Origin of the sequence: Stutzerimonas azotifigens (assembly GCF_013522725.1) — a bacterium.
Taxonomy (GTDB): domain Bacteria; phylum Pseudomonadota; class Gammaproteobacteria; order Pseudomonadales; family Pseudomonadaceae; genus Stutzerimonas; species Stutzerimonas azotifigens_A.
This window is the reverse complement of the sequence record NZ_JAAMRF010000007.1, coordinates 1-230,686: the sequence shown is the minus strand read 5'-3', so window position 1 is coordinate 230,686 and position 230,686 is coordinate 1. Positions and strand designations below refer to the sequence as shown.

General features: G+C 62.6%; 203 protein-coding genes, 3 tRNA genes and 2 pseudogenes (1 of these 208 cut by a window edge). 77 read left to right on the top strand and 131 right to left on the bottom strand.

The features are described 5' to 3' along the window. Both G7026_RS14990 and G7026_RS14985 read left to right on the top strand, forming a co-directional pair. Positions 1-126 carry the final stretch of a YciK family oxidoreductase gene (locus tag G7026_RS14990; RefSeq protein ID WP_181071720.1) on the top strand. 615 nt of this gene lie to the left of the window's left edge, so only the last 126 of its 741 coding nucleotides appear in the window; its start codon lies beyond the left edge, outside the window; the stop codon is at positions 124-126. 195 nt (positions 127-321) lie between these two features. After that, positions 322-1,254, top strand: coding sequence for a GGDEF domain-containing protein (locus tag G7026_RS14985; RefSeq protein WP_181071719.1), 933 nt, complete (start codon positions 322-324; stop codon positions 1,252-1,254). Positions 1,255-1,331: 77 nt separating this feature from the next. Here the strand turns inward: G7026_RS14985 and rluB are convergent, their stop codons facing one another. From rluB to zwf, 4 genes are all read right to left on the bottom strand, one after another. Further along, positions 1,332-2,501, bottom strand: a complete 1,170-nt coding sequence (gene rluB, locus G7026_RS14980) for a 23S rRNA pseudouridine(2605) synthase RluB (RefSeq protein WP_181071718.1) — start codon at positions 2,499-2,501, stop codon at positions 1,332-1,334. Positions 2,502-2,689: 188 nt separating this feature from the next. Beyond that, complete coding sequence (locus G7026_RS14975) at positions 2,690-3,334, bottom strand: bifunctional 4-hydroxy-2-oxoglutarate aldolase/2-dehydro-3-deoxy-phosphogluconate aldolase (RefSeq protein WP_181071717.1); 645 nt, start codon at positions 3,332-3,334, stop codon at positions 2,690-2,692. A 17-nt stretch (positions 3,335-3,351) separates the two neighbouring features. After that, positions 3,352-4,065 (bottom strand): 6-phosphogluconolactonase, encoded by a 714-nt coding sequence (gene pgl, locus G7026_RS14970; RefSeq protein WP_181071716.1) that lies wholly within the window; start codon positions 4,063-4,065, stop codon positions 3,352-3,354. Further along, positions 4,052-5,521 carry a glucose-6-phosphate dehydrogenase gene (gene zwf / locus G7026_RS14965; RefSeq protein ID WP_181071715.1) on the bottom strand — a complete coding sequence of 490 codons (1,470 nt, stop codon included), beginning with the start codon at positions 5,519-5,521 and terminating at the stop codon, positions 4,052-4,054. Before zwf ends, pgl begins: the two co-directional genes overlap by 14 nt. 186 nt (positions 5,522-5,707) lie before the next feature. Between zwf and G7026_RS14960 the strand changes: the two genes are divergently transcribed. Further along, the gene (locus G7026_RS14960; protein WP_219858448.1) at positions 5,708-6,568 is read left to right on the top strand and encodes a MurR/RpiR family transcriptional regulator; all 861 of its coding nucleotides are present in this window, start codon (positions 5,708-5,710) and stop codon (positions 6,566-6,568) included. A 76-nt stretch (positions 6,569-6,644) separates the two neighbouring features. Here the strand turns inward: G7026_RS14960 and G7026_RS14955 are convergent, their stop codons facing one another. The 10 genes from G7026_RS14955 to edd form a co-directional block, all read right to left on the bottom strand. Beyond that, positions 6,645-7,874 (bottom strand): maltoporin, encoded by a 1,230-nt coding sequence (locus G7026_RS14955; protein WP_181071714.1) that lies wholly within the window; start codon positions 7,872-7,874, stop codon positions 6,645-6,647. 200 nt (positions 7,875-8,074) lie between these two features. Next, positions 8,075-9,235 carry an ABC transporter ATP-binding protein gene (locus G7026_RS14950; protein ID WP_181071713.1) on the bottom strand — a complete coding sequence of 387 codons (1,161 nt, stop codon included), beginning with the start codon at positions 9,233-9,235 and terminating at the stop codon, positions 8,075-8,077. An 8-nt stretch (positions 9,236-9,243) separates the two neighbouring features. Continuing rightward, on the bottom strand, positions 9,244-10,074 hold the full coding sequence (locus G7026_RS14945) for a carbohydrate ABC transporter permease (RefSeq protein WP_181071712.1): 831 nt from the start codon (positions 10,072-10,074) through the stop codon (positions 9,244-9,246). Continuing rightward, positions 10,067-10,975 (bottom strand): carbohydrate ABC transporter permease, encoded by a 909-nt coding sequence (locus G7026_RS14940; RefSeq protein ID WP_181071711.1) that lies wholly within the window; start codon positions 10,973-10,975, stop codon positions 10,067-10,069. The genes G7026_RS14945 and G7026_RS14940 overlap by 8 nt, the downstream gene beginning before the upstream one ends. A gap of 119 nt (positions 10,976-11,094) precedes the next feature. Further along, positions 11,095-12,363, bottom strand: a complete 1,269-nt coding sequence (locus tag G7026_RS14935; RefSeq protein ID WP_181071710.1) for an ABC transporter substrate-binding protein — start codon at positions 12,361-12,363, stop codon at positions 11,095-11,097. A 115-nt stretch (positions 12,364-12,478) separates the two neighbouring features. Beyond that, positions 12,479-13,711 carry a D-mannose isomerase gene (locus tag G7026_RS14930; RefSeq protein WP_181071709.1) on the bottom strand — a complete coding sequence of 411 codons (1,233 nt, stop codon included), beginning with the start codon at positions 13,709-13,711 and terminating at the stop codon, positions 12,479-12,481. A gap of 153 nt (positions 13,712-13,864) precedes the next feature. Further along, positions 13,865-15,331, bottom strand: a complete 1,467-nt coding sequence (locus tag G7026_RS14925) for an ATP-binding protein (protein WP_219858447.1) — start codon at positions 15,329-15,331, stop codon at positions 13,865-13,867. Next, on the bottom strand, positions 15,321-16,052 hold the full coding sequence (locus G7026_RS14920; protein ID WP_181071707.1) for a response regulator: 732 nt from the start codon (positions 16,050-16,052) through the stop codon (positions 15,321-15,323). Before G7026_RS14920 ends, G7026_RS14925 begins: the two co-directional genes overlap by 11 nt. Before the next feature lie 131 nt (positions 16,053-16,183). Continuing rightward, a complete protein-coding gene (locus G7026_RS14915) occupies positions 16,184-17,146 on the bottom strand; it encodes a glucokinase (protein ID WP_181071706.1) in 963 nt (320 codons plus the stop codon). Further along, positions 17,143-18,972 carry a phosphogluconate dehydratase gene (gene edd, locus G7026_RS14910; protein ID WP_181071705.1) on the bottom strand — a complete coding sequence of 610 codons (1,830 nt, stop codon included), beginning with the start codon at positions 18,970-18,972 and terminating at the stop codon, positions 17,143-17,145. The genes G7026_RS14915 and edd overlap by 4 nt, the downstream gene beginning before the upstream one ends. Positions 18,973-19,088: 116 nt before the next feature. Here edd and gap point away from each other — a divergent pair, with 116 nt between their 5' ends. Together gap and G7026_RS14900 are read left to right on the top strand one after the other, a co-directional pair. Then, positions 19,089-20,090 (top strand): type I glyceraldehyde-3-phosphate dehydrogenase, encoded by a 1,002-nt coding sequence (gene gap, locus G7026_RS14905; protein WP_181071704.1) that lies wholly within the window; start codon positions 19,089-19,091, stop codon positions 20,088-20,090. Between the two features lie 57 nt (positions 20,091-20,147). Continuing rightward, positions 20,148-20,612, top strand: a complete 465-nt coding sequence (locus tag G7026_RS14900; protein WP_181071703.1) for a methylglyoxal synthase — start codon at positions 20,148-20,150, stop codon at positions 20,610-20,612. A 9-nt stretch (positions 20,613-20,621) separates the two neighbouring features. On the opposite strand, the gene G7026_RS14895 is transcribed toward G7026_RS14900, so the two are convergent. From G7026_RS14895 to G7026_RS14870, 6 genes are read right to left on the bottom strand one after another with little or no spacing between them, the layout of a single operon-like run. Beyond that, positions 20,622-20,807 (bottom strand): DUF1289 domain-containing protein, encoded by a 186-nt coding sequence (locus G7026_RS14895; protein WP_181071702.1) that lies wholly within the window; start codon positions 20,805-20,807, stop codon positions 20,622-20,624. Positions 20,808-20,822: 15 nt separating this feature from the next. Beyond that, positions 20,823-21,635, bottom strand: coding sequence for an SMC-Scp complex subunit ScpB (scpB, locus tag G7026_RS14890; RefSeq protein ID WP_181071701.1), 813 nt, complete (start codon positions 21,633-21,635; stop codon positions 20,823-20,825). Then, positions 21,636-22,445, bottom strand: coding sequence for a segregation and condensation protein A (locus tag G7026_RS14885; RefSeq protein ID WP_258190290.1), 810 nt, complete (start codon positions 22,443-22,445; stop codon positions 21,636-21,638). Positions 22,446-22,480: 35 nt separating this feature from the next. Next, positions 22,481-23,686, bottom strand: a complete 1,206-nt coding sequence (locus tag G7026_RS14880; RefSeq protein WP_181071700.1) for a tryptophan--tRNA ligase — start codon at positions 23,684-23,686, stop codon at positions 22,481-22,483. A gap of 55 nt (positions 23,687-23,741) precedes the next feature. Then, on the bottom strand, positions 23,742-24,371 hold the full coding sequence (locus G7026_RS14875; RefSeq protein ID WP_181071699.1) for an L-threonylcarbamoyladenylate synthase: 630 nt from the start codon (positions 24,369-24,371) through the stop codon (positions 23,742-23,744). Then, positions 24,368-25,249: a PHP domain-containing protein gene (locus G7026_RS14870; protein ID WP_219858445.1), complete on the bottom strand. Its 882-nt coding sequence runs from the start codon at positions 25,247-25,249 to the stop codon at positions 24,368-24,370. The genes G7026_RS14875 and G7026_RS14870 overlap by 4 nt, the downstream gene beginning before the upstream one ends. A 170-nt stretch (positions 25,250-25,419) precedes the next feature. Here G7026_RS14870 and G7026_RS14865 point away from each other — a divergent pair, with 170 nt between their 5' ends. From G7026_RS14865 to G7026_RS14845, 5 genes are all read left to right on the top strand, one after another. Continuing rightward, positions 25,420-26,010, top strand: coding sequence for a septation protein A (locus G7026_RS14865; RefSeq protein ID WP_308811810.1), 591 nt, complete (start codon positions 25,420-25,422; stop codon positions 26,008-26,010). A 6-nt stretch (positions 26,011-26,016) separates the two neighbouring features. Continuing rightward, positions 26,017-26,316 (top strand): YciI family protein, encoded by a 300-nt coding sequence (locus G7026_RS14860; protein ID WP_181071697.1) that lies wholly within the window; start codon positions 26,017-26,019, stop codon positions 26,314-26,316. Between the two features lie 46 nt (positions 26,317-26,362). Next, positions 26,363-27,040 (top strand): response regulator transcription factor, encoded by a 678-nt coding sequence (locus G7026_RS14855; protein ID WP_181071696.1) that lies wholly within the window; start codon positions 26,363-26,365, stop codon positions 27,038-27,040. A gap of 137 nt (positions 27,041-27,177) precedes the next feature. Further along, positions 27,178-27,600, top strand: coding sequence for a Spy/CpxP family protein refolding chaperone (locus G7026_RS14850; protein WP_181071695.1), 423 nt, complete (start codon positions 27,178-27,180; stop codon positions 27,598-27,600). An 84-nt stretch (positions 27,601-27,684) separates the two neighbouring features. Continuing rightward, a complete protein-coding gene (locus tag G7026_RS14845; protein WP_181071694.1) occupies positions 27,685-29,019 on the top strand; it encodes a sensor histidine kinase in 1,335 nt (444 codons plus the stop codon). An 11-nt stretch (positions 29,020-29,030) separates the two neighbouring features. Here the strand turns inward: G7026_RS14845 and G7026_RS14840 are convergent, their stop codons facing one another. After that, on the bottom strand, positions 29,031-29,591 hold the full coding sequence (locus G7026_RS14840; protein ID WP_181071693.1) for an NAD(P)H nitroreductase: 561 nt from the start codon (positions 29,589-29,591) through the stop codon (positions 29,031-29,033). Positions 29,592-29,659: 68 nt separating this feature from the next. Next, complete coding sequence (locus tag G7026_RS14835) at positions 29,660-30,031, bottom strand: YkgJ family cysteine cluster protein (protein WP_181071692.1); 372 nt, start codon at positions 30,029-30,031, stop codon at positions 29,660-29,662. 199 nt (positions 30,032-30,230) lie between these two features. On the opposite strand from G7026_RS14835, the gene G7026_RS14830 reads away from it, so the two are divergent. Further along, the gene (locus tag G7026_RS14830) at positions 30,231-31,682 is read left to right on the top strand and encodes a TrkH family potassium uptake protein (RefSeq protein WP_181071691.1); all 1,452 of its coding nucleotides are present in this window, start codon (positions 30,231-30,233) and stop codon (positions 31,680-31,682) included. A 10-nt stretch (positions 31,683-31,692) separates the two neighbouring features. Here the strand turns inward: G7026_RS14830 and G7026_RS14825 are convergent, their stop codons facing one another. Then, the gene (locus tag G7026_RS14825; RefSeq protein ID WP_181071690.1) at positions 31,693-32,706 is read right to left on the bottom strand and encodes an AraC family transcriptional regulator; all 1,014 of its coding nucleotides are present in this window, start codon (positions 32,704-32,706) and stop codon (positions 31,693-31,695) included. 135 nt (positions 32,707-32,841) lie between these two features. On the opposite strand from G7026_RS14825, the gene G7026_RS14820 reads away from it, so the two are divergent. From G7026_RS14820 to G7026_RS14805, 4 genes are all read left to right on the top strand, one after another. Continuing rightward, positions 32,842-33,159 carry an Mpo1-like protein gene (locus G7026_RS14820; RefSeq protein ID WP_181071689.1) on the top strand — a complete coding sequence of 106 codons (318 nt, stop codon included), beginning with the start codon at positions 32,842-32,844 and terminating at the stop codon, positions 33,157-33,159. A 30-nt stretch (positions 33,160-33,189) separates the two neighbouring features. Next, positions 33,190-33,783, top strand: a complete 594-nt coding sequence (locus tag G7026_RS14815; RefSeq protein WP_181071688.1) for an HD domain-containing protein — start codon at positions 33,190-33,192, stop codon at positions 33,781-33,783. 150 nt (positions 33,784-33,933) lie between these two features. Beyond that, positions 33,934-35,322 carry an adenylate/guanylate cyclase domain-containing protein gene (locus tag G7026_RS14810; RefSeq protein ID WP_181071687.1) on the top strand — a complete coding sequence of 463 codons (1,389 nt, stop codon included), beginning with the start codon at positions 33,934-33,936 and terminating at the stop codon, positions 35,320-35,322. 86 nt (positions 35,323-35,408) lie between these two features. Next, positions 35,409-36,296, top strand: a complete 888-nt coding sequence (locus G7026_RS14805) for a DMT family transporter (protein WP_181071686.1) — start codon at positions 35,409-35,411, stop codon at positions 36,294-36,296. Here the strand turns inward: G7026_RS14805 and G7026_RS14800 are convergent. The 4 genes from G7026_RS14800 to recQ all read right to left on the bottom strand — a co-directional run bounded on the left by G7026_RS14800 (position 36,289) and on the right by recQ (position 39,852). After that, positions 36,289-36,786: a hypothetical protein gene (locus tag G7026_RS14800; protein ID WP_181071685.1), complete on the bottom strand. Its 498-nt coding sequence runs from the start codon at positions 36,784-36,786 to the stop codon at positions 36,289-36,291. The two genes, G7026_RS14805 and G7026_RS14800, sit on opposite strands and share 8 nt — an antisense overlap. Positions 36,787-36,889: 103 nt before the next feature. Continuing rightward, entirely contained in the window at positions 36,890-37,171 is a 282-nt protein-coding gene (locus G7026_RS14795; RefSeq protein ID WP_181071684.1) for a SelT/SelW/SelH family protein, read from the bottom strand. A gap of 20 nt (positions 37,172-37,191) precedes the next feature. Continuing rightward, on the bottom strand, positions 37,192-37,626 hold the full coding sequence (locus G7026_RS14790) for a MarR family transcriptional regulator (RefSeq protein WP_181071683.1): 435 nt from the start codon (positions 37,624-37,626) through the stop codon (positions 37,192-37,194). Positions 37,627-37,728: 102 nt separating this feature from the next. After that, positions 37,729-39,852 carry a DNA helicase RecQ gene (recQ, locus tag G7026_RS14785; RefSeq protein WP_181071682.1) on the bottom strand — a complete coding sequence of 708 codons (2,124 nt, stop codon included), beginning with the start codon at positions 39,850-39,852 and terminating at the stop codon, positions 37,729-37,731. Positions 39,853-40,026: 174 nt separating this feature from the next. On the opposite strand from recQ, the gene G7026_RS14780 reads away from it, so the two are divergent. Both G7026_RS14780 and G7026_RS14775 read left to right on the top strand, forming a co-directional pair. Continuing rightward, on the top strand, positions 40,027-40,614 hold the full coding sequence (locus G7026_RS14780) for a UPF0149 family protein (RefSeq protein ID WP_138408716.1): 588 nt from the start codon (positions 40,027-40,029) through the stop codon (positions 40,612-40,614). A gap of 16 nt (positions 40,615-40,630) precedes the next feature. Next, the gene (locus G7026_RS14775) at positions 40,631-41,032 is read left to right on the top strand and encodes a YbaN family protein (protein WP_181071681.1); all 402 of its coding nucleotides are present in this window, start codon (positions 40,631-40,633) and stop codon (positions 41,030-41,032) included. Here the strand turns inward: G7026_RS14775 and G7026_RS14770 are convergent. Next, positions 41,024-41,638 carry a tRNA-uridine aminocarboxypropyltransferase gene (locus G7026_RS14770; protein WP_181071680.1) on the bottom strand — a complete coding sequence of 205 codons (615 nt, stop codon included), beginning with the start codon at positions 41,636-41,638 and terminating at the stop codon, positions 41,024-41,026. The genes G7026_RS14775 and G7026_RS14770 overlap by 9 nt on opposite strands. Before the next feature lie 94 nt (positions 41,639-41,732). Between G7026_RS14770 and G7026_RS14765 the strand changes: the two genes are divergently transcribed. Beyond that, the gene (locus G7026_RS14765; protein WP_181071679.1) at positions 41,733-42,404 is read left to right on the top strand and encodes a glutathione S-transferase; all 672 of its coding nucleotides are present in this window, start codon (positions 41,733-41,735) and stop codon (positions 42,402-42,404) included. A gap of 5 nt (positions 42,405-42,409) precedes the next feature. Here the strand turns inward: G7026_RS14765 and G7026_RS22650 are convergent, their stop codons facing one another. The 3 genes from G7026_RS22650 to aceK form a co-directional block, all read right to left on the bottom strand. After that, positions 42,410-42,535: a PA1414 family protein gene (locus tag G7026_RS22650; protein ID WP_258190289.1), complete on the bottom strand. Its 126-nt coding sequence runs from the start codon at positions 42,533-42,535 to the stop codon at positions 42,410-42,412. 263 nt (positions 42,536-42,798) lie between these two features. Next, positions 42,799-44,838: a TonB-dependent receptor family protein gene (locus tag G7026_RS14760; RefSeq protein WP_181071678.1), complete on the bottom strand. Its 2,040-nt coding sequence runs from the start codon at positions 44,836-44,838 to the stop codon at positions 42,799-42,801. Positions 44,839-45,010: 172 nt separating this feature from the next. Beyond that, complete coding sequence (aceK, locus tag G7026_RS14755; RefSeq protein ID WP_181071677.1) at positions 45,011-46,735, bottom strand: bifunctional isocitrate dehydrogenase kinase/phosphatase; 1,725 nt, start codon at positions 46,733-46,735, stop codon at positions 45,011-45,013. A 41-nt stretch (positions 46,736-46,776) separates the two neighbouring features. On the opposite strand from aceK, the gene G7026_RS14750 reads away from it, so the two are divergent. Then, complete coding sequence (locus G7026_RS14750) at positions 46,777-46,923, top strand: hypothetical protein (protein ID WP_181071676.1); 147 nt, start codon at positions 46,777-46,779, stop codon at positions 46,921-46,923. Positions 46,924-46,996: 73 nt separating this feature from the next. On the opposite strand, the gene cysK is transcribed toward G7026_RS14750, so the two are convergent. Beyond that, entirely contained in the window at positions 46,997-47,971 is a 975-nt protein-coding gene (gene cysK / locus G7026_RS14745; RefSeq protein WP_181071675.1) for a cysteine synthase A, read from the bottom strand. A gap of 102 nt (positions 47,972-48,073) precedes the next feature. Here cysK and G7026_RS14740 point away from each other — a divergent pair, with 102 nt between their 5' ends. From G7026_RS14740 to G7026_RS14725, 4 genes are all read left to right on the top strand, one after another. Next, complete coding sequence (locus G7026_RS14740; protein WP_181071674.1) at positions 48,074-49,147, top strand: DUF748 domain-containing protein; 1,074 nt, start codon at positions 48,074-48,076, stop codon at positions 49,145-49,147. A 147-nt stretch (positions 49,148-49,294) separates the two neighbouring features. After that, positions 49,295-50,140 (top strand): AAA family ATPase, encoded by an 846-nt coding sequence (locus G7026_RS14735; RefSeq protein ID WP_181071672.1) that lies wholly within the window; start codon positions 49,295-49,297, stop codon positions 50,138-50,140. 42 nt (positions 50,141-50,182) lie between these two features. Then, positions 50,183-50,575 (top strand): GFA family protein, encoded by a 393-nt coding sequence (locus G7026_RS14730; RefSeq protein WP_181071671.1) that lies wholly within the window; start codon positions 50,183-50,185, stop codon positions 50,573-50,575. A gap of 46 nt (positions 50,576-50,621) precedes the next feature. Then, the gene (locus tag G7026_RS14725; protein WP_181071670.1) at positions 50,622-51,803 is read left to right on the top strand and encodes a vWA domain-containing protein; all 1,182 of its coding nucleotides are present in this window, start codon (positions 50,622-50,624) and stop codon (positions 51,801-51,803) included. 114 nt (positions 51,804-51,917) lie between these two features. Here G7026_RS14725 and G7026_RS14720 read toward each other — a convergent pair whose 3' ends face one another. From G7026_RS14720 to sdhC, 18 genes are all read right to left on the bottom strand, one after another. Then, entirely contained in the window at positions 51,918-52,391 is a 474-nt protein-coding gene (locus tag G7026_RS14720) for a DUF3859 domain-containing protein (RefSeq protein ID WP_181071669.1), read from the bottom strand. A 59-nt stretch (positions 52,392-52,450) separates the two neighbouring features. Further along, the gene (locus tag G7026_RS14715) at positions 52,451-53,530 is read right to left on the bottom strand and encodes an amidohydrolase family protein (RefSeq protein WP_181071668.1); all 1,080 of its coding nucleotides are present in this window, start codon (positions 53,528-53,530) and stop codon (positions 52,451-52,453) included. 126 nt (positions 53,531-53,656) lie between these two features. Next, on the bottom strand, positions 53,657-54,442 hold the full coding sequence (locus G7026_RS14710) for a dienelactone hydrolase family protein (RefSeq protein ID WP_181071666.1): 786 nt from the start codon (positions 54,440-54,442) through the stop codon (positions 53,657-53,659). Between the two features lie 96 nt (positions 54,443-54,538). After that, positions 54,539-56,452, bottom strand: a complete 1,914-nt coding sequence (gene htpG, locus G7026_RS14705; RefSeq protein WP_181071665.1) for a molecular chaperone HtpG — start codon at positions 56,450-56,452, stop codon at positions 54,539-54,541. Between the two features lie 188 nt (positions 56,453-56,640). Beyond that, positions 56,641-57,897: an MFS transporter gene (locus G7026_RS14700; protein ID WP_181071663.1), complete on the bottom strand. Its 1,257-nt coding sequence runs from the start codon at positions 57,895-57,897 to the stop codon at positions 56,641-56,643. 68 nt (positions 57,898-57,965) lie between these two features. Next, a complete protein-coding gene (locus tag G7026_RS14695; RefSeq protein WP_181071662.1) occupies positions 57,966-58,412 on the bottom strand; it encodes a PaaI family thioesterase in 447 nt (148 codons plus the stop codon). Next, complete coding sequence (locus tag G7026_RS14690) at positions 58,409-58,879, bottom strand: PaaI family thioesterase (protein WP_181071660.1); 471 nt, start codon at positions 58,877-58,879, stop codon at positions 58,409-58,411. Before G7026_RS14690 ends, G7026_RS14695 begins: the two co-directional genes overlap by 4 nt. Positions 58,880-58,902: 23 nt before the next feature. After that, complete coding sequence (locus G7026_RS14685) at positions 58,903-59,652, bottom strand: DUF599 domain-containing protein (RefSeq protein WP_181071659.1); 750 nt, start codon at positions 59,650-59,652, stop codon at positions 58,903-58,905. A 129-nt stretch (positions 59,653-59,781) separates the two neighbouring features. Then, the gene (gene brnQ, locus G7026_RS14680) at positions 59,782-61,089 is read right to left on the bottom strand and encodes a branched-chain amino acid transport system II carrier protein (RefSeq protein WP_181071657.1); all 1,308 of its coding nucleotides are present in this window, start codon (positions 61,087-61,089) and stop codon (positions 59,782-59,784) included. A gap of 225 nt (positions 61,090-61,314) precedes the next feature. After that, the gene (gene sucD, locus G7026_RS14675; protein WP_138408698.1) at positions 61,315-62,202 is read right to left on the bottom strand and encodes a succinate--CoA ligase subunit alpha; all 888 of its coding nucleotides are present in this window, start codon (positions 62,200-62,202) and stop codon (positions 61,315-61,317) included. Continuing rightward, a complete protein-coding gene (gene sucC / locus G7026_RS14670; RefSeq protein WP_138408697.1) occupies positions 62,202-63,368 on the bottom strand; it encodes an ADP-forming succinate--CoA ligase subunit beta in 1,167 nt (388 codons plus the stop codon). The genes sucD and sucC overlap by 1 nt, the downstream gene beginning before the upstream one ends. Positions 63,369-63,517: 149 nt before the next feature. Next, positions 63,518-64,954 (bottom strand): dihydrolipoyl dehydrogenase, encoded by a 1,437-nt coding sequence (lpdA, locus tag G7026_RS14665; RefSeq protein WP_181071656.1) that lies wholly within the window; start codon positions 64,952-64,954, stop codon positions 63,518-63,520. A 93-nt stretch (positions 64,955-65,047) separates the two neighbouring features. Further along, positions 65,048-66,280 (bottom strand): 2-oxoglutarate dehydrogenase complex dihydrolipoyllysine-residue succinyltransferase, encoded by a 1,233-nt coding sequence (gene odhB / locus G7026_RS14660; protein WP_181071655.1) that lies wholly within the window; start codon positions 66,278-66,280, stop codon positions 65,048-65,050. 67 nt (positions 66,281-66,347) lie between these two features. Beyond that, positions 66,348-69,179: a 2-oxoglutarate dehydrogenase E1 component gene (locus G7026_RS14655; protein ID WP_181071654.1), complete on the bottom strand. Its 2,832-nt coding sequence runs from the start codon at positions 69,177-69,179 to the stop codon at positions 66,348-66,350. A 282-nt stretch (positions 69,180-69,461) separates the two neighbouring features. Further along, entirely contained in the window at positions 69,462-70,166 is a 705-nt protein-coding gene (locus G7026_RS14650) for a succinate dehydrogenase iron-sulfur subunit (protein WP_181071653.1), read from the bottom strand. A gap of 11 nt (positions 70,167-70,177) precedes the next feature. Then, positions 70,178-71,950 (bottom strand): succinate dehydrogenase flavoprotein subunit, encoded by a 1,773-nt coding sequence (gene sdhA / locus G7026_RS14645; protein WP_181071652.1) that lies wholly within the window; start codon positions 71,948-71,950, stop codon positions 70,178-70,180. 3 nt (positions 71,951-71,953) lie between these two features. Beyond that, entirely contained in the window at positions 71,954-72,322 is a 369-nt protein-coding gene (sdhD, locus tag G7026_RS14640) for a succinate dehydrogenase, hydrophobic membrane anchor protein (RefSeq protein WP_181071651.1), read from the bottom strand. Continuing rightward, positions 72,316-72,702 (bottom strand): succinate dehydrogenase, cytochrome b556 subunit, encoded by a 387-nt coding sequence (sdhC, locus tag G7026_RS14635; RefSeq protein WP_174236501.1) that lies wholly within the window; start codon positions 72,700-72,702, stop codon positions 72,316-72,318. The genes sdhD and sdhC overlap by 7 nt, the downstream gene beginning before the upstream one ends. Before the next feature lie 350 nt (positions 72,703-73,052). On the opposite strand from sdhC, the gene gltA reads away from it, so the two are divergent. Continuing rightward, positions 73,053-74,324: a citrate synthase gene (gene gltA, locus G7026_RS14630; protein WP_181071649.1), complete on the top strand. Its 1,272-nt coding sequence runs from the start codon at positions 73,053-73,055 to the stop codon at positions 74,322-74,324. Positions 74,325-74,564: 240 nt separating this feature from the next. Here gltA and G7026_RS14625 read toward each other — a convergent pair whose 3' ends face one another. Further along, complete coding sequence (locus G7026_RS14625; RefSeq protein ID WP_181071648.1) at positions 74,565-79,415, bottom strand: NAD-glutamate dehydrogenase; 4,851 nt, start codon at positions 79,413-79,415, stop codon at positions 74,565-74,567. 230 nt (positions 79,416-79,645) lie between these two features. Between G7026_RS14625 and G7026_RS14620 the strand changes: the two genes are divergently transcribed. Genes G7026_RS14620 through G7026_RS14595 form a run of 6 tightly spaced genes read left to right on the top strand, consistent with a single transcriptional unit; the run spans position 79,646 to position 86,443 of the window. After that, on the top strand, positions 79,646-80,605 hold the full coding sequence (locus G7026_RS14620; RefSeq protein ID WP_181071647.1) for an AAA family ATPase: 960 nt from the start codon (positions 79,646-79,648) through the stop codon (positions 80,603-80,605). Positions 80,606-80,628: 23 nt separating this feature from the next. Then, positions 80,629-81,579 carry a DUF58 domain-containing protein gene (locus tag G7026_RS14615; protein WP_181071799.1) on the top strand — a complete coding sequence of 317 codons (951 nt, stop codon included), beginning with the start codon at positions 80,629-80,631 and terminating at the stop codon, positions 81,577-81,579. Further along, a complete protein-coding gene (locus G7026_RS14610; RefSeq protein ID WP_181071646.1) occupies positions 81,576-82,079 on the top strand; it encodes a DUF4381 domain-containing protein in 504 nt (167 codons plus the stop codon). Before G7026_RS14615 ends, G7026_RS14610 begins: the two co-directional genes overlap by 4 nt. Then, positions 82,072-83,088: a vWA domain-containing protein gene (locus G7026_RS14605; RefSeq protein ID WP_181071645.1), complete on the top strand. Its 1,017-nt coding sequence runs from the start codon at positions 82,072-82,074 to the stop codon at positions 83,086-83,088. Before G7026_RS14610 ends, G7026_RS14605 begins: the two co-directional genes overlap by 8 nt. Then, positions 83,085-84,815: a VWA domain-containing protein gene (locus tag G7026_RS14600; protein ID WP_181071644.1), complete on the top strand. Its 1,731-nt coding sequence runs from the start codon at positions 83,085-83,087 to the stop codon at positions 84,813-84,815. The genes G7026_RS14605 and G7026_RS14600 overlap by 4 nt, the downstream gene beginning before the upstream one ends. Continuing rightward, complete coding sequence (locus G7026_RS14595) at positions 84,812-86,443, top strand: BatD family protein (RefSeq protein ID WP_181071643.1); 1,632 nt, start codon at positions 84,812-84,814, stop codon at positions 86,441-86,443. Before G7026_RS14600 ends, G7026_RS14595 begins: the two co-directional genes overlap by 4 nt. A 153-nt stretch (positions 86,444-86,596) precedes the next feature. Here the strand turns inward: G7026_RS14595 and G7026_RS14590 are convergent, their stop codons facing one another. The 8 genes from G7026_RS14590 to G7026_RS14555 all read right to left on the bottom strand — a co-directional run bounded on the left by G7026_RS14590 (position 86,597) and on the right by G7026_RS14555 (position 96,972). Continuing rightward, complete coding sequence (locus G7026_RS14590) at positions 86,597-88,969, bottom strand: efflux RND transporter permease subunit (RefSeq protein ID WP_181071642.1); 2,373 nt, start codon at positions 88,967-88,969, stop codon at positions 86,597-86,599. An 18-nt stretch (positions 88,970-88,987) separates the two neighbouring features. Next, positions 88,988-90,079, bottom strand: coding sequence for a WD40/YVTN/BNR-like repeat-containing protein (locus G7026_RS14585; RefSeq protein ID WP_181071641.1), 1,092 nt, complete (start codon positions 90,077-90,079; stop codon positions 88,988-88,990). A 227-nt stretch (positions 90,080-90,306) separates the two neighbouring features. Then, a complete protein-coding gene (gene pepN, locus G7026_RS14580; RefSeq protein WP_181071640.1) occupies positions 90,307-92,976 on the bottom strand; it encodes an aminopeptidase N in 2,670 nt (889 codons plus the stop codon). Between the two features lie 76 nt (positions 92,977-93,052). Further along, complete coding sequence (locus G7026_RS14575; RefSeq protein WP_181071639.1) at positions 93,053-93,880, bottom strand: DUF2797 domain-containing protein; 828 nt, start codon at positions 93,878-93,880, stop codon at positions 93,053-93,055. Further along, complete coding sequence (locus tag G7026_RS14570) at positions 93,880-94,146, bottom strand: YeaC family protein (protein WP_181071638.1); 267 nt, start codon at positions 94,144-94,146, stop codon at positions 93,880-93,882. The genes G7026_RS14575 and G7026_RS14570 overlap by 1 nt, the downstream gene beginning before the upstream one ends. A 97-nt stretch (positions 94,147-94,243) precedes the next feature. Next, positions 94,244-95,107 (bottom strand): rhomboid family intramembrane serine protease, encoded by an 864-nt coding sequence (locus G7026_RS14565; RefSeq protein WP_308811807.1) that lies wholly within the window; start codon positions 95,105-95,107, stop codon positions 94,244-94,246. A 9-nt stretch (positions 95,108-95,116) separates the two neighbouring features. After that, positions 95,117-96,085, bottom strand: coding sequence for a metallophosphoesterase (locus G7026_RS14560; RefSeq protein WP_181071637.1), 969 nt, complete (start codon positions 96,083-96,085; stop codon positions 95,117-95,119). Beyond that, positions 96,085-96,972: an NAD(+) kinase gene (locus G7026_RS14555; RefSeq protein WP_181071636.1), complete on the bottom strand. Its 888-nt coding sequence runs from the start codon at positions 96,970-96,972 to the stop codon at positions 96,085-96,087. Before G7026_RS14555 ends, G7026_RS14560 begins: the two co-directional genes overlap by 1 nt. An 87-nt stretch (positions 96,973-97,059) precedes the next feature. On the opposite strand from G7026_RS14555, the gene G7026_RS14550 reads away from it, so the two are divergent. Continuing rightward, positions 97,060-97,980 (top strand): DUF1853 family protein, encoded by a 921-nt coding sequence (locus G7026_RS14550; protein WP_258190287.1) that lies wholly within the window; start codon positions 97,060-97,062, stop codon positions 97,978-97,980. Here G7026_RS14550 and G7026_RS14545 read toward each other — a convergent pair. The 5 genes from G7026_RS14545 to G7026_RS14525 form a co-directional block, all read right to left on the bottom strand. Next, positions 97,977-99,086: a cyclic nucleotide-binding domain-containing protein gene (locus tag G7026_RS14545; RefSeq protein WP_181071634.1), complete on the bottom strand. Its 1,110-nt coding sequence runs from the start codon at positions 99,084-99,086 to the stop codon at positions 97,977-97,979. The genes G7026_RS14550 and G7026_RS14545 overlap by 4 nt on opposite strands. A gap of 21 nt (positions 99,087-99,107) precedes the next feature. Then, positions 99,108-100,049: a 1-aminocyclopropane-1-carboxylate deaminase/D-cysteine desulfhydrase gene (locus G7026_RS14540; protein WP_181071633.1), complete on the bottom strand. Its 942-nt coding sequence runs from the start codon at positions 100,047-100,049 to the stop codon at positions 99,108-99,110. Then, positions 100,049-101,410: a chromosome partitioning protein ParA gene (locus tag G7026_RS14535; protein WP_181071632.1), complete on the bottom strand. Its 1,362-nt coding sequence runs from the start codon at positions 101,408-101,410 to the stop codon at positions 100,049-100,051. Before G7026_RS14535 ends, G7026_RS14540 begins: the two co-directional genes overlap by 1 nt. Before the next feature lie 208 nt (positions 101,411-101,618). Continuing rightward, positions 101,619-102,035, bottom strand: a complete 417-nt coding sequence (locus G7026_RS14530; protein WP_181071631.1) for a nuclear transport factor 2 family protein — start codon at positions 102,033-102,035, stop codon at positions 101,619-101,621. Positions 102,036-102,083: 48 nt separating this feature from the next. Then, on the bottom strand, positions 102,084-104,114 hold the full coding sequence (locus G7026_RS14525) for an NADPH-dependent 2,4-dienoyl-CoA reductase (RefSeq protein WP_181071630.1): 2,031 nt from the start codon (positions 104,112-104,114) through the stop codon (positions 102,084-102,086). 186 nt (positions 104,115-104,300) lie between these two features. Between G7026_RS14525 and G7026_RS14520 the strand changes: the two genes are divergently transcribed. Together G7026_RS14520 and G7026_RS14515 are read left to right on the top strand one after the other, a co-directional pair. Beyond that, a complete protein-coding gene (locus G7026_RS14520) occupies positions 104,301-105,305 on the top strand; it encodes a carbon-nitrogen hydrolase (RefSeq protein ID WP_181071629.1) in 1,005 nt (334 codons plus the stop codon). Then, on the top strand, positions 105,302-106,339 hold the full coding sequence (locus G7026_RS14515) for an AraC family transcriptional regulator (RefSeq protein WP_181071628.1): 1,038 nt from the start codon (positions 105,302-105,304) through the stop codon (positions 106,337-106,339). The genes G7026_RS14520 and G7026_RS14515 overlap by 4 nt, the downstream gene beginning before the upstream one ends. 87 nt (positions 106,340-106,426) lie before the next feature. Here G7026_RS14515 and G7026_RS14510 read toward each other — a convergent pair whose 3' ends face one another. From G7026_RS14510 to G7026_RS14500, 3 genes are read right to left on the bottom strand one after another with little or no spacing between them, the layout of a single operon-like run. Continuing rightward, a complete protein-coding gene (locus tag G7026_RS14510) occupies positions 106,427-106,579 on the bottom strand; it encodes a DUF2474 domain-containing protein (RefSeq protein ID WP_181071798.1) in 153 nt (50 codons plus the stop codon). A gap of 30 nt (positions 106,580-106,609) precedes the next feature. Further along, the gene (gene cydB / locus G7026_RS14505; protein ID WP_181071627.1) at positions 106,610-107,617 is read right to left on the bottom strand and encodes a cytochrome d ubiquinol oxidase subunit II; all 1,008 of its coding nucleotides are present in this window, start codon (positions 107,615-107,617) and stop codon (positions 106,610-106,612) included. A 1-nt stretch (position 107,618) separates the two neighbouring features. After that, on the bottom strand, positions 107,619-109,058 hold the full coding sequence (locus G7026_RS14500) for a cytochrome ubiquinol oxidase subunit I (protein WP_181071626.1): 1,440 nt from the start codon (positions 109,056-109,058) through the stop codon (positions 107,619-107,621). Between the two features lie 218 nt (positions 109,059-109,276). Here G7026_RS14500 and G7026_RS14495 point away from each other — a divergent pair, with 218 nt between their 5' ends. Further along, positions 109,277-109,993, top strand: a complete 717-nt coding sequence (locus G7026_RS14495; RefSeq protein ID WP_181071797.1) for a hypothetical protein — start codon at positions 109,277-109,279, stop codon at positions 109,991-109,993. Between the two features lie 34 nt (positions 109,994-110,027). On the opposite strand, the gene G7026_RS14490 is transcribed toward G7026_RS14495, so the two are convergent. Next, entirely contained in the window at positions 110,028-110,885 is an 858-nt protein-coding gene (locus G7026_RS14490) for an SDR family oxidoreductase (protein WP_181071625.1), read from the bottom strand. A gap of 220 nt (positions 110,886-111,105) precedes the next feature. Between G7026_RS14490 and G7026_RS14485 the strand changes: the two genes are divergently transcribed. Continuing rightward, positions 111,106-112,089 carry a 2-hydroxyacid dehydrogenase gene (locus G7026_RS14485; protein WP_181071624.1) on the top strand — a complete coding sequence of 328 codons (984 nt, stop codon included), beginning with the start codon at positions 111,106-111,108 and terminating at the stop codon, positions 112,087-112,089. A gap of 71 nt (positions 112,090-112,160) precedes the next feature. Continuing rightward, on the top strand, positions 112,161-112,838 hold the full coding sequence (locus G7026_RS14480) for a TetR/AcrR family transcriptional regulator (protein WP_181071623.1): 678 nt from the start codon (positions 112,161-112,163) through the stop codon (positions 112,836-112,838). A gap of 185 nt (positions 112,839-113,023) precedes the next feature. Here the strand turns inward: G7026_RS14480 and G7026_RS14475 are convergent. Beyond that, a tRNA-Asp gene (locus tag G7026_RS14475) sits at positions 113,024-113,100 on the bottom strand. A 35-nt stretch (positions 113,101-113,135) separates the two neighbouring features. Then, positions 113,136-113,211 (bottom strand) — tRNA-Val (locus G7026_RS14470). Positions 113,212-113,503: 292 nt separating this feature from the next. Here G7026_RS14470 and G7026_RS14465 point away from each other — a divergent pair. Next, entirely contained in the window at positions 113,504-114,139 is a 636-nt protein-coding gene (locus tag G7026_RS14465) for a type II secretion system protein N (RefSeq protein WP_181071622.1), read from the top strand. A gap of 3 nt (positions 114,140-114,142) precedes the next feature. After that, entirely contained in the window at positions 114,143-116,083 is a 1,941-nt protein-coding gene (gene gspD / locus G7026_RS14460) for a type II secretion system secretin GspD (protein WP_181071621.1), read from the top strand. Positions 116,084-116,130: 47 nt separating this feature from the next. On the opposite strand, the gene G7026_RS14455 is transcribed toward gspD, so the two are convergent. The 15 genes from G7026_RS14455 to leuC all read right to left on the bottom strand — a co-directional run bounded on the left by G7026_RS14455 (position 116,131) and on the right by leuC (position 133,503). Beyond that, entirely contained in the window at positions 116,131-117,342 is a 1,212-nt protein-coding gene (locus G7026_RS14455) for an O-succinylhomoserine sulfhydrylase (RefSeq protein ID WP_181071620.1), read from the bottom strand. 45 nt (positions 117,343-117,387) lie between these two features. Beyond that, positions 117,388-118,893, bottom strand: a complete 1,506-nt coding sequence (purF, locus tag G7026_RS14450) for an amidophosphoribosyltransferase (RefSeq protein ID WP_181071619.1) — start codon at positions 118,891-118,893, stop codon at positions 117,388-117,390. Between the two features lie 74 nt (positions 118,894-118,967). Beyond that, positions 118,968-119,480: a CvpA family protein gene (locus G7026_RS14445; protein ID WP_181071618.1), complete on the bottom strand. Its 513-nt coding sequence runs from the start codon at positions 119,478-119,480 to the stop codon at positions 118,968-118,970. Between the two features lie 96 nt (positions 119,481-119,576). Beyond that, positions 119,577-120,221: an SPOR domain-containing protein gene (locus G7026_RS14440; RefSeq protein WP_181071617.1), complete on the bottom strand. Its 645-nt coding sequence runs from the start codon at positions 120,219-120,221 to the stop codon at positions 119,577-119,579. Positions 120,222-120,226: 5 nt separating this feature from the next. Next, positions 120,227-121,507 carry a bifunctional tetrahydrofolate synthase/dihydrofolate synthase gene (gene folC, locus G7026_RS14435; protein WP_181071616.1) on the bottom strand — a complete coding sequence of 427 codons (1,281 nt, stop codon included), beginning with the start codon at positions 121,505-121,507 and terminating at the stop codon, positions 120,227-120,229. Further along, positions 121,504-122,397, bottom strand: coding sequence for an acetyl-CoA carboxylase, carboxyltransferase subunit beta (gene accD / locus G7026_RS14430; protein WP_181071615.1), 894 nt, complete (start codon positions 122,395-122,397; stop codon positions 121,504-121,506). The genes folC and accD overlap by 4 nt, the downstream gene beginning before the upstream one ends. Positions 122,398-122,576: 179 nt before the next feature. Next, the gene (locus G7026_RS14425) at positions 122,577-123,206 is read right to left on the bottom strand and encodes a phosphoribosylanthranilate isomerase (RefSeq protein ID WP_181071614.1); all 630 of its coding nucleotides are present in this window, start codon (positions 123,204-123,206) and stop codon (positions 122,577-122,579) included. Positions 123,207-123,302: 96 nt separating this feature from the next. Continuing rightward, positions 123,303-124,169, bottom strand: a complete 867-nt coding sequence (gene truA / locus G7026_RS14420; protein ID WP_181071613.1) for a tRNA pseudouridine(38-40) synthase TruA — start codon at positions 124,167-124,169, stop codon at positions 123,303-123,305. After that, positions 124,169-126,952: a FimV/HubP family polar landmark protein gene (locus G7026_RS14415; RefSeq protein WP_181071612.1), complete on the bottom strand. Its 2,784-nt coding sequence runs from the start codon at positions 126,950-126,952 to the stop codon at positions 124,169-124,171. The genes truA and G7026_RS14415 overlap by 1 nt, the downstream gene beginning before the upstream one ends. 151 nt (positions 126,953-127,103) lie before the next feature. Continuing rightward, positions 127,104-128,114 carry an aspartate-semialdehyde dehydrogenase gene (locus tag G7026_RS14410; protein WP_181071611.1) on the bottom strand — a complete coding sequence of 337 codons (1,011 nt, stop codon included), beginning with the start codon at positions 128,112-128,114 and terminating at the stop codon, positions 127,104-127,106. A 138-nt stretch (positions 128,115-128,252) separates the two neighbouring features. Next, positions 128,253-129,365, bottom strand: coding sequence for an aspartate-semialdehyde dehydrogenase (asd, locus tag G7026_RS14405; RefSeq protein WP_181071610.1), 1,113 nt, complete (start codon positions 129,363-129,365; stop codon positions 128,253-128,255). A gap of 100 nt (positions 129,366-129,465) precedes the next feature. After that, positions 129,466-130,548, bottom strand: coding sequence for a 3-isopropylmalate dehydrogenase (gene leuB / locus G7026_RS14400; protein WP_181071609.1), 1,083 nt, complete (start codon positions 130,546-130,548; stop codon positions 129,466-129,468). A gap of 37 nt (positions 130,549-130,585) precedes the next feature. Further along, on the bottom strand, positions 130,586-131,347 hold the full coding sequence (locus G7026_RS14395) for a class I SAM-dependent methyltransferase (RefSeq protein ID WP_181071608.1): 762 nt from the start codon (positions 131,345-131,347) through the stop codon (positions 130,586-130,588). A gap of 70 nt (positions 131,348-131,417) precedes the next feature. Beyond that, positions 131,418-132,065, bottom strand: a complete 648-nt coding sequence (leuD, locus tag G7026_RS14390) for a 3-isopropylmalate dehydratase small subunit (RefSeq protein ID WP_181071607.1) — start codon at positions 132,063-132,065, stop codon at positions 131,418-131,420. 10 nt (positions 132,066-132,075) lie between these two features. Next, complete coding sequence (gene leuC / locus G7026_RS14385) at positions 132,076-133,503, bottom strand: 3-isopropylmalate dehydratase large subunit (protein WP_181071606.1); 1,428 nt, start codon at positions 133,501-133,503, stop codon at positions 132,076-132,078. 160 nt (positions 133,504-133,663) lie between these two features. On the opposite strand from leuC, the gene G7026_RS14380 reads away from it, so the two are divergent. Together G7026_RS14380 and G7026_RS14375 are read left to right on the top strand one after the other, a co-directional pair. After that, a complete protein-coding gene (locus tag G7026_RS14380) occupies positions 133,664-134,566 on the top strand; it encodes a LysR family transcriptional regulator (RefSeq protein ID WP_181071605.1) in 903 nt (300 codons plus the stop codon). Positions 134,567-134,638: 72 nt separating this feature from the next. Beyond that, a complete protein-coding gene (locus G7026_RS14375) occupies positions 134,639-138,298 on the top strand; it encodes a PAS domain S-box protein (protein ID WP_181071604.1) in 3,660 nt (1,219 codons plus the stop codon). 47 nt (positions 138,299-138,345) lie between these two features. On the opposite strand, the gene G7026_RS14370 is transcribed toward G7026_RS14375, so the two are convergent. After that, entirely contained in the window at positions 138,346-138,789 is a 444-nt protein-coding gene (locus G7026_RS14370; RefSeq protein ID WP_181071603.1) for an Hsp20 family protein, read from the bottom strand. Positions 138,790-138,906: 117 nt separating this feature from the next. On the opposite strand from G7026_RS14370, the gene G7026_RS14365 reads away from it, so the two are divergent. Further along, entirely contained in the window at positions 138,907-139,653 is a 747-nt protein-coding gene (locus tag G7026_RS14365; protein WP_181071602.1) for an SDR family oxidoreductase, read from the top strand. Between the two features lie 77 nt (positions 139,654-139,730). On the opposite strand, the pseudogene G7026_RS14360 reads toward G7026_RS14365, so the two are convergent. The 13 genes and pseudogenes from G7026_RS14360 to G7026_RS14300 all read right to left on the bottom strand — a co-directional run bounded on the left by G7026_RS14360 (position 139,731) and on the right by G7026_RS14300 (position 151,790). Next, positions 139,731-140,352, bottom strand: a pseudogene (locus G7026_RS14360) (NIPSNAP family protein). After that, entirely contained in the window at positions 140,334-141,557 is a 1,224-nt protein-coding gene (locus G7026_RS14355; RefSeq protein ID WP_181071601.1) for an alpha-hydroxy acid oxidase, read from the bottom strand. The pseudogene G7026_RS14360 and the gene G7026_RS14355 overlap by 19 nt, the downstream one beginning before the upstream one ends. A gap of 104 nt (positions 141,558-141,661) precedes the next feature. Next, the gene (locus tag G7026_RS14350) at positions 141,662-142,954 is read right to left on the bottom strand and encodes an MFS transporter (RefSeq protein ID WP_258190286.1); all 1,293 of its coding nucleotides are present in this window, start codon (positions 142,952-142,954) and stop codon (positions 141,662-141,664) included. Between the two features lie 74 nt (positions 142,955-143,028). Then, the gene (locus tag G7026_RS14345) at positions 143,029-144,276 is read right to left on the bottom strand and encodes an OprD family porin (protein ID WP_181071600.1); all 1,248 of its coding nucleotides are present in this window, start codon (positions 144,274-144,276) and stop codon (positions 143,029-143,031) included. A 180-nt stretch (positions 144,277-144,456) separates the two neighbouring features. Then, positions 144,457-144,957: a flavin reductase gene (locus tag G7026_RS14340; protein WP_181071599.1), complete on the bottom strand. Its 501-nt coding sequence runs from the start codon at positions 144,955-144,957 to the stop codon at positions 144,457-144,459. 13 nt (positions 144,958-144,970) lie between these two features. Further along, the gene (locus G7026_RS14335) at positions 144,971-145,930 is read right to left on the bottom strand and encodes a PDR/VanB family oxidoreductase (RefSeq protein ID WP_181071598.1); all 960 of its coding nucleotides are present in this window, start codon (positions 145,928-145,930) and stop codon (positions 144,971-144,973) included. A 72-nt stretch (positions 145,931-146,002) separates the two neighbouring features. Continuing rightward, positions 146,003-146,740, bottom strand: a complete 738-nt coding sequence (locus G7026_RS14330) for an SDR family NAD(P)-dependent oxidoreductase (RefSeq protein WP_181071597.1) — start codon at positions 146,738-146,740, stop codon at positions 146,003-146,005. A 10-nt stretch (positions 146,741-146,750) separates the two neighbouring features. Then, positions 146,751-147,227: an aromatic-ring-hydroxylating dioxygenase subunit beta gene (locus tag G7026_RS14325; RefSeq protein ID WP_181071596.1), complete on the bottom strand. Its 477-nt coding sequence runs from the start codon at positions 147,225-147,227 to the stop codon at positions 146,751-146,753. 13 nt (positions 147,228-147,240) lie between these two features. Continuing rightward, a complete protein-coding gene (locus tag G7026_RS14320) occupies positions 147,241-148,515 on the bottom strand; it encodes an aromatic ring-hydroxylating oxygenase subunit alpha (RefSeq protein ID WP_181071595.1) in 1,275 nt (424 codons plus the stop codon). A gap of 49 nt (positions 148,516-148,564) precedes the next feature. Continuing rightward, the gene (locus tag G7026_RS14315) at positions 148,565-149,095 is read right to left on the bottom strand and encodes a nuclear transport factor 2 family protein (protein ID WP_181071594.1); all 531 of its coding nucleotides are present in this window, start codon (positions 149,093-149,095) and stop codon (positions 148,565-148,567) included. 5 nt (positions 149,096-149,100) lie between these two features. Then, positions 149,101-149,463: an IacB protein gene (locus tag G7026_RS14310; RefSeq protein ID WP_181071593.1), complete on the bottom strand. Its 363-nt coding sequence runs from the start codon at positions 149,461-149,463 to the stop codon at positions 149,101-149,103. Between the two features lie 18 nt (positions 149,464-149,481). Then, positions 149,482-150,654: an indole-3-acetate monooxygenase gene (gene iacA / locus G7026_RS14305; protein WP_181071592.1), complete on the bottom strand. Its 1,173-nt coding sequence runs from the start codon at positions 150,652-150,654 to the stop codon at positions 149,482-149,484. Positions 150,655-150,668: 14 nt separating this feature from the next. Beyond that, complete coding sequence (locus G7026_RS14300; protein ID WP_181071591.1) at positions 150,669-151,790, bottom strand: amidase; 1,122 nt, start codon at positions 151,788-151,790, stop codon at positions 150,669-150,671. Positions 151,791-152,472: 682 nt separating this feature from the next. Between G7026_RS14300 and G7026_RS14295 the strand changes: the two genes are divergently transcribed. The 8 genes from G7026_RS14295 (at position 152,473) to G7026_RS14260 (ending at position 161,449) form a co-directional block, all read left to right on the top strand. Further along, positions 152,473-153,618, top strand: coding sequence for an ABC transporter substrate-binding protein (locus G7026_RS14295; protein ID WP_181071590.1), 1,146 nt, complete (start codon positions 152,473-152,475; stop codon positions 153,616-153,618). 93 nt (positions 153,619-153,711) lie between these two features. After that, entirely contained in the window at positions 153,712-154,749 is a 1,038-nt protein-coding gene (locus G7026_RS14290; RefSeq protein WP_181071589.1) for a branched-chain amino acid ABC transporter permease, read from the top strand. Then, entirely contained in the window at positions 154,746-156,548 is a 1,803-nt protein-coding gene (locus G7026_RS14285) for a branched-chain amino acid ABC transporter ATP-binding protein/permease (RefSeq protein ID WP_181071588.1), read from the top strand. The genes G7026_RS14290 and G7026_RS14285 overlap by 4 nt, the downstream gene beginning before the upstream one ends. Beyond that, positions 156,548-157,312, top strand: coding sequence for an ABC transporter ATP-binding protein (locus G7026_RS14280; protein ID WP_181071587.1), 765 nt, complete (start codon positions 156,548-156,550; stop codon positions 157,310-157,312). The genes G7026_RS14285 and G7026_RS14280 overlap by 1 nt, the downstream gene beginning before the upstream one ends. A 37-nt stretch (positions 157,313-157,349) precedes the next feature. Then, complete coding sequence (locus tag G7026_RS14275) at positions 157,350-158,339, top strand: ketopantoate reductase family protein (protein WP_181071586.1); 990 nt, start codon at positions 157,350-157,352, stop codon at positions 158,337-158,339. A 17-nt stretch (positions 158,340-158,356) separates the two neighbouring features. Then, positions 158,357-159,124, top strand: coding sequence for a class II aldolase/adducin family protein (locus tag G7026_RS14270; RefSeq protein WP_181071585.1), 768 nt, complete (start codon positions 158,357-158,359; stop codon positions 159,122-159,124). Positions 159,125-159,190: 66 nt separating this feature from the next. Then, positions 159,191-160,744, top strand: a complete 1,554-nt coding sequence (locus G7026_RS14265; protein WP_181071584.1) for a methyl-accepting chemotaxis protein — start codon at positions 159,191-159,193, stop codon at positions 160,742-160,744. Between the two features lie 228 nt (positions 160,745-160,972). Beyond that, on the top strand, positions 160,973-161,449 hold the full coding sequence (locus G7026_RS14260; RefSeq protein ID WP_181071583.1) for a MarR family winged helix-turn-helix transcriptional regulator: 477 nt from the start codon (positions 160,973-160,975) through the stop codon (positions 161,447-161,449). A 105-nt stretch (positions 161,450-161,554) separates the two neighbouring features. On the opposite strand, the pseudogene G7026_RS14255 reads toward G7026_RS14260, so the two are convergent. From G7026_RS14255 to G7026_RS14240, 4 genes and pseudogenes are all read right to left on the bottom strand, one after another. Further along, positions 161,555-161,704, bottom strand: a pseudogene (locus G7026_RS14255) (OprD family outer membrane porin); the annotation flags it as partial. Between the two features lie 105 nt (positions 161,705-161,809). Then, positions 161,810-162,739, bottom strand: coding sequence for a catechol 1,2-dioxygenase (gene catA / locus G7026_RS14250; RefSeq protein WP_181071582.1), 930 nt, complete (start codon positions 162,737-162,739; stop codon positions 161,810-161,812). A gap of 48 nt (positions 162,740-162,787) precedes the next feature. Beyond that, entirely contained in the window at positions 162,788-163,078 is a 291-nt protein-coding gene (gene catC / locus G7026_RS14245) for a muconolactone Delta-isomerase (protein ID WP_181071581.1), read from the bottom strand. Between the two features lie 16 nt (positions 163,079-163,094). After that, positions 163,095-164,216: a muconate cycloisomerase family protein gene (locus G7026_RS14240; protein ID WP_181071580.1), complete on the bottom strand. Its 1,122-nt coding sequence runs from the start codon at positions 164,214-164,216 to the stop codon at positions 163,095-163,097. Between the two features lie 180 nt (positions 164,217-164,396). On the opposite strand from G7026_RS14240, the gene G7026_RS14235 reads away from it, so the two are divergent. Further along, entirely contained in the window at positions 164,397-165,272 is an 876-nt protein-coding gene (locus G7026_RS14235) for a LysR family transcriptional regulator (protein ID WP_181071579.1), read from the top strand. Between the two features lie 97 nt (positions 165,273-165,369). On the opposite strand, the gene G7026_RS14230 is transcribed toward G7026_RS14235, so the two are convergent. From G7026_RS14230 to G7026_RS14220, 3 genes are all read right to left on the bottom strand, one after another. Further along, on the bottom strand, positions 165,370-166,347 hold the full coding sequence (locus G7026_RS14230; RefSeq protein ID WP_181071578.1) for a tRNA dihydrouridine synthase: 978 nt from the start codon (positions 166,345-166,347) through the stop codon (positions 165,370-165,372). Between the two features lie 101 nt (positions 166,348-166,448). Then, positions 166,449-166,742, bottom strand: a complete 294-nt coding sequence (locus G7026_RS14225) for a hypothetical protein (RefSeq protein WP_181071577.1) — start codon at positions 166,740-166,742, stop codon at positions 166,449-166,451. Positions 166,743-166,763: 21 nt separating this feature from the next. Then, positions 166,764-167,063, bottom strand: a complete 300-nt coding sequence (locus G7026_RS14220) for a hypothetical protein (RefSeq protein ID WP_181071806.1) — start codon at positions 167,061-167,063, stop codon at positions 166,764-166,766. A gap of 412 nt (positions 167,064-167,475) precedes the next feature. On the opposite strand from G7026_RS14220, the gene G7026_RS14215 reads away from it, so the two are divergent. The 12 genes from G7026_RS14215 (at position 167,476) to tsaA (ending at position 176,847) form a co-directional block, all read left to right on the top strand. After that, positions 167,476-167,552: transfer RNA gene (locus tag G7026_RS14215), tRNA-Met, on the top strand. 179 nt (positions 167,553-167,731) lie between these two features. After that, positions 167,732-167,947, top strand: coding sequence for a hypothetical protein (locus tag G7026_RS14210; protein ID WP_181071576.1), 216 nt, complete (start codon positions 167,732-167,734; stop codon positions 167,945-167,947). 178 nt (positions 167,948-168,125) lie between these two features. Then, the gene (locus tag G7026_RS14205) at positions 168,126-169,085 is read left to right on the top strand and encodes a LysR family transcriptional regulator (protein WP_181071575.1); all 960 of its coding nucleotides are present in this window, start codon (positions 168,126-168,128) and stop codon (positions 169,083-169,085) included. Positions 169,086-169,189: 104 nt separating this feature from the next. Further along, positions 169,190-169,423 carry a DUF2790 domain-containing protein gene (locus G7026_RS14200; RefSeq protein WP_375138208.1) on the top strand — a complete coding sequence of 78 codons (234 nt, stop codon included), beginning with the start codon at positions 169,190-169,192 and terminating at the stop codon, positions 169,421-169,423. Between the two features lie 353 nt (positions 169,424-169,776). After that, the gene (gene tcyJ, locus G7026_RS14195) at positions 169,777-170,577 is read left to right on the top strand and encodes a cystine ABC transporter substrate-binding protein (protein WP_181071574.1); all 801 of its coding nucleotides are present in this window, start codon (positions 169,777-169,779) and stop codon (positions 170,575-170,577) included. Then, positions 170,577-171,245, top strand: a complete 669-nt coding sequence (gene tcyL / locus G7026_RS14190; RefSeq protein WP_181071573.1) for a cystine ABC transporter permease — start codon at positions 170,577-170,579, stop codon at positions 171,243-171,245. Before tcyJ ends, tcyL begins: the two co-directional genes overlap by 1 nt. Continuing rightward, positions 171,242-171,991, top strand: coding sequence for an L-cystine ABC transporter ATP-binding protein TcyN (tcyN, locus tag G7026_RS14185; protein WP_181071572.1), 750 nt, complete (start codon positions 171,242-171,244; stop codon positions 171,989-171,991). The genes tcyL and tcyN overlap by 4 nt, the downstream gene beginning before the upstream one ends. A 118-nt stretch (positions 171,992-172,109) precedes the next feature. Then, positions 172,110-173,435, top strand: a complete 1,326-nt coding sequence (rimO, locus tag G7026_RS14180) for a 30S ribosomal protein S12 methylthiotransferase RimO (RefSeq protein WP_181071571.1) — start codon at positions 172,110-172,112, stop codon at positions 173,433-173,435. A 406-nt stretch (positions 173,436-173,841) separates the two neighbouring features. Further along, positions 173,842-174,609 (top strand): hypothetical protein, encoded by a 768-nt coding sequence (locus G7026_RS14175; protein ID WP_181071570.1) that lies wholly within the window; start codon positions 173,842-173,844, stop codon positions 174,607-174,609. 99 nt (positions 174,610-174,708) lie between these two features. Further along, positions 174,709-175,014: an NIPSNAP family protein gene (locus tag G7026_RS14170; protein ID WP_181071569.1), complete on the top strand. Its 306-nt coding sequence runs from the start codon at positions 174,709-174,711 to the stop codon at positions 175,012-175,014. 244 nt (positions 175,015-175,258) lie between these two features. After that, positions 175,259-176,029 (top strand): SDR family oxidoreductase, encoded by a 771-nt coding sequence (locus G7026_RS14165; protein WP_181071568.1) that lies wholly within the window; start codon positions 175,259-175,261, stop codon positions 176,027-176,029. A gap of 116 nt (positions 176,030-176,145) precedes the next feature. Then, complete coding sequence (tsaA, locus tag G7026_RS14160; RefSeq protein ID WP_181071567.1) at positions 176,146-176,847, top strand: tRNA (N6-threonylcarbamoyladenosine(37)-N6)-methyltransferase TrmO; 702 nt, start codon at positions 176,146-176,148, stop codon at positions 176,845-176,847. 145 nt (positions 176,848-176,992) lie between these two features. Here tsaA and G7026_RS14155 read toward each other — a convergent pair whose 3' ends face one another. From G7026_RS14155 to G7026_RS14140, 4 genes are all read right to left on the bottom strand, one after another. Beyond that, positions 176,993-179,530 carry a penicillin acylase family protein gene (locus G7026_RS14155; protein ID WP_181071566.1) on the bottom strand — a complete coding sequence of 846 codons (2,538 nt, stop codon included), beginning with the start codon at positions 179,528-179,530 and terminating at the stop codon, positions 176,993-176,995. An 84-nt stretch (positions 179,531-179,614) separates the two neighbouring features. Further along, positions 179,615-180,079, bottom strand: coding sequence for a DUF2489 domain-containing protein (locus G7026_RS14150; RefSeq protein ID WP_181071565.1), 465 nt, complete (start codon positions 180,077-180,079; stop codon positions 179,615-179,617). Positions 180,080-180,083: 4 nt separating this feature from the next. Further along, the gene (locus G7026_RS14145; protein WP_181071564.1) at positions 180,084-180,275 is read right to left on the bottom strand and encodes an SEC-C metal-binding domain-containing protein; all 192 of its coding nucleotides are present in this window, start codon (positions 180,273-180,275) and stop codon (positions 180,084-180,086) included. A 7-nt stretch (positions 180,276-180,282) separates the two neighbouring features. Beyond that, positions 180,283-180,780 carry an LEA type 2 family protein gene (locus tag G7026_RS14140; RefSeq protein WP_181071563.1) on the bottom strand — a complete coding sequence of 166 codons (498 nt, stop codon included), beginning with the start codon at positions 180,778-180,780 and terminating at the stop codon, positions 180,283-180,285. Between the two features lie 223 nt (positions 180,781-181,003). Between G7026_RS14140 and G7026_RS14135 the strand changes: the two genes are divergently transcribed. From G7026_RS14135 to pdeM, 5 genes are all read left to right on the top strand, one after another. Next, positions 181,004-181,558, top strand: coding sequence for a hypothetical protein (locus G7026_RS14135; protein WP_181071562.1), 555 nt, complete (start codon positions 181,004-181,006; stop codon positions 181,556-181,558). 80 nt (positions 181,559-181,638) lie between these two features. Further along, positions 181,639-182,655 carry a ligase-associated DNA damage response exonuclease gene (locus G7026_RS14130; protein ID WP_181071561.1) on the top strand — a complete coding sequence of 339 codons (1,017 nt, stop codon included), beginning with the start codon at positions 181,639-181,641 and terminating at the stop codon, positions 182,653-182,655. Further along, on the top strand, positions 182,540-184,465 hold the full coding sequence (locus G7026_RS14125; protein WP_375138207.1) for an ATP-dependent DNA ligase: 1,926 nt from the start codon (positions 182,540-182,542) through the stop codon (positions 184,463-184,465). The genes G7026_RS14130 and G7026_RS14125 overlap by 116 nt, the downstream gene beginning before the upstream one ends. 64 nt (positions 184,466-184,529) lie before the next feature. Then, on the top strand, positions 184,530-187,097 hold the full coding sequence (locus G7026_RS14120; protein WP_375138206.1) for a ligase-associated DNA damage response DEXH box helicase: 2,568 nt from the start codon (positions 184,530-184,532) through the stop codon (positions 187,095-187,097). Positions 187,098-187,136: 39 nt separating this feature from the next. After that, a complete protein-coding gene (gene pdeM, locus G7026_RS14115; RefSeq protein ID WP_181071558.1) occupies positions 187,137-187,811 on the top strand; it encodes a ligase-associated DNA damage response endonuclease PdeM in 675 nt (224 codons plus the stop codon). A gap of 256 nt (positions 187,812-188,067) precedes the next feature. On the opposite strand, the gene G7026_RS14110 is transcribed toward pdeM, so the two are convergent. From G7026_RS14110 to G7026_RS14090, 5 genes are all read right to left on the bottom strand, one after another. After that, complete coding sequence (locus G7026_RS14110; RefSeq protein WP_181071557.1) at positions 188,068-190,320, bottom strand: xanthine dehydrogenase family protein molybdopterin-binding subunit; 2,253 nt, start codon at positions 190,318-190,320, stop codon at positions 188,068-188,070. Between the two features lie 2 nt (positions 190,321-190,322). Further along, complete coding sequence (locus G7026_RS14105) at positions 190,323-191,312, bottom strand: FAD binding domain-containing protein (protein ID WP_181071556.1); 990 nt, start codon at positions 191,310-191,312, stop codon at positions 190,323-190,325. 4 nt (positions 191,313-191,316) lie between these two features. Further along, complete coding sequence (locus G7026_RS14100) at positions 191,317-191,970, bottom strand: 2Fe-2S iron-sulfur cluster-binding protein (protein WP_181071555.1); 654 nt, start codon at positions 191,968-191,970, stop codon at positions 191,317-191,319. A 67-nt stretch (positions 191,971-192,037) separates the two neighbouring features. Continuing rightward, a complete protein-coding gene (locus G7026_RS14095) occupies positions 192,038-192,949 on the bottom strand; it encodes a helix-turn-helix domain-containing protein (protein ID WP_181071554.1) in 912 nt (303 codons plus the stop codon). A gap of 380 nt (positions 192,950-193,329) precedes the next feature. Beyond that, positions 193,330-193,557 (bottom strand): hypothetical protein, encoded by a 228-nt coding sequence (locus G7026_RS14090; RefSeq protein ID WP_181071553.1) that lies wholly within the window; start codon positions 193,555-193,557, stop codon positions 193,330-193,332. A gap of 307 nt (positions 193,558-193,864) precedes the next feature. On the opposite strand from G7026_RS14090, the gene G7026_RS14085 reads away from it, so the two are divergent. After that, entirely contained in the window at positions 193,865-195,190 is a 1,326-nt protein-coding gene (locus tag G7026_RS14085) for an erythromycin esterase family protein (RefSeq protein WP_181071552.1), read from the top strand. Between the two features lies 1 nt (position 195,191). Next, positions 195,192-195,857: a phosphoribosyltransferase gene (locus tag G7026_RS14080; protein WP_181071551.1), complete on the top strand. Its 666-nt coding sequence runs from the start codon at positions 195,192-195,194 to the stop codon at positions 195,855-195,857. Positions 195,858-195,910: 53 nt separating this feature from the next. Here G7026_RS14080 and G7026_RS14075 read toward each other — a convergent pair whose 3' ends face one another. Beyond that, positions 195,911-196,099 (bottom strand): hypothetical protein, encoded by a 189-nt coding sequence (locus G7026_RS14075; protein ID WP_181071805.1) that lies wholly within the window; start codon positions 196,097-196,099, stop codon positions 195,911-195,913. A 727-nt stretch (positions 196,100-196,826) separates the two neighbouring features. On the opposite strand from G7026_RS14075, the gene G7026_RS14070 reads away from it, so the two are divergent. Continuing rightward, on the top strand, positions 196,827-198,206 hold the full coding sequence (locus tag G7026_RS14070) for a uracil-xanthine permease family protein (protein WP_181071550.1): 1,380 nt from the start codon (positions 196,827-196,829) through the stop codon (positions 198,204-198,206). A 202-nt stretch (positions 198,207-198,408) separates the two neighbouring features. Here G7026_RS14070 and G7026_RS14065 read toward each other — a convergent pair whose 3' ends face one another. From G7026_RS14065 to cysM, 5 genes are all read right to left on the bottom strand, one after another. Then, a complete protein-coding gene (locus G7026_RS14065; RefSeq protein WP_181071549.1) occupies positions 198,409-198,948 on the bottom strand; it encodes a DUF2058 domain-containing protein in 540 nt (179 codons plus the stop codon). A gap of 88 nt (positions 198,949-199,036) precedes the next feature. Continuing rightward, positions 199,037-199,879 carry a nucleoside triphosphate pyrophosphohydrolase gene (gene mazG, locus G7026_RS14060; RefSeq protein ID WP_181071548.1) on the bottom strand — a complete coding sequence of 281 codons (843 nt, stop codon included), beginning with the start codon at positions 199,877-199,879 and terminating at the stop codon, positions 199,037-199,039. A 148-nt stretch (positions 199,880-200,027) separates the two neighbouring features. Next, positions 200,028-202,271, bottom strand: coding sequence for a GTP diphosphokinase (gene relA / locus G7026_RS14055; RefSeq protein WP_181071547.1), 2,244 nt, complete (start codon positions 202,269-202,271; stop codon positions 200,028-200,030). 89 nt (positions 202,272-202,360) lie between these two features. Further along, complete coding sequence (gene rlmD, locus G7026_RS14050; protein ID WP_181071546.1) at positions 202,361-203,719, bottom strand: 23S rRNA (uracil(1939)-C(5))-methyltransferase RlmD; 1,359 nt, start codon at positions 203,717-203,719, stop codon at positions 202,361-202,363. 57 nt (positions 203,720-203,776) lie between these two features. Next, on the bottom strand, positions 203,777-204,679 hold the full coding sequence (cysM, locus tag G7026_RS14045; RefSeq protein WP_181071545.1) for a cysteine synthase CysM: 903 nt from the start codon (positions 204,677-204,679) through the stop codon (positions 203,777-203,779). 116 nt (positions 204,680-204,795) lie between these two features. On the opposite strand from cysM, the gene G7026_RS22805 reads away from it, so the two are divergent. After that, positions 204,796-205,062, top strand: a complete 267-nt coding sequence (locus G7026_RS22805) for a hypothetical protein (protein ID WP_181071544.1) — start codon at positions 204,796-204,798, stop codon at positions 205,060-205,062. A gap of 81 nt (positions 205,063-205,143) precedes the next feature. Here G7026_RS22805 and G7026_RS14035 read toward each other — a convergent pair whose 3' ends face one another. Continuing rightward, positions 205,144-206,493: a histidine kinase sensor domain-containing protein gene (locus G7026_RS14035; RefSeq protein ID WP_181071543.1), complete on the bottom strand. Its 1,350-nt coding sequence runs from the start codon at positions 206,491-206,493 to the stop codon at positions 205,144-205,146. After that, positions 206,490-207,200, bottom strand: a complete 711-nt coding sequence (locus G7026_RS14030) for a response regulator transcription factor (RefSeq protein ID WP_181071542.1) — start codon at positions 207,198-207,200, stop codon at positions 206,490-206,492. The genes G7026_RS14035 and G7026_RS14030 overlap by 4 nt, the downstream gene beginning before the upstream one ends. A 112-nt stretch (positions 207,201-207,312) precedes the next feature. Here G7026_RS14030 and G7026_RS14025 point away from each other — a divergent pair, with 112 nt between their 5' ends. Further along, positions 207,313-210,063 carry a response regulator gene (locus G7026_RS14025; protein WP_181071541.1) on the top strand — a complete coding sequence of 917 codons (2,751 nt, stop codon included), beginning with the start codon at positions 207,313-207,315 and terminating at the stop codon, positions 210,061-210,063. A gap of 286 nt (positions 210,064-210,349) precedes the next feature. Then, complete coding sequence (locus G7026_RS14020) at positions 210,350-211,069, top strand: 4'-phosphopantetheinyl transferase family protein (protein ID WP_181071540.1); 720 nt, start codon at positions 210,350-210,352, stop codon at positions 211,067-211,069. A 190-nt stretch (positions 211,070-211,259) separates the two neighbouring features. Here the strand turns inward: G7026_RS14020 and G7026_RS14015 are convergent, their stop codons facing one another. Both G7026_RS14015 and G7026_RS14010 read right to left on the bottom strand, forming a co-directional pair. Beyond that, positions 211,260-212,858, bottom strand: coding sequence for an ATP-binding protein (locus G7026_RS14015; RefSeq protein ID WP_181071539.1), 1,599 nt, complete (start codon positions 212,856-212,858; stop codon positions 211,260-211,262). Positions 212,859-212,868: 10 nt separating this feature from the next. Next, positions 212,869-213,597, bottom strand: a complete 729-nt coding sequence (locus tag G7026_RS14010) for a winged helix-turn-helix domain-containing protein (protein WP_181071794.1) — start codon at positions 213,595-213,597, stop codon at positions 212,869-212,871. 659 nt (positions 213,598-214,256) lie between these two features. On the opposite strand from G7026_RS14010, the gene G7026_RS14005 reads away from it, so the two are divergent. Both G7026_RS14005 and G7026_RS14000 read left to right on the top strand, forming a co-directional pair. Beyond that, positions 214,257-217,163 (top strand): ribonucleoside-diphosphate reductase subunit alpha, encoded by a 2,907-nt coding sequence (locus G7026_RS14005; protein WP_181071538.1) that lies wholly within the window; start codon positions 214,257-214,259, stop codon positions 217,161-217,163. A gap of 298 nt (positions 217,164-217,461) precedes the next feature. Continuing rightward, entirely contained in the window at positions 217,462-218,706 is a 1,245-nt protein-coding gene (locus tag G7026_RS14000; RefSeq protein WP_181071537.1) for a ribonucleotide-diphosphate reductase subunit beta, read from the top strand. Between the two features lie 296 nt (positions 218,707-219,002). On the opposite strand, the gene G7026_RS13995 is transcribed toward G7026_RS14000, so the two are convergent. Genes G7026_RS13995 through G7026_RS13970 form a run of 6 tightly spaced genes read right to left on the bottom strand, consistent with a single transcriptional unit; the run spans position 219,003 to position 228,721 of the window. Continuing rightward, a complete protein-coding gene (locus G7026_RS13995; protein WP_181071536.1) occupies positions 219,003-220,958 on the bottom strand; it encodes a hypothetical protein in 1,956 nt (651 codons plus the stop codon). Then, a complete protein-coding gene (locus G7026_RS13990; RefSeq protein WP_181071535.1) occupies positions 220,955-223,327 on the bottom strand; it encodes a sensor histidine kinase in 2,373 nt (790 codons plus the stop codon). The genes G7026_RS13995 and G7026_RS13990 overlap by 4 nt, the downstream gene beginning before the upstream one ends. Positions 223,328-223,341: 14 nt before the next feature. Then, on the bottom strand, positions 223,342-224,169 hold the full coding sequence (locus tag G7026_RS13985; RefSeq protein ID WP_181071534.1) for a phosphoadenosine phosphosulfate reductase family protein: 828 nt from the start codon (positions 224,167-224,169) through the stop codon (positions 223,342-223,344). Further along, on the bottom strand, positions 224,147-227,617 hold the full coding sequence (locus G7026_RS13980; RefSeq protein ID WP_181071533.1) for a hypothetical protein: 3,471 nt from the start codon (positions 227,615-227,617) through the stop codon (positions 224,147-224,149). The genes G7026_RS13985 and G7026_RS13980 overlap by 23 nt, the downstream gene beginning before the upstream one ends. Further along, a complete protein-coding gene (locus G7026_RS13975; RefSeq protein WP_181071532.1) occupies positions 227,610-228,515 on the bottom strand; it encodes a DUF4007 family protein in 906 nt (301 codons plus the stop codon). The genes G7026_RS13980 and G7026_RS13975 overlap by 8 nt, the downstream gene beginning before the upstream one ends. Beyond that, positions 228,515-228,721 carry a hypothetical protein gene (locus G7026_RS13970; protein WP_003303917.1) on the bottom strand — a complete coding sequence of 69 codons (207 nt, stop codon included), beginning with the start codon at positions 228,719-228,721 and terminating at the stop codon, positions 228,515-228,517. The genes G7026_RS13975 and G7026_RS13970 overlap by 1 nt, the downstream gene beginning before the upstream one ends. Before the next feature lie 672 nt (positions 228,722-229,393). Between G7026_RS13970 and G7026_RS13965 the strand changes: the two genes are divergently transcribed. After that, complete coding sequence (locus tag G7026_RS13965; protein ID WP_181071531.1) at positions 229,394-229,912, top strand: hypothetical protein; 519 nt, start codon at positions 229,394-229,396, stop codon at positions 229,910-229,912. Between the two features lie 207 nt (positions 229,913-230,119). Then, a complete protein-coding gene (locus G7026_RS13960) occupies positions 230,120-230,461 on the top strand; it encodes a hypothetical protein (RefSeq protein WP_219858439.1) in 342 nt (113 codons plus the stop codon). Positions 230,462-230,686: the final 225 nt, after the last annotated feature.

Genomic DNA, 230,686 nt, shown 5'->3' with positions numbered 1-230,686 from the left:
GCGCATGCCTATCCAGGCGAGAACCCCGCGTCCAATCCGACACCGGACGAGATCATGCCGGTGTACTTGTACCTCATGGGACCGGACAGCCAGGCGGTAAATGGCCAGGCACTGAACGCACAATAATTGGAAAGCCGGTTTTCTGGCGCGATCCCGAGCAGAGATGTCAAAGCGGCATCACTTGCACCGGCAAGCCGGCAAAGTTTTGCCGCTCGACCCAGACAATTTCATGTATCCGATTGATTTAAATAGATTAGTCAACTGGCATCAAAATCGCATTAATCATGGCATCAGGCGCGCATTTTGCGCTGAGGCCATGCAATGCCGTCTCCCGACCAGACATCCAACACCGTAGACTTCGAAACCGCCCGCAAGCAATTACTGGCCGCAAGCCAGGCAGCGAAACATTCCAAACGCCCGCTGACCCTGGCCGATCTCTACCGGCAACTGAACCTGCGACTGCAGACCAGCCTGGAGATCGACCGGCTGCTGGAGATGTTCTTCACCGACATCCAGGGCGTGCTTCCCTTCGCGGCGCTGCTTTACCGCCATGAGGAGACCGATCTTCAACTCACGCTTGGCTCGCCTGCCGCCGCCCATACCGCCAGCTACCGGCTGCATTACGAGGCCGAGGAACTGGGCGAAATCATCCTGCAGGATACGCAGCGCATCGATGACCACCGCCTCAACCAGCTCGAGGCGCTACTCGGCTGCCTGTTGTTCCCATTGCGCAACGCCCTGACTTACCGCCGAGCCGTGCAGGCATCGCTGCGTGACCAGCTGACCGGCGCCGGCAATCGCAGCGCGATGAATCAGGCATTGGCACGTGAGATCGAACTGGCCCGCCGGCACGGCCACCCGCTCAGCCTGATCATGCTCGACCTGGACCACTTCAAGGACCTGAACGACAGCCATGGCCACCGTGGCGGCGACGAGGCGTTGCAGCGAGTAGTCAGCCGCCTCAAGCGCCAGCTGCGCAACGTCGACATGCTGTTCCGTTACGGCGGCGAGGAATTTCTCGTATTGCTCTCGAACACCGACGCCAAGGATGCGGCCCTGGTCGGCGAACGGCTACGCGCGGCAGTGGATCAGCATCCGTTCGAGATTGACGGCCAGCCTGTGCACCTATCGATCAGCCTGGGCAGCGCGACTTATCGGGCACCCGAGACCCTCGAGCAGCTGTTGCAACGAGCCGACGCCGCGCTCTATCGCGCCAAGCGCAGCGGCCGTAATCAGCTGAGTATCGCCCTTTAATAGGGAAAGTCCGCACACACGAAAACGCCTCCGAGGTTCTCACCTCGGAGGCGTCTTTTTACCGCTTGCGCTCTGACTCAGGGGCGCCTGGGCCGATCCTGACGACCGAAGCCCGGGCGCTGACCCTCCGCAGCAGGCGGGCCGCGACGCTTGGCCGGTGCGGGCTTTTTCGCTGCGGGCCTGCCAGCACCAGCGTCGTTACGCGGGCTGCGCTTGCGATCGTCACCGGGGCGCTCGGCCACCGGCGTTCCACGTACCGGCTCACCACCACCACCACCACCACCCACGCGAGGCTTGCGCGCGGGCTTCTCGCCACGACCGCGCGACTCCTCGCTGCGCGGCGAAGCGCCGTCGAGAGCCGGGCGCAGCACGCGAGCCCGGCGCTCACCACGACCGAGCGGCTTGGCCGCCTTGCGCTGCAGGCGCTCGAGTTTTTCGCGCATCTTGGTCTTCATTTCCGGCAGCGTGATGGGGGCCAGACCCACCTCCTCGCTGAGAATATTGACCTCGACCTGGTTCATCTCGCGCCAACGCCCCATGGGCAGATCGGAGGTCATGAATACCGGACCGAAGCGCACGCGCTTGAGGCGGCTCACCACCAGCCCCTGCGATTCCCACAGGCGGCGAACTTCGCGGTTGCGCCCTTCCATCACGACACAGTGATACCAGTGGTTGAAGCCTTCACCACCGGGCGCTTCCTGGATGTCGGTGAACTTGGCAGGGCCATCTTCGAGCATGACGCCCTTCTTCAGGTTCTCGAGGATTTCCTCGGTCACCTCGCCACGCACCCGCACCGCATACTCGCGATCCATCTCGTAGGACGGGTGCATCAGGCGGTTGGCCAGCTCACCGTCGGTGGTGAACAGCAGCAGTCCGGTGGTGTTGATGTCCAGCCGGCCGATGTTGATCCAGCGACCCTCCTTCGGACGTGGCAGCCGGTCGAACACGGTCGGCCGACCTTCCGGGTCGTCACGGGTGCAGATCTCGCCATCGGGCTTGTTGTAGATGAGTACGCGACGAACAGCCTCGGTGGCCTCCTCGCGCTTGAGCACACGGCCATCGAGGGCGATGGCGTCATGCAGGTCGACACGCTGCCCAAGCGCTGCGACCGCACCGTTGACCTTGACGCGGCCTTCGGCGATCCAGCTTTCGACTTCGCGGCGCGACGCCAGGCCCATGCGGGCCAGCACCTTCTGCAGCTTTTCGCCGTGGGCAACGTGGGGGGTTGTATCGTCGTGTTCGGTCATCTGGGCACCTCCCGGTGTGGCAGTTCCGATAGAAAGGCCGCGCATGATACGCGGAACCCGGCTTCGCATCACCTAGTGTAGGCGCTCGTGCGCCCACCGGTAGGCCGCTGAGGCCGCGGGCAAAAAAAACCAGGCAACCGAGGGGTTGCCTGGCCAAACAACAGGCGAGCCGAGGCTTGCCTGGACGGTCAGGAGAGCGCGGCCAGCGCCTCGGCGCTGCTGCGACGAACCTGTTCCCAGTTGCCGCTCTTCAACCAGTTGCTGTCGAGCATCCAGGTGCCACCGACGCACATCACATTGGCCAATTGCAGGTAGCTGCGGGCGTTACCGGCATTGACCCCGCCGGTCGGGCAGAACCTGACGTTGGCGAACGGGCCGGCGAAGGCCTTGATTGCCGCCACACCGCCGCAGACCTCGGCTGGGAACAGCTTGAATCTGCGGTAACCGAGCGAATAACCGAGCATGATGCCGGACGCATCGCTGATGCCCGGCAGCATCGGCACCGAACAATTGACTCCGGCCTCGAGCAGTTCGGACGTCGAGCCCGGAGTCACGATGAACTGCGCGCCGGCCGCCTCGGCCTCGTCGAGCATGCGCCGATCGAGCACGGTACCGGCACCGATGCACAGGTCGGGGCGCTCGTTACGCAGTCGGCGGATTGCGGTCAAACCGTGGGCCGAGCGCAAGGTGATCTCCAGTGTCTTCAGGCCACCGGCGGCGAGCGCATCGGCCATGGGCAATATCTGATCTTCGCTATCGATGGTGATGACTGGGAGGATCCTGGCGCGCTCGCAGAGGCGCTCGATCAGCTCGTTCTTTTGCTCCATGTTCATGGAAAGCTCCTCGGGCCTCACGGGCACCAGTAGATCTCGAGAGGGGAATGCAGGAAGGCGCGGATCGGCATCTGCACCGGATCGACCGTCAGCGCCCGGCGCAGCGTGTCGAGTTTTGCCTCGCCCTGAATGGCCAGACATTGGAGGCGTGCGCTGGCCAGCAGCGGATAGGTCAGGCTGATACGTTGATGCGGAGCCGCGGGTGCCAGCATCGGCACACAGGCCACCTCGCAGGTCTGCTCCAATGCCTCGCCAAGGCCCGGATTGCCGGGAAACAGCGAGGCGGTATGCCCATCGTCACCCATGCCAAGCACCAACACATCGAGGGGACGCTTGAGCGCAGCCAAGCCCTGCTCTGCACCAGCGACGGCCTCGGCCAGGGTTGGGGTAGCCTGATAGAGCCCGACGAAGCGAGCCTTGCCGGCCTCGTTCTGCAACAGATGGCGCCGCACCAGGCCCTCGTTGCTGTCGGAATGGGACGGCGGAACCCAACGCTCGTCCGCCAGGCTTACCTGGACCTTCGACCAGTCCAGCGACTGAGCCGACAGCGCCTCGAAGAAACGGATCGGGCTGCGCCCTCCCGACACCACCAGACTGGCGCAGCCGTCGGTCTCGATGGCGAAATTCAAGGCTTCGGCCACGGTGCGAGCCAGCGCTTCGGCCTGCTTTTCGGCATTGGCCAGGCTGTGGGCTACCACGCCCGAAGGCAGTTCAAGTTCAAAGATCGCCATACCAGGACCTCCCATCTCGAGTGATCAGCGCTATCGAGGCCACCGGCCCCCAGGAACCGGCCGGATAGAGCTTGGGGGTATCGCCCAATCGGTTCCAACCATCGATCAACTGGTCGCACCACTTCCAGGCATATTCGATTTCATCCTTGCGCACGAACAGGTTCTGATTGCCCTGCATGACCTCGAGCAGAAGCCGCTCGTACGCATCGGGTATCCGGGAGCGCTTGTAGGTTTCGGAGAAATTGAGCTGCAACGGACCGCTGCGAAGGTGCATGCCCTTGTCGAGCCCCTGCTCCTTGGTCATTACCTGCAACGCGATGCCCTCATCCGGCTGCAGGCGGATGATCAGGCGGTTGCTGATCAACGAGCGTTGCTCGGGCGCGAAGATGTAGAACGGCGGTTCCTTGAAATGAATGACGATCTGCGAAACCTTTTGCGCCATGCGCTTGCCGGTACGCAGGTAAAACGGCACGCCGGACCAACGCCAGTTGCAGATGTCCGCGCGCAGGGCGACGAAAGTTTCGGTGCTGCTTTCGGCGTTGGAATTTTCTTCTTCCAGATACCCGGGCACCGCCTTGCCATTCACGCTGCCGGAGGCGTACTGACCGCGCACCACACGCTGGCTGAGCATCTCCGGCGTGATCGGCGCCAGCGCCTTGAGCACCTTGACCTTCTCGTCGCGAATGCTGTCGGCGGTCAGATCGCTCGGAGGGTCCATGGCGATCAGGCAAAGCAGCTGCAACAAGTGGTTCTGGATCATGTCGCGCAGCTGTCCAGCCTGGTCGAAATAACCCCAGCGCCCTTCGATGCCCACCGTTTCGGCTACCGTGATTTCCACGTGGGAAATGTGGTGCTGATTCCATTGGGTCTCGAACAGGCTGTTGGCGAACCGCAGCGCGATCAGATTCTGGACCGTCTCCTTGCCCAGGTAATGATCGATCCTGTAAATGCGACTCTCAGGGAAGAATTCGGCAACCGCATCGTTGATCACCCGCGAAGACGCCAGGTCATGGCCGATCGGTTTTTCCAGCACCACACGCGTCTGCTCGGCGAGCCCGGCATGCGCCAGATTTTCGCAGATAGAGCCGTACACCGACGCCGGCGTCGCGAAATAGGCAATCAGCGGCATCTCCGGCGCGACCATTTGCACCAGCGGTACGAAGTCCTCGCGGCGGCGGAAGTCGATGGTCAGGTACTGCATCCGTCCGAGAAAACGAGCCATGACGGCTTCGTCGATGTCCGCGTCGGGCACGTACCGCCTGATCGCCTGCTCGATTGTTGCCATGTGGGTCTGCGGATCGCCCGGGTCGCGCGACAGCGCAAGGAGCTTGGTACCGCCATGCAGCAATCCCGCTCGGTCGAGCTGGTAGAGCGCAGGAAACAGCTTACGCAGAGCCAGGTCGCCAAGGGCGCCGAACAGAGCGAAGGTTGTTGCATCAACACTGATAGCAGGCATGATATCTATTCTAAGCAATTACAACTTTTAGATGAGCGTGCCGAAGCAGTTTATGCAGAAAATGTTGTTATTAAAACTACATTCCCTGGATTTTTTGCCTAATAGTGGTTTCGGTATCATCATTCGCGCCAGCGCCGCAGCGGACCCGCTGCCTATGCCCTTGCAGTCTCCCCATAAGGAAAAGACATGGATCGCGTGAAAAATCTCTTGGAGCAGATCAAAAATCGCCTCGAAGAGCTTAACAAGGCCGAGCGAAAAGTCGCCGAGATCATCCTGCGCGATCCGCAGCAAGCCACACGCTACAGCATTGCGGCCCTGGCGCAGGCCGCCAAGGTCAGCGAACCGACGGTCAATCGCTTCTGCCGCTCGTTCGGCGTCAGCGGCTACCCGGAGTTGAAGATCCAGCTGGCCCAGAGCCTGGCTAGCGGTGCGGCCTACGTCAGTCGAGCGGTCGAGGCCAACGACGGCCCCCTCGCCTATACCCAGAAGATTTTCGGCAGTGCGATCGCCTCGCTCGACGCGGCGTGTCAGAGCATAGACCCCGAGATCATCAGCCGCGCGGTGGACCTGATGATCCAGGCGCGCCAGATTCATTTCTTCGGGCTCGGCGCCTCGGCGCCCGTGGCCCTCGATGCGCAGCACAAATTCTTCCGTTTCAACCTGCCGGTGACGGCCCACGCCGACGTGTTGATGCAGCGCATGCTCGCATCGGTGGCACACACCGGAGACCTGTTCGTGATCATTTCCTATACCGGCCGCACCCGTGAGCTGGTGGACGTGGCCAGTATGGCGCGCGATCAGGGCGCCTCGGTCCTGGGTCTGACGGCCGCGGGCTCGCCGTTGGCCGAGGTCAGTACGCTGAGCCTGGACATCCCGCTACCCGAAGACACCGACATTTATATGCCGATGACCTCTCGCATCATCCAGCTCACCGTGCTCGACGTCCTGGCGACAGGCGTGACCCTGCGCCGCGGCATCGACTTCCAACCCCACCTGCGCAAAATCAAGGAAAGCCTGCTGGCCACCCGTTACCCCAGCGAGGGATAGCAATCGGGCCGCACAGTGCGGCCCGACCTGGGAAACGCTCAGCGGGAAGCCAATGGCCGCTCTCTACCGATCCCAGCTATTTCCACCAGTACTCCACCTGCACCCCGAAATTCGAACCATGGCGGGCATCGCCGAACGTTCCGGTATCGGACAAGGCACTGCCGGCCGCGATCAGGTTGGCAGCGCGCTGGGCCGCGGCGTTCCACTCGGCATAGGTGTAGTAGACCCGCACTTCCGGACGCTCCCAGAAACCGGGACCTGCCGGCGACCAGGTCGGCGCGATGGTGAACTTGGTCAGCTTGCGGGTGCCACCGTCGGCGTCCACCTGATCGTGACCGAGCTCGGTGACCAGCTTGAACTGGTTGGTGAAGGCATAGGTCGGACGGATACCCACCGACAGCCAGTCCTGGTCCGTACCGTTCTCGCGGGTGTCCTTCTGGTACACCGCCTGAACCTGGCCCCCAAACCGCGGCGTGACCTGCCAGTCGAAGTATTCCACCACGCGCCAGCTCTTGTTGTTGCGATCCAGCGTGACGTCGCCCGTGTAGCCGAGGCCGGTACCAGGGCCACGGCCGTACTGCACGGCGAAGGTGTTGCCGCCGCCCAGCCCGAGGAAATTGTCCTGCTTGTGCTGGACCGTCGTCGACCAGCCGCTGTTGCTGTCGGCCCGATCCGGGTCGTCGATGTAGCTGACGCCGAACTCCAGCTCGCCGCCCGGGTTGGAATCGAAGCCGCCGACGTTGAAGTCGTGGCGGTTGACGTACTCCTCCTGGAACACGCTGTCCTTGCGCGAGAAAGCGTAGCTGTATTTCAGCCCACCGATTTCCATGTCCTCGATACCCGCGCCCGTGGCGCTCTGGTTCCAGTAGTAGAAGTCGGAGATGTGGATGTCGTTACGCTTGTAGAACCGGCGACCGGCCCAGAGCGAACCGTTATAGAGGGCCGGTACCTTGCTCCACTCGGCATACAGCTGATTCATCCTGGCCCAGCCGTGATCGCCAGTGAACTTGGGCGAGTAGTTGTATTCGTTATACAGCGCAGCCATGCCCTCGATACTCAGTACCGATCCATCGCCAAAAGTGAACAGGTCGTGGCGCAGGTCGAGTTCGGCGTACTGCTCGCACTCGTTGCCCAGGCGGTACTTGGACTGCGCTCCCGGAAGCTGGAAGCAGGCCTGTTTGCCGCTGCTGGTCGACTCGCCGATCCCGCTACGCAGGTAGCCGGTAAATTCCAGGGCATGTCCGGACAGGGGCAGCACCAGGCCGGCAACAGCCGCGGCGAGGCTTAGACGTGTTGTTATTTTCATATTCACTCCGATGATTTTTTTATTGTTCTACCGGGCCCGTACCGTTTGCTACCTTGCCAATGGCCCGTACTGCGCGCGTATCGAGCCCAGGAGGCTCGTCTACCCCGGTTCGCCGCCGATGCCGCAGCTGCGAACCGGTTCGACCTTCGAAGCCTGCGGGAGTGTTACCGAGGCCTGGCTGATTTTCCGTTCGTGTTTCTTCAGCGGCTATTGAACCGTGCGACGTTGCCGGCCCGCTCAACCGGCTGCCGCTTTCCCTGCAACCCCAGGCGCTCCCCGGTCTGGGCGTCGAAAAGCAGCACCTTGTCGGCATCGAACTGCAGCTGCAGACTTTCGCCGATCTGCGGCGCGGCGTCCGGGGCGAGGCGGCAGCAGACCTTGGTGTCGTTGAGCTTGACGAAGATCAGCGTGTCCGGGCCCGTCGGCTCGGTGATTTCCACCTCGGCGCGGATACTGGCCAGGGCACCCTCGCCGCTGGCCACGCCGATCTGCTCCGGACGAATGCCCAGGATCACGTCGCGGCCGTCGAGCGACTCTCCGTCGACCAGGCCGAGCGGCAGCTCGCAGCGCGCCTGACCGCTGTCCAGCAAGGCCACCAATCGCCCGTCACGCCGCTGCAGGCGCAGCGGAATGAAGTTCATCGGCGGCGAACCGATGAAGCTGGCAACGAAGAGGTTCGCCGGGTTGTTGTAGATCTGCTGCGGCGTTCCGAACTGCTGAATGATGCCGTCCTTCATCACAGCCACCTTGTCACCGAGCGTCATCGCCTCGATCTGGTCATGGGTGACGTAGACCGTGGTGGTCTTCAGACGCTGGTGCATCTGCTTGATTTCGGTGCGCATCTCGACGCGCAACTTGGCGTCGAGGTTCGACAGCGGCTCGTCGAACAGATAGATCTTAGGTCGCCGCGCCAGCGCGCGTCCCATCGCGACACGCTGCTGCTGGCCCCCGGACAGCTGCGACGGCTTGCGCGACAGCAAGTGCTCGATCTGCAGCAGCTTGGCCACGCGCGCCACCTCTTCCTCGATGGCGGCGGATGGCATCTTGCGCATCTTCAGGCCAAAGGCGATGTTGTCGCGCACGCTCATCGTCGGATAGAGCGCGTAGGACTGGAACACCATGGCGATGTCGCGATCCTTGGGGCTGGCGCCGCTGATGTCGGTTCCATCGACCAGAATCGCGCCGTCGGTGATGGCCTCGAGTCCGGCGATGCAGTTCATCAACGTGGACTTGCCGCAGCCGGACGGCCCGACGAGGATCAGGAACTCGCCGGAGTCGATCGATAGATCGATGTTCTTCAACGTGTCGGCCAGGCCACTGCCATAGCTCTTATGCACGCTGCGTAGTTCGAGGGATGCCATGTGTGCTCCTAACCCTTGACGGCGCCGGCAGTCAGCCCGCGCAGGAAATATTTGCCGGCGAAGATGTACACCACCAGCGTTGGCAAACCGGCGATCATCGCCGCCGCCATATCGACGTTGTATTCCTTGGCCCCGGTGCTGGTGTTCACCAGGTTATTGAGGGCCACGGTAATGGGCTGGGCATCGCCACTGGCGAACACCACGCCGAAGAGGAAGTCGTTCCAGATCTGGGTGAACTGCCAGATCAGGCAGACCATGATGATTGGCGTTGACATGGGCAGCAGAATCCGCCCGAAGATGGTGAAAAATCCAGCACCGTCCAGGCGCGCAGCTCGCACCAGCGCATCGGGTACGCTCACGTAGTAGTTACGGAAGAACAGCGTTGTGAAGGCGATGCCGTAGACGACGTGCACCAGCACCAAGCCGGTCGTGGTGTTTGCCAGGCCGAACTTGCCAAGCGTGAAAGAGGCTGGCAGCAACACGGTCTGGAACGGCAAGAAGCAGCCGAAGAGCAACATACCGAAGAACAGCTGCGAGCCACGGAAGCGCCACATCGAAAGGACATACCCATTGAGGGCACCGAGCGCGGTCGAAATCAGCACTGCGGGCACGGCGATTTTCACTGAATTCCAGAAGTACCCATCGACCACACTCCAGGCCTTGACCCAGCCGATCAGGGTGAACACTTCGGGCCAGGACAACAGGTTGCCCGTGCGGATATCTTCCGGGGTCTTGAGGCTGGTCAACAGCATGACGACCAGCGGTATCAAATAGAGGGCTGCCGCCACCAGCAAGGTTGCGTGAATGGCTAGTCGGCTTGGGCTGAATGCTCTAGTCATGGCGTTTGCCCCTCAGTTCCGAATAGAGATACGGCACCAGGATCGCCAGGATCGCGCCGAGCATCATCATTGCGCTGGCGGACCCTACCCCCATCTGCCCGCGGCTGAAGGTGAAGTTGTACATGAACATCGCGGGTAGATCGGAGGCATAGCCGGGCCCGCCCGCGGTCATGGCCGCCACCAGGTCGAAGCTCTTGATTGCAATGTGCGAAAGAATCATCACGGCGCTGAAGAAGACAGGCCGAAGGCTCGGCAAGATGATGCGCAGGTAAATGCTCGGCAGGCTGGCGCCGTCGATCTGCGCGGCACGTACGATGGATTGATCGACGCCGCGCAGGCCAGCAAGAAAAAGCGCTATGACAAAGCCAGAGGCTTGCCATACCGCCGCGATCACAAGACAGTAAATGACCCGGTTCGGGTCAACCAGCCAATCGAAGCGAAAACCTTCCCAGCCCCAGTCACGCAGCATCTTGTCGATGCCCAGGCCAGGATTGAGCAACCACTGCCAGGCGGTGCCGGTGACGATCATCGACAAGGCCATAGGGTACAGGTAGATGGTTCGGATGAATCCTTCACGCCGAATGCGCTGGTCCAGCAACACGGCGAGTAACACGCCGATCACTAGGCTGATGCCGATGAACAGGCCGCCAAACACCAGCAGATTCTTGCTCGCAACCCACCAGCGGTCGTTATCTATCAAGCGGGCGTATTGCTGCAGGCCGACCCACTTGTAGCTGGGCATGAAGCTGGAGTTGGTGAAAGACAGCACCAATGTCCAGAGGATGTAGCCGTAGAAGCCGACCATGACCACAAGCATGGTCGGTGCAACCACCAGCTTGGGCAGCCAGCGCTGCAGCGCGTCCAAGGGCGAAGCCTTGCTAAGTACCATCGTGACACTCATCGAGCGTTACCAGTCAGAAGGTAGAAATTCGGGCCGAACGCTCCCTCGAGCAAGACCGCAGTCCTGCCACGAGGGGTACGACGAAGGAAAGGGGCTAAAAAATGCTGGCCCGGATCAGCCTATTGAGCTGACTTGATCGCCGCATAAATTTGCGCGCCGCCCTTGCTTGGATCAGCGTTCTTCTCGCTCATGAAGTTGGTGACCACATCGAAGATGGCGCCCTGCACTGCCAGATTGGTGGCCATGCTATGGGCCATGCTCGGCTCCAACGTGCCGTTCTGGTCGGCCTCTTTGAAGTCGTTCATCGACGCCTGTGCACAGCTGTCGAACTTGCTCATGTCCAGGTCGGAACGAACCGGAATGGAGCCTTTGTTCTGGTTGAACACATACTGGAACTCGGGCTCCAGTGCGATTCTGGCCAAAGCGTGCTGCGCAGCGATGTCGCCTTCGTTCTTGAGCTTGAACATGGCGATGGAGTCGATGTTGTAGGTATAGCTGCCCGCGGTACCGGGCATCGGGACGCACTGGTAGTCAGTGCCGGCCACTTTGCCAGCTGCGGTCCATTCGCTCTTCGCCCAGTCGCCCATGATCTGCATGCCGGCCTTGCCGTTGATCACTTCAGCGGTGGCCAGGTTCCAGTCACGGCCTGCACGGTTATCGTCCATGTAGCTGGAAAGCTTTTTCAGCGCGGTAAACACTTCGGTCATCTGTGGGCTGGTGAGCGTCGCTTCGTCGTGCTCGACAAATGCTTTGTGATAGCCCTCGGGCCCCATGATGCCTAGCACCAGGCCTTCGAAAACGGTGCTGTCCTGCCACGGCTGGCCGCCGTGAGCCAATGGAACGAAGCCGGCCGCTTTGAGCTTGTCGCCAGCGGCGTACAGTTCGTCGAGGGTGGTAGGCGCTTTGTCGATCCCCGCTTTCTTGAAGACTTCGGGGTTGATCCACAACCAATTGACGCGGTGGATGTTCACCGGCACGGCCACGTAATGACCGTCATATTGCATGGTATTGATCACGGTTTTCGACAGCAGCTTGTTCCAGTCGTTGGCTTCGGCCACTTCATCGAGCGAGCTCAACAGATCAAGCGCACCCCACTCCTGCAGGTCTGGACCTTTGATCTGCGCAGCACCTGGAGGGTTGCCGGATACGACACGGGTCTTCAAAACAGTCATCGCCGCGGAACCGGCGCCCCCGGCAACGGCGCTGTCTTTCCAGGTGAAGCCGTCCTTGTCGACCAGGTCGCGCAAGACCTTTACCGCGGCGGCTTCACCACCAGACGTCCACCAGTGCACGACTTCTACAGTGCCTTTGGAGTCGGCTGCCAAAGCAGAAAGAGGAAACAACGAGGCGAGAGAAACGACAGTGGCGAGGCGAGTAATCGCGTTCATTTGAATACCTTTTCTTGTTGTTATGCATACAAGCCTGATGCTTGCGCTGCACGGAGTCTAAGCCGGGCAAGTCCCGGGCGTGGTAACGAAGGGATGTGTCTATGTCACCGAGCTGTTACACCGCGAGAGCCGTCGCCAGGCTCTTCGCCAGAGGCAGACGCGGCAATAAGATGGCTTGATAGGCGTGGTAGAGATCAGGCTTACCTGGCCAGATGCTGCTCGCGGGCTGGTTGCTAGTGTCGAGTTCGTGGTGCCAACTGCCGTTCTGCAGATCCATGAAACGACTGGCGCTGAACTCCCAGAAGCAGCGGTACCAGTCTTCGTAGGCAGGCTCTCCCGTGCGCTTGAGAAGCGCCGCGGCTGCAGCGATGGCTTCGGCATGAACCCAATGCAGACGTGCCCGTACTACTGGCTGGCTCGCCCAGTCGAGGGTGTACACCAGTCCAGGCGCGCCGTCCGCATTCCAGGCATCGCGGCTGGCCCTGGCGAACAGCCCGCAGGCGTCTGCTAGCAACCAGTCCGGTGCCGGGAGCTCGGCCGCTTGCAAGGCGGCTTCGAGGTGCAGCAACAGACGCGCCCACTCGAAACTATGCCCCGGCGTGCTGCCATACGGGCGGAACGGGTCGGCGCGCCGGTCATCGTTGTAGTCTGGCAGCGCCTCCCATTCCTGGTCGAAATGCTCGACCACCACGTGTCCACGTGTCGCTGCATGACCATGGATCACACGCTCGGCGATGCGCAGGGCGCGTTGCAGCCACAGCGTATCGCCGGTGGCATCAGCCAGGGCGAGAAAAGCCTCGGTGGCGTGCATGTTGCTGTTGGCGCCCCGGTAGGCTTCTTCCTGCCCCCAGTCGCGGCTCAGGTTTTCGCGCAAGGCGCCCTCCTCCTCGCTCCAGAAGCGCGCCTCAAGGACAGCTATCGCCTCGTCGAGCAAGGCCTGCGCACCGGGTCGTCCGGCCATCCGTGCGGAGCTGGCGGCCAACGCTACGAATGCGTGCAGGTAGGCCGACTTATCACCGGCGCGCGCGGCGTCGGCGAACCAGCCGCCAAACTCGGTATCACGCAAGGCGCCCTGCAGCGCGCCGATGCCATGATCGAGCAGTTCGGCGTAACCCGGAATGCCCTGAATATGTGCCAGAGCAAAACAATGCGTCATGCGTGTGGTATGGATCAGCTCGGCGCAGGCCGGTTCAGGAAGTCGCCCACAGGCGTCGAGCGCGGCGAATCCCTGATCGACCCGTGATGCCCGGGCAAAGGGCAGCAGGCGCATGCCTTCTGCCGCCAGCCAGGCTATATGAGCAGGCTTTTGTAGCCAGCTGTCAGGGTGCAGCGGTGCAACTGTTCTCATTGTTTGGTCCCATGCGGGGTGGTGCCTTCGTTTGATAGCCATCGACGGCATGGGTAGACAAGGCCGCCTCATCGGCTCGCAGGCAGAGTCTAGCGGGTGCACGGCTCACGCCAGGTAACGAACGCGGCTACGGGTGTCACCGCCTGGTGACGTTCATTCAAGCGTCCGGGGCAGCCGCAAGGTGACGCGCAAACCGCCCTCTTGCAGGTTTCGCAGGCTGATTTCGCCACCATGGCTGTGGGCGATGTTGCGCGCAATCCCAAGCCCAAGCCCGTAGCCGGGCTGCTTGGCCGCCAGACGAAAGTTCGGCTCGAACACCTGTTCCAGCCAGGATTCAGGCACGCCCGGACCTTCATCGTCCACATGCAGAACGAAGGCGCTCCCGCTGTCTTCGATCAGCAAATGTGCACGCTCGCCATATTTCAATGCGTTATCCAACAGATTGCCTATACAGCGCTTGAGTGCCAGGGGCTTGCCGGGATAGAGCTCGACGGCTCTACCCTGAACCGTCACTCGGCCATTGCCAGCGGGCGCCAGATACGGCTCGGTCACGCAATCAAGCAATAGGTTGAGGTCCAGCGGCTCGATGTTCTCGTGAATGTCGGTGTCCTTCACGCACTGCAAGGCCCCCTTGACGAGCAGTTCCAACTCGTCGAGGTCGCGGCTGAACTTGTGCTGCATGGCCTCATCTTCGAGCAGCTCGACACGCAGCCGTAGTCGTGTGATCGGCGTGCGAAGATCGTGGGAGATCGCACTGAACAGCTGGCTGCGCTCGGTCAAGTAGCGGCCGATGCGTTCACGCATGCTGTTGAATGCGCGACTGACTGCAACCACCTCACTGCCACCAGCTTCGGGGAGCAACTCCACCTCGCTGCCCAATGACATGTCGCGCGCCGCCCGTGCCAGGTGCTTCAGAGGGCGGCTCTGCCAGTGCACGAGAACGCCGATGAACAGCAGCAGGAAACTGCTGGTCAGGAAAATGAACCAGAGCTGCTGGACGGGTAGGCCTTCGTCTTCCAGAGCGACATAGGGCGCCGGCATCAGCGATGCCAGATACAACCACTCGTCCGGCGCGATCTGGATCTGGGTGACCAGTACCGGTGGGTTCAGCGGCTCCAGACTCAACGCATAGTGGGCCCACGAACGCGGCAACTCATCGAGCCTTAAACCACCATTAAAAATGCGCAGGTCGTCTGGACTGACAAAGCTGACCAGCATATCCACGTCCTTGCCGAGGCGATCGCGCAATACTTCGTCGACCTCTGCCAATACGGCTTCCTTACGCTCGGTAGGCGGCAGTATCTGCATCTCGAGCGGCTTTTCATTGAGCGATACGAAAAAACGGGTGCCACCCATGCTGCGAAGCTGATCGAGCACCAGCGGCCGGTAGCCCAGCGGCAATGAGCGGAAATAGCTGACGCTCGCCGCCATTGAGTGGGCCAGGCTCCGCGCACTGGTCAACAGGCCCTCCATCTGACTCGCGCGCAGTTGTGATACCCAGATGAAGCTCGATAAGGCCTGCGCCATAAGCACTGCCAACAGGGTCAGCAGCAGCATCCGACCCAGCAGCGAGCGGGGCACTATGCGAAGTATTCGGCGACGTGCAGGCTCAGTGCGCATCGTTGCAGGGCGCCACGCTGGCCGCGAGCAGATAACCCGCGCCGCGCACGGTACGGATCAACCGGGGTGGCTTGCCGGTGTCGCGCAGGCGCTGCCGGAGCCGGCTGACCGCCATATCGACGATGCGCTCAAGGGGCATCACTTCGCGCCCGCGGGTCGCGTTGGCGATGGTGTCGCGGTCGAGGATGTGCTGGGGGTGGTCGAGAAACAGCCTGAGCAAGGCGAAGTCGGCACCGGAAAGGAACACCTCCTCCCCGTCGACATGGAACAGCCGATGGCTGATCAGATCGAGGCGCCAGTCGTCAAAGGCCAGCACGTCACTGGCCGGCTGCTCGACGTACTGCGCGCGTCGCAGCAATGCCTTGATCCGCGCCAGCAGCTCCCGCGGGCTGAAGGGCTTGCCCAGATAGTCGTCCGCGCCCAGTTCGAGCCCGATGACTCGATCGGCCTCGTCGGAGCTTGCCGTGAGCATGATCACCGGCACGCGGGCGAACCGCTGATGCTCGCGCACCCAGCGGCAGAGGCTGAAGCCGTCCTCGTCGGGCAGCATCACATCGAGGATCACCAGGCTCGCAAGCTCGTCCAGCAGCGCCTGGCGAAAGCCGGCGCCATCGGCAACGGCCCGTACCTGAAACCCGGAACGGCTGAGGTAGGCCTGCAGCAACTCGCGAATTTCCTGATCGTCGTCGACGAGCAGGATCGATTTTCCAGCATGGGTCACGATCGAATCCCTTCTTGTTCTTGTCGTTAGAACATTAGCGTCCGGCTGGCAGATCTGCAGGCCGGACGACTAAGACCGCCAAGATTACGCTGTATTCCCCTCGATCGACTCCCTGTCGCGCACATCCGATCTCAGGCGCCCTCCAGCCGCTGCTGCAAGGCCACACCGGCACCTTCGAGGCCCGGATATTCGGCCGTGACCAGCCACACCGGAACGCCTTCGAAGTAAGGCGCCATGAAGCCCTTGTCGCGGAAACTCCGCTCGAACCCGCTACTCAGGAAGAAATCGACGAAGCGCGGCACGATGCCGCCGACGATGTATACGCCGCCACGGGCACCCGTGGTCAGCACGTTGTCGCCGGCAATACGACCCAACCAGATGCAGAATTGTTGCAATACCTGCGTCGCATAAGATTCGCCGGCCAGCGCGGCCTCAGTGATCTGTGCTGCCGATTCGAGTTCGGGCTCGCGACCATCGAGACGGCAGCTGGTCTGATACAGGCGAAGCAGCCCACCTCCACTGAGAATCGCCTCGGCGTTGACGTGACCCAACTCCTGATGCAGCAGCCCCCACAGCGCCGCTTCGCGTGACGAACCGACCGGCAGGCAGACGTGCCCACCTTCCCCCGGAAGCGCCCGCCAGCCAACACCCTGAAGCGGCAACAACGTGGCCACGCCGAGTCCAGTGCCCGGGCCGATCACCAGGCGGGCGCGACCCGCCTCCGATTCACCCTCGCAGACGGTTACCCGCTCATCGTCATGCAAGCGGGTCATGCCCAGTGCCATGGCACTGAAATCGTTGATGAGCAGCAGCTCAGCCAGCCCGAGGTCTTCGCAGAAAGCACGCCGGCTCAGACGCCAATGGTTATTGGTAAAACGGAACTCCTCGCCCTCCACCGGCCCGGCGCAGGCCAGGCATACCGCCCGCAGCGAGTCGACCGACTGCCCGACCTCGTCGAGGTAGGCACGGATCGCCGCTTCCGGATTGGCATAGGTGGCGGTCTGCAGCACGCGGATCGATTCCAGTTTCTGATCGCGCCACAGCGCGAAGCGGGCGTTGGTCCCGCCGATATCGCCTACCAGAGCAATGCTCACTTGAGCGCCTCCAAGCCCTCGGTGAATACACTGGCGCCCCGCTCCGCTGGGCTGAACGCCGCACGCATGAAGCCGAACAGTTCCCGCCCGCAACCCAGGCCGAGGTCGCTGGGCGCGGCCGCGTTTTCGCGAGCGTCCCACTCGGCCTGATCGACCAGCACGCGCAATTCGCCTGCCGCCGCGTCGACGCGAATGATGTCGCCGTCGCGAACCCGCGCAAGCGGCCCGCCATCGATGGCCTCGGGACTCACATGGATGGCCGCCGGGACCTTGCCCGAAGCGCCCGACATACGGCCGTCGGTCACCAGCGCGACCTTGTGGCCGCGGTCCTGCAGCACGCCGAGGAATGGCGTCAGCTTGTGCAGCTCCGGCATGCCGTTGGCCTTGGGCCCCTGGAAGCGGACCACCGCGATGAAATCGCGCTCCAGCTCGCCGGCCTTGAACGCCTGGGCCAGCTCCGTCTGGTCGGAAAAAACCCGGCATGGCGCCTCGACGATCCGGTGCTCAGGCGCCACGGCAGAAATCTTGGTCACGCCGCGCCCCAGATTGCCTTCGAGCACGCGCAAGCCGCCCTCCGGCGAGAAGGCGCGCTCCACCGGGCGCAGGATCGCCTCGTCCAGGCTTTGCAGCGGCCCTTCGCGCCAGACCAGCTTGCCGTCCTCAAGGAAAGGTTCCTGGGTATAGCGCGACAGCCCTTTGCCCAGGACCGTGTAGACGTCCTCATGCAACAAGCCGGCTTCGAGCAAGGTGCGCACCATGAAGGGCACGCCACCGACCGCATGGAAGTGGTTCACGTCCGCCTGGCCGTTGGGATAGACCTTGGCCAGGGTCGGCACCACCGCCGAGATGTCGGCCATGTCCTGCCAGGTCAGCTGGATACCGGCTGCTTGCGCAAATGCCGGGATGTGCAGCGTGTGGTTGGTCGAGCCGCCAGTGGCACAAAGCGCCACCACGGAGTTGATGATCGACTTTTCATCGACCACCTGGCACAGCGGCAGGTAGTTGCCGCTCTGCTTGGTCATGCGCGTGACCTGGCGTGCCGCCTCGCGGGTGAGCTCGTCGCGCAGCGGCGTGTACGGGTTGACGAAAGACGATCCGGGCAGGTGCAGCCCCATGATCTCCATCACCACCTGGTTGGTGTTGGCCGTACCGTAGAAGGTACAGGTACCGGGCCCATGGTAGGACTTCATCTCGGATTCGAGCAGTTCTTCGCGGGTGGCCTTTCCTTCCGCGTAAAGCTGGCGAACCTCGGCCTTTTCCTTGTTCGGGATGCCGGAGGTCATCGGACCGCCTGGCACGAACACAGTGGGCAGATGGCCGAAGCGCAGCGCCCCGATCATCAGCCCCGGGATGATCTTGTCGCAGATGCCCAGCATCAGCGCTGCATCGAACATGTTGTGCGACAGCGCCACCGCGGTGGACAGCGCAATGACTTCGCGACTGGCCAGGCTCAGCTCCATGCCGGCCTCGCCCTGAGTCACACCATCGCACATCGCCGGGACGCCACCAGCGAACTGGCCGACCGAGCCCATCTCGCGCAGCGCTTCCTTGATCACGTCGGGAAAGTAGTGGTACGGCTGGTGGGCCGAAAGCATGTCGTTATAGGCCGACACGATCGCCACGTTGGCCTCGTCCATCAGCCGCAGGCGCTGCTTGTCGGTGGCCGAACCGCAACCGGCTACGCCATGGGCGAAATTGGCGCACTGCAGCGCGCCGCGCTGCGGCCCCTCGCTGGCGGCGGCAGCCATCATCGCCAGATAGCGCTGTCGGGTCGGGCGGCTGCGCTCGATGAGCCGCTCGGTGACCTCTATAACTCGCGGGTGCATGTCATCACTCCTGCTAATCATGGTTTTAACAACAAAATTGCATAACCTCAGCCTTGATTTCTATTTTGACAGGAATAATCTTGTAATTCCCACAACAAATCTCGTCCTGGATGCCTATGACCATTCGAATCGCCATCAACGGTTTCGGCCGTATCGGACGCAATGTCCTTCGCGCCCTATATACCCAGAGTTACCGTCAGGATATGCAGGTCGTGGCCATCAATGACCTGGGCAGCCCGGCCATGAACGCCCATCTCCTGCAATTCGACAGCGTCCACGGCCATTTCGACGCAACCGTCGAGGTCGAGGAGCAGCACCTTGTGGTCAATGGCGATCGTATCGCGGTGACCGCACTGCGCAATCCAGCCGAGCTTCCCTGGCGCGAGCATCAGGTGGACGTGGTGTTCGAATGCACCGGTCTGTTCACCTCGCGCGACAAGGCGGCTGCGCATCTCGAGGCCGGCGCCTCCAAGGTGATCATTTCCGCACCCGGCAAAGATGTCGACGCCACCATCGTCTACGGTGTCAATGACGACAGCCTGCGCCAGTCGCACCAGATCATCTCCAACGCCTCCTGCACCACCAACTGCCTGGCACCGGTCGCCCAGGTGCTGCAACGCGAGCTCGGCATCGAGCAAGGCCTGATGACCACCATCCATGCCTATACCAACGACCAGAACCTTTCCGACGTCTATCACAGCGACCCGTTCCGCGCCCGCTCGGCCACCCAGTCGATGATTCCGACCAAGACCGGCGCGGCCGAAGCGGTGGGCCTGGTGCTGCCGGAACTCGCCGGCAAGTTCACCGGCATGGCGGTGCGCGTGCCAGTGATCAACGTATCGCTGGTCGATCTGACCTTGATGACCACCCGCGAAGCCAGTGCCGACGAGGTCAACGCCATGCTCAAGGCCGCCAGCGAGCGGTCGTCGGTACTTGGCTACAACAGCCTGCCGCTGGTCTCCTGCGACTTCAACCACAACCCACTTTCATCGATCTTCGACGCCAACCACACCAAGGCCAGCGGTCGGATGCTCAAGATCATGGCCTGGTACGACAACGAATGGGGCTTCTCCAACCGCATGCTGGACAGCTGCAAGGCCTTGTACAACGCTGCATGAGGCTGGCACGACGGGTGCGGCCCAACCAGCCCGCCCGTCTCCCAGGGAGGGATAACCATGAACCGCATCGCCTTCACCAACGCGCAGCTTCCAACTCGCAAACGCATCGCCCTGGTCGCCCACGATCACTGCAAGTCATTCCTGCTCGCCTGGGCGCTGCGCAAGCGCGAGCAACTGCTGCGCCATGAGCTGATCGCCACCGGCACCACCGGCATGCTGCTGAGCGAAACACTCGACCTACCGGTTGAAAGCATGCTCAGCGGGCCACTGGGGGGCGACCAGCAGATCGGCGCGCGCATCGCCGAGCAGCGCATCGACGTTCTGATCTTCTTCTGGGACCCCTTCGAGCCACAGCCACACGATCCGGACGTGAAGGCTCTGCTTCGCATTGCCGCGGTGTGGAACATTCCGGTGGCCAGCAACGAGAGCAGCGCCGATTACCTGCTCAGCAGCCCGCTCTTCGAACAGGCCCACGAGTACCGGATACCCGATTACGCCAGCTACCTGGACGGAAGGCGCTGACCGGCCCGGCTAACGCTTGCGTTTGCGCCGCCCCGCAGCCTCGAGCACCAGCAGGCGCATGTCCGCCTCGGCCAGCACCCGGCGCGCCTCGCTCTTGTCGAGCTTTTTCCAACCCTTGATTTCCTGTCGGGTGCGGCCGCAACCTCGGCAGACGTCCTGATCGAACTCGCAGACATTGATGCAGGGATTCTTCACTGCCGACCTCCCGATCTAGCGACGCGGCGAGTCGTCCTCGTCCAGCGAGACGGAGGCATCGCGCTCTTCGTCGGTTCCTTCGGCCTCTTCGGCTTCGGGCTCGTCGCGGGCCAGGTCATCGAAGTCGATCTTCAGGCCCTGCTCCATCGAATCGAGCTCAGCCAGAAGAGTTCGGAAACTGGTCTGTTCGCCCCGAGGCGCCGGCGCCTCGTCATCGACGGCAAGATCGGCGCGGGCCTGCAGCGACTCGGGTACTGGCGGCTCGTCTTCGAGCACACCCATCGGCTCGGGCTCCATTTCACGCAGCACCGCGAGCGGTGGCAGCTGATCGAGGCTTTTGAGGTTGAAGTGATCGAGAAAGCCCTTGGTAGTGGCAAACATCGCTGGCCGACCGGGCACGTCGCGATGACCGACTACCCTGACCCACTCGCGCTCGAGCAGGGTCTTGACGATTTGCGTGTTCACCGCGACGCCGCGGATATCCTCGATCTCGCCGCGGGTGATGGGCTGCCGGTAGGCGATCAGCGCGAGCGTCTCAAGCAATGCGCGCGAGTATCGCTGCGGGCGTTCCTCCCAAAGCCTGCCGACCCAGGGGGCATAGCGCTCACGGACTTGCAGACGGTAGCCGGAAGCAACTTCCTTGAGCTCGAATGCCCGGCCCTTGCAGGACTTGTCGAGCACTTCCAGCGCCTTGCGCAGCAGCGCCGGCTCGGGACGCTCCACCTCTTCGAACAGCTCACCGAGACGCTCGAGCGACAACGGCCTGCCCGAAGCCAGCAGGTAGGCTTCCAGCAAGGAGGCAAGGTCTTTGGGGTCGGAGAGGTTCATCTACTCGGCTCGGGCTCTGACATGGATCGGGGCGAAGGGCTCATTCTGCACCAGTTCCACTAGCGATTCCTTGATCAGCTCCAGCACCGCCATGAAGGTCACCACCACGCCGAGCCGACCTTCCTCGGCCCGAAACAGGCTGACGAACGCGATGAAGCCGCCCCCTTTCAAGCGTTCGAGCACTTCGCTCATGCGCTCGCGAGTGGACAGCGCTTCCCGGGTGACCTGATGACTTTCGAACATGTCGGCACGGCGCAACACCTCGGCCATCGACAACAAGAGCTCCTCGAGGCTGACCTGAGGCAGCAGCTTGCGCGCCCTCGCCTCGGGCGCATCGATCTGTGGAACGTGCAGCTCGCGTCCCAATCGCGGCAGTCCGTCGAGATCCTCGGCGGCGGACTTGAACCGTTCATATTCCTGCAGTCGGCGGATCAGCTCGGCGCGTGGATCGTCTTCTTCCTGCTCGGCTTCAGCCGAACGAGGCAACAGCATCCGCGACTTGATCTCCGCCAGCATGGCAGCCATCACCAGGTACTCGGCGGCGAGTTCCAGACGCACCGTCTTCATCAGCTCGACGTAACCCATATACTGCCGGGTGATCTCAGCCACCGGAATGTCGAGGATGTCGATGTTCTGCTTGCGAATCAGGTACAGCAGCAGGTCGAGCGGCCCTTCGAATGCCTCGAGGATGACTTCGAGCGCATCCGGCGGGATGTAGAGATCCAGCGGCACGTTGGTGAAGGCTTCGCCATAGACCAGCGCCAGCGGCAGCTGCTCGGTGGGCGTCGGGGTGTTGGAGTCCTGCTGCATGGATGCTCTCGGGCGAAGCGGGGAACGGCAGGCAACTAGCGATAGTGCAGGCCCATGGCGCGGCGAACCTCAGCCAGGGTTTCCCGGGCTTCGTCGCGGGCGCGCTCGGCGCCTTCGCTAAGGATACTACGGACCAGATCGGGGTTCTGCTCGTAGTCCTGCGCGCGCTCCTGCAGCGGCGCAAGCTCCGCCTTGATCGCTTCGATCAGCGGGGCCTTGCACTCCAGGCAACCGATGCCGGCGCTGCGGCAACCCTGCTCGGCCCAACGGCACACCGCCTCGTCACTGTTGGCCTGGTGCAACGACCAGACCGGACAGCGTGTCGGCTCGCCCGGATCTTGGCGATGCACGCGCGCAGGATCGGTAGGCATGCGCCGGATCTTGTCTTCGATCTGTTGCGGGGTATCGCGCAGATAAATCGCATTGCCGGCCGCCTCGGCCATCCTGGAACCATCGAGGCCGGTGATGCGCGGCGTCTTGCCAAGCAGCGGCTGGGGCTCGGGAAGCACCACCTTGCCTGTCCCTTCGAGGTATCCCCACAGGCGTTCCTGGTCGCCCAGGGTGATTGTCGTCTGCTCCTTGAGCAGGGCTCTCGCCGTATTCAGCGCCTCGAGATCGCCCTGCTCCTGATAGGCCTTGCGCAGGGAGATATAGAGCCGCGAGGTTTTCTTGCCGAGCTTGCGGATGGCCGCCTCGGCCTTTGCCTCGAAATCGGCTTCACGACCGAACAGATGATTGAAGCGTCGCGCGACATCCCGCGCGAGCTCAAGACTCGGGAGCTGATCGGCGCCGACCGGAACCACGCCGGCGCGGTACAGCAGAATGTCGGCCGCCTGCAGCAAGGGGTAACCCAGGAAGCCATAGCTGTCGATGCCCTGTTGATGCCGCTCGGCATGGGCCTCGCGATAAGCCGGCACCCGCTCGAGCCAGCCTTCCGGACAGAGCGCCGACAGCAGCAGGTGGAGCTCGGCATGCTCGGGCACCTGGGACTGGATGAAGAGCACCGCGGAACTCGGGCTGACACCGGCAGCGAGCCAGTCGATGGCCATCTCCAGCGCATCGTCAGCGTTTATCGAAGCCCGATCAGGGTAACTGATCAGCGCGTGCCAGTCGGCGATGCAGAAATAGCAGTCATATTCATGCTGCAGCCGTCCCCAGCTTTTCAGCACGCCGAGGTAATGTCCCAGATGGAGCCGTCCCACCGGCCGCATGCCGGAAAACACCCGACGCTGTGAATCCATGGCACTCAAGACAAAATCCTTTGCAAAGACATAACAACGTAAGTCACGGAGCGGATCACGCTGACTCGACGAACGCTTCGGGATCGCCGCAGCCGACCCGTACCACCTCCGGCTCGCCATCGGCCAGATTGATCACCGTGGACGCTTCCAACCCACCGTAACCGCCATCGATGATCAGGTCCACCTGGTGCTCCAGCACTTGGCGCATCTCGTATGGATCGCTCATCGGCAGGCTTTCGCCAGGCAGGATCAGACTGACGCTCATCAAAGGCTCACCCAGCTCGGCGAGCAGCGCCTGGGCGATCGGCAATGCCGGCACGCGCAGCCCGATGGTGCGGCGCTTGGGGTGCATCAGCATCCGCGGCACTTCCCGCGTGGCGTTGAGGATGAAGGTATAGGGCCCCGGCACATGGGTCTTGAGCAGGCGGAACGACTGGGTGTCAACCTTGGCGAACAGGCCCAGCTGGGACAGATCGCGACAGGCGAGCGTGAAGTTGTGCTTGTCGTCGAGCTGGCGCAGACGGCGGATGCGCTCGATGCCGGTCTTGTTGCCGATCGAACAACCGACCGCGTAGGACGAATCGGTGGGATAGACCACCACCCCGCCGTTACGCAGGATCTCTACGGCCTGCTTGATCAGGCGCGCCTGCGGATTCTCGGGGTGAATCTGGAAAAACTGGCTCATGTCACCTCGCTCGTCGCCGGCACGCCGGCAGGGCTCTGGTTGAAACGTTCCCACAACCGGGGCAGATCCTCCGGCAGGGTGCGATAGAGACCAAGCTCAGACCATTCGCCAGGTGCGTGGAAGTCGCTGCCTACGCTGGCCATCAGACCGAACTCGCGCGCCAGGATCGACAGACCACCCACCTGCTCGAGCGGCTGCATGCCGTTGACCACCTCCAGCGCATGACCTCCGGCCCGTGCGAAATCGATCACCAGCTTGCGCCGCTTGCTGCGGGTAAAAGGGTACTGCCAGGGATGCGCCAGGCTCACCCAGGCCCCGGCCTCATGCAGCGTGCCCACGACCTCTTCGAGCGAAGGCCAGTGCTGCTTCACGTCGCCGAGCTTGCCCGACCCCAGCCACTTGCGGAACGCTTCGGCCCGGTCGCGCACATGCCCGGCACGCACCAGGAACTCGGCGAAATGAGGGCGAGCCGGCGCATTCTCGCTATCGCCCAATTCCTTCTGATAGGCACGGGCGCCTTCGAGCGCCCCTGGCATGCCCTTGGCAGCCAGCCGCTCGGCAATCAGCTGCGCGCGTTGCCAGCGCCCCTGGCGCAGGGCTTCGATGGAAGCCAGCAGCGTCGGCGCCTCGCGGGAAAAGCCGTAGCCCAGCACATGAATGGTCGCACCGCCCCACAGGCACGACAGCTCGATGCCGTTGACCAGTTGCATGCCCCGCTCCCGAGTGGCCCGTTCAGCCTCATCGAGGCCGTCGAGCGTGTCGTGGTCGGTCAGCGCCAGCAGTTGCACGCCACGCAAGTGGGCGCGCTCCACCAAGACGGCAGGCGCGAGTGCGCCATCGGAGGCGGTGCTGTGGCAATGCAGGTCAACAATGGTCAATACGGACTCCAACGGAGGGTGAACGACGGTCACAGTTTCAGACAATCAGGGCAGCGGCTTGTGCCCTCGCGCGAAGCTCGAATGGCATACGGCGGCCGGCGCCGCCACGCCGGTTTCGCGCCGGACGCGGTTTGCTATTATGCCGGCATCCCGTTGCCGTGGCGTCTGCAGTGAAACAATTCCTCGAGTTCATCCCCCTGCTGCTGTTCTTCCTGGTTTACAAGCTCGAGCCCAGAACACTGGAGCTGGCCGGTCACACCCTGAGTGTCGGTGGCATCTACAGCGCTACCGCGGTGCTGATCATCTCTTCGCTGGTGCTTAGCGCGGCCTTGTTGTTTCGCTACCGCAAGCTGGAAAAAGGCCAGTGGATCGCCCTGCTCGCCAGCTTGCTGTTCGGCGGACTGACGTTGGCGCTGCACAGCGAGACCTTTCTCAAATGGAAGGCGCCGGTGGTGAACTGGATCTTCGCGGCCGCCTTCGCCGCCAGCCATTTCATCGGCGAGCGCCCGATCATCCAGCGGATCATGGGCCACACCATCAGCCTGCCGGCAGAACAATGGGCGCGCCTGAACATCGCCTGGGTCCTGTTCTTTCTCGTCTGCGGCTTTTCGAACCTGTTCGTTGCATTCGCCTATCCGGCCATCTGGGTCGATTTCAAAGTGTTTGGCAGCCTCGGTATGACGCTGCTGTTCATGATCGGCCAGGGCCTGTACCTGTATCGCTACCTGCAAGAACCCGAACCGAAAGATCTCAAGGAGTAAACGTCCGTGCTCTACGCCATCATTGCTACCGATGCCCCCGCCTCCCTCGACAAGCGCCTCGTCACCCGCCCAGCCCACCTGGCGCGACTGGAGCAGCTCAAGCAGGAAGGTCGACTCGTGCTGGCCGGCCCGCACCCGGCGATCGACAGCAACGACCCGGGCGAAGCCGGCTTCACCGGCAGCCTGGTCGTGGCCGAGTTCGAGTCGCTCCAGGCCGCCGAGCAATGGGCCAAGGCCGATCCGTACAATGACGCTGGCGTCTATGCATCGGTGACGGTCAAGCCGTTCAAGAAAGTCCTGCCCTGATCGGCAGCCCCCCACACTGGATCAACTGAGCCGCAACGGACGAATCATGAGTGAACTGCTGTTGATCGACGATGACCAGGAGCTCTGTGAGCTGCTGGTCAGCTGGCTCGGCCAGGAGGGCTTCGACACCAAGGCCTGCCACGATGGGCAAAGCGCCCGCGCCGCCTTGGCCAGCAGCCAACCCGCGGCTGTGATCCTCGATGTGATGCTGCCTGACGGCAGTGGCCTGGAGCTGCTCAAGCAATTGCGCAGCGAACACCCGGAGTTGCCAGTGCTGATGCTGTCAGCGAGGGGCGAGCCCCTCGACCGGATCCTCGGCCTGGAACTCGGTGCCGACGACTACCTGGCAAAACCTTGCGACCCGCGCGAATTGACCGCACGCCTGCGTGCCGTGCTGCGCCGCAGCCTGAACCCCAGCACGCCAAGCCAGCTCGAACTGGGCGACCTGAGCTACAGCCCCGCCCGGGGCATAGCCACTCTGGGCAATGTCGAGGTCAGCCTGACCCTGTCCGAAGGCCGCATTCTCGAAGCACTCCTGAGCAATCCGGGAGAGCCCATCGACAAGCAGGCCCTGGCTCAACTGGCCCTGGGCCGGAAGCTGACCCTCTACGACCGCAGCCTGGACATGCACGTAAGCAACCTGCGTCGCAAGCTCGGCCCCCATGCCGACGGCAGGCCTCGGATCGTCGCGCTACGCAGCCGAGGCTACCTGTACGCGTCCTGAAGCCAGGTTTACCGATGCTTTACGCTGGGCTGACCGCCCTTGACCTTGCGCGCCCTAGACTGGGCACATCCGGCAACCACAGAGGGCTTCGAACGGTTCGATAGCCAGCCGGTCCCCAGAACCAGGAGAGACCTACCATGCGCAAGACTCTGATCGCACTGATGTTCGCCAGCACCCTCCCAGCCCTCGCACTGGCCATGCCCGGCGACGGCAAGCACGAAGGCCCGCGCGGCAAGCACCACGCCCCGCACATGATGATGAAAGAGCTGGACCTGACCAAGGATCAGCAGCGCCAGATGCGCACCCTGATGGGCGAGCAGATGAAGAACCGCCACGAGATCACTCAGCGCTACCTCGCCAAGCTCCCCGAAGCCGAGCAGAAGGCGATGCAGGACGAATTCAAGGCCGCCGCGGAAAAGCGCCGCAACGACATCCGCGCCCTGCTCAACCCCGAGCAACAGAAGCAGTTCGACGACATGCAGAAGAAGATGGAAGCAAAGCGTGCCGAGCACGCCGAATTCCAGCAGTGGAAAACCGAGCGCGACAGCAAGAAAAGCTGATCGCTAACGCCTGTCCTCAACCTGCCCGGCAGCTTTCGCGAGTCCCCTTCGCGAGCCTGCCGGGCTTTGCCATGGAGATTTCCGGTGCGGTCATTATTCTGGCGCATCCTCGCCACCTTCTGGCTGGCCATAGCCCTAGCGGCAGGGCTTGCCGTGCTGCTCGGCCAGGTGCTCAACCAGGACGCGTGGATTCTCAGCCGTCACCCCGCAGTCAATCGGCTGGCCGAGAACTGGACCCGCGTCTATGAACGCCAGGGACCGATCGCCGCTCAGCTGGCGCTGGAGGAATACCGCCGACGCTTTCGCATCGACGTTCAGGTACTCGGCGAGACCGGGCATTCGGTGGTGCGCGGCACCTTCCCAGCACGCTCGGCCGCGTTCGAGGCCCGCCAGCAGAATGACGAACGCCGCCTGCCGTGGCGCCGCCTGAGCACCGATTACACCAGTCCGCTCACCGGCGAAACCTACCTGTTCATCTACCGGATTCCCAACCAGGATCTTCGCGACTGGCAGCGGGAGAATCTGATTTTCCCGATCAGCGCGCTGGCGATCGCACTGGTGGTGCTGACCGGCTTCAGCCTGTTACTGACCATTTCCATCACCCGCCCCCTGGATCGCCTGCGCAGCGCCGTTCATGACCTGGGCCAGACCGCCTACCAGCAGAACTCACTGGCGCGACTGGCCAAGCGTCGCGACGAGCTCGGCGTGCTGGCTAACGACTTCAACAAGATGGGCGCGCGACTGCAGACGTTGATCGGCAGCCAACGCCAGCTGCTGCGCGACGTATCCCATGAGCTGCGCTCGCCCCTTGCGCGCCTGCGGGTGGCGCTGGCACTTGCCGAGCGCGCCGGGCCACGTGAGCGCGAAGCGATCTGGCCGCGGCTGGCGCAGGAATGCGATCGGCTAGAAGCCCTGATCGCCGAGATTCTCGAGCTAGCCCGACTGGACGCGGAACCGGGCGCTTCGCGCCCTATCGACCTGTTGCCGATGCTCGAACAACTGCGCGATAACGCGACGCTCCTGGCCCCCGAGCAGAGCATCCAGGTCGATGCGCCAGAACGGCTCGAATTGCAGGGCTGGCCGGACATGTTCGAGCGGGCGGTAGACAATCTGCTGCGCAACGCCTTGCGTTTCAACCCGGCGGGCGAGCCGATCGAAATTCGCGCCAGGGAGAGTGGCGGCTGGCTGACCCTCAGCATTCGCGACCATGGCCCCGGTGTCGACGAGGCGCATCTGGCGCAACTGGGCGAACCCTTCTTCCGCGCACCGGGACAAAGCGCGAATGGCCATGGCCTCGGCCTGGCGATCGCGCGCCGCGCCATCGAGCGCCATGCCGGGCGCCTGGTTCTGGCCAATCATCCGGAAGGCGGCTTTGTCGCCACCCTGGAATTGCCGCTGACTCCGGCAGAGCGTGGCTGAGACGGCCCGGGTTAGTCACCCCAGCGCTGGACGAACGGCCCCGTCGCCGGCTCAGGCGCGGCCCGTACCCGCCCCTCGGGCGTGCCCATGTAAAGAAAGCCGATGATCTGCTCGCCCTGCCCCAGCCCGAGGCCCGCAGCCACATGGGCGTCATAGGAGAAATCGCCGGTTCGCCATACCGCGCCGATGCCCTGCGCGTGGGCAGCCAGCAGCATGGCGTGGGCAGCGCAACCCGCTGCCAGCAGCTGCTCGCTATGCGGCACCTTGGGATGGTCCCGCAGCCTGGCGACGACGATGATCAGCAACGGCGCTCGCATCGGCATCCGGGCCGCTTTCTGCAGCGCCTCGGGGGTGGCGGCAGGCTCGCGGCGCTCCAGCGCCTCGACGAACAACTGACCCAGCCGCTCACGACCCTGCCCCTCCACCGTCAGGAAACGCCAAGGTTGTAGTTGACCGTGATCCGGAACACGCAGCGCAGCGCGAAACAGCAGCTCTCGCTGTTCGGCGCTGGGAGCGGGTTCACAGAGGCGCGCGACGGAAACGCGGTTGAGCAGCAGATCAATAGCTTGCATTCGATGATCTCCAGTAGCCGGGCTACCCATTCTAGGGGCAGCCTGTCCTGTAGCCTAATGCCCGAGCGTCAGGCGACCCGACCGGGTGAGACCTCGGGCTGCAGGGGCGGCGTGAGCGGAGGTAGACCGTGGGCGGCCCGCGCGGTATCGCAGTGAACGTTGTGTTCGCCGTTGGCCCAGGAGGCCTCGAACTCCCGGCAGGTGCTCGATCGCTGCTCATACAGCGTGCAACGCACGCCGCACCCCACATCGCCAAGTAGACCGACACAACGGGCCGGCTTGGCTTCGGTACCTTTCATGGCAATGTGGAACGGGCTGACCTGCACGGTCAGGTCATCCGGCACCAGACCACCGGACGATGCGCTCTCGCCCCAGAAGAAAGACACACGAAAGTACGCGCAGCAGGCGCCGCACGTTAGGCAAGGGTTATCGATGGACATGGACAGGACACACTCAAGAACCGGAATAGGCCGGCGCCCAGGCGGCTATTCTATGCATCGCCCATCGCTTGTGAAGAGGCGCCGCAACAAATAGGGCGGACCCTCGTCAAACGGCCACAGGCTCGCGTTGGCGCGGTTTACAGCCGCGCCGGCGAGCGTAGAATGGCGCCCTCTTTTTGAGCCTCGAGCCGAGCACCACATGGCCCTGCCGACACTGCGCATCATCGGTTTCATCCTCGGCATATTTCTGGTCACGCTCGCAGCCAGCATGCTCATCCCAATGTTCACACTGCTGGTGTTCGAACGTACCGACGACCTTCAGGCATTCGTCTGGGCCAGCCTGATCACCTTCAGCTGTGGCGTGGCGCTGGTCATGCCGGGACGCCCTGCGCTGACGCAGCTGCGGCCGAGGGACATGTACTTCCTGACGACGATGAGCTGGCTGGTGGTGTGCTGCTTCGCAGCGCTACCGATGATGCTGATCCAGCACATCAGTTACACCGATGCGTTCTTCGAGACCATGTCAGGCATCACCACCACCGGCTCTACCGTTCTTTCCGGCCTGGACAGCGCCTCGCCCGGGCTGCTGATGTGGCGCTCGATGCTGCAGTGGCTCGGCGGTATCGGCTTCATCGGTATGGCGGTCGCGATTCTTCCGCTGCTGCGCGTCGGCGGCATGCGACTGTTCCAGACCGAGTCTTCGGACTGGTCGCAGAAAGCCATGCCGCGCTCGCACATGATGGCCCAGTCGATCCTGCTGATCTACGTCGCACTGACCTTCCTGTGTGGCCTGGCATACTGGCTGAGCGGCATGACGCCTTTCGAGGCGGTCAACCACGCGATGACCACCATCGCCACGGGTGGCTATTCGACCTCCGATAGCTCGATGGCCAATTTCAGTCCGGCCGCTCATTGGACGGCGATCGTGTTCATGGCCCTTGGCGGCCTGCCGTTCATCCTGATGGTCTCGACCCTACGCGGCAATCGCTACGCGCTATTCGCCGACCAGCAGGTCCGCGGCTTTCTCGCCTTCCTCGCGCTGACCTGCATCGGGTTCGCGGTGTGGCTTTGGCTGCACTCGGACTACCAGTTCCTCGACGCCCTGCGCATGGTCTCGCTCAACGTGGTATCGGTCGTGACCACCACCGGCTTCGCGCTGGGCGACTACACCCTATGGGGCGATTTCGCCGTGCTCGCCTTCTTCTACCTGACCTTCGTCGGCGGCTGTTCAGGCTCGACTGCCGGCGGCTTGAAGATCTTTCGCTTCCAGGTCGCCTATTCGCTGCTGCGCACCTACCTGCGCCAACTGGTGCATCCGCGCGCGGTTATCAAGCAGCAGTACAACGGCCACACCCTGGACGAAGAAATTGTCCGCTCCATCCTGACCTTCTCGTTCTTCTTCACCATCACCATCGGCGTGCTGGCGCTGTCGCTGGCATTGATGGGGCTCGACCCGATCACCGCCCTCACCGGCGCCGCCACGGCGGTGTGCAATGTCGGCCCCGGCCTCGGCCCGATCATTGGCCCGGCCGGCAACTTCTCCACCCTGCCTGACGCTGCCAAATGGCTGCTGTCGGCCGGCATGCTGCTCGGCCGCCTGGAAATCATCACCGTGCTGGTACTGATGACCCGAGTGTTCTGGCGCCACTAACGGCCCGGCTTCAGTCGCGCCGTTCGCTATCCGCGCGGTATTCGCCGGGCGTGGTGCCGAACCAGCGGCGAAACGCGCGAAAGAAATTGCTGGGGTCGGCAAAACCCAGCAGATAGGCGATCTCCAGCACCGTGAGGCTCGGCTGGGCTAGGTACTGCCCGGCAAGCTCACGTCGACTGTCATCGAGCAATTGCTGAAAACTGGTGCCTTCTTGCTGCAGCCGCCTCTGCAACGTCCGCTCCGACAGATGCAGGGCCTGGGCGACCGCTACACGCTTGGGTTCGCCCTGCGGCAGAAGCCGGCACAGCGCCTGGCGCGCCTGGTGCGTCACACGATTGCTGTCGAAGCGCGCCAGGTATTCGCCGGCGAAACGGTCGTGCAGCCGCGCCAGCGACTCGTTCGCCGTCGGCAGCGCCGTTTCCATGTCCGAACGCTGGAAAATCAGCGCGTAATGCCGGGCGTTGAACTGCAGCGGCGCCTGAAACGATCGGCGGTACGGCTCCAGCTCAGCCGGTGGCTCACCCTGGAAGCGCACCTCCAGCGGCGTGAGTGGGCGCCCGGTCAACCAGCGACAGAACGCCAGTGTACTGGCCAGCGAAGCCTCCGCGCTTTGCCGTGCCGGCGGCAGGCGGTCACCGTGGATCGCCAGCGTCAGGGCATATCGATCGGGCTCGGCAACGAAATTGAGGTCTGCCCCTTCGGCGATGATGCGCTGGTAGCGAACCAGCCGTGCGAAGCCGTCCTTGAGCGTACGGCTGGACATGAGGGCGTAGCCGACCACATGCATGGCGCCTGGCCGCATCACCTGGGCCAGGTTCAAACCGATCGCCGGATTGCCCGATACCTCGACCGCGCGCTGCCACAGGCGCGTCATGCCATCCTGCGGGAAGCGCTCATCCGGGTCGGCCAGCGCTTCGTAGTCCATGCCGAGTTCGACGAACAGCTGTCGACAGTCGACGCCGCCCAGCTCCAGCGCCTGGACGATGCCCAGAGCCCAACTCGAAGAAGTGGTGCGTTGATTCATTGTTGTTGTCCGCGCTCCTGGCCTTGGCGACGCGCAGGCCAGCGCCCAAGGATACTAATCTGGCATCCAATGTCACTGGCCCGGCGAGCCAGCTCACCTAGACTGGAGTAACCGACAATGACAGGAGGGGCGGCCATGGGCACGCAAACCGCCGAACGTTTCACCCGCTTTGCGGATTTCTATCCCTTTTACCTGCAGGAGCACCGCAACTCGACCTGCCGCCGCCTGCATTTCGCCGGCAGCCTGGTGGTCCTGGCCGTGCTCGGCTATGCGCTGATCAGCCAGCAATGGCTGTGGCTGCTCGCTGCCCCGCTGGCCGGCTACGGCTTCGCCTGGATCGGCCATTTCGTGTTCGAGAAGAATCGCCCGGCAACCTTCCAGTACCCGTTTTACAGCCTGCTGGGCGACTGGGTGATGTTTCGCGACATGCTGACCGGACGTATTCCTTTCTGACCACAGCCCGCCGGAAGGAGAAGACTCGCCATGGCCGATCACGCCAGCTTTACCCACATGCAGGACGGCACGGAAGAGGACTGGGCCACGATCTCCCGCCACTTCGGCGCCTATGCCAAAGGCTTGCCGGACCGAATTCTGACTCACCTGACCCTGCTCGAAGGTGATTTTGGCGGTTTCCCCGTCGATCGCCTGACACACTCGTTGCAGACCGCTACCCGTGCCCATCGAGACGGTCGCGACGACGAATACGTCGTGTGCGCCCTGCTCCACGATATCGGCGATACCTTGGGCTCCTACAATCATCCCGATATCGCCGCCGCGATCCTCAAGCCGTTCGTCAGTCCTGAAAACCTGTGGACGGTGGAAAAGCACGGCGTGTTTCAGGGCTATTACTTCTTCCACCACCTGGGAATGGATCGTCACCTTCGCGACCGGTTCGACGGTCATCCGCTCTATCAGCACACCGCTGAGTTCTGCGCCCGATACGACGCAGCGGCCTTCGATCCCGACTATCCCACCCTGCCCCTCGCATTCTTCGAACCGATGTTGCGCCGTGTATTCGCAACGCCCAGGCAATCGCTGTATCGCAAGCAGAACGCCGAAGCACACTCTTCAAGCTGAAGAAACCTCACGAAAATTGATACCTTTCGGCCGCCATGTTTGGCGGCTGCGCTCTGCTTGGTTATGATCCCGCCAGCAAGGCGCATTCTGGAAGCGTCGAGCGCAGGACATATGCAAACGCGTAGTATTGATCAGGGATCGTAGCCATACATGAACTCCGCACTTAGTGATCGCCGCAATGGCCTCGCTACTCGTCCCTTGCGCGAGTATTACTCTCGCGTGCTGGCGTATCTCGCCGCGGCGGCAAGCCTCGCGGCCGGGACCTATGCCCAGTTTTTCTCCATAGACCTGCTGTGGATGGTCCCCTATGCATTGCTCTACCCGCATTTGGCCTATCACCTGAGCTACCGTTTCAAACGCGACTACCCCGAACGCACCGCGCAGACCCTTCTCTGCCTGGACGCGGTGAACGCCGGCTGCGCGGTGGTGGTGCTCAGCTTCGCCGCCGTGCCCGGCCTGATGTTCCTGCTGATCCTGGGCTTCAGCGCGCTGGTCACCGGCGGGCTGCGCAACTTCCTCATGGCTCTGGCGGTCGCCTGCATCGCCATCAGCCTGTGCAGCCTGGTGCTGCCGGTGAAGATGGCCGGTACCACCCCGACGCTGGTCTCGCTGGTGTGCATCGTCTTCACCATGCTGTACGTCTGCATCACTGCCTACTTCGTCCATGAGCAGGGCCTTCGCCTGGCGCAGGCGCGCAAGGAGATCAAGGCCGAGCAGGAAAAAGCCGCACGCCTGGCGCGCAACCTCGCCAAATACCTGTCGCCCCAAGTCTGGGAATCGATTTTCACCGGTAGACGCAGTGTTCGTCTGGAAACCCAGCGCAAGAAGCTTTCGGTGTTCTTTTCCGACATCAAGGGGTTCACCGAGCTGTCCGAAGAACTCGAAGCCGAGGCGCTTACCGACCTGCTCAACAACTACCTCAACGAGATGTCGAAAATCGCCCTCAAGTATGGCGGCACCATCGACAAGTTCGTCGGTGACTCGGTGATGGTATTTTTCGGTGATCCGAGCAGTCAGGGCGCCAAGAAAGACGCCGTCGCCGCGGTATCTATGGGTATCGCCATGCGCAAGCACATGAAAGTGCTGCGTCAGCAGTGGCGCGCACAGGGCATTACCAAACCGATGGAAATTCGCATGGGCATCAACACCGGCTATTGCACGGTGGGCAACTTCGGTGCCGATACGCGCATGGACTACACCATCATCGGGCGCGAGGTGAATCTGGCCAGCCGGCTTGAGAGCTCGGCCGAAGCCGGCGAGATCCTCATCTCCCATGAGACCTACTCGCTGGTGAAGGATCTGATCATGTGCCGCGACAAGGGCCAGATCAACGTCAAGGGCTTCTCGCGGCCGGTGCAGATCTACCAGGTGGTGGACTTCCGTCGCGACCTCGGTGCCACGTCCAGCTACATGGAGCACGAATTGCCCGGCTTCTCGATGTATCTCGACACCAACGGGATTCAGAACTTCGACAAGGAGCGCGTGATCCAGGCGCTCAACCAGGCTGCGCAGAAGCTGCGCGACAAAGTCATCCTTTAACGCACCCTCTTCCATGTTGCAGCTGGTAGGCTTCACGCCTCCGCTGCATGCCTTGCGGCGGTGGCCGCCGCCTTTGCAGACCTGTCATGACTCACCGTAACGCCCTGCTTGCCATTCATCTTGGCGCCCTGATGTTCGGGCTCTCCGGCGTGCTCGGCAAGCTCGCAACCAGCTCACCGCTGACCATCAGCTTCGGCCGCGCACTATTCGCGGTCCTGGCATTGCTGATCGCCGCCAGCATCCTTCAACCCAGCGGGGCCCGTCCGACCTGGCGCGGACGCCTCGGCCTGCTACTGGGCGGCCTGCTGCTCGGCAGTCATTGGGTGACCTTCTTCGTTGCAGTGAAGGTTGCTGGCGTCGGCATCGCCACCCTCGGCTTCGCCAGTTTTCCCGCTTTTACCGTGCTGCTCGAGGGGCTGCTCTTTCGCGAACGCACCCGCCCGATCGAATATGGCCTGGTGCTGCTGGTCTGCGTGGGGCTAGGCCTGGTGACGCCAGGGTTCGACCTTGCCAGCGATGCCACCCTCGGGCTGCTCTGGGCAGTACTGTCGGGCTTTCTGTTCGCCTTGCTGGCGCTACTCAACCGCGCCGTCACCCGAGGTATCGATGCCGTTCAGGCGGCACTCTGGCAGAACCTCGCGATCGCCATAGGACTGGCCCCCTTCGCCTGGGCGGGAGTGGTCGACATGCCAGCACTGGACTGGCTGTGGATCGGCATGCTCGGCGTGTTCTGCACCGGCCTGGCCCATAGTCTGTTCGTCGCCAGCCTGCGTGTGCTCAAGGCCCGGACGACATCGGTGATCTTCGCCCTGGAACCGGTTTACGGGATTGCCTTCGCCTGGCTGCTGTTCGCCGAACAGCCGACGCTGCGCATGCTCGCCGGCGGGGCGCTGATCATCCTTGCGACCGTTGCCAACAGCCGGCTGAAAAGCACACCGGCCCCGGCAAGAGAGCCGACACGCTCCGTCAGTTGACGCTGTAACCGCGACCGTTCAGGCAGGCGCCCAGGGCCCGGCGATAGATATCCGCAACCTGCTGCGCCGGTGCCGACGTTGCGCCAGCAGGATCGAAACCGCTCTGGCTCACCGCCCAGCGATGGCATTCATAGCGGTCCCTGGCTTGCCGGTCCGCCGACTGACCACCTGTGGGATAGGCGATGAGGTCGTAGCCGGCCGTCGCGGTCCGAACCGCCGGTGGCGAGACCAGGACATACTCCTTGCGCCTGGCGTTCCACAGGTAATAGCTGCCAGCCGCGACGAAATACAGCGTACTGCCGATCCAAACCTCTCTGGCCACTGGCGGCAGGCCGTGCCCATGACGAGGGCCGTGGCTGTGATAGCCGAACCGACCGGGACCGTGCCCAGCCGCATGGCCACCGGGCCCGTGTGGGCCGGCCACAGCGGGAGTAGCGATGGCGAACGCCAGCAGACCACCGAGCAAGGCGCGCGCAATAGTGGAACGCATCGTGGAAACCTCTGGAACGCCGGATTGGCGCCAGGGCATTCTAAAAAGCGCCGAAAGGCCGTGCCGTCAGCACTTCGTAAGCTAAGGGTAAAAGCACTGCGGATCAGCGATCGTTGTGCCCAAGAGAACGCGCAGGGTCGATCAGATCGCGGACGCGCTGCTTGAGCACCTTGGCCTCCGGAAAGCCGCCGTCGTGCTTGCGTTCCCAGATTTGCGTCCCGTTGCAGGTAACCCAGAACACCCCGCCGGTGCCGGGCTCTAGCACCACCCGGCCGAGATCGTCGGCAAAGGTCGACAGCAGCTCCTGGGCCAGCCAGGCGGCGCGCAGCATCCACTGGCACTGAGTGCAGTAATGAATGACGATTTCAGGTTTGGTCGACGACATGCTCAGGCTCTCCCAACGGTCTAGATACGCGCCAGGTTGGCCAGGATGCGCTGATGCACTTCCTGACAGCGCTCGATGTCGGCGTCGTCGATGCCAGCGAACAGCTCGGCGCGCAGGGCCGACGAGATGGCTTCGATCTGAGCGATCAGCGGGCGCGCCTGGTCGGTGAGTGTGATTTTCTTGGCACGACGATCCTCGGGTACCCCGACGCGATTGACCAACCCCAGCGCCTCCAGGCTGTCCAACAGACGCGCCAACGTCGGGCCTTCGACGCCCACGCTTTGGGCCAGTTCGCGTTGCGTTGGCGGCGCATTTAGCATCGCAAGATGCAGCAGGACCAGCCAACGCGCCTGGGACAGGCCCAGAGAGGCCAGGCGCCGATCCAGCTCCGCCCGCCAGGCACGCGACAACAGGGCCAGCTGCATTCCAAAACTGTGATGAGCAAGCTGCGGCATAAAAGATCCAGGGCAATGCTTATTATTAGGAAGCTAAGCATAACCCTTGCCAGAAACAAGCGCGCCGTCGGCTCTCGATATATCGCCCTGCCTCGCCCGCGCTCAGACCTCGAACTCGGCCTGCAGGGCCGCTCGGACGCAATGCAGTACACCCAACGGAACACGCTTGCCGAAGCGCTCGGCCACCTCGGCGACGCCCGGCAGCTCGCCCTCGCCGTCAAGAAAGGCGTCCTGAATCTCGCTGAGCAAGTCGTCCGGAAGGTCCAGTGCCTGATCGAGGGACAACTGCTGGCGTTCGATCGCCTCGGCAAGCATCGCGTAGACATTCTTCTCGGTGCACGCCAACTGCGCGGCGATCTGGGATGGCGTCATGCCTGCGCAGGCCAGGCTGATCAGCTTATGACGCAGATCGGCGGGCGACTTCGGTACCTGCGCCCCGCCCTTCAAGACCTCGAGGAAGGCGGCGCCGTAGCGTTCTAGCTTGCGCGCCCCCACTCCGCTGACGCGCGCCATGTCCGCCAGCGTGGACGGCTGGCCGCGCAGCATTTCCAGCAGGGTCGCATCCGGAAAAATCACATAGGGCGGCACGCCATGCTCTTCGGCCAGTTTGCGGCGCAGCGCACGCAACGCTTCCCACAGCTCACGCTCCTCGCTGCGGACCAGCTGGCTGGCGGCGCTCGATGCCGGTTTGGGCGCTTTGCTGGATACCTCGTGGCGCAGCTCCAGCTTGGTTTCGCCACGTAGTAGCGGGCGACACTGCTCGCTCAGGCGCAATCCACCGAAACCGTCCAGATCCACATCGACCAGCCCGCGCGCCACAAGCTGGCGGAACAGCGAGCGCCACTCCGTCTCGGAGCGGTCCTTGCCGACGCCGAACACCGACAGATGCTGGTGTCCCAGATTGCGGACCTTCTCGTTGTCGCGTCCCAGCAGGATATCCACCAGGTGCCCGACACCGTAGCGCTGGCCGCTGCGATAGATGGCCGACAACGCCTGGCGTGCCGGCTCGGTGGCATCCCAGGTCTGCACACCGTCCACGCAGTTGTCGCAATGACCGCAGGGGTTGGGCATGTCTTCGTCGAAATAGGCGAGCAAGGCCTGGCGACGGCAACGGATCTCTTCACACAAGGCGAGCATCGCATCGAGCTTATGCTGCTCGACGCGCTTGTGGCGTTCGTCGCCCTCGGAATTGTTGAGCATCTGCTTGAGGAAGATCACATCCTGTAGCCCATAGGCCATCCAAGCGTCGGCGGGCAGACCGTCGCGTCCGGCGCGGCCGGTCTCCTGGTAATACGCCTCGAGCGACTTCGGCAGATCGAGGTGGGCAACGAAACGCACGTTCGGCTTGTCGATCCCCATGCCGAAGGCGATGGTCGCGACCATGATCAGGCCTTCCTCGTTGAGAAAGCGCCTCTGGTGATGCGCCCGCAGCTCAGAAGGCAGGCCGGCATGGTAAGGCAGCGCGGGAAAACCCTGCTCGGTCAGGAACGCCGCCATGTCGTCGACCTTCTTGCGCGACATGCAATAGAGGATGCCTGCATCGCCCCGCCGCTCGGCGAGAAAGCCCAGCAACTGCTTGCGTGGCTGCTCCTTGGGAACGATGCGATAGAAGATGTTCGGCCGGTCGAAGCTCGAGAGGTAGCGCTCGGCCGATTCCAGATGCAACCTCTGGACAATCTCTTCGCGGGTTCGCTTGTCCGCCGTGGCCGTGAGCGCAATACGCGGGACGTTCGGGAAGAATTCGGCGAGTTGTCCGAGCTGTAGATACTCGGGACGAAAATCGTGTCCCCACTGGGAAACGCAATGCGCTTCGTCGATGGCGAACAATCCGACCTGCAGGCGCTGCAGAAAGGCCAGCATACGCGGCTGCACCAGGCGTTCCGGCGCGAGATAGAGCAGCTTGATCTCGCCGCGGCGCAAGCGCTCGGCAATTTCGCGTTGCTCGTCCGGCGTCTGGCTGGAATTGAGTGCAACGGCAGCCACGCCGAGTTCCTCGAGCGTCGCGACCTGATCGTCCATCAGGGCGATCAGCGGCGACACCACCACGGCCAGGCCGTCACGCAGCAGCGCCGGTACCTGGTAGCAGAGCGACTTGCCGCCGCCGGTGGGCATCAGCACCAGCGCATCGAGCCCACTGGCGACGCGCTCGATGATCGCGCCCTGATTGCCGCGAAAGGCGTCGTAGCCGAATACGTCTTTAAGAATTCGCTGTGCCTGGTCGAGCATGCCGGTCTCCGAAACTAGGCCGGCAGTATACGCGACGTCACGCTGGGCTTCAGGCTTTGCCGGCAAAGCCGACGAAACGGGCGCGCCACAGGGCCGCACGCGACCGCGGCAGGTAGCCGGGCCACCTCGGGTCGTCTAGAATCATCCGTTGTCCCCAGCCCAAGGTAGTCACCGATGTCTTTTGCCGAGCAACTCGCCCGCCTGCAGGTTTTTCTGGATGCCGATGACCTGCATGAAGAGGCGCTGGACTACATCGCCGCCCATGGCTACCTGACGGCACTGTGCATCTGCCCCGACCAGGTGCCCGAACGCGAATGGATCGACGCGCTGTTCGCCGAACCGCCCCGCTACGCCGACGATACCGAGCGCGAGGCCATCGAGGCGACGCTGGTGCAGCTCAAGGCCCACATCGCCCGCCAGCTGGCCAGCGACGAAGACATGGACCTGCCCTGCGACCTCGATCTGGGTGAAGACCCGGATGACTCCGAACTGCGCGGCTGGTGCATCGGCTTCATGGAAGGCGTCTTCCTGCGCGAGGCCGTCTGGTTCGAAGACGCCGAAGAGGAAGTCAGCGAGCTGCTGCTGCCGATCATGGTCGGTTCGGGCCTGTTCGACGAACAGCCTGAGTTTGCTGACATTGCCCAGGATGAGGGCCTGGTCGACGAGATGGTCGCACAGATCCCGGAGATCCTCACGGCGCTCTACCTGATCTGCCACGCACCCGAAGAAAAGCCCGCCCTGCTCAAGCCGCGCCGCCACTGAGAAGCCGGGCCGCGGCATGGCTCACCGCGATATCCCGCAGCTCCGCAACCCGCTGTTGCGTTACCTGCTGCTGGGTATTGGCTGGCTCAGCGTCGCATTGGGGGTGATCGGCATTTTCCTGCCGGTGCTCCCAACTACACCCTTTCTGTTACTCGCCGCGGCCTGCTTCGTGCGCAGCTCGCGGCGTTTCTATTTCTGGCTGGTCGGCCATAAACACCTGGGACCCTGGATCCGGGACTATCTCGAAGGCAACGGCATTCCGCTCAAGGGTAAGGTCTACGCGATCGGCCTGATGTGGCTGAGCATCGGCTTTTCCTGCTGGCTGGTACCGATGTTCTGGGCGCGGGCGTTCATGCTCAGCTCGGCGGCGCTGGTCACGCTCTATATCTTGCGGCAGAAGACCCTCGCCTCACGCTGACGATTCGTCCCGCAGGGCATGGTTGCGCTCGTAGGTATCACGCCCCATCGCCTGGATCTGCCCCTCGATGAGGGCGTCGAAAGGCTGCAGCAGCGCATCGAAACGCAGTGGCGCATCGAGCACCGACAGCGCGTGGACAATCGCCTCGATCGTCGACAACGCACCCTCGACGGGCGCTTTGCGCACCCGGTAGCGACTCTGCAGCCCTTGCGGCAATGCGACTCGCGGCAGTTCAGCCAAGCGGGGATTGAGATACAGCAGCTTGCGCGCCTTGCGCCAGGTACCGTCTGGCACCACCAGCAGCGATGTCTGTTCCGTCTGTGGCCATGGCTCCATCAAGATCCGCGCGCCCTCCCCCGGAAACAGCAGCCGTGCGCCTGTCCCGTGCGCATCGAGCACGCCCGCCAGTTCCTCGAAGCACTCGCCCACCCAGAGTTCTGCACGCTGCAACCCCAGCGCCGCCAAGCGCGCCGTGTTCAGGGCATGGCCCGCCTCGCTCGGGTGCTGCAGGATCAGCACCGAGGCACGGCTCGGCAAACTCGGAATCAGGGGGCAAAGGCAGTGGGCGAGCGGTCGCTGGCAGCGGGTACATAAGGGACGAGGCATGGGTTCTCTCTGCTGGTAGGCAAGTCTGCCACAGGCGTCACTGGTGGCGGAGCGACTATGCTAGCGACTCATCCAGGCCATCCGGGCTAACGCCATGATCACCGTACATCACCTGAACAATTCACGGTCCCAGCGCGTCCTCTGGCTGCTGGAAGAGCTGGAGCTATCCTACGAGGTCAAACGCTACGAGCGCGACGCCAAGACCATGCTGGCGCCCGCCGAGCTCAAAGCGGTACATCCGCTTGGAAAGTCGCCAGTGATTACCGACGGCGAGCTGACACTGGCCGAGTCGGCCGCGATCATCGAATACCTGCTCGAACGATACGCCCAAGGCCGCCTTCAGCCCTCGCCGGGCAGCCCCGAGCATCTGCGCTTTCGTTACTGGATGCATTATGCCGAGGGCTCGGCGATGCCTCCCCTGTTGCTGAAGCTGGTATTCGACAAGGTCGCGCAGAGCCCGATGCCTTTTTTCGTTCGCCCGATCGCGCGCGCGATCGCCAAAGGCGCAAACCAGGCTTTCATCGGCCCGCAGCTCAAGACTCACTTGGATTACATGGAAGGAGAATTGGGCAAGGCGCCCTGGTTTGCCGGCGAAACCTTCACGGGGGCCGACGTACAGATGAGCTTTCCGCTGGAAGCTGCCAGTTCACGGGGTGGGCTGGATGAAAGCCGGCCACGACTGATGGACTTTCTCAAGCGCATCCATGCGCGGCCGGCCTATCAACGGGCCCTGGAACGCGGCGGCCCGTACGACTTCGTACGCTGAGCCATTCAGCGCTGGCGACGATCCTGCGGCTGGCGTTGCGCCCGTACCGGGATCGGCTGTAGCCGGGGCGGCTCGACCAGGCCCAAGGCTACTGCCAGATTGACGCACATGCGATTGAGCCATGCTTTCATGAATCCACCCTCCTACTACATTAAGTTAGGCGCCGCAGACGGCGGGACCCGCAGGTCTCGATTTCAGATTAGCGCAAGCCGGCCTCCGCGGCCATCGACTCAGTTCTCGATCTCGACCCTCCAGACGGTATTGCCATCGCTGGCATCGTACGCCGCCAGCAGCACACCGCTGCGTATGCCCACCCCGCTCGCAGCGTCTCCACCCAGCATGCTCAGGATCAACGCGCCGTTGCGATAGCACTGAACCGTCTGGTTGATCGGCTTCAGAAAGTTGCGCGCAATCCTGCGTAGAGCGTGCGTCCCGGGCCCGGCTCGTAATAGCGCCCATTCGCGTCGTTGATTCGTACGTTGTCGAAATAGTCCCGATCGAACAGATTATCGAGGCCCAGATAAGGCTCGAGCACCTGCCCACCCACGCGCCAGCGGGTACCGATGCGGGCGTTGACCAGTGCATAACCGGCGACGCGCTCGGTGTTGGCGTCGTTGGCGTAGAAGCGGTCGAAGGCGTTGAAGTTGACCCGTGCGAACCAGTCGTCCTGCTCGTAGGCGAGTTCGGTGAACAGCGTCTGGCGGGGAATGCCGGCGACGACGTTGCCGTCGAAATTCGCCGTGCCGGCCTGGTAACGGCGGAATTCGAAATCGCTGTAGGTGTAGGCCGCGGTGAGTCGCCACGCGTCGTCGACCTGCCAGTCGACGCTCAGCTCCAGGCCATCACGCCGAGATGTCCCCGCGTTGCGGTAGTAATTGCGTCCGCTCTGCCCGGGCAGCGAATAGGACACCAGCTCCTCGTCGAGCTTCATGCTGAAGATCGCGACCTCATAACGCAGCGTCGGCCACTCACCTTTCAGGCCAATCTCGCGATTCAGCGCCTGAGCCGGTCCGAGGCTGGGGTTGAAGCCGCCGCCCGCAGGGTTGGCCAGCTCGTTGACCGTCGGCGTTTCGAAGGAGGTCGCCACCCGGCCATAGAGGTGGTGATGCGGGTCGAGCCGATAGCTCAGCCCGGTGCTGTAGTTCCAGTCGTCGAGGGTGCGCGAACCGGATTGGTCGCCATCACCAAGAAACTTGTCATCGACCGCCAACCGCACCCGGTCGTAGCGCACCCCCAGATTGGCCTGCCAGCGCTCGCTCAGGGCAATCTCGTCCTCGAGGAACAGACCGGCGCTGTCGGCCTTTTCGTCCTGGTACAGCGTCCGTGCGCCGCGCGTACCGAACAGGTTGTTGTGACGGCTGCGGTCGTCGCGCTGGGCCTCGAGCTCGAAGCCGCCGGTCAGGCGATGGCCGACGCCCAGCCAGTCGGCGCGGTGGGTGTATTGCCCGCCGACCCCGGCGAAACGCCGCTCGAAACTGGTCTGGCCACCGTTGGTGAAGGCCAGGCTGTTGCCGAACTCGCGCTGACCGACGTAACTGCGTAATTGATACTCGTCATCGCCCACACCGACGCCGTCCCAGACCAGCGACAAGCGTTGCTGGCGGATTTCCTCGTCACTGTCATAGGCCAGGTTGTTCGGCGCTGCGCCGTCGCGATTGCTGCGTACCTCTGCGGCGGTCAAGCCACCCGGATCCTCGGCCCGGTTATCGATGGCGTTGAAGTTCAGCCCCAGCCGCCCCGAATCGGCGTACCAGTTCACCTTGCCGGTCAGAGTGTTGGTCTCGGCGCGATTCTGGCTGCGATAGCCGTCGAGCTGGGTCGAGTTGAACGCGAGCAGCCCACCCACGTTGCCGCTCGTGCCACCGGTTTCCAGCCGAACACGGCGGTAGCCGAGCTCACCGCCCGTGACGTCCACCAGACTGTAGGGCTCGGCGGACGGCTCGCGAGTCTGGATCAACACCACACCACCGGCCGAGTTGCCGTACAGGGTAGAAGCCGGGCCGCGGATCACCTCGATGCGTTCCACCAGGCCGAAATCCAGGCCGTCGAGTTCGGTCTGACCATCGGGCATGGTCAGCGGCACGCCATCGACCAGTACTCGCACGCCACGCACGCCGAAGTTCGCCCGCGCGCCGAATCCGCGGATCGAAAGCCGCATGCCTTGAGCGACGTTGTAGCGATCCTGGGTAAACACGCCGGGGATCGGCGCCAGCATTCGGTCGAGGGTGAGGTTCTGCTCGCCGAGCGCCTGATTGGCTTCCACCACACCGACGGCCGCAGGGGTCTGCAGCCAGCTGGCTTCGGTGCGCGGCGCTGTGATCGTCAGCGCTTCGAGTTCGGTCGGCTCTGCCGCCAGCGAGGCACCGGCGATACCGGTGGAAAATAGCGCGAGCAGCGCTTTGGCCCGATGTTTGTTGTGATTCACGTGGTCCATCCCTGCGCGTTGAGTCGAGTGCGCTCTGCAGATTACTGCCGAACGCGAGCCAGGCAATGGACAGCGGTCGGCCGATGAGGTTTAGCCCCGGACAGTCACAGCGGCGCGAGCGGGAGCCGGGAGTATGTCCTTTCGTGTCAGGGCATGGAGCGAACCCGCCACTTCTCGGCGCTCATGGATGATCGTGGGCGTGGCGCCGGTAGGGGAAGACATCGATCACCTTCCCCTCGCGGATGGCGCTCTGCAGCCCTTTCCAGTAGTCGGCGTCATAGAGGTCGCCATGCAGGCTGGCGAACAACCGGCGCTGGGCTATGTCGGCGAACAGGAACCGGGGAAACTCTTCGGGAAAGACATCGTTGGGCCCCACCGAATACCAGGGCTCGGACGCCATCTCGTCTTCCGGATAACGGGCCTCGGGGATACGGCGGAAATTGACCTCGGTGAGAAAGCAGATCTCGTCGTAATCGTAGAACACCACGCGCCCGTGACGGGTCACGCCGAAATTCTTCAGCAGCATATCGCCGGGAAAGATGTTCGCCGCCGCCAACTGCTTGATTGCCAGACCATAGTCTTCCAGCGCTTGTTTGACTTGCTGCTCGCTGCCGCTCTCGACATACAGGTTGAGCGGCGTCATGCGCCGTTCGGTCCAGCAGTGGCGTATCAATACCGTCTCGCCCTGCACCTGGACCGTCGAGGGGGCGACTTCCAGCAGCTCGGCCAGGCACTCGGCCTCGAACTTGTCCTTCGGGAAGCGGAAGTCGGCGAACTCCTGGGTATCGGCCATGCGCCCGACGCGATCGACGTGCTTGACCAACCGGTACTTTTCGATGACCGCCGCGTGGTTGACCGTCTTGATGGGCGAGAAACGGTCCTTGATGATCTTGAACACGGTATTGAAGCCGGGCAGCGTGAATACGCTCATCACCATCCCGCGCACGCCCGGCGCCATGACGAAGCGATCGTCGGTGCTCGCCAGATGGTCGATCAAGGCGCGGTAGAACTCGGACTTGCCGTGCTTGTAGAAGCCGATCGAGGTGTAGAGTTCGGCGATGTGCTTGCCGGGCAGGATGCGCTTGAGAAAGCCGACGAATTCCGCCGGGACCGCCACCTCGACCATGAAATAGGAACGGGTGAACGAAAAGATGATGGAGACTTCCGCCTCGTCGGTGATCAGCCCATCGGCGACGATGCCCTGGCCTTCGCGGTGCAGCAGCGGTATGACCAGCGGCCATTGCTCATCGCGGGTATTGATGCGGCCAACGAGATAAGCGCCCTTGTTGCGGTAGAGCACCGAGCAGAACAGCTCGATGCTGAGTTCCGGGTCTTTGCAGACCCAGTCCGGCAGGCAGTTCTGCAACTGCGCGCTCAGCCGTGCGAGGTCGCTGTCCAGATCCCCGTAAGGCACCTCGAAGGCGTAGTCGCCGAGGATCTGCCTCAACACCCCGGTCAGGTCACCGTGGGGGCGATAGATGCGCGTCTGCGCTACCCGCTCTTCGGCGCGGATGGCCGGGCGGGTGGTCTGGATGAACATGGTGCGGTCGCTGATGCAGTCGTGGCTGAACAGCTTGCAGAAGATCGAGTTGTACCAGGTCTCGGCCAGCTCATCGTCCAGGCGCGGATCGATCAGCTCGATGTAGGCGGTTTTCACCTGCGACCACTGCTCGACCTGCAACAACGACGGCCGGTCGAAATGCTCCAGCAATCGGGTGCCGACTTCGCTCACCTTTTCTTCATAGAGACTGATACGGGCTGCCGAGGCGCGCTGGGCCTCCAGCCATTGGGCCTGTTCGAAGCGAGCCCTTGCGCCTTCGGTGATACGCCGAAACGCGTCGCGGTAATCGTCAAAGCCGAGAAGGATCTGCTGGGCGATATCGGCCGCGGGCCACTGCTGCGCCATGTCGGTGCGTCTCCGAAGGCAAGGTACGCCGAGCTTAGCCAGTGACCCGGCGCTTTGAAAGCACGGCGCCTCGGCAGCAAGCGCCACCCTTGTTCGGCCTGAGCGACTGGCGCGGCGGCCTGCTGAACACGATCACCAGCCCGCGCGCGATCAGCGCCATGCCCAGCAGCATCGGCAAGCCCATGTAGACGCGTCTTGAAATAGCGTGAACCGAAAATCTAGCGTGAAAGGCCGGTGGGTGCACCGGCCTTTCAGCGGCGATCACTGCACCAGTTCCTGCTCGGTGAACAGGTCGGCGAACAGCATGCTGGACAGGTAGCGCTCACCAGAGTCCGGCAGGATGACTACGATGTTCTTGCCCTTCATCTCAGGATGCTCGGCCAGACGCACCGCCACCGCCATCGCCGCGCCGGAGGAGATACCGCAGAGAATCCCCTCCTCGCGCATCAGGCGCAGCGCCATCGCCTTGGATTCTTCGTCGGTCACCTGTTCGACCCGATCGACCATCGACAGATCGAGGTTCTTCGGCACGAAGCCTGCGCCGATGCCCTGAATCTTGTGCGGGCTTGGCTTGACCTCCTGCCCTGCCAGAGTCTGGCTGATCACCGGTGAGCTCACCGGCTCCACCGCCACGGACAGAATCCGCTTACCCTGGGTGCGCTTGATGTAGCGGGAAATACCCGTGATCGTTCCGCCCGTGCCGACACCGGAAACCAGCACGTCGATCGCCCCCTCGGTGTCATTCCAGATTTCCGGACCGGTGGTCTTCTCGTGGATCGCCGGGTTGGCCGGATTCTCGAACTGCTGCGGCATGAAGTAGCGGTCGGGGTCCGAAGCCGCGATCTCGCTGGCCTTCTCGATGGCGCCCTTCATGCCCTTCGCAGGCTCGGTCAGTACCAGTTCGGCGCCGAGCGCCTTGAGCACCTTGCGCCGCTCCAGGCTCATCGAAGCGGGCATGGTTAGTATCAACTTGTAACCACGCGCCGCCGCGACGAATGCAAGACCGATCCCGGTATTGCCGGAGGTGGGCTCGACCAGCGTCATGCCCGGCTTGAGCCGTCCGGATTCCTCGGCGTCCCACACCATGCTCGCGCCGATCCGGCATTTGACCGAATGCGCCGGATTACGGCCTTCGATCTTGGCCAGCAAGGTCACGCCCTTGGGGCCGAGACGGTTGATCATAACCAGCGGCGTGTTGCCAATGGCCTGCGCGTTGTCTACGAAGATGCGACTCATGGCGGCTGTCCCTCGATCGATGCCAAAGAGGCAAGCCTATGTCGTGCCACAACGGGCGTCAAAATCGCTGAACCCCGGGCGCGAGCAGCAGTCTTTCTAGACATGAAGAACTCAGTGCGCATCCCGCTCATCGCCCTGTTGGTCATCGCCTTCCTCCTGCTGGCGTTGCACCTGGCGCTGCCCTATCTGGTACGTAACCTGCTCAACGACAAGATGGCGGATATGGGTGATTACCGCGGTCACGTCGAAGATGTCGACCTGGCCTGGTGGCGAGGCGCCTACCAGATAAACGACCTGGTGATCAGCAAGGCCGACGACTCGGTGCAGGTGCCGCTCCTGCGTGTCCCGGTGATCGATCTTGCGGTCAGCTGGCGCGCGCTGTGGGAAGAACGTGCGATCGTCGCGGTGGTTCGCCTGCAGGAGCCGGAGCTCAATTTCGTCGACAGCGAAAGCGAATCGGAGAAGCAGACCGGCGAAGGCGTCGACTGGCGCGACACGTTGCAGGAGCTGCTGCTCGTTCGCCTCGACGAGGTGCAGATCGAGAACGGCACCCTGGCGTTTCGCAATTTCAGCTCGGACCCGCAGGTCAACCTCTATGCCGACCAGGTCAACCTGACCATCAACAACCTCACCAACGAACGTGATACCGAAGGCAGCCGCGACGCGAGCCTCAAAGGCACTGCGCGCTTTCTCGACCACGCGCCAATGGAAGTGGAAGCCTATTTCGACCCGCTGGTGCGCATGGAAGACTTCGATTTCCGCCTGCGCGTGACCGGGACCGACCTGACCCGCCTCAACGACTTCGCCTCCGCCTACGGCCGCTTCGACTTCAAGGGCGGCACCGGCGATCTGGTGGTCGAGGTGGAAGCGCGCAATAGCCAGCTCGACGGCTACATCAAGCCGCTGTTGCACAACGTCGACGTGTTCGATTGGGAACAGGACGTGAAGAACGACGACGAGGGCTTTTTGCGAGGGCTCTGGGAAGCCGTGGTGGGCGGCGGGCAGAATGTCCTGCAGAACCAGGAAAAGGACCAGTTCGCCACGCGTATCGAAGTGTCCGGCAACATTGCGGACACCGATGTGAGCCCTTTGCAGGCCTTCTTCGCGATACTGCGCAACGCCTTTGTCGAAGCCTTCGCGCCGCGCTTCGAACGGGCTCTCGGTGAAGACGAATGAGCTGCGAAGCACCAACCAGCACCCGGCCCGATCATTCAGTGACTGAATGACGGCGCTTCGTTCACAGCCGGTGACCGTCGGGCTATAGTCGCGCTACTCAAGCTCGCTCGCCCGCTCATGCCGGGCCACCTGTCCCAAGGAACCCCGATGAAGTTCGAAGGTACTCAATCCTACGTCGCCACCGACGATCTGAAACTGGCGGTCAACGCCGCGATCACCCTGCAACGGCCATTGCTGGTCAAGGGCGAACCGGGCACCGGCAAGACCATGCTCGCCGAACAGCTGGCCGAATCCTTCGGTGCCAAGCTGATCACCTGGCACATCAAATCGACCACCAAGGCGCACCAGGGCCTGTATGAATACGATGCGGTGAGCCGTCTGCGCGATTCCCAGCTCGGCGTCGATAAAGTCCACGACGTGCGCAACTACATCAAGAAGGGCAAGCTCTGGGAGGCCTTCGAGGCCGAGGAGCGGGTGATCCTGCTGATCGACGAGATCGACAAGGCCGACATCGAGTTTCCCAACGACCTGCTGCAGGAACTCGACAAGATGGAGTTCTACGTCTACGAGACGAACGAGACCATCAAGGCCACGCAGCGCCCGATCATCATCATCACCTCCAACAACGAGAAGGAGTTGCCGGACGCCTTCCTGCGCCGCTGCTTCTTCCATTACATCGCCTTCCCGGATCGCCAGACGCTGCAGAAGATCGTCGACGTGCACTATCCCGGCATCAAGCAGTCGCTGGTGGCCGAGGCGCTGGATATCTTCTTCGACGTCCGCAAGGTGCCTGGGTTGAAGAAAAAGCCGTCGACCTCCGAGCTGGTCGACTGGCTCAAGCTGTTGATGGCCGACGACATCGGCGAGGCCGTTCTGCGCGAGCGCGATCCGACCAAGGCGATTCCGCCGCTGGCCGGCGCGCTGGTGAAGAACGAACAGGACGTGCAGCTGCTGGAACGGCTGGCCTTCATGAGCCGCCGCAGCAGCCGCTGAAGCCAGACACGTCTCCCCTGTTCAGTAAACGGAGGAAGAGTCATGCATACCGGTAGCTGTCTGTGCGGAGCGGTCGCGTACCGCATCGATGCGCCCATCGAGGCGCTTACCCACTGCCATTGCAGCATGTGCCGCAAGGCCCATGGCGCGGCGTTCGGTACCTACGCCACCGTACCGCTGGAACACTTCCATCTGACCAAGGGCAAGGACCAGCTCGGCGTGTATCACTCGTCCGAGCACGTCACCCGGACGTTCTGCCGTCACTGCGGGGCCAACCTGCAGTTCGTCGACAATCGCGATCACTCCATCGGCGTGGCGGCCGGCACAATGGATTCGGAGCTGCCCGTGGTACCGCAGAGCCACATCTACGTCGGCTCCAAGGCTCCCTGGTACGAGATCCAGGACGACCTGCCCCAACATGCCGAAGGCAGCTGACGCGCCTTCTTTTGCCTGACGCACTCCGTCACGCCCGAGGTTTTACATGCTGCTTGGCCTGTTCAATGAAATGCGCGCCGCCAAGGTCCCGGTGTCGGTCCGCGAACTGCTCGACCTGATCAACGCGCTCGAAGCGCGCGTAGTCTTCGCCGACATGGACGAATTCTACTTTCTCGCCCGCACCGTGCTGGTCAAGGACGAGCGTCACTTCGACAAATTCGACCGGGCCTTCGGCGCCTATTTCCAGGGGCTGGAAAACCTCGACAAATACCTCGAAGCACTGATTCCCGAAGAATGGCTGCGCAAGGAATTCGAGCGCAACCTGACCGACGAGGAACGCGCCCAGATCCAGTCACTCGGCGGCCTGGACAAGCTCATCGAGGAATTCAAGAAGCGCCTCGAGGAACAGAAGGAAAAGCACGCCGGCGGCAACAAATGGATCGGCACCGGCGGCACCAGCCCCTTCGGCTCGGGCGGCTACAACCCCGAAGGCATCCGCGTAGGTAATGCCGGAAAGCGCCAGGGCAAGGCGGTCAAGGTCTGGGACCAGCGTGAATACAAGAACCTGGACGACAACGTCGAGCTCGGCACCCGCAACATCAAGATCGCTCTGCGCCGCCTGCGCAAGTTCGCCCGGCAGGGCGCTGCGGAAGAGCTGGACATCGACGGCACCATCGACCACACCGCCCGTGACGCCGGGCTGCTGAACATCCAGATGCGCCCGGAGCGGCGCAATGCGGTCAAGCTGCTGTTGCTGTTCGACATCGGCGGCTCGATGGATGCCCATGTGAAGATCTGCGAGGAACTGTTCTCGGCCTGCAAGACCGAGTTCAAGCACCTCGAATATTTCTACTTCCACAACTTCATCTACGAATCGGTCTGGAAGAACAACTTCCGCCGTACCTCCGAGCGCACCTCGACCTTCGATCTGCTGCACAAGTACGGGCCGGACTACAAAGTGGTGTTCGTTGGCGATGCCGCCATGGCGCCCTATGAGATCACCCAGCCCGGCGGCAGCGTCGAGCACTGGAACGAAGAAGCGGGCTACGTCTGGATGCAGCGCTTCATGGAAAAGTACAAGAAGCTCATCTGGATCAACCCGTACCCGAAGGACACCTGGGGCTATACCTCGTCCACTAGCATCATCCGCGAGCTCGTGGAAGACCGGATGTATCCGTTGACGCTCAACGGTCTCGAGGACGGGATGCGTTTTCTCGCCCGCGGCTGAACATCGGACCGAAGCACCGCCCAACTGGCCGAGCCTCAAGGCCAGGCTGAACAGCGCCTGACGCACCGCAGCGAACTGCTCCGCACCCGGAGGTTGATGGCTCCCCGCAGGCGATCAGCGAACGTCGAAGCGCTGCTCAGCCAGCTTTCGATCCCCGTGGAACACCATGAAATACCATTGGCCGGGCACTACTTCATGGGACTCGGAGAACTCGAACGCCATGACGTCGACAGGCGCCTCCGGCACCAGCTTTTGCTGTACCTCGAATTTGTCATGGCGCTTGCCATCGGGCGTGACGACACCGGGCGTCAGGTACAACAGCGTCAGCGGCATGTCGTCGGTACGCTTTCCGGAGAGCCGGTAGCGCATACCGAACTTGGTGCCGAGCTTAGCCGGCACCTGGCTTCCTGGCTGAATACGTTGATCGCTGCGGCTGATAACCCGCTCGCCCGGCTGGGGGTCACGGTGCTGGCTTTCGAACACGCCAAACTCGATCGGCCCCTCGAGCGTGACCTCGCCCAGGGCAAGTCCGCTCGAAAGCGCCAGGGCCAGCGCGGCGGCCGTGAAGAAAGAGGTACGCAATGCCATGTCAGGTTCCTTGGGTCGGTAGCGCGAGCCTACGAGCCCAAGGTGACAGCGCGATGACTTCAGCGGCCGGCGGCTTGCCGTGCGGTGCGCGGCAGGACGTTCAGGAAATTGTCCCTCGCCACCTGCATCGCAACGTCCTCGGGCAGCGCGTCCAGAAACCCATCGAACCCTTTCATGTACTCGCCCAGACTACCGAACTGCCCCACCACGTCGGAGCCGAGCATGAACCGGTCGGGGAAGCGCTTGACCAGTTCGACCCACTCCGGATCCGGCGTGCCCTCCTCGCCCAGCAGATAAGGTCGCAGCACGGTCCACGAGAGGTCGATGTAGAGATTGGGATAGTCGCCCAACATGCGGCTCACCGTATCGAGGAGAAAGTCGAGCTTCTCCTGATGGCGATGCAGCTCCATGCTCGTGCCGGCATGTGCCCATATGAAGCGCACGTGCGGATGATTGCGCAACGGCTCCTCGAGCTCCTGAAGATACAGCGGATTGCGCTCACGCTTGGAGGTGATGTTGGAGTGGATCATCACCGGCAGGTCGTACTCGGCGGCCAGGTGGTAGACGCGGGTCAGTGCTTCGTTATTGGCCCTCGGCGTGTCGCCGTAGGTCAGCGCCGTAAGGTCGTCGTGGCGGGTGAAGACTTCTCCGAGCCCCTGCCAGAGCCCAGGATCGAGCTCCAGCATCCGGCGGATATGCGCATCGGCATTCTTGTCGGTCGGATTGAAGCCTGACAGGAACGGATGGAAGCGTTTGCGCTGTTCGGCTGGCAGCTTCTTGACCGCAGCGGCGACGAACACGTCCGTCGCGCTGTACCAGTAGGCGCCGGCATCGTCGCCGGCGTAATAGCGCGGGCGCTTGGGCTCGTTCTCGTGCCACTTCTTGGCGACCGGAATGCCTGAGATCATTACGTGATCGATGCCAGCCGCATCCATCGCCTCGAGCAGTTCGGGCATGCCGGCGCTTTCCTGGAAGAAATTCACGTAATGCAGATGTGCGTCACTGTAGCGGTACTCGCGAGCCTGGACGTTCAGGCTGAACGCGAGCGTGAGGATGACGGATGTTGCGAAACGAATGCTGGCCAAAACGGGCTCCTTGTATGACCCAGCATAGACCTGCCCTCGAACGCAGCGGTTCATCAGGCGGCCCTCCCTGGCCCATTGAGTCGTGACAAAACATCTCGATGGCAGAACCAGACCGTTCCAACACGGGGCTGGCCGAGCGCTGACCGAAGGAAGGCCTCGCTCGGCAGCGAGGCCTTCCGGTCACCTGACGAACACTTCCGCGAACAGATCGTCCATCGCCTTGAAGGCACGCGCCGCGACCACCGGATGGTATTCGTTGCGCCCCGGCACATTGGCCACGGGACTGGTGAACGAATGCACCGCGCCGCCATAGCTGACCAGCTGCCAGTCGGCCTTGGCGGCCTTCATCTCAGCGACGAAACCGTCCACCTGCTCCTGCGGCACCGCCGGATCATCGGCACCGTGCAGCACCAGCACCGGCGCCTTGATGTTCTTCGCATCGTCCGGGTTGGGGGTATCGAGGTTGCCGTGGAAGGACACGAAGCCCTTGAGCGGCGCGCCCGAACGCGCCAGTTCCAGCACCGTGCCGCCGCCAAAGCAGAAGCCGATGGCACCGAGTCGATCGGTATCCAATGCCACCTCGCCTTGCTGTTTCTGCAATGCATCCACCGCGGCCTGCGCGCGCTTGCGCATCAGCGGCCGGTCGGCACGCAGCGCGGCGGTAACCACCTTGGCCTCATCCGGCCCGGAAGGCCGCGTCGCCTTGCCATACATGTCCGCCACAAAGACCACGTATTTGTCGCTCGCCGCACGTGCAGCCTTCTTGGCCGTGTTCTCATTGATGCCAAGCCAGCTCGGCACCATCATCAGGCCCGGCCGCGGCGTAGTGACGTTGTCGTCGTACACCAGCAGCCCCTCGAAGGTTTCGCCATCGATTTCGTATTCCACCGGCTTCATTACAACCCCGGCTTCGGCGAGCCCAACCAGACCGGCAAAAGCCAGGGGCAGCAGGGTTTTCTTGTTCATGACGGTATCCTTCCAGCGGTTGAAAAGTGGCTGTAACCATAGCCGCGCAGGCATGAAAAAGCCCGTCGAAACGGGCTTCTTCATTGCTACTCGAGATTACTTCGAAAGCTCGACCAGCAGCTTGTTCAGCCGTTGCACGTATGCCGCCGGGTCCTTCAGGCTGTCGCCTGCCGCCAGTGCGGCCTGATCGAAGAGGATGTGCGAAAGCTCACCGAAGCGGTCTTCGTCAGCCTCTGCATCGAGCCGTTCTATCAAGGGATGGCCCGGATTGAACTCGAAGATGGGCTTGGACTCAGGCACCTTCTGCCCGCTCGCCTCGAGAATCTGACGCATCTGCAGACCCAGATCCTGCTCGCCGATGGCAAGAATCGCCGGCGAATCGGTCAGACGATGCGAAACCCGCACCTCGGCCACCTGATCGCCCAGCGCTTCCTTCAGGCGCTCGACCAACCCTGCTTTGGATTTGGCGATCTCTTCCTGAGCCTTCTTGTCTTCTTCCGAATCCAGCGTGCCCAGGTCCAGGTCGCCGCGGGCGACGTCGACGAACTGCTTGCCGTCGAACTCGGTCAGGTAGCTCATCAGCCACTCATCGATGCGGTCGGTCAGCAGCAGGACCTCGATGCCTTTCTTGCGGAAGACTTCCAGGTGCGGGCTGTTCTTGACCTGAGCATAGGACTCGCCGGTGAGGTAGTAGATCTTGTCCTGGCCTTCCTTCATGCGGCCGACGTAATCGGCCAGCGCGACGGCCTGCTCGCCAGCGTCGGTGCTGGTCGAGGCGAAGCGCAGCAACCCGGCGATCTTCTCCTTGTTGGCGAAGTCCTCGGCGGGACCTTCCTTGAGCACCTGCCCGAACGCCTTCCAGAACGCCTTGTATTCTTCGGGCTTGTCCTTGGCGAGTTTTTCCAGCATGTCCAGGACACGCTTGGTCAACGCCGACTTCATCGAATCGATGACCGGATCCTTCTGCAGAATCTCGCGCGAAACGTTGAGCGACAGATCGTTGGAATCGACAACACCCTTGATGAAGCGCAGGTACAGCGGCAGGAACTCGTCGGCCTGATCCATGATGAATACGCGCTGCACGTACAGCTTCAAGCCCTTGGGCGCTTCGCGCTGATAGAGGTCGAATGGCGCACGGCCCGGCACGTAGAGCAGCGAGGTGTACTCGAGCTTGCCTTCGACCTTGTTGTGGCTCCAGGTCAGTGGGTTTTCGAAGTCATGGGCAACGTGCTTGTAGAATTCCTGGTATTCCTCGTCCTTGACCTCGCTGCGCGAACGGGTCCACAGCGCGCTGGCGCGGTTGACGGTTTCCCACTCGGGCTCTGCGCTCGCCTGCTCTTCGTCCTTGTCCTCGCCGTAGCGTTCTTTGGGCAGCTCGATCGGCAGCGCGATGTGGTCAGAGTATTTCTTGATCACGTTGCGAAGGCGCCAGCCATCGGCGAACTCTTCGTCGCCGGACTTCAGATGCAGCACGATACGCGTTCCGCGGTCGGCCTTCTCGACGTTGGCGACTTCGAAGTCACCCTCGCCCTTCGATGACCAGTGCACACCCTCGCTTGCCGGAGCACCTGCGCGGCGAGTGAAGACATCGACCTGATCGGCAACGATGAAGGCGGAATAGAAGCCCACACCGAACTGACCGATCAGGTGCGAATCCTTCTTCTGGTCGCCGGTGAGGTTTTTCATGAAATCGGCGGTGCCGGACTTGGCGATGGTACCCAGGTGGGTAATCACATCCTCGCGGCTCATGCCGATGCCGTTGTCCTCGAGAGTCACGGTCCTGGCTTCCTTGTCGAAGCTGACCCGGATCTTCAGCTCGCCACCACCCTCGAGCAGCTCGGGCTTGGCCAGCGCTTCGAAACGCAGCTTGTCGGCGGCATCCGATGCGTTGGAGATCAGCTCACGCAGGAAGATCTCCTTGTTCGAATACAGCGAATGGATCATCAGGTGCAGCAGCTGCTTCACCTCGGTCTGGAAGCCCAGGGTTTCTTTTTGAGTTTCCACACTCATGGTCATCGAACTCCGATTAATCAATGGCATGTACCGCGGTTGCGGCGATGTTCAGGCAGATGGGGGCGTAGCGCGCCATTTCAAGTCTGAGAAACGACGAGGCCGCCCCAATGGACGGCCTCGGTCTAATGGCAATGACGTCTAGATCCTGGAGTTCGCCTCGGATCCGCGCAATTCGCGGCCAAACGTCAGGGTTCCATCAGCTCGAGCATGACGATCTCACTCGGTGCCAGATTATAGAAAGCCTCCCCCGGGCCGTTGAGTACACGACGGATGAGCAGGTTGCCGCTGCTGTCCAAGCCCTTGAAGCGGCCATCGGCGACGCCGCCACGCTCGGTATGCGCACGCACCAGCAGATGGCGGTAACGGTCGGGCTTGGCCAGCAGGGCTTCGAGGGAGAAACCCTTGCGCCGATCGCGATCGACCGTCGGCGTGACAGGTTTCTCGACAGGCACTGGCGTTTCGCGCACGACAGGCTTGGCCTCGGCCACTACCGATTGGGCGAGCGGCGGATAGTCGTCTCCCTCAACCGCCCAACCCAAAGAGCCTTTGGTCAACGCCAGGCTGAGCGCTTCGGGCTTTTCGGCAATAGTGGCCTTGACCTCCAGCGTCAGCTCGGTAGCCGGCAGCGCAACCGATGCCAGCGGCTCGAGGGCGACTTCACGGGTAGCGAAGCGGCGCTGGAGGTAATCCTGAATCACATGGCGCAGGGTGTCGGTCGAGTCGTGCCGGCGATCGACTACTCCGTCGCGATAGCGCAACTGGTTGCGATAGATCTCGACCTTGCCGCTGAGGCTCGTCTGGTACTGAGGCGGCAGCACCAGGTGGAAATCGCCGACCAGCTTGTTCGGAGGGACTGGCGCCAAATCAAGGTGCAGCGTGTAGCCACGAGCGACTCGCCGCGCCTCCGGCAGCTCCTGATCGGGCCTTAGCCAGTTGATGGCGATTTCGGGTAGCGGTCCGGCATCGCCGGGCAGTACGTCCAGCCGCAGCGGTCCTTCGCCGACCGGCTGAGGGAAGCGGATACTGACTTCCTGGCTAGCAAAGAAATCCTTGCCCTCGCGCAGCACCAGGGTATTGCCGGAAAATTCGCCCAGCTGCGGTACGAAGGGCCGACCTGAGAGTTCGCCGCGCACCATGATGTCGAGTTCGGGCTTGGTGCGCGCTTCGGGGTTCAGCCAGCTCAGACTCAGGATGGCTTCGAGGCGCTCGCTGTCATGGCTGGCCAGCAGCGAGAGGCCAACAATCAAGGGAATCACGCCCAGCACCGCAAGAATCACGGCGCGCCGCGCGGTGTGCCAGTGGCAGAACATGTAGGCCAGGGTAATCGGCGGAACGAGGCTACCAACGCCCCATAGCAGGCTGGTACCGAACGCCCGGCTGACCAGCCAGACGAACCCCGCAAGCATCAGCAGCAAGCCGCCGAGTATCAACAACGCGTCCATTCACAATCCTTGAAGCCATCTGGGATGAAACGCTGACGGCCTGTCCCGTCACGTCATCCGGCAGCGCCTCAGGGTTCGTCGACCTTGAAGTGGCAGCGGGCGGTTGCGATGGGCTCGGCCTGGGTGGTCTGCCAGGCGGTGATGGCGACGTTGGCGACTCGACGTCCCTGGCGCCAGACCTGGCAGGCAGCGAAGGTGTCACGATAATGACCCGCTCGAAGGTAATCTATCGAGAAGTCGATGATTTTGGGCAAATGTGGCGAGCCCATGAACATCAGCAGGTGCAACAGCGCGGCATGCTCCATGAACCCGGCGATCACGCCGCCGTGCAAGGCCGGAAGCACCGGATTGCCGATGTTGTCTTCGCTCTGCGGCAGACGGAATACCATGTCATCACCCAGGCGCAGGCACTCGATCCCAATCAGCTGCGCATAGGGCACCATGCTGATCAAGCCGTCGTAGTCGTTGCTCTCGTGGGCTCGGCGGACCAGCTCATCCAGACGGACTCCGCTCATGCCGCAGACCCCCTGTCCTTCTCCATGCCGGGCAACGAAACCGCCTTACCCATGCGCATGAACGCGCCGACTACATGGGCGATCGGCTCGTTGATGTCGCGCTGGTAGGCGACGCCTCGGGTGAAGATCACCGTGGGCGTGACGCGATAACACTCGGCAAAGCCAAACACGTCATGGTCCGGTTCGGCCGGGTGCATGTAGTCGATGCGCAGGTCCAGTGTCGGGCAGATCTCGAACTCAGGCAGTACGCAGGCGGTGGAGATGCCGCAGGTCGTATCCATCAGCGTAGTGATAGCGCCGCCATGGATGCCGCGTGTCTGTGGGTTGCCAATGATCCACTCGCTGTAGGGCAGACGCAGCGTCAGCCCCTTTTCGTCCGCGTGTTCGACACGCAGCCCGAGCACCTGGCAGTGCTTGAGCAGAGAAAGAAAGCGCTGGGTGCGTTCGAAGATCGGGTTATCGCTCATCGCGGGCTCGAATGAGGGAGGCATCATGGCGTGGCGTCTCCACCGGGGCCGGCTTTCGGCGCCTCGGCTATCGGCGCCTGGGTGAACACCATGACCTCGAGTACGTCGGAATGGAACTCGCGCCGGTACAGGATCAGCACCACCCCGGCTGTAACGACCATGAAAAACCATGGGTTGACGAACCAGCCGAGCACCGCCATGCCGAAATAGTAGGCGCGCAGCCCATAGTTGAACTGGTTGGCCGCCATCGAAATGACGCGCGCCGTGCGCTCGGAAAACGCACGGCGCTCCTGATCCGACACATTGCGCTCGCCCACCATCGGTGCCGAGCCGACCAGCACCGCAGCAAAGTTGTACTGCCGCATACACCAACTGAACGTGAAAAACGCATAGACGAACACTACCGCCAGCGCGAGCAGCTTGAGCTCCGATACGCCACGACTGACCGGCTGCGCGAAGGGCAGATCGGCAAGCAACGAGACCGCGCGGTCGGATGCGCCAAGAACGGTCAGCACACCGGCGAGGATGATCAGCGTGCTGGAAGCGAAGAACGACGCGTTGCGCTCCAGGTTGCCGATCACATTGGCGTCGGCGATGCGGTTGTCGCGCAACAGCATGCGGCGCATCCAGTCCTCGCGGTACAGATGCAGCACACTGGCAAGGCAGGCAGTGTCTCGTGCCCGCCAACTGGCATAGCGGCTGTATCCGACCCAGCAAAGAATGAACCAGCAAACCGCGATCAGATGAGGTATTGCGTAAGCGTAATTCGACATGACAACTGTGGCAGGCCTTATTCGACGGGCTGATTATAGCCAGCGCAGCACCTTAGCGCTGACCGAAGCGGCGCCTCGCCGCCGCTCCGTGACTGACCGAATGCCGGGTTAGGCATTCGGCCTCAAGAATCAGGCCGCTCGCCTCATGCCCACCAATCGGTCGACAATCACCGTCAGCACCAAGGTCACCAACACGGGCACCAGCCAGCCCATACTCTGTTCGGCCAGCGGCAGCTGCGTGAAAACGGCCGGAATGGCCGAGGAAAAGCCCGCGGCAGCCAGGCCATCGACGACACCGAACACCAGCGTGACCGCCATTACCGGGACGAACACCCGCGACTGCGATAGCCAGAACCGGTCCAGCAGGCTCAGCCCTACCAGTACGATCGCCAACGGGTAGAGGCCGACCAATACCGGAACCGAAACGCTGATCAGCTGGGTCAAGCCCTGGTTCGCCACCGCCAGACTGAACAGCGCGAAGACGATGACCACCGCCCGGTAAGAGACCGGCAACAGCTGGCTGAAGAACTCGCCACAGGCAGTAATCAGGCCGACCGCAGTGGTCAGACAGGCCAGCGTGATCACCAGTGCCAGCAGCAGGCTACCGGGTGTACCGAAGGTGTGCTGAACGTATGCCGTCAGGATCTGCCCGCCGTTCTGCGCTTCGCCAGCGATGCCATGGCTGGTGGCGCCAAGATAGAACAACGTCAGATAGACCAGCGACAGCCCAATGGCAGCGATCACCCCGGCGGCCATCGAATAGCGGGTCACCAGCCGCGGCTCGATGACGCCCCGATCGCGAATGGCGGTGGCAATCACGATGCCGAAGACCAGGGCGCCCAGCGTATCCATGGTCAGGTAGCCTTCCAGAAAACCTTTGAGCATGGGCGTGTTGCGGTATCCCGCAGCGGTCTCGCCAATCTCCCCTGCCGGTGCGAACAGGGCCGCGCCGCCGAGCACAATGAGCGCGGCAAGCAATATTGGCGTAATGAATTTACCGATACGGTTGACCAACTGGCCAGGGTTCAGCGTAAGGAAGAGCACTGCGGCGAAATAAAGCACACTGAATAGCAGCAGCGAGCCGGCCGAGCCGCCACTGAAGGGCGCAATCCCCATCTCGAACGCCACCACGGCCGTTCGCGGCGTGGCGAACAATGGCCCGATGGCGAGATAGACCGCGACGGCCAACAGCGCGCCGGCAACTTTGCCAAGCGGCGCGGTGAGCCTGTCCATGCCGCCGCCGACCCGCGCCAGAGCGACCACGGTCAGCAACGGCAGACCGACACCGGTCAGCAGAAATCCCAGCGCCGCGCGCCACAGGTGATCGCCGGCGGCCAGGCCGGCACTGGGAGGAAAGATGATATTGCCCGCGCCGAGAAACAACGCGAAGGTCATGAAGCCAAGCGCTAGCAGGTCGAAACTTTTCAAACGAGTCATCAAAAGTAATACCGAACGAAAAAGACGTGAATGCGGGTTTCCCGAACGGGTAAGGGAAACGTCATCTGCTTCGTGGGCAGAATCATCGAGCCTGCCGGGCACCAGGGTGAGGTGCGTCGACCATTACAGAGCTTGGCACGCAAATGAGGCGCCGGCCTGCGGGTTCATCGGTGACACAAAAACAGAGGCCACCCGAAGGTGGCCTCTGTAACAGAAAGCCTAACCTCAGGCTTTCTTGATTTCCCAACCAGTCAGCTCGGCCAGGGCCTTGCCGATGTCGGCCAGAGAACGCACGGTCTTCACACCGGCGTCCTGCAGGGCGGCGAACTTCTCGTCCGCAGTGCCCTTGCCGCCGGAGATGATCGCACCGGCATGGCCCATGCGCTTGCCCGCCGGAGCGGTCACGCCTGCGATGTAGGACACCACCGGCTTGGTCACGTTGGCCTTGATGTAGGCTGCCGCTTCTTCCTCGGCAGAGCCGCCGATCTCGCCGATCATCACGATCGCCTCGGTCTTCGGATCTTCCTGGAACAGCTTCAGGATATCGATGAAGTTGGAGCCCGGGATCGGGTCGCCACCGATACCGACGCAGGTCGACTGGCCGAAGCCGGCGTCGGTGGTCTGCTTCACGGCTTCATAGGTCAGGGTGCCGGAACGCGACACGATACCGACCTTGCCTGGCAGGTGAATGTGACCGGGCATGATGCCGATCTTGCACTCGCCGGGAGTGATCACGCCCGGGCAGTTCGGCCCAATCAGACGCACGCCCAGCTCGTCGCACTTGACCTTGGCTTCAAGCATGTCGATGGTCGGAATGCCTTCGGTGATGCAGACGATCAGCTTGATGCCGCCGAATGCCGCTTCCAGAATCGAGTCCTTGCAGAACGGAGCCGGAACGTAGATGACCGAAGCGTCGGCGCCAGTGGCTTCTACGGCTTCCTTGACGGTGTTGAACACCGGCAGGCCGAGGTGGGTAGTGCCGCCCTTGCCGGGGGTCACGCCGCCAACCATCTGGGTGCCGTAGGCGATCGCCTGTTCGGAGTGGAAGGTACCCTGCGAACCAGTGAAACCCTGGCAGATGACTTTGGTGTCTTTATTGATCAGGACGCTCATTACTTACCCTCCGCGGCCTTGACGACCTGCTGAGCAGCGTCGGTCAGGCTGGTTGCCGCGATGATGTTCAGACCGCTTTCAGCGAGCACCTTGGCGCCCAGCTCAGCGTTGTTACCTTCCAGACGGACGACAACCGGAATCTTCACACCGACTTCTTTGACCGCGCCGATGATGCCTTCGGCAATCATGTCGCAGCGGACGATGCCGCCGAAGATGTTGACCAGGACGGCCGCGACGTTGCTGTCGGACAGAATGATCTTGAAGGCTTCGGTCACGCGCTCCTTGGTGGCGCCGCCGCCAACGTCCAGGAAGTTGGCTGGCTTGCCGCCGTGCAGGTTGACGATGTCCATGGTGCCCATGGCCAGACCGGCACCGTTGACCATGCAGCCGATGTTGCCTTCGAGCGCCACGTAGTTCAGTTCGAACTTGGCAGCGTGCGCTTCGCGCGGGTCGTCCTGGGACGGGTCATGCATTTCGCGCAGCTTGGGCTGGCGGTACATGGCGTTGCCGTCGATGTTGATCTTGGCGTCCAGGCAGTGCAGGTTGCCGTCTTTCTTGATGACCAGCGGGTTCACTTCCAGCAGCGCCAGGTCGTAGTCCTGGAACAGCTTGGCCAGACCGACGAAGATCTGGGTGAACTGCTTGATCTGGTCGCCCTTGAGGCCCAGCTGGAAGGCCAGCTCGCGGCCTTGGAAAGGCTGAGCGCCGACCAGCGGGTCGATGGTCGCCTTGAGAATCTTCTCGGGGGTATCGTGGGCCACTTTCTCGATGTCCACGCCACCTTCGGTGGAAGCCATGAACACGATGCGACGGCTGGAGCGATCAACGACGGCGCCGAGGTACAGCTCCTTGTCGATGTCGGTGCAGGACTCGACGAGGATCTTGCTGACCGGCTGACCATTGGCGTCGGTCTGGTAGGTCACCAGGCGCTTGCCGAGCCAGTTGGCGGCGAAGGCCTTGGCGTCCTCGCGGCTCTTGACCAGCTTCACACCGCCGGCTTTGCCGCGGCCACCCGCGTGGACCTGGGCCTTGACGACCCACTCGCTGCCGCCAATCTTGTCGCAGGCCGCAGCTGCTTCGTCGGGAGTATCCACGGCGAAGCCTTTGGAAACAGGCAGGCCGTATTCAGCGAACAGCTGCTTACCCTGATATTCGTGAAGATTCATGCTTATCTACCGTCTTCGTTTGGTATCGCGCATTTCGGCGCTGCACTACATGCCGCGCCACCTTGTGACTGCACCCAAGTGACAGTCCGACGGCATTCCGCGGTGCTCGCGAAAGCACGACGGGCCGCCGTCCATGGTTTCTTATTGTTTTAACGTTTCTTGCGGTTGGCGATATGAATCGCGTGGCCGTTGACGGCCAGCGCAGCTTCATGCAGCGCCTCGGACATGGTCGGATGCGAAAACACCATCATGCCCAGGTCCTCGGCACTGGTGCCGAACTCCATGCCGATCGCGCCCTGCTGTACCAGCTCGGCAGCGCTCGGGCCCATTACGTGAACACCCAGCACCCGGTCGGTCTTCGCGTCGGCGATGACCTTGACCAGACCTGCGGTGTCGTTTGCCGCCATCGCACGCCCACTCGCGGCGAACGGGAAGGTACCGACGTTGATTTCAACGCCTTCGGCCTTCAGTGCCTGCTCGGACTTGCCCACCCATGCGATTTCCGGATGGGTATAGATGACCGATGGAATCAGGTCATAGTTCATCTGCGCCTTGTGACCGGCGATGCGCTCGGCAACCATCACGCCCTCTTCCGAGGCCTTGTGAGCCAGCATCGCGCCACGTACCACGTCGCCGATAGCGTAAACGCCCGGCACGCTGGTCGCGCAGTAGTCGTCGACGAAGATGAAGCCACGCTCGTCCATATCGACGCCAGCGTCGGCAGCCAGAAGGTCGGTGGTAACCGGGCGGCGACCGACGGCAACGATCAGCTTGTCGAAAGTCTGCTGTTGCTCACCTTCGGCAGTGGTGTAGCTGACGGTGACTTGGTCACCTTCAACCTTGGAACCAGTCAGGCGCGCACCCAGGAGAATCTTCAGGCCCTGCTTGGAGAGCACCTTGAAGGCTTCCTTGGAGATCTGTTCGTCAGCGGCAGGCAGAAACTTGTCCATCGCTTCGATCACAGTGACTTCGGCGCCCAGACGGGCCCATACCGAGCCCAGTTCCAGACCGATGACACCGGCACCGATCACGCCCAGCTTGCCCGGAACGCTGGTGAAATCCAGGGCACCAGTGGAATCGACGATGGTCTTCTGATCGACCGGGGCCGGCGGGATATCGACCGGCTTGGAGCCGGAAGCGAGGATCACGTTCTCGGCGGCCAGGGTCTGGGTGTTGCCGTCCAGACCGGTGACTTCCACCTGCTTGCCAGCCAGCAGCTTGCCGTGGCCTTCGAATACGGTCACGCCGTTGGCCTTGAGCAGCGCAGCGACACCGCCGGTGAGGTTTTTGACGATTTGATCCTTGCGCCCGATCATCGTCGGAACGTCGACCGAGACTTCGCCAGTGCTGATGCCGTGAACATTGAAGCTCTCGTGAGCTTCGTGGAACTTGTAGGAGCTGTCCAGCAGGGCCTTGGACGGGATGCAACCCACGTTCAGGCAGGTGCCACCCAGTGCGGTCTTACCTTCCTTGCCCTGGTATTTCTCGATGCAGGCAGTCTTCAGGCCCAGCTGTGCGGCGCGAATGGCAGCCACATAGCCGCCGGGGCCTGCACCGATGACGATCACGTCGAATTTATCGCTCATTTCAAATCCTCTCTAAGCTCAAGCTGAAAGCGTTGGGCTGCAAGCCGATGGCTGTCCGAGGTCAGCCTGCGACTTGCAGCGCGCGGCTGCGCGTTAGATGTCCAGCAGCAGACGAGCCGGGTCTTCCAGCAGGTCCTTCATGGTCACCAGGAATGTCACGGCTTCTTTACCGTCGATCAGGCGGTGGTCGTAGGACAGCGCGAGGTACATCATCGGCAGGATGACGACCTGACCGTTGACGGCCATCGGGCGCTCCTGAATCTTGTGCATACCCAGAATGGCGGTTTGCGGCGGGTTGACGATCGGTGTCGACAGCAGCGAACCGAACACACCACCGTTGGAGATGGTGAAGGTCCCGCCGGTCATGTCTTCCATGGTCAGCTTACCGGCTTTGGCCTTCTTGCCGAAGTCGGAAATCCCGCCTTCGATTTCTGCCAGGCTCATGTGCTCGGCGTTGCGCAGCACCGGTACTACCAGACCACGATCGCTGGAAACGGCAACGCCGATGTCCTGGTAGCCGTGGTAGACGATGTCGCTACCGTCGATCGACGCGTTGACGCCCGGCTGGCGCTTCAGCGCTTCGGTTGCCGCTTTCACGAAGAAGGACATGAAGCCAAGACGCACGCCGTTGTGCTTCTTCTCGAACAGGTCCTTGTACTTGGAACGCAGGTCCATGATCGGCTTCATGTTGACCTCGTTGAACGTGGTCAACATCGCCATCGAGGATTGGGCTTCGACCAGACGCTCGGCCACCTTGGCACGCAGGCGAGTCATCGGCACGCGCTTCTCGACGCGATCACCGGCAGCGAAAATAGGTGCACTGGCAGCCGGAGCGGAAGGCTTCGCGGCAGCGGCCGGTGCGTTCTTCTTGGCTTCGATGGCGGCAACCACGTCTTCCTTGGTGACGCGACCACCTTTGCCGGTGCCTTGAACGCTGTTCGGATCGATGCCGTTTTCTTCGGCGAGCTTGCGAGCGGCGGGAGCGAGGATCTGATCGTCAGCCGATTCGGCGGCAGCGGAAGCCTGAGCGGGCGCGGACGCCGGCGCTGCAGCAGTTGCCGCAGCGGCAGGGGTCGCCGCGGCAGTTGCACCTTCGTTCAGCTTGCCCAGCAGTTCGCCGCTGAGAACCGTATCGCCTTCGTTCTTGACGATTTCAGCCAGTACACCGTCGGCCTCGGCCAGCACTTCCATCACGACCTTGTCGGTTTCGATGTCGACGATCAGCTCGTCACGCTTGACGGCCTCGCCCGGCTTCTTGTGCCAGGTGGCAACGGTACCGTCGGCGACCGACTCTGGAAAGGAAGGGGCTTTGATCTCGATAGCCATTATCAGGAGTCCTATTAATTCGGTTTCTACAGCGGGGCCGCGCCATCGCAGCCCCGCGCACGAAGGTTTAAACGGTGAACGCGTCCTGCAGCAACTTCTCCTGCTGCTCGGCATGCTTTGAGGCATAACCGACGGCAGGCGAGGCAGACGCATCGCGCCCGGCGTACTCGAGGAACAGCTCCTGCTTGAACGCCGTCGCCACGCGCCGCATGTGATGCTGGCTGCAGTACCAGGCGCCCTGGTTCATCGGCTCTTCCTGGCACCAGACGATGTGCTTGAGGTTCTGGTAAGGCGCGAGCACCTCGGCCAGATCGTCTTCCGGGAACGGATACAGCTGCTCGATGCGCACAATGGCGATGTCTTCACGCCCCTCGTTGCGACGCTTGTCCAGCAGATCGTAGTAGACCTTGCCACTGCACAGGATCAAGCGTTCGACCTTCGCCGGATCGAGCGAGTCGATTTCCGGGATCACCGTCTGGAACGAGCCTTCGGTGAGGTCTTCGAGCGTCGAGGTCGCCAGCTTGTGGCGCAGCAACGACTTGGGCGTCAACGCGACCAGCGGCTTGCGCAGCGGACGGATCACCTGACGACGGAGCATGTGGTAGACCTGCGCCGGGGTGGTCGGCACGCAAACCTGAATGTTGTGCTCGGCGCACAGCTGCAGGTAGCGCTCCAGACGTGCGGACGAGTGCTCCGGCCCCTGCCCTTCATAGCCATGCGGCAACAGCATGGTCAGACCGCACAGGCGGCCCCACTTGTGCTCGCCGCTGGTGATGAACTGGTCGATCACCACCTGGGCACCGTTGGCGAAGTCGCCGAACTGCGCTTCCCAGATCACCAGCGCGTTAGGCATGGTGGTGGCGTAGCCGTACTCGAACGCCAGTACCGCCTCTTCGGAAAGGAAGGAGTCGTACAGGTCGAAGCGTGGCTGCCCTTCATAGAGATGCTGTAGCGGGATGTAGGTGCTGCCGTCCTTCTGGTTGTGCAGCGCCGCGTGGCGGTGCGAGAAGGTGCCGCGGCCAACGTCCTGACCTGTGATACGCACGGGATGGCCTTCGAACAACAGAGTTGCGTAGGCCATGGTCTCGGCGTAGCCCCAGTTGATCGGCAGCGCACCGGCGCCCATCTTCTGGCGGTCTTCAAGAATCTTGGAGACCTGACGCTGAACGACGAAGCTTTCTGGCGTCTCCAGCAACTTGCCTGACAGGTCCTGCAGCGTTTTCAGATCGAAACGGGTGTCGTGGCGCGCAGTCCAGGCATGCCCGAGGTAGGGACGCCAATCGACGAACAGTTCCTTGTTGGGCTCCTTGACCAGGCTCTTGACCACGTGCAGACCGTTGTCCAGCGCATCGCGATACTCATCGACCTTGGCCTGGACCTGGCTTGCATCGAGCACGCTGCTCTGGATCAGCGCATCGGCATACAGCTCACGGGTGGTGCGCTGTTTGGTGATCTTCTGATACATCAGGGGCTGGGTACCGCTGGGCTCGTCGGCCTCGTTGTGACCACGACGGCGATAGCACATCAGATCGATGACCACGTCGCGCTTGAACTGCATGCGGTAGTCGACCGCCAGCTGAGTGACGAACAGCACGGCTTCCGGATCATCACCGTTAACGTGCAGGATCGGCGCCTGAATCATCTTCGCGACGTCGGTTGCGTATTCAGTCGAACGCGCATCTTCCTGCTTGTTGGTGGTGAAGCCGACCTGGTTGTTGATCACAATCCGGATGGTGCCACCTGTGCGATACGCACGGGTCTGCGACATCTGGAAGGTTTCCATCACCACGCCCTGCCCGGCCACGGCCGCATCGCCGTGAATGGTGACAGGCAGTACCTTGTCGCCGATCGCATCGGTACGGCGATCCTGGCGAGCTCGAACAGACCCTTCGACCACCGGAGAAACGATCTCCAGGTGGGACGGGTTGAATGCCAGCGCCAGGTGCACTTCGCCACCAGCGGTCATGACATTGGAGGAGAAACCCTGGTGATATTTGACGTCACCGGAGCTCAGGCCTTCGACCTTCTTGCCTTCGAACTCATCGAACAGATCGCGCGGGTTCTTGCCGAAGGTATTGACCAGAACGTTCAGGCGGCCACGGTGGGCCATGCCAATGACGATTTCCTTGGTGCCGTAGGAACCGGAGCGCTGGATGACTTCATCGAGCAGCGGAATCAAGCTTTCGCCGCCTTCCAGGCCGAATCGCTTGGTACCCGGGTACTTGGTGCCCAGATACTTTTCCAGACCTTCCGCGGCGGTCAGACGCTCAAGCAGATGGCTCTTCGCTTCACCGGAAAAGGATGGGCGACCGCGCACGCTTTCGAGACGCTGCTGGAACCAGCTGCGCTGCTCGGAATCGACGATGTGGGTGAATTCCGCACCGATGGTCGAGCAATAGGTTTCCTTCAACGCCTGGTGAATTTCACGCAGGGTCGCTTCGTCCTTGCCGAGGGCCAGATCACCGGTACGGAATACCGTGTCGAGATCCGCGTCGGTGAGGGCGTAATGATTGATCGACAGATCGGCGGGAACGGGACGCTGGGCGAGGCCTAGAGGATCAAGTTGGGCTGCCTGATGACCACGCAGACGATAGGCATGGATCAATCGCAGCACTTCGACCTGTTTCTTCTCGTGCTCGCTGCTGACGCTGCCTGCCGATATCGGCTGGGCACGGTTGCGGTTTTTGGCCAGCAGGACGAAATGATCGCGAATGGTCGAATGCGACACGTCGGTCGCGGCGCCACCATCGGTGGGAAGCTTCTGGAAGTAGGTGCGCCATTCCTCTGGCACAGCGTTGGGATCGTGCAGGTAGAGCTCATAAAGCTCTTCCACATAGGCAGCGTTTCCACCGGATAGGTGGGCACTGTTCCACATGCGCTGCATTACGCTTTCTTGCATGCTTGGTCACCCTCTATAAGGGGACACCACCGGCGTGGAAACCGCAGCATGACTTGCCTGAGTGCTGAGGCAGCGACTCGACCAAGCCACTACGGGCCCCGCAGATAGTCCGGGTACCAGCCCGGATGCCCCTGCTGGTCATCGATTTCAAGGCGAATCCCGAGCTTTTTGAGCCCGGTTTCCGGCTAAAACTACGGCGCCGAGGACATCGGCGCCGCAGGTGTTACATCCACCCCCTGGTGGCTGCCGCGGCAAGACTCGCCACGGCGACCGGAGATGTTATCAAGTACCGCTTTGCAGCAGCATGTTGCGCACGTGACCAATGGCCTTGGTCGGGTTCAACCCTTTCGGACAAACGCTGACGCAGTTCATGATTCCGCGGCAGCGGAAGACACTGAACGGATCGTCCATCGACGCCAGACGCTCTTCGGTGCGGGTGTCGCGGCTATCCGCCAGGAAGCGGTAAGCCTGAAGCAGGGCCGCCGGGCCGAGGAACTTGTCGGGGTTCCACCAGAACGAAGGGCAGCTGGTGGAGCAGCATGCGCACAGGATGCACTCGTACAGGCCATCCAGCTTCTCGCGATCTTCCGGCGTTTGCAGTCGTTCGATAGCAGGAGCCGGGGTATCGTTCATCAGATACGGACGAACTTTTTCATACTGCTTGTAGAAGATGCCCATATCCACGACCAGGTCGCGGATGACAGGCAGCCCAGGCAGGGGACGAACCACCAGCCGGTCGCCCTTGACCACTGCCGACAGCGGCGTGATACAAGCCAGCGCGTTCTTACCGTTGATGTTCATGCCGTCGGAACCGCAGACACCTTCACGGCAGGAACGACGGTAGGAGAAACCCTGATCTTGCTCCTTGATGAGCGCCAGCACATCCAGAACCATCACGTCTTTACCGTCGGTATTGACCTGGAAGTCCTGCATGAACGGTTTTTCGTCCTGATCCGGGTTGTAGCGATAAACGCTAACTTTCAACATATCGGCCACCCTTAATAAGTCCGAACCTTGGGCTCGAATGCCGGAACGGTCTTCGGAGCGAAGTTCACGGCACGCTTGGCTACGCGCTTCTCACCCGGGAAATAGAGGGTGTGGCACAGCCAGTTTTCATCATCACGCTCTTCGAAGTCTTCACGCGCATGGGCACCGCGGGACTCTTTGCGATTTTCCGCAGCGATGGCGGTAGCCTCTGCGACTTCCAGAAGGTTCTGGAGTTCCAGTGCTTCGATACGCGCGGTATTGAAGGATTGGCTCTTGTCGGCAATTTTCACGTTGCTGATGCGCTGACGCAGATCGTCGAGCTGGGAGATACCTTTCTGCATGTACTCGCCAGTGCGGAACACACCGAAGTAGTTCTGCATGCAGCTCTGCAGTTCCTTGCGCAGCGGCGCAACGTCTTCGCCGGTGCTGCGCTCGTTGAGCGAAGCCAGGCGATTGAGCGCGACATCCAGATCGGTCTCGCTGGCGCCACGGTACTCGATGCCTTCCTTCAGCGCCTTTTCCAGGTGCAGACCGGCAGCGCGACCGAAAACCACCAGGTCGAGCAGCGAGTTGCCGCCCAGGCGGTTGGCCCCGTGCACCGACACGCAGGCGACTTCGCCGACTGCGAACAGGCCTTCGATGATGGCATCGTTGCCGCTGGCGTCCTGGGTGATTGCCTGACCATGGATATTGGTGGCGACGCCACCCATCATGTAGTGGCAGGTCGGAACCACAGGAACCGGAGCGGTCACCGGATCCACATGAGCGAATGTCTTGGACAGCTCGCAGATGCCTGGCAGACGGCTATGAAGCACTTCCTCGCCCAGGTGGTCGAGTTTGAGCATCACATGGTCGCCATCCGGACCACAGCCGTTGCCAGCGATGATTTCCTTGACCATTGAGCGCGCGACCACGTCGCGGCCGGCCAGGTCCTTGGCGTTCGGCGCGTAACGCTCCATGAAGCGTTCGCCGTGCTTGTTGATCAGGTAGCCACCCTCGCCGCGGCAGCCTTCGGTGACGAGAACCCCCGCCCCGGCGATACCGGTCGGGTGGAACTGCCACATTTCGATGTCCTGCACCGGCACGCCTGCACGCAGCGCCATGCCGACACCGTCACCGGTATTGATCAGCGCATTGGTGGTCGACGCATAGATGCGGCCCGCGCCACCCGTGGCCAGCACGGTGGCCTTGGAGCGAATGTAGACGGTTTCGCCATTCTCGATGCAGATGGCGATGATACCGACGATAGCGCCGTCCTGGTTCTTCACCAGGTCCACGGCATACCATTCATTGAGGAACGACGTACCGGCTTTGAGGTTCCCCTGATAAAGGGTGTGCAGCAGCGCGTGGCCGGTACGGTCGGCTGCGGCGCAGGTACGGGCAGCCTGACCGCCCTTGCCGAAGTCCTTGGACTGACCGCCGAACGGACGCTGATAGATACGACCCTGCTCGGTACGGGAGAACGGCAGACCCATGTGCTCGAGCTCGAAGACAGCTTCGGGGCCGACGGAACACATGTACTCGATGGCGTCCTGGTCACCGATGTAATCGGAACCTTTGACGGTGTCATACATGTGCCAGCGCCAATCATCGTTCGGATCGGCCGAGGCGATGGCGCAGGTGATGCCGCCCTGCGCAGAAACAGTGTGCGAGCGAGTCGGGAAAACCTTAGTTACTACGGCGGTCTTGTGGCCGGACTGGGCAAGCTGCAATGCTGCGCGCATACCGGCACCGCCGCCGCCCACGATGATGGCGTCGAAGGAAAGCGTACGAATATTAGCCATGAATCAGATACCCCAGAGAATCTGCACGCCCCAGACGAAGAATGTGAACATCGCGATGCCACATACTGCCTGGAACAGAAAACGCACACCGGTCGCCCACTTGCCGATGGCCATCGTGGTCAGGTAGTCGGTGGAGATGGTCCACATACCGACCCACGAGTGCACGCTCAGAGAAACAAGCGCCAGCAAGCTGAAGATGCGCATCCAGTTAGTCGAAAACAGCGCATGCCATTCCGCATAACCGAGGCCCGGGTGAGAAACGAGGTATCCGAGAAGAAACAGGAAATAAGCCGCAAGAACCACTGCCGAAACGCGCTGAGCCATCCAATCATAGAGGCCCGAACGCGACAGGTTGGTGACGTTGGTTACCATATCCACACTCCCGCCAGAACGATCAGCACCGCGGAAACGGCGAGAACAATTTTCGAGCCCAGCTTGCCGCCCTGCAGCGTCTCGCCATGGCCAGTGTCCATGATCAGATGACGGATGCCCGCCACCAGGTGGTACAACAGTGCGGACAGAAGTCCCCAGATCACAAGTTTGGCAAGCGGACTGGCAAGGTAATCCTGAACGCGCCCGAAGCCTTCCTCGGAAGACAGGGAGGTGTCCAGCGCAAGCAGCAGTATGGCGATACCAAGGAACAGGATCACACCGGATACACGATGAAGAATCGACGTGTAGGCAGTGATGGGGAGTTTGATAGTCCTAAGATCGAGGTTTACAGGTCTTTGGCTTTTCACGGCGTTTTTCACACTTGAGAGCCCCAAAAGACGCAGGGCAAAGTTGTTGGGATGAGCACTGGAATGTGCCCGCTACCCACGAGTGACAACCTGCAGTTATCGGCTGGCAAGGCCCCTGCCGGTCGGTCGCCGAGTATAAACAGTTAGGTGGCTAATGACAATGTGGTGAAGTGCCACCAAACGCTCATTGCAGCGCCTATATAAATGTCGTAAACAGCTGACTACAGACACAAAAAGGGCGCCATGAAGCCGTCTGCGCAGAGGCTTCTCTCAAATTGACTTTGAGATTTATCTCACTATAGTGATGCGGGCCCTGCGTGGGGGGTTTCTGATGATTCCAAGCATAAGACAGGAGGCCATACATGGCTGACAAAAAAGCGCAGTTGATCATCGAGGGCGCAGCCCCCGTCGAACTGCCCGTTTTATCCGGCACCGTAGGGCCTGATGTAATCGACGTTCGAGGCCTGACCTCCACGGGTCAGTTCACCTTCGATCCAGGCTTCATGTCGACCGCCTCTTGCGAGTCCAAGATCACCTATATTGATGGTGACAAGGGCGTGCTCCTCCATCGCGGCTACCCCATCGAGCAGCTCGCCGAGAAGTCCGACTATCTCGAGACCTGCTACCTGCTGCTCAATGGCGAACTTCCCAGCGCAGAAGAAAAAGCCGCCTTTGTCAGCACCATCAAGAACCACACCATGGTTCATGAGCAACTGAAGACCTTCTTCAACGGCTTCCGTCGCGATGCACATCCAATGGCCATCATGTGCGGCGTGATCGGTGCGCTGTCGGCCTTCTATCACGACTCGCTCGACATCAATAATCCGCAGCACCGTGAAGTTTCCGCGATGCGCCTGATCGCCAAGATGCCGACCATCGCCGCCATGACGTACAAGTACTCCATGGGTCAGCCGATGATGTATCCGCGTAACGACCTGAACTACGCGGAAAACTTCCTGCACATGATGTTCAACACGCCGTGCGAGATCAAACCGATCAGCCCGACGCTGGCCAAGGCGATGGACCGGATCTTCATCCTCCATGCCGACCATGAGCAGAACGCCTCGACATCCACCGTCCGCCTGGCCGGCTCGTCGGGTGCCAACCCGTTCGCCTGCATCGCGGCCGGCATCGCCGCGCTCTGGGGCCCTGCCCACGGCGGGGCCAACGAAGCCGTGCTGACCATGCTCGACGAGATCGGCGACGTCTCGAACATCGAGAAGTTCGTGGCCAAGGCCAAGGACAAGGACGACCCCTTCAAGCTCATGGGCTTCGGTCACCGCGTCTACAAGAACTTCGACCCGCGCGCCAAGGTCATGAAGCAGACCTGCGACGAGGTCCTGGCGGAGCTGGGCATCAACGATCCCCAGCTGGAACTGGCGATGAAGCTTGAGGAAATCGCGCGCAACGACCCCTATTTCGTCGAGCGCAATCTCTATCCGAACGTCGACTTCTATTCGGGCATCATCCTCAAGGCGATCGGCATTCCGACCAGCATGTTCACCGTGATCTTCGCCCTGGCACGCACCGTGGGCTGGATCTCCCACTGGAAGGAAATGCTCTCCGGCCCTTACAAGATCGGCCGTCCTCGCCAGCTCTACACCGGGCACCCTCAGCGCGACATGCCACGCTAAGCCTCGCCCGCCTGGGAGGGTTACAGCTTTCCAGGTTGCTTCCTCGAACGCCCGATGCATTGCATCGGGCGTTCGCATTTTCAGAGCCTGGCGAAATGCTCCCAGGTTCCGCCAGCCGTCGTAGCCACGCTCATCGAATGCCGAGCCTGCATGGCACGCGAACCTCGTTGCGGTGCGGGCATCTTCCAACGCATAAAAGAAAGCCCCGCCGAAGCGGGGCTTTTTCTTCACAGCCGACCGCTAGATACGGCTACCGCTTTGCGCCAGATCTTGCAGTTCGCGGCTGGCGACCACGTACATCGCGTAGTCGACATCGCCCGAGCTGCGCAGCTCTCCGAGGATCGCCCTCCAGCGGTCGACCAGCGCCGGACGCTGCTCGAGCCACAGCGCCACGCGGGCATCGAACTCCTCGGGACCATCCGGCATGCGCAATACCGAGACGGTAATGCTGCGCTGCTGATTGTCCAAGTCGTCACGGAAGCCCTCGCGCGCCAGCGCCTGCCAGTTGTTGCGTACCGGCAGATTGGTCAGCTGGTGCATGTACCAGGACAGCTCGAGCGCACCGCCCACCGAGAAATAGGCCGACGCGACATTCTCCAGGGTTTCGCCGGTGACCTCGGCCGCCTCGATGATCGGCAACAGTGTGTAAAGGTGACTGGTGCCTGCGACCATACGCGCCAGTTCCTCCGGCACACCCGCTTCGACGTACTGACCATAGCGCGCCTGCCACAGCTCGTGGGGTGGACCTTCGAGCAGTTCGTCCAGGCGCATCGACAGCGCCTCGACCCGAGGGCCGAAGTGCTGCACGTCGCGTGCGGCATCGAGCTCGTCGCGGCGATTGCGCAGGAACCAGCGTGTGGCACGCCGCCCCAGCCGCGTCAGCTCGTTCATCAGCGTGAGCTGCAGCTGCGCAGGCACCTGATGGTCGAGCGCCTCGATCTGCTGCCACCAATGCGGCAGGCGGAACACGTCGCGCACGACGATATAGGCGCTGGCCACAGCCGCCTGGCTCATACCGGTAGCGGACTTCAGACGATGGGCGAACGTGACGCCCATGTTGTTCACCAGATCGTTGGCGATCTGCGTAGCGACGATTTCGCGCTTGAGGCGATGGCGGTACATGGCCTCGCCGAAGCGTTCGGCCAGAAGCGGCGGGAACGCCGTTTCCATCTCGCGAGCGAAATAGGCATCGTCTGGCACGCTGGACTTGAGCAGCGCGTTTTTCAGGTCGATCTTGCTGTAGGAAATCAGTACCGACAGCTCGGCACGCGTCAGCCCCTGACCTTGCGCCGCCCGCTCATCCAGCGCCTCGTCCGACGGCAGGAACTCCAGGTTACGGTCAAGCAAACCGTCGGCTTCCAGCGCTGCAATGAGCCGCTTGTACTCACCGGCCCGCTCATGCGCGTGGTGTTCGGCCTGGGACAGCGCCTGGGTCTGCTTGTAGTTGTCGTGGATGACCAGTTCGGCAACCGAATCGGTCATCTCCACCAGCAGCTGGTTGCGCTGTTTCTCGGTCATATCGCCCGCGCTGACCACTTCGTTGAGGAGGATCTTGATGTTCACCTCATGGTCGGAGCAATTGACCCCACCGGCGTTGTCGATGAAGTCGGTGTTGCTGGCACCGCCGTGCAAACCGTACTCGACGCGGCCCAACTGAGTCATGCCGAGGTTGCCGCCCTCGCCCACCACCTTGGCGCGCAATTCGCTGCCGTTGACGCGCAGCGCATCGTTGGCCTTGTCGCCGACGTCGGCGTGGGTTTCTTCGCTGCTCTTGACGTAGGTGCCGATGCCGCCGTTCCAGAGCAGGTCGACCGGCGCCTTGAGCAGCGCATTGAGCAGCTCGGTGGGGGTCAGCTGATCGGCACTGATCTCGAAGCGCTCCTTCATCTGCGGCGTGATCGCGATGCTCTTGGCAGACCGCGAGAAGACACCGCCGCCTGCGGAGATCAGCGTGGCGTCATAATCGGTCCACGACGAACGCGGCAGGTCGAACAAGCGTTGACGCTCCAGAAAGCTGCGCGCAGCGTCCGGATTCGGATCGATGAAGATGTGCAAGTGGTTGAACGCAGCGACCAGCTGCAGCGTGCTGGACAACAGCATGCCGTTGCCGAACACGTCGCCCGCCATGTCGCCGATTCCAATTACCGTCACCGGGTCGGTCTGTACGTTGATGCCGCGCTCGCGGAAATGCCGCTGCACCGAGACCCAGGCACCCTTGGCGGTGATGCCCATCTTCTTGTGGTCGTAACCGGCCGAACCGCCGGAAGCGAAGGCGTCGCCAAGCCAGAAGTCGTATTCGGCGGCAATGCCGTTGGCGATGTCGGAAAACGTGGCAGTACCCTTGTCCGCAGCGACGACCAGATAGGGGTCGTCCTCGTCATAACGCAGCACGTTGGCCGGCGGCACCACGACCCCCTCCTTGAGGTTGTCGGTGATGTCCAATAGCCCGCTGATGAAGATGCGATAGCAGGCGATGGCCTCGGCCTGAATTTCATCCCGCGAGCCAGTTGTCGGCAGGCGACGCGGAACGAATCCGCCCTTGGCTCCACCGGGAACGATGACGGCGTTCTTGACCTGCTGCGCCTTGACCAGGCCCAGCACTTCGGTGCGGTAGTCCTCCTCTCGATCGGACCAGCGCAGACCACCGCGTGCGACCTTGCCGCCACGCAGATGCACGCCTTCGACCCGAGGCGAGTAGACGAAGATTTCGAACTTCGGTGCTGGCCGCGGCATTTCCGGAATCGCACGTGGATCGAACTTGAAGCTGATGTAGCTCTTGCCTTTGCCGTCGACATCCGGCTGATAGAAATTGGTGCGCAGCGTGGCTTTGATCAACGCCAGGTATCGGCGCAGGATGCGGTCCTCGTTGAGCACGGCGACATCGTCGAGCGCGGTCAGAATGGCCTGTTCGAGGCGCTGCTGCTTGTCTGCCAGATCGCCCTCGCCGAGCTTGCGTGCCAAGTAGAAGCGCATCTTGAACAGCCGCACCAGCTCTCGGGTGACCGTGGTGTGATTGAGCAACGCGCTGGCGATGTAGCCCAGGTCGAAGCCAATGCGGATCTGCTTGAGGTAGCGCGCATAGGCTCGCAGCAGCGCCACTTCGCGCCAAGTCAGGCCAGCACTCAGGATCAGCCGGTTGAACCCGTCGTTCTCGGCCAGCCCGTTGCTGATGTTGATGAAGGCATCCTGCAGCGGCTCGTTGATTTCCAGCAGGTCGATCTCGAGCCCTTCGGCATAGGTGAAGGCGAAATCGTGAATCCAGTACTCGCGACCGTTACGGTGACGCAGCCGGTACGGGAATTCGCCGAGCACGCGCAGCCCGAGGTTTTCCAAGATCGGCAGCATGTCCGACAGCGCCAGCGGGTTGTCGATGCGGTAGATCTTGCAGTGCAGGCGATCTTCCACCGCCGTAATCGGCTGGTAGAAGCTCATCACCAGGGGGCGCTCATCGCTCAGGCTGAGCACGTGCTGCATGTCGACGGCAGCGGAGTTGGGCGTGAAGCGCTCCTGGTAGCCGGCCGGGAAGCCCTTCGGAAAGTCGGCCAGCAGCATGGTGCCCTGGGCTTCGCCGAACCGCTCGACAACCAGGCTGGTGTACTCGTCCTGCCAGGTACGGCAGGCCTGGATGACTTCCTGCTCCAGCCGCGCGGTATCGATGTTGAGCGGCTGCGAGGGGTCGATGCGCAGGATGAACTGCACCCGCGTCAGCACTGACTCGGAGAAATAGGTCCAGAACTCGCAGTCGCTCGCCTTGAGCCGGTCCATCAGGACCTGCTGGATACGCAGGCGCGTTTCGGTGGAGTAGCTGAAACGCGGCACATAGACCAGGCAGTAGCAGAAGCGCCCATAGGGATCGGTGCGCAGGAACAGCCGCAGCTTGTTGCGCTCCTGGATCTGCACGATGGCGATGGCGGTATCGAACAGCTCGTCGATCGGCGTCTGGAACAGTTCATCGCGCGGAAGCACTTCGAGCACCTGGGCCAGCTCCTTGGCCAGGTGAGCCGAGTGATCGAAGCCGGCACGACGCACGATGACCTCGACCTTACGCCTTATATAGGGAATGTGACGCACGCTCTGGGTATAGACCGCCGAGGTGAACAGGCCCATGAAGCGGCATTCCCTGACCACCCGCCCCTGCTCGTCCATCTGCCGGATCGAGACGAAGTCGGGATAGGCCGGACGATGCACTCGGCTGGGGATGGCCGCCTTGGCGAACGACAGCAGCAGCGGCTCGTTCAGGTACGCTACCGCCTTTGGTTCGATATGCAGGTCGGTCTCGGCCAGGCCTGTGCGAAGACGCTTGGACAGCCCCAGCAGCGAGCCTTCGTCATAGACCAGGCGCCCGCCGTCTTCGCGGGGCTCGACGGTGAACTCCTCATAACCGAGGAAGGTAAAGTTGTTGTCCACCAGCCAGTCGAGGAACGCCTTGATCTCGGCCAGCTCTACGCCCTCCACCTGCAGCGAACTGGCGTCCACCTGCTGCTGCAGCTCCGCGGCCTTGGCCTTCATGGCGGCGAAATCGCCTACGGCGAGACGGACATCGGCCAGCACGCTGAGCAGCGCCTGCTCCAGTTCGCGCAGCGCGGCGGCACCGGCGCAGCGGTCGATCTCGATAAAAATGACCGACTCGGCATGACAACCGGTGCTATCGGCGCCCTTGGGTATGACTTCCTGGAGAACGCCTTCGCCATCGCGGCGCACCTTCAGCACGCTGTTCTGCAGGGTGTGGATGCTGAACCCGCGACGGGTCAACTCCATACGTACGGAGTCGACCAGAAACGGCATGTCCGGATGCAGGACCTCGACCACCGTGTGGGTAGATTGCCAGCCGTGCTTCTCGTAGTCGGGGTTGAAGACGCTGACTTCGGGGGTCGCCGGGTCGAAGCGCTCGAGCAGTCGCCAGGTCGCCAGGGTCGATCCGACCAGGTCGGTCATGCGGCGCTCGGTGAGTTCAGAGAGGGAAGTGATACCGAAGAACTGTTCGGCGAAGAGCCCTACTTGTGGCAGTAGCTCCTCACCTACATGCTGCGCCAGTGCCGCTTGCAGTTGGTGCTGAAAGTCGGCTTTGCTGGCCGCTGTAAAGAACGCCATTGATCAACTCCGTTTGGCTTGGTGAAAGAGGTCCCCGGTAGTGACTGACCCCACAGGACGATGGTTCCACGTTAGTCTAGACGGCGGCAGATGCAGTAAAGTGACACTCTTTTTCACGCCTTTTTACGTTGCCTGGAATCGCACGACCGGGCGCCCGACCGCAGCGTCAACCGCCCCGCCGCGTCAGCGCACCGCCTAATGCCCGTAGCCCCTTTGGAAGTGACGAAACGATGGACCACCGTGAAGCGATCGTCTCGCTGCGACAATTTCTCTCCACCCAGATCCTCGGCCAGGAACGGCTCATCGAACGCCTGCTCATCGCCCTGCTCGCCGACGGCCACATGCTCGTCGAAGGCGCCCCCGGCCTGGCCAAGACACGTGCCATCAAGGAGCTTGCCGAAGGGCTCGAGGCTGAATTCCACCGCATCCAGTTCACCCCGGACCTGCTGCCTGCCGACATCACCGGTACCGAGATCTACCGCCCCGAGACCGGCAGCTTCGTGTTCCAGCAGGGGCCGATCTTCCATAATCTGGTACTGGCCGACGAGATCAACCGCGCGCCGGCCAAGGTTCAGTCGGCCCTGCTCGAAGCCATGGCCGAGCGCCAGGTCAGCGTCGGACGGAGCACCTACGACCTCTCTCCACTGTTTCTGGTGATGGCCACGCAGAATCCGATCGAGCAGGAAGGCACCTACCCGTTGCCCGAGGCCCAGCTCGACCGTTTTCTACTGCACGTGAAGCTCGGCTTTCCCGACGCTTCTGTGGAGCGCCGCATCCTCCAGCAGGCACGCGGCGAGGCCATCAATGGCGAAGCCGCGCCGGAACATCGCGTGAGCCAGCAGTCGATCTTTGCGGCGCGCAAGGAGATTCTCGGCCTTTATATGGCCGATGCGGTGGAGGAATACCTGGTCCAACTGGTCATGGCCACGCGTACCCCGGCCAAGTTCGACGCGGAGCTGGCCGAGTGGATCGCCTATGGCGCCAGCCCGCGCGGCTCCATCTCGCTGGACCGTTGCGCACGCGCCCATGCGTGGCTCGCCGGGCGCGACTTTGTCAGCCCGGAAGACATCCAGGCGATGGCCTTCGACGTGTTGCGCCATCGTCTGATCCTCTCGTTCGAAGCCGAGGCGGCAGGTATCGACCAGGACAGGGTCATCCAGCGCATCCTCGACGTGGTGGCGGTGGCCTGATGCAACAGGCTGCCGCCAACGGCATGCAGGGCGCCGAAGGGGCGAGCACGGCCGACGGCATTCATGTGACCCTGGCCGAGCTCATCGACATCCGCCACCGCGTTCGCGAGGTGCCCCTGTTCTCGCTGCCGCACCGGCGCAGCCCGCTGGTGGGCCTGCACCATTCCAAGCTGCGTGGTCGTGGTGTGGATTTCGACCAGGTACGGGTCTATCAACCCGGCGATGACGTCCGCACCATCGACTGGCGCGTCACCGCGCGCACCCAGGAGCCCCATACCAAGCTCTTTCACGAGGAGCGCGAACGGCCGATCTATATTCTCGTCGAGCAGAGCCACGCGCTGTTCTTCGGCACCGGGCTCGCCTTCAAGTCGGTACTCGCGGCCAAGGCCGCAGCGCTCATCGCCTGGGCCGCCCTGAGCCACAACGATCGCGTCGGCGGCCTGGTATTCGGCTGCGACGAGCACCACGAGGTCAGACCGCGACGGCGCAAGCAGAGCCTGCTGCAGCTGCTCGATCGACTGGCACGCGCCAATCAGCGCCTCGACTGCGATATCGAGCCCAACCCCGAGGCCTTCGGCATGGCGCTTCGTCGTGCCCGTGAAGTGTTGAGACCGGGTAGCCTGGTTGTGGTCCTGTGCGACGAGCGTTCGCTGAACGATGCCGCCGAGCAGCAACTCAGCCTGCTGGCGCGCCATATCGATCTGCTTCTGCTGCCGCTGTCCGATCCGCTGGATCATGCCCTGCCCGCTGCCGGCCTGCTGAGGTTCGCAAGCCGGGGCACGCGACTGGAACTCGACAGCAACGACGCCGAGCTGCGCCAGCGCTACCGAGGCCTCGGCGAAGCCCGTACGGCGCGCTGGCAGCGCCTGGCAAAACGACTCTGCGTGCCGCTGCTGCCTCTGAGCACATCCGCCGAACTGGTCGACCAGTTACGCGAGCACCTCAGCGTACGGACCAGGGGCAACAGTCAATGAATCCGCTCGAACAGCTGGCACCGCCAATCCAGCCGCCTCCCGTGCCCTGGTGGCCGCCCGCGCCTGGCTGGTGGCTGCTTGCACTGCTGATCCTGCTCGGTATTGGCTTTTCGTGGCGCTACCGGCATCGCCTCTTCTCGCTTCGCCGGCCCGTTCAGCGCGCGGCGCCGGCGCCGGCACTGGCGCCGCAGCGAATGGCGGCGCTGGAGGAACTTGCCCGCCTGAGCCGCCCCTACGATGGCGCATCCGCCAGCCAGTGGCTGCAACAGCTCAACGCCCTGCTCAAGCGGCTCTGTCGCGCCCAGTACCCCCAGGCGCACCCGCATACCATGAGCGGCCGCGCCTGGCTCGCCTTTCTCGACAACCGTTGCCCGGCCGCCGGGCTGACCCGCTGGATGGTGCTGGTCGATGGTCCCTACCGCGCCGAATGCCGAATGGAAAACAAGGCGATAGATGGCTTGAACCAGGCCGTCGAAATCTGGATTCGCAAACATGTTTGAACTCGCCTGGCCATGGGTCTTCGTGCTGGCGCCGCTGCCTTGGCTGATGCGCCGCCTGTTGCCGCGTGCCGACAGCGGCGAGGCGGCGCTCAAGGTGAGTTTCATCGACGAACTCGAGCAGCTCTCCGGCCAGCGTGCCCGCATCGCCCTGCCCCCGCTGATACAGCAACTGCCTTACCTCACCCTGTGGCTGTTGCTGCTGTTCGCCGCCGCGCGTCCCCAGTGGCTCGGAGAACCCCTGCCCCAAGCCACCACCGGCCGCGACCTGCTGATCGCCGTGGACGTGTCGGGCTCTATGGACTACCCCGACATGCGTTGGCAGAACGAAGACATCACCCGCCTGGAGCTGGTCAAGCAGCTGTTCGGCGAGTTCATCGAAGGGCGTCGCGGGGATCGGGTCGGCTTGATCCTGTTCGGCAGCAGGGCGTATCTGCAGGCCCCGCTGACCTTCGACCGGCGTACCGTGCGCACCTGGCTGGAAGAGTCGATGGTAGGAATCGCCGGTAACACCACCGCCATCGGCGACGCCATCGGCCTCGCGGTGAAGCGCCTGCGCGAAAGGCCGGCCGACAGCCGAGTGCTCATCCTGATCACCGACGGGGCCAACAACGGCGGCGAGATCGAACCGCTGGTGGCGGCACGTCTGGCCGCCGAGGAGCACGTCAAGATCCACGCCATCGGCATCGGCGCCGATCCGCAGAACGACGGCGCACTGGGCCGCTTCGGCTTCAGCCCGAGCCTGGACCTCGACGAGCCGACGCTGCGCCTGATCGCCGAGCGCACCGGCGGCGAATACTTCCGAGCCCGCTCCAGCGAAGAATTGCGGGACATCGGCCAAACCCTCGACCGGATCGACCCAGCAGCGCAACAGCCGACCCAGGCGCGCCTGGCCGACGAGCTGTACAGTTGGCCGTTGGCCGCCGCACTGCTGATCAGCCTGCTACTGGTGATCGCCAGGCTCTGGTATGTACCGCTACAGGCCGCGCTCGCACGCAGGTGGTCGCGATGAGCGATCTGCTGCCTCACCTGCTGCGCCCCGGCTGGTTGTTGATCCTGCCGCTACTGGGCTGGGTGCTCTGGCGGCTATGCCTGCGCCAGCGGCGAGTAGGCCGTTGGCAGCGACTACTGCCCGAACGCTTCCACGCCCCGCTGCTGACCCAGGGCCGCCTGCATGACAGCCGTCTGCCTTGGGTACTGTTGGGCGCAGCCTGGCTGCTCGCCGTGCTCGCCTTGCTCGGGCCGAGCTGGCAGTTGCTCGAGCAACCGACCCTAAAACGCGCCGACCCGTTGGTGGTACTGCTCGAAGTCAGCCCCGAGATGCTCGCGACCGACGTGCCTCCCAGCCGGCTGGAACAGGCCAAGCGCAAACTGCTCGACCTGCTGGAAGCCCGTCGCGGCACCCAGACCGCGGTGGTGGTGTTCGCTGGAAGCGCCCATACGCTGGTGCCGTTGTCAGATGATCTGGCGACGACCCGCAACCTCCTCGGGGCGCTGCAGCCATCGCTGATGCCCGAATCGGGCCACCGCGCCGACCTTGCTGTCGAGCGAGGCCTCGAGCTGCTGGAGCAGGGCGCGCAGTCGCAGGGGCGGCTGCTGCTGATCGGCAGCCGACTGGATGCCAGCGAACGTATGGCCATCGCCGCCCGTCTCGACGGCAAGGACACCCGGCTTGCAGTTCTCGGCGTAGGCACCGAAGAAGGCGCGCCGATTGCCCAGGACGACGGCAGCTTTCTCAAGGATGCCCAGGGTTCGATCCTGGTGCCACGGCTGGACAATCATGGTCTTCGGCAGTTCGCCACCAGCCTCGGTGGGCGCTACCAACAGGCCCGCATCGACGATGCCGACCTTGCCGCGCTCGGCCTCCTCGAAATGGGCGGAAGCCTGGAAAGACAGATCGAAAACACGCGGCTGAGCGCGTGGTCGGACCAAGGCTACTGGCTGCTGTTGCCGCTGTTGTTGCTTGTCGCCCTGGGAGGACGGCGCGGTTGGCTGTTCTGCCTGCCGTTGATCCTGTTCAACCCCGCACCCGCCCAGGCCTTCGAATGGAGCGATCTCTGGCTGCGTCCAGACCAGCAGGGTCAGCGCCTGCTCGAACAACAGCGACCGGCCGAAGCCGCCCAGCGTTTTTCCGACCCTCGCCGGCAGGCCCTGGCTCATTACCTGGCCGGTGATTACGCGTCCGCGATCGAGCGCTTCGCCCTGGGCGATAGCGCCGCCGACCACTACAACCGGGGTAACGCACTGGCCCGCAGCGATGCCCTCGAAGCGGCCATCGAGGCCTACGACCAGGCCCTGGAGCGCCAGCCGGATCTGCCCCAGGCACAACAGAACAAGGCATTGGTCGAAGAACTGCTGCGTCAGCACAAGGCGCAGCAGGCTGCCCAGAAGCAGCAATCGGACCAGGCCGACGAAACCGACAGCGAGCCCGAAAAAGCGGCGCAGAACGCTCCGGCACCAAGCGGAGGCAGCCAGGACAGCGCCGCCCCGAGCCTCGAAGCCGGCCAGCCTGGCGATCCCGCCCAGCCCTCCGACGCTACCCCGGAGCAGAAGGCTGGTGCCGACGCCCGCGACCAGGCCGGGTCGAGCAACGCGACGAGCGCGGAGGATGTGCCAGGCAACGCGGAAACCCGACAGGCTACAGAACAATGGCTGCGGCAGATTCCCGATGACCCGGGCGAGCTGCTGCGCCGCAAATTCCTTTACGAACAACGTATGCGCCAGGGAACCCGTCCATGACCCGTCTGATGGTCTTTCTACTCATGAGCCTGCTGAGCTCGCAGGCCAGCGCGGCTTCGCTGATCGCCAGCATCGACCGCAACCAGCTGACCTTGGGCGAGACTGTCGAGCTGAGCCTTGAGGTACAGGATCGCACCCTGTTCGGCAAACCGGACCTGGAGCCACTCAACGAGCTGTTCGAGGTCGTGGCGACGCGCCAGGTCAACCAGCTGTCCACCGTGCATGGCGAAACCCGCGCCGTCACCCGCTGGCTGGTCACACTGCAGCCGCGGCAGACCGGCTACGTCGTCGTGCCGCCGCTGAGCCTGGGCGATGCCCGCAGCGAACCGGTTACCTTGCGGGTAATGGAAGCTGCCCCGATCGACGAGGTTGCCCAGCTCGCCCCGGTATTCATCGACGCCAGTCTGGATCAGGACAGCGTCTATGTGCAGGCCCAGGCGATTCTCACCCTGCGCATCTATCACTCGGTTTCGCTGTATGACGACAGCACCCTTTCACCCCTGCAAATGGATGATGCACTGGTCGAGCGCCTCGGTGACCCCCGCACGTACGAAAAGAACATCAATGGCGTGCGCCACGGCGTGATCGAGGTGCGCTACGCCCTGTTTCCGCAGAAAAGCGGCGAGCTGACCGTGCCTTCACAGCTGTTCAGTGCCACCACCGTGGCGGCTGCAAGCGATGGCCATTCGTTGTTCGGCGCCCGCCCCGGACGAGCCACCCAGGTCAAGTCGCCCTCGATTCCGCTGACGGTCCGCCCAAAGCCCGCTGAATATCCTGCCGATGCGCCCTGGCTGCCAGCCCGCAGCCTGAGCCTGGTCGAAGCCTGGACCCCGGAGCCGGAGAACGCAAAAATCGGAGACTCACTGACCCGCAGCCTGCTGATCCGTGCCGAAGGGCTCTCCGGCAATCAGCTTCCGGTCGTCACCCCGCCGGTTCCCGGTGGCGTTCGGCGCTACCCGGACCAGCCCAAACTGGCTAATGAAGTCACGCCGACCGGCCTGACCGGCAGCCGGGAACAGCGCGAGGCACTGGTACCGAGCCAGTCCGGTGCGATCGAGGTGCCAGGCTACGAGCTGGTCTGGTGGAACACCGAAGAGGATCGCCTCGAACGTATCGAACTGCCGAGCCGGCAGATCCAGGTCGCCGATAATCCCGAATTACGCCAGCCGCCGGCACAACCGGTCGAGCCCCAACCGCTGGCGGAACAGCCATTGCTCTGGCCATGGCAACTGAGTACCGCCCTGCTCGCCTGCAGTAGCCTGATCGGCTTCGGCCTCTGGTGGCGCGCCCGCCAGCAGCCCGCGGTGCAGCGCAGCGCACCGGCGGGGCCCAGCCCGCGCAGCCTGCTCGACGACCTGAGACGCGCCTGCCTTGCAAACGACTCGCAGGCCACGCGCCAGGCCCTCGACGCCTGGGCGCGCCAGCAACCGGAAACCCTAGCCGACATGGCCGCTCGCTTCGTACCGCTATCCGATGCGCTGGACGGGCTCAACGGTGCGCTCTACAGCGAAACCGGCCAGCAATGGCAAGGGAAAGCCCTGTGGCAAGCAATCCAGGCCTTACCACCGCTCGGCGCCAGCGCAGGCGAACAGGAGCAGCAGGCATTGCCACCGCTGTATCCACGCTGACGGCGCGGCTGCATTCCAAATCCGGCGACCTGGTCCTTCCGATGATCCTGCACCGGTGCACACCGGCCTGATCACAGCCTTCTACCCAGCCCGCAAGCGGGCCAAAAAAAACCGCGGCCATTAGGCCGCGGTCGCTGGGGTCAGCAGCCTCGCTCAACCCGTGATGGACTCTCCGGTCTTGCCGGCCAGCTTCTGCGGCTTGATCAGGAAGCGCGCCAGCGCCGGCAGCAGCCAGATCGCACCGATCATGTTCCAGAGGAACATGAAGGTCAGCATCAACCCCATGTCCGCCTGGAACTTGATGGCCGAGAACACCCAGGTCACCACGCCGATGGCCAGGCATACGCCGGTGAACAGCACTGCCTTGCCGGTGGACTTGAGCGTCTCGTAATAGGCCTCCTGCAGCGGCAGACCCTGGCGCAGGAAACTCTCCAGACGCGTGTAGATATAGATGCCGTAGTCGATACCGATGCCCACGCCCAGCGCGATGACCGGCAACGTCGCCACCTTGACGCCGATGCCCATGAACGCCATCAGCGCGTTGCCCAGCACCGAAGTCAGCACCAGCGGCAACACGATGCAGAGCGTCGCGGCCAGGGAACGGAAGGTCAGCAGACACATGATGCTCACTGCCGCGTACACCGCCAGCAGCATGGTTGTTTCCGAGGCGGCGATGACTTCGTTGGTCGCCGCCTCGATACCCGCGTTACCGGCCGCCAGGACGAACTCCAGGCCTTCGCGGTTGTTCTGCTCGGCGAACTCACGCGCCGCGTCGACGACGTGCTGCAGGGTTTCGGCCTTGTGGTCATTGAGGAACACCATCACCGGCGCCAGCGAGCAATCGGTGTTGTACATCCCCTCGGCGCGCGCGATCGAGCTGTTGAGCACGTGGGTATTACGCGACAGCGTCTCCCACTTGAGGCTGCCCTCGTTCATGCCCTTGATGCCCTGCCGCGCGACCGTGACCATCGACACCGTCGACTGCACACCTGCGGTGTTCTGCATCTTCCACATCAGCTCGTCCATTGCCGACAGGGTGTCGTAACTCGAGCAGCCTTCCGGCGCGGTGCGCACCATGACCACCAGCACATCGGAGCTGGTCGAGTAGTTGCGGATGACGAAGTCGTTGTCCAGGTTGTAGCGCGAGTCCGGATGCAGCTCCGGGGCGCCCTGATCGAGGTCGCCGATCTTCAGGTTCTGCCCGTACCAAAGCCCGCCGGCCAGCGCGAGCACGGCGATCGTCACCGAGACCGGTGCCACGGTCGGGCTGGCAAATTTGGACAGCGCCCGCCAGAACGGATGCTCGCGCTCGGCGTCTTCCCGGCTCTGCCGGACGGCCCGTTTGCTGATGCCCAGGTAGGAAATGGTCACCGGCAGCAGGATCAGGTTAGTGAGGATGATCACCGCTACGCCCATCGAGGCGGCGATGGCCAGTTCGCGAATGACGCCGATGTCGATCAGCAGCAGGGTGACGAAGCCGACCGCGTCGGACAGCAGCGCCACCATCCCCGGAATGAACAACTGGCGGAAGGCCATGCGCGCCGCGGTGAGCGGATTGCTCTCCTCGCCGGACGCCATGGCGATGCCGTTGATTTTCTGCACCCCGTGAGAAATGCCGATGGCGAAGACCAGGAAGGGCACCAGCATCGAATAGGGATCGAGTCCGAAACCGATCGTGTGCAGCAACCCGAGCTGCCAGACCACGGCGATCAGCGTGGTGACCAACACGGCAATGGTGCTGCGCAGGCAACGGGTGAACCACAGCAGGAGGAAGAAGGTGACGGCGATCGCGACGATGAAGAACAGCGCGACGCCGACCAGCCCATCGATCAGGTCGCCGACTTTCTTGGCGAAGCCGATGATGTGCACCTTCACATTCGGGTTCTGCTGCTGGTACTTCTCGCGGATCTTCTCCTCGAGCTCATGGGAAAACTGCTGGTAGTCCAGACGAATCTGGCGGCCCTGGTCTTCCGGATCGGGATAGGACTCCAGGAGCGGCACGTCGATGATGGTGGACTTGAAGTTGTTCGCCACCAGACGACCGATCTGGCCGGACTTGAGGATATTGTCGCGCAGGTCGTCGAGGCTCTCGGGCGAGCCGTTGTAGGTCTGCGGAATCACTTCACCGCCGGCGAAGCCCTCCTCGGTCACCTCCGTCCAGCGCACGCTGGGACTCCACAGCGACTTCATGTTGGAACGGTCGACGCCATGAATGTAGAAGATCTCGTCATGGATCTGACGCAGCGTCTCCATGTACTCCTTGGAGAAGATGTCGCCCTCCACCGCCTCCACGGAGATGCGCACCGTGTTGCCCATGTTGGCCAGATCGTTCTGGTGCTTGAGCATGTTCTGGATATACGGATGCCCCAGCGGAATCATCTTCTCGAAGCTGGTTTCCGGGCGGACCTGCGCGGCCTGATAGAACAGGAGCACGCTGACCAGCAGGCAGATCAGGATTACCGCCGGCCGGTTGTTGAAAATCAGGCGCTCAAGGAACGACGCCGGTTTCTGTTGATGCTTGTTCATGCGAACGACTCCCGGCTCTTATTGTTGTTGGGCCAAATCAGCGCCCGTTGGCGAGACGGTGTGTACACCGCCCTGCCCCACCAGGATCAGATTGCCATCGGCCGTCGCTGTGACGCCGGCCAGGGAACGCCGGTCGGGCCGGCTATAGAGCGTAAAGGTTCGGCCTTGATCGCTGCTGCTGAGCACCGCGCCAGCGTGCCCGACGATGACCATTCGCCCGTCTGGGAGCAGGTTGCCATCGGCCAGACCGGCCTCCAGCCCATGCCCACCGTCAGCGACGGAAACCTGCTCCCAGCTGTCGCCGAAATCGACCGAATGAAACAGGTGGCCACGCAGGCCGAAGGCCACCACGACGCCAGGCTCGGAGCCGCCGACCACGCCGAAGAAGGAACCTTGATAAGGGGAGTCGACCGTCTCCCAGGTCTCGCCCATGTCCGGCGAGCGGAACATGCTGCCCATCTCGCCAACCACGAACAGGCCGGAGCCTTCGATATGGGTAATCGCGTTGAGGTGGTAGGAGTCCTCGTTGTCCATGCGGTCGCTGATGTCTTCCCAGCTCGCACCGCCATCGAGGGTTTCAAGCAGCGCGCCATAGGCGCCAACGGCCAGACCATGCTGTTCGTTCTCGAACCAGACATCCAGCAGTGGCGCCTCGCGCTCGCGCTCTTCGTACTGCCGCGTCCAGGTCTGACCGCCGTCCTCGGTAGCCAGGATCAGCGCGTCGTGGCCGACCGCCCAGCCCTTCTTGTCGTCGACGAAATACAGGGCAGTCAGCATCTGCCGGGTGGGCACCTTGGCCTGCTGCCAGCTCTTGCCGTCATCGTCGGAATAGAGAACGTGGCCGCGATCACCGGCCGCCACCAGTCGTTGGCCGACGCGGGTGATGTCCAGCAGAAGGCTGTTTGCCGCGCGGGTGGACTCGATCGAATAGCGAACCTGGGGATCGGAGGCGTTCTGCGCCTGTGCGGGCAACGTCGGCGCCAGCAAAAGCGAGAACACGGCACATAGCGTGAACACGCATGACAGCGGAGTATGGAAACGGAGCGCCAGCGGGTGGGAAGCGTCCACCGCGCGGCCGGACTGGGTGCGCCACAGAACGGGCTCACTCATACAAAACCCCCTTTATTCTTATAGGTAGGGCCTGCCGTTTCGGAAGGCTCGGCCATCCTAGCCAGCTTTGGAAAGGGGCTGCAATCGAGCGGACGTTATGTTTTGTTAAAGCGCGCCCCTGTGATTGGCGGGCGATCAGCGGGGGTTATGCGGACGCGCTTCGAAAGCGCCGAAAGGCTCTGGCCTGGGGCATCGGGCCGACCACCGGGATGGCCGGCCCCGCGCATTCAGGCCAGGCTCTTGCTGACCACTTCGTAAACGTCGCTGGAGAGTTCGCCGGACGCCAGGATGCGTTCCAGCTCGCCCTTCATCAGCGCCTGGCGCGCGCTGTCGTACTTGCGCCAGCGCGTGAGGGGTGCCAGTAGCCGCGACGCGATCTGCGGATTGAGCGCGTTGAGCGTGATGATCTGCTCGGCCAGGAAGCGATAACCGGCCCCGTCGGCACGATGGAAATTCACCAGGTTCTGATTCGCGAAAGCGCCGATCAACGCGCGAACCTTGTTCGGGTTCTTCAGGGTGAACGCCGGGTGCTCCATCAATGTCCGGACGCGCTCCAGGCCACCAGGAAGCGGGCTACCGGCCTGCACGCTGAACCATTGATCCATGACGAGCGCGTGGTCCTTGAAGTGCTCGGCAAAGGTTTCCAGTGCTTTGGTCCGCTCGGCCTCGAACGACGAATTGACCAACACCGCCAGTGCGTTCAGGCGCTCGGTCATGTTGTCGCAGTGCTCGAACTGCTCAAGGCAAGCCTGCAAGACGGCGTCGCGCTCGCTGAGCATCAGGTAGGACAACGCGATGTTCTGCAACGCACGACGGGCGAAGTGCTCGGCCTGGGCGACGTAGGGCGTGCGCCGCGAAATCTCGCGGTTGGTCTGGTAACGCTGCCAGAGCGGCTCGAACAGCGCTTGGGCGATGGCCCTACGCGCATGCTCGCGGGCCTGATGAATGGCATCGACGTCCGCCACCTCGCTGATCTCGGTGAGATAGGCCTCGCTGGGTAGCGAGAGCATCTCGGCGACCATCGCCTGGTCCAGCGAGTCGTCTTCGAGCAGTGTACGCAGTGCGTGGGTCAGACGATCGTCCATTGCCAGCGTCTCGCCGCGCTGCCGTTGGCCGATCAAATCGCGCAGCACCTGCACCGACAGCTGCTGCCCCGCCTCCCAGCGGTTAAATCCGTCCGTATCGTTCTGCATGAGGAACATCAACTGGTCGCGGCTGTAGGGGAAGTCCAGCTTGACGGGCGCAGAAAAGCCACGCAGCAGCGAAGGCAGCGGCTTCTTCGGTAAATCGACGAAAGTGAAGGTCTGCTCGGCTTCGGTGATGGCGAGCACCCGGGTACCAGCGGTGGCTTGGTCTTCGCCTTCCAGGCGCAGCGGCAGATCCGCGCCGTCGGAACCCAGCAGCCCCAGGGCCACCGGTATCACGAACGGCAGTTTCTCGCTCTGCCCGGGTGTCGGCGGACAGCTCTGGCGGAAAGTCAGACTGTAGCGACCTGCCGCCTCGTCGAACGCCTCGCTCACCTGTAGACGTGGCGTGCCGGCCTGGCTGTACCAACGCTTGAACTGGGTCAGGTCGACACCCGACGCATCCTCCATCGCCTTGACGAAGTCATCGACGGTCACCGCCTGGCCATCGTGGCGCTCGAAATACAGATCGGTGCCCTTGCGGAAGTTTTCCGCACCGACCAGCGTCTGGATCATGCGCACCACTTCAGCACCCTTTTCGTAGACGGTCAGGGTGTAGAAGTTGGAGATCTCGATGAAGGATTCCGGGCGCACCGAGTGCGCCATCGGACCGGCATCTTCAGCAAATTGATGGGTGCGCAGGTAGGCCACGTCTTCAATGCGCTTGACCGTCGGGGAATTCATGTCGGCGCTGAACTGCGAGTCGCGCAGTACCGTGAAGCCTTCCTTGAGCGACAACTGGAACCAGTCGCGGCAGGTCACCCGGTTACCCGACCAGTTGTGGAAATATTCATGGGCGACAATCGCCTCGACACGCTGGTGCGCGGCGTCCGTGGCGGTTTCGGCCTTCGCCAGAACGGCACTGGAGTTGAAGATGTTGAGGCCCTTGTTCTCCATCGCGCCCATGTTGAAATCGTTCACGGCGACGATCATGAAAATGTCCAGATCGTATTCGCGGCCGTAGACCTCTTCGTCCCAGCGCATCGAACGCTTCAGGCTATCCATCGCGTGTTGGACCTGGTCGATATTTTCCGGCTCGACGTAGATGCGCAGCGCGACCTCGCGCTCGGTCATGGTGGTGAAGCTGTCCTCGACGCACCACAGGTCACCCGCCACCAGGGCGAACAGGTACGCCGGTTTCTTGAACGGATCCTCCCAGGTAGCCCAATGACGACCCTCTTCGTCGCTACCGGTGGCGATTGGGTTGCCGTTGGACAGCAGCACCGGATAGCGATGCTGTTCGGCACTCACCGTGGTGGTGAATTTGCTCATCACGTCGGGACGGTCGAGGTAGTAGGTGATCTTGCGGAATCCCTCGGCCTCGCACTGGGTGCAGAACATCTTGCCGGACTTGTAGAGCCCTTCGAGTGCCGTATTGGTTTCAGGATGAATGCGCACCGTGCTGTCGATGACGAACCGCTCGGCCTTGGGCTGCAGCGTCAGGTGATCGGCATCTAGCTGGTAGTCGCCGGCCTGCAGCGCCGTGTCGTCCAGCGCCACGCTCAGGAGCTCCAGCTGCTGGCCGTCGAGCACCAGCGGCGGGAGGTTGCCGCCTGCGCTGGAGGATAGGTCCGGGTTGCGGCGCATCACCAGCTGCGCATGAACCAGCGTGTGATCCTCGTGCAGTTCGAAGGTCAGGTGGGTCTCGTCGATCAGGTAATCAGGGGCCTGATAGTCCTTGAGGTGGATGACTTTCGGTTGGTCGGTGCGCATGGCATGTGGCCCTTGTTCAGGCGCTGCGCCGAATCGAGGGGCAGCGCGTTGGGTTTGATTTCAGTCTAGTCGGGGCTCAGGCGTGTACGGCCAACAGGTAGGCCGTGTACTTGCGAACATTGATCACGCCCGTATCGAAGATCAAATACTGACCCTTGATTCCCATCAGCGTGCCCTCCACTACGGGCGTCTTGTCCAGATCGAAGCTGACGATCTTGGTCGGGTAGCGCTCCACCGGGTAGCGCATCTCCACCACCTCGGCGTCCGCCAGCGGCTGCACCGCCTGCAGGCCGAAGCGCTGCTGCAGGGCCAAAAGGCCTTCGGCGCAGCGATCGAACAACGTCTCACGGATTTCCAGCAGGTCGATGGGCTCGGCATCTCCCTTGAGCAAGGCGCGCCAGTTGGTGCGATCGGCGACCTGGCTGCGCAGCAGGTCTTCCACCAGGCCCGACTGCTGGCGCGTCGCAACGCGCAGGATGGGCAGCGCCTGGCTGGCGCCCTGGTCGAGCCAGCGGGTCGGCAACTGGGTGGCCCGGGTGATGCCAACCTTCACGCCCGAGGAGTTGGCCAGGTAGACGACATGGTCAGTCATGCAGAACTGCTGCCCCCAGTCGGCATCGCGACAGGTGCCCAGCTCATGGTGGCAGCGCTCGGGGCTGACGATGCAGATGTCGCACTGCGGAAGTTTCTTGAAGCAGGGATAGCAATAGCCCTGGCTGAAGCTCTTGTTGGTCTTGCGACCGCAATGGCTGCAGTGAATGGCTCCCAGGTACTGCAGGCGAACCGTCTTGCCGATCAGCGGATTGACCGGAACCAGTTGGTCGTCCAGGCGAAACGCGTAGTCGACCGGGGCGCCCAGCTGGACGGACATCTTGTTGAGCGCACCACGTCCGAGTTCGAGCATCAGTGACGGGTTTCCGAACCGGAGGTGAACAGAAGATTGGGAATCGGCTCGGACTTGGAGCTGCACTGCTGAGCGCCCATGTAGCCGGTGCGCTGCTCTTCGGGCAGATTCTGCATCTCCCAGGTGATCATCGCCTGCAGACACAGCTCCTTCTGCTCGGTGGTCAGCTTGCGACCATCACCCCATTTGCCGAGCTCCACGGCCAGCTTGAGGTTCTCGTAAATCTCGGGGGTGATGTTTTCGATGGCTTCGTTGAATGACGACATGGCCGGCTCCCAGTAGAACGAACGACCATTCTACCGGGCTGGCCGAGCTTGTGGGAGGCGCGTCCCAACGGCCTCTCTATGCGGTGCAACAGCAGTGCTATCTAGCGTGGCGCGAGCGCGCCAGCATTCCACCGCACACCCCGGTCAGGCATCCGGCCACCAGGCCGCCAACGTGCGCGGAATTGGCGATTGCCAGCGCCCCGAAGCTCACCACTTCGATCACGCCTGTCAGGCAGATCACCAGCCAGGCGAGCATCAGCACCACCACGCCGGATGGCAGACGGTAAGCTTCGCCGGGGGCGAGCTTCTGATACAACCAGCAATGCCCCAGCAAGCCGTAAAGCACGCCGGATAGCCCACCGAAGATGCCCGTTCCGCCATAGGCGTACTGGGCGAAGTTGGACACCAGCGAGTAGAGCAGCGTCAGGCCCAGCAGCGCGAACACGCCCTGGCGCGTCTCGATGCGTCGCCCCAGCTCCCAGTACCAGAGGCTGTTCATCGCCAGGTGCAGCCAACCGAAATGGATGAACATGGGCGTGAACAGGCGCCACCACTGGCCGGCGTCCAGCGACTGCTCAAGGCTGGCGAAATAGGCGTAGTCGCCCTGAATGCGAAAGTCGGTGAAGCTGAACCAGCGGATCGTCTCGAAGTTCTCGCCGACATGGGTGATCAACGCGATGACCAGTGTCGCCAGCAACACCAGTGCCGTGAACGGCACGCTGCGCAACGGCGTGGCGAACATCGCGATACGCGGCGCTGGCGGCGCAGGCATGGCATCGAGCGGTGCGTTGCCGTCGGGGAATTCTGCGTACAGCTTTCGCAGGTGCTCTGCAAGCTCCGCAGGTGCACGCAGCACTTGCTCGCCGGCCTCCTCCGAAACCCGGAACGGCAACTGCATTCGTCGCAGCATGGCGACGAAGCCGCTCAGATCCTGGGATACCGGTACCCGCAATACTTCCACGCAATCACCTCAATGCTCGGGTCGTTCGACCTCGACCCAGACGAATTTCGCCGAATCCAGGCGCGTCTCCTGGTCCAGCCGATAGGCGACCAGCTTGCCGTATTTCACCGCGCTGTAATCCAGGCAGGCGAGATTGGCACGAATCGGCCTCGGGTGACCGCTGCGCCAGTAATGACCGACGAACAACAGCGGCTCGTCAGGCCCATAGAGAAACAACCGGCTCTTCTGGCTGTCGGTCAGCGGCAGACACGCCGCATGCTCGGGCAGCGCATCGGGCTGGAACACGATGTCGCCGTAGGTACGTGGATTCTCTTCCCAGAACTTGGTGCGGAACGAGGCGCGAGTGAAGCCCTCGTCAGAGGTCAGCCGGATACCGTTGGGCAGGGGCATGTCGGTGCCCCGCAACAGGCGATCCAGCGCGCTGCAGGCGAAGCTGCCGTCGATTGCCGCCTCCCGCAGGAACTCCGGGTCCAGGCGTCCCTGGTCCAGACGCTCGCGCAGCCGGGCGATCACGTCCTTGTCCCAGCAGGCGTGTACGACCCGGAAGCGCTCGCCATCGAGGTAGAGAGGCAACTGGTAGAACCACTCGCGAAAGGCTTGCCATTCCTGCGGGTGCGCCTCGAACTGGCTGAAGGTTTCCTGCAGCAGCCGGGCGTAGCGAGGGCTGTGCTCGCGCACGAACTGCTTGCCGCTTTCCGGTGGCGCCGGCATGTCCCAGCCCAGCGCGTTGAATTCGTGGTTACCCATGATGCAGTAGGCCTGCCCGGCTTCGACCATGTCGTGCACCAGGTGCAGCGCCTCGCGTATGCGCGGGCCGCGGTCGATGATGTCGCCAAGAAAGATGACCTGCCGCCGTGGATGTCGCCAAACGCCACCCTGCTGGCTATAGCCCAGGCTGTCGAGCAGCCGGACCAGCGTGCGGGCACAGCCGTGAACATCGCCGATCAGGTCGTAACTGCGCCCGGGGTCGAGCCGCATCAGTCTCCTCCGCCGAGGCGGCTGCCCCAGCCGAGCTTGGTGCGGCAAACCTCGTAATAGTTGTGGTCCAGGGGATGGATCAGGTGCAGCTTCTGCGGCTTCTTGCGTACGGTCACCGTGTCGCCAGGTGCACAGGTGAAGTGGTTCTGGCCGTCACAGGAAACCTGCGGATAGATCTGCATATTGGGTGAGACAACGATTTTCAACTCGCTGTTGCCGTCGACGACGATCGGCCGGCTGGATAGCGTGTGGGGATACATCGGCACGATGACGATCGCATCGAGCTTGGGATGCATGATCGGCCCACCCGCCGACAGCGCATAGGCGGTGGAGCCAGTCGGCGTGGCGATGATCAGCCCGTCGGCCTTCTGGCTGCAGACGAAATGGCCGTCGATATAGAGCTCGAACTCGATCATCCGAGTCGACTTGCCGGGATGCAACACTACGTCGTTGAGCGCGTCGCCCTCTCCTATCGCCTCGTCGAAGCGCCGCGCCTGGGCTTCGAGCAGGAAGCGGTTCTCCAGCGTGTACTGCCCGGCCAACACTTCTGCGACCTTCTCTTCGAGCTCGTCCGGACGGATGTCGGTGAGAAAGCCAAGACTGCCCCGGTTGATGCCCAGTACCGGCACCCGGTGCCGCGCCATGACCCGCGCCGCGCCGAGCAGGCTGCCGTCGCCGCCGACCACGATCACCAGATCGCAGGATTCACCCAGCCGCTGCCGAGACGAGGTCTGCATGCCGTGTCCGGGCAACACCTCGGCGATGGACTCTTCGAGAATGACGTGAAGATGGCGGTCAACCAGGAATCGCTTGAGCCTGCGAATGGTGTCGAGGACCTGGGAACTGCCCAGACGTCCGATGATGCCGATGTTGCGAAACTGCTCCATAGAACTCCCGAGAGGGCAGAGGCGGGTCTGCCCGATTATGGGCGAAGGCCACGGCAGCGGCAAACCAGGGTCGACTATGCTTGCCTGATGACAACCGCCCTGTACGCCGACCTCATGCGAACGCTCAGGCACCCCCAGGTGCGCGACCTGGCCTGGGCGATCCTTTCGCCGCCATTGCTGGAGGCCTCGGCGACGCTGCGTCACCCGCTCTCGGGCAGCCGCTGGTACAGCCAGCCCGATCTGCTCGCAGACTGGCTGATGCATCAGGACGCAGCTGCCGAGGGCCTGCAACGATGGCTCGCCCAACGCAGCAACCGGCGCCTGGGACTGTATTACGAGCGTCTCTGGCAGTATGCCCTGACCCACGCGCCGGACATCGACCTGATCGTCGCCAACCTGCCGATCCGCGAAGGCGGCAACACGCTCGGTGAACTGGACCTGTTAATACGCGATCCGGAGGGTGTGCATCACCTCGAATTGGCGGTGAAGTTCTACCTGGGCAATGGCGGGGGCGGCGACGGCGCACCCCATCACTGGATCGGCCCCGGTGGCCATGATCGGCTGGACCTCAAGCTGGACCATTTGCTGCGCCATCAGCTGAATCTGAGCATGCACGAGCAGGCGAAAGCCGCGCTCGCCGAGCTCACCAGCAGCACCATCCAACCGGCCCTCTGGCTCGGCGGCTATCTGTTTGAACCCTGGCCAAGCGGTTGCTTGCCACCGGCCGGCGCAAATCCGCTGCACCTGCGAGGGATCTGGGTACGCCAGCGTGACTGGCCGGCACTGGCAGGCGAATACCGTTGGCAGATGCTGCCTCGCCAGGAGTGGCTCGCTCCGGCCCGGCTGGAGCTGGATTTTGACTTGGACGACACGCTCCGCCCCAAGCTAGACGAACATTCGCCCGCACGACTGATGGCGCGTCTGCAGAGCAACGGTAACGTCTGGGAAGAGGCACAACGAGTGTTCGTGGTACCGGATCGCTGGCCCGCCACCGATACCGCTGGCTAGCGGCTGCTGCGCTCGATGCGCCCGCCCGATCGGGCAAGGTAACCGGAGCCGCTCTGGCACAGCAGCGCATCGTGCTGGACTGCCGGCAAGCCATCGACCCCGTCGCGCAGCACGAAGGCACTGAAACCCAGCTGAGTCAGCAGGAACACCGCGCTGGCGCTGCGCTTTCCGCTGTCGCAGTAGCACAGATAGGTGCGCGCGTGATCGAGCAGGCGTGCCTTGAGCCGCAGCAGGTCCAGCGGCATGTGCAACGCATGCAACGCGTGCCCACGCTCGTATTCGTCCTGCAGGCGAACGTCCAGCCACTGGGCGCCCGAGACGAGCAGGCGTGCCGCCTCGGCCAGGGACACGTCGGCGACCACCGGAGCCTCTAGCAGTGCGTGAAAATCGGCACGGGCCAGGCGCAGCACGCAACCGTCTTCGAGCATAGTCACCGTCGCATTGCGCGGGCGGTCGACGAGCAGCGCCTCTTCACCGAAACAGGCGCCGACTTCGAGCTCGGCGACGACCTGCCGGCCGCTCCCGGCTTCCTGGATGACTTCGACCCGGCCGGCCTTGAGGAAGTAACAGCAATCACCGACATCGCCCTGCTGGATCAGCGTTTGCCCGACAGCTACCTCGAGGCTTTCCAGACGGTCGAACATGCACCGCACGTTGGCCGGCGGCACCTTGGCGAACAGCGGATTTTCAAGCAACTGCTCCAGCCACTCCGGCGAATGACCTTCGAGCGACAACTGCACGAGCAGGTCCTGATAGGTCTGGCGCCAGGTCAGCAGGCGGTCGAGTTGGGCACTGTCGATGGCCAGCACGCTGCAGTCCGACAACGCATGCGCCCGTTGCCAGCGTGGGCCGGGGCCGATGGAATAGCAGCTCGCCGCGGTACCGGCCACCAAACACCGCTCCTGGCCGTCACCGCCATGCAACAGAAGCTCGCCAGAGAGCAGGAAGAACAGCGTCGCGGTGCTGTCCTGGACACCGAACAGGAGCTCACCGGCCAGCAGCGGCCGTGGCGTCAGCTGGCCCTGCAGCTCGCGCAGCTGACGCCGCGACAATGCATTGAGCGGCACCAGGCTACGCAGTTGGTCGGGGTGTAGCGGCTTTTTCATTCGGGCTTTCCAGCGTACATCTCAGGTACCCAGCCTACGCAATTCGGCTTCAGCCGCACGGCGCCCCTGCAGGCCGCCGGTATGAACGAATACCAGCCGTGTGCCGCGCTCCAGCCCGCCTTCTTGCAGAAAAGTACGCAACGCCAGCAGAGCCTTGGCGGTATAGACCGGCTCCAGCGGCAATCCCGAGTCGCGTTCGGTCTCGAAAAGAAAGCGCGCCAGGGTCTCGTCGAAACGGCCGAAGCCGTCGCGGCTGGCGTCGACCAACCGATAGGGGTGCGACGCCTGGCCGGCCTGCGCGAGCAGCGAGTCGATTTCAGCGGCGACCCGATGCGAAGGCGGCCCCGCCAGCGCACCATACACCGCGCGCTGCCCGGCTTCGGCGATAGCCAGCCCGGCCAAGGTGGTACCCGTTCCCGCAGCGAGCCACCAGCCGTCGTATTCGCCGAAGCCCACCTCGCCCAACTGGCCACGCACCTGCTCGACCATCCCTGCGCAGCCCAGCGCACCGGCAAGCCCTCCGCCGCCCTCGGGGATCGGGTAATGACCAGGATGACGCTCGAGCCAGGGCGCCCAGAAGTCGGGGCGATGGCGTTGACGGTAGCCATCGTAGCCAAGCCAGTGCAATTCCATGCCGAAGCGGCGCAGGTCGGCCACTGTAGGCGTTTCGACAGGGTGCCCGCGCAACAGGCCGACCGTGGCGTAGCCGAAGCGGCACCCGGCGGCCGCCAGTGCATGCAGATGGTTGGAATGGGCACCGCCGAGGCTGAGCAGCCCTGAAGCGCCCGAGGCCGCGGCGGCCCGCAAATGGTGCGATAGCTTGAACCATTTGTTGCCGGACAGCTGCGGGTCGACCAGATCGAGGCGCAATACAGCGAGCTCGACTCCCGCGCGCCGAGCCCAATCAAGGTCGAGCCTCTGCAGCGGCGCCCAGCCGGGTTCCAGCACCAGCGCTTCGAGCATCAGCTACCGGTGCGCAAACGATGCTCGGACTTGTGCCGCGAGCAACAATTGGATTCGTTGACGATGAAGCGCGCTGGCGTGTCCACCCGATCCAGCGGGATGGCGCAGCGCTCGCCGCTGGACAGACTCGCCTCGCATGCCGGGTCCTGGTAGTGCTTGAGCCACTGGCGATATTGCTCTTCGGAGACAAAGCACTTGGAGGCCGCGTAGGCCATCGGGTTTTCCTGGTAGCGGGCAATGTCCTGCAAGGCGATCGTTAAGTGGCCGGCACCGGGGTGGTAGACGACGAACACCACGCCCAGGCGCGAAAGCCGCTCGAGGATGTTGTCGCTGCCCTGGCGCACCAGCTCCTCGCGTTCGCGCTTGAGCCTGTCGATTTCCTCTTCCAGGGCGGTGTCCAGCTCGTTGCGGTAGGACAGCTCGACATCGCGAATGGCAACCTGCTCCTTGTATTCCACCACAGCCGCCGCCACCCGTGCCTCCACTTCGCGTTCGAACTGCGCCCGGGCGACGTCGACTTCGGCACGCCCGTGGCGCTCGAGCGTGCGCACCTGCTCGCTCATCTCTTCGCGCGCCTTCTGGAAGCTCTCCGCCTGGGTGGCCAGCTGGGTCTTGAGGCTGGCGTTGAGATCTTCCTGCTGGCGCAGTTTCTGCTGTAGCTGACGCAGCTCTTCGCGCAGTTGGTTCTGCTGCGCCTCGCTTGCCTGCCTGAGCTGGGCGATCTCGTCCTCACGCTGCTGGCTGAGGCTGGCGATCCGCAGACGCTGTTGCTTGATCAGCTGGGCGGTCTTGAGGCGGTGTTCCTGCTCGAGCTTCTCGGCCTGTTTCGCCGCTTCGTCCTGGGCCGGATCGGCCTGAACCCAGCGATCTTCGGCAGCCATCTGCAGGCGTTCGGCCGGCACGCTGGTGGGCATTTCGTCGTCGACCAGCAGGCCCATCTGATTGCGCTTGATCTGGTCGCGCAACAGCACCAGATCGTTTTTACCCGGTGCAAGGCTGGGATCCCACAAGTGCATCTGATGCCACGCCACCGGGCATTGGCTGCGACAAGCCAGGCGGATCGGCCCGGCGCCGAGATCTGGACCACGTCCGGCACGCTCGGCCAGATGGCGCAGCGGGATGTTCCAGCCGCTGTCGGCGGATCCGTCGTCGTTGAAATCGAGATAAAAGAACACCACGCCGCGAATCAGCAGCCGAGGGTTGATGAGAACGTAAGCAACGCGCATCTGCTGATCGGCGAACTCGGGCATGTTCACCACGCCGTCCAGCAGGGCTTCGAATTCGGGAAAGAGCATTTCCTTGCAGATGCCATGCTCACCAAAGAACAGCACGGCTTCGGCTATCTGCGGTTTGTTCTGCATGCTCGGATTTCCTCTGTGGCCCGAACATCGCCGGGCCAGCGCTTTTCAGAAGATGGCATAGTACCTGCAAAAACCACGCTATCTCATTGTTGCGCAAGTCTAGGGGAAAACCTCGACGGGGCAATGTGACTGGGTTGGCAGTGACCTGGGCGCCGCCTGACGGATCGACGCACGGAGCGGAAAAACTGTGATGATTTGGTCAAATCATTCAGGTTCCGAGGGCAGCCAGACGCTTGCCCATCTCGTCGCCGAGCGCCTGCAGCGCGCTCATGGGACGGATCATCACCTCGAACTCACAGATCTTCCCCGCCTCGTCGAACGCGATCATGTCGACGCCCTTGAGCGTTCGCGTACCGACCCTGGCGCTGAACTCGAGCACCACGTTCCGCCCATCGGCGCAGGCGAGTTGCCGGTGGTAGCGAAAGTCCTCGAAGACGCCCAGCACCGTATTCAGGATCAGGTTGACCGCCCTCGCCCCCTCGTAGGGTTTGAACGCCATCGGCGAGCGGAACACCGCATCGTCGGCGAGCAGGACCGGCAGGGACGAGAGGTCGCGTGCGGCGACCATCCGGTGCCAGTGGTCGAGGCTGGCGGCCGCCGGGGTTTGCAGTATCAGTGCGGACATGGAACACACCTCCGGATGAAAAAGGCCCCGCTGATGCGGGGCCTCGGATCAGATCGCTGCCGCGAGGCGCGATCCCTGGTCGATCGCGCGCTTGGCATCGAGTTCGGCCGCGACGTCGGCGCCACCGATCAGATGCACCCGGCAGCCGGCCGCTTCGAGGCCTGCCTGCAACTCGCGCAACGGGTCCTGGCCGGCGCAGAGGATGATTGTGTCGACCGGCAATACCTGCGGCTCGCCGCCAGCGACGCCCACATGCAGGCCGGCATCGTCGATTTTCAGGTATTCCACCGCGCTGACCATTTGTACGTTGCGGTTCTTCAACCCGGCGCGGTGGATCCAGCCGGTGGTCTTGCCCAGCCCGTTACCCACCTTGGACGCCTTGCGCTGCAACAGGTAGACCTGGCGCGCCGCTGGCTGCGGCTGTGGCTGCACGCCAGCCACCCCACCGCGAACCGAAAGGTTCGGGTCGATGCCCCACTCCTTCCAAAAGGCTTCGCGGTCCAGGCTGGTACTCGCCCCCTGGTGGGTGATGAACTCGCTGACGTCGAAACCGATGCCGCCCGCACCGATGACCGCTACCGTCGCACCCACAGGCTTGCGACCGAGGATGGCATCCAGGTAGCCGATGACCTTGGGATGCTCGACACCGGGGATATCCGGTGTGCGCGGCGCGATGCCGGTGGCGAGGAGGATCTCGTCGAAACCGCCATTGACCAGCGTCTCGACGTCCATGCGTGTGCCGAGCCGAACGTCGACACCGGTGCGCTGCAGCCGGTGCTGGAAATAACGCAGGGTTTCGTAGAACTCTTCCTTGCCTGGGATCCGCTTGGCGACGTTGAACTGGCCGCCGATCTCACCTGCCGCATCGAACAGCGTCACCTGATGACCACGCTCGGCTGCGACCGAGGCCGCCGCCAAGCCGGCTGGGCCGGCGCCGACCACGGCGATACGCTTGGTCTGCACGGTGGGAATGTAGTTGAGCTCGGTTTCATGGCAGGCGCGCGGGTTGACCAGGCACGTGGTCAACTTGCCGCTGAAGGTGTGATCGAGGCAGGCCTGGTTGCAGCCGATGCAGGTATTGATCTCCTCGCTGCGTCCGGCGGCGGCCTTGTTGACGAAGTCCGGGTCGGCGAGGAACGGCCGCGCCATGGACACCATGTCGGCGTCCCCCTCGGCCAGCACACGCTCGGCGACCTCCGGCATGTTGATCCGGTTGGTGGTAATCAGCGGAATCGACACCTCGCCGCGCAGCTTGGCGGTCACCTTGGTGAAGGCCGCGCGCGGCACCTTGGTGGCGATGGTCGGGATACGCGCCTCGTGCCAGCCGATGCCGGTGTTGATCAGCGTGGCGCCTGCCTGCTCGACCGCTCGCGCCAGCTGCACGATCTCTTCCCAACTACTGCCGCCCTCGACCAGGTCGAGCATCGACAAACGGTAGATGATGATGAAGTCGCGACCGACCGCTTCGCGCACCCGGCGCACGATATCCACCGGAAGGCGCATGCGGTTTTCGTAGCTGCCGCCCCAGCGATCGTCACGCTGGTTGGTGTGGGCGACCAGGAACTGATTGATGAAATAGCCTTCGGACCCCATCACCTCGACGCCGTCGTAACCGGCCACCTGGGCCAGGCTCGCGCAATTGACGAAATCGCGGATCTGTTTCTCGATGCCTTCTTCGTCCAGCGCCCGCGGGGTGAACGGATTGATCGGCGCCTGGATCGCGCTCGGCGCCACCAGCTGTGGGTTGTAGGCATAACGCCCGGCATGGAGGATCTGCAGGCAGATCTTGCCGCCCGCCTCGTGCACCGCCTGGGTCACTACCTTGTGCTCGTCCGCTTCTTCGGGCGTCGACAGCTTGGCCGCACCGGCGCGCACGGCGCCCTCCTCGTTCGGCCCCACCCCGCCGGTAACGATCAGCCCGACGCCGCCACGGGCGCGTTCGGCAAAGTAGGCGGCCATGCGCTCGAAGCCGTTGGGCATTTCTTCAAGGCCGGTGTGCATCGAGCCCATCAGCGTGCGGTTGCGCAAGGTCGTGAAGCCCAGGTCCAGCGGGGCCAGCAGGTGTGGGTAAGCGGTCATGGAATATCCTCGTCAGGCTGCCGCACCTCATGGGGCTGCGGTCGGTAATGGCCGAACGATAGTCAGCCGTAGCCGCCGGCTCAATGATCGAAACACACAACTTAATGACCAATTTGCACAGCGCGACTTGGCTTTTTCGCGTGGCCGTCCTAGGCTGAGCGCCACCTTCCGCCCTTGTTGCCTTCCATGCGTCGACTTCTCAGACTCGCCCTCATCGCTCTGCTGTCCATTGCCGCGCTGGTGCTCTACCTGCAATGGACGCGCGACCGCGACAGCGGCCCGCTGCTGTCGGACCTGCGTCTGCTGCCCATCATCAGCGAGGGCGAGCCGAACGCCGGCCCCAACCTGCTCGGTGTCGAGACGCACCTGATGCCCGCCGACTACCAGAGCCGCGAGCGGCTGCATCTGAAATTCGCCACCTATCTGGAGCAGGCCCGCCAAGCCGGTATGCTCGGCCCGCAAACCGTCGTAGTGCTGCCCGAACACGTCGGCACCGGCTTGTTCGCCCTAGGCGAAAAAGCCGAGGTGCAACAAGCCAGAACCCTGCGCGACGCGATGCAGCTGATGGCCATGAGCAACCCGTTTCACTACCTCGGCGCCCTGCTCGCTAACGAGGGTGACGATCGGCGTACCGATGCCGTGCTGCGAATGAAGGCCTCCCAGATGGCCGAGGCCTACCAGAGCATCTTCGGCCAGCTGGCGGCAGAGTTCGGCGTGACACTGGTCGCTGGTTCGGTTGTGCTGCCCGAGCCCCGACTGGAAAACCGGCGGCTATCGGTCGGTGACGGCCCGTTACGCCAGGTCAGCCTGGTATTCGACCCCAGCGGCCAGCCGCTCGATGGCCTATGGCACAAGCGCTCGGTCAGCCGTTATGAACGGCGCTACAGCGATGCCTCGGACCAGGCCCAGCCGGCCCCGGTCGACACGCCGGCCGGGCGGCTCCAGGTGGCCCTCGGCTGCGATGCCTACGCAGGCGTCGACGAACGCACCGAGGTTTTGGCGATCCCCGGAGCGGTAGTGATCGAGACATGCGGGCACGGCGCCCATCCACTGCCACAGGAGCTGCCGCAGGTGGCGGTGGCCACCCTCGGCCTGCCCTGGAATCTGCTGGGCTCGCCGCGCAGAGCGGCCGCGCATAATCACCAGATGCCGGTGCGCCTGACCAATCGCTGGCTGCCCGAACGCTCATGACCGCTGCCCGGGTCAGGCTCGGCGATCTCTCGGTCGGCTTCGTGCACAGCCTCAGCGCCGCACTGCGAAAACAGGGCATCGATGCCGTTCCGCTGCTGGAAAGCTACGGCCTGGACGCGGCGCGCCTGGCCGACCCACGCGCGCAGCTGTCGATTCCCCGCTACATGCGCCTGGGCCATGCGGCCATGCAGCTCGCCGACGACCCGGCGCTGGGGCTGGAAATGGGTCGACTGCGCAAGGCCAGCCACATGGGCCTGGCCGGCGTCACCGCTGCCCAGGCGCCAACGGTACGCGAGGCGGCACGCGCCCTGACGCGCTTCGAGCCGCTCTATGCGTCCAACTACCGCGGCCATTCCCGTTTCGAGGAAGACGCCCGCGGCGCCTGGCTGCGCTTCTATTCGATCAGCCCCTACAACGCCTATAACCGCTTCGTGGTCGACACCGTGCTGGCCAGCTGGATCACCCAGCTCGGCGCAGTCGCCGGCCATGCGCTAACCCCAGTGGCGGTACACATCGAATTCCCGGCGCCTTCGTATGCGCCGCGCTACGAGCCGCTCTTCGGCCCGACGGTGACCTTCGGTGCCGCCGACAACGCGCTGCGCCTGGACCAGCCGGTTCTGGCGCTGCGCAATCCTGAGCACTGTCCAGGCACCTGGCGCCACCTGCTGGAGCTCTGCGAGGCGGAACTTGAGCAGCGCACGCGGACACGCAGCCTGCGCGAGCGCATCACGCAGATTCTCGGCCCCTTGCTCAAGGGCCAGGAACCGGACTTGCAACAGATTGCTCAACGCCTGCAGACGCCGACCTGGACGCTGCGCCGCAAGCTCGCAGAGGAAGGCACCAGCTACCGGACCATCCTCAACGACACCCGGCGCGACCTGGCGATGGCCTACATTCGCGACACCGAAGCGGCATTCGGCGAAATCGCCTGGCTGCTGGGTTTCGCCTCCGCCGAGGCTTTCCAGCGTGCGTTCAAACGCTGGAGCGGGCAGACGCCAGGCGAGTTCCGTCGTGCGCAACGGCAGGCGGGATAGCGCTGGCAGCGCGTAAGGCGCGCAGGATTTAGATGCGCCTTACGCGCCCGCCCAGATGCGGCAGGACTGGAAGCAATACTGAGCCGGTTAGCTCGTCAGACCCGCAGCAGACATGAACAGACGGATGACATACGCCACCGCACCGAGGGCCAGCACGCTGGCGCCCCAAAGCCCCACCAGCCAGGCCATGCGCTGCCACAACGGCTTCTGCTCCTGCGAACCCTTGTCGTCGGGCTTCATGTCCACGGCGAGACCTCCTTGGTCTGGCGGTCAGTGATAACCGTCATCGGCCGTTACCTTGCCGCGGAACACGTAGTAGCTCCAAGCGGTGTATACCAGGATGATTGGGATGATCAGCAGCGCACCCACCAAGGCGAAACCCTGACTTTCGGGCGGCGCAGCAGCCTCCCAGATCGTCACCGATGGCGGAATGATGTTCGGCCAGAGGCTGATGCCAAGACCGCTGTAGCCGAGGAAGATCAGACCCAGCGTCAGCAGGAACGGCGTGTAATGCGCCTCGCTGCGAATCGAGCGCAGCAGGAAGAATGTGCACAGCAGCACCAGGACTGGCACCGGCATGAACAGGAACAGATTGGGCGTGGTGAACCAGCGGTCGGCGATGTCCGGATGCGTCAGCGGCGTCCAGATGCTGACGATGCCGATCATCAGCAGCACCAGCAGTACCAGCGGCTTGCCCAGCTTGCGCATGCGCTCCTGCAGCTCGCCGTCGGTCTTCATGATCAGCCAGGTACAGCCGAGCAAGGCGTAGGCGACGATCAGCGCCACGCCGCAGAACAGCGAGAACGGGGTGAGCCAGTCCAGCGCGCCACCGGCGAAACGCCGATCCTCGACCGGCATGCCGCTGATGAACGCCCCCAGCGCCACGCCCTGGAAGAACGTCGCGCAGAGCGAGCCGCCAATGAAGGACTTGTCCCAGATGTGCCGCTTGAGCTGGGTAGCCTTGAAGCGCAGCTCGAAGGCCACACCCCGGAAGATCAACCCCATGAGCATGAAGATGATCGGCAGGTAGAGCGCTGGCAGCACCACCGAATAGGCCAGCGGAAAGGCGGCGAACAGCCCCGCCCCGCCGAGCACCAGCCAGGTCTCGTTGCCGTCCCAGATGGGGGCGGCGGTGTTCATCATCACATCGCGCTTGCCCTCTTCCTGTACGAACGGGAAAAGAATGCCGATGCCCAGATCGAAGCCATCCATGACGACGTACATCATCAGGCCGAAGATGATGATGACGGCCCAGATTAAGGAAAGATCAACGCCCATGTCAGTTCCTCTCGCCCAGTTCGTCGCCTTTGTTTTCGTGCATGTCCTCGTCGGCCGCGGAAAGCGGCCGCATCGGCGTGCGTTTCTCGCCCGGCCCGCCTGCGCCCTTTTCCTTGCCTTCGTGAACCACAGGCCCCTTGCGGACCAGGCGCATGACATAGGCGAAGCCCACGCCGAACACGGCGAAATAGATGACCACGAACATCGCCAGCGTCACGCTCAACTGGGTCGCGCTATGGGGCGTCACCGCGTCGGCGGTGCGCATGACGTTATAGATGACCCATGGCTGGCGGCCGATCTCGGTGGTGAACCAGCCCGCCAGGATCGCGATGATCCCCGACGGCCCCATCCACATGGCCATGGTCAGGAACGGACGCGAGGTGAACAGCTTGCCCTTGAGCCGCAGCACCAGACTCCATAGGCCGCAAAGGATCATCAGCAGCCCCATCGCCACCATGGTGCGGAAGGTCCAGAAGACGATGGTGGAATTAGGCCTGTCCTCGGGTGCGAACTCCTTGAGTGCCGGCACCGGCTCGGTGAGGCTGTGCTGGAGGATCAGGCTGCCCAGGTAGGGAATCTCGACCTTGAAGCGAGTTTCCTCCCGCTCCATGTCCGGCCAGCCAAACAGGATGAGCGGCGTCGCTTCGCCCGGCGTGTTTTCCCAGTGGCCTTCCATCGCAGCGATCTTCGCCGGCTGATGCTCAAGGGTGTTCAGGCCATGAAAGTCGCCGATGACCGCCTGGATCGGTGCGACGATCAGGGCCATCCACATCGCCATCGACAGCATCTTGCGCACCGGCGGCGTGTTGCGCCCTCGCAACAGGTGCCAGGCCGCAGCGGCGCCAACGAAGAACGCGGTCGCCAGATAGGCCGCGGTCGCCATGTGCAGCAGCCGGTAGGGGAACGAGGGGTTGAAGACGATGGCGAACCAGTCGACCGGAATCACCACGTCGTTGACGATTTCGTAACCTTGCGGGGTGTGCATCCAGCTGTTCGAAGACAGGATCCAGAACGTCGAGATCAGCGTGCCGACCGCCACCATCACGGTGGAAAAGAAGTGGAGCCCTGGGCCGACCCGGTTCCAGCCGAACAGCATCACGCCGAGAAAGCCCGCTTCGAGGAAGAAGGCGGTGAGCACCTCGTAGGCCAGCAGCGGCCCGGTCACGCTGCCGGCGAATTCCGAAAAGCCGCTCCAGTTCGTCCCGAACTGATACGCCATGACGATGCCGGAGACCACGCCCATCCCGAAGTTAACCGCGAAGATCTTCAACCAGTAATGGTAGAGATCGCGATAAACCTCCTGCTTGGTCTTCAGCCATAGACCTTCGAGCACGGCGAGGTAGCTGGCAAGACCAATGGTGATGGCAGGAAAGATGATGTGGAACGAGATGGTGAACGCGAATTGTATTCGCGCGAGGTCTAATGCCTCCAAACCGAACATGGACACTTCCTCTTCTTATAACCGCTACGCAAGGCATGCAGTCACGCTGCAATTAGGGACAACAGGAAAACAGAAAGGGTGCACCGTTAGAAGCGCAAACACTCAGCAGGCCCTGGGGCTTAGTGTCACAGTCCCGCCACACATGGGCTGAACGAACCCCAATGGGGGGCAGTCGGACCTGTGGAGCCTTGCTGCCAACGGAACGCGTCTTATCCATGATCCTTTCGCTGCTGGCCGCCCTGGTGCTGGCGGCGGTCCATTTCCTCACCGGTCAGTTGCAGGTCCTCGACGACCTCGCACGCAGGCGCTGGCTTTCGGCTGCCGGCGGCGTATCGGTCGCCTACGTCTTCATCCACCTGCTTCCTCTGCTGGCTGCCGGCCAGGATGTGATGAGCAACGCCCAGTTCGACCTGCTCGACTACCTGGAGCACCACGCCTATCTGCTGGCGTTGGCCGGATTGATGTGCTTCTACGGACTGGAGTGCATGATCCAGAAGCACCGCAACCGACTTCCCGACCAGACTGAATCCCATGGGGGCGTGTTCTGGCTGCACATCGCCTCCTTTGCCGGCTACAACGCACTGATCGGCTACATCCTCGTGCATCGGGAATCTCCCGCGGCCCTGGAACTCGTGTGGTTCACCATCGCCATGGGGCTTCACCTTCTGGTCAACGATTTTGCCCTGCAGAGCGCCCACAACGAGCTTTACCGGCGTCGCGGTCGCTGGGCGCTGGCAGCCTCGGTACTGGTCGGCTGGGCTCTCGGCACCGCCACTGAAGTTTCGGAGCTTGCGGTTGCCGCGTTGGCCGCGTTCGTCGCCGGAGGCATCATCCTGAACGTGCTGAAGGAAGAGTTGCCGGAAGAAAACAACAGCCACGTCGGCGCCTTTGTCGGTGGCGCTGCCGCTTACGCGATCGTGCTACTGGTGGTCTGAGGCACCCGGCAACCAGCCGGGTACCTTGCCGCGTTCAAAGGATCGGCTTGCCGCCCGTGACAGCAACGCGGGCGCCGCTGACGTAACTGGCTTCGTCCGAGGCCAGCATCACGTACACCGGCGCCAGCTCCACCGGTTGCCCAGGACGCCCCAGCGGGACGCTGCCACCGAACTCGGAGACTTCTTCCGGCGGCATGGTCGACGGAATCAGCGGCGTCCAGATCGGCCCCGGCGCGACGCTGTTGACCCGAATTCCCTTCTCGCCCAGCAGCTGCGCAAGCCCCGCGGAGAAATTGGCGATTGCGCCCTTGGTCGTCGCATAAGGCAGCAGGGTCGGCTTGGGCATGTCGGAGTTGACCGACGACGTGTTGATGATCGCGCTACCCGAACGCATATGCGGCAGCGCCGCCTGGCAGATTCTGAACATAGCGGTGATGTTGGTATCGAAGGTGCGGACCCACTCCTCGTCGGTAATTTCCTCGAACGTGGGGTGGCTCATCTGGAAGGCGGCGTTGTTTACAAGGATGTCGATCCGTCCGAAAGCCTCGACCGTCTTGGCGACCAGATCGAGACAAACCTGACGCTGGGCGATATCACCCGGCAGCAACAACACCTTGCGCCCGGCCTCCTCCACCCAGCGGGCGGTCTCCTTGGCGTCCTCGTGCTCATCCAGATAACCGATCGCGACGTCGGCGCCTTCACGTGCATAGGCAATGGCCACGGCGCGACCGATGCCACTGTCACCCCCGGTGATAAGCGCAACCTTGCCGGCCAGGCGGCCACTGCCCTTGTAGCTCTGCTCGCCACAATCGGGCGTCGGGTTCATCTTTTGTTGCGAGCCGGGGACGGCCTGGGGTTGTTCGGGAAAAGGTGGGCGTGGGTAATCGGTCATGGTGTCCTCCTGGGATCATCGGGCGACAAATGGCCCCTATATCGTTCCCATGCGTAGCGGCGCTACGCCGGGCCTCCCAATGTCCGACCGGACAGTTTTCTCTGCGGTTCAGGCCGGCCGTCAGCCAGCCGGGCCTCCCGCCGAGCGGCGTCGAGCGCCTGCTCCGGCGATCGACGACTAAACTGCTACGGCCCGGCATCCAACTCCACCAGGAGCCCCTATGCGCATCACCCTGTTCAGCAGCAAGCCCTACGACCGGGCCAGCTTCGTCTTGGCCAACCAGCAGCAAGGTTACGACCTGCATTTTCTCGAGCCGCGCCTGAACGCCGACACCGCCGCGCTGGCCGAAAGCGCCGAGGTCGTCTGCGCCTTCGTCAACGACGACCTCAGCGCTCCGGTACTCGAACGTCTGCACTTGGGCGGAACCCGGCTGATCGCCCTGCGCTCGGCCGGCTACAACCACGTCGATCTGGTCGCAGCCCACCGCCTGGGGCTGCCCGTAGTACGGGTGCCTGCCTATTCGCCCCATGCGGTCGCCGAGCATACGGTCGCGCTGATGCTGGCCCTAAACCGTCGGCTGCCGCGGGCCTACAACCGTACCCGTGATGGCGATTTCTCGCTGCACGGACTGACCGGTTTCGATGTGTACGGCAAACATGTCGGCGTGGTCGGCGGCGGACAGATCGGCAGCGCCTTTGCCCGCATCATGCTCGGCTTCGGCTGTCAGGTTCAGGTCCATGACCCACAACCCAGCGCGGAACTGCAGTCGCTCGGCGTGGAACTCTGCGGGCTCGACCGACTGCTCGCCGAGAACGACATCATCAGCCTTCACTGCCCGCTCACACCCGACACCCATCACCTGATCAACCGCACCAGCCTGGCGGAGATGAAACCCGGAGCGATGCTGATCAACACCGGGCGCGGCGCCCTGATCGACACGCCGGCACTGATCGAGGCGCTCAAGAGCGGTCAGCTCGGCCATCTGGCGCTGGACGTCTACGAGGAAGAGGCAGGGCTGTTTTTCGAAGACCATTCCGCGCGCCCTCTGCAGGACGATGTACTGGCACGCCTACTGACGTTTCCCAATGTCATCGTCACTGCGCACCAGGCCTTTCTCACGCAGGAAGCGCTGGCCGCCATCGCCTCGACCACCCTGAGCAACGTGGCCGCCTGGGAAGCCGGAAACCCGAGCAATCGGGTCTAGCCGGTACGCCTGCATCGCCAGCGATGGCCGCATCGCGTGAAGCCAGGCGCAGTTTGCTAGGATGGCACCCCATGGATGCTCACCCCAACACACCGGACGGCGCCGTGCACGATGCAGCGCTGGCCGTCACCGCCCGTGCCGCACGCCCTCCCCGACAGGCCCGCGGCCAGCAACGCATAGATATCATCCTCGATGCCTGTGGCCGGCTGCTGCGCAAACAGGGCGAAGCTGCGCTGACCATGCACGGCATCGCCCGCGAAGCCCACACGTCCATCGGCTCGCTCTACCACTTCTTTCCCGATAAGCAGAGCGTGCTCAAGGCCCTGGGCGATCGCCATCTGGAGGTGATTCGCGCGATCTTCGAACGCATCGAGCCCATTTCCGATGCCCAGTGGATCGGCTTCAGTTCGGCAGACGTGATCCGCCATCTACTACGTCCGTTTCTGGACTATTTCGTCGGTCATCCGGATTTTCTGCACCTGGTGCACGCCACCCCGGACACTGATGACCGGGAACTGAAGGCACGGATGCTCGGGCTGATACAACGCGTGATCACCGTGCGCCTGCCCAGCGCCAGCCAGCTGGCCCGACAGGCCTACGCCGTGACGCTGTTCAGCCTGCCGTTCGGGATGATCAAAGAGATGCTGCTGGAAAATGACGAAGCGCTGCGCGAGCCGATCCTGACCGGCGAAATGCCACGCGCCCTGCAGGCCTACCTCGAAGCGATCGAGGCCGCGAACAGCCGGTAGCCAAACCACTGCAAAGGCACGGTCGCTCAGCGCGAGCACAGCTGCATCCGGGCTGCAGCCTCCCGCAACGCGCGAGCCGTAGCACGCCAAGCCAAAGGTCCGGGAGGGCCTTTTCGACAGGCACAAAAAAAGCTGCTCGAGGCAGCTTTTCTTGTTCATCCATTCACTCGAAAGGATGAGATATATGGCGCAGCGGACGGGACTCGAACCCGCGACCCCCGGCGTGACAGGCCGGTATTCTAACCGACTGAACTACCGCTGCGCGTCGGCCGGACTTTCGTCCGAATTCACAAGGGTTGGTGGCTGATGACGGGATCGAACCGCCGACCCCCTGCGTGTGATGCAGGTGCTCTCCCAGCTGAGCTAATCAGCCGATCGCCTTGCGAGGCGCGCAATTTACTGATGCGCCTACGGCAAGTCAATAAGAACTATGAAGTTTTTTTGATGAGCTCGCCGTTCGCCGGAAAATCTCTATCGCTGCGGCCTCGCTGGCAACTTATTCACTTGCAGGCGGTCACCTGTCCGCCGCGGCCGATTTTGCCCTTGGAAGAACCCGCCTGGCCGCAACTTGCCAATTCCCTGCGGGTTGCGGTGTCACAGTTTTATGCTGATATGATCGTGAAAGCCGTCACGGACATAACAACAAGCACCACGGAGTGTCCCGTTTGCCTGCTCCAGGTATCCTGAAAAAGTACCGTCACCGTATCCCGCTGGTTGCCGCTGCAGCACTGATTGCCGTGTTCGCGCTTTATCTTGCCTGGCAGATCAACGACTGGATCCAGCTGCAGCGCACCCCGGTCACCGGTCAGCCGGATCAGGCCTCAATGGTGGCCAACGAACCGGACATGCGTCGCATGGAAGCGCTGTTCGGAGCCCCCCCCGCCGTCGCGACAAGCTCTGCTTCCAGCGGCCAGCTCGGGCTGACCTTGCTCGGCAGCTTCGTCCACCGCGACCCGCAGCGCTCCACGGCCATCATCCAGCGTGAGGGCAGCCCTCCACAGCTGTTCCAGGCCGGTAGTGAACTGGCGTCCGGCATCCGCCTGCAGCAGGTCTATCCTGATCGTGTCGAGGTGTTGCGCGACGGTCAGCTGGAGTCGCTGACCTTCCCCCGTGTGCGTACCTCCACTTATGTGCCCGAGCCCACCCCCGAGCCCGAATATGGTGGCGAGCAGTTCGGCGGCGCCCAAGAGCCCGATGCAGTGCTCCTTCAGCAGCAAATGGAGGCCCTGCGTCAGCAGATGGAAGACACCATGAACCAGCCCGACAGCCCTCCCGACGAACAGACCATGGAAAACAACTGAACGATGCCGCTCTTCACTCGCCCGCTCATTGCCCTGATCGCCGTCGGCCTTGCCGCCTCTGCGTCTTTTCCACTGGGTGCCCAGGAACAAGGTATTGAGCCCACCGCCACACAACAAGGTGACGGCTGGACGATCAACCTAAAGGATGCTGATGTCCGCGCGTTCGTCGATCAGGTCAGCCAGCTCACCGGGCAGACCTTCATCGTCGACCCGCGGGTGAAGGGGCAGGTCAGCGTCGTTTCCAGCGCCACGCTATCCACCGACGAGGTCTATCAGCTGTTCCTGTCGGTAATGGCGACCCATGGTTTCAGCGTGCTGACCCAGGGCGACGTCACTCGCATCGTGCCGAATGCCGAAGCCAAGGCCGAAGCCGGCGGAGGCCCCACCGGCGGCGATCAGCTCGAGACACGCGTGATCCAGGTCCAGCACAGCTCGGCGGGCGAGCTGATTCCGCTGATCCGCCCACTGGTCCCGCAATATGGCCATCTCGCAGCGGTGACTTCGGCCAATGCACTGATCATCAGCGACCGCAGCGCCAACATCGCTCGCATTCAGGATCTGGTCCGCCAGCTCGACCGTGCCGAGAGCAACGATTACACCGTGCTGCCGCTAAAGAACGGCTGGGCCGTGGACATCGCCGAAGTGCTGAGAAACACCATGCTGCGTGGCGAAGCCAAGGCCGCCACCGGAACCCAGATCATCGCCGACTCGCGCACCAACCGGCTGATCTTCATGGGACCCGCCGACGCCCGCGCCAAGCTCTCCAGCCTGGCTCAGAACCTCGACACTCCCTCCACCCGCTCGGCCAACACCCGCGTGATCCGCTTGCGCCACAACGACGCCAAGGCGCTCGCCGAGACGCTGGGCGACATCTCCGAAGGGCTGGCGGCGCCTGAGGGCGAAGGCACCACCACGCGCACTCAGAACATCCTGATCCGCGCCGACGAGAGCCTCAACGCGCTGGTTCTGCTGGCCGACCCGGAGCTGGTGGGCACACTGGAGAGCATCGTCCGTCAGCTCGACGTGCCGCGCGCCCAGGTGATGGTCGAGGCGGCCATCGTCGAAGTCTCGGGGGACATCACCGACGCGCTCGGGGTGCAATGGGCGGTCGATGCACGTGGCAGCACTGGCGGTGCCGGGGGCGTCAGCTTCGGCAACACAGGCCTGTCCATCGGCAGCGTTCTGAACGCGATCAACGACAATGAAATTCCAGCCAACCTGCCTGATGGCGCCATCATTGGGTTGGGCACTAGCAGCTTCGGCGCGCTGATCACCGCTATTTCATCCAACAGCAAGAGCAACCTGCTCTCCACGCCAAGCCTGCTGACCCTGGACAACCAGGAGGCGGAAATTCTCGTGGGCCAGAACGTCCCCTTCCAGACCGGCTCCTATACCACCGACGGAACCGGGGCGAGCAACCCGTTCACCACCATCGAGCGTCAGGACGTGGGCGTCACCCTGAAGGTAACGCCACATATCAACGAAGGCGCCACCCTGCGCCTGAAGATCGAGCAGGAAATCTCCTCGATCGCTCCGTCGGCTTCCCTGACCGCCCAGGCCGTCGACCTGATCACCAACAAGCGCTCGATCAAAAGCACCATCCTCGCCCAGGACGGCCAGGTCATCGTATTGGGCGGACTTATCCAGGACGACGTCACCCGCACGGCTTCGAAAGTACCGCTGCTCGGCGACATTCCGTTGCTGGGCGGGCTGTTCCGCTCGACACAGGAAACCCATACCAAGCGTAACCTGATGGTTTTCCTGCGCCCTACGGTGATACGCGACGGTGCCGGCATTGCCGCTCTGTCCGGGAAGAAATACAGCGACATCCGCGTCATCGAGACCGCGTCGGATAGCCCGACCATCCTGCCGGCATACCCCGAGCAGCTATTCGATGGGCAAGGCGAACCGGCACCGGCGATCGACTTGCGCCAGCAGCCCTAAGCAGGCGCAACAAAAAAGCCCGGAGCATGCTCCGGGCTTTTTTCGTATCAGAGGGCTGCAAGCCCTCGGCTGAGGTCCGCCTTGAGATCTTCAAGATCTTCCAGGCCGACCGCCACCCGTACGAGGCTGTCGCGGATCCCCGCCTTTGCCCGCTCTTCCGCAGAGAGACGACCATGGGTAGTCGATGCCGGATGGGTAATGGTGGTCTTGCTGTCACCCAGGTTGGCAGTGATCGAGATCAGCCGCGTCGCATCGATGAACCGCCAGGCGCCCTCCTTGCCCCCCTTCACTTCGAAGCTCACCACTGCGCCATAAGCTTTCTGCTGTCGCCGGGCCAGTTCGTGCTGGGGATGGCTTTGCAAGCCTGCATAATGGACCTTGTCCACGCCCGGCTGCTGCTCCAGCCATTCGGCCAGTTGCTGGGCGCTGGCGCAGTGGGCCTGCATGCGCAGGCGCAGGGTTTCGAGCCCCTTGAGAAATACCCAGGCGTTGAAGGGACTAAGGGTCGGGCCCGCCGTCCTGAGAAAACCGACCACTTCCTTCATCTGCTCGCTACGCCCGGCAACCACACCGCCGAGGCAGCGACCCTGGCCGTCGATGTACTTCGTCGCCGAGTGGATGACGATATCTGCACCCAGCGCCAGCGGCTGTTGCAGGATCGGCGTGCAGAAACAGTTGTCGACCGCGAGCATCGCGCCCTTGGCATGACAGAGCTCGGCCAGCGCCGCGATGTCGACCAGCTCGGCAAGCGGATTGGAAGGCGACTCGACGAACACCAGCCGGGTGTTCTCGCGGAAGGCCGACTGCCAGGCCGAAAAATCGGTCAGGGGTACGTAGTCGACCTGAAGGCCAAAGCGCTTGAGGTACTTTTCGAACAACGAAACGGTCGCACCGAACACACTGCGCGACACCAGCACGTGGTCGCCGGCCGAGCACAAGCTCATCACCATCGCCAGGATGGCGGACATCCCGGACGCCGTGGCAACCGCCTGCTCCGCGCCTTCCATCGCAGCGATGCGCTCTTCGAACGCCCGCACGGTCGGATTGGTGTAACGCGAATAGACATTGCCTGGCATCTCACCGGCAAAGGTGGCGGCGGCATCGGCCGCCGTACGGAACACATAGCTGGAGGTGAAGAACAACGCTTCGCCATGCTCGCCTTCGGGCGAGCGGCGCTGGCCGGCGCGCACCGCCAGGGTATCCTGGCCTACTCCCTCGAGGTCGCTGTCGAGCCGTCCGGCATCCCATTCAATCGTCATAATCGTTACACCTTGCGGTGCCCACCTGCCACCGGCAGGTCGAGCTCAATCGTTGTAAAGGTCGATGATCGCGTTCACTACCTGCGCCTTGCTCTTGCTCGCGTCGTTACGGGCCTGCTCGATGCTGTTGAGATATGCCGCATCCACATCGCCGGTGACGTACTTGCCGTCGAATACCGCACAATCGAAATTGTCGATCTTCACCTTGCCGCCCCCGACCGCCTCGATCAGATCCGGCAGATCCTGATACACCAACCAGTCGGCGCCTATCAGGTCGGCCACCTCTTCCGTGGTGCGGTTATGGGCGATCAGCTCGTGCGGGCTGGGCATGTCGATGCCGTAGACATTCGGGTAACGCACCGCTGGCGCCGCCGAACAGAAGTAGACGCTCTTGGCGCCAGCCTCGCGTGCCATCTGGATGATCTGCTTGCAGGTCGTGCCGCGCACGATGGAGTCATCCACCAGCATCACATTCTTGCCGCGGAACTCGAGGTCGATGGCGTTGAGCTTCTGGCGCACCGACTTCTTGCGCGCTGCCTGCCCCGGCATGATGAAGGTCCGGCCGATGTAGCGGTTCTTGACGAAACCTTCGCGAAACTTCACCCCGAGCCGGTTGGCCAACTCCAGCGCTGCGGTACGGCTGGTGTCGGGAATCGGGATGATCACATCGATGTCGTGGTCCGGGCGCTCGCGCAGGATCTTGTCGGCGAGCTTCTCGCCCATCCGCAGGCGCGCCTTGTAAACCGAGATGCCGTCCATCAGCGAGTCGGGACGCGCGAGGTAGACGTGCTCGAAGATGCATGGCGCGTACTTGGGATCGGCGGCGCACTGGCGGGTGAAGAGCTTGCCGTCGGTCGTGATGTAGACCGCTTCGCCCGGAGCCAGATCACGGATCAAGGTAAAACCCAGCACGTCCAGCGAGACGCTCTCGGAGGCGATCATGTACTCCACGCCCTGGTCGGTATGACGCTGACCGAAGACGATCGGACGGATCGCGTTGGGATCGCGGAAACCGACGATGCCGTAACCGGTGATCATCGCTACCACCGCATAGCCGCCACGGCAACGCTCATGCACCTTGGTGACGGCAGCGAACACGTCTTCCTCGGTTGGCTGCAGTTTTCCACGCACGGCCAGCTCATGGGCGAATACGTTGAGCAGCACCTCAGAATCGGAGCTGGTGTTCACATGACGCAGATCGGACTCGTAGATTTCCTTGTTCAGCTGAGCCACGTTGGTCAGGTTGCCGTTGTGCGCCAGGGTGATGCCGTACGGCGAGTTCACGTAGAACGGCTGCGCCTCGGCGGAGCTGGAACTGCCGGCAGTGGGATAGCGGATATGACCGATGCCCATGTTGCCGACCAGCCGCTGCATATGCCGCTGCTGGAAGACATCACGGACCAGACCGTTGTCCTTGCGCAGGTACAACCGGCCGTCATGACTGGTGACGATACCGGCCGCATCCTGCCCGCGGTGTTGCAGTACGGTAAGCGCATCATAAAGCGCCTGGTTGACGTTCGACTTACCGACGATGCCGACGATGCCACACATGCAGGACAACCTCTTGAAATGTTACTGGCAGATCCGAGTGCTGCGCGAGGCGCCTCACCTGTTTGATCTCTCAATCAACCCGAGACGCTTGGCGCCCCGGAACCCCACTGACCACTGAAGCCGAGAATGAAATTCTTCGACCAGTCGGCGACCAGCAGAAAATGCGGCAGCAAGACCGACTCACGCCACCAGATATCTTCCTGGACCGGCGCCAGGCTCAATAACCCCACCGCCACCACTACCAGCAAGCCGCCCCGTGCTGCGCCGAAGACCATGCCGAGGAAGCGATCGGTGCCGGAAAGGCCGGTGACACGAATCAGTTCGCCGATAAGGAAATTGACCAGCGCGCCTACCAGCAGCGTCGCCACGAACAAAAGTATGCAGGCCGCGATGACCCGCGCAGACGGCGTGCTGATGTAATCGGCCAGATAGTGGGACAGCGCACCGCCAAACATCCAGGCGATGACCCCGGCGATGATCCAGGTGAGCAGCGACAACGCTTCCTTGACGAAGCCGCGTCTCAGACTGATCAGGCTGGAGACGGCGATAACGGCGATAGCGGCCCAATCGACCCAGGTGAAAGTCACGTCAAGTTCTGCAAAGAAGGAAGGCGGCGCATTTTAGCAGAGCGCCGCCCTGCCGGTAAGCGCGCGTTGCACACCCCCGGATGAAGAGTATCGGGATCAGCCGTTTTCCGGCTGGAAGCGCACCACGAAACCATCGAGCTTCTGCTGGCTGTGCAACTGGTCGCGCAGACGTGTCGCCTCGTTGCGTTCAACCAGCGGGCCTACGAATACACGGTTGAGGCCGTCGGCGGAACGGACGTAGGCGTTGTAACCTTGCGAACGCAACTTCTTCTGTAAGGCTTCGGCGTTTTCACGGTTGGACAGACTCGCCAGCTGGATCGACCAACTCACCGGCAGCGAATTGGCATCCAGACGCGGCTCGGCTGGCGCAGGCTTGGCGGGTTCGGCCGCGGGCGTGGCCGGAGCCGGGGATGGTGCAGGCGCAGGTGCTACAGCAGCCGGTGGCTCGGGTGCCTGGACGGTTGGCGCGATTGGCGTCTCGGCGATGACCGGCGCCGTCTCTGATGCGCCCTCTTCGATGATCTCGTAGTTTTCCGGAACAGGCTCGGGCTCGGGGACCGGCGTGGGCTGCATCTCGATCGTCGGCGCGCTGGGCGTTTCTGGCATCGGCGGAGCCTCGACGGCGACCTGCCTGCCGCTTTCCTCGCGATTGAACAGCATCGGAACGAATATTACCGCCAATGCCAACAGCACCAGAGCGCCTATGATGCGTTGCTTGAGCCCCTTGTCTAGCACAGCCATGCCTCCTATTCCGCGTGCCGCTCGAGCCAGTCAAGCGCTTCGGCGACGCAATAAAAAGATCCGAACAGCAGTATCTCGTCTGTCGCTTCGGCTCGCTCGCACTGGGCCTCCAGTGCCGCCGCGACGCTTGGATATGAGTCGACTTCGGCGCCCCGCTGAAGCAGCTCTGCATGCAGTTCTGCGGCCGGCCGTGACCTTGGCGAATCAAGCGGCGCCACGGCCCAAGCATCGACCGAGGGTAGCAGCGCATCGACGACGCCAACAAGGTCCTTGTCGCAGAGCAGCCCGAACACGGCCAGACGTCGACCGGTGATCGACTCCTGCGCGAGCCGTCCCGCCAGGTAGGAAGCGGCGTGGGGATTGTGGCCCACATCAAGAACAAGATTCAGCGCGCGGCCCTTCCATGACACCCGTCTGCGCTCGAATCGCCCGCTGACGCGAGTCGAGGCCAGTGCCGGCCCGATACGCTCGGCCCGCCACTCCAGCCCCAGCAGCAAGAAAGCCTGCAACGCCAGCGCGGCATTTTCGACAGGAAGTGTCAGTGGGGGCAAATGATCGAGGGCAAGCGAGCCCCCATCAGACGATCTACCGCGCCACGACCAACCCGAAGCGTCTTTCCGTAGGTCGAAGTCGACCCCACGCCGCAAAAGCGAAGCCTGACACTCGAGCGCGGCGTCGATAAGCGTCTGAGGAGGATTCGAATCACCACATAGAGCAGGCCGACCAGCACGGAAAATTCCCGCCTTTTCCACCGCAACGCTGTCGCGGCTGTCGCCGAGCCACTCGGCATGGTCCAGGCCGATATTGGTGACCACTGCGACATCGGCGTCGATCAGGTTGACCGCATCGAGCCGCCCACCCAGCCCGACCTCGAGCACGGCAGCGTCAAGCCCGGCGCGCTCGAACAGCCAGAACGCCGCAAGGGTGCCCATTTCGAAATAGGTCAGGGAAACCGGGCCACGGGCCGCCTCGACCGCGGTGAAGGCCTCGCAGAGCGCGGCGTCCTCGGCCTCGACCCCATTCACCTGCACGCGCTCGTTATAGCGGCGCAGATGCGGCGAACTATAAACCCCGACCTTCAAACCATGCGCGCTAAGCAACGAGGCGATGAACGCACAGGTCGAGCCCTTACCGTTGGTGCCCGTAACCGTGACTACCAGGGGCGCCGGCCTCGTCAGGCCCAGCGCCTCGGCCACCGTACGGACACGGTCCAGCCCCATGTCGATAGCCGAGGGATGCAGCTGTTCGAGGTAGCCAAGCCATTGGCCGAGGCTCCTCGCGGTCATGCGCTGGCCGTGACCTGCGCAGGGGCGGCCGGACTCGGCAGTTGCTGCAGCTGTGCCAGCAGGCGGGACAGGCGTGGGCGCAATTCGGTGCGCGGGATGATCATGTCGATGGCGCCGTGCTGCAGCAGGAACTCGCTGCGCTGGAAACCTTCAGGCAGCTTTTCACGAACCGTCTGTTCGATCACCCGCGGACCGGCGAAACCGATCAGTGCTTTAGGCTCAGCAACGATTACGTCGCCGAGCATCGCCAGGCTCGCGGAAACGCCGCCGTACACCGGATCGGTCAAAACGGAAATGAACGGTAGCCCCTCCTCGCGCATGCGCGCCAGGACAGCGGACGTCTTGGCCATCTGCATCAGGGAAATCAGCGCCTCCTGCATGCGGGCACCGCCAGAAGCGGCGAAACACACCAGCGGGCAACGTTGTTCCAGCGCGGCATTGGCGGCACGCACGAAGCGCTCCCCAACGATCGCACCCATCGAGCCTCCCATGAAGGAGAACTCGAATGCACAGGCCACGACCGGCATGCCGGTAAGCGTGCCGCGCATCGCTATCAACGCGTCCTTCTCCCCGGTCTGCTTCTGCGCGCCGGCCAAGCGATCCTTGTATTTCTTGCTGTCGCGAAACTTGAGCCGGTCTACCGGTTCCAGATCCGCACCGAGTTCCTCGCGCCCCTCGGCATCGAGAAAGATGTCCAGACGCGTGCGTGCATCGATACGCATGTGATGCTGGCATTTGGGACAGACATCCAGCGTCTTCTCCAGCTCCGGCCGGTATAGCACCGCCTCGCAGGACGGACACTTGTGCCAGAGCCCTTCGGGCACGGAGCTCTTCTGCGCCTCGGAGCGCATGATCGAGGGGATCAGCTTATCTACCAGCCAGTTGCTCATGCTTTGATTCTCCAAATGCGTTCTACTCGAGACCTCTAGGCCCGAGAGCGGATTCTCGTCGCGGCGGGCCTCGCCCTCCGCTCGCGCGCTCATGCTGCAGCGCATCAACGGCACCGTCTGGCGATGCCTAAAAAACTGTCGGTCCATCCCGACGACCCGTACTGGACGGTCGCCGTATCTCAGTCGTCACATGCCTGGCGTACGCGCCGGACAAATTCCCTGACCAGTTCGGCATCTTTGATGCCCTTGGAGGCTTCGACGCCGCCACTCACATCGACGGCATAAGGCCGAACCTGGCGGATCGCGTCGGTTACGTTCGCCACCGTCAGTCCACCGGCCAGAATCAATGGCTTGCCCATGTCTGAAGGAATGCTCGACCAGTCGAAGACCTGACCCGTTCCGCCAGGTACCCCGGCCACGAACGTGTCGAGCAGAATGGCGCTTGCACCGCTGTATCGGGCGATTTGCGCGGACAGATCCTCCCCAGCACCGACTCGCAGAGCCTTGTACCAGGGGCGATGGAAGCCAGAACAGGCCTGCGGCGCCTCGTCTCCGTGAAACTGGAGCACATCGAGCGGCACCGCCTCGAGGATTTCCGCGAGCTCGCAGCGGCTAGCGTTGACGAACAGCCCGACGGTGGTGACGAACGGAGGAAGCGCGGCGATTATCCGCCGTGCCTGGTGGATATCGACGGCTCGCGGGCTCTTCGAATAGAAAACCAGCCCAATGGCGTCCGCACCGGCGTCGGCAGCCGCCAGCGCATCTTCGACACGGGTGATCCCGCAGATTTTGCTTCGAACGATGGACAATTAACCGATACCTGAGCACCAAAGCACCGGATGGTAACAAAAGACGATCCTGCTGCAAGGCCCACATCGAGGCGCTGGCAAGCAGTGCGTCCTAAATCACCTGTCAACGGCGCAATCGGGCAGCCAGGACAAAAAATGCGGGCCCAAGTATCGCCCGGGCAGCTCGAACTCTGCCGGATACTCGACCTGCACCAAGTAGAGACCATAAGGATGCGCGGTCACGCCTCCGGTGCGCCGCACCCGCGACTCGAGCACCTCGGCGGCCCATTCGATCGGGCGCTCCCCGCAGCCGATGGTCATCAGCACGCCGGCGAAATTGCGCACCATGTGATGAAGGAAAGCGTTGGCACGTATGTCGAGGATGATGAAGCGCCCATACTGCATCAACTCGAGGTGGTGAACCGTCTTGATCGGCGACTTCGCCTGGCACTGCCGTGCACGGAAGGCGCTGAAGTCGTGAGTTCCCACCAAGGCGCGTGCCGCCGCCTGCATGCGAGCCACATCCAGAGGACGATGGTTCCAGGTGACCTCTTCAGCCATGTGCGCGGGGCGAATCTGGTCGTTGTAGATCACATACCGATAACGCCGCGCCATGGCACTGAATCGCGCATCGAAATGAGCCGGCATCTCACGCGCCCACGTAACGCTGATATCAGGCGGCAGGTTCATGTTGGCCCCCATCACCCAGGCATGCATGCTGCGCTCGACAGGCGTGTCGAAGTGCACCACCTGACCGCTCGCATGGACCAACGCGTCGGTTCGACCGGCACAACTGAGCACCACGGGATGGCCACCGGCGACTTTCGATATCGCTTTTTCGAGCGATTCCTGAACAGACGGCACACCGGCTCGCTGGCGTTGAAAGCCCCGATAGCGAGACCCTTTGTACTCGACGCCAAGCGCTATTCTGGAAACGCCAACGGCAGCCTTATCGGCTGCCGTTGCAGGTACTGCGTGAGACATCAGGCCAGGCGGGCGAGCATTTCGCGCGCCTCTTGTTGCTGGCTGTCGTTACCTTCGCCAATGACCTCATCGAGAATATCGCGCGCCCCTTCGGCGTCGCCCATGTCGATATAAGCTCGGGCAAGGTCGAGCTTAGTGGACGTCTCGTCAGTCCCGGAGAGGAAGTCGAAGTCTTCGCCAAGATCATCCATCCCGGCGGCAGGCGCAGCCGGAGACAGGCCGGCAGCGTCGTCACGGGATTCGTCGATCCCCTGAGACAGCGCTTCGAGCTCGGCATCCACCTCATCCAACTGAACGGCGAAGTCCTCCTGCGAAGCGGTTTCGGTCGCCAGCTCATCGTCGAGCGACAGATCGAAATCGTCCGGCAGCTCGGCAGAGCTCTCGGCCTGCGGCAGATCGAAACTGAATTCATCCGCACTCTTGCCGCTTTGGGGCGCCTCGCTCAGGTCATCGTCGAGACTCAACAGGAAGTCGTCACCTGCAGTCGATTCAGTCGACTTGGGCTCGTCTTCAAGATCGAACGAGAAATCGGAGCCGGCGTCCTTCGATGCAGCAGCCGGTTTGGTCTCGTCGTCCAGACCCAGATCGAAGGAGAAATCATCCTCGTCGCTGGGGACGGATGAAGAAAGATCGGTCTCCCTGTTCAGAACCAGCTCATCGCTGGTACGCGCCGCGCTGGACTCATGCTGAGCAGGCTCGTCGGCCAGATCCAGCTCGTCCAGATCCAGCGCGAACTCGTCGGTGTCGAGCGTCGAGTTGGACTCTGCAACAGGCTCGTCGAGCTCCAAATCATCAAGATTCAGGCTGTCGTTCTGCTGATAGGCAGCCGCGGCATAACCAGCAGCGGCGGCAGGCGCAACGAGGCCCATCGTCGGGTATTTACTCTTCAGCTGCTCGATCCCGGCATTGGCGCCGCCGATCTCCCGCAACTCGGCTTCCTCACGGGCAAACCCGTCCCGATCGCCCAGCTCTGCGTAAACTTCCATCAGCTTCAGGCGCAACTCGCTGCGATGCGGTTCGTCGTTCAGCGCATTTTGAAGCAGCTCTGCAGCCTGATTGAAGCGGCCATAGGCGATATAGATATCGGCTTCGCCGAGGGCATCGCCCGTTTGCGCAGTTACCTGCTCGGAGGCGAGTGCAACAGGCGCAGCATCTTTCTGCGCCGCGTGATCATTAACGCTATCGAATCCGCCACTCGGGAACGCCTGCTCGGAAGCATAGAAGTTGGAACGCTCATCTTCTGCGAAGCTATCCTGCAGCTCGGCTTCCTTCATCGCGTTGCGACGCGACAATGCCATTAGACCGACCAGCAACAGCAGCAGCGCACCACCACCGATGATGCCGAGCATCATCGGATTGTCGAGGATTCCCGGCTCGGGCTGCTGCTGGGCTGCCGGAGCAGGGGCAGGGGCCGGTTGCGGCGCAGGTTTTGCTGCAGGCGCCTGGGCTACCGGTGGCACCGAGGATTCGGTACCGGACATGGCTGCGCCGGCTGGATCAGCCGGCGCAGCCATGTCGCTGGAGTCGGCTCCGTCATCGGTGCCGGGCGGTGTCGCGTCACTGGACGCTCCCGGCGGCGCTGCCGTCGAAGGCGTACCGGCTTCGTACTGCCCGGCATTCTGCGGCGGGTTCGCCGCAGCGCCTTCCGCAGCCAGTTGCGCCTGCAGTTTGGCTAGCTGATCGTCCTTCAGCTGCATCAGTCGCTGCAGTTTTTCCAGCTGCCCTTGCAGATCGCCCAGGCGGCCCTGAAGGTCGGCGTTTTCACGGCGGCTGGAGTCCAGACTCTCCTGAGTCACGGCGAGCTTGTCACTGAGCGCCTTCGCATCGGCGCCAGTACCACGATCGCTACCTGAAGTAGAGGCACCGGACTCCGGTGCGACCAGGCGTAGATTGTCACCGGTCTCGCTGCGCGAAGGCGCGGCGCCTGCCGTGCTGCGCTGGGTGGCGTCGAGCTGACGACCCGGGGCAGCTATGCTGCGACCCTGACGCCAGGCAGCGTTCTGCTCGGCGACCTGAGCGATGGCCTCAGCCTGATTGCGGCTACCGACCTGCTCGGCGTTGGGCAGACGCAGCACCTGGCCGCTCTTCATGCGGTTGATGTTGCCATCGATGAAGGCGTCCGGATTGAGATCCTGAATCGCCAGCATGGCCTGATGAACAGTGCCGCCCTTGCGGGTGCGTTCGGCGATATCCCAAAGGGTGTCGCGTGCCGACGTCCGGTATTCATCGCCCTGCAGCCCAGCTGGCGCGGTCGAACCACTGGTCGAGGGAGCTGCAGCACGTGGTGCCGGTGCGGGAGAAGCAGGACGGCTGGAGGTCTGCCGAGGTGCCTGCGAAGCGATAGGCAGTTGCGGCGCAGCGGCAGCGGCGGTTTCAGGCGAATAAAGCGGCGGATCCAGCAGCAGCGTGTATTCACGCAGCAGCCGCCCATTGGGCCAAAGGATCTCTACCAGGAAATTAAGATAAGGCTCGCGAACCGGTTTGCTCGAGGTGACCTGAATGACGCTCTTGCCATTGGGACGCAAAACGGGGGTGAACTTGAGGTCAGTAAGGAAGTACTGACGATCGACGCCGGCCTTGTTGAATTCTTCAACCGAAGCCAGCGAGGGAATCACTTCTCCGGCGGCGAGACTGCTGGAATCGAGCAACTCGATCTCGGCTACCAGCGGTTGATTCAACGCCGATTGCAACCTGACCTCACCGAGCCCTAGCGCATACGCCATTTCGGAAGTCAGAGCGGTAGCAGCCGCTATTGCCAGCACCAGATTGCGAACCCGAACCATAGTGAAATCCCTTGTTTAATCTTTTTCTTCTCAAACTTCGAGAGAGCTCGTTAGTCACTGCCTGCCCGTCTTGCGGCGGTTCCCCGTCAGCGATCAGCTAAGCCAGTATTGTCAAACTAGAATCGTTCTTCAATTTTTCGGTAAGTATCTTTTACAGATAGTGTTTTATCAACAACTCACCGGTCTGCACGGCGTTAAGTGCAGCCCCTTTTCGCACGTTATCAGACACAATCCACAAATTGACTTGGCGTCGATCATCATGCCCATGACGCACCCTGCCAACATGCACCACATCCTGACCTATTGCGTCACCCACGACGCTCGGTTGCTCGCCGATGGCCGCCAGCTCCAACCCCGGAGCCTGCTCCAGTGCCTGCGAGACAGCATCAAGATCGACCTCGTCTGCACAGAGCAGCGACACACTCAGGCTGCTTCCAAAGAAGACGGGCGCCAGTATGCAACTAACCGCAATGGGTAATAGCGGCTTGTCGAGCAATTGCTTGAGCTCGTTCGCAAACCGTTTTTCAAGGATGGTATGGCCATCCGCTTCAGGCGTGTCGTCAGCCCCTAATAAGTTGAAGGCGACCTGCTGGCCGAACACGCGTGGCTCCAGCGGCCGTGCATTGAGCAGCTCGGCGGTCTGCCTCGCCAGTTCATTGACCCCGCGGCGTCCGCGAGAGGACACCGGAACGCAAGCGGTCACGGTGATACGCTCGAGACTCAGCAGATCGAGCAGAGGCGCAAGCACCACTGCCAACGCGGTGGCTTCGGGGGCCGGCGAGCTGACGCAGACTGGCTTGCTCATCGAGGCGAGCCGTTGCGCGTTGAGCTCGGGCACGACGCATGGCAGCGCAGCAGAGTTCTTGCCGGAGGTCACGTCTATCACTGCGCAACCGGCCTGGCGCGCGGCACCGAGGTAACGATCGAGCAATGCCACTTCACCCGCAAAGAACACCAGGCCGACCTGATTGAAATCGAACTGGGCTACATCGCGAACGCGCAGATTGCGGCCCTTGTAGGGCAGGCTCTGACCGATCGAGTCACCCTCGTCGATCACATGCAGGTCGCCAATCGGAAATCCTCGTTCTTCGGCTATTTCCACCAGGGCCTCGCCGATAGCGCTGGCCGCGCCTGCGATGGCCACATGAACAAGCTGCGACATGAGCGTCTCCTGTTATTGAGCGACAGGCACTGTAGCGATTTGGCCACAGGCTGCAAGCGATTACGGCGTCCGGCCGGATTGGCAAAAAAAAACGCCACGGCAGGGCGTGGCGTTTCGATGTGGCCGATGCAGGCGCGATCAGCGCTCCAGGAGGATCCGCAGCATGCGACGCAGCGGCTCCGCAGCGCCCCAGAGCAGTTGGTCGCCGACGGTGAATGCACCCAGGTAATGCGAGCCCATGTTGAGCTTGCGCAGGCGCCCGACCGGTACGTCCAGGGTGCCGGTGACCGCTGTCGGCGTAAGGTCGCGAATGCTGTCTTCGCGGTGGTTGGAGACCAGGCGAACCCAGGGATTGTGCTGGCTGATCAGCCCCTCGATGTCCGAAATCGGCACATCCTTGTTCAGCTTGATGGTCAGCGCCTGGCTGTGGCAACGCATGGCCCCGATGCGCACGCAGATGCCATCGACCGGAATCGGGTTCTTGAAACGCCCGAGAATCTTGTTGGTCTCCGCCTGCGCCTTCCACTCCTCGCGGCTCTGCCCATTGGGCAGCTCCTTGTCGATATAGGGAATCAGGCTGCCGGCCAGCGGAACGCCGAAGTTGTCGATTGGGAAGCCTTCGCCACGCTGTGTCTGGGCGACCTGGCGATCGATTTCCAGGATCGCACTGGCAGGATCAGCGAGATCGTCGGCCACCGCCGCATTGATCGCACCCATCTGACGGATCAGCTCACGCATGTTCTGCGCGCCGGCGCCGGAGGCGGCCTGGTAGGTCATTGCACTCATCCACTCGACCAGACCAGCTTCGAATAAGCCGCCGAGGCCCATCAACATCAGGCTGACGGTGCAATTGCCGCCAATGTAGTTGCGTGTACCCGCATCGAGCTGCTGGTCGATCACCCGACGGTTGACCGGGTCGAGAACGATCACCGCATCGTCCTGCATGCGCAGCGCCGAGGCCGCGTCGATCCAGTAACCCTGCCAGCCGGCTTCGCGCAGCTTGGGGAATACTTCGTTGGTGTAGTCGCCGCCCTGGCAGGTCAGGATGACATCGAGCCCCTTGAGCTCATCGATGCTGTAGGCGTCCTTCAAGGGCGCGGTGTCCTTGCCAATCTCCGGGCCCTGCCCGCCCACGTTGGACGTGGTGAAGAATACCGGCTCGATCAGGTCGAAATCCCGCTCTTCGAGCATCCGCTGCATAAGCACGGAGCCGACCATGCCCCGCCAACCGATCAGACCTACACGTTTCATCGCACTACACCTTTATTGAATGTGTCGCCCCGCAGTCGGCACCCCCGTGCCAATACCGCAAGCCAGGCTGAAGGCAGCCCGTCGGGGCGAACGGAAAAGATTACAACTTCGCGAGCGCCGCGACTACCGCATCGCCCATTTCCCGCGTACCGACCTTGGTCATGCCCACCGAGTGGATATCACCGGTGCGCAGCCCCTGATCGAGCACATTGCTGACGGCCTGCTCGATGGCGTCGGCAGCGGCCGATTGGCCGAAGCTGTAACGCAGCATCATCGAGACCGACAGTATGGTGGCGAGCGGGTTGGCGATGCCCTTGCCGGCGATATCCGGCGCCGAGCCATGACAAGGCTCGAACATGCCCTTGTTGTTCGAGTCCAGCGAAGCGGACGGCAGCATGCCGATCGAGCCGGTGAGCATGGAAGCCTCGTCCGACAGAATGTCGCCAAACATGTTGTCGGTGACGATCACGTCAAATTGCTTGGGCGCGCGTACCAGCTGCATCGCCGCGTTGTCGACGTACATGTGGCTGAGCTCGACGTCCGGATAGTCCTTCGCCACCTCCTCTATCACCGCGCGCCACAGCTGGCTGGAGGCGAGCACGTTGGCCTTGTCCACCGAGCAGAGCTTCTTGCCGCGCACGCGCGCCATGTCGAAACCGACCTTGGCGATACGGCGAATTTCGCTCTCGCTGTAGGGCAGCGTGTCGTAGGCCATGCGCTCGCCGTTCTCCAGCACCCGGCTTTCGCGCGGCTGGCCGAAGTAGATGCCGCCGGTCAGCTCACGAACGATGAGGATGTCCAGGCCAGCGACGATTTCCGGCTTCAGGCTGGAGGCATCGGCGAGCTGCGGATAAAGCAGCGCCGGGCGCAGGTTGCCGAACAGCCCCAGCTGCGAGCGGATCTTCAGCAGGCCGCGCTCGGGACGGATGGCCGGGTCGATGGTGTCCCACTTCGGACCGCCGACGGCGCCCAGCAGGATGGCATCGGCGGCACGGGCGCGCTCCAGCGTCTCGTCGGCCAGCGGCACGCCGTACTTGTCGATCGCCGCACCGCCCAGCTCGTCGTAACTCAGCGCGAAATCGAGCTGGTATTTGTCGTTGGCCAACTCCAGCACCTTGACCGCCTCGGCCATGATTTCCGGGCCAATGCCATCGCCGGGAAGAATCAGAATCTGTTTGCTCATCGTGTTCTCTCTTTAGGCGCAAGGCGCCAATAGGGGATCAACGCCCGGCCCAGATCAGCAACACATCGGTGCTGAACGAGCCGTCGTCGGTAATTTCGAAATAGGCCCGAACTTCCTCGCTGGCCGCCCGATGAAGCTCCAGGATGGCGGCACGAAATACCTCGGGCGTACGCATCCGGTCGACCCAGGACTGATACTCCAGACGCAACCGCTGGGTCTTTTCCGCCGTCACGCGCAACCCGGCCTCGCCCAACTGGCGCGCCCACTCGGCAGGCGAGTAGTTGCGTACGTGGCTGCTGTCGCGCAGCAACTCGATCGTTTGCAGATGGGTATCGAGCAACGGCAGGCCGGGCGCGGCGACATCGACGAAGGCCGCCACACCGCCAGGCTTGAGCACACGCTTTGTCTCGCGCAGCGCTTGCCCGAGATCGCTCCAGTGATGAGCTGAAAAACGGCTGACGACGAAGTCGAAGCTCGCGTCCTCGAACGGCAACCGCTCGGCCGCGCCAAGTACCGTCTCGATATTGCCCAACCCTCTCGCATCGGCCGTTTGCGCGACCACATCGAGCATCTGCTGAGAAAGGTCATACGCCACCACCTTGCCTACTGCTGGAGCAAGATGGAAGGAAACGTGCCCGGCGCCACAGCCCAGGTCGAGCAGCTGCGCGCTTCCATGCCCCTCCACGGCCGCCAGCAACTCGGCGAATTCAGGACCCTGCGCATGAACGGCACTGTTCAGGTAAGCGCTGGCCTGCTCGCCGAACTGCTTCTGTACCACCTGGCTGTGAGCATTTGTCATGCGCGTCGCTCCTGATTAGAAAGTGGCCGTGGGCAGATCACCAGGCTCGTTGGCGATCCGCCGCAGGCGATTACTTGATGGCGCCGAACAGCCAGGGCTGGCTTTGCTGGTGGCGGTTTTCGAAGGTCTTGATCGCCTCTGCGTCCTGCAGGGTCAGGCCGATGTCGTCCAGCCCGTTGAGCAGGCAGTGCTTGCGGAAGGCATCGACCTCGAACCCGTACTGCACGCCGTCCGGGCGGGTTACCGTCTGCGCCGCGAGATCGATGGTGAGCTGGTAGCCCTCGGTCGCTTCGGCCTGTTCGAAGAGCGCATCGACCTCTTTTTCTTTCAATACGATCGGCAGCAGGCCGTTCTTGAAACTGTTGTTGTAGAAGATGTCGGCGAAGCTCGGCGCGATGATGGTGCGGAAGCCGTATTCATCAAGCGCCCAGGGCGCGTGTTCGCGGGACGAGCCGCAGCCGAAGTTTTCCCGCGCCAGCAGCACGCTGGCACCCTGATAACGCGGGAAGTTGAGGACGAAATCCTGATTGACCGGACGATTCGAACAATCCTGGTTGGGCTGCCCCACGTCCAGATAACGCCATTCATCGAACAGGTTCTGACCGAAGCCGGTGCGCTTGATGGACTTCAGAAACTGCTTGGGGATGATCTGATCGGTGTCGACATTGGCGCGATCGAGCGGCGCGACGAGACCGGTGTGCTGGGTGAATGCCTTCATGTCGGTCTCCTCAGGCCTGGATTAATTCACGAACATCGACGAAGCGGCCACTGACCGCAGCGGCGGCGGCCATCGCCGGACTGACCAGATGGGTGCGCCCACCGGCGCCCTGGCGGCCTTCGAAGTTGCGGTTGGAGGTCGAAGCGCAATGCTCGCCGTTGCCGAGCTTGTCCGGGTTCATCGCCAGGCACATGGAGCAGCCCGGTTCGCGCCACTCGAAGCCGGCTTCGATGAAGATCTTGTCCAGCCCCTCGGCTTCGGCCTGCTGCTTCACCAGGCCGGAGCCCGGTACGACCATGGCCTGCTTGACCGTTGCGGCGACCTTGCGACCGCGCGCCACTTCCGCAGCGGCACGCAGATCTTCGATGCGCGAGTTTGTGCAGGAGCCGATGAATACGCGGTCCAGCCTTATCTCGGTGATCGGCTGGTTGGCCGCCAGGCCCATGTACTTGAGCGCCCGGACGATGGAGTCGCGCTTGACCGGGTCGGCCTCGACGGCCGGGTCCGGCACGTTCTGATCCACGGCGAGCACCATTTCCGGCGAAGTGCCCCAGCTGACCTGCGGCTTGATGTCTTCGGCCTTCAGCTCGACGACGGTATCGAACACGGCATCGGCGTCGGAAACCAGACCCTTCCAGAGCTCTACCGCCTTGTCCCAATCAGCGCCCTTCGGCGCGAACGGGCGGCCTTCGACATAGGCGATGGTCTTTTCGTCCACCGCCACCATGCCGACCCGCGCACCCGCCTCGATGGACATGTTGCAGATGGTCATGCGGCCTTCCATGGACAGATCGCGGATCGCACTGCCGGCGAATTCCAGCGCATGGCCGTTGCCGCCGGCGGTGCCGATCTTGCCGATGACCGCGAGCACGATGTCCTTGGCGGTGACGCCGAACGGCAGCGTGCCTTCGACACGCACCTGCATGTTCTTCATTTTCTTCGCGACCAGGCACTGGGTGGCCAGCACATGCTCGACCTCGGACGTGCCGATGCCGTGGGCCAGCGCGCCGAATGCGCCGTGGGTCGAGGTATGCGAGTCGCCACAGACGACGGTCATGCCCGGCAAGGTAGCGCCCTGCTCCGGGCCGATCACATGAACGATCCCCTGACGCACGTCGTTCATCTTGAATTCGAGGATGCCGAAGTCGTCGCAGTTCTCATCGAGGGTCTGCACCTGGATGCGTGACACCTCGTCGGCGATGGATTCGAGGCCGCCCTGGCGCTCCGCACGCGTGGTGGGGACGTTGTGGTCCGGCGTCGCGATGTTGGCATCGATGCGCCATGGGCGGCGGCCAGCCAGGCGAAGGCCTTCGAAGGCCTGCGGCGAAGTCACTTCATGCAGGATGTGGCGGTCGATGTAGATCAGCGACGAACCATCGTCGCGACGCTTGACCTCATGCATTTCCCAGAGCTTGTCGTAGAGCGTTTTGCCGGCCATCGGACGTTCCTCATCAGTTTCTATGCGGGGCAATAGCCCTTGCGCTTATGGGGATGATGCTAGGGCTTACGTCATCATTACTCAAATTCATATTTTTCATTCAATGCATTCCTTTCAGGAATCCCAATAGAATGGGACCTTGTTCACCCCGAGCGCAATCATGGACCTGGCTAATCTCAACGCGTTTGTCGCCATCGCCGAAACCGGCAGTTTTTCCGAGGCGGCCGAGCGGCTGCACCTGACCCAACCGGCTGTCAGCAAGCGCATCGCCGCCCTGGAGCAGCAACTGGGCGTGCGCCTGTTCGACCGCCTGGGCCGTCAGGTCGGCCTGACCGAGGCAGGCCGGGCGCTGTTGCCACGGGCCTACCAGATTCTCGGCGTGCTGGACGACACCCGCAGGGCGCTGCGCAACCTCAACGGTGATGTCGGCGGCCGGCTGAGCCTGGCGACCAGCCACCACATCGGCCTGCACCGATTGCCACCGTTGCTGCGCGCCTTTACCCGGGAATACCCCGGCGTGACCCTCGATATCCGTTTTCTGGACTCGGAAGTCGCTTATGAAGAAGTCCTGCATGGCCGCGCCGAACTGGCGGTGATCACCCTGGCCCCACGGACCGCGGCGCCGATCCGGGCGGTTGAAATATGGAACGATCCGCTCGACTTCGTCGCCGCTCCGGAGCATCCGCTGGCCAGCAACGGCCCGATCACGCTGTCGGATGTCGCCCGGCACCCCGCAGTATTCCCCGGTGGGAACACCTTCACCCATCACATCGTGCAACGCCTGTTCGAAGCCCAGGGGCTGACGCCGACCATCAGCATGAGCACCAACTATCTGGAAACCATCAAGATGATGGTGTCCATCGGCCTGGCCTGGAGCGTACTGCCGCGCACCATGCGTGACGACGACCAAGTGGTGGCGCTGCCGCTCCCGGGCGTAAGTCTGAGCCGTACGCTGGGCTACATCTTTCATACCGAACGGACCCTGTCCAACGCCGCTCGCGCTTTCATGGCGCTGGTTGACGCTGATCGGGCCAAGTTGCACAGCGGGGTCGACTCCCGCTAACGTGGGCCTTCAATCACCTCAACCGCCGATGTTTCGGGCAGCGTTGCCGCAACGCACGAGATAAGGCCGAGCATGCCAGACAGTCACCCCCCTGCACTTCCTCATATCAGCGCTTACGATCCGAGCGATGCCGAACAGCCAGCCGTCCATAACAGCCGGGTGCTCGCTGCGTTACGCAGCGCCCGGCTGGGCGCCTGGTGCTGGGACCTCGATACCGGACGAGTGAGCTGGTCCGATGGCGCGCCGATGCTGTTCGGCTTCGCTGCCGACCAGAAGGTCCAGGAGGGTTTCGACTACCTGGTTCTGGTAGCCGAGGAGGATCGCCCGGCAGTTGCCTCCACGTTCAAGGAGATTGCCAGTGGCGCCGTAGGTCACTGCCACCTCAGGCACCGGGTCCGCTGGCCCGACGGCACGCTGCGCTGGCTGGAAATCAGCGGTCAGCTGCACAGCGGCGAACGGGGCGAGCCGGTGCTGATCGGCGTGTTGCGCGACGTGACCGAATGGCAGGAAAAGGAACTGCAACTGCTGAGTTCGGAAAAACGTTTCGCCAGCCTGTTCCAGCTGAGCCCCGACCTGGTGATGCTGGTGCGTTATGACGACGCCCGTATCGTTGCGATCAACCAACACTTCACCCGCCTGCTCGGCTGGTGCGAGAACGAAGTCGCCGGCCGCACCACCCTGGAGATAGGCATGTGGGCGGACCTCGCACAGCGCGACGCATTGCGCATGCAGGCGCGCGAGACGCACAGTTGCGCAAAGCACCGCGTACAGTTCAAGGGCAAGTATGGCGAACTGGTCGAAGGCATCCTCAATTACCAATGTCTGGAACTGGAAGGCGACAGCTTCGTACTGTGCACCTTCATCGACATGCGCGAGCAGTGGCAGGCCGAAACCGCGCTGCGCAACAGTGAGGACAAGTTCGCCAAGGCATTCCGCACGACACCTGACGCCGCAGCGATCAGCGAGCGCGACAGCGGTCGCCTATTGGAGATCAATCCCAGCTTCGAACGGCAGTTCGGCTGGAGCAAGGAAGACGCCCTCGGCCGCACTTTCGTCGACCTCGGCCTCTACGACACGCAAGCCCGCGAACGGCTGATCGAGACGCTGGCCCGCAGCGGCAACCTCATCAGTAATTATCCCGTGGAGCTGCGAAGCCGTACCGGCCTACTAAGCCAGCATCTGCTCTTCGGCGGAGAAATCGAGCTCGACGGACAACCCTGCCTGTTCTTTACCGCACGCGACGTCACCGATCAGCGGTTGCAGGCCCAGGCACTACAGGAGAGCCAGGAGCGGCTGACCCTGGCGCTGGAATCGGCAGAGCTGGGCACCTGGGACTGGCACATACCCAGCGGCATGCTGTACGGCTCGCCGCGCTCGGCCAACCTTCAAGGCATGGATGAAGGGCCCTATCACGGCTCGTTCCGGGAATTCTTCGCACGTGTGCCAGAGGCGGATCGACAAACCATGCGTAACGCGTACGCCGATCTGGTCGCAGGACGTACCACGTTCTACCAGGCGACGTATCGCTCCCAACTGCCAGGTGGCGAGATTCGGCATCTGGAAAGTACCGCAAAACTCTACCGCGACGATGAAGGACGGCCGTTGAGAATGGCCGGTATCGTCATGGACATCACCGAGCGGGTGCGTCGCGAGCAGCGCCTGGCCGCCTCGGAAGCCAAGTTCGCTACACTTTTCCAAAGCAGCCCTGACCCCATCAGCGTGACCCGCGTGCGCGACGGCGCCTTCATAGAGGTTAACCCGAGTTTCAGCGAAACCTTTGGCTGGCCAGCCGCGGAGATCATCGGGCGGACGGCGCCGGATATCCACTTCTGGAAAAACGAGCAGCAACGCCGCCAGCTCTATACGAAACTGGTGCGCGAGCAAGCACTGGACAATGCCGAGGCCGAATATCGCACCCGCGAGGGCCGCATCATCACCTGCCTGGTATCCAGCCGCTTGATCCAGGTGGAAGGCGAAACCTGCATTACCACCACCTTCCTCGACGTCACCGAGCGGCATCAGGCGGAGGCCGCGCTGCGCGCCAGCGAGGTCAAGTTCGCCAAGGCGTTTCATTCCAGCCCCGACGCGATCACCATTTACAATCGTCAGAGCGGCCAGTTCATCGAGGTCAACGAGGGTTTCCATCGCCTGACCGGCTACCGACCCGAAGAAGCGGCAGGCCGTACCGCCGAAGAGCTCAACCTCTGGACCGATCCGCAGCAGCAGGAGCAGATCATCCAGGCGGTCAAGGTGCACGGTCGCTTCCTTCACCGGGAGATGCGCGTTCGTCACCGCAACGGCGGAGTTCGCAGCGTCGAGGTCTCGGTCGAACCCTTCGAGCTCAACGGCCTGGACTGCTTGTTGCTGTCCGCGCGAGACATCACTCAACTCAAGGACGCCCAGGCGCAGATCCAGCACCTGGCCTACCACGACCCGCTGACCAATCTGCCCAATCGGGCGCTGCTGATGGACCGCCTGAACCAGCAGATCGCCATGCACAAGCGCCACGACCTGCACGGCGCCCTGCTGTTTCTCGACCTGGATCATTTCAAGCACATCAATGACTCGCTCGGCCATCCGGTCGGCGACGCCGTGCTCAAGCTGGTCACCGCACGCCTGGAAGTCAGCGTGCGGCAGGAAGACACGGTGGCCCGACTGGGCGGCGATGAATTCGTGGTGCTGCTCACCGGCCTACACGGCAAGTTGACCGATGTGACACGTCAGGTCACCCGTGTCGCGGAAAAATTGCGCCATCTGCTGGCCGAACCGATGCTCTTCGACGGGCATCGGCTTCAGGTGACGCCAAGTATCGGCATCGCGCTGATTCCCGAGCATGGCGACACGCCGGCCGACCTGCTCAAGCGTGCCGACATCGCGCTGTATCGCGCCAAAGACGAAGGGCGTAACGCCATCCAGTTGTTCCATGGATCGATGCAGGAAGCCGCCAGCGCACGCCTGCGCATGGAGAACGACCTGCGTATCGCGCTGGCTCGCGGCGAGTTCGAGCTACACCTGCAACCGCAGGTGGACGCCCGCAGCAATGCGGTGATCGGCGCCGAGGCCTTGCTGCGCTGGAAGCACCCGGTACTCGGGCCGCAGTCGCCGGCGCAGTTCATCCCGGTACTCGAGGAAAGCGGTCTGATCATCGAAGTCGGCAACTGGGTGCTGCGCGAAGCCGCGCGCCAAGCCGCCGAGCTGCTGCAGGCCGGGCTCGTCCGTACCGATGATTTCAGCATGTGCATCAACATCAGTCCGCGGCAGTTTCGCCAGGACGGCTTCGTCGAGCGGGTCGACCGAATCCTCGGCAGCAGCGACCTACCGCCTCATATGGTCAAGCTTGAAATCACCGAAAACATCGTCATCCACAGCCTGGACGACACCATTGCCAAGATGCTGGAGCTGAAGGCACTTGGATTGAGTTTCGCCATGGACGACTTCGGCACCGGGTATTCGTCGCTGACCTACCTCAAGTGCCTGCCCGTGGACCTGCTGAAGATCGACCAGTCGTTCGTGCGCGACGCCATCGACGATGGCAACGATGCCGATATCATTCGCGCGATCATCGCCATGGCCGCCAGCATGGGTCTGGAAGTGATCGCCGAAGGGGTGGAAGAGCAGGCGCAACTGGATCTGCTGCAAAAGGAAGGTTGCAACCTCTACCAGGGCTATCTGTTTAGCCGCCCGCTGCCCTTTGCCGAATTCTGCGCATTGCTCGCCCAGCGAAACAGCTGAAAACAAGAAGGGCGCCCCATGGCGCCCTTCCTCATTGCTCTGGCGGATCAGCCCTGCAGAGCCGGCCGTTCCCCGTTGATCGGGATCAGCTTGGGCTTGGCCTCTTCCGGGACCACGCGCTCGAGCTCGACGGTCAGCAGACCGCTGTCGAGCTTGGCCGAACGCACTTCGATGTGGTCAGCCAGGCGGAACGAGAGCTTGAACGCCCGCTGGGCGATGCCCTGATGCAGGTAGGTCACGCCTTCGTTGCCGGTTTCGCGCTTGCCGCCGCTGACGGTGAGCACACCCCGCTCCACTTGCAATTGCAGGTCCGCTTCCTGGAGGCCGGCGGCCGCTACCACGATGCGGTAGTTGTCATCGCCGTGCTTCTCCACGTTGTAGGGTGGATAGGAGCTGCTGGCGTCGTTGCGCAGTGCGCTTTCGAACAGATCGTTGAATCGATCGAAACCAATGGATTGACGAAACAGTGGTGCCATTGAAAAGCTGGTCATCTTAACTATCTCCTGAAATTCAGCGAGTGGTTGATGCGGAACCCGACTTCGGCATCCCGCATTCCACGAAATGTGGACCGGCCGAACAATTTCAAGACCGTTCATCGGGAGATCTTCATGTCCAAGGTCATGCTCATCACGGGCGCCAGCCGCGGTATCGGCGCGGCCACCGCCAGGCTCGCCGCCCAACAGGGTTATCAAGTGTGCATCAGCTACCGGCAACAACAGGAAACGGCCGAACGGCTCGTCCAGGAGATCGAGCGCGAGGGAGGCCGCGCCCTTGCAGTCGCCGCCGATGTGGCCGACGAAGCCCAGGTGGTTCGCCTGTTCGAGGCGCTCGACCAGAAATTTGGCCGGCTCGACGTGCTGGTCAACAACGCCGGCATGCTGGAGCAGCAGATGCGCCTGGAGGACATGGACGCCGCCCGACTGGCTCGGGTCTTCGCGGTCAACGTCACCGGCAGCTTCATTTGCGCGCGCGAGGCGGTGAAGCGCATGTCTCGCCGCCATGGCGGCGACGGTGGCGCCATCGTCAACGTCTCGTCCGTGGCCTCGCGCCTCGGCGCGCCCGGCGAATACGTCGACTACGCCGCGGCCAAGGGCGCCATCGACAGCATGACGCTCGGACTGGCCAAGGAGGTGGCGGCCGAAGGCATCCGCGTCAACGCCGTGCGCCCTGGGGTGATTCACACCGACATTCACGCCAGCGGCGGCGAGCCGAACCGCGTCGAGCGGGTCAAGGCCAGCGTCCCGATGGGCCGCGGTGGCGAAGCGGAGGAAGTCGCCCGAGCCATCCTCTGGCTCTGCGGCGACGAAGCGAGCTACGTGAGCGCCGCACTGCTGGACGTCACCGGAGGGCGTTAGCCTGGCTGTCGCTCCGAACAGCGGAGCCAGGCAGCGTCGTCCAACTGTGACCGAAGCGGTTCTCACACCACGGGCCGCTAACGGATCGGTGAATAGCTCGCTGGGCGGCAAACGGTAGACATCATGGTCAGCAGCTGCGGCCCGGAGTTTTCGGGTGGCCAGACGCCGTCAGCCACCGCGCGGGTACGCACGTCCAGCCGCTCTTCCAGGCTCGCATAGGGCCAGATATGCAGATAGCGCGGCAGCAGGCCGGTGGTGGCATAGAAGGCCGCGTAAACCGGTGAATAGCCATCGCCCGTGCGGGGCCCGACGGCCTTGCGCCAGCTCCAGCGTCGGCGCCAGGCCGGACGGAACGAGGTCGTATTCGCGAATCTCGTAGAACGGGCCGTGCTCGCCGGGCGGTAACGGCTCCAGGAACGGGAACAGGGTGTAGTCGTCGACTTGCATGCCCAGCAGGTAGTCGCCGATGGCGAAGGCATCCGGCTCGAGCAGGATGCGTTCGCGCTCGTGCTGTCGGGTGGCCTCGTCGAGGAAACCACGCAAAACGAACACCTGGTTCTGCTGGCCGACTTCCGATATCCAGCAACTCATCAGCCGCACGCCTGGCCGGGGTGCGCACAGGATCGGCTCCAGACGATCCACTACGACCGCTGTGGTGTTGACTCGAATCGTGAAACGAATCAGTTCGTACAAGCGCATGTGCAGGTCTCCGATGGGCAAGAGGGGCGCCGATCGGGCGCGGACAACCACTGGGCAGAGAGCACATCCACCCCAGGACAGCCCATCAGATTGAGCGTGCACCTCAGTTCATCATGCAGGAGGTCGAGCGCCCTCCCCGCGCCAGCCTCGCCGGCGACCGCCACCCCGTACAGGGTGGCTCGCCCAAGCAGCACGGCATCGGCGCCAAGGGCCAGCGCCTTGACGATGTCGCTGCCCCGCCGAATGCCGCTGTCGAGCAGTACGGCCATGCGTCCCCGAACGACGGGAGCGATGCGCGACAACGCATCGATGCTCGCCGGAGCCCCATCCAGCTGCCGCCCTCCATGATTGGTAACGATGATGCCGTCCAGCCCCAACGAACAGGCGCGCTCGGCATCCCCAGGATGTAGAACACCCTTGAGTACCAGTTGACCAGGCCATTGCTCGCGCAGGCGCGCCAACCTGTCCCAATCCAGAAGCGCGTCCATCTGCTCACCGATGAACTTCATCGAGCCCAGCGCCGTGCGCTCGTTTTGCGGCAGATACGGCAAGAGATTGGCCATCGAAGGAAGCCCCGCGGGCCACATCACCCGACGCATCCAGCCTGGGTGGCGAAGCACGTCGAGCTTGTTGCGCAGACTCAACTGGCGGGGCCTTGCGAAGTTGCGCCGATCCCACTCGCGGTTGCCCAGCACCAAAGCGTCCGTGGTCAACAGCAGCGTACGCACCCCTGCACGTTGCGCGCGCGCCAGCAAGTCCGCCTGGATGGCCGGGCCGCGCATGGCGTAGAGCTGGAACCACAAGTCGAGGCCGGGTACCTGCTCGGCGATGGCCTCGAGCGAAACATTGGAAACCGTGCTCAGGCAAAAAGGCAGACCGCGCGCATGGGCGGCGCGGGCCAGATGCAGATCGGCATCAGGGTAAAGCATGCCGTTATAGCCGGTCGGCCCGATCAGCATCGGGGCCGGCAGACGCCGACCCAGCACAGCGCGATCAATTGCAGGCGGATGGCATGGCACCAGCGTGCGAGATTCCAACGGATAGTCGGCAAAGGCCTGCCGGTTGCGCCCCAGCGTCCATTCCTCTTCAGCGCCGCCTTCCAGATATTCCCAGGCGAAGTACGGCAACTGCCGACGAGCAGCGGCGGCCATCTCGGCAATACTGTGGATGCGCTCAAGATCCCGTCCGCAGTGGTATCGACGCATTGCGTAATCCTGACATTGCGATGAATGAAGTCCGAGTAGTGGCTCGGACAATAAAAAACACCCGGGCGGAGCGGCCCGGGTAAAGGAGCACTCGCTCTCGGTCGTTAAGCAGGAGAGGCGATCACCTGCCGATCGTCATTTCGATTAATGCTGAATAGCGTCAACGTCGTGACCAGGCCGAACAGCATGAGCATGACCGATACAGGCCAGGCGCTCTGATAGGCCGCGAACAAAGCGGTAGCGATCATCGGCGCGAAGCCTCCGGCGAAGATCGAGGCGATTTCATGCCCCATGGCCAGGCCCGTATAGCGCACGTGAGTGGGAAACAGCTCGCCCATCAGCGCCGGCTGCGTTCCGATCATCGCGCCGTGGCTCAGTGGCAGCCCCAGCACCAACGCAAGATAGACCAGCGTAGGACTGTGGCTGTCGAGCAACCAGAAGAAGGGAAAGGCAAAGACCATCAGGCCGATGGAGCCGATCGCGTAGACCGTGCGCCGACCGATTCTGTCCGACAGCCAACCCCAGAAGAGGATGGCGAACGCCTCGATGACCATCGCCAGCATCACGCCGGACAACACCAGCTGCGTCGACAGCCCGGTGAACTTGGCGTAGGCCATGGAGAACGACAGGAAGATGTACGCGCCTCCGTTTTCCGCGATTCTCAGGCCCATGGCCTGCAACACTTCACGTGGATGTTCGCGCAACACCTGCAGGGCCGGCGGATGCTGGGGAGTCGGCGCCTTCCCGACTTCCTGCTCGAAGGCGCGGCTTTCCGGCAATCGGCGCCGGATGTAAACGCCCACGCCGAAGATCGCGATGCTGGCCAGGAAAGGAATCCGCCAGCCCCAGCTCATGAAATCCTCTTCGGGCAACAGCTGCACCAGATAGAACGCTGCCGCCGACAACACGAAGCCCCCTGAGACACCCAGCTGGCTCCAGGAGGCGTAGAAGCCCTCCCGGCCCTTGGGCGCATTCTCGCTGAGCATCAGCACGCCACCGCCCCACTCGCCGCCGGACGCGATGCCCTGCACGACCCGCAGGATCACCAGGCTGACCGGCGCCAGATAGCCGACCTGCTCGAACGTCGGCAACAGCCCCATCAGGAAGGTCGCCGCGCCCATCATCGACAGCGTGATAACCAGAGCGTTCTTGCGCCCGTGCTTGTCGCCCATATGACCGAAGATCAAACCACCCAGCGGGCGCGCCACGAAACCGACCGCGAAACCGGCGAACGCACCCAGCGTACCGATGACCGGGTCCGTGCCGGCCGGGAAGAACAGCGGCCCGAAAATCAGTGCCGCCGCCGTGCCATACAAAAAGAAGTCGTACCATTCCAGCGCATTGCCGATGACCGAAGCGGTCACGATGCGGCGCATGGACGTTTGGGAATTGGCCATGTCAGGCTCCCCTCAAGCTGTGCATTCCTGATCGTCGGCAAGGCCTGGCAACCGCCAGGCCTTGCAAGGGCTACTCAGAAGACGTTCCAGGTGTACGTGACGTAGAGCCGGTTCTCGTTGAAGTCACTACCGAACTGGTGTTGTTGCACCAGATAGTTCTTCCACTCGATACCGAGCCCCTTCAGCGGCCCATCCTGCAGAACGTACTTGATCGCCAGATCGCGCTCGTTTTCGGAGCCGTCGCGCGCGCCGCCCAGCTCGATCTGCGAACCCTTGATATAACGCGCGGCAAAGGTCAGGCCGGGGACCCCGACTTGTGCGAAGTCATATCCATAGCCGAGGCTCCACGAGCGCTCTTGCGGACGCATGAAAGGCTGGTTGGCCCAGTTGAGGAGGTAGAACTGGGGGATATAGCCGTTCGGTGTCGGGAACATGCTGTTGCCATACATGCGCTGGTAGACGGCGCTGACCTTGTGACCACTCTTGGTGAGTGTCAGTCCTGTAGACAGCGCGCGGTTATCCACTTCGCCATTGAGCGCATCTCCGTCTTCGTTGTTATTGAAGTAACGGACATCGGTCCTTAACCCGTAGCCATTACCCAGATCGGCCAGATGCGCGAATCCGACGTAATGCTGCTGGTAGATGTCGTGCATGACGCCGTAGAAATAACTGACCTGGAAGTTCTTCGTCAGGTTGTAGGTCGCACCGGCGAAATCCAGCGCCTCGCTGTCCAGATCGCTGGTCGAACCGTACTTGTAGAAGTTCTCGTGGTTGGACGATTCGCGCGTGACCACCGACCAGAAACGTCCTCCCGTCAGCGTCAGCCCGTCCAGCTCCTTCGATTCGACCACTGCGCCTTGGTAGATGGTGTCCAGCTGCCGGCTCGGATCATGCCAGGCGATGGGAAGCTCCGGCCGCATGTCACCGACCTTCAGCTCGGTTTTCGAATAGCGCATCTTCAACGTCGCACCCGCGCGCCCGTAGTTGCTGGGCGTTTCATCGGTTGCAGGGTTGTAAGGCAAGGTGCCGTCGTTTCCGGTGGAGTCCAGGCGAATCGCGTACTGCGCGTTCACGTCCACCCCCATTTGAATCGGCGTATCGGTATACCCGGAGGTGAACTGGAGATCGAACCCTTGGGACCAGCTGCCTACTTTGGGATCGACCGCATCGCTATTGGTGAAATTGCGATGCAGGTAGAAATTCCTCATATCCACCTTCAGGCGACTGTCGTCCACGAAGTCTGCCTGGGCCATCAACGGGGTAACCACGACCCCCACCATTCCAACGCTTCTAATTCCACGAACCAGTAACGATTGACGCATTGTGACGCTCCTTTTTAATTATCGGACGAGCCGACGTTCTTGGTCTGAGCAGATCAACTAATCGCAAACTTGGCAGTTCAATTCGTGGTGCACTCTGCGATGCACTTATCCACGAAAGCAGGCAACACAAGGCCTTTGCCCGAACATGCAGTTCGGACTTCTTTTAACTATCGGAAGAGATCAGCGAAGCGCTTTGGAGCCCTCGCAAAGCTTATGGTAGGCGCGATTGAAATAAACCAGACCGTCTTCGGCTGCGCCCTGTTTTATTTCCTGTATTTCGCAGTAGAAGATACTGTGCGAGCCGATCTCATGAACTTGAGCGATACAGCAATCAAAGTTGACGAGCGCGTCGTCCATCGCCGGAGAGCCGCTTTTCAATACCGACCAATCGGCACTGGCGAAACGCTCTTCCATCGAAATGTTGCGGTTGGCGAATGCGCCGGAAACATCCTGATGGGTGCCGGCGAGCACGTTCACGCACAACACGCCGTTGTTCTTGAAATGCACGTTGGAGGCGGATGTACGGTTCATGCAGACCAGCAGCGTCGGTGGCGAATCGGTCACGCTGCAGACGGCCGAAGCGGTGAACCCGAAACGACCCGAAGGGCCATCGGTGGTAATCACGGAAACAGCGCCACCCAGCATGGCCATGGCATTACGGAAGCCGGTTACGTCGACCATTGTTCGGCCCTCCTCAGATATCCAGAACGAGTTTTTTCGACTTGGCGCGGGAGCAGCAGACCAGGATCTGGTCGTTGGCTTCCTTTTCCTCGTCGGTCAGGTATACATCTCGGTGATCTGGCTCGCCTTCGAGCACATCGCACAGACAGGTTCCGCATACGCCCTGCTCGCAGGACACCTCGATCTTGATGCCCAGCGTGCCGAGCGCCTCGAGGATGGTCTGGCCTTCGGCCACCTGAACGCTTTTGCCGCTCTTGGCCGCCACGACCTCGAAGCTTTCACCAGAGCTGTCGACCTCGACCTGGAAGTACTCACGGTGGATGTGGTCGTCGGCATAGCCCTTGCGGGATGCGCTTTCGATCACCCAGTCCATGAAGCCTGACGGGCCGCAGGTATAGACGTGTACACCGGGCTGGCCCTGGCCGAGTAAGGCGTCGAGGTCGAGCTTATGTTCGGCGGGTTCATCGTCGAAATGGGTAACGACGCGATCTGCGAAAGCCGCGCTCTGCAGCTCGTCGAGAAACGCGCTGCGGCTGCGGGAGCGCCCGCAGTAGTGCAATTCGAAATCGGCCCCTTGCGCCTGGAGCGCGTAGGCCATGGCGATCATCGGGGTGATGCCAATGCCGCCCCCGATGAGGATCGAACGCCGCGCCTGGGTCACCAGCGGAAACAGGTTGCGAGGTACGCTGATCTGCACCTCGGCGCCTTCGAGCAGTTTGTCGTGCACGCCGGTGGAACCGCCACGCGAGGCCGGGTCCTTGAGCACGCCGAGACGGTAGGTCGCGTTGTCCGCCGGGTCGCTGCACAGCGAATACTGGCGCACCAGGCCGGGAGCGATGTGGATGTCCACGTGGGCGCCGGCTTCGAAGGCTGGCAGCGTGGTGCCACCGACCGGGATCAGGTCGAGCACGACGACACCGTCGCCCTGCAACTGGCGCTTGTGCACCTGCACCTTCAGGAGTTCTTCAGTCATCTCGATTCACCGCATTGCACGTCAAGGTAAAACGCAGCCGTTGGCCGGCTGTCGCATCGTTGTAACGGTCGATCAGCGCATGAACAGGCCGCCGTTCACATCCCAGGTCGCCCCGGTGGTGAAGTAGGCTTCCGGTCGTGCGAGCTGCACGATCAGGTCGCCGAGAAAATCCGCATCGCCCAGGCGCTTGACCGGGATGTTGCCGAGCATCCCCGCCATGCGTTCGGCCGGCACCGCGGCGTGCACTGCAGGCGAATCGATCGGCCCGGGGGCGATGGCATTGACGGTCACGCCGCCGGCGGCCAGCTCCTTGGCGAAGATCTTGGTCAGGGTGACGATGGCGCCCTTGGACGCGGCGTAGTGCGCGCCGGTGGCGGTGCCGCCGTTCTGCCCCGCCAACGAGGCCATGTTGACGATGCGCCCGTACCCGGCCGCGGCCATGTGCGCACCGAACACCTGGCAGCCGACGAAGACGCTGCGGGTGTTGAGGCTCATGACGCGGTCGAACTCTTCGGGGCTGATCTGCATGACCGGAGTGGTCATGGTCATGGCCGCGTTGTTCACCGCCACATGCAAGGCGCCGAAACGCTCCAGGGTGGCGGCCAGGGCGGACTCGAAGTCGGACTTGTCGCCCACGTCGAGCTTGAGCGCCAGCACCCGCTCCCCGCTGCTGTCCAGAGCATTGGCGGCGGACTGGGCGCGATCCAGAGAGAAGTCGGTGATGACTACCGCATAGCCGGCGGCGAATAGCCGCCCTGCTATGGCGTAACCCAATCCCTGGGCCGCACCGGTGACGAGTGCAATCTGCATGGCGTGGTCCTCAGAGGATGTAGCCGATGCCGGCCAGGGCATCGTCGGAGTTGATCAGGCGGACCAGCTTGCGTTCGATGCTGAAGCCACCCTCGCTGCGCACCAGGTCGTAGACGATGTCGGCGCTGTAGTGCTTGAGCACGTCCTTGCGAAACTCGCGCAGGTTCTGCGCGCAACGGACTGTCACCCGCGAGCCGTCGTCGGCCAGCACCCTGAAGCGCGACAGGGTGCGCACGGTGCGTGGCCGCGGGCTGGTGGAAATGGACTCCCCGCCGATCAGACGCTGTACGCGCTTCTGGCGCATATGCGCATCGTCGTAGGCGTAGTTGAGCGTGTTGTCGAAATCCTCTTCGTTCGGGTCGATCGGGATGATGTAGGTGCCCTTCTCGGCCCACAGCGCTAACCATGCGTCGTATTCGCCGTGGTCGAGCATGTCGCCTTCCTGCCAGATGAAGGCGGTGACTTCTTGAAGTACTTGCAGATTCATTTCGTGGCTCCCCTCAAACCGACATCATCTTTTTCCACTGCTGATAAGCCGCGCGCATCCCGGTTTCGGCGGACACGTCGCTGACCAGTCCGTCCTCGCTCGGCTTCTCGCCGGGCAGGCCGCGGTTGAGCATGATCCACAGGTCTTCACCGGCGCTGGCCCCCTTCTGCACCCGCTCCCAGGCCTCGGAATCGTCCGGCGTGCCGAAGCCCATCGGTCCCTGGAAGTGTTCGTGCAGGCGCAGGCGATAGCGGTTGGCCGCGGCGGGGCCGCCGTCCATGGTGATCACCGAGTGATGAATCTCCGTCTCGTTGACCGAGATCGGCTGCAGCACGCGGAAGAACGCCATCGAGCAGGCGACGTTGGGAAACAGGTTGAGATTGAAGCCCGAGCCGCCGACCGCGCGGACAATGCGGCGGACCTGCATGTCCTCGATGCCCTCGTCGCGCAGCTCCTGGGCCAGTTCCTCGAAACGGGTGGGGATCGGCGCGTCGAGATTGGCTTCCAGATCGACCAGGTCTGGAATCATCACCATCACGCTATGGCCGTTGCCGAGGTCTTCGACGTAGCCGGAGCCGCCGACGAAATCGAGCATGTCCATGGTCTGCTGGTCGACCGAGTGCAGGAACGACTTGTGTACCAGCGGGAAATGGTAGGCGTCAGTGGTGTTTTCCAGCTGGATCTTCCAGTTGCCCGGGAAGCGGAAGCGGTGTTCGCCCGGTACCTTGATGCCGTAGCCGGCGCCCTGCTTCATGAACAGATCCATCCACTTCTTGGCCGGGCCGAGGAAGTCCACCAGCGGCTCGATGTCGTCCTTGAAAGTGGCGAACAGCATGCCGGCATACTCTTCGACACGCAGGCTCACCAGCGGCAGCTCGCTCTTGTCCAGGCAGTCGCCGTAGCTGTCCGGGTGCGGAATGCCGCGCAGCGAACCGTCCAGGGCGTAGCCCCAGCCGTGGTAGGGGCAGACGAAGCTGTTGGTCTTGCCTTTCTTGTGCTCGCAGACAGTGGCGCCGCGGTGACGGCAGCGGTTGAGCAGTACGTGCACGGCCTTCTTGCGGTCGCGCACCACAATGACCGGCTGCTTGCCGATGAAGGTGCTCTTGTAGCTGCCCGCGTCTGGAATTTCGCTCACGTGGGCGACCCACACCCAAGTGCTGTAGAAGATCTTTTCCATCTCCGCATCGAACAGTTTGGGGTCGGTGTACAGCGAGGTGTGCACACGGTCGGCCTGCACCAGGTCGGCGGGATCGCACTCGAGGTTTACGGCTTCGATCAGGTTGTTCACGGTTGGCTCCTCATCGGCTTGGCTGGCCGACGTCAAGAAAGTCTCGGGGTCATTCGGCCGGCTTTTCGGGCACCGGCAAACGGGCCTCGCTGTTCCACGCATCCACGGGACGGCTGAACAGGTTTTCGGTCTGGAAATGCGCCATGCGCCATTGCCCACCCTCCTCGGCGAAACGCACGGTCAGGCGCGCCGCATTGAGGTGCGAGGCGCCGTCGGCGAAGGTCGAGGTCTGCAACATCACCCAGCTGCCCAGAGCACCCTCTTCGCTCACCTCGATCAGCTCGCTGGTGAGGAAATGCACGTTCAGGGCGAAGTGCGCCGGCGTCTTCATGTAGGTCGCAAACATCGCGCGAATTGCCTCACGGCCGCGGTAGCCACCGAAGCTGCCGGCATACTTGGCGCCCTTGCCTTCCCACACGGCGTCCGTGGTGAACAGGCCGGCCAGTTCGTCCAGCGGCGTGCTTGCATCGAGGGCGTCGCACAGCACCATGTAGCGGTTCATACAGGCGCGTGAGGCGTGCTCGATCTGGAAGCGCTCGAGCTGCGCTTGGAGATCGGCGATCCGGGTTTCGGTCAACATGGCGGTCACGCGCGCTGGATGATGAGTTCGCGGCCGGTACGGGCCTCGACCTTGGCGTAGCGCCACAGCTTGTAGGTGCCCTCACCCACCGGCGTGGTACGGAACAGGTTGCAGGCCGCATGCACGGTTTCGAGGTCCGGAACGTCGGCCAGCAGGTAGGTGGTCCAGGGGTAACCGGTGGACGGGCCGACCATGCTCTGGTCGTCGTCCATGTTGCCGAAGACCTTCACGCCGGGCAGGTCGTGAATGCCGTTCCACATGGCGCTGAACGCGGCCCACACTTCGAGTTGCTCTTCACGCGGTGCATCGAAGAAGTTCTGGTTGATGCCCATGCAGAACAGGACGCGCAATGGTTTTTTCTCGCTCATGATTGGCTCCAGATAGGGTCAGAGGTAGCCCGGCAAGGGCTGCTTACCGAAGAAGATGGCACCGGCGTTCTGGTAGGTGATGTCGCCCATGAACGCGTGCTGGGTGACGACCTGGGCGTCGTTGACGAAGCGCGCCAGCGGGCTGCTGTTGTAGACGCCGGTCATGCCCGACAGCATTTGCGCGGTGCGCGCCACATCCGCGGCGACGCGGGTGGCATGGGTCGAGGACAGGCGCAGCAGATTGGTCTTTTCCGCCGGCACGGGATCGCCGGCCAGCACGCATTGCCAGGCGTCCTCGATGGAATCGAAGAAGAAGGCGCGCGCCGATAGCAGCGCCGCCTCGGCCTTGGCGATCTCTACCTGGGCGATCGGGCGGTCGGCCACCGCTGGCGCGCCGGTGATCGAGATGCGGCCGGCGGCCATGTCGCGCAATTCATCGAGCGCTGCCCGGGCCACGCCGAGTCCGACCACCGAAAGGACCTGGGTGGCGAAGGACAGTGACGGATAGCGGAAAAACGGCTCGTCCAAATTCGAAGCGCCACCACGCACGAAGGTCCAGGCCTCCGGCACCACCACGTCCTCGACGATCAGATCGTGGCTACCGGTGCCGAGCAGGCCGACGGTGTCCCAGGTCCGTTCGATGCGCGCCTTGCTCTGCGGCATCACCGCCAGACGCGGCAGATCCAGCTTGTCGCCATTCTTCGGCGCGATGCCGACGCCCACGATCGAAGCCCCCACGCAACCGCTGGAGTACTTCCAGCGTCCGCGCACCTTGAAGCCACCCTCGACGATCTCGGCCGGCTGCGGCGGGAAGATACCGCCGGCGAAGACGACATCGGGCCCATTGGCATAGATCTCCCGGATCGTCTCCAGCGGCAGCGCGGAGAGATAGACAGGGCTCATGCCGAAGCTGGCCACCCAGCCGGCCGACCCGTCTGCCATGGATATCCGCTCGATCATTTCGCAGAATTCGGCGGGGGTGCGCTCGTCGCCACCGAAACGCTTGGGCACGCAGGCTCGATAGACGCCAACAGTCTTAAACTGGTCGATAACGTCTGGCGAAATGTGGCCATTTCGATCAAACTCTCCGCTACGGCCTCGACCGCGCACATCCGTCAAGAGGGCCTCGAACGCATCGCTCGAGGAAGGGACGGCAGTTGGTCGCTGGCCGACCACATTAAGGGGCTTCATAACGGGCTCCATGATCAGTTACCACCTTGTTCGGATCGGCACAGCAAAGCCTGGGCGAACGCCAGAAGACGTTCGTCCGCACCTTTGGCGGCGATCAGTTGCAGGCCAACCGGCAGACCAGATTTCCCTTCGAGCGGGATGGTCAAGGCCGGGTGGCCGGAAAGATTGAAAGGCCGCACCAGGGCGGTCATGCCCAGCACGGCGCGGGTATCGGCCGCATCTTCGATGCGCAGCGGGTAGTCGGGCATGGTCGGCAGCGCGAGCACCTGATGCTGCGCCAGCACTGCATCCACCTCGGCGGTAAAGGCCGCGCGAACGGCTTCGGCCTCGGCCAGGGCCTCATCGGTGGTTCGTGCGGCGGCTAGCAGCCGACCTGCGACGTCTTCTCCGACCAGCCCTCCATCGACCAGGTGCCCGGCCGCCTTCCAGGTTTCGCGATTGATCACCACCATGCCGGCGGCATAGGCGGCGGACATCTGCGGCAGGGAAACGGACATTTGCCGGATACCGGCGGCGGACAACCTGTGCTGTATCGCCTCGAGGATTTCCGGTTGCGCATCGACCGCCACCACCCCAATTTCGAACGCCTCGACCTCGGGCAAGGGCCCGAAGCCGGGATCGATCATGCGCATGGCCTCGATCAGCATCGGCAAGCTGTCGGCGAAGGGGCCTACGCAATCGAGGGAGGTTTCCGTCGGCATCACGCCTGCCCGGCTGACACGGCCGAAGGTGGGCTTGAAGCCGAAAACGCCACAACAGCAGGCCGGAATACGAATGGAGCCGCCGGTATCGGTCCCCAGCGAAAAATCGCAGAGCCCGGCGGCTACCGCGGTGGCCGAACTGCTCGAAGAACCTCCGGGAATCCGCCCGGGGTAGCGCGGGTTTTGCGCAGTGCCGGTGAACTGGTTGATACCGGTCGTGCCGAATGCCAGCTCGTGGAGGCTCACCTTGCCGACCAGGCGGCAGTCATTTGCCAGCAGCGCCGCTACCACGTCGGCATGCCGTGTGGCCGGCTCGGCATCCTGCAGCGCCCGACTGGACGCCCGAGTGGGATGACCGGCTACGTCGATGGTGTCCTTCACCATCACGGTCGGTCCGCTTCCTCCCAGATTCAGCGTCTCCACCACGATCGTCATGCCATTCACCTTTGTGATCCGATATCAGACTCGCCAAGCACTGCCTGGCATATGCGTAAATCTAAAATCGCCACTATTACGTGAATTGTCAATTGATTTAGGGAAGATTTTATAGCGCTTCTTTTGGTGCACTTTTCACGTAAAAAGCACCAGTTTTGTGCACTATCGTAACGATCCAAAAATCCATCACCACAGAGCTTAACAACACATATTATCTTTATTTTACAATAACTTATAAGTTAAAAATTGCTGAATCAGGAGCCAAATCAGGTGTTACCGCGGCGTTACTCATGCTCAAAAAACCTCGAAGATTTTGTTGAGCATTCAAAAATAAAATTACTTTTTTAAAGCGTATTTTTGAGCGTTATTTTGATCGATTTTTTCTGCTCACAACCGCTAAAAACTCGGCCTAAGCGGCTGTTTTTTCTAGCGTCTGACCCGCGCCCGCTCATGTCTCGGCACCGTTGAAAAGCGAGCACCACAGGGAGAGAAATACAGGACGGCAGCGTGGCTCACTGGTGGGGCACCCCCGACGCTGGCATGCAAACTGCTATCTCCGACTCGGTAGCGAGGGGTCGCCGAGCGGTCTCCTGCCATCGAAGCGCTTTGGCGCTGACAACAAGAAGGCTTGGAGCCCATCCGGCGGCCAGCCCGCATTTAGCCCTGCACCCTGGAGAACGACATGCGATTCATGAAAGCTGTGTCCACCCTGATGTTGAGTGCGCTTTGCGTTCCCCTCGCCCACGCCGAGGTAAAGATTGGCGTGATCACTTCCTCCACCGGACCGATTGCACTGGTGGGCATCCCGCAAAAGAACAGCATCGCCCTGATGCCCAAGAAGGTCGGTGACCAGAACATCACCTATATCTCGCTGGACGACGGCAGCGACCCCACCGCGTCGGTGAAGGCATTCAAGAAACTCATCGACGAGGAGAAGGTGGACGCGATCATCGGGCCAAGCGGCTCGCCGAATGCCATGGGCGTCATCCAGTTCGCCGCCGAATCCGGTACGCCGATGCTGGCACCGGTCGGCACCGCCGCCGTGGTACTGCCGATGACCGAGCAGAAGCGATGGGTGTTCAAGACCACTCAGAACGATGACCTGATCGCCGATGCCATCGTCGCGCAGATGATCACGAGCGGAGTCAAGACGCTGGGCTTCATCGGTACCGCGGATCCTTACGGGGAGAACTGGGCCAAGGTCATGGCCGAGCTCGCCGGGAAGAACGGCATCAAGATCGTGGCCAACGAGCGCTTCCAGCGCCAGGACACGTCAGTCACCGGGCAGAGCCTGAAGATCCTGATGACCAAGCCCGACGCGGTGCTGGTGGCAGCGCCGGGAAGCTCATCGGTCATGCCACAGACCACGCTGGCCGACCAGGGCTACAAGGGCCAGATGTACCAGACCCACGGTGCAGCGCTCGACCCCTTCCTCAAGCTCGGCGGCAAGAAGGTGGAAGGGACCATCCTCGCCGCAAGCCTGATGCTGGTGGTAGACGAGGTTCCGGACAGTCATCCCTCCAAGGCGATCGCCAAGTCGTACATCGAGGCCTACCGCAAGCTCTACAACGAAACGCCCGCGACCTTTGGCGCCAACGTCTACGACGCCGGGCTGCTGCTGGAACAAGCCATCCCCGTGGCGGAGCAGACCGCCAAGCCCGGCACGCCCGAATTTCGCGCAGCCCTTCGCGACGCGCTCGAACAGACCCGTGAGCTCGCGGGAACCCAAGGCGTCTACAACATGACCGCTGAAGATCACAGCGGCTTCGATGAACGCGGTCGCGAACTCATCTCCGTCAAGGACGGCAAATGGGCACTGCTCAAATAAGCCGCCGCCATAACTAAAAAGCGGACGGGCACGATCCCGCCCGCGCCTTTTGCCGCCAATTCAGGCGTTCCCGCCTTTTGAGGATGTCTTGCGATGAATCTCCAGATAGCCATGCTGCTTGGGCAGGATGGCGTGACCAACGGTGCCATCTATGCTTTGCTGGCGCTGTCCATCCTGCTCGTATTCACCGTGACGCGAATCCTACTGATTCCGCTCGGTGAGTTCGTCACCTTCGGTGCCCTGACGATGGCCGCCATACAGGCCGGTCACCCCACGGCGCTGGCCTGGCTGCTGCTGGCCCTGACCGTGGTGGATTGCAGCCTCGACCTGATCGATGCAGCACGCGCCAGTACCGGTTTTCGTCTGCCGCGCCGGGTACCGATCAAACTCGCCTATGCCTTGATCATGGTTGCGTTGGTACGCAGCCTGCCGCTAGCCGACCTGCAAATGGGTCTGCAGACACTGCTCACCCTGGCCCTGCTGGTGCCGCTCGGCCCGCAGATGTACCGCCTTTTCTTTCAGCCGATCGCTGGCGCCCATGCCCTGGTGCTTCTGATCGTGTCGATCGCCGTGCATGTCGCCATGGTCGGCGTCGGCCTGCTGCTGTTCGGTCCAGAAGGCGCGCAGACACGTCCGTTCTCGGACGCCTTCCTGGAGATCGGCCCGGTGATGCTCAAGAGTCAGACGCTCTGGGTCATCGTGGTCTCGCTCACGGCCATCATCGCGCTGTTCCTGTTCTTCGAGCGCAGCCTCTATGGCAAGGCGCTGCGCGCCACCGCCGTCAACCGGATGGGCGCGCGTCTCATGGGCATCTCGCCCACTCTGGCAGGCAAGGCGACCTTCGCCCTCGCCGCCTTCATCGGCACGCTGTCAGGCATCCTGATCGCACCGATCACCACGCTTTATTTCGACTCCGGCTTCATCATCAGCCTCAAGGGCTTCGTCGGCGCAATCATCGGCGGTCTGGTCAGCTATCCCCTCGCCGCGATCGGTGCGCTGGTGGTCGGGCTGGTCGAGGCCTTCTCGATGTTCTGGGCCAGTACCTATAAAGAAGTGATCGTGTTCACCCTGATCATTCCCTTTCTGCTCTGGCGCTCCCTCACCAGCCGTCACGTGGAGGAAGACGAATGAAACCACGCTATCTCGTGATCGCCCTGGTCGTGGTGCTGGGCTTTGCGCCGCTCGTGCTGCCGAACTTCCAGATCACCCTGCTCAACTACATCGGCCTGTATACGCTCGTCGTGCTCGGCCTGGTACTGCTGACCGGCGTCGGTGGCATGACCAGCTTCGGGCAAGCGGCATTCGTCGGCCTGGGCGCTTACACCAGCGCCTATCTCACCACTACCGAACAGCTGCCTACCTGGCTGGCCTGGACAGCGGGCTCGCCATGGCTGGCGCTGGTGATCGGCATCCTGCTGACAACCGCCGTCGCGCTGATTCTCGGGGCGCTGACCCTCAAGCTGTCAGGTCACTATCTGCCGCTGGGCACCATCGCCTGGGGGATATCGCTGTATTACCTGTTCGGCACCATCGATGAGCTGGGTGGCCAGACCGGTGTTGCCGACCTGCCCTCCCTCTCGCTGTTCGGTATCGCGCTCGATCGCGGCGAAAAAATCTACTACCTGATCTGGGCCGTGCTGCTACTGGCCATCCTGATCACCCAGAACCTCCTGAATTCTCGCGAGGGGCGCGCCATTCGCGCACTCAAGGGCGGCCAGATCATGGCCGAATCAATGGGCGTCAACACCTTCCGCTCGAAGATGGTGATCTTCCTGATCTCGGCTCTGTTCGCCGCGGTCTCCGGCTGGCTCTATGCGCACACCCAACGCTTCGTGAATCCCACGCCGTTCGGCTTGAACATGGGCATCGACTACCTGTTCATGGCGCTCATCGGCGGAGTGGGTAGCGTCTGGGGCGCTCTGCTCGGCGCGGGCATCCTGACCATGCTCAAGCAGTGGCTACAAGATTGGCTGCCAATGCTGCTGGGTAGCCAGGGCAACTACGAGATGATCGTCTTCGGGCTGCTCATCGTATTGCTGATGCAGCGCGCACCCGGTGGACTCTGGTCTCTGCTGGTCAAAGCCATGCCTGCGGCGCTGCGCCACCGACACCGTTCGCCCATCGCCGACGACCAGGCGCCAGCGCTGCCGCGTCGCACCTTGCCAGCGGGTGGCGAGCTGATACTCGAGGCCCGGGAGGTAACCAGGCGCTTCGGCGGGCTGGTGGCCAACAACCAGATGAACCTGTCGGTCCATGCCGGTGAAATCCTCGCCCTGATCGGCCCCAACGGCGCCGGCAAAAGCACCATGTTCAACCAGATTTCCGGCGTGGACGTGCCCAGCGCAGGCGAGGTGCAGTTCCTCGGCAAAAGGATCAACGGCATACCGTCGCGCCGCATCGCGCGCATGGGCATGAGCCGGACCTTCCAACACGTGAAACTGCTACCGAGCATGAGCGTGTTGGAGAACGTGGCCATCGGTGCCCACCTGCGCGGCGCCAAGGGCATCGTCCCGTCGTTGCTGCACCTGGAGCGCGCCGAAGAAGCCGAACTGCTGCGCGAGGCGCGCTACCAGCTCGAGCGCGTCGGCCTCGGTGACTACCTCTACGAAGAGGCCGGCAGCCTCGCCCTGGGCCAGCAGCGCATCCTGGAAATCGCTCGCGCCCTCTGCTCCGACCCTTGCCTTCTGCTGCTCGACGAACCGGCCGCCGGACTGCGCCTCAAGGAAAAGGAAGCCCTGGGCAACCTCCTGCGCAAGCTACGCGGTGAAGGCATGGCCATTCTGCTCGTCGAGCATGACATGGACTTCGTCATGGGCCTGGTCGACCGGGTCGTGGTGATGGAGTTCGGTGAAAAGATCGCTGAGGGCCTGCCCGAAGAGGTGCAACAGAACCCCGCCGTACTGGAAGCCTATCTTGGAGGAGCGGAGTGATGAACCGGAACGTACCACGCAACACACTGCTGGAAGTGAACGACCTCTGTGTCGCGTACGGCAAGGTCGAGGCGCTGAGCAACGCCAACCTCACCGTTGGCGAGGGCCAGATCGTCACGGTGATCGGCCCGAACGGCGCCGGCAAGACCACGCTGCTGTCGGCCATCATGGGCGTGCTCGGCTCCAAGGGCCAGGTACGCTTCGACGGCTCCCTCGAAGCGGTGCCGGAGGTCGAAGTGCTGGTCGGCCGGGGGCTCGGCCTGGTACCCGAGAAGCGTGAGCTGTTCGGCAGCATGAGCGTCGAGGACAACCTGCGCCTCGGCGGCTTCATGCGCTACCGCAAGGGCGACAGGCACCTCGACGGCACCCTGCAGGAGGTCTACGACCTCTTTCCGCGTCTGTTCGAGCGACGCAAGCAGGAGTCCTCGACCCTGTCCGGCGGCGAGAGGCAGATGCTTGCCGTGGGTCGCGCGCTGATGGCCAAGCCCAAACTGCTGATGCTCGATGAGCCGAGCCTCGGCCTCGCGCCGCTGATCACCCGGGAAATCTTCCGGATCATCGCCGAGCTGCGAAAACAGGGCGTGTCGATCCTGCTGGTCGAGCAGAACGCCCGCGCGGCGCTGCGTGTGGCGGATTACGCCTATGTGCTGGAGACCGGACAGATCGCCATGCAAGGACCCGCGGACCAGCTCGCCGACGATCCTCGCGTGATCGAGGCCTACCTCGGGCTCGCCAGCAAGCATCAGGAAATGTTGGCCGGATGACCGATTGGCTCGCCAGGACGAGCCTCAAGGAGCCCTCATGAACACATCGACACAACGGGTATGCATCGTCGGTGCGGGCGCGATCGGCTGCACCCTGGCGGCACGGCTGGTCAGGGGCGGCCAGCCGGTCAGCGTGCTGGCACGCGGAGAAACCCTCACGGCACTGAGCTCGGACGGCATCCACCTGACCGACCTGGAAGGCGAGCACCACGCTCGGGTAACCGCAAGCGACCGCTGCGACGTGTTCGGCGAGCAGGACCTGGTGTTCATCTGCACCAAGGCACCGGCACTGGCGGGCCTGCTGCCGACCCTCGCCCCGCTCATCAGCGAACGCACCGTCGTCGTTCCGGTCGTCAATGGCGTGCCCTGGTGGTACTTCCACGGCGTGCAGGGCCGCTTCGCCGGCCGCCGCGTCGAAGCCGTCGACCCCGATGGAGCATTGAGCCGGGCGCTGGATCTGGAACGCGTGCTCGGCTGCGTGGTGTTCATCACCGCCGAAACCGTCTCGCCGGGCGTGGTGACGTCACGCAACCCGCACCTGATGATCCTCGGCGAACCCAGTGACCGGATGACCGAGCGCCTGGAACAGGTCCGTGCACTGATCGAGCGAGCCGGTATCGAGGCCCGCGCCACCGACCGCATCCGCGACCAGCTGTGGACCAAGATCATTGCCAACCTGACGTCCAACCCGCTGTCGGTCCTGACCGGTGCGACGCTCGAAGAACTCTATGGCAAGACCGAACTGAAGACCGTGGTCGCCAAGATCCTTCAGGAGACCCTGCTCACGGCCGCCGCTTATGGCGCCCGCATCAACTTCGACCCGCTCACCTTCATGGAGCTGGGCGCCGGCATGGGCGCGGTCCGCACCTCGATGCTGCAGGACTACCAGAGCGGCCGCCCGCTGGAGCTTGCGGCAATCGGCGACGCCGTCATCGAGCTTGCCGGCCACCAGGGCCTAGCCATGCCCATCACCCGCGACATCCTCGCCCTGGCGCGCTTCTGCAGCGCCCGGACGCACATTCACTGAACACGAAGAGACCTGCCATGAACGCCAGGACCGAATTCACCCAACCTACCCAATGCAGCGAAGAGGAATGGGCGCTGCGCGTCAAGCTCGCCCATTGTTATCACCTGGTCGATTACTTCGGCTGGACGGAGACCATCTTCAACCACATTTCGGCGCGACTGCCCGGCCCCGCCCACCACTATCTGGTCAATCCGTTCGGGCTCAATTACACCGAAGTCACACCGGCCAATCTGCTCAAGGTCGATCTGCACGGCAACAAGCTGGAACCCTCGGAGTACGACGGCAACCCCGCGGGCTTCGCCCTGCACAGTGCCGTGCACGGGGCACGCGAAGACATCCAATGCCTGATCCACACCCACACGACGCCGATCTCTGCCGTGGTGCAGAAGAAGCGCGGCTTCACTCATGACGACTTCTACGGCGCGCAGCTGTATGGCCGCGTCGGCTACCACACCTTCGAAGGCATCACCCTGTTCGACGACGAGAAGGTACGCATGATCGAAAGCCTCGGTGACAAGCACATCCTGGTGCTGCGCAACCATGGCATCGCGGTCGGTGAAAGCAGTATCGAAAAGGCGTTCTTCTTACTCTGGACCGTCCAGCGCGCCGCCGAAAACCAGTGTGCCGCCGGTGCACTGGGCGGCGAAGACAATCCACTGGAGGAAGGTATCGCCGCCAAGTGCGCCGACCTCACCGCGATGCTGATCCGCGAAAGCGGCTTTGCCATCAAGTTCTATGACGCCATGGTTCGCAAGATGCGCACCGAGCGGCAGATGAGCTGGTGACCCCCACGCGGCGTCGCGTGCCCGCGACGCCGCGCCTCGATCCGTGGCCAGTATAGGAGTCGCGCCATGACTGCCGCCGCAAACGCCCTGACCTTCGTTGAACCTCCGATCTCGCGGCTCGACCCACAAGGTGTGGTCCTGAACTGCAACCCCGCCTACCGTTCGATGTGCGGCTACAGCGAAGCCGAACTGGTGGGCAAACCGCATCAGATAATCAATCACCCGGACATGCCCGCGGTGGTGATCGCCGGCATGTGGCGGGCGCTACGCGCGGGCGTGCCCTGGACAGGACCGATGATGGGCCTGCACAAGGATGGCTCGACGTACTGGCACACCCTCTATGTGGTTCCGCTGTTCGACGGCGGGCAATTGTCGGCGCTGGGCACCGTTTACCAAGACATCGAGCCGGAAGACGTCCAACGTGCGCAGGCGCTTTACCTGCGACTCGCGCGGGGCAAATTGCCCTGGTCATGGAGCGCACGGGTGCAGGCCGGCGTCGCAGAACACGCGCTCACGATCGCAACCGCCATCGGCTTGATCGGCGCCTGGGCCAGTCATCAACTCGGTCCCGTGTGGCTGATCGCCCTGCTCGCCTTGCTCGGTAGCGGCACGCTCCAGTCCACCCTAAGGCGGCGCAAGCAGGTCCGGGAACTGCTCGCCCGGCACCGGGAAATTTACAGCGACGCGTTGCTGGCACCGCTGCACAGTGACCACCCCGGCGACATCGGCCGACTCGCCATGGCGCTGAACAGCCAGCGCGCACGGATGAGCACCGTGATGTCGCGCATCTGCATCAATAGCGAAGTGCTCAGACAGCAGGCACAGAGCTCAGCCGAGGTGGTGGACATGGCAGCCGAGCAATTGGGCCAACAAGTCCGTGAAACCGAACAGACCGCCGCGGCGATCAATGAAATGAGCGCGACGATCCAGGAGCTGTCACGCAACCTGCAGACCACTGCGGAGGCGGCGCAGAAGGCCGACCAACTGGCGCGGGACGGCGAACGCCTGTCGGTGGGAAGCCAGGCATCGATGACTAGCATGCGTGACTCTGTCAAAGACACCGGGGTGGCGGTCGAGCAACTCGCCGAAGCCATCGAGTCCATTGGCGGTATCGCCAACGTCATCCAGAACATTGCCGAGCAGACCAACCTGCTTGCCCTGAACGCAGCCATAGAGGCTGCGCGTGCCGGAGAGTCGGGCCGCGGCTTCGCGGTGGTCGCTGACGAAGTTCGCCGCCTGGCCTCACATACCCGAGAATCAACACACGAGATTCAGAGCTCCATCGAAAGCCTGCGCGACGGTAGCGCCCGTGCCCTTGCTACCGCGCAGAACGGAGAAGCTGCGGCGCAACGCTCGGCTGAAGACGTCGAGCAGGCTCGCCAGGCGCTGGCCCGCATCTGCGAGGAGATCGGTCAGATCAGTGGCATGAGCCTGCAGATGGCGGCAGCCATCGAACAACAAGGCCAGGTGGCCGAGCAGATCAACAGGCAGATCACCGACATCGCCGGCTTCACCGAACGCACCAGCCAACAAGCCGGACGTACCACGGAAATAAGCCAGGCCGTGCATCAGCTCGCAGAGTCGCAGTTGGGCCTGGCCTTACGGTTCCTGAAGGGGTAACGCAAGGCGCAAGCGCCCCGGATGGGGCAACCGGCCGCTGCCGCAACGCTGACCATCGGCGTACCTCGCAAGCGACTCGAGCGGTCGGGCGCTCGCAGATGCGGTCGGCGCCGGCACCGGTTCAGGTGCAACCAACTGGCACGTCCATGTTCGTAAGAGAGACGCTGCCCGGATTACGAGAAATGTCTATGATTGCCCGTCTATTTTTCTAAGGCAGTCCATACCTTCATGGCCATCTCCAAGAAACGCCGTAGTCGCTACAACCCTGCCAGCGAGGACTTCCATAAGGAGGAGTTTCCCTTCTACTGGCTTGCCCGCGTTTACGGACGTTACTCGATGGCCATGGAAAGACTGCTCAAGCGGGTCGATCTGGACATTCCGCGCTGGCGCGTCCTGAACATCCTGTACGAAAACGACAATTCCAGCATTTCGGAGATTTCCGAACATGCCGTTGCCAAGCTGTCGACCATCACCAAGATTGTCTACCGGATGAAAGATGACGGCCTCGTCGAAACCAACCAGAGCGTACAGGATGGCCGCGTGACCCAGGTCAGCCTCACGCAAGCCGGTCGCGAGGCGTTCTTCGCCATGCATGAAGTGACCGAAGAACTCTTCCACAATAGCTTCCAGGGCATGACCGAAGCCCAGCTGCGCAAGCTCAACCAGTCCTTGGCCACCATCTTCGCGAATTTGCCGGACCGCTGAAACGACAACCGCCCCATCGGGCGGGCCTCTTTTCTGTCGAAGCCGCCCTTCCTGGACACGCATAGGGCGTTGCGCCTCCTGCGTACGACCGACCGGCGACTCGCGTCAGAGCAACTGCCAGGTGCAGTTAAAAATCAACCGGTTCTCGTCGATGTCGCTGCGGTAGTTCGAGCGCGCCGTGACGTTGCGTAGACGCACGTTGAGGTTTCGCAGCGGCCCGCTCTGCACGGTGTAGCCGATGTCCAGGTCGCGCTCCCACTCTTATTATTGTCATGCAGCCCGCATCGCGGGAACGCGATGCGGACTTGCCGAGTCTATCGCCGCGCGCCTGCAGGTCGCGGCGAGATCCGGTTATGACTTTCAGGCTTCCAGGGCGCGGACACGCTTGAGGCGCTGCTGTGCGGTCAGCTCCGCGGCCGGTTGCAGGGTGAAGTGGAACTCGATCTCGGCAAAGCGTCCGTCCACACCGCGGGCCTTCGCCTTGGCCGGATCGTCGACGAAGCGGATCTCGGCGATCAGCTCGTCGCGGGTGGCGTAGGCGAAGTCGTCATGCAGGTACTTTTCGCCGGACAGGTTGATCTGCGTGGTCAGATGGCGATGGCCAGCGGCGGAAATGAAGAAATGGATGTGCGCCGGGCGCTGACCATGGCGGCCGAGCTGATCGAGCAGCTGCTGGGTCGGGCCATCGGGCGGGCAGCCATAGCCGGACGGCACGATGCTGCGCAGCCGGTAGCGACCCTCGGCATCGGTCTCGATACGGCGACGCAGGTTGAATTCCGACTGCGACGGGTCGAAGTAGGAGTAGGTGCCACCGGTGTTGGCATGCCAGACGTCGACGATCGCGCCGGCCAGCGGCTTGCCGTCGGTATCCCACACCTGCCCTTCCATGAACAGCACGGTGCCCGGATCGGTGCCGTCGTCGAGCCGCGCCTCGCCCTTGCTCAGCGGCGCGCCGGCGACATACAAAGGGCCTTCGATGGTGCGCGGCGTCCCGCCGGTGTGTCCAGCCTGCGCGTCTTCGGCATCCATCAGCAGGTCGAGGTAGTGTTCCAGCCCGAGGCCGGCGACCAGCAGGCCCGCTTCCTGACGGCTACCGAGCTCGTTCAGGTAGTTCACCGCCTTCCAGAACTCCTCAGGGGTGACGGACAAGTCTTCGATGATGCGCACCGAATCGTTGAGCACGCGGTGGATCAGGGTCTTCATCCGATTATTGCCCTGGTCATTGTCGAAGCCGCTGGCGTTCTCCAGGAACTTCTGCACCTCGGCGGTCTGCGAGATCTTTACGGTCATGGCTGCTTTCCTCATGTTGTTTTTGTCGATAAGCCAGGCTGGGTACGGCTAGCGATCGTCGTCATGGACGGAAGACGGATGGCGACACAGCGCCATGACTTCGATCTCCATGTACGGGTAAAGCGGCAGCTGCATAAGTGTGTCATGCAGCGCCTGTGCATTGGGCACGTCGAATACGCTGACGTTGGCGTAGAGCCCGGCGATGCGCCAGAGGTGGCGCCAGACGCCCTCGCGCTGCAGGCGCTGGGCGAGCTCCTTCTCGTCCGCCTTGAGCCGTGCGGCCTGTTCGGCGGGCATGTCGACGGGAAGTTTCACGGTCATGCGTACGTGGAAAAGCATGGGCAATCTCCTTGATTCAGGCGCGGCTGAAGCGGGCCAGGCGCTCGTCGTCCAGGCTCAAGCCGAGGCCTGGACCTTGTGGAAGGTGCAGTTTGAAATCCCGATAGAGGAGCGGCTCGACGAGGATGTCCTCGGTCAGCAGCAGCGGGCCGAACAGTTCGGTGTGCCACTCCAGCGCAGGCAGTGTGGCGAAGGCGTGCGCTGCCGCCAGGGTACCGATTCCGCCTTCGAGCATGGTGCCGCCATACAGACCGATGCCGGCGGCTCGGGCGATTTCGGCGACGCGCAGCACCGCCAGCGGCCCGCCGGTCTTGGCGATCTTCAGGGCAAATACCGGGGCGGCTGCCGCACGGGCCAGCGCGAAGCCGTCCTGCACGCATTCGATGGATTCGTCGGCCATCACCGCCGCCGGGCTGCGGGCGCTGACACGTGCCAGCGCCTGGACGTCATGACGGACGATGGGCTGTTCGATCAATTCGACACCGGCGTCGGCCAGTTGCGCACAGGCACGCAGGGCTGTGGCCTCGCTCCAGGCCTGGTTAACGTCGACCCGCACGCTGGCACGATCGCCCAGGGCACGCTTGATGGCCGCGACGTGGGCGATGTCGCCAGCCGGCTCGCGCGCGCCGATCTTGAGCTTGAAGTGGCGGTGACGGCGCAGGTCGAGCATGCGCTCCGCCTCTTCGATGTCCTTTTCGGTATTGCCGCTGGCCAGGGTCCAGGCCACTTCCAGACCATCGACCAGCCGACCACCCAGCAATTCGGCGAGCGGTAGCCCGAGGCGCTTGGCCTGGGCGTCGAGCAAAGCGGTTTCAACCGCCGAGCGGGCAAAGGTATTGCCGCGGATACCGCGATCGATGCGCTGCATCGCGGCGTTAACGTTGCCGGCCGGCTGGCCAACGAGCAGCGGCGCGAAATAGCGGTCCAAGTTGGTCTTGATGCTTTCCGGGCTCTCGCTGGCGTACGCCAGACCGCCGATGGTGGTGGCTTCGCCGAGTCCTTCGATCCCATCGCTGCAATGCAGGCGCAGGATCACTAGCGTCTGACCATGCATGGTGTGCATGGCCAGTTTATGCGGGCGGATAGTGGGCAGGTCGACGATCAACGTCTCGAGACGCTCGATCACGGGAGCTGTCATAGCTCCTCCCATACAACGAGTCGGCGCGACGCCCGCGATTGGGCTGGGGCCTGGCTGGAAAAGACGCGTGAGCGCATCGTGATATTCCTCAGGTGTTGTTCTGTTATGGGGCCGAGATTGACTCGCGGCAAACGGACGGTCCAATATTGATTCGGTCTCACTTAATACCTTGGAGGTATCGTGGAGCTTCGCCACCTGCGCTATTTCCGTGTACTCGCCCAGACGCTCAATTTCACCCGCGCGGCAGAGTTGCTACACATCGCCCAACCACCGCTCAGCCGGCAGATTCAGCAGCTGGAAGAGGAACTCGGTGTGGTTCTGGTCGAGCGCGGCAGGCCCTTGCGACTGACCGAAGCGGGTCGTTTCTTCCATGAACACTCGGCGCAGTTGCTCGAGCAACTCGGGCGTATCTGCGACGACACCCGCCGGGTCGCCGAGGGCCAGCGGCGCTGGTTGGGTATCGGCTTCGCTCCGTCGACCCTCTACGGGGCGTTGCCCGAGCTGATCCGCCAGTTGCGCGCTGCCGGTGACGTCGAACTCGGTCTGTCCGAGCTGATCACGCTGCAGCAAGTGGAAGCGCTCAAGAGCGGGCGGATCGACATTGGGTTCGGCCGAATCCGTATCGATGACCCGGCAGTGGTGCAGGAGGTAATCCGCGAAGACCCGCTGGTAGCCGCCCTACCCCATGGACACAGGCTGCTCGGCCGACCGGTCAGCCTGGCCGAACTGGCGGCCGAACCCTTCGTGCTCTATCCCGGCAAGCCACGGCCGAGCTATGCCGACCATGTGCTCGGCCTGTTCTCGGCGCAGGGGCTGAAGATCCATGTGGTGCAGATGGCCAACGAAATGCAGACCGCCATCGGTCTGGTGGCGGCGGGCGTTGGCGTCACTCTGGTGCCCGCGTCGGTGCAGCGGCTTCACCGTGACGATATCGGCTACAGCGCTCTACTCGACAGCCAGGCCACTTCACCTATCGTGTTGAGCTATCGAGTGGGCGACGACTCGGCGCTACTGCATCGCTGCCGCGGGCTGGTACGCCGTCTCGAGGGCTTGTGATCCAGTAGCTGGAATTCAGCTGATCGGCACTAGTCACCTGCGCCAGGCCGCCAGCGGCGCCCGAGAAAGCCGCTTTTAGACCGCCCGCTCGCAACGCCTAGCTGACGTCCGCCTTCTGTTCGGTCTCGCCATGAAAAACACCGAGTCGCGCGTCGATGCGCTCGCAGTCGGCTTCGCGGCGCAACTCCTGGAACAGTGTCATGGCCTGGGGATAGGTTCGGCTGAGCATACCCAGCCACTGCTTCAGGCGGCCCGGAGCGTAGCGCGGCGACATCTTGCGCCGTGCCTGGCGCCAGAAGTCGGCCAGCAGCGGCTCCAGAGCGCTCCAGGCCATCGGCTCGACCGAGCGCCCGGCGTGGGCCGCCGCGATTTGCCGGGCAAGGTCCGGGCAGGACACCAGGCCGCGCCCCAGCATGATGTGCTCTGCCCCGCTCACCTCCCGGCAGCGTCGCCAGTCGTCGAGGGTCCATATCTCGCCGTTGGCATAGACCGGCACCGCCACTACCTCCTGTACCCGCGCGACCCATTCCCAGTGGGCCGGCGGTCGATAGCCCTCGACCTTGGTGCGCGCATGCACCACCAGCTGCTCGGCGCCGCCGTCGGCCAAGGCCCGGGCACAGTCGAGCGCACCGTCCGGGCTTTCGAAGCCCAATCGCATCTTTGCCGTTACCGGAATGTGTTCGGGGACCGCGCGACGTACTTCGCGCGCAATCGCATGCAGCAGCTCGGGCTCCTTGAGCAGTACCGCTCCACCACGGGACTTGTTCACCGTCTTGGCCGGGCAACCAAAATTCAGATCGATGACCGGCGCGCCCAGCTCGCACGCGTAGGCGGCGTTGTCGGCGATGCAGGCCGGATCGGAGCCGAGAAACTGGACCCGCAGGGGTGTGCCCGAACGGGTGCAGGCACCCCTCGCCAGCTCTGGCGCGAGCTTGGCATAGGTGGCCGCAGGCAACAGGCGGTCGCTGACGCGAATGAATTCAGTGACGCACCAGTCGATGCCGCCGACCCGCGTCAGCACATCGCGAAGAATGTCGTCGACCAGGCCCTCCATGGGCGCCAGGGCAATCTGCATGTCAGCTACCGCTCGAACATCGGGCGCGCATTGTACGAGCGAGCCGAGCCTTTAGAAACGCCTGGCGCAGCGCTCCCGACCACGGGGCGGCCGCGTTGCGATTACTCCTCGATGGTGTCCGAGCCGGTCGGTGCGATGGCTTCAGGCTTGCTGGCCGCCCGGCCCGCCTCGCCCTCCGTCCCGCGCAAGGTGTCGGTTGTACCCGCACCCTGGGTCGTATCGCTGCCCGAATCGATACCGGGGCGATTCGGCGTTTCGAGATCCTGTTGCCTGCCCAGACCGCTGCCGTCGCGCAAGGCAGGCTTTTCGCCTCCTTCGGTGCCGGTCTGGTTAGCGGGCGCAAGGGCGCTGAAAGACAACAGCGCACCTAGCGCCAGAACTGAATAGAGATTCATTAGGGCCTCCTTTACTTGCGGTCAGTCGCGCTTCTCTGGCTGCGCCTGATACTGATGGTGGTGCTGCATATCGGTCTCGTTGCCACCGCCATGCCCGGGGGCGTCGGCGCTGCGATCGCTGTCGTCTCCGTTCCCCTGCCCGCTTGGATCACGCTGGGGTTGCGGGTCGATGCCCTCTCCGATACCCATCGAGCCGCTGCCAGCCGCTCCGCGATCCGCTGCACCCGTATTCTGCGCCTGCGCCATCGGAGCGCCGCTCAGAAAACCCAGCAACACCAGCACCGCCGTCCACCTTGAAGTGACGTTTGTTTCGATTCGCATGATCGAGCCTCCTTTATGGAGTTTTGGCATCGCCGAGACGCCAAGGTGCGGCGACGTCGAAACGATGTGACCGATGGCATCGAAACCCATTGGATACATCGAGGTCTATACCCGTACTGGCCGGGTGACATGGCCGCAGCATGAAACGAGGGAATGATGACGCCTGCACTGCTGATTTGCGCAATGGTCGGAGGCTGGCTGCTGGTGGCAGCGGCGATGCTGTGGGGCATGCTCAGGATCGCGCGCAGGCACTATCCCGGCGAGACCCAACCGAGGCCCCTGCAGCGCACGTCGCGCCGGCAATCGCGTGCATCTCATGCAGCCGTATCGCTAAATGCCTGAAGAAAAAACGTTTTTTTCCATCTTCGAGGTTGACAGCCTGCAGATCGGCTGTAGAATGCCGACCCACAGACGCGGGATGGAGCAGTCTGGTAGCTCGTCGGGCTCATAACCCGAAGGTCGTCGGTTCAAATCCGGCTCCCGCAACCAAATCAGAAAGCCTCGAATGCAACAGCATTCGGGGCTTTTTGCTTTCTGCCGTTCTCCTTTTACGCCCAGGCTTAACTGTTTCATCTGACGTAACAGTGCTTCTCGGCAAGACGGATTTTTCCACTTCTGACGAAAAAATAGACTACCTCCTGTTCCATGAACCGCCGAGGTACTCCCCCATGTCACGCCATCTAATCACCTCCACCGCGCTTGCCGCCCTGTCCGCTCTGACCAGCGCAACCGCGTTCGCCGAAGAGTCACCCGCTTTCGCCGCGCACACCGCCGCGTTGCAGCAGAACGCCCGGGAAGTCCGCGCACAGCAGCAGACGACTGTCCGCACAGCCGAAAGCCCTGAAGGCGAGGCCGACAGCATCACTTCGCGGCAGCGCACCTGAGCGAACGCTTTTCGTCGACTCTTGATTGCTCCTTTTCCCGTCGACAGTCCTGGCCGCTCAACGAGCGGCCTTTTTTTGCCACGCCAATTGCGGCTTCGTCGAGGCCATCGCTGGCCTTGCTCGCCCTGTGCGGGCCGCCGGGTATAGTGGAAGGCCTCTTCCCGAAGGCGAAAGACGAATGGATCTTTTCCAGGCGATGCGTATTTTCGTCCGTGTCGCGGACAGCGGCAGCTTCACCGCAGCCGCGCAGGCGACCAACCTGTCGACGGCGCAGGTGTCGCGACTGGTCTCGGACCTCGAGACGCACCTGCAAGCGCGCCTGCTGCAGCGCACCACCCGGCGGGTCAGCCTGACCGCGGCAGGAGCCGGTTACCTTGAACATTGCAAGCAAATCCTCCTGGAGGTGGAGAATGCGGGGGCCGAGGCCAGTGGCGCGCACCTGACCCCCAGGGGGCGGTTGCGCGTGCATTCGATCATCGGCGTGGGCTCTCAATTGCTGGCACCGCTCGCTGCGCGTTATCGCGAACGTTATCCGGACGTCCAGCTCGACCTGACACTTTCGCAACGACTCCCGGATCTGCTTGCCGAAGGCCACGACGTGGTGATCACTCTCTCCACCGGCCTGCCGGATTCTGAACTGGTCGGCCAGCACATCGCCGACATGCACAGCGTCGTCTGCGCAGCGCCCAGCTATATATCCGTCCACGGCGTGCCGGCCAGCCCGGAGCAGCTAACCGAGCACCGCTGTCTGCGCCTGGTCGATCCGGCATTTCCCGAAGACTGGATCTTCACCGTCGATGGCGAGCCTCGCGCTATTCGTCCTCAGACTACCTTCCAGGTCAACGTGGCCGAAGCGATCGCACTGGCCGCCGAGGCCGGGATGGGGATCTGCCTGCTACCGGACTACGTCGCCGCCCGCTCGCTGGCTCGCGGTTCGCTGGTACGCCTGCTGCCGGAACAGCGCCCGCACCGCAAGGGCATCTATGCGCTCTATCCGTCTCGCCGCTACCTCGATGCCAAGGTCAGAACCTGGGTGCAGTTCCTGCAGGCCGAAATTCCAGAGGCCCTCGAGCAGACCACCGCCATACTCGACGACCCGATGTACTGGGCCCAGGGTAGCGACGCGGCCCCTCGTTAACGATTGTTACCCCGGACGGAACGCTGCCTTTTGCGAAAGCGGATTTTTCCAATACGCCCAAGTTCTTAAGCTGCAGGCACCACGTAACTACCGCGAGGTGCAAGATGAAGATCAAAGGCCTGTTTCTAGGCTTCGCCATGGCGGCCGTGTCGCTGCCTTCACTGGCCGAAGACGCCCACACCTACCACTACGGCGACCACCTGGACGTTGCCAAGGTCGTTTCAATCCAAAACCCTGAGGGGTGCGAGGTCGGCTCGTCGACCATGGTTTACCTGGACTCGCAAGGCGTGCGCCACACGTTGAAGTACCTGCGTACGGGCTCGCAGTGCAACGACTGACCATCGCAAGGCTTGGCGGCTGAGGCCCCCTGCCCGGCCGCACCGTCATCGATCAAGCTGGCCTCGCCGCCGCCTCGGCAGCCAGAGCCACTCCACATCCGGCGCTGGCGAAACGCCCCATCTGGGAGCCTTCCTTGGCGCGAAAGGCGCTGCAAAGCGCCTCCAGCCTCATCTCTCAGATGGCTTCAGCCAACCCAAAAGCTTCGTGGGCACTCCTGCACACCAATAGCTCGCCTGCATTGTTCGCCTATCAGCGCACCCCACCTTGAGCCGGAGAAACGCCTTGGCGGCTTCGCAGTCAAAACCTGGGGGCAGCACACCCTGCCACCCCACTAACTGTGAGTGAGACGATGATGAACCTCCATTATTTGCGTCGCCGCTTTCTTTCCGCCGCCCTAGGCCTGCTGGCCAGCGTCGGCCTCGTAGGTCAGAGCCTTGCCGCCGACGACCTGCTGGACCAGATCAAGCAGCGCGGCACCATCCAGGTCGGCCTCGAAGGGACCTATCCACCGTTCAATTTCCAGGACGAGAGCGGCAAGCTGACCGGCTTCGAGGTCGAGTTCGCCCAGGCGCTGGCCAAGCAGCTCGGCGTCGAGGCGAAGTTCCAGCCCACCAAGTGGGACGGCATCCTCGCCGCGCTGGAATCGAAGCGCCTCGATGTGGTGATCAATCAGGTCACCATTTCCGAAGAGCGCAAACAGAAGTACGACTTTTCGGAGCCTTACACCATTTCAGGCATCCAGGCCCTGACCCAAAAGGGCAAGGAGTCTCAAATCAACAGCGCCGCCGATCTGGCGGGCAAGCGTGTGGGTGTGGGTCTGGGGACCAACTACGAGCAATGGCTGCGCGAAAACGTGCCGGACGCCGAGGTCCGAACCTATGACGACGACCCCACCAAATATCAGGATCTGCGCTTCGGCCGCATCGACGCGATGCTGATCGACCGGCTCGCAGCCTTCGAGCTGATAGCCAAGACGGGCGAGGCGATGGCCATGGCCGGTGAGCCTTTCTCGCGCCAGGAAGCCGGCGTCGCCATGCGCAAGGGCAACCCCGCACTGGTCGAAGCTATCGACGACGCCATCGACACGCTGCGCGCGGACGGCACGCTCCAGGCGCTGTCGCAGAAGTGGTTCCAGGCTGACGTCACCCAGTAATGGAGCAAAGCCTGCAGCTGTTGCTGAGCTCAGCGCCATTTCTGCTCAAGGGCGCGCTCTACACCATCGTCCTGAGCCTGGGCGGGATGTTCTTCGGCCTGCTGCTCGGCTTCGCCCTAGCGCTGCTCAGGCTTTACGGCGCAGCGCCCTTGTGCTGGTTGTCGCGCCTGTACGTATCCTTCTTCCGCGGTACGCCGCTGCTGGTGCAGCTGTTCATGATCTATTACGGACTGCCCCAGCTCGGCATCCAGCTCGAGCCGCTGACCGCTGCGCTGATCGGCTTCTCGCTGAACATGGGCGCTTACACTTCCGAGACCCTTCGCGGCGCGATCGCCTCGATCGATCGAGGCCAGTGGGAAGCGGCGGCGAGCATCGGCATGAACAGACGCCAGACGCTCTACCGCACGATCCTTCCCCAAGCGGCGCGCACCGCCCTGCCGCCACTGGGCAACAGCTTCATCTCGCTGGTCAAGGACACCGCCCTGGCCGCTACCATCCAGGTGCCTGAGTTGTTCCGCCAGGCACAACTGATCACCGCGCGCACCTTCGAGATTTTCACCATGTACCTGGCCGCTGCCCTGATTTACTGGGCGCTGGCAACCGTGCTGGCGCACCTGCAGGGCCGGCTCGAAAACCGGGTCAATCGCCACGAACAGGACGGTCCATGATCTGCGTTCGCAACCTGAGCAAATCCTTCAACGGGCAGGCCGTGCTCAAGGGCATCGATCTGGATATCGCTCCGGGGGAAGTGCTGGCCATCATAGGCCCCAGCGGGTCGGGCAAGACCACGCTGCTGCGCTGCCTGAACCTGCTCGAGCAGCCCGATGGCGGCAGCATCCAGTTCGGCGACATCCGCATCGACGCGTCCCGCCCGCTCAAGCAGCAACAGCGCCAGGTCCGCCAGCTGCGCCAGCAGGTGGGTTTCGTCTTCCAGAACTTCAACCTGTTCCCCCACCGCACCGCCTTGGAGAACGTCATCGAAGGGCCCGTGGTGGTCAAGAAAGAAGCACGCGCCACGGCCATCGAACGTGGTCGGCAACTGCTCGCCAAGGTCGGCCTGGCGGGCAAGGAAAACGCCTATCCCAGGCGTCTCTCCGGCGGTCAGCAGCAGCGCGTGGCGATCGCGCGGGCGCTGGCCATGCAACCGGAGGTGATTCTGTTCGACGAACCCACCTCGGCGCTGGACCCGGAGCTCGTCGGCGAAGTGCTCGCGACCATTCGCGGCCTGGCGGAAGAAAACCGTACCCTGGTGATCGTGACTCACGAGATGAGCTTCGCCCGCGACGTGGCCAACCGGGCGATCTTCATCGACGGCGGCGTGATCGTCGAACAAGGCGAGGCGCGAGCGCTATTCGGTGCGCCGCAGCACGAGCGAACCCGGCAATTTCTGCGCAAATTTCTCGGCGGATCCTGAAGTGGCACCGGCTCTGTGGCGAAAGGCACAGCCGGCACTTTGCAGCGCCGCAAAGCGCCGCTAGAATTGCGCACTTTTTGATCAGAGGCGCCTAGAGGCGCCCTTCGAGGTTAACCGCATGTCCACCGCCACGCCCAAAGTCGGGTTCGTCTCCCTCGGTTGCCCGAAAGCCACCGTCGACTCCGAACGCATCCTCACCCAGCTGCGCATGGAAGGTTACGAGATCGTTCCGACTTACCAGGACGCCGACGTCGTGGTGGTCAACACCTGCGGCTTCATCGACAGCGCCAAGGCCGAATCCCTCGATGCCATCGGCGAGGCGCTGGCCGAGAACGGCCGGGTGATCGTCACCGGCTGCATGGGCGTCGACGAGGGCAACATCCGCGACGTGCACCCCAGCGTGCTGGCCGTCACCGGCCCGCAGCAGTACGAGCAGGTGGTCAATGCCGTGCATGAGGTGGTGCCGCCGAGCCTGGAGCACAATCCGCTGATCGACTTGGTGCCGCCGCAGGGCATCAAGCTCACCCCCCGCCATTACGCCTATCTGAAGATTTCCGAAGGCTGCAACCACAGCTGCAGTTTCTGCATCATTCCGTCGATGCGCGGCAAGCTCGTCAGCCGCCCGGTGGGCGATGTGCTCAGCGAAGCCGAGCGCCTGGTCAAGGCCGGCGTCAAGGAGCTGTTGGTGATCTCCCAGGACACCAGCGCGTACGGCGTCGACATGAAGTACAAGACCGATTTCTGGAACGGCCAGCCGGTCAAGACCCGCATGAAGGAACTCTGCGAAGCCTTGTCCAGCATGGGCGTCTGGGTCCGTCTGCATTATGTCTACCCCTATCCGAACGTCGACGATGTGATCCCGCTCATGGCCGCCGGCAAGCTGCTGCCTTACCTGGATATTCCGTTCCAGCACGCCAGCCCCAAGGTCCTCAAGGCGATGAAGCGTCCGGCCTTCGAAGACAAGACCCTGGCGCGCATCAAGACCTGGCGGGAGATCTGCCCCGAGCTGACCATCCGCTCTACCTTCATCGTCGGCTTCCCCGGCGAAACCGAGGAAGACTTCCAATACTTGCTCGACTGGCTCACCGAAGCGCAGCTCGACCGCGTCGGCTGCTTCCAGTACTCGCCGGTCGAAGGCGCTCCGGCCAATGACCTGGGCCTGGAAGCGGTGCCCGATGACGTCAAACAGGATCGTTGGGAGCGCTTCATGGCACACCAGCAGGCGATCAGCGCCGCCCGTCTCGCGCTCAAGATCGGCAAAGAAATCGAAGTGCTGATCGACGAGGTCGACGAAGAAGGCGCGATCGGCCGCTCCTACGCCGATGCGCCGGAGATCGACGGCAACGTCTATGTCGACAGCGACCGGGATCTCAAGCCAGGCGACAAGGTATGGGTTCGGGTAACCAACGCCGACGAATACGATCTGTGGGCCGAGACCTTCTGATCGCAGTCCTTGTGAAGCCCCGCAGCGCGGGGCTTTTTTATTTCCGACGAACGGCGCCTCGCCTCGAAAGTGAAAACCTGCCTTATCCCCTCATTTTGAGCGCTTCAAAACCATCGCTAAACCCAATAAAAAACAGTCAGATATGACGCTGCTTCACGCCAAGCCTGCCAGGCTGTGCTCATTGTCACAGCACTGCAACATGCCCAAGGAACAAAAAAACCCGCCCTCCACTCGTAACTGAGTATCCCGTAATACTCTTGTAACGTTTTTCTGAAACGGAGTCGCGCCGTCGGCCACCTGCTATTGGGCAGGTAGGACGGGAGTCGTCGCGTGCGTCAACCGAACAGGGCTTTCGCTGCCATGGCATTGCCGCAAGCGGCGGGCTGCTAATTGGAAGGATCGCTTGATGAATAACAACAAAAACCGCCTTGCCCGCCGCCTCGACTGTGCCGCCCATGCTGCGCTGCTACTAGTGGTTATGCTCGTATTCGCCGACCTCGGGTTCGTCGTGCTGCACTTGATCAACAGCCTCACGCCGTTCCCCAACGATCCGCTGTTCTCCCTGGAGAAAGATCGCGGTTACCCGGAGGTCTTTCAGTACCTCAAATGGTTCTGGATCGTCTTGCTGTTCGGCTACCTTGCCCTGCTACGCCGTTCGCCGACGTATTTGGCCTGGGCCATGGTCTTCGCCTACTTCCTGGCCGACGATGCGCTCGCGCTACATGAACGGGTCGGCGCGCTCTTCGCCGTCCACCTCGACATTGCCCCGCCGTTCGGCCTGCGTGTCGAAGATGTTGGCGAACTCGCCGCCTCCGCTGCCATGGGTGTGCTCCTGCTGGCACTGGTGTGCTGGGGCTATCTGGCAGGGCGCCCTGCCTTCAAGAAGATCTCCCATGACACGCTGCTGCTGATTGGCGCCCTGGTATTCTTCGGCGTCGGCTTCGACATGGCGCACATCATCATCCCACTGGGTGAAGCCGGTGACCTGCTGTTCAGCGTGCTGGAAGACGGTGGCGAGATGCTGGTGGCCAGCGCCACGCTGGGCTATGTGCTGATGCTCGGCCTGCGACCCGAAACGGAAAAGGCCTATCTCTTCGACTACCTGCAGGCGCTCTGGATGAACCGTCGCCGCGTTCAACAGCAGCATCTGCAGCCGGCTACGAACAGCCGCTGAACCTCCTCACGAAGACGGCGCCCATGCGGCGCCGCTATAGCTGGACTTCCTGCCTCGCCGACGGCATAAAAGCCGTCCACCCATCAGCAAGGAAGATCCATGGTCACCTGTCACCTGCGCTACGTCATCGATCCGTACAAACTCGAGGAATTCGAGCACTACGCTAAGCTCTGGATTCCTCTGGTGGAGAAATTCGGCGGCCAGCACCACGGCTATTTCCTGCCCTCCGAAGGTGCCAACAACATCGCTCTGGCGCTGTTCACCTTCCCCAGCCTGACGCTGTATGAGCAGTACCGCGAGGCTTCGATGGAAGACGCCGACTGTCTGGCGGCGTTCGATTATGCCCGGCAGACACGTTGCATCCTCAGCTACGAGCGCAGCTTCATGCGCCCGGTCTTCGGCTGATGGGCCGGGCCGGACCAGGATTCATAGCCCGGCCCTCACCCTGCACGCGTTGAGCGACTCGGTCGTTCGAACGGCCGAAGATGACCATACCGACGGCCGCACGGTAGAACAACGGGTTCCTGGCTGCAGCGTCCCGTTCGGGTAGGCCTGGCCTATACAGACGCATTTGCGAGGCAAATGTCGCTCGCAAAGCGCGCGACGGTCGCTAGGGTTGTGGACCAGACAGCCAACCAGAGGAATGTCCATGCCCCCCTATTTTTCCCTTGCCGGCCGCACGGCGGTGGTAACCGGCGGTAGCCGAGGCATCGGTCACATGATTGCCAAGGGCTTTCTCGAAGCCGGTGCTACCGTTTACCTGTGCGCCCGAGACGCCCAAGCCTGCGAGGCAGCTGCGAGCGAACTCGGCCACTTGGGCGAATGCCATGCGCTGGCCGCCAATCTCGCCAGCGAGGACGGTATCAAGGCCTTCGCCGATACCCTGGGCACGCGTATCGACCGGCTGGACATCCTGGTCAACAATGCCGGCACCACCTGGGGTGCGCCGCTGGAAGAGTACCCGGCCAAGGGCTGGGAAAAGGTCATGCAGCTGAACGTGACCTCGGTGTTCGGCTGCATCCAACAGCTACTGCCGCTGCTGCGCAAAGCCGCCAGCCCGGACGACCCGGCCCGCATCATCAACATTGGCTCGGTGGCCGGCATCACGTCCCACGGCGAGCAGGCCTACGCCTACGGACCGAGCAAGGCCGCGCTGCATCAACTGTCGCGGATGTTGGCCAGGGAGCTGGTCGAGCAACACGTCAACGTGAACGTCATCGCGCCGGGGCGTTTCCCGAGCAAGATGACTTCCTTCATCGCCAACGATGCCGAAGCGATGGCTGCCGACTGCGCCCATATCCCGATGAAGCGCTGGGGACGGGAGGAGGAAATGGCCGCGCTGGCGATCACCCTGGCGAGCACCGCCGGTGCCTACATGACCGGTACGATCATTCCCATCGACGGCGGCTTCCACCTCTAGCGTTAACCTGACACGTCCAGCGTTGCCAGTGAGGCAACCTGCGGCGTGAATCGACGACCGCGCCAACCAGGGGCGTCAGCGGCTAAGATAGACGCCCACTCGCCACCGTCCCCGCCATGAACCATACCGTTTCGCCGATCGGTTACCTGCGCTCCTGCTTTCAGGAGAAGTTCGCCATCCCCAGACAGCCTCGGCTGGCGCCCGCGGCCCGCGGCGTCCTGGAACTGGTGCCGCCGTTCGACCAGGCGCACGCGCTCGATGGGCTGGAGCAGGTCAGCCACGTCTGGCTGCTGTTTCTCTTTCACCAGGCGCTGGAAAGCCAACCCCGCCTTCGCGTGCGCCCCCCTCGGCTGGGCGGTAACCAGATGGTCGGTGTGTTCGCTACCCGCGCCACGCATCGCCCCAATGGCATCGGCCAGTCGGTGGTCAAACTCGACGCGATCGAGCCCGGGCGGTTACGGGTCTCGGGGATCGACCTGCTTGACGGCACGCCAATACTCGACATCAAGCCTTACGTTCCCTACGCCGACGCCATTGTCGAGGCAACCAACGAGATGGCCGCCCAAGCACCGGACGCGATTGCCGTGGAGTGGTCCGAGCAGGCGTTGCAGCAGGCCCGCCAGCATGGGCAGCGACTGGGCGAGCCACTGGCCGAACTGATCGAACAATGCCTGGCCCAGGACCCCCGCCCCGCCTACCAGACCCCGACGCCAGAACGCCGCTACGGCACCCGCCTGTGGGATGTCGAAGTGCGCTGGCATTACCCTTCGACCGAGCGCATTCGGGTCATCGAAGTCGTACCGGCGGCACACCGCTAAGGCGACGCCGAGAGCCGCCTAGGGTCCGCTGCCTGCAACCTTAAGGCTCACTAAGCCGCATTACAGGAACCGCTGCTGTCGGAGCGCTCGGAACTCAACGCCGCGCTTACGCAGCACAGTGCCGCCCCTTAGAGGCGGCGTGCGTTCACTCTTTCGCCGGGACCAGCATCAGGCGTTTGGTGCCATAGACCTGCTCGAGATTTTCTGGTTTGAACGGGAAGCTCATGTACTGGGCCTTGAGCCAGGCGTCGATGCCATCGGCATAGTGCGGGCTGGCGGGGTTGCCGGACTGGCCGGAGCTGTTGAGGCCAATGAGGGGCTCGTCGCGGCCGAAGTCGACGATGATCCGCATGGCCGGCACCAGCCAGGTATCGAAGCTGCCGCCCCACTCGTAGGCCGCCACGTTGAGCGTGGTGTGATCACCGCCGGCCTGATACGGACCGCGGTCCAGATAGCCGCGCAGGGCCTGGACGCCGGTGCGCTGGCCAGCGCTCATGTGCGGTGCCAGCTGCGTAGCGCCGCTGGTCCAGCTATAGGTATGCAACGCGCCCCACCTCCACGCGCTGCGATCGCCGCCCAGACGGCTCTCCAGCAGCGTGACGGAGGCGGCGAGGCTACGGGCGAGGATCGCCGGCTTGTCCTCAGTGGCCGGGGTGCGGACATCGTTCCAGAACGGGCTGTCCTCGCGCCCGAGCAGATGGTCGGCCTGCGCCGAATAGGAGCTGTTGGCCGTTTGCACCAGCGCTCGCCAGGCAGGGCTCGTTTCCGGGCCAAGCTCGTCGAGGAATATCTGCCGTGCGCTCTCCTGCAGGAAGGCCCCGTACAGCGCGGCATCGGCCGAATCGGCGCCGAGCTTGCCATCGAAGGCCATCAGCCGGGAGAAGGCTTCGCGTGCTCGCGCACGGTCGGCTTCCGGCAGCGCGTCGATGGCCTGCTTCAGCGGCTGGGCCATCCCCGGCCCCTCGAACATGGCCTTCAGCTTGGCCGCGAACGGTGTGGTCTGGTCGTACTGCATGGCGATGGTGCTGCGGGTGTCGTGCTTGCCGCTGGAGGCCAACTCGGCGAGACGTTCGGCACGCTCGGGGTAGTACCAGGAATTGGACATCTGCATGCCGTAGCCACGCGGCACGGTGCGCTGGTTGGCGGTACCGAGCCATCCCTGCGCAGGGTCCTGATCGTAGGGGTGCAGCATCGGGTCGGCGAAACCGTCCCAGTCGTAGCGGCCATCCCAGCCCGGCGAGGGGATCAGGCCGAGCCCATCGCGGCGATTGGGGAAGCGACCGGTGACCTGCCAGCCAATGCTCTGCGCGTCGGCGAAAACGATGTTCAGCGGCATCGCCCGGATTTCCCGAGTAGCGTCGAAGGCGGCCTCTACCGACTGCGCCCGGGACAGATCGAAGAAGGCGTCGAGCGACTTGTCGGCCTCGAACTGCGTGGTCTTGAGCGCCAACCCGTAGCCGCTGCTCAACGCCAGCGGCTGCAGGGGATGCTTGCGCTCGCCCAGCACGCTATTGAGCAGCGGACCATTGCGCGTCTCGTAGATGGTTTCGCGGATCGGGCGCTCGCCCTTGATGATGTAGGTCTCCTGCCGTTCCCGCGCCGCGACCCACTCGCCGTCGGCGAGGTACTGGAGCTGGTTACCGACCCGCCGGACCTGTTCGAGGAACAGGTCCTGGTTGTCGCCCATGACCATGGTCATGCCCCAGCCGAGCTTGCCGTTGAAGCCGGCAACGATGGTCGGCACCCCGGCTATCGACACGCCGGCGCCCTGGAATTTGGGAGAGCGCAGCTGCACGAAATTCCAGTACGAGGGCATCGACAGTGGCAGGTGAGTGTCGTTGGCCAGGATCGGCCTGCCGCTGCGGCTGTTGCGCCCGGCGATCGCCCAGTTGTTCGAGGCGGCGACGCCCTGCATGTTCAACGCCGCGATCTGGCCGGCGGCGCGCTCGACGGCAGCGAGTCCTGGGATCTGTCCGGCAAGCTTGAGCCCCTTGAGCTTGTCCGCCTCATCGAACGGCAGCGGCTCGTCAGGATAAGTGGGCATCAGCCAGGCAAGCTTGTCGGCGCCGACCTGCTGGGCCAGCACCAGCGAGGCGATCTCCTCCTGCAGGTTGACCGCCAGGCCAAAATTCAGCAGGCAGAACACCAGCACCGAATCCTCGGGTTTCCAGTAGGCCGGTTGGTAGCCGGAGCTGGCCAGATCCATCGGCAGCTTGTCGCGATGGCGGAACAGGTAGGCGTTGACCCCGCGCGCATACACTTCGAAGAAAGCCTTCATTCGCGGCGACGACTCGCGATAAAGCACCTCGGCGCTTTGCTTGAGGTTCACCGCCCGCATGAAGCGGTCGGTCTCCAGCACACCCGGGCCGAGCATTTCGGCCAACCGTCCCTCGGCCATCAACCGCAGGCTGACCATCTGGCTCAAGCGGTCGGTAGCGTGCACATAACCAAGGGCGAACAGCGAGTCATGGAAGCTGCTCGACTCGATCAGCGGCATACCCCGCGCGTTACGGCGGATGCTGACGTTGTCGGCCAGCCCCTTGAGCGGCTGCACACCCTGTTGCGGCGGCAGGCTGGCACTGTAGCGGGAGTCCAGATAGGACTGGCAGCCCGCCAGACCCACCAGTGCAAGCGAGGCACCGGTAGCCAGACGAACCAGGGAACGAGACAGACGCAGCGCCATCGGCGGCTCCTTGGAAATTGCTGAGCGCAGGTTTATCGACAGGTTAGGTGAGAACATCGTGCGCGAGACGCGACACAAGGGTGTTCAGGCTGCGTTGCGCGCCCTGGGCAGTGCCTCGTCCAGCAGCCAGCGCGCCGAGCGGCGGGCTTCGGCCTTGTGCTGCAGCTCGAGGGCGCTGAAATTGGCTTCGTGGCGGCGGCGCTCGAGCTTGTCCAGCGCCGTCCAGGCGGCATGGGTCGGGACGTGCTCGGTGGCGTCGTAGAGCTGCTGGAAGACCTGGCAGCGCGGGTCCTGGCCCAGGTTCGCGTCATAGTTGTCGAGCAGCACCTTGATGCGAATCGCGCCCTCGATCAACGGCACCTGCTCGTCCAGCAGGCTGCCGGCCAGGATGCGCAGGTCTTCGGCGAGCGAAATCTGGCGCTGCGCCTGGGCGTCGGCGCGCTGCTGCTCGCCACGCCACACCCGTCGCCACAGGTGCAGGGCATAACCCGCCAGCGCAGCTATCAGCAGCACGGCGACGAGGGATAAGACGATGGCGAGCGGGGTCATGGCATCAGGCGCCGTGGCACTTCTTGAACTTCTTTTCGCTGCCGCACGGGCAGGGATCGTTGCGACCGACGTCCTTCAGCGGATTGCGCGTCGGCTCGTGGCTGTGGTTGCAGTGCGGGCCGTGGACGTGGTGGTGATGGTCATGATCGTGATCATGGTTGCAGTCGGGACCATGGACATGGGGTTGCTGGTTCATCGAAGACCTACTCCGGAATAAAGTCGCCCGGGATTATCTCGCCATTGGTGGCGATGTGCACGCGCCGTCCGCGCATCAGCCCGGTCTTCACCTCTCCCTGCAGGCGATACTGGATCGGCCTGTCGGGCTTCTCCAGCAGGCGCACCACGTACTTCATGTGCCGCCAGAGGTTGGTGCGCACCGGCACCTCGTACAGTTCGGTGCCATGGGCCGGCACGGTCATCCAGCCGCTGGATTCGCCCGCAGCCAGCTGGATGTCGTTCAGATGGACGTCATAGACCAGGCCGCGGATCGGCAGGCTATGATCGTTGGGATTCTCGATACGAAAGGTGAGCATGAATTCCTGCTCGAGAAGCCGGGCCTTGATCACGTCGACCTTGGTGAGCTGAATCCGGGGATCCTTGAAACCGCTGGAGAACCAGGTCGAGCAACCGGAGACGGCTACCATTACGCCCAGCAGCAGCACCGTTGTGGATATTTTTATTGTCTGTGCCAGGAAACGCATTCAGGTACTCCAGAGGACGGCCCAGTGTAGCAAGCAGCCAGCAGCCCGCAACGGGTGTTGCCGCAAAATAACCTGATCCATACTGCATTCTGATGATGTCCCCGACACGATCGCCAACTGCCGTTCTTGACGGTCAGCTAACAGTTCGCCGGGGCCGGCTGCGCTAGGCTACGCGCCGCCTTCTTCCATCCGTGCCAACCAGGCCAGCGCAGGAGCACTCCTAATGAGCCGTTATGAAATCGCCTTCTCCGGACAGCTGGTGCCGGGTGCTCAACTCGATCAGGTAAAGGCCAACCTGGCCCGTCTATTCCAGGCCGATGCCCAGCGTATCGCCCTGCTCTTCTCTGGTCGGCGGATCGTGATCAAGCAGGACCTGGACGCGGCGGGCGCGGAGAAGTATCGCGTCACCCTCGAACGGGCCGGTGCGCAGGTCGAAGTCCGTGCGCTGGACGTGGAAGTCGAGGAGATCGTTCTTGCGCCGCCGCCAGCACCGGCACCCGCCGCTTCCCCCTCACCCACCGCCGCGATCGCGACGCCGACCGGCACGCTCAAGGTGGCGCCTCGTGACGAATACATGGCCGCCTTCAGCGACGTGCAGGCACCGGATTTCGGCATCGCCCCCGTCGGCGCCGACCTGCAGGACAGCAAGCCGGACGCGCCGCCGCCAGCGGTAGATCTTTCGCAGTTCAGCTTGGCGCCGGTCGGCAGCGACATGGGCGAGAAGCCCCGCACCGCCGCCGGCCCGGTCCCGGACACCTCCCACCTGAAGCTGCAGTAACCGTCCCCAGGGCCGCCCGACGAACTCCGAAGGGCTGCCCGCGCTCCAAAGCCTCAAGCCCCCAAAGCCTGCAGGCCTAAATGGATCTCGTCATCGCCCGCCCGGAAGGGCTCTATTGCCCGCCCGGCGACTTCTACATCGACCCCTGGCGGCCGGTGGAACGCGCCGTCATCACCCATGCCCATGGGGACCACGCACGCTGGGGCATGACCCACTACCTGGCCGCTGCGCCCAGCGAAGGCATCCTGCGTTCGCGCATCGGCGCGGACATGCCGCTGCAGACCCTGCCCTACGGCGAAGCGCTCGATCACCACGGCGTGAAACTCAGCTTCCACCCCGCCGGCCACGTGCTCGGCTCGGCGCAGGTCCGGCTCGAATACAAGGGCGAGGTGTGGGTCGCCTCGGGCGACTACAAGGTCGAGCCGGACGGCACCTGCACGCCGTTCGAGCCAGTGTGCTGCCATACCTTCATCACCGAATCCACCTTTGGCCTGCCGATCTACCGCTGGCCGGCCCAGGCCGAGGTGTTCAGCGACATCAACGACTGGTGGCGGGCCAATGCCGCGACCGGCCGCACCAGCGTGCTGTTCTGCTATGCCTTCGGCAAGGCGCAGCGGATTCTCCACGGGCTCGACGAAAGCATCGGCGATGTGGTGGTGCATGGCGCAGTGGAGCCCCTCAACCGGGTCTATCGCGAGGCCGGCGTCTACCTGCCACCGACGCTGTACGCCGGCGACCTGAAAAAGACCGACCCGCGCCTGCGCCGCGCTATCGTGCTCGCCCCGCCCTCGGCCGGCGGCAGCACCTGGATGCGCCGCTTCGGCGACTATTCCGACGCCTTCGCCAGCGGCTGGATGATGCTGCGCGGCACCCGCAGGCGGCGCGGGGTGGATCGCGGCTTCGTGCTGTCCGATCACGCCGACTGGCCCGGCCTGCTCTGGGCGATCGAGCAGACCGGCGCAGAACGCGTGATGGTTACCCATGGCTCGGTCGCGGTGCTGGTGCGCTACCTGCGCGAACAGGGGCTCGACGCCCAGGCCTTCGAGACCGAATACGGTGAGGAGGACGACGCCGATCCACAGGAAGGCGCCGCATGATCGACCGCACCCACGGCAGCAGCGCGGAGGCGATGCGATGAAGGCCTTTGCCGAGCTCTACACGCGGCTGGACGCCACCACCTCGAGCAACGCCAAGCTTGCCGCGATGCGCGCCTACTTCGCCCAGGTGCCGGCCGAGGACGCGGCCTGGGCGGTGTACTTCCTGGCGGGCGGCCGGCCGCGCCAGCTGGTGCCGACCCGGGTGCTGCGCGAAACCGCGATACGCGTCGCCGGCATCCCCGAATGGCTGTTCGAAGAGAGCTACCAGGCGGTCGGCGATCTGGCCGAGACGGTCTCCCTGCTGCTTCCCAGCTCGACCCACAGCTCCGACGAGGGTCTGGCCAGCTGGATGCAGGACAAACTCCTGCCGCTACGCGGACTGCCACCCGAAGAACTCGCCGTCCGCCTGCCGGTCCTCTGGCAACAGCTCGATCAGCGCAGCCTGATGACCTGCCTGAAACTGATCACAGGCGCCTTCCGGGTCGGCGTCTCGCGCCTGCTGGTGACCCGCGCGCTGGCCGCCCTGGCCGACATCGATCCCAAGCGCGTCGCCCAGCGCCTGGTGGGCTACACCGACCTGTCCCACCGCCCGACCGCCGAGGGCTTCCGGGCACTGATCGCCGCCGAGTCGGACGACGAGCACGCTCAGCGTGGCGGTCAGCCCTATCCGTTCTTTCTCGCCCACCCGTTGCAGGCCCCCGTGGAGCAGTTCGACGCGCTGCTGGGGCCGCCCGAGGGCTGGCAGATCGAATGGAAGTGGGATGGCATCCGTGCCCAGCTGGTCAAGCGCGACGGCCAGCTGTGGGTCTGGTCACGCGGCGAGGAGCTGGTCAGCGAGCGCTTTCCGGAACTCTGCGCGCTGGCTGGCTGCCTGCCGGACGGCAGCGTGATCGACGGCGAAATCGTCGTCTGGAAACATCCGCCGCAGCCAGCCGAGCGCCAGGCCAGCCTCGACGACGATGCCGATCTCGCACGGCAAAGCGCGCCCAAAGTTTCCGAGGCGCTTTGCCCGGCAGATTCCGAAGCGGCTGTCGATGCGCTGCCGCGTGAATTCGGTATTCAGCCGTTCGCCCTGCTGCAGCAACGCATCGGCCGCAAGACGCTCAACGCCAAGGTACTGGAGCAGGCGCCGGTGGCCCTGCTCGCCTACGACCTGCTCGAGTGGCAGGGAGAGGACTGGCGTCAGCGGCCGCAGCACGCGCGGCGCCAGCAGCTCGAAGCGGTGGTACGCAACTGCCCGAACCCGGTGCTGATGGTCTCGCCGCTGCTGCACGGCGACAGTTGGAAGGATCTGGCATGCCAGCGCGAGGCCTCCCGCGAGCTGGGCGTCGAAGGCATGATGATCAAGGCGCGCGAGGCCCACTACGGTGTCGGGCGGACCAAGGACGTCGGCGTCTGGTGGAAATGGAAGATCGACCCCTACTCCGTCGATGCCGTGCTGATCTATGCGCAACGGGGCCACGGCCGACGCGCCAGTCTCTACACCGACTTCACCTTCGCCGTCTGGGACGGCGCGCCGGGCGATCCGGAGCGCAAGCTGGTGCCCTTCGCCAAGGCCTACTCGGGCCTGACCGACGAGGAAATGCGCCGCGTCGACGCCATCGTGCGCAAGACCACCGTGGAAAAATTCGGCCCGGTGCGCAGCGTCACGCCGACACTGGTCTTCGAGCTCGGCTTCGAGGGCATCGCCGCCAGCAGCCGCCACAAGAGCGGCATCGCGGTGCGCTTCCCACGCATGCTGCGGTGGCGGCACGACAAACCGGTGGATGAAGCCGATACCCTCGAGACCCTGCAGGCGTTGTTGCCATGAATCGGGCCGTGGGTTTTCGACACCATTCGCGGAAAAGGCCGGCCCCGGTTCGGGAGACGTGTCGGTGACCCTGAGCGAGGACTGGTTCGCCAGCAAGGGCTGGCAGCCCTTCCCCTTCCAGCGCGAGGTCTGGTCGGCGGTCGAGGCCGGCGAGTCGGGGCTGCTGCATGCCACCACGGGCACCGGCAAGACCTACGCGGTCTGGCTTGGCGCATTGGCCCGGTTCGCCGGTAACGCGCGGCCCGCGACGAAAGGCTCGCAGCCAGCGCCCCTGACCGTCCTCTGGATCACCCCGATGCGCGCCCTGGCGGCCGACACCGCTCGGGCGCTGCAGGCGCCGCTGGACGACCTTGGCCTGGACTGGAGCGTAGGCCTGCGTACCGGCGACACCTCCAGTAGCGAGCGCGCCAGGCAAGGGCGCCGGCTCCCTACCGCGCTGGTCACCACACCGGAAAGCCTGACGCTCCTGCTCACCCGCGCCAATGCTCGCCAGGCTTTCGGGCAGATAGGCATGGTGATCGTCGACGAGTGGCACGAACTGCTCGGCAACAAGCGCGGCGTGCAGCTGCAGCTGGCGCTGGCCCGGCTGCGCCTGTGGCATCCGCAGCTGATGGTGTGGGGGCTGTCGGCCACCCTGGGAAATCAGCCCGACGCCTTGGACGTGCTGCTGCCCGACGGCCGTGGCCGCCTGGTGCAGGGCCGGGTCGCCAAGGATCTGAAGATCGATACGCTGCTGCCGCCGGCAGTGGAGCGTTTCCCCTGGGCCGGCCATCTCGGCCTGCGCATGCTCGGGCAGGTGGTCGCAGAGATCGATGTCGCGTCCACCTCGCTGGTCTTCACCAACACCCGTTCGCAATCGGAGCTCTGGTACCAGGCGCTGCTGGACGAGCGTCCGGACTGGGCCGGGCTGGTCGCCCTGCACCACGGTTCGCTGTCGCGAGAGGTGCGCGACTGGGTGGAGCTGGGCCTGAAACAGGGCGCATTGAAGGCCGTGGTGTGTACCTCCAGCCTCGATCTGGGGGTGGACTTCCTGCCGGTCGAGCGCGTTTTGCAGATCGGCTCGCCCAAAGGCATCGCGCGGCTGTTGCAACGGGCCGGGCGCTCCGGCCATGCGCCGGGGCGCGTATCGCGCATCACCCTGGTGCCGACCAACAGCCTGGAGCTGGTGGAAGCCGCCGCGGCCCAGGACGCGGTGGCCGAACGCCGTATCGAAGGTCGCGAAGCGCCGGACAAGCCGCTCGACGTGCTCGTCCAGCACCTGGTCAGCATGGCCCTTGGCGGCGGCTTCAGGCCCGACGAGTTGCGCGCTGAGGTGCGCACCGCCTGGTCGTATCGCACGCTGTCGGACGCCGAATGGGACTGGGCGCTGGCATTCGTGCGCCACGGCGGCCATTCGCTCACCGCCTACCCCGACTACCAGCGGGTCGAACCCGACGAGAACGGCGTCTGGAAGGTACCGAGCCGCCGCGTCGCGCTGCGCCATCGGATGAGCATCGGCACCATCGTCAGCGACTCCAGCCTGCACGTGAAGTACTGGGCCAAGGGCGGCCCGGGCGGCTCGTTGGGCAGCGTCGAGGAAGGCTTCATCGCCCGTCTGCGCCCCGGCGATTGCTTCCTGTTCGCCGGGCGGCTGCTGGAGCTGGTCCGGGTCGAGAACATGACCGCCTTCGTGAAGCGCGCCACGGGGCGCAAGGCGGCGGTGCCGCGCTGGAACGGCGGACGCATGCCACTGTCGAGCGAGCTGGCAGACGCCGTGGTCAGGCGCCTCGCATCGGCCGCCAGGGGCGAGTTCAACAGCCCCGAGATGCGCCTGGTGCAACCGCTCCTGCAGGTGCAACTGGCCTGGTCGGGGCTGCCGGCCGAAGACACGCTGCTGGCCGAAACGCTCAAGTCCCGCGAGGGCTGGCACTTGTTTCTCTATCCCTTCGCCGGCCGCCATGTGCACCTGGGACTGGCCAGCCTGATCGCCTGGCGCATCGCACAACGCACGCCGCTGACCTTCTCCATTGCCGTGAACGACTACGGGCTGGAGCTACTCAGCGCGACCGAGGTCGACTGGTCCCACTGGCTCACGCCCGAATTGCTGACAAGCGACAACCTCTTGCACGACGTGCTCGGCAGCCTCAACGCAGGCGAGCTGGCCCGCCGGCGCTTTCGCGAAATCGCCCGAATCGCCGGATTGGTGTTTTCCGGTTATCCGGGCGCGCAAAAGAGCGCCCGACAGCTCCAGGCATCCAGCGGCCTGTTCTTCGACGTGTTTCGCCAGTACGACCCGCAGAACCTGCTGCTCGACCAGGCCCAGCAGGAAGTGCTGCGCCAGGAGCTGGATGTCCGTCGGCTGGAGCAGACCCTGGCACGCCTCAGGGCCCGGAGGCTTGACCTGCATGCGATCAAGCGCACCACGCCGCTGGGGTTTCCGCTGATGGTCGAGCGCTTTCGCGAAAGCATGAGCTCCGAAAAACTCGCCGACCGCATCCGCCGCATGGTCGCGGATCTGGAAAAGGCAGCAGGCCCTGGCGGCTACCGGCCCGAGCCTTCGGCTCCGCTGAATGTCGAGCGCGACACCGCACCCAAGCGCAAGCCTCGGGTGAGCAAGGACGGCACGCCCAGGCGGAAAAAGCCCGTTGCCTGAGCCGCGCCCAATCGGCCGACCCGACGGTAGACTGTGCCGATGACCGAACACCTGCGCATCGAACACGCCGGCACCGAACTCTGGCTGTTGGCCGACAAGGCTCTCTACTGGCCCGAGCAGCGCGCGCTGCTGATTGCCGACATCCACTTCGGCAAGGCCGCAGCCTATCGTCGACTGGGCCAACCGGTCCCCCACGGCACCACCGCCGCCAACCTGCAACGGCTCGATAGGCTGTTGGCCCGCTATCCCTGTCGCGAGATCATCTTTCTCGGCGATTTTCTCCATGCGCCCGCATCCCGGGGCGAGGCGACGCTTGCGGCGCTGCGCCAGTGGCGACAGACCTATCCCGAGCTGCGGCTGACACTGGTGCGCGGCAACCATGACCAACGCGCCGGCGATCCGCCCGATGATCTTGCCGTCGAGGTCGTCGACGAACCGCTGCTGCGTGGACCTTTCGCGCTGCAGCACGAGCCGCGTCCACACCCCACCCACGCGGTGCTGGCCGGGCACCTGCATCCGGCCTTCTGCCTGCACGGCAAGGGCCGGCAACGCCTGCGCCTGCCCTGCTTCAGCATCGAGCCGCAGGTCAGCCTGCTGCCGGCGTTCGGGGAGTTCACCGGAGCGATGGACGTTGGCGCCGAGCCGGGCCGGCGCCTGTTCGTGGTGGGTGACAATGGCGTGTGGGCCGTTGGCACGGCCGAGCCCCCCAAGTAAAAACCCATGGGCTCTACGCGCTGAATCAGCCGCACACGTCTACGGTCCGGGCTTTAGCTGCGCGAGGCGCTCGATCCCACCCGCATCGACTCTGATGCCGCGACCGCCTTACGGCGCTACCGCTGCCTAAGCCCTCAGGTCATCGCCCGCAATACGCTCCGTTGCAAAGCAGGCGTGTCTGCACGCGTAACGACGTCTGAGATGGACCACGCCGTGGCTAAACACGGCCGAACCGTCTGAGGCGCAGGCCGCCCGCTCACCAATCCCGGGCCGCAAGCGCTGGCAGCAGCTTGTCGATACTGAGTGGAAACTCACGCACTCGGATGCCCGTCGCGTTGTACACCGCGTTGGCGACGGCCGCGCCGGCACCACAGACGCCCAGTTCGCCGAGCCCCTTGATGCCCAGCACATTGGCCTTTTCATCGGCTTCTTCGAGGAACACCACGTCCATGTCCGCGATGTCGCCGTTGACCGGTATCAGGTACTCGGCCAGGTCATGATTGATGAAATGACCGTGCCGTGTATCCAGTAGCGTCTGCTCCATCAGCGCGGCGCCGATGCCCCAGGTCATCCCGCCCAGTATCTGTGAACGGGCGGTTTTCGGATTGAGGATGCGTCCGGCCGCAATGACCGACAGCATGCGACGCATGCGTATTTCGCCGGTATCCATGTCGACCGACACCTCCACGAAATGGGCGCCGTTCGAGTGCTGGGAGTAATTCTTGTAAGAGTCGCCCATCGGCCCGACGCTACCCTCTGCCTGCAACCCCGTGGGGGCGGCTCGCATCATCAGATCGGTAAGGCGCTCCGAGCGGCCGCTCGCAATTATCCGCCCTCCGGCGAACTGTGCCTGGCCGTCGCTGTAGGGCACACCCGCCACCTGGATAAGCTGCTGCTTCAATCTCTGGCAAGCGTCTTCCACGGCCGAACCCGCACTGGCCGCGCCCCAGGAACCTCCGGAACCCGCCGTCTGGGGGAAGCGGCTATCGCCCAGTTGCACCTGTACACTGGACATGGGCACACCAAGGCTCTGTGCCGCGACCTGCGTGAGGATGGTATAGGTCCCCGTACCGATATCGGTCATGTCCAGACGCACGAGCACACGCCCTGTCGGGCTCATGCTCACCTGAGCTCGGGACGCCCCTAGGTAATTGGGCCGGATTGCGGCAGCCATGCCCATTCCGATCAACCTGCGTCCTTCCCTTACGCGGCCTGGCGCGGGGTTGCGGTTGTTCCAGCCGAAGCGCTCGGCCCCGGTGCGCATGCAAGCCACCAGGCTGCGCGTGGCGAAGGGCACACCGCGTTCAGGATCGATCTCGGGCTCATTGAGCACACGCACGTCAATCGGATCTTGGTTTAAGCGCTCAGCCAGTTCATCCATGGCGCTTTCGAAAGCCAGCATGCCCGGAGCTTCCCCCGGCGAGCGCATCCACTCTCCACGGTTGAGGTCGACCGGCACCAGGCGGTGACGTGTCAGACGGCTAGGCGCGGCGTATAGGGAGCGGGCAAAAACCGCCGTTTGCTCACAGAACTCCTCGAAACGCGAGGTCGCCGACCAGACGTCATACCCTATTGCCAGCAGCTTGCCAGTGCTGTCCGCGCCCAGCCGTACCTGGTGCTGCATCGCGGCGCGGTGGCCGGCATTGGCGTACATCTGCTGGCGGGTCAGGGCTACCTTGACGGGCCGCTGCAATACCCGCGCTGCGAATGCCGCGAGTACCGCATCGGGATGAATGATCAGCTTGGCGCCAAAACCGCCGCCGACGTAGGGGCTGACCACTCTGATCCTTTCCCGCGGGATTCCCAACGTATTGGCTAGTCCGCCTCGGAAGTTCGCCAGCGTCTGTGCCGAGGTATAGAGCGTCAGGTCATTTCCCGCCCAGCTCGCAATGGAAGCATGCGGCTCCATCGGGTTATGGCTCTGGTATGGCGTGTAGTAGGTAACATCGAGCTTCACCGGTGCTGCCTCGAACCCCGTATCGAAGTCGCCGACGGCGCTGTCAGTCTGAAGCCCGGCGTTGGTTCGTGTCGGAGTATAAGCCTCGGACAGTCGGGAAAAGAGATCGTGGTCGCCCCGCTCCGCCGTATAGCGCACACGGATCAAGCTGGCGGCCGAGCGAGCCGCTTCGAACGTCAGCGCCACCACCAGCGCAACCGGCTCGTCGTAGTAGCGGATACGGTCAGTCGCCAACACTGGGCGGGCCCGGGTGAAAACCTCTGCGGGAGTCGGCGTCAGCGGTGGGCCGAACGCTGGCTGTGGCGGCGCATTGCGATAGGTCATGACATACAGGACACCCGGCGCGCGCTCCGCCTGCCGGGTGTCGATATCGTCGATACGCCCTGTGGCGATGGTCGCGCCGAGGATATAGCCATAGGCGGCAGGCCCCATTTCGTCCTGTTCGTAGGCATAAGTGGCGCGTCCCGTGACTTTCAGACGGCCGTCGATCCGGTCCACCGGCTGGCCGATGGGGCCGTCGGCAAGCGCTTGGGTGTGTCTGAATGTACTCATCGTCATGCTCGCTGCTGGGCTGCGGTGGTCAGGACCTGACGCAAGGTCCGTTTGGCCAGAGGAATCTTGAAGTCGTTGCCGCCATGCCCCTGGGCACCCGCGAGCGCAGCCTCGGCCGCGCGCTCAAAGGCTTCGGCGTCAGGCGGCTGGCCAATGAGCGCCTGCTCAGCTGCCTTGGCCCGCCACGGCTTGGGAGCTACACCGCCCAGTGCGATGCGCGCATCGCGTACTTGCCCGTCGCGGACATCGACGGCCACCGCTACCGACACCAGCGCGAAGGCGTAGGAGGAGCGGTCGCGAACCTTGCGATAGAACTGTCTACCCGGTGGCGCGGCGGGAAGTTCTACCGCCACGATCATTTCGCCATGCGCCAGCTGGGTCTCGATGTGCGGTGTGTCACCTGGCAAGCGGTACAGTTCGTCCAGCTCGATGAAACCTGTTTGTCCGCTCGGTCCAATGGTTTCAACTCGCGCACCCAAGGCTGTCATCGCCACTGCCATGTCAGAGGGATGAGCCGCGATGCAGGCTTCACTGACGCCCAGAACCGCGTTCGTTCGGTTGTGCCCATGCAATGCCCCGCAGCCGGCGCCTGGGCTGCGTTTGTTGCAGGCCATCGTCGGGTCGTAGAAGTACGGGCAACGTGTGCGTTGCAGCAGATTGCCTGCCGTCGAGGCCTTGTTGCGTATTTGCCCTGAAGCTCCGGCCAGTAACGCCTGGGCCAGCAACGGGTAGCGGTTGCGTACCCGACTGTCGGCGGCCAGATCGCTGTTACGCACTTGTGCGCCGATGCGCAGCCCACCGTCGCTAGTCTCTTCGATCCAGGCAAGCGGTAGACGGCTGACGTCGATCAGATGCGTGGGCGTCTCGATGCCGAGTTTCATCAGGTCGAGCAGGTTGGTGCCGCCACTGATGAAGCGCGCCTGTGGCTGCGCAACCACAGCGCTCACGGCAGCGGCGGGCTCAACTGCACGTTCGTAACTGAAAGACTGCATGGCGTCAGCTCTCCTCGGCGGCGTCGCGAATGGCCGCGACAATGTTGGGATAGGCAGCGCAGCGACACAGGTTCCCGCTCATGCGCTCACGAATCTCTTCGTCAGTCAGGGTGGCTTGTTTGGCCGCCACGTTTGCACTGACGTGGCTGGGCCACCCCGCCCGGACTTCCTGCAGCATGCCAACCGCCGAGCAGATCTGCCCCGGCGTGCAGTAGCCACATTGAAAGCCATCGCGTTTGATGAACGCGGCCTGCAGAGGGTGCAGGACGTCGTCGTTGGCCAAGCCTTCGATGGTGGTGATCTCATCCCCTTCATGCATCACGGCAAGGCTCAGGCAGGCGTTGATTCGCCGCCCATTGACCAATACGGTGCAGGCACCGCATTGACCATGGTCACAGCCCTTCTTCGAGCCGGTCATACCAAGGTGATGTCGCAGCGCATCCAACAACGTAGTGCGTGGGTCCAGTTCCAGCGCCTGTTCGTTACCGTTGATGCGCAAGGTGAGCGCACGCGACGGTACCGGGGCGGCAGTCGAAGCGGCATTGGTGGGTGAGGCGTGGACCTGGGTTCGCCCGCCGGTCACCCAGAGCAGGCTGGCGGCCGCCCCTGCCTGCAATATGGCGCGTCGCGTGGGGCGCGGTGGATCTATGTCGTCCATGTCTGTCTCCCGAGTCGAACGGCTGGATGGGAGTATCTCCAAGCGGGCGGCGCCGTTCTTTCAGGTATCAGGAGCAGGTTGTCAGGATTCGGGAAGTCTGTTGCCGATAGGCGTTGGGCGTGGTGCCGGTGATGCGCTTGAAGGTCGAGGTGAAGTGACTCTGACTGGAAAAGCCCAGCTCCAACGCCATGCTGGCAATCGGCATCGTACTGTTGCGCAGCAGGTTCTCGGCACAATGGACTCGACGTCTGATCACGAAGGTATAAGGGGCCATGCCGGTCTCCGCCTTGAAATGACGCGCAAACGTATCGACCGGCATTTCAGCGATTCGCGCCAGCGCAGTCAGCGAAATGCTGCCTTCGATTCTGGTGTCGATGTAGTCGGCCAGGCGCCTAAGTAACGGGCGGCCAAGCCTTCCCCGGCCCGTCTCTTCCGCCTCAGTGCGGCCCATACGCAGCCCTACCAGCGCCACCAGGTGCTCCAGGTAGCTGGTCTCCGGGGTGTAGCCGATGGCCATTTCGGTACTGAGCGCACATAGCAGCGAGTGGATGACAGTGTCGCCGCCGTTGATCCGCATAGGCAGCTCGGCAAGTCTCGGACATCCAGGAAAAGTCAGCGATGGATCGATCCACAGCGCGGTATAAATCAGGTCGGCATCTAGGAAATACCCGCGGCGCTCTACGCCTGCTGGTACGAAACTGATCGCGCCGGGCCGGTCTCGTCCCTGATAGGAAAGTGTCGAGCTGCTGCGGATATGTGTCTTGGCCGTCGCCCCGCGCTCCGTGAGAATCACTACATGCTGCGGCGCGGTCCAGCTCAGCTCGGCTTCATGGCAGGCCCAGCGCCGATGATCTACGGTGACCAGGCCGTCGAACAAGGTTGCTGATTGCAGCGCAGAGCCCTTTGCATTCCGGGCACGGACATAGCCTCCGCCGATTTGTGGCTCCAGCAACAGCGATTTAGCTTGATGCATAGGCATGGTCAGGCACTTCCGTCATTTCAGGGCCCGTAGCAGCGCTTCGAATCGAAAGGTTTACTCGGATGGCTGCAGCAGTTAAGGGAGAAGGATATTGACGCAACGTTCGAACCGTCATCCATAAATCGTAGTGCATGAGGTTTCAAGGCGCTGGTGGAGCAGGCCTAAGCTACCGATCCGTAAGGCCAGCCCGTCGCCGCCGATTGTTGACAAGCGTACGCAAACCCATCGGGCGATGGTTCTACCTTGTGTGGCGCCGCCGGTCCGGAACGACAATATGCTGCTGGTCGTGACTGACGGCGCTCGTGGATCACGTGGGATTGACAGAGCAAGCGCTGGCAACGCCAGCACCTGTTCTGGATATCGGAACCTGTGCGGTCGGCTCAGGCCTCTGAAATGCCGGTGATGGTGATGCCGAAGCGATCAGCCAGGCGGGTGGCCGGGGTCTGTTCCTCGTCCGATTTTGGCTCGACGTCCTGCTCCACGTATTCCTTCTCGGCCTTCTCGGTGACCAGCTCGACGGCGCGGTCCATGTCCGGCTTATGCTCGGAATCGGTCTTCAGCATCGCGGTGTTGCCGTCTTTGCTGTACGCAATGATCCAGGTAGTCAATGTAATGCCCTCTCAGTCATGGGAAACCCTGCCTCAGCCGTGCCTGCATCCCTGACCCGGGCGTTCCGCTGCATCACGACTACGCCGCCTGCCGCTTCACGCCACGCCACGCCATGTCTTCGCTACTCGCCCTGTATGCCGCCAAGGAAGCGGCCTTGCATTCACGGGCCTGAAGCGCGGACCTGTCCTGAATTAGTACCCGCCGCGCGCAGCCAGTTCGCCGTTGCCGTGGGCCTTCCGTCGAGCCGACGGAACAAGCCTCTACGGCTTTGAGTCAGCCGAACAACAGGCCAGAGGACCGCAGATCATGAATGCGCCCAAGCTCAACGAAGATCAACTGGTCGAACTGCTGCGCGACCGAGGCGAGCCACTTCCGTCACTGGACGACCCGGAATTCGCCTCGTCTTTCGACCGCTTTGCCGATGCTCGCGTGGTCCTGATCGGCGAAGCCAGCCATGGCAGTTCGGAGTTCTACCGCGCCCGCGCGGCCATCACCCGGAGGCTGATCGAGCAGCACGGCTTCCGCATCGTCGCGGCCGAGGCCGACTGGCCGGACGCCGCGCAGATCGACCGCCACGTACGCCAAGGCAAGCCCTCGACCTGGATCCAGGAGGCCTTCAAGCGCTTCCCCACCTGGATGTGGCGCAACCGCGAGGTGGCCGAATTCGTCGACTGGTTACGCCAGTACAACGCCAACCGCGAGGGCGACGAACAGGCCGAATTTCGTGGGTTGGACGTATACAGCCTGGGTTCTTCGCTAACCGAGGTACTCGGCTATCTCGACCGTGTCGATCCTGACGCCGCGGCCGTTGCCCGACGGCGATACGGTTGCCTGACGCCCTGGCAGCACGAGCCGGCCGAGTACGGCCACAACGTCACTCTGTTCGGCGAACCGTCTTGCGAAGAAGCGGTGATCGCACAGCTGCGCGATCTGCTCGACCAGCGCCTGACCTACATGCAGGCCGATGGCGAAGGCTTTTTCCACGCCGAGCAGAACGCACGGGTGGTGATGGCGGCCGAACAGTATTACCGGACGATGTACCGCGGCTCGAACGACTCCTGGAACCTGCGCGACCGGCACATGTTCGACACACTCAAGGCCCTGCTCGAACATCGTGGCGACGATGCCAAGGCAGTGGTCTGGGCGCACAACTCGCACATCGGCAACGCGGCGGCCACTGCCATGGGCTGGGGCGGGGAGTTCAACATCGGCGAACTCTGCCGCACCGCCTTCGGCAACCAGGCCGTGCTGCTCGGCATGGCCACCGATCGCGGTCGGGTCGCCGCGGCCAGCAACTGGGACGAGCCGATGCAGGTCAAACAGGTCAGGCCCTCGCGTCCCGACAGCTGGGAGCAGCTGTTTCTCAAGGCCGGTCACCCGGTCTCGCTGACCGACTGGCGCGCTGGCCGCGACCCGGAGCTGCGCAGCGCGCTGGCTCAGGCCCGGCTCGAACGCGCCATCGGCGTCATTTACAGGCCGGAGACCGAGCTGCACAGCCACTACTTTCGCGCCGTGCTGGCCGATCAGTTCGACGCCCTGCTGTGGTTCGAACAGACCGACGCGGTCACCCCGCTCGGCCCTGAGGATCCCCAGCAGGACGGCGTGCCGGATACTTACCCGTCAGGAGAATGAGATGACCTCAGCCTTGCCGCTGACCGACCGCCGCGCCGCCGGACGCGCCCTTGCCGAACGGCTGCAGGCGTATGCCGCGGACGACCCGCTGGTGCTCGCGCTGCCCCGCGGCGGCGTGCCGGTGGCCTATGAAATCGCCGTGGCGTTGAAGGCCGAGCTGGACGTCGCGCTGGTACGCAAGATCGGCGCGCCCGGCAATCCCGAACTCGCCCTCGGCGCGGTGATCGACACCGAGCCGCCGCTCTGGGTCGCCAACGAGGCGCTGCTCGCACGACTCGCTCCGCCCGACGCCTGGTTCGATGAACAACTGGACGAACAGCTGGCCGAACTTCGTCGCCGACGCCGCGTGTATTGCGCTGAACGTCCGGCCCCGTCGCCAGAAGGCCGTACGGTGATTTTGGTGGATGACGGCATCGCCACCGGCGCGACGGTACGTGCCGTACTGCTCGGGCTTGCCGAGTCGGATGCGCAACGGGTGATCCTCGCCATACCGGTGGCGCCAGCCGAGGTGGTGAAGCGGCTACGCGGCGAGGTCGACGAGCTGATCTGCCTGGCTACTCCCGAGCCTTTTGGCGGCGTCGGCCAGCATTACCTCGATTTCGAACAGCTGGAAGACAGCGAGGTGTGCGCCCTGCTCGCCGCGGCCCGCCAGATCACCGATGGTTGAGATCGATGCCGAGAGGTCGGATGGAAAAAGCCCGCGAGAAGCGGGCTTTTCCGTCATGCCACCGGTGCGGGTGGCGGCTGATCGGGGACCATGGGCTCACCTGGCTCGGTGGGCAGATCCGGTACGCCTGGCTCCTCGGGATCACCAGGCACGCCGCCCGTCATCTCCAGGCAGGTCGCGAGCATCGCTTCCTCAGCAGTCCCGAGATCGCTGGGAAATAGCGCGGTTTGAAAGCTGGTCATAAGCCCTCCACAATTCCCGACCGCATGCCGGGAATGATTGGTTCATTACAATAGAGGCTTCCCACCACCAGAGATTCCCTTCTCTTCGTCGATGATGGGGCAACCGAACAGCACCGGGCTCTCTCTGGTATGAATCAGGCTGCTCGGTGCGTCTCAGGGGAGCGGGGTAGCCGATGTCTCGGCAATGGACTGCGGGAAGGAGCGAGCGACGCGTGCGCATGGCGGTGGAGTTGCCCCCTGGACATGAACAAGCACCCCGCAACGGTGTGCAGTAAGTAGCCGCAATGTCCCGCGCCCGATGCCGCTAAACGCTTCTACTCCAGGGGTGCCGTAGCAGGAGCTGCCAGGTCGTTCACGGAAAGCTTCTTGGCGCGCGGCCATTGCCGAGCAAGCCGCATAGGTGAGGCTCGGCCAGTTTTTCACATCGGATCTCCCGTTCGGCGTTCAGGGATGAACGAAGGAACGCTACAAAAGTGGGCAGCCCGCCCCGTTCGAGAGCAGCTTTTCCGTGCAACCGCCCCTGAGCGACCAACCGCTGCGCTGGCCGGATGCGGGGAGGTGAACGGCGCCAGGCCCCGTAGAGCGGCGCATGCAGAGGTGCCGCGTCAACGCGACAGCTGAAAAACCTAAGCAACTGGTCAGCTTCTTGCAAAAGCCCTGCGACACAGAGACAGGCACTACAACGAGCCTGCGTCTTCTTCGCTGTTCCGCTTTCGAGGTCGCTGCCATGCAAGAACCCGCCGAGTCCGAGCTGATCCACGGCCTGAACGACCGCCCCGCCCCACTGCCGGCCCTGTTCGCCGCGCTGCAACACATCCTCGCCAGCTTCGTCGGAATAATCACCCCGCCGCTGGTGATCGGCGCCGTGCTCGGTCTCGGGGATCATCTGCCCTACCTGATCAGCATGGCGCTGATGGTCTCCGGCGTCGGCACCTTCATCCAGGCGCGCTGCCCATGGGGCATCGGCGCCGGCATGATCTGCCTGCAAGGCACCAGCTTCGCCTTTCTCGGCGCGGTGCTGTCGGCCGGCCTGCTGGTCAAGGGTCGCGGCGGCAGCCCGGAGGACATCCTGGCGATGATCTTCGGCGTGTGCTTCCTGGGTGCCTTCGTGCAGATCGTGCTGAGCCGCTTCATCGGTCAGTTGCGCAAGGTGATCACGCCGCTGGTGACCGGCATCGTCATCACGCTGATCGGCGTCAGCCTGATCAAGGTAGGCATCACCGACATCGGCGGAGGCTTCAAGGCCGATGACTTCGGCGCGCCGCGCAACCTCGCGCTGGGCGCCCTGGTGTTGCTGACCATCATCCTGCTCAACCGCTCGCAGCAACCCTGGGTGCGGCTCTCGGCAATCATCATCGGCCTCGCGGTGGGCTGCCTGGCAGCCTGGTTCAGCGGCAAGCTGGTCCCACAGCCACTGCCCGACCTGCCGCTGGTGAGCGTGCCGATGCCCTTCCATTACGGATTCGCCTTCGACTGGACCGCCTTCGTGCCGGTGGCGCTGATCTATGTCATCAGCACTATTGAAACGGTCGGCGACCTGACCGCCAACTGCATGCTCTCGCGCCAGCCGATCGAGGGCCCAAGCTACCTCAAGCGCCTGCGCGGCGGCATTCTCGGTGATGGCGTCAGTTGCCTGATCGCGTCGACCTTCTCAGCGTTCCCCAACACCACTTTCGCGCAGAACAACGGGGTGATCCAGATGACCGGCGTGGCCAGCCGTCACGTCGGGCTGTACATCGGCGCGCTGCTGTTCCTGCTGGGGCTGTTCCCGCTGCTCGGTGCGGTGCTCCAGCAGATCCCCAAACCCGTGCTCGGTGGCGCGACGCTGATCATGTTCGGCAGCGTTGCCGCCGCTGGCATTCGCATCCTTTCGCAGGTGAAGCTGGATCGGCGCAACATGCTGATCATCGCCGCCTCGTTGGGCATCGGCCTGGGAATCGCTGCGCAGCCGGAGCTGTTGCACCAGATGCCAACGCTGGTCCAGAACCTTTTCGAATCGGCCATTACCTGCGGAGGCCTTACCGCCATCCTGCTGGATCTGCTTTTGCCCCGCGAAAAGACGGCGGACGCCATTAGCGCCAGCATCCAGGAACCCCAACGGACCTGAACGGCCGCAGCGCTCCCAAGGGTCAGAGCGAGCCAGTTCGGCCGAGCCGGCTATGCCTCGTCCCTATCTAAAGGAAGCGGTAGCCAGATTTACCGGGCCGCCTATGGTCCTTACCCCAACCCTCTCCCCGCAGGGAGAGGGGCTGCTTGTCGAATCCACCCAGACGCACGAGCGCAACCGGATCAGCCGCACTCGCCACGGATCACCACATCAGATCATCAGGCACCTTGTAGGCAGCATAGGGATCGTCGCCATCGGGCTCTTCAGTCTGGGTATTGAGTAGCACGATGCGCCGCGGGTCGCGCTCCTGGATTCTCAGGGCCGCATCGCGCGGGATGATTTCGTAGCCGCCACCATGCCGGACGATGGCCAGCGAGCCGGACGAGAGCTTGTCGCGCATCAGCTTGTTCACCGAGATGCGCTTGACCTTCTTTTCGTCGACGAAGTTGTAGTAATCCTCGGTGGTCAGCTTCGGCAGCCGGCTGGTGTCGATCAGTTGCTTGACCTGCGCGGCGCGGGCCTTCTGGTCGGCCTTTTCCTTCTGCTGGCGGTTGAGCTCCTGGTCGCGCGCGAGCTTTTCGGCCTGGGCCTTGAGGGCGGCTTCGCGCTGGGAGTCGTCTTTTTCAATCTGACCCTTCTTCTCCAGCCGTTGCTGTTTCTGCTTCTGCTTGGTGGCCTGCTTGGCCTGCTTTTCGTTGACCAGTCCGGCCTTGAGCAATTGATCGCGAAGGGAAAGACTCATGTTCGACTCGTTCTAATCCGAAAGGTAATCCGTAGGTGCCAAGTGTAGGGCCTGACCGGGGGACGGGAGCAACCCATCCGCAGAGCTATCACGCTCCAGAGCAGGCGGGTGCCACTGATTTCTCGGCTTTCTTGGCCTCGCCCCAGAGCGCATCCATCTGCTCGAGGCTGGTGTCCTGCAACGACTGTCCAGCCGCACGCAGTGTGTCTTCGATGAAGCGGAAGCGCCGCTCGAATTTGGCATTGGCGCTGCGCAGCGCTGCCTCAGGCTCGACATCGAGATGCCGCGCGAGATTGACCGCCACGAACAAAAGATCGCCGATCTCCTCGGCGATCTGCTGCGGGTCGTTCTCGCTCATGGCTTCGAGCACCTCACCGAGCTCCTCGCGCACCTTGTCCACCACCGGCAGCGCCTCGGGCCAGTCGAAGCCGACCCCAGCGGCACGCTTCTGCAGCTTGGCCGCACGACTAAGCGCCGGCAATGCGGCAGGCACATCGTCCAGCAAAGACAGCTGCTGCGGGGCGCTGGCCTTCTCAGCACGCTCCTCGGCTTTTATCGCTTCCCAGCGCTGCTTGATCTGCGCCTCGTCGAGGCGCGGCAGCTCGGTCGAACCGTACAGATCGCCGTCCGGGAAGACATGGGGATGGCGGCGCACCAGCTTGCGGGTGATGGCGTCGACCACCGTGGCGAAGTCGAAGCGCCCCTCCTCCTTGCCCAGTTGGCTGTAATAGACGACCTGGAACAACAGGTCGCCAAGCTCGCCAGGCAGGTGGTCGAAATCGCCGCTCTCGATCGCATCGGCGACTTCATACGCCTCTTCGAGCGTATGCGGGACGATGCTGGCGTAGTCCTGCTTGAGGTCCCAGGGGCAACCGTGTTGCGGGTCGCGCAACCGGGCCATCAGGTGCAACAGGTCGTTGAGTTGGTACATGGATTCCTCTAGCCGAGCGGCTATCGTAGCGGCGTTCCGATGAAGGTAAAAAGCGACATCCACCCTACGGATGTCAGGCCGATTGTAGGGTGGATGACGCTTCACCCATCCACCGTGACACGACCGGCGACACCGCCGACCTTGCGCCTTACGTGGCCCTCTGGCGCTTGGCTTCGATGATGTTGGGCAGCTGCGAGACGCGCGCCAGCAGACGACCCAGGGCATCCAACCCTGGAATCTCGATGGTCAGCGACATCTGCGCGGTGCTGTCTTCCTTGTTCGAGCGGGTGTTCACCGAGAGCACGTTGATGCGCTCGTTGAGCAGCACCTGCGACACGTCGCGCAGCAGCCCGGCGCGGTCGTAGGCGCGGATCATGATGTTCACCGGGTAGGTCTTCTCCGGGATCGGCCCCCAGTTGACCTGGATGATCCGCTCCGGCTCGCGCCCGGACAGCTGCAGCACCGAGGCGCAGTCCTGCCGGTGGATGCTGACGCCACGGCCCTGGGTGATGTAGCCGACGATCGGGTCGCCCGGCAGCGGCTGGCAACAGCCGGCCATCTGCGTGAGCAGGTTGCCGACGCCCTGGATCTGGATATCGCCGCGCTTGCCCGGCTTGTGCGGCGAGCCGCGCTTGGGGATCAGCTCCAGCTGATCGAAGCCTCGTTCGGGCTCGACGAGTTGCTGGGCCAGGTTGACTAGGTGCGCCAGGCGCAGGTCGCCGGCACCGAGAGCGGCGAACATGTCTTCAGCGGCGCGCACATTGGCCTTCTCGGCCAGCTTGTCGTAGTCGACCGGCGGCAAGTCTAGGCGGCCGAGTTCGCGCTCGATCATCGCCTTGCCAGCGGCGACGTTCTGGTCACGCGCCTGCAACTTGAACCAGTGGACGATCTTCGCCCGGGCGCGGGACGTGGTTATGTAACCCAGGTTCGGGTTCAGCCAGTCGCGGCTCGGAGAACCCTGCTTGCTGGTGATGATCTCGACCTGCTCGCCGGTCTGCAGGCTGTAGTTGAGCGGCACGATGCGGCCGTTGATCTTGGCGCCGCGGCAGTTGTGGCCGATCTCGGTGTGCACCCGGTAGGCGAAGTCCAGCGGCGTGGCGCCCTTGGGAAGGTCGATGGCGTGGCCGTCGGGCGTGAAGACGTAGACGCGGTCCGGCTCGATATCGACGCGCAGCTGGTCGGCCAGCCCGCCGATGTCGCCCAGCTCCTCGTGCCATTCGAGTACCTGGCGCAACCAGGAGATCTTCTCCTCGTAGTGGCTGGAGGTGGCCTTGACGTCGGTGCCCTTGTAGCGCCAGTGGGCGCAGACACCCAACTCGGCTTCCTCATGCATGGCGTGGGTGCGGATCTGCACCTCGAGCACCTTGCCGTCAGGACCGATCACCGCGGTGTGCAGCGAGCGGTAGCCGTTTTCCTTGGGGTTGGCGATGTAGTCGTCGAACTCCTTGGGAATGTGCCGCCACAGCGTATGCACGATGCCGAGCGCCGTATAGCAGTCGCGCATTTCCGGTACCAGCACCCGGACGGCACGCACGTCGTAGATCTGGCTGAACTGCAGGCCCTTGCGCTGCATCTTCCGCCAGATCGAATAAATGTGTTTGGCGCGCCCGTCGATGTCGGCATCGACGCCGGTGGCGGCCAGCTCGTCCTTCAGCTGCTGGACGACATTGGCGATGTACTGCTCGCGATCCAGCCGGCGTTCGTGCAGCAGCTGGGCGATCTGCTTGTACTGTTCGGGCTCCAGGTAGCGGAACGACAGGTCCTCGAGCTCCCACTTGATGTGGCCGATGCCCAGGCGGTGCGCCAGCGGCGCGTAGATGTCGAACACCTCGCGGGCGACGCGGTGGCGTTTCTCGTCGTCGGCACTCTTCACCGCGCGGATCGCGCAGGTCCGCTCGGCCAGTTTGATCAGCGCGACGCGCACGTCGTCGACCATCGCCACGAGCATCTTGCGCAGGTTTTCCACCTGCGCCTGGGTGCCCAGCACCAAGGATTCACGCGAGTTGAGGCTGGCGCTGATAGCCGCCATGCGCAACACGCCTTCGATCAGCTTGGCAACCACCGGGCCGAAGCGCTCGTTGACGTCGGCGAGCGGAATCTTGCCTTCACGGACGCCGCGATAGACCACGGCGGCGACGAGCGAGTCCTGATCGAGTTTGAGGTCGGCGAGGATTTCGGCGATCTCCAGCCCCGTCTGGTAGCTGGAGGTACCCTCGCCCCAGAGATTCTGCGCGGCGTTGGCCTGCTGCTCGGCCATCTTGGCGAACTCGCAGGCCTGCTTCAGCGCCTCGCGGTCCAGCGCCGGATCCATGCCCAGCACATGATCGAGCCAGCCATCGAGATTGATGCTGCCGTCGGTGTTGATCGGCTGAAGCGCCCTCACCTGTACCATCTAAACCTTCCCCTGCGCGGATGCGCCGACTTCGCCGGCGTTCTGTGTGCCGGTCGGTTGAACCACAGGCCAGTGCCTGTACGAACCCACTACACGCCCGGCTTCTCGAACAGCGCCATCGCCTCGACGTGTGCCGTTTGCGGAAACATGTCCATCATTCCGGCCCGTCTGAGCCGGTAGCCCTGGCGATTGAGCTCTGCCGCATCGCGGGCCAAGGTGGCAGGATTACACGAAACATAGACCACGCGCCGCGCTCCCAGACTCGCCATTTGTTTCACCATTTCTAGCGCCCCGTCCCGGGGTGGATCGAGCAACACCGCAGGGAAGCCGCCCTTCGCCCAGGGGGCGTCGGCAAGCGGCTTCGACAAGTCGGCCTGGTAAAAGTGCACAGCCTCCAACCGATTGTGCTCCGCATTGGTGCGGGCCCTTTGCACCATCGTTTCCACACCCTCTATGCCAGTCACCTGGGCGCCCGCCCTCGCCAGCGGCAAGGAGAAATTGCCCAGCCCACAGAACAAGTCGAGCACTCGCTCACCCGCTTGTGGCGCCAGCCAGTCGAGCGCCTGCGCCACCATCGCTTCGTTGACCGCCTCGTTGACCTGGATGAAATCCCCAGGCTGCCACTGCAGCTCCAGTGCCCAGGGCGCCAGCCTATAACCTAGCCACCGCGACGGGTCGTGGGGCTGCGGCTCGGCGCTACCCTGCAACCAGAGCTGCGCGCCTTGAGCGGCGCAGAACTCGGCCAGACGCTGCAGATCGGCTTCGCCCAGCGCTGCCGTGTGACGCACCAGCACCGCCTCGTCCGTGCCGCTGAACAGCTCGACATGGCCGATCGCTTGCGGCCTGTCGAGGCCAGCGAGCGCCTGAGGTAACGCCAGCAGGATCGACTGCAAGGGCTGTACCAGTACCGGGCACTCTTCGACGGCGATGATGGTCTGGCTGGAGCCGGCGCGAAAACCGACATCGAGCCGGCTGGCCGCGGCATCCCAGCGCACCGCAACGCGGGCGCGGCGCCGGTAACCAAAGGCCGGCCCGGTCAGCGGCGTAGCCCATTGCTCAGGCTCGAGCCCGGCGACACGCTGCAGCTGCTCGGCGAGGGTGCGTTGTTTGAGCGCCAGTTGATCCTCTTCGCTGGCGTGCTGCAGGGTGCAGCCGCCGCATATGCGGGCGTGTCGGCACGGCTCGGCGCGGCGTCTCGGGCTGGCGGCCAGGATGCGTTCGCCGCGCGCCTCGACGATCTGGGCGCGGGCATTGAGGACCCGCGCCTCGACCTGTTCGCCGGGCAAGGCGCCTTCGACGAACCAGGTACGGCCGTCGACAAAGGCGAGGCCTCGCCCGTCATGGGCCAGGCGATCGATTTCCAGGCGCTGCTTCTTGCCGGTCGGCACCTGCACCTTGCGCTCGCCGCCACTGGGCTGGAAGCGCAAGCCGCCGCTACGTTTGGCCATGTTCAATTACTACCGGTTCTGCAAATGAAGGGGCGCGTCGGACGACGCGCCTGATGTCTAGCGGGGCTCGTCGTAAACGCCGGTCGACAGGTAACGGTCGCCGCGGTCGCAGATGATAGAGACGATCACCGCGTTCTCGACCTCCTGCGACAGACGCAGCGCCGCGGCCACCGCGCCGCCGCTGGAAACGCCGCAGAAGATGCCCTCTTCGCGGGCCAGGCGTCGCATCACGTGCTCGGCTTCGCCCTGCGCCATGTCGACGATGCGGTCGACGCGCTCGCGCTGGTAGATCTTCGGCAGGTACTGCTCCGGCCAGCGGCGGATACCCGGGATCGACGCGCCTTCCATCGGCTGCAGCCCGACGATCTGCACCTGCGGGTTCTGCTCCTTGAGGTAGCGCGACACGCCCATGATGGTCCCGGTGGTGCCCATCGAGCTGACGAAATGGGTGATGGTGCCGCCGGTCTGCTGCCAGATTTCCGGGCCGGTGCTGCCGTAGTGCGCTTCGGGGTTGTCGCCGTTGGCGAACTGGTCGAGCACCTTGCCGCGCCCCTCGGCGGCCATTTTCACCGCCAGGTCGCGGGCGCCTTCCATGCCCTCTTCCTTGCTGACCAGCACCAGCTCGGCACCGTAGGCGGTCATCGCCGCCTTGCGCTCGGCGCTGGAGTTGTCGGGCATGATCAGGATGAATTTGTAGCCCTTGATCGCCGCCGCCATGGCCAGCGCGATGCCGGTATTGCCGGACGTGGCTTCGATCAGGGTGTCGCCGGGCTTGATCTCACCGCGCGCTTCGGCGCGGGCGATCATCGACAGCGCGGGACGGTCCTTGACCGAGCCCGCCGGGTTGTTCCCTTCGAGCTTGACCAGCAGGACGTTGGAGGTGTCGCCGGGCAGGCGCTGCAACCGCACCAGCGGGGTATTGCCGACGCAATCGGCGATTGTGGGGTACTTCGAGGTCATGGCGTCGATCGAATCCGGACGGCAGGAAAGACGCCCATGATACCGGCAAACCACCGGCTGCCGTAGCCCGATCACGTCCACAGGCTAGCGCCGCTGCGGTTACTGGCGCGAGGCGTATGGCCGCACCGCCCGGCAGCGAGGCCGCCAGCCGGGCCGTGGGCGACGGCGGGCACTCGCGGTCTCGACCTCGCCTGTCCGGCAGCCTTGCCCATCCGTTCGGCAAGGCTGACATCTACAGCATCTCGATGCAGTGCCCCTTGAGAGTGGGTGGAGTGGCCGATGTGATGTACGGCGCGATGATCGAACTCCCCGGCGGCATCTCCGGTATGGCGCTCAACTCGGAGCAGGGCTCCGTCGGTGCCGTGGTGCTGGCAACTACCTGAGCCTGATCGAAGGCTGCGCGATATCTTCCGCCTCGCCTCGCCTCGCCTCGCGGCCGCGAGCGGCGCGTCCGGCGATTAAGGTCAGGCGGCCGTCATGCGCAGGGTTACGCGCAGCCCGGATCCATGATTCTGCGCCCGGAGTTGGCCGCCCTGGAGCTGTACGCTGCTACGCGCGATCGACAGCCCCAGGCCATAGCCCCCGCCACCTGGCCGTGCGCTGTTGAGCCGGATAAAGGCGTCGAAGATGCGCTCCAGATCGTCCTCCGGCACCCCGCCCCCCTGGTCCTCCAGCCACAGGTTCCAATGACTGGCGTGACGCTCGCCGCCAAAACGTACCGTTGCCCCTTCCGGCGAATGGCGGATGGCATTGCGCAGCACGTTTTCCAGTGCCTGAGCCAGTCCGTTGAGGTTGCCGACCACCCGGCAGTCGTCCGGGAGTTCGCAGACCAGGCGCTGCCGCGACCAGCCACTCTCGAAGCAGGCGTCCTCGGCGATGATTTCCCACAGCGCGCCGACTTCGATCGGCTCCAGCGGCAACTGCGGCCGCTCGGTGTCCAGCCAGACCAGCTCCAGGGTGTTGCCGATCAGCTGCTGCATTCCCTGAACTTCGCGCTCAAGGCGCAGGCGCAGCGCGCCCAGGTCCTGCTCGTTCTCGCCGGCAACCCGCAGGCGGCTGAGCGGCGTGCGCAATTCGTGGGACAGGTTACGCAGCAGCTGGCGCTGGAATACCAGGGTGTTCTCCAGCCGCCCGGCCATGTGATCGAAGGCTCGCGCCAGGTCGCCCAGTTCATCCTGGCGGCGGCTGACCTGCGGCGGAGCGCGAGTGCCCAGCTGTTCGTCGCGCAAGGCATTGGCCTGCTCACGCAAAACCTCCAGCGGCGCGATCAGCAGCCGGTAGAGCAACACGCAGAACAGCAGCGCCATCGCCGCGGGCAGCAGGCCATGCACGAGCAACTGCCAGGAAGGGTGGTAACCGTCGGGCTTGAAACGCTCGGGCAGCTGTATCACCAGTTGGCCGTGCTCCGGTTCGTCGGGAAACGGTATTCCCAGGTAGGGCAGCCTCGCGCTGCGCCGGCTCATCGGCCAATCGAGCCGGCGCAGGAAGGTCAGGTGGTCGCGCTCCTCGGCGCTCAGCCCACGGCTGCCCAGCGACTGCAGATCATGCCCGACCACCACTGCCCAGGTGTCCTCGCGCGCCGAGAAATCGGCCAGCCAGCGATCGAGCGCACTGGCCTCACCGGTGCGCCAGACGGCTTGGGCCTCGGCGGCATACTCGACGAGCGTCGCCTGTGCATCGGCGGCCAGGTGATACCCCTGGCGCTGCATGTATTGCCCGATCGACCAGCTCAGCCAAATCACCGCCAGGCAGAAGCCGATCAGCAGCACCGCCAGCCTCCAGAACAGCGAATGGCGCCCCGGCAGGCGGTTCAAGCGATGATCCGTGTCAGCAGGTAGCCCTTGCCCCACACGGTCTCCAGCCGCCCAGCGGTGTATCCGATGGCGGTCAGCTTGCGACGAATGTGGCTTATATGCATGTCCAGGCTGCGATCATGGCTGGCGTAGCCGCGGTGCAGCACCTGCTGATAGAGGTAGGGCTTGCTCAGCACTTCTTCGGTGTGGCGCGCGAGGATTTCCAGCAGCCGGTATTCGGTCGCGGTCAGCCCCGCCCAGCCACCGGCATGCCTGACATCGTTGCGCTTGCCATCGAACTCCAGTTCGGCGTTATCGCTCACCGGTTCCTGCTGGCGACGCTCGTAGGCGACACGACGCAGCACGGCGTCGATACGCACCTGCATCTCCCCCATGCTGAAGGGCTTGGGCAGGTAATCGTCGGCGCCCTGACTGAAGCCGGCGATGCGATCCTGCTCGGCGCCCAGCGCGGACATCAGAATCACCGGCACGGCATGCTCGCGCCGCAGCCGTGACAGCACCTCCAGCCCGCTTTCGCCCGGCAGCATGATATCCATCAGGATCAGATCGAAGGCCTGCTCGCAGGCCAGGCGCAACCCCTCTTCGCCATCGTGGCGCACGGTCACGTCGCAATCGGACTGTCTCAAGTGGCTGGTAAGGTGCTCGGCCAGCACGGGATCGTCTTCGATGACCAAGACCCGGCTGGTCGCCAATAGGGGAGCAAGCATTTCTCACCTGCGAATGGGAATGGTTCCAGCCGGACATTGTTGCAAAAGCCGCCGCAGATTCCCATCGACCTAATCGCTACACTTGTCCGCTGCCAACTCCGGGGACCGAAACGTGCTCAAACATCTAGGAATCAGAGGCCGCGTGCTGATGCTCACGCTGTTGCCGAGCACCCTGCTCGCGGTGGGCCTGGGCGCCTACTTCACCTGGATGCAGCTGTCGGAGATGCGCCAGGAGCTCAATGAGCGCGGTCAACTGATCGCACACCAGCTGGCGCCCCTGGCCGCACCGGCGATGGCCCAGGGCTACGGCAACCGCCTGCAGCGGATTCTCAACCAGGTGCTCGACCAGCCCGACGTGCGCGCCGTCGCGGTGCTCGACGCCGAACGCAACCTGCGCGCCTACTCCGGCCCGAGCATGCTCACCCCCTCGCCACCGGGCGACCCGCTGAGCCTGACCCAGGTCAGCAGCCTGGATACCACACGCATCCTGATGCCGGTGCTCAGCCGTCATCAGAACCTCGCCGAAGACATCCGCGGCAACGACGACCGCTTGATCGGCTGGCTCGAGCTCGAGTTGTCCCACCACGCCACCCTCCTGCGCGGCTATCGCAGCCTGTTCGCCAGTCTGCTGATCGTGGGCGCCGGGCTGATCGTCACCGCCCTGCTGGCCCTGCGCATGAGCCGCACCATCAGCCGGCCGCTGCAGCGCATCAAGCTGGCGGTCGCGCAACTGAAGGACGGCCACCTGGAAACCCGCCTGCCGGCACTCGGCAGCCACGAACTCGACGAACTGGCGGCCGGCATCAACCGCATGGCCGAGGCGCTGCTCAGCGCCCGCGAGGAATTGCAGCAGAGCATCGACCAGGCCACCGAAGACGTGCGCCAGAATCTCGAAACCATCGAGATCCAGAACATCGAGCTCGACCTCGCGCGCAAGGAGGCCCTGGAAGCCAGCCGGATCAAGTCCGAATTCCTCGCCAACATGAGTCACGAGATTCGCACGCCACTCAATGGCATCCTCGGTTTCACCCACCTGCTGCAGAAAAGCGACCTCACCCCGCGCCAGCACGACTACCTCTCGACCATCGAAAAATCGGCCGACAGCCTGCTGGGCATCATCAACGAGATCCTCGACTTCTCGAAGATCGAGGCCGGCAAGCTGGTGCTCGAGACCATCCCCTTCAACCTGCGCGACCTGATCGAAGACACCCTCACCATCCTTGCCCCGGCCGCCCACGCCAAGCAGCTCGAACTGGTCTCCCTGATCTACCGCGACACCCCGCTATCGCTGGTCGGTGACCCGCTGCGCCTCAAGCAAGTACTGACCAACCTGGTGAGCAACGCGATCAAGTTCACCTACGAGGGCACCATCGTCGTGCGGGCGATGGTCGAAGACGAAAACAGCGACCGCGCCCAGCTGCGCATCAGCGTCCAGGACACCGGCATCGGCCTGACCGATCAGGACCTTCGCTCGCTGTTCCAGGCCTTCAGCCAGGCGGACAATTCCCTCTCGCGCCAGCCGGGCGGCACCGGGCTCGGACTGGTCATCTCCAAGCGCCTGATCGAGCAGATGGGCGGCGAAATCGGCGTCGAGAGCATTCCCGAAGAAGGCTCGGAGTTCTGGATCAGCCTGAGCCTGCCCAAGGCCCGCGACGACATCGAAGACCTGCCCCGCGCGCCCCTTATCGGTCGCCGCGTCGCCGTCATCGAACCCCACCCGCTGGCACGCCAGGCCCTGCAGCACGAACTGGAAGACTGCGGCCTGAAGGTGCTGACCTTCGAATCCTTCGACACCCTGCAGCAGGCGGTGGCGGCCGAACGGCTCGAGAACAAGCCAATCACCCTAGCCGTGCTCGGCATCAACCAGGCGGAATTCCCACCGCAGCGGCTCGGACAGATGCTCTGGGAACTGGAAAAGGCCGGCTGCAAAGCGATCGTGCTGTGCCCGACCACCGAGCAGGCGCTGTATCACGAAGCCCTGCCCGAGGCCCACGCGCAGCTGCAGGCCAAGCCTGCCTGCACCCGCAAGCTGCAACGCGCCCTGCTGGAGCTGGTCAGCCCGCAGCTCTCGCTGCTTGGTGCCAGCTTGCACGTCGCCTCGAGCCGTCCGCCGCGCATCCTGTGCGTCGACGACAACCCGGCCAACCTGTTGCTGGTCAAGACCCTGCTCAACGACCTGGGCGCCGAGGTGGTGGCTGTGGACAACGGCCCGTCGGCCATCGAAGCGGTGCGCGAACAGGTCTTCGACATGGTGTTCATGGACGTCCAGATGCCCGGCATGGACGGACGCCAGACCACCGAGGCGATTCGCCAATGGGAAGGTGCCAACGGCCAACCGCCACTGCCGATCATCGCCCTGACGGCCCACGCCCTGTCCAACGAAAAGCGCTCGCTGCTGCAGAGCGGGCTGGACGATTACCTGACCAAGCCGATCAGCGAGCGCCAGCTGGCGCAGGTCGTGCTCAAATGGACGGGCCTCGCGCTACGCAACCAGGCGCCGGATATGAACGAGCTGCCCGCCCTGCAGGACAACCTCGACGTGCTCGATGCCGAAGAAGGCCTGCGCCTGGCCGCCGGCAAACCGGACCTGGCCGCTGACATGCTGCGCATGCTGCTCGCCTCGCTGGAAGCCGATCAACTGGCCATCCAGAACGCCCGCCAGAGCGGCGACCGCAACGCCCTGCTCGAACGCATCCACCGCCTGCACGGCGCCACGCGCTACTGCGGCGTCCCACAATTGAGGGCGGCCTGCCAGCGCAGCGAAACCCTCCTCAAGCAGAACCACCCCATGGCCGACGCCGCACTGGACGAACTCGACATCGCCATCGAGCGACTGGAAGGCGAGGCGGAGAGAATGCTCTGAACGGTCCAGCCCGCCTGATAGACCAGGGCGCTTGAACACACGCCCCTGGTGGCGCTCCCACAGCAAGAGCTGGGACTGTCACGAAAGCTCGCGGTCAAGACTAGACGTCCTCGACCGCTCCCATAGAAGCCGCGCCAGCGCCCCGGAGCACCCAGAAGCACCAAAGCCCGTGGGAACGGTCTTGACCGTGAAGGGGCTTCCCACCGTCTGACGACTCCCACGCGAATAAGCCCACCCCGCCGCTCTGCCCTCACCCCAATCGCCGCTTTTACGTCAAAATCCCCCCATGACGACCACACCTCTCCCCCTGCCCACCTGCTGCACGGCACTGTCCAGCGACTGGCCATTCCCCTTTCCGGCAGAGGGCGCTCGGCTGGTCAGCATGCGCTTCGATCCGGCACGCCTTGACCATGGAGACTTCGGCCGTTGCGGCATTGCGCCCCCACGCGGGGTCAGCAAGCGGCAAACCGAATACCTCGCCGGGCGTCTTTGCGCCCATGAAGCACTACGTCTGACGTGGGGCAACGGCGTGATGGTCAAGCCCAACGAAGACCGCTCGCCCGCCTGGCCGGCCGGCTGTGTCGGCTCGATCACCCATGGCGGCGGCTGGGCAGGCGCGGTCGTCGCGCAGGCCTCGCACTGGCGCGGGCTCGGCCTGGATGTGGAAAGACAACTCGATGTCGGACGCGCCGACCGCCTGATGGAAGAAATCCTGACGCCCGCCGAGCGCCAGGGTTACTCGACCCTGAGCGACACCGAGCGCGCGCTGAAGGTGACCCTCACCTTCTCGCTGAAGGAAAGCCTGTTCAAGGCGCTGTATCCGCTGGTGCGGACGCGCTTCTATTTCGAACACGCCGAACTCGTCCACTTCAGCCGGGACGGTAGCGCCCGTCTGCGCCTGCTCACCGACCTCACACCCGAGTGGACCCGGGGCGCCGAACTCGATGGGCAATTCGTGTGCTTCGAGGATTACCTGCTGAGCCTGGTCAGCATTCGCGCGGCGTAAGCCATTCGCCATCTGCGATTTGTCACTCGAAACACCTGTGGAGACAGTTACTGCCTACGGGGCATGCCACGATCGAAAGTGGGAGTGGTCCTGACCGCGAATGGACTTCGGCAACGAAAGAGAACTGCCTGTCTCATAGTCCAGGCCTGCCGAGCGAGCGCCTCCCTGCCCTCACCCAGCCCTCAGCCTTCTACCCCTGCTTCGTCGGCCAGACGAGGCTGAAGCGGGCACCGCCCAGTTCGCTGTGGTCGAGCTGGGTACGGCCGCCGTGCCAATAGATGATGCGCCGCACGATCGACAGCCCCAGGCCGTGGCCGCCGGAGGCGCGAGTGCGGCTGTCGTCCAGGCGCAGGAAGGGCGTGAACACCTTTTCCCACGCCTCTTCCGGCACACCGGGGCCATCGTCCTCGACATCCAGCCGGGCGCTGGCGCCCTGCATGTGGACGCTCACCCGCACCCGCGATTCGGCGTGGCGCATGGCATTGGTGATCAGGTTGGTCAGCGCGCGGCGCAAGTAGCGCGGCTCGGCTTCGGCCCAGGCGCCGCCGCTCTCCGGCACGCTGCCGGCGCCGCGCTCGACCCGTACGTCCGGACGCAGAGGCGCGAGTTCGGCGATCACTTGGTCGACCAGCGCCTGGAGGTCGACCGCTTCGAAGGTCAGCGCCGGCGAGCCCTGCTCCAGACGCGACAGCACCAGCATTTCATCCACCAGACGGTCAAGGTCGTCGATGTCGGCGTCCATGCCCTCAAGGTATTTCTCACGCGCCTCGGGCTGTTGCGCCTGACCGACCATTTCCAGCCCGAAGCGCAGGCGCGCCACCGGCGTGCGCAGTTCGTGGGCCACGGCGCGCACCATCTCGCGCTGAATGTTCAGCAGCCGCTGCAGGTGCAGCGCCATGCCGTTGAACGCCTCGGCCAGGCGGCCGACCGAGTCGGGGCTGGCGTCGGGCACGCGGGTTTCCAGGGCACCGTCGGCGATGCGAGTCGCGGCGCGCTCGAGCTGGCGGAGGCGGTTTTCCAGCTGGCGAACCAGCAGATAAACCGTCAGCCCGATCAGCGACAGCCCCAGCGCCGTGATCAACGCGAGCAGCTGCGGCGGATAGGGATTCATCTGATACAGCGGCCCGAGCTGGACGATCCAGGGCGTGCCGGCGATGGCGGCAAACACCCGGATCGCGTCGCCGCCGCGGTCCAGCGCCATCACCGTGTCGCCTTCATCCAGGCGCCTTCGCTGATCGTCGTCGAGGCTGGCGCTGTTGCGGGTCACCAACTCCAGCGCGAAACCAAACTGTCGCGCCTCCTTCAATTCGGCCAGGCGCTGCGCCTGCTCTTCCTGCGGGTAGCGGATCAGCTCGTCGATCAGCAGGTAGATAGTGGCGCGCGCCAGCTGCTCGCTGACCTGCTCGACCTCGCCGGTGAGTACCAGGCCGTCCTCGGCGCTCACCAGGCTGTACACCGTCACCGCGTGTGGCCGGGTCTGTTCCACCAGCACATGCCCGCGCAGCAGCCGGCTCTCCAGTCGCCCCTCGAGCCTTACATCCTCGAGGGTACGCACCCGCAGCGGGATACCCAGCAGCCGCCCCCAGAGGTTCGCGGCCTGGCGGCGATCGACGGCCGTCATCTGCCGCATGTTGTAGGCCATCAGATTGAAAGTCCCGCTGGCCAGGCGCTCGCGGTGCTGGTCGGCACGCACCTGGTTGAGCAGATGCACTCCGCCGACGCCCAGCAGCGCCACCAGCAGCAGGACGCCGAGCATGCCCCCGTAGATGCGCAGGAAGATGGATTTCATCGCAGCGGCATCACACCAGCGCCTCGGCCGCTTCGGCGACGAAGAGATAGCCCTTGCCGCGCAGCGTCTTGATCAACCGAGGGTGCTCCGGGTCGTCGCCGATCTTCGGCCGGATGCGCGAGATGCGCACGTCGATGGAGCGGTCCTGGCCGTCGTATTCGATGCCACGCAGCTGGACGAAGATCTCTTCACGCGACAACGTGCGACCCGGGTTGGACACCAACAGCCAGAGCAGGTCGAACTCCGCGCCCGTCAGCTCGATGCCCTGCCCGCGCAGCCAGGCCTCGCGCAGCACGCTGTCGACCACCAGCGGACCGTACTGCAGCCGCCGGGGATCGGCCGCCGCGCCCACCGTGTTGTCCGGCGCCTCGCGACGGCGCAGTAGCGCACGGATACGCGCCAGCAGGACGCGCGGCCTGACCGGCTTGCAGACATAATCATCGGCGCCGTTTTCAAGGCCGATGACCTCGTCGAGGTCGTCATCGCGGGCAGTAAGGATCAGGATCGGACCGTCGTAGCCAGGGCGCACCTGCTGGCAGATGCTATGGCCGTCGGCGCCCGGCAGCATCAGGTCGAGCACCACCAGATCCGGCCGCTCGGCCAGGATGCGTTCGGCAGCTCTGGCGCCATCGGCCTCGATGGCCACACGCAAGCCGTTGAGCTCCAGGTATTCGCGGGTCAGCTGCGCCAGACGCTGATCGTCCTCGACGATGAGGATTTGCCAGGCTTCGTGCTCCACCATCTATCTCCGCAAAGGAAGGCGCAGCCGCTGCGCCAGGCGGTCGGCATTGTAGCAACGGCAGGCGCTTGCGATAGCGCCACCACGAAGCGCCATGAAACACAAGATGTAGTGGTCGTCTCAGACTGAAAAAAAACCAGGGCGGCCTCTCCTGCGACGATAGTAGAACAGTCATGGCGCGGGCTTAGGATCGACGCCGCCTGCAGCACTTTACCCCACGGAAACCCACAGGTTATCCACAGCGTTTCGGCGCTTGCCAGACACCCATCCAAACACTATCTTGTATGCCCATCGCCAAATACACCTACATGTTGGGTTTTGGCACGAATCACAAGCACAAATTGGTTGTCAAAGAAAAGTCCTTTTAAAAGGTTTTTCGGCATAGTAAGTGCAACGTTGTACGACACCCCAGCGGCCGTTAAGCACGACCGCGGGCCGCGCGGCTATCGCCCGGCCCATCCGGTTGCAGCTGTGCTCCACACCGGGGCGCAACACAAGGGGTTGTGGTTGTCACGTGCAAAGCACAAGCGGATTTGAAAGCCAGGAAGGCACTTCGCAGCGTGCTTGCCTGTGATCAAAGGGGCGGCGTCCCGAGTGGTACGCCGCGATGGACCAGGCGACACCGAAGTGTCGATAAATTAGAAACAGTGGAGACCCTAATGCAGACCGAGACCACTCGCGAGAACCCGCAGGCCAGCGCGCCGAAGGCCGCCGATACCACCCAGGATCTGGCAGCCACCGCGCCGGGCCAGCTGCGCGTGATCAAGCGCAACGGCACCGTCGTTCCCTACACCGACGACAAGATCACCGTAGCCATCACCAAGGCGTTCCTCGCAGTGGAAGGCGGTAACGCCGCCGCCTCCTCGCGCATCCACGACACCGTGCAGCGCCTGACCGAGCAGGTCACCGCTACCTTCAAGCGCCGCATGCCTTCGGGCGGCACCATCCACATCGAAGAAATCCAGGACCAGGTCGAGCTGGCCCTGATGCGCTCCGGCGAGCAGAAAGTCGCACGCGACTACGTCATCTACCGCGAAGCCCGCTCCCAGGAGCGCAAGCGCGAAAACGTCGACATGCCGGCCCAGCCGCACCCGACCATCCGCGTCACCAAGGCCGATGGCAGCCTCAGCCCGCTGGACATGGGCCGCCTGCAGACCATCATCGCCGAAGCCTGCGAAGGCCTGGCCGAAGTCGACGGCGCGCTGATCGAGCGTGAAACCCTGAAGAACCTCTACGACGGCGTCGCCGAGAAGGACGTCAACACCGCCCTGGTGATGACCGCCCGTACCCTCGTCGAGCGGGAGCCGAACTACAGCCAGGTGACCGCTCGCCTGCTGATGGACACCCTGCGCGCCGAAGCCCTGGGCTTCCTCGGTGTGGCCGAAAGCGCCACCCACCACGAAATGGCCGAGCTGTACGCCAAGGCCCTGCCCGCCTACGTCGAGAAAGGCGTCGAATTCGAGCTGCTGGCCCCGAACCTCCAGAGCTACGACCTGGCCCGCCTGGGCGCCGCGATCGAGCACGAGCGCGACCAGCAGTTCACCTACCTGGGCCTGCAGACCCTGTACGACCGCTACTTCATCCATAAGGACGGCACCCGCTTCGAACTGCCGCAGATCTTCTTCATGCGCGTGGCCATGGGCCTGGCCATCGAAGAGAAGGACAAGGAAGCGCGCGCCATCGAGTTCTACAACCTGTTGTCGTCCTTCGACTACATGAGCTCGACGCCGACCCTGTTCAACGCCGGCACCCTGCGTCCGCAGCTGTCCTCGTGCTACCTGACCACCGTCCCGGACGACCTGGGCGGCATCTACGACGCCATCCGCGATAACGCCCTGCTGTCCAAATTCGCAGGCGGCCTGGGCAACGACTGGACCCCGGTGCGCGCATTGGGCGCCTACATCAAGGGCACCAACGGCAAGAGCCAGGGCGTCGTGCCCTTCCTCAAGGTGGTCAACGACACCGCCGTTGCGGTCAACCAGGGTGGCAAGCGCAAGGGCGCGGTCTGCGCGTACCTCGAAACCTGGCACATGGACATCGAAGAGTTCATCGAGCTGCGCAAGAACACCGGTGACGACCGTCGCCGTACCCACGACATGAACACCGCGAACTGGATTCCCGACCTGTTCATGAAGCGCGTGTTCGACGATGGCCAGTGGACCCTCTTCTCCCCGTCCGACGTACCGGACCTGCACGACCTGACCGGCCGAGCCTTCGAAGAGCGCTACGAGTACTACGAAGAGCTGACCAAGTACGGCAAGATCAAGCTGTTCAAGACCATCCCCGCCAAAGACCTGTGGCGCAAGATGCTCTCGATGCTGTTCGAGACCGGCCACCCGTGGCTGACCTTCAAGGACCCATGCAACCTGCGCAGCCCGCAGCAGCACGTGGGCGTGGTGCACAGCTCCAACCTCTGCACCGAGATTACCCTGAACACCAACAAGGACGAGATCGCCGTCTGCAACCTGGGCTCGGTCAACCTGCCGAACCACATCGTCGACGGCAAGCTGGACCTCGCCAAGCTGGAGAAGACCGTCAAGACCGCGGTACGCATGCTCGATAACGTCATCGACATCAACTACTACTCGGTCCCGCAGGCGCAGAACTCCAACTTCAAGCACCGCCCGGTGGGCCTGGGCCTGATGGGCTTCCAGGACGCGCTGTACCTGCAGCACATCCCCTACGGTTCGGACGCCGCGGTCGATTTCGCCGACAAGTCCATGGAAGCGATCAGCTACTACGCCATCCAGGCCTCCTGTGACCTGGCCGACGAGCGCGGCGCGTACCAGACCTTCCAGGGCTCGCTCTGGAGCCAGGGCATCCTGCCGCTCGATTCGCAGCAGATCCTCATCGAGCAGCGCGGCCAGAAGTACATCGACGTCGACCTCGCCGAGTCCCTGGACTGGGCCCCGGTGCGCGAGCGCGTGAAGAAAGGCATTCGCAACTCGAACATCATGGCCATCGCACCGACCGCGACCATCGCCAACATCACCGGCGTGTCGCAGTCCATCGAGCCGACCTACCAGAACCTCTACGTGAAGTCGAACCTCTCGGGCGAATTCACCGTGATCAACCCCTACCTGGTGCGCGACCTCAAGGCGCGCGGCCTGTGGGACCCGGTCATGGTCAACGACCTCAAGTACTACGACGGCTCCGTGCAGCAGATCGAGCGCATCCCGCAGGACCTCAAGGACCTCTACGCCACCGCGTTCGAAGTCGAGACCAAGTGGATCGTCGATGCTGCCAGCCGTCGCCAGAAGTGGATCGACCAGGCGCAGTCGCTCAACCTGTACATCGCCGGTGCCTCGGGCAAGAAGCTCGACGTGACCTACCGCATGGCCTGGTACCGTGGTCTGAAGACCACCTACTACCTCCGTGCCCTGGCCGCGACCAGCACCGAGAAGTCCACCATCAACACCGGCAAGCTCAACGCCGTGTCCAGTGGTGGCAACGACGGCCTCAGCGCCGCTCCAGCTCCAGCCGCCGCCCCGGCAGCAGAGCCGAAGCCGGCACCGGTGCCGCTGGCGTGCAGTATCGACAACCCCGACTGCGAAGCCTGCCAGTAATAAAGGAGGCGGACGCATCTGGGCGGCGATCGCTGCGTTGCCTGCCGAGCCGGACCCATCACGTACAGCTGTACGCTCAGGGGTTCCGACTCGACAGGCGCCTTGCGCTCACTCGCCCAGCTTCGCCCTTACACCGAGTGGCCTGATTCGTAGAGTGGATGCCGCTTTTCGCATCCACCGATGCGGTCCACTCATGGTCGACAGCGACCTACAAATTCCGCGCTTTTGCGTGCAAACCAGAAGCCACCCAAACATATCCGACCGGCCATGACCGGTCCCCAATCAGGAGCAATCGCACATGCTGAGCTGGGACGAATTCGACAAACCCGAAGAAGGCACCACCCAGGCCACCGCGCCGCAACCAACCGTTGCCGATGGCAGCGCGCGTCTCGATAACGAAGCCGCAGGCTCGGTCGAAGAAGCCCGCGCCGTCGCCGTCGACGACTCCGACGCCGTCGCCCGCGCCAAGAAAGCCCTCGACGACCTCGACATCCAGGAAGGCCTGGACGAACTCGAAGGCGAATCCGCCCGCGTTCACGTCGGCGACAAGCAGATGATCAACGCCCGCGCCGACCTCAACCAGCTCGTTCCCTTCAAGTACGACTGGGCCTGGCAGAAGTATCTGGATGGTTGCGCCAACCACTGGATGCCGCAGGAAGTGAACATGAACGCCGACATTGCCCTGTGGAAGAGCAAGGACGGCCTCTCCGAAGACGAGCGCCGCATCGTCAAGCGCAACCTCGGCTTCTTCTCCACCGCCGACAGCCTGGTCGCCAACAACCTCGTGCTGGCCGTGTACCGCCTGATCACCAACCCCGAGTGCCGCCAGTACATCCTGCGCCAGGCCTTCGAAGAGGCGATCCATACCCACGCCTACCAGTACTGCATCGAGTCGCTGGGCATGGATGAAGGCGAGATCTTCAACATGTACCACGAGATCCCGAGCGTCGCGAAGAAGGCCTCCTGGGGCCTCAAATACACCCGCTCCATCTCCGACCCGACCTTCACCACCGGCACCGTCGAGACCGACAAAGAGTTCCTGCGCAACCTCATCGCCTACTACTGCGTGCTCGAAGGCATCTTCTTCTACTGCGGCTTCACCCAGATCCTCTCCATGGGCCGCCGCAACAAGATGACCGGCACCGCCGAGCAGTTCCAGTACATCCTGCGCGACGAGTCCATGCACCTGAACTTCGGCATCGACGTGATCAACCAGATCAAGATCGAAAACCCGCACCTGTGGGACGCCGCCATGAAGGACGAAGCGACCCAGATGATCCTCCAGGGCACGCAGCTGGAAATCGAATACGCCCGCGACACCATGCCCCGCGGCGTCCTCGGCATGAACGCCGCGATGATGGAGGATTACCTCAAATTCATCGCCAACCGCCGCCTGACGCAGATCGGGCTGAAGGAAGAGTATCCGGGTACGACCAACCCGTTCCCGTGGATGAGCGAAATCATGGATTTGAAGAAGGAGAAGAACTTCTTCGAGACGCGGGTCATCGAGTACCAGACAGGTGGGGCGTTGAGCTGGGATTGAGTGCCATCCCATCGGACGACACATAAGCTTCCACAAACGACACATAAGCTTATATTGAACGACACATAAGATTACACGCCGAACGACGCACAATCTTAGAAAACGATGCAAAAAAAGAAGGCCGCTTATGCGGCCTTCTTTATATGTGGTTTTTTAAAAATTCAGCAGAGCTCAATGTTCATTGATTAGATAGCTATAAAAGCTACACGAGCAGTACTGGCCGAGACTCTCAAGCTCCAGCCAAATGAGCGAAAGAGTCTAGCTATTCAAAATAGCTCAGTTGACCGCAAAAACTGCTATTTACCCTTAAATAGGGAAATTACTAAAAACGCTTCCTGTTCGGTACTTATATCTCGCCCTCCATTTACCTTCGCGTATGCGGTGGTAGAGTTTGGTCGTACAAGAACTATCTTCGAACACTCATCTTCGCTGATACCGTCCACACCCTCCATCGGCCTTACGATATCATCTTCTGGTGCAACACCTTCTGCCCGTGCATGGATCATATACATCAGCCTCTCTTCAAAAGCTTCAGAGTCGACTATTTTTTTAAGAGTTACATAGGACGGCAATGTTGCATTTCGATCCAGCCACGCTTTTATCTTTTTACGAATACGCCGGACTGTAGCGTCAGATATGATGTACAAAGCTTGCTTGCCATCCTCTGCGTCTGCAACCGCCGCAGCACACGGCTCATTCACGTCATCAGAGTCTACAGCCACCCATTTGGTGCCATTTGACACAAAAACACCAATACCCATGGGTTGAAGCATATTTGGCGCACGCTGCACACCAATGCGACTAAGATCAGCTGTAATCGCATGCTGGAGTTGAATCGCATAGAGCGGACGCAACCTTCCGACACGAACGTAATCAGACTCATTTCTTTCAAATGCGGACATTTCTTCAACATGCCACGTATGAAGCCGCTTCTTGTTCCAATCGATTGAAAACTGTTTCAGCTTCTCCTTGGGACTGCTGATAATAGTTGTCGGTATGCCTCCATCGCCAGACGGTGTGGTCGCAAGAGTGACCTTCTTGACACGTCCTTCACAAACAAAAATAGTCCTTTCTCTTAGTTTCTCAGGACGTACCAAATCACATGCAGGCGTTGCAATTACATAGGCTTTCTTAGGGTTCCCTGAGATGTATTCATTTTTCAAAAAGAAAACATCTCCTAGGTAAAAATAGCCATCCTTCGGCCCAAGCCCTCTGGAAGCTTCACTTTCCAAACGAAAATTTGAATGCAGCATATTCCCAGAGTAAATTTTGCCAGCCGCATAGGTCAGACCAAAACGAGAACGAGGTAATTTCTGCAGTTTCCAACTATCAAGTTCAGCGGCAAGATTCCAGAGCTCTGGAGACGACTCAACCTCATTGACTAGGTATTCCAGCAACAGATCAGATATATAAGTACCCAGCCCAACCTTTTCTATTGCAGCAGTATTATGATGGAGGACAAAGTAGTCGGGCAAATCCAAACTTCTCAAAGTATTTCCCACATTCACTGCAGCTTTACTTATCGCACTTTCAATAAACCCAATCCTTTCATACAAGCGATGAAGCTCTGGCATAAACCGGATGTAATTGGTAAAGACCGCCTGCATTTCTTCTTCATCACGAAAATGATGCTTTGATATCGCCTCAAACTGGGAAGCAAATATCTGCGCCTCCAGAAAAAAACTCTCCCTGACATTCTTAAGCGGCGTTGTCAAAGTCGACATTAAAAAAACAAACGGTTTACATTCCGGGTACATTTCCCGGGTTTTTTTATATACTTCAACAGCATCAGCTGTCGTTATAGGATCACCATTTTCACGCAGTCGCAAATCAATAAAAACCAACTGCGGTTCAGACTTGCAATCATGATAACTATCAACACCAAAACGCTCAGACTCCACACCAACTTTCTTCAAAAACGCTATCAAAGTTTCGAGGTCCGATTTTTTACCGCTGCGGTCTGAGAAAAAATCAGAAAACAACGCCTCTCCGGCCGCACCAAATTCCGCTCGTGCGTTGAAGACTGAGTGCGTATGCTCTAGCGCCTGCAACGCTTCTATTGCATCAGCGTCAGTGATATCCGCAATACCAGTAATTTCACCAATTCGCTCGAGGGCTGCCAGATCAATTCTGTCGATAAAATGCTGTACGTCCTCTTGAGATAGCCCTTTAGTCGGAACCAAATCAAAAGCGTCATCAATAAAATGTGCGGTCTTTACTCCGACGCTTGCAAAAAGCTCCGACAAACTCATTCCATTGACTCCTTCAATTCCAATTCAAATGTATTAAAACGACCACTTCGATAGCGCCCTTCGTCAACTAAACAGAGCCCCCCTCCAAGCATCTCCGCGTTTTGCCTTGCAATATATAAACCTAGCCCTTGACGTCGTGCAGCAGAAGTATTTTTCGTCGAATAGAATGGTTCAAATACAGATTCCTGACGCCCTACAGGAATGCCCGGCCCGTTATCAGAATACTGAATCCTGAGAGGAGACTCTAAAACCTCTATAACAATCTTCCCCTCAAAATTAGCGTGCTCGCATCTAAAAACATCAATCCAATAGATAGAGTTATTAATTAAATTTTCTAAAATTTGTACTACATGCCCCTCAACAATAAATGCATTTACAACTTTTGACTTAGAAGTAATGGCATGAGTTATACGATGCCGATCAAATTGAGCAGCGTGAGCATCCAGAACATAAGTCAACACGTCATATATATTGATATTGCTTCGTCGCTGTCTTGCGCTCACTGAAAGAGGCTCTAGGGTATGGAGTCTTTTTTGAATAACCTTTATCTGTTGAGCAAGAACTTTGAATGCTGCAGCAGTCTCTCCATCAATACTTTTCTTGCCGATCGATTTCAAGGTTACCTGCGTCAACTCTGTCGCCCGAGTTAACTCATGAGCGATTACTTCAACCATCAAGCCAACACCTGCCAACTGGGTCAGCCGCTCCTTCTCTTCTTCAATGGTGCTAATCCGTAGGACGGCCCGTGCATGAGCATCTTTGACCTCAAGAAAGGCATCTTTCACTTCTTCCAACAGTCTTGCATCACCGTTAAAATCTTTTCTAATAGCTTTCAAACTTGCTTTTGTTCTTTGCTCCAACGTATCTACGGCAGAGCTTTCCTTCAGCGAGTCAAATGTCAATTCAGCTTGTCGCTTTTGGACCTTACCGGCGTCATTAAGATAATCGTGCCACCATCTAGACACCACCACATTCAAAAGCTGAACCAACACCTCGCTTTCTGGACAATCCTTTAATCCCTGCCTGTTGGTTTGATCCAACAACTTAGGATTGTTATTCCTTGTTATATTGACACGCCCAATTAGTTGCTTAGTGTTTAACTTATACCCACTTGCAGCAAGTGCTTCGCGATCCAAACCAAGCCAATCGTCACCCGCATCACCGTATGGCAATACCCGGTATCCATCGCGGAAAAGACAGATGCCGGTCCATGCCTTGATCAAAGACCTTACAGCTTCACGATCACCTACCCCCTCCATCGCCTTTAGTCTCTGCCGATTGAACCAGTAAAACTCAAACGTGAAGGGGCCTAGTGTTTTGAGTGTCGAATGTGGCTGCCCACTCTGCTTTAGACCCGACTGCGAATACAGATCGCTTAAGTCAAAAACATGTTCGGTCTTTGGGCCATCATACAAACTGGACTCAAGGTTAACTATTAACCTCGGCTGACCAGAAATCACCTCATATCGCCCATAGCACTTACCATGAGCATTTTCCAGTAGGCCTTTGGCAACAACCTTTACTTGATCAACCGCAACACCATTGAACTCAAGCCTAACCTGAAAGCGGCGTTTCTCAGCCCAAGAGAAAGGATCCATCATTCGAGAAATTTGGGATTTGGCTATATTCATTAGCCGTTCAGACGTCCAGACTGCAGAAATATCCGAAATTATTACTCTGGTAAACGAAACTCCAAGTTCTTTACGATCACCATACTCAGGCTTTATTTTTACGCTGCTCGCCGGCTTATCATATGCGCGCTCGAATTCACGCCAGTCGATTACCAACACATTGACTTTATCATCATCCACAGTTGCGGTTTCAACGCGCAGGTGCCGGCCCAAGCGCATCGCAGAAAGACGACCAACACCCTTTTCGCCAAGGTAAGGCGACTTATCATCACCATCAGCCAAAGACTGACTGACTGCCTTTGCTCGGCTCGTAGTCCCAATGGTTAGAAATACGTCTTGGAGGTCGTCACGAGACATCCCATGCCCGGAGTCTGAAACAACAATCCGATTACACCATCTGTAAGCTTCAGTTACTTTCTGTTTAAAGTCTTCAATAGACTTACTGCTCTGTACTTCAGATAGAAACCGGGATTTAAGCTCTTCCGGAGCATTAGCCAATACACGATTAGCTATTTCGCTTTTTAGCTGCGAAAGCGTAACTCCGTCAAGACTCTCGATCATATCCAGCACGCTAGATACGTCAGAGGATCGAATCACAATTTCAAAGACGACGTCGACGCCAGTAGTAGACTTCGCATCTATCGAGTTTTTTATAAGCTCGTATAAGGCAACAGCATCCGAAGATATTAAATCCGCCCCTAGATGCAGAATAGTTCTTGCAGTAATCTCAAATGACATATATTAAAATCCTTTTATAGAGAACAGACTAGGCATCCCTGATCATCGTCTTCTTCCGGAGTTTCAGTCGAATCGAGCTCTGAGAAAACAGCAATCAATGTCGAGTTATCTTTACGTTGTGCCATGCGCTCCACACGCAACGCATGGTCGCGCTTAATTTGAGCCATACGCTCTGGCCGCTCCAACTCGGCAAGACTTTCGCCCTGACTCCAAGTAAAGAAATTCCCTGTTTTCTCAAACGGAACTTCATACTCTTTGGCCTTCTCGTATAAGTCGGGATGGGTTTCCTTCAGCTTCACCCATTCGATTTTTTGCTGATAAAAGCAGAAATAGCAGCCGGAACGGGTTCGCCCCCACTTAGTGTAGGGAGGCATCCCCACACCCGAGACACGCAGAATTTCCTCGATGTCGCGCAGGATTAACCCATCCTCTTGGAAGGGATAGACTGCTTCGATATTCGTTTTGTGGCTGATGTACCCCGTGCGATTTTCGTCCGCACGTAGGCCTACATAGTTGATGATCGGCTGGTCACCACAGAAGTCCTCAAACGGCTTGAGCTTGAGCATTTTTGTGCACCAGCGACGATGATTGGAGGGAATCATCCCTCCATACATGTCATACCAGTGGTCGAAACCAAGGTCTGCGTTCAACCGATGCAACGGCTTACCTAAGTAATTCTCAAGTCGCTGCAAATAGTCGTAGGTTTCGGGCAGCTCTTTACCGGTATCGCTGAAGATGTACTCCATCTCTGGCACACGATCTCGCATGTAGATCGCCAATGCAGCACTGTCTTTGCCACCGGAGAGGCTGAGGATATGTCTAACCTGTGGTTCGTTGCTCATTGCTCAGCCCTTTCTCTTGGTGTTCAGTTGAACCCTGCTGCAGTTGCAGCAGGGCTTGAGCCAAGGCTGACGCAGCCATACTCACGTCACCGCCCACTTGTTCTGTGAGCGTCTCCAACAAGCTATTAGCTCGGTCTTTAGTCTCTTGATCTGAGCTAAGCAACATTGCGGCTTCCTCGCCGCTTGGCAGAGTCAAGGTAACGCCTAAGAACCGTTGAGCCTGGCGCTCAAAGTCGCCTTTGCGCATTGCCACGCGCAGCCAGCGTTTGTAACGCCCACAAAGCTCTAGAACAGCCTCGGCAAACCTAGGCGCGTCATCGTCCTTCCAAATATCCAAGGGGCGGTGTATCACGACACTTGCAATCGAATCCATCCACTTGTCATCGGTAAGCGTGATGTCCGCGCATCGCATGATGAAGGCTTTCAAATCTGCCTCAGCTAACGAGCTAGCCGTGTCGGCACACTCTTCTTGTAGCTGAGACCGTAGCGCCTTCAGAGGACCGGTAATCTCGAACGCTTGTGCCATGGACAGGCTGACGTCATCTTGCAAACGTCTATACGCGATACCCAGCTCTGTGAGGCTTTCTTTAAGAACCTCGGCAAAACCTAAGCCCTCTTTGCCTTTCACCCCGGTCAGAACTCTTGGAATGTCAGTCGCCAACATCTCGACTGGATCCGTCGCACGCTTAATCACATCACGCAATGCTTTAGCGTAAGTCGATAAGCGCAAGGTTTCTTGCGCATATTGGGGCAAACGGTTGTACCAGAGGATCAGCGCCTTAGCCACATCCAGGTAAGAGGCATTTAGCCCAACCTGTACGCCAACGGAGGTCAAAGCCGTGGCGTACTCGTTGATCAACGCCTGTCGCTCTTTGAACGTATCGAAACGGCGGAAGCTAAAGGTCTGAGGGCTGCGGAGCATGCGCTGCATGTGGTCTGAAGTCAGCTCCAGCATGAGGCTGCCACGTTCAAAAATCGCACAAGACTCTTTGTTCAACAGCAGATAGGTCACACACCATACTGTTGCAGGACCACCACGCACCCCCAACGGTGGCTGCGCCAACTTATTGATCACCTCCGCAAAAGTAACTTTCCCGTCGGTCATTAGCAGTTGATCGAGCTCAGCCCAAACCTTACGGATACCGGCAGGCGAGTTGCTATCAGGAGCGCTCAACTCCCAGCGCCCCGAGGCCCCTTTCTTATGTAAGCCTGTAGATTGCAACAAGGTGCTGTAAAGCAGCCTTTCCGGAGGAAACTCTGAGATACCCAGTAGCTCCTCGCCGACATTCTTATCGATCAAATCAAACAAGCGTTGCCGTGCTGCGTTGATCGCTGAGGACGGCTTTTCTTTGTTGATAAGCTCGTTATGAATAACTGGTGCGGCCTTGTAGACGGTGTCAAACAGCCATGAAGCGGCCTGACTCAGGTTCATCATCTCGCTGTTCTGAACCTCTTTACCGCGGTGCCAATATTTGAGGTCCGTAGCACCTCTTGCCTGGCGGTTCAGAAGCGCAATTACAAGACGAGACACCTGATCACGTGCCTTGCTGAGCTGAGACTCAACATGACGCTCGGTCCACGGATCGAGGAAGCGACTCTTAACTTCATCGTGCACCATTACCCAACGGGAATACTCAACCAAAGCGTCGCGCTCGACAGGCCCGACCTTCACGATTGCAGTAAGCGTCAAAACATCCTTAGTCGACGCAGCTACAGCCTTGGCGGCATCCACCTGCTCAGGAACGGATCCATCAACGAAAACCAGCCCAATCCCGCCATCATGCTGCGCAAAATTGCCGATGCTTTGTTTGATCTTTTCCGGGGTGCCAGCGATCACCCGGACGGAACGCAGTGTGCCGGTCTGCTGATAATGACGGCTCGCAATGACGCTCCGCTCAGCCAGCGCTTGAGAAATGCCGTTAAACATCAACTCATCAGCTGAGCGCCGCTTCGTTTCCTGGTAAAGCGCCTCAACGTTGACAGCCTGACTTACCGCGAAAACATAGTCCTGGCTGGCATGTCGGCTCACCAGAATCTGCTTGTCGTCCAGCTCCTTCAGAGCGCCAGCGATTTGCTGAATATCCCCTTCAGCTGTCTGCCTCAGTGTGAAGCTGAGCAAATCAACCGAAGCACGCACATGGAGAACAGGTGCAACCAGCTCGATCACCGCAATCGACTTGAGCAAATCAAGCTGCAGCGCACTCAACTCAGCATCACTACGCTCAATGACTGAGCGAGCAAAATCCCAACGGCGCTCTGCTTCAAGATCACGGAAACGCAGGCCAATGCCTGTAGTGAGATAGTTAAAAAGCTCAGTCAGCCCATACCACGCAGTGGAACTGACTTCTGTTTGGTCTGCGTAGTCACGCAATGCGGCGGACTCATGACCGCGCATAAACGCGTGGAAAGAGCGCTCGCTCTGACCAAAGCGCTTGGAGATAACGGCTAGCGAAGCCAAAGCTGCAGGGTGCAGCGGGTAAAGAAATTCCGCTCGTGAGAACAATTCACTTTCAGCAGTATTACGAAAGAATTTGTGCTCAGTACTTTGCTGATAGAGGCGGCGAGCCTCCTGCTGAATTGGCGCTGACTCAGTGATGGCAGGCTTTGCCCCTAACGCATGCAATGCGAAATGCGCGTAGCGCTCCACTGGCTCATCAAAAGGCACATCATCAAAGCGAGCAGAAACCTTGTGCCACTCATCTGGCAGGGTCCTACCCACCCCTTTGGCATATGAGTCGAAGTGCTGATGCAGCATGGTGAGCACGAGCAAACCATCATCGGTTGGGTGTGAGGCGGCCTCAGCAATTTGCTGAAGCGACATCAAATCACCGGCCTCAGGGTTTAGAGCAGCATGCTCGATAAATTTACCGAGTTCGTCGATGAGCAGTAACACACCGCAATGCCCAGCCGACTTAGTCACCGCCACGAAATCATTTAAGAGGCTGTTGAGGGCCGCGTTTAGGGGCAAATCGCGGTAAGTCTGCGTCTTAATATCCAGCTGCCGCTTTATCTCGGTGGCTGAACGACTCTTCGGAAGATACTCAAGAGCTTCGAGTACAGATTGGGCCAAGGCTTCGCCAAGAGAGAAACGCGACCCACTGATGGCCAAAGCAAACCGGTTTTGCTCTTGAGGGAAAAGCGCTGCGATCTCGGGTGACAAGTCGATGAGTTGCTTGAAAATCCCGCGTGAGCTGTCTTTGCCTTCCAGTAGGCGAGCAAATAGCAATCCAAGAGCCGACTTACCACTACCGTAAGGGCCAATGATTTTCCACGCGCGCTGTGCGCTTCCAGCTTTGAGTGCGCCGCCTACCTGACGTAGCACGGCTAGAACGGCGGGTGTAATCAGATAGCTATCCAGCGAGTCAGGAGAGCGCAAGTCTCGACTCATGGATATAGAGCGTAGGAATTTGGAGTCCAGCTCGATGTGATCAATCAGACGTTCAGACATTCAATTCTTCTCCTGCTGCCGACAAGCACTCAGCCCAGTCAGGTAGCTGGGCGTGCTCCAGGATCACTTGCTGGGTGTCAGCAGTGTCTACAAAGCGGATAACCCCGCCGAACTCATGCTCTATACCTTCGAGTAGGCTTTTCACCTGAAACTCGTCCAGGCGAAACACGCTGCCCGGGCTGAAGTCCCCGTGCACGATTTGGCTGAGGCCAAGCGTCGTCGAATTTTGGCGGGCAAAATAGTCAATAAGTGCAAATAGGAACACGCGGGAAGACAGCCCCAACGGAGCATTTCGGCCTACGAGGTAAATGGTTCTGCCGTCATCGGCAGTGACGTACTCAAACAAGCCAAGATCCTGCAGCGGACACCACGAGGTGTCATCAGAAGCAGAATCCTCTCGCTTGTAGGAGTGAAGGAAAATACTGACATGCTGCTCAAGCGTAGAGGCTGCGAGTTTCTTGCCGCTTTTGTCGGCCCGATCACCCAAGCCCGAAATCAGGTTCTTGCGATCAAAGCGCGAGTAGTTGGCGCTTCCAAACACTAGATTCCAAACAGCGACTTCGGCATGAGTGGCGATCCACCAATGGAACAGCCAAAGAGACTCCGGCTGCTCTAGGTAGGGATCCCAGCCATCGTTCGAGAGCACCAGTCGACCGAGTGGACCAGGCTGCAATCCGCCGTCTTTACGCCCCTCTACGACACCAAAGGCCTCGCCCCAGAACTGTATCGACTTAACCATATTACGGCCGATACCCAAGGTGATCGTTGCCTGAGCCTCATCTTTGAGTGCTAGCGGATCGGAGAGAATCGCTTGATGCAGCTTAGGTAACCAGCCATAACGGCAAACAAAGGATTCATGACCTGAAAAACGCTCATCCCGGCGCTGTGGGCTCGACATCACGCCTTCCTCCCTGAAGCCAAATTCTGTGAAGCAACCTGCTCTGCAACCTGAGCAGCTGGCTCGATGATGATACGTTTTGTGATGGCGTCGAAGTAGATGTCGACCTGATCACCTTCCTCTAACCCGGCATTTCTAAGCAACTGCTCGCTGAGCGCAACGCGCCCAAGCTTTTGTATCCTGCGAGTATCAAACAAAACCTTCATCCCACGCGCTCCAAGCCTCGTTGCAGGCTTTATGAATACTTTTAGAGTACTTTATTGAGAGAGGTTTAGCAGCGAAAAATGGCGTACAAAAATGCCTTTTTCATTGTTAGTTCAATCGATTAGCCCCATAGTGAGCACTGGTGGCGGATCATCGATGGGGGGAAGAATGCGCAGCCGTGACCAACCTCGGCGTGGCGGCATTACCTTCACAGTGACGCTTTGATCGGTGCTATTCTTGGGGCCTGCCCAAGAGCTTCCTCTCCCGGGTATGCATACCGGTGATGAAACGTGGTTTGAGGCGGTCTCGTTGAGGCCGCCTTTGTCATTTCTGGGGACAGCATTTCATCGCTGAGCAGATGGCCAACCCTCAGATAGCTGCTGTGTTGAAAGCACGCTGACTGTAGCGCCGCTGTCCGCAGGCGCTGCGACTCGCGCCTACTGGCAAGCTCAATGCCAAGCCAGCCACGGACCGCGGGAATTATCTGCAATTATCTCGACATAGATAATTGATCATTTTATAGCCAGGCCTCCTGCCAGTAGTTGTCGCAACAGCATTTGCTGATCGCCTTCAGCCCTCGAGCAGGCCTAGCTGGTGAAGCACATTCGCTGCTCTTGCTACAGCCGACCAGCCCTTCCCGCTACACTCGGCCCCTTACCCCACAGGAGCAACTCGTGTCCGATCGTGTCACCCAGGAAAAGAACTGCCAGACCTGCAGCAAGCCGTTCACTGCAACCATGACCAAGCTGCTGGGCCATTTCCCGGTGCCGGCGGCCAAATTCCGCCAGCAGGCTGAAGAGTGCCCGAGCTGTAAGGAAGCTTACAGGGCGAAGATGGAGGCAACCGCGCGCAGGCGGCGCCTGAACTTCACGGAGGGCCAGGTGAAGGAGTACTTCACCGTGAATCCCCCAGCGCAGGGGGACACCCTGATCCTCGCAATGAGCCAATTCCACCGCAACGCGTACCGACTGGTGCGCGTGGTGAATCCGGCCAGCGGCAAGCAGCTGCGGATCATCGTTGACAAAGGTGATGCCTTCGGCGGGGCTTCCTACTACCGGACAGGCAAAAGCACCTTCGCACCTAAAGGGCAGACCGTGCTCAGGCCCTACGTCGCCATGGTGGCGGAAAAGCTCAACTACGAGTCCGAAACGGACTTGAGTGATGCAGATCTGCAGGCACTGCTGGGCGGCTGAGTTCTGCCCCCTACCTGGGACGCAACTCAGAAGCAGTTCGACACCATATCGGTGATCCTTGTGGCTGGGGACGAAGCGTTGACTGGCCCGCTGGGCTTCGCTACCAAGCACCCCACCACAAACCCTCTTGCAATCAAAGAAAGTGCTTCAGTACGCTCGACCTAATGGCGCTGCATCACACCCATAAGACTTGATGGCCTTGCCATCATGGCTAAACAGACAGGATTGATTTCAACAGGAAGAGGTACTCCCGTGCAGTTCACCCTAATTCGACGCATCAGCTTTCACTCGCCAGCCGCTGGGCTGGTAACAAAAATCGTGGCCAAGAACATTGAGTCCAACATCCCTCCACAGGTGGGCTACGAATATGAAGACTCTGCCTGGCATCGTAACGACCACCCGAAGGTTGAGTCGGTGGTGATCAACACCGATTCGGGCATTTGCGTTGTTGAGCTGAGTCCTATGATTACAGAACAAGCTGAATACGTGGAAAGGGCATTCCAGATCGTACTTAAGCACCCTGGTTGGAGAGACTGGCTCCGCAACTAACCACTATGAAACGCCCCAGCTGCTCGGCCGGGGCGCGTGGTTATGCGAACAGCCTGACGCTCACTCCTGCCCTATGTGACTGACAAAAGGGGACTGACAAAAGGGGACAGATTGAACTACCCCCGGTTTCACGGACACCGGCCTAAGAGACAGCGTGTAGGCTTTCAAATTCGAATGGCGTCATGTACGCCAGATATGAATGCCGTCGCTGCCGGTTGTAAAACA

Coding starts and splice junctions, on each gene's coding strand:
- G7026_RS14985 (WP_181071719.1), top strand. CDS start 322: ATGCCGTCTCCCGACCAGACATCCAACACCGTAGACTTCGAAACCGCC.
- rluB (WP_181071718.1), bottom strand. CDS start 2,501: ATGACCGAACACGACGATACAACCCCCCACGTTGCCCACGGCGAAAAG.
- G7026_RS14975 (WP_181071717.1), bottom strand. CDS start 3,334: ATGAACATGGAGCAAAAGAACGAGCTGATCGAGCGCCTCTGCGAGCGC.
- pgl (WP_181071716.1), bottom strand. CDS start 4,065: ATGGCGATCTTTGAACTTGAACTGCCTTCGGGCGTGGTAGCCCACAGC.
- zwf (WP_181071715.1), bottom strand. CDS start 5,521: ATGCCTGCTATCAGTGTTGATGCAACAACCTTCGCTCTGTTCGGCGCC.
- G7026_RS14960 (WP_219858448.1), top strand. CDS start 5,708: ATGGATCGCGTGAAAAATCTCTTGGAGCAGATCAAAAATCGCCTCGAA.
- G7026_RS14955 (WP_181071714.1), bottom strand. CDS start 7,874: ATGAAAATAACAACACGTCTAAGCCTCGCCGCGGCTGTTGCCGGCCTG.
- G7026_RS14950 (WP_181071713.1), bottom strand. CDS start 9,235: ATGGCATCCCTCGAACTACGCAGCGTGCATAAGAGCTATGGCAGTGGC.
- G7026_RS14945 (WP_181071712.1), bottom strand. CDS start 10,074: ATGACTAGAGCATTCAGCCCAAGCCGACTAGCCATTCACGCAACCTTG.
- G7026_RS14940 (WP_181071711.1), bottom strand. CDS start 10,975: ATGAGTGTCACGATGGTACTTAGCAAGGCTTCGCCCTTGGACGCGCTG.
- G7026_RS14935 (WP_181071710.1), bottom strand. CDS start 12,363: ATGAACGCGATTACTCGCCTCGCCACTGTCGTTTCTCTCGCCTCGTTG.
- G7026_RS14930 (WP_181071709.1), bottom strand. CDS start 13,711: ATGAGAACAGTTGCACCGCTGCACCCTGACAGCTGGCTACAAAAGCCT.
- G7026_RS14925 (WP_219858447.1), bottom strand. CDS start 15,331: ATGCGCACTGAGCCTGCACGTCGCCGAATACTTCGCATAGTGCCCCGC.
- edd (WP_181071705.1), bottom strand. CDS start 18,972: ATGCACCCGCGAGTTATAGAGGTCACCGAGCGGCTCATCGAGCGCAGC.
- gap (WP_181071704.1), top strand. CDS start 19,089: ATGACCATTCGAATCGCCATCAACGGTTTCGGCCGTATCGGACGCAAT.
- G7026_RS14900 (WP_181071703.1), top strand. CDS start 20,148: ATGAACCGCATCGCCTTCACCAACGCGCAGCTTCCAACTCGCAAACGC.
- scpB (WP_181071701.1), bottom strand. CDS start 21,635: ATGAACCTCTCCGACCCCAAAGACCTTGCCTCCTTGCTGGAAGCCTAC.
- G7026_RS14885 (WP_258190290.1), bottom strand. CDS start 22,445: ATGCAGCAGGACTCCAACACCCCGACGCCCACCGAGCAGCTGCCGCTG.
- G7026_RS14880 (WP_181071700.1), bottom strand. CDS start 23,686: ATGGATTCACAGCGTCGGGTGTTTTCCGGCATGCGGCCGGTGGGACGG.
- G7026_RS14875 (WP_181071699.1), bottom strand. CDS start 24,371: ATGAGCCAGTTTTTCCAGATTCACCCCGAGAATCCGCAGGCGCGCCTG.
- G7026_RS14855 (WP_181071696.1), top strand. CDS start 26,363: ATGAGTGAACTGCTGTTGATCGACGATGACCAGGAGCTCTGTGAGCTG.
- G7026_RS14850 (WP_181071695.1), top strand. CDS start 27,178: ATGCGCAAGACTCTGATCGCACTGATGTTCGCCAGCACCCTCCCAGCC.
- G7026_RS14840 (WP_181071693.1), bottom strand. CDS start 29,591: ATGCAAGCTATTGATCTGCTGCTCAACCGCGTTTCCGTCGCGCGCCTC.
- G7026_RS14835 (WP_181071692.1), bottom strand. CDS start 30,031: ATGTCCATCGATAACCCTTGCCTAACGTGCGGCGCCTGCTGCGCGTAC.
- G7026_RS14830 (WP_181071691.1), top strand. CDS start 30,231: ATGGCCCTGCCGACACTGCGCATCATCGGTTTCATCCTCGGCATATTT.
- G7026_RS14825 (WP_181071690.1), bottom strand. CDS start 32,706: ATGAATCAACGCACCACTTCTTCGAGTTGGGCTCTGGGCATCGTCCAG.
- G7026_RS14820 (WP_181071689.1), top strand. CDS start 32,842: ATGGGCACGCAAACCGCCGAACGTTTCACCCGCTTTGCGGATTTCTAT.
- G7026_RS14815 (WP_181071688.1), top strand. CDS start 33,190: ATGGCCGATCACGCCAGCTTTACCCACATGCAGGACGGCACGGAAGAG.
- G7026_RS14810 (WP_181071687.1), top strand. CDS start 33,934: ATGAACTCCGCACTTAGTGATCGCCGCAATGGCCTCGCTACTCGTCCC.
- G7026_RS14805 (WP_181071686.1), top strand. CDS start 35,409: ATGACTCACCGTAACGCCCTGCTTGCCATTCATCTTGGCGCCCTGATG.
- G7026_RS14800 (WP_181071685.1), bottom strand. CDS start 36,786: ATGCGTTCCACTATTGCGCGCGCCTTGCTCGGTGGTCTGCTGGCGTTC.
- G7026_RS14795 (WP_181071684.1), bottom strand. CDS start 37,171: ATGTCGTCGACCAAACCTGAAATCGTCATTCATTACTGCACTCAGTGC.
- G7026_RS14790 (WP_181071683.1), bottom strand. CDS start 37,626: ATGCCGCAGCTTGCTCATCACAGTTTTGGAATGCAGCTGGCCCTGTTG.
- recQ (WP_181071682.1), bottom strand. CDS start 39,852: ATGCTCGACCAGGCACAGCGAATTCTTAAAGACGTATTCGGCTACGAC.
- G7026_RS14780 (WP_138408716.1), top strand. CDS start 40,027: ATGTCTTTTGCCGAGCAACTCGCCCGCCTGCAGGTTTTTCTGGATGCC.
- G7026_RS14775 (WP_181071681.1), top strand. CDS start 40,631: ATGGCTCACCGCGATATCCCGCAGCTCCGCAACCCGCTGTTGCGTTAC.
- G7026_RS14770 (WP_181071680.1), bottom strand. CDS start 41,638: ATGCCTCGTCCCTTATGTACCCGCTGCCAGCGACCGCTCGCCCACTGC.
- G7026_RS14765 (WP_181071679.1), top strand. CDS start 41,733: ATGATCACCGTACATCACCTGAACAATTCACGGTCCCAGCGCGTCCTC.
- G7026_RS22650 (WP_258190289.1), bottom strand. CDS start 42,535: ATGAAAGCATGGCTCAATCGCATGTGCGTCAATCTGGCAGTAGCCTTG.
- G7026_RS14760 (WP_181071678.1), bottom strand. CDS start 44,838: ATGGACCACGTGAATCACAACAAACATCGGGCCAAAGCGCTGCTCGCG.
- aceK (WP_181071677.1), bottom strand. CDS start 46,735: ATGGCGCAGCAGTGGCCCGCGGCCGATATCGCCCAGCAGATCCTTCTC.
- cysK (WP_181071675.1), bottom strand. CDS start 47,971: ATGAGTCGCATCTTCGTAGACAACGCGCAGGCCATTGGCAACACGCCG.
- G7026_RS14740 (WP_181071674.1), top strand. CDS start 48,074: ATGAAGAACTCAGTGCGCATCCCGCTCATCGCCCTGTTGGTCATCGCC.
- G7026_RS14735 (WP_181071672.1), top strand. CDS start 49,295: ATGAAGTTCGAAGGTACTCAATCCTACGTCGCCACCGACGATCTGAAA.
- G7026_RS14730 (WP_181071671.1), top strand. CDS start 50,183: ATGCATACCGGTAGCTGTCTGTGCGGAGCGGTCGCGTACCGCATCGAT.
- G7026_RS14725 (WP_181071670.1), top strand. CDS start 50,622: ATGCTGCTTGGCCTGTTCAATGAAATGCGCGCCGCCAAGGTCCCGGTG.
- G7026_RS14720 (WP_181071669.1), bottom strand. CDS start 52,391: ATGGCATTGCGTACCTCTTTCTTCACGGCCGCCGCGCTGGCCCTGGCG.
- G7026_RS14715 (WP_181071668.1), bottom strand. CDS start 53,530: ATGAACCGCTGCGTTCGAGGGCAGGTCTATGCTGGGTCATACAAGGAG.
- G7026_RS14710 (WP_181071666.1), bottom strand. CDS start 54,442: ATGAACAAGAAAACCCTGCTGCCCCTGGCTTTTGCCGGTCTGGTTGGG.
- htpG (WP_181071665.1), bottom strand. CDS start 56,452: ATGAGTGTGGAAACTCAAAAAGAAACCCTGGGCTTCCAGACCGAGGTG.
- G7026_RS14700 (WP_181071663.1), bottom strand. CDS start 57,897: ATGGACGCGTTGTTGATACTCGGCGGCTTGCTGCTGATGCTTGCGGGG.
- G7026_RS14695 (WP_181071662.1), bottom strand. CDS start 58,412: ATGAGCGGAGTCCGTCTGGATGAGCTGGTCCGCCGAGCCCACGAGAGC.
- G7026_RS14690 (WP_181071660.1), bottom strand. CDS start 58,879: ATGAGCGATAACCCGATCTTCGAACGCACCCAGCGCTTTCTTTCTCTG.
- G7026_RS14685 (WP_181071659.1), bottom strand. CDS start 59,652: ATGTCGAATTACGCTTACGCAATACCTCATCTGATCGCGGTTTGCTGG.
- brnQ (WP_181071657.1), bottom strand. CDS start 61,089: ATGACTCGTTTGAAAAGTTTCGACCTGCTAGCGCTTGGCTTCATGACC.
- sucD (WP_138408698.1), bottom strand. CDS start 62,202: ATGAGCGTCCTGATCAATAAAGACACCAAAGTCATCTGCCAGGGTTTC.
- sucC (WP_138408697.1), bottom strand. CDS start 63,368: ATGAATCTTCACGAATATCAGGGTAAGCAGCTGTTCGCTGAATACGGC.
- lpdA (WP_181071656.1), bottom strand. CDS start 64,954: ATGAGCGATAAATTCGACGTGATCGTCATCGGTGCAGGCCCCGGCGGC.
- odhB (WP_181071655.1), bottom strand. CDS start 66,280: ATGGCTATCGAGATCAAAGCCCCTTCCTTTCCAGAGTCGGTCGCCGAC.
- G7026_RS14655 (WP_181071654.1), bottom strand. CDS start 69,179: ATGCAAGAAAGCGTAATGCAGCGCATGTGGAACAGTGCCCACCTATCC.
- G7026_RS14650 (WP_181071653.1), bottom strand. CDS start 70,166: ATGTTGAAAGTTAGCGTTTATCGCTACAACCCGGATCAGGACGAAAAA.
- sdhA (WP_181071652.1), bottom strand. CDS start 71,950: ATGGCTAATATTCGTACGCTTTCCTTCGACGCCATCATCGTGGGCGGC.
- sdhD (WP_181071651.1), bottom strand. CDS start 72,322: ATGGTAACCAACGTCACCAACCTGTCGCGTTCGGGCCTCTATGATTGG.
- gltA (WP_181071649.1), top strand. CDS start 73,053: ATGGCTGACAAAAAAGCGCAGTTGATCATCGAGGGCGCAGCCCCCGTC.
- G7026_RS14625 (WP_181071648.1), bottom strand. CDS start 79,415: ATGGCGTTCTTTACAGCGGCCAGCAAAGCCGACTTTCAGCACCAACTG.
- G7026_RS14620 (WP_181071647.1), top strand. CDS start 79,646: ATGGACCACCGTGAAGCGATCGTCTCGCTGCGACAATTTCTCTCCACC.
- G7026_RS14615 (WP_181071799.1), top strand. CDS start 80,629: ATGCAGGGCGCCGAAGGGGCGAGCACGGCCGACGGCATTCATGTGACC.
- G7026_RS14610 (WP_181071646.1), top strand. CDS start 81,576: ATGAATCCGCTCGAACAGCTGGCACCGCCAATCCAGCCGCCTCCCGTG.
- G7026_RS14605 (WP_181071645.1), top strand. CDS start 82,072: ATGTTTGAACTCGCCTGGCCATGGGTCTTCGTGCTGGCGCCGCTGCCT.
- G7026_RS14600 (WP_181071644.1), top strand. CDS start 83,085: ATGAGCGATCTGCTGCCTCACCTGCTGCGCCCCGGCTGGTTGTTGATC.
- G7026_RS14595 (WP_181071643.1), top strand. CDS start 84,812: ATGACCCGTCTGATGGTCTTTCTACTCATGAGCCTGCTGAGCTCGCAG.
- G7026_RS14590 (WP_181071642.1), bottom strand. CDS start 88,969: ATGAACAAGCATCAACAGAAACCGGCGTCGTTCCTTGAGCGCCTGATT.
- G7026_RS14585 (WP_181071641.1), bottom strand. CDS start 90,079: ATGAGTGAGCCCGTTCTGTGGCGCACCCAGTCCGGCCGCGCGGTGGAC.
- pepN (WP_181071640.1), bottom strand. CDS start 92,976: ATGCGCACCGACCAACCGAAAGTCATCCACCTCAAGGACTATCAGGCC.
- G7026_RS14575 (WP_181071639.1), bottom strand. CDS start 93,880: ATGCTCGAACTCGGACGTGGTGCGCTCAACAAGATGTCCGTCCAGCTG.
- G7026_RS14570 (WP_181071638.1), bottom strand. CDS start 94,146: ATGTCGTCATTCAACGAAGCCATCGAAAACATCACCCCCGAGATTTAC.
- G7026_RS14560 (WP_181071637.1), bottom strand. CDS start 96,085: ATGCGGCTCGACCCCGGGCGCAGTTACGACCTGATCGGCGATGTTCAC.
- G7026_RS14555 (WP_181071636.1), bottom strand. CDS start 96,972: ATGGAGCAGTTTCGCAACATCGGCATCATCGGACGTCTGGGCAGTTCC.
- G7026_RS14550 (WP_258190287.1), top strand. CDS start 97,060: ATGACAACCGCCCTGTACGCCGACCTCATGCGAACGCTCAGGCACCCC.
- G7026_RS14545 (WP_181071634.1), bottom strand. CDS start 99,086: ATGAAAAAGCCGCTACACCCCGACCAACTGCGTAGCCTGGTGCCGCTC.
- G7026_RS14540 (WP_181071633.1), bottom strand. CDS start 100,049: ATGCTCGAAGCGCTGGTGCTGGAACCCGGCTGGGCGCCGCTGCAGAGG.
- G7026_RS14535 (WP_181071632.1), bottom strand. CDS start 101,410: ATGCAGAACAAACCGCAGATAGCCGAAGCCGTGCTGTTCTTTGGTGAG.
- G7026_RS14530 (WP_181071631.1), bottom strand. CDS start 102,035: ATGTCCGCACTGATACTGCAAACCCCGGCGGCCGCCAGCCTCGACCAC.
- G7026_RS14525 (WP_181071630.1), bottom strand. CDS start 104,114: ATGACCGCTTACCCACACCTGCTGGCCCCGCTGGACCTGGGCTTCACG.
- G7026_RS14520 (WP_181071629.1), top strand. CDS start 104,301: ATGCGTCGACTTCTCAGACTCGCCCTCATCGCTCTGCTGTCCATTGCC.
- G7026_RS14515 (WP_181071628.1), top strand. CDS start 105,302: ATGACCGCTGCCCGGGTCAGGCTCGGCGATCTCTCGGTCGGCTTCGTG.
- G7026_RS14510 (WP_181071798.1), bottom strand. CDS start 106,579: ATGAAGCCCGACGACAAGGGTTCGCAGGAGCAGAAGCCGTTGTGGCAG.
- cydB (WP_181071627.1), bottom strand. CDS start 107,617: ATGGGCGTTGATCTTTCCTTAATCTGGGCCGTCATCATCATCTTCGGC.
- G7026_RS14500 (WP_181071626.1), bottom strand. CDS start 109,058: ATGTTCGGTTTGGAGGCATTAGACCTCGCGCGAATACAATTCGCGTTC.
- G7026_RS14490 (WP_181071625.1), bottom strand. CDS start 110,885: ATGACCGATTACCCACGCCCACCTTTTCCCGAACAACCCCAGGCCGTC.
- G7026_RS14485 (WP_181071624.1), top strand. CDS start 111,106: ATGCGCATCACCCTGTTCAGCAGCAAGCCCTACGACCGGGCCAGCTTC.
- G7026_RS14480 (WP_181071623.1), top strand. CDS start 112,161: ATGGATGCTCACCCCAACACACCGGACGGCGCCGTGCACGATGCAGCG.
- gspD (WP_181071621.1), top strand. CDS start 114,143: ATGCCGCTCTTCACTCGCCCGCTCATTGCCCTGATCGCCGTCGGCCTT.
- G7026_RS14455 (WP_181071620.1), bottom strand. CDS start 117,342: ATGACGATTGAATGGGATGCCGGACGGCTCGACAGCGACCTCGAGGGA.
- purF (WP_181071619.1), bottom strand. CDS start 118,893: ATGTGTGGCATCGTCGGCATCGTCGGTAAGTCGAACGTCAACCAGGCG.
- G7026_RS14440 (WP_181071617.1), bottom strand. CDS start 120,221: ATGGCTGTGCTAGACAAGGGGCTCAAGCAACGCATCATAGGCGCTCTG.
- folC (WP_181071616.1), bottom strand. CDS start 121,507: ATGACCGCGAGGAGCCTCGGCCAATGGCTTGGCTACCTCGAACAGCTG.
- accD (WP_181071615.1), bottom strand. CDS start 122,397: ATGAGCAACTGGCTGGTAGATAAGCTGATCCCCTCGATCATGCGCTCC.
- truA (WP_181071613.1), bottom strand. CDS start 124,169: ATGTCTCACGCAGTACCTGCAACGGCAGCCGATAAGGCTGCCGTTGGC.
- G7026_RS14415 (WP_181071612.1), bottom strand. CDS start 126,952: ATGGTTCGGGTTCGCAATCTGGTGCTGGCAATAGCGGCTGCTACCGCT.
- G7026_RS14410 (WP_181071611.1), bottom strand. CDS start 128,114: ATGTCGCAGCTTGTTCATGTGGCCATCGCAGGCGCGGCCAGCGCTATC.
- asd (WP_181071610.1), bottom strand. CDS start 129,365: ATGAAACGTGTAGGTCTGATCGGTTGGCGGGGCATGGTCGGCTCCGTG.
- leuB (WP_181071609.1), bottom strand. CDS start 130,548: ATGAGCAAACAGATTCTGATTCTTCCCGGCGATGGCATTGGCCCGGAA.
- G7026_RS14395 (WP_181071608.1), bottom strand. CDS start 131,347: ATGACAAATGCTCACAGCCAGGTGGTACAGAAGCAGTTCGGCGAGCAG.
- leuD (WP_181071607.1), bottom strand. CDS start 132,065: ATGAAGGCATTCACCCAGCACACCGGTCTCGTCGCGCCGCTCGATCGC.
- leuC (WP_181071606.1), bottom strand. CDS start 133,503: ATGGCCGGCAAAACGCTCTACGACAAGCTCTGGGAAATGCATGAGGTC.
- G7026_RS14380 (WP_181071605.1), top strand. CDS start 133,664: ATGGACCTGGCTAATCTCAACGCGTTTGTCGCCATCGCCGAAACCGGC.
- G7026_RS14375 (WP_181071604.1), top strand. CDS start 134,639: ATGCCAGACAGTCACCCCCCTGCACTTCCTCATATCAGCGCTTACGAT.
- G7026_RS14370 (WP_181071603.1), bottom strand. CDS start 138,789: ATGACCAGCTTTTCAATGGCACCACTGTTTCGTCAATCCATTGGTTTC.
- G7026_RS14365 (WP_181071602.1), top strand. CDS start 138,907: ATGTCCAAGGTCATGCTCATCACGGGCGCCAGCCGCGGTATCGGCGCG.
- G7026_RS14355 (WP_181071601.1), bottom strand. CDS start 141,557: ATGCGTCGATACCACTGCGGACGGGATCTTGAGCGCATCCACAGTATT.
- G7026_RS14350 (WP_258190286.1), bottom strand. CDS start 142,954: ATGGCCAATTCCCAAACGTCCATGCGCCGCATCGTGACCGCTTCGGTC.
- G7026_RS14345 (WP_181071600.1), bottom strand. CDS start 144,276: ATGCGTCAATCGTTACTGGTTCGTGGAATTAGAAGCGTTGGAATGGTG.
- G7026_RS14340 (WP_181071599.1), bottom strand. CDS start 144,957: ATGGTCGACGTAACCGGCTTCCGTAATGCCATGGCCATGCTGGGTGGC.
- G7026_RS14335 (WP_181071598.1), bottom strand. CDS start 145,930: ATGACTGAAGAACTCCTGAAGGTGCAGGTGCACAAGCGCCAGTTGCAG.
- G7026_RS14330 (WP_181071597.1), bottom strand. CDS start 146,740: ATGCAGATTGCACTCGTCACCGGTGCGGCCCAGGGATTGGGTTACGCC.
- G7026_RS14325 (WP_181071596.1), bottom strand. CDS start 147,227: ATGAATCTGCAAGTACTTCAAGAAGTCACCGCCTTCATCTGGCAGGAA.
- G7026_RS14315 (WP_181071594.1), bottom strand. CDS start 149,095: ATGTTGACCGAAACCCGGATCGCCGATCTCCAAGCGCAGCTCGAGCGC.
- G7026_RS14310 (WP_181071593.1), bottom strand. CDS start 149,463: ATGAGCGAGAAAAAACCATTGCGCGTCCTGTTCTGCATGGGCATCAAC.
- iacA (WP_181071592.1), bottom strand. CDS start 150,654: ATGAAGCCCCTTAATGTGGTCGGCCAGCGACCAACTGCCGTCCCTTCC.
- G7026_RS14300 (WP_181071591.1), bottom strand. CDS start 151,790: ATGACGATCGTGGTGGAGACGCTGAATCTGGGAGGAAGCGGACCGACC.
- G7026_RS14295 (WP_181071590.1), top strand. CDS start 152,473: ATGCGATTCATGAAAGCTGTGTCCACCCTGATGTTGAGTGCGCTTTGC.
- G7026_RS14290 (WP_181071589.1), top strand. CDS start 153,712: ATGAATCTCCAGATAGCCATGCTGCTTGGGCAGGATGGCGTGACCAAC.
- G7026_RS14285 (WP_181071588.1), top strand. CDS start 154,746: ATGAAACCACGCTATCTCGTGATCGCCCTGGTCGTGGTGCTGGGCTTT.
- G7026_RS14280 (WP_181071587.1), top strand. CDS start 156,548: ATGAACCGGAACGTACCACGCAACACACTGCTGGAAGTGAACGACCTC.
- G7026_RS14275 (WP_181071586.1), top strand. CDS start 157,350: ATGAACACATCGACACAACGGGTATGCATCGTCGGTGCGGGCGCGATC.
- G7026_RS14270 (WP_181071585.1), top strand. CDS start 158,357: ATGAACGCCAGGACCGAATTCACCCAACCTACCCAATGCAGCGAAGAG.
- G7026_RS14265 (WP_181071584.1), top strand. CDS start 159,191: ATGACTGCCGCCGCAAACGCCCTGACCTTCGTTGAACCTCCGATCTCG.
- G7026_RS14260 (WP_181071583.1), top strand. CDS start 160,973: ATGGCCATCTCCAAGAAACGCCGTAGTCGCTACAACCCTGCCAGCGAG.
- catA (WP_181071582.1), bottom strand. CDS start 162,739: ATGACCGTAAAGATCTCGCAGACCGCCGAGGTGCAGAAGTTCCTGGAG.
- catC (WP_181071581.1), bottom strand. CDS start 163,078: ATGCTTTTCCACGTACGCATGACCGTGAAACTTCCCGTCGACATGCCC.
- G7026_RS14240 (WP_181071580.1), bottom strand. CDS start 164,216: ATGACAGCTCCCGTGATCGAGCGTCTCGAGACGTTGATCGTCGACCTG.
- G7026_RS14230 (WP_181071578.1), bottom strand. CDS start 166,347: ATGCAGATTGCCCTGGCGCCCATGGAGGGCCTGGTCGACGACATTCTT.
- G7026_RS14225 (WP_181071577.1), bottom strand. CDS start 166,742: ATGAATCTCTATTCAGTTCTGGCGCTAGGTGCGCTGTTGTCTTTCAGC.
- G7026_RS14220 (WP_181071806.1), bottom strand. CDS start 167,063: ATGCGAATCGAAACAAACGTCACTTCAAGGTGGACGGCGGTGCTGGTG.
- G7026_RS14210 (WP_181071576.1), top strand. CDS start 167,732: ATGTCACGCCATCTAATCACCTCCACCGCGCTTGCCGCCCTGTCCGCT.
- G7026_RS14205 (WP_181071575.1), top strand. CDS start 168,126: ATGGATCTTTTCCAGGCGATGCGTATTTTCGTCCGTGTCGCGGACAGC.
- G7026_RS14200 (WP_375138208.1), top strand. CDS start 169,190: ATGAAGATCAAAGGCCTGTTTCTAGGCTTCGCCATGGCGGCCGTGTCG.
- tcyJ (WP_181071574.1), top strand. CDS start 169,777: ATGAACCTCCATTATTTGCGTCGCCGCTTTCTTTCCGCCGCCCTAGGC.
- tcyL (WP_181071573.1), top strand. CDS start 170,577: ATGGAGCAAAGCCTGCAGCTGTTGCTGAGCTCAGCGCCATTTCTGCTC.
- tcyN (WP_181071572.1), top strand. CDS start 171,242: ATGATCTGCGTTCGCAACCTGAGCAAATCCTTCAACGGGCAGGCCGTG.
- rimO (WP_181071571.1), top strand. CDS start 172,110: ATGTCCACCGCCACGCCCAAAGTCGGGTTCGTCTCCCTCGGTTGCCCG.
- G7026_RS14175 (WP_181071570.1), top strand. CDS start 173,842: ATGAATAACAACAAAAACCGCCTTGCCCGCCGCCTCGACTGTGCCGCC.
- G7026_RS14170 (WP_181071569.1), top strand. CDS start 174,709: ATGGTCACCTGTCACCTGCGCTACGTCATCGATCCGTACAAACTCGAG.
- G7026_RS14165 (WP_181071568.1), top strand. CDS start 175,259: ATGCCCCCCTATTTTTCCCTTGCCGGCCGCACGGCGGTGGTAACCGGC.
- tsaA (WP_181071567.1), top strand. CDS start 176,146: ATGAACCATACCGTTTCGCCGATCGGTTACCTGCGCTCCTGCTTTCAG.
- G7026_RS14155 (WP_181071566.1), bottom strand. CDS start 179,530: ATGGCGCTGCGTCTGTCTCGTTCCCTGGTTCGTCTGGCTACCGGTGCC.
- G7026_RS14150 (WP_181071565.1), bottom strand. CDS start 180,079: ATGACCCCGCTCGCCATCGTCTTATCCCTCGTCGCCGTGCTGCTGATA.
- G7026_RS14145 (WP_181071564.1), bottom strand. CDS start 180,275: ATGAACCAGCAACCCCATGTCCATGGTCCCGACTGCAACCATGATCAC.
- G7026_RS14140 (WP_181071563.1), bottom strand. CDS start 180,780: ATGCGTTTCCTGGCACAGACAATAAAAATATCCACAACGGTGCTGCTG.
- G7026_RS14135 (WP_181071562.1), top strand. CDS start 181,004: ATGAGCCGTTATGAAATCGCCTTCTCCGGACAGCTGGTGCCGGGTGCT.
- G7026_RS14130 (WP_181071561.1), top strand. CDS start 181,639: ATGGATCTCGTCATCGCCCGCCCGGAAGGGCTCTATTGCCCGCCCGGC.
- G7026_RS14125 (WP_375138207.1), top strand. CDS start 182,540: ATGGCTCGGTCGCGGTGCTGGTGCGCTACCTGCGCGAACAGGGGCTCG.
- pdeM (WP_181071558.1), top strand. CDS start 187,137: ATGACCGAACACCTGCGCATCGAACACGCCGGCACCGAACTCTGGCTG.
- G7026_RS14110 (WP_181071557.1), bottom strand. CDS start 190,320: ATGAGTACATTCAGACACACCCAAGCGCTTGCCGACGGCCCCATCGGC.
- G7026_RS14105 (WP_181071556.1), bottom strand. CDS start 191,312: ATGCAGTCTTTCAGTTACGAACGTGCAGTTGAGCCCGCCGCTGCCGTG.
- G7026_RS14100 (WP_181071555.1), bottom strand. CDS start 191,970: ATGGACGACATAGATCCACCGCGCCCCACGCGACGCGCCATATTGCAG.
- G7026_RS14095 (WP_181071554.1), bottom strand. CDS start 192,949: ATGCCTATGCATCAAGCTAAATCGCTGTTGCTGGAGCCACAAATCGGC.
- G7026_RS14085 (WP_181071552.1), top strand. CDS start 193,865: ATGAATGCGCCCAAGCTCAACGAAGATCAACTGGTCGAACTGCTGCGC.
- G7026_RS14080 (WP_181071551.1), top strand. CDS start 195,192: ATGACCTCAGCCTTGCCGCTGACCGACCGCCGCGCCGCCGGACGCGCC.
- G7026_RS14075 (WP_181071805.1), bottom strand. CDS start 196,099: ATGACCAGCTTTCAAACCGCGCTATTTCCCAGCGATCTCGGGACTGCT.
- G7026_RS14070 (WP_181071550.1), top strand. CDS start 196,827: ATGCAAGAACCCGCCGAGTCCGAGCTGATCCACGGCCTGAACGACCGC.
- G7026_RS14065 (WP_181071549.1), bottom strand. CDS start 198,948: ATGAGTCTTTCCCTTCGCGATCAATTGCTCAAGGCCGGACTGGTCAAC.
- mazG (WP_181071548.1), bottom strand. CDS start 199,879: ATGTACCAACTCAACGACCTGTTGCACCTGATGGCCCGGTTGCGCGAC.
- relA (WP_181071547.1), bottom strand. CDS start 202,271: ATGGTACAGGTGAGGGCGCTTCAGCCGATCAACACCGACGGCAGCATC.
- rlmD (WP_181071546.1), bottom strand. CDS start 203,719: ATGGCCAAACGTAGCGGCGGCTTGCGCTTCCAGCCCAGTGGCGGCGAG.
- cysM (WP_181071545.1), bottom strand. CDS start 204,679: ATGACCTCGAAGTACCCCACAATCGCCGATTGCGTCGGCAATACCCCG.
- G7026_RS22805 (WP_181071544.1), top strand. CDS start 204,796: ATGGCCGCACCGCCCGGCAGCGAGGCCGCCAGCCGGGCCGTGGGCGAC.
- G7026_RS14030 (WP_181071542.1), bottom strand. CDS start 207,200: ATGCTTGCTCCCCTATTGGCGACCAGCCGGGTCTTGGTCATCGAAGAC.
- G7026_RS14020 (WP_181071540.1), top strand. CDS start 210,350: ATGACGACCACACCTCTCCCCCTGCCCACCTGCTGCACGGCACTGTCC.
- G7026_RS14015 (WP_181071539.1), bottom strand. CDS start 212,858: ATGAAATCCATCTTCCTGCGCATCTACGGGGGCATGCTCGGCGTCCTG.
- G7026_RS14005 (WP_181071538.1), top strand. CDS start 214,257: ATGCAGACCGAGACCACTCGCGAGAACCCGCAGGCCAGCGCGCCGAAG.
- G7026_RS14000 (WP_181071537.1), top strand. CDS start 217,462: ATGCTGAGCTGGGACGAATTCGACAAACCCGAAGAAGGCACCACCCAG.
- G7026_RS13995 (WP_181071536.1), bottom strand. CDS start 220,958: ATGAGTTTGTCGGAGCTTTTTGCAAGCGTCGGAGTAAAGACCGCACAT.
- G7026_RS13990 (WP_181071535.1), bottom strand. CDS start 223,327: ATGTCATTTGAGATTACTGCAAGAACTATTCTGCATCTAGGGGCGGAT.
- G7026_RS13985 (WP_181071534.1), bottom strand. CDS start 224,169: ATGAGCAACGAACCACAGGTTAGACATATCCTCAGCCTCTCCGGTGGC.
- G7026_RS13980 (WP_181071533.1), bottom strand. CDS start 227,617: ATGTCTGAACGTCTGATTGATCACATCGAGCTGGACTCCAAATTCCTA.
- G7026_RS13975 (WP_181071532.1), bottom strand. CDS start 228,515: ATGTCGAGCCCACAGCGCCGGGATGAGCGTTTTTCAGGTCATGAATCC.
- G7026_RS13970 (WP_003303917.1), bottom strand. CDS start 228,721: ATGAAGGTTTTGTTTGATACTCGCAGGATACAAAAGCTTGGGCGCGTT.
- G7026_RS13960 (WP_219858439.1), top strand. CDS start 230,120: ATGGCTAAACAGACAGGATTGATTTCAACAGGAAGAGGTACTCCCGTG.